Origin of the sequence: Pseudonocardia sp. WMMC193 (assembly GCF_021728735.1) — a bacterium.
Lineage (GTDB): Bacteria > Actinomycetota > Actinomycetes > Mycobacteriales > Pseudonocardiaceae > Pseudonocardia > Pseudonocardia oroxyli.
This window is the reverse complement of sequence record NZ_JAKKDO010000003.1, coordinates 5547765-5775926: the sequence shown is the minus strand read 5'-3', so window position 1 is coordinate 5775926 and position 228162 is coordinate 5547765. Positions and strand designations below refer to the sequence as shown.

211 protein-coding genes, 1 tRNA gene, 1 pseudogene and 1 riboswitch (1 of these 214 cut by a window edge) are annotated in these 228162 nt (G+C 73.5%); of the genes and pseudogenes, 95 read left to right on the top strand and 118 right to left on the bottom strand.

Features of this window, described 5'->3' with window-relative positions:
* Nucleotides 1-25: 25 nt before the first annotated feature.
* The 4 genes from L3X23_RS29590 to L3X23_RS29575 are packed head-to-tail and all read right to left on the bottom strand — an operon-like array spanning nucleotide 26 to nucleotide 5640.
* A complete protein-coding gene (locus tag L3X23_RS29590) occupies nucleotides 26-508 on the bottom strand; it encodes a YbjN domain-containing protein (RefSeq protein WP_237196332.1) in 483 nt (160 codons plus the stop codon).
* Entirely contained in the window at nucleotides 505-1800 is a 1296-nt protein-coding gene (mshA, locus tag L3X23_RS29585) for a D-inositol-3-phosphate glycosyltransferase (RefSeq protein ID WP_237196330.1), read from the bottom strand. The genes L3X23_RS29590 and mshA overlap by 4 nt, the downstream gene beginning before the upstream one ends.
* A 19-nt stretch (nucleotides 1801-1819) precedes the next feature.
* Nucleotides 1820-4960 (bottom strand): sacsin N-terminal ATP-binding-like domain-containing protein, encoded by a 3141-nt coding sequence (locus L3X23_RS29580; protein WP_237196328.1) that lies wholly within the window; start codon nucleotides 4958-4960, stop codon nucleotides 1820-1822.
* Complete coding sequence (locus tag L3X23_RS29575) at nucleotides 4861-5640, bottom strand: DUF3027 domain-containing protein (protein WP_237196326.1); 780 nt, start codon at nucleotides 5638-5640, stop codon at nucleotides 4861-4863. Before L3X23_RS29575 ends, L3X23_RS29580 begins: the two co-directional genes overlap by 100 nt.
* Nucleotides 5641-5690: 50 nt before the next feature.
* Between L3X23_RS29575 and L3X23_RS29570 the strand changes: the two genes are divergently transcribed.
* Genes L3X23_RS29570 through L3X23_RS29560 form a run of 3 tightly spaced genes read left to right on the top strand, consistent with a single transcriptional unit; the run spans nucleotide 5691 to nucleotide 8477 of the window.
* Entirely contained in the window at nucleotides 5691-6437 is a 747-nt protein-coding gene (locus L3X23_RS29570) for a glutaminyl-peptide cyclotransferase (RefSeq protein ID WP_237196325.1), read from the top strand.
* A 23-nt stretch (nucleotides 6438-6460) separates the two neighbouring features.
* The gene (locus L3X23_RS29565; RefSeq protein WP_237196323.1) at nucleotides 6461-8005 is read left to right on the top strand and encodes an MFS transporter; all 1545 of its coding nucleotides are present in this window, start codon (nucleotides 6461-6463) and stop codon (nucleotides 8003-8005) included.
* Between the two features lie 4 nt (nucleotides 8006-8009).
* Nucleotides 8010-8477 (top strand): DUF2771 family protein, encoded by a 468-nt coding sequence (locus L3X23_RS29560; RefSeq protein WP_237196320.1) that lies wholly within the window; start codon nucleotides 8010-8012, stop codon nucleotides 8475-8477.
* A gap of 91 nt (nucleotides 8478-8568) precedes the next feature.
* Here the strand turns inward: L3X23_RS29560 and L3X23_RS29555 are convergent, their stop codons facing one another.
* On the bottom strand, nucleotides 8569-8955 hold the full coding sequence (locus tag L3X23_RS29555; RefSeq protein ID WP_093077383.1) for a cold-shock protein: 387 nt from the start codon (nucleotides 8953-8955) through the stop codon (nucleotides 8569-8571).
* 109 nt (nucleotides 8956-9064) lie between these two features.
* A complete protein-coding gene (locus L3X23_RS29550; protein WP_237196318.1) occupies nucleotides 9065-10699 on the bottom strand; it encodes an AMP-binding protein in 1635 nt (544 codons plus the stop codon).
* Between the two features lie 118 nt (nucleotides 10700-10817).
* Here L3X23_RS29550 and serS point away from each other — a divergent pair, with 118 nt between their 5' ends.
* Nucleotides 10818-12083 (top strand): serine--tRNA ligase, encoded by a 1266-nt coding sequence (gene serS, locus L3X23_RS29545; RefSeq protein ID WP_237196316.1) that lies wholly within the window; start codon nucleotides 10818-10820, stop codon nucleotides 12081-12083.
* A gap of 79 nt (nucleotides 12084-12162) precedes the next feature.
* Here the strand turns inward: serS and L3X23_RS29540 are convergent, their stop codons facing one another.
* Nucleotides 12163-12768 (bottom strand): helix-turn-helix domain-containing protein, encoded by a 606-nt coding sequence (locus L3X23_RS29540; RefSeq protein ID WP_237196314.1) that lies wholly within the window; start codon nucleotides 12766-12768, stop codon nucleotides 12163-12165.
* Nucleotides 12769-12849: 81 nt separating this feature from the next.
* Between L3X23_RS29540 and L3X23_RS29535 the strand changes: the two genes are divergently transcribed.
* The 4 genes from L3X23_RS29535 to L3X23_RS29520 all read left to right on the top strand — a co-directional run bounded on the left by L3X23_RS29535 (nucleotide 12850) and on the right by L3X23_RS29520 (nucleotide 17285).
* Nucleotides 12850-13896, top strand: a complete 1047-nt coding sequence (locus tag L3X23_RS29535; protein ID WP_237196312.1) for an isopenicillin N synthase family oxygenase — start codon at nucleotides 12850-12852, stop codon at nucleotides 13894-13896.
* 291 nt (nucleotides 13897-14187) lie between these two features.
* On the top strand, nucleotides 14188-16539 hold the full coding sequence (locus L3X23_RS29530) for a molybdopterin cofactor-binding domain-containing protein (protein ID WP_237196310.1): 2352 nt from the start codon (nucleotides 14188-14190) through the stop codon (nucleotides 16537-16539).
* A 3-nt stretch (nucleotides 16540-16542) separates the two neighbouring features.
* Nucleotides 16543-17013 (top strand): (2Fe-2S)-binding protein, encoded by a 471-nt coding sequence (locus tag L3X23_RS29525; protein WP_093076439.1) that lies wholly within the window; start codon nucleotides 16543-16545, stop codon nucleotides 17011-17013.
* 2 nt (nucleotides 17014-17015) lie between these two features.
* Nucleotides 17016-17285, top strand: coding sequence for a hypothetical protein (locus L3X23_RS29520; protein ID WP_093076436.1), 270 nt, complete (start codon nucleotides 17016-17018; stop codon nucleotides 17283-17285).
* A gap of 66 nt (nucleotides 17286-17351) precedes the next feature.
* Here L3X23_RS29520 and L3X23_RS29515 read toward each other — a convergent pair whose 3' ends face one another.
* Together L3X23_RS29515 and L3X23_RS29510 are read right to left on the bottom strand one after the other, a co-directional pair.
* Nucleotides 17352-18002 carry a cache domain-containing protein gene (locus L3X23_RS29515; protein ID WP_237196308.1) on the bottom strand — a complete coding sequence of 217 codons (651 nt, stop codon included), beginning with the start codon at nucleotides 18000-18002 and terminating at the stop codon, nucleotides 17352-17354.
* An 86-nt stretch (nucleotides 18003-18088) separates the two neighbouring features.
* Nucleotides 18089-18886 carry a FadR/GntR family transcriptional regulator gene (locus tag L3X23_RS29510; protein ID WP_237196306.1) on the bottom strand — a complete coding sequence of 266 codons (798 nt, stop codon included), beginning with the start codon at nucleotides 18884-18886 and terminating at the stop codon, nucleotides 18089-18091.
* A gap of 143 nt (nucleotides 18887-19029) precedes the next feature.
* On the opposite strand from L3X23_RS29510, the gene L3X23_RS29505 reads away from it, so the two are divergent.
* From L3X23_RS29505 to L3X23_RS29485, 5 genes are read left to right on the top strand one after another with little or no spacing between them, the layout of a single operon-like run.
* Nucleotides 19030-20418 carry a (Fe-S)-binding protein gene (locus tag L3X23_RS29505; RefSeq protein WP_237196303.1) on the top strand — a complete coding sequence of 463 codons (1389 nt, stop codon included), beginning with the start codon at nucleotides 19030-19032 and terminating at the stop codon, nucleotides 20416-20418.
* Complete coding sequence (locus L3X23_RS29500) at nucleotides 20415-21998, top strand: FAD-binding oxidoreductase (RefSeq protein WP_237196301.1); 1584 nt, start codon at nucleotides 20415-20417, stop codon at nucleotides 21996-21998. Before L3X23_RS29505 ends, L3X23_RS29500 begins: the two co-directional genes overlap by 4 nt.
* On the top strand, nucleotides 21995-22249 hold the full coding sequence (locus L3X23_RS29495; protein WP_093076428.1) for a hypothetical protein: 255 nt from the start codon (nucleotides 21995-21997) through the stop codon (nucleotides 22247-22249). Before L3X23_RS29500 ends, L3X23_RS29495 begins: the two co-directional genes overlap by 4 nt.
* Nucleotides 22246-23292, top strand: coding sequence for an LLM class flavin-dependent oxidoreductase (locus L3X23_RS29490; RefSeq protein ID WP_093076425.1), 1047 nt, complete (start codon nucleotides 22246-22248; stop codon nucleotides 23290-23292). The genes L3X23_RS29495 and L3X23_RS29490 overlap by 4 nt, the downstream gene beginning before the upstream one ends.
* Nucleotides 23293-23351: 59 nt before the next feature.
* Complete coding sequence (locus L3X23_RS29485; RefSeq protein ID WP_093076422.1) at nucleotides 23352-24782, top strand: aminobutyraldehyde dehydrogenase; 1431 nt, start codon at nucleotides 23352-23354, stop codon at nucleotides 24780-24782.
* A gap of 19 nt (nucleotides 24783-24801) precedes the next feature.
* Here the strand turns inward: L3X23_RS29485 and L3X23_RS29480 are convergent, their stop codons facing one another.
* The 5 genes from L3X23_RS29480 to L3X23_RS29460 all read right to left on the bottom strand — a co-directional run bounded on the left by L3X23_RS29480 (nucleotide 24802) and on the right by L3X23_RS29460 (nucleotide 29184).
* Entirely contained in the window at nucleotides 24802-25995 is a 1194-nt protein-coding gene (locus L3X23_RS29480; protein ID WP_237196299.1) for a S8 family peptidase, read from the bottom strand.
* 111 nt (nucleotides 25996-26106) lie between these two features.
* The gene (locus L3X23_RS29475) at nucleotides 26107-27192 is read right to left on the bottom strand and encodes a sulfate/molybdate ABC transporter ATP-binding protein (protein ID WP_237196297.1); all 1086 of its coding nucleotides are present in this window, start codon (nucleotides 27190-27192) and stop codon (nucleotides 26107-26109) included.
* Entirely contained in the window at nucleotides 27189-27962 is a 774-nt protein-coding gene (locus L3X23_RS29470) for an ABC transporter permease (protein ID WP_093077369.1), read from the bottom strand. Before L3X23_RS29470 ends, L3X23_RS29475 begins: the two co-directional genes overlap by 4 nt.
* A gap of 53 nt (nucleotides 27963-28015) precedes the next feature.
* The gene (gene modA / locus L3X23_RS29465; RefSeq protein WP_237196295.1) at nucleotides 28016-28783 is read right to left on the bottom strand and encodes a molybdate ABC transporter substrate-binding protein; all 768 of its coding nucleotides are present in this window, start codon (nucleotides 28781-28783) and stop codon (nucleotides 28016-28018) included.
* Nucleotides 28780-29184 carry a molybdopterin-binding protein gene (locus L3X23_RS29460; RefSeq protein ID WP_237196293.1) on the bottom strand — a complete coding sequence of 135 codons (405 nt, stop codon included), beginning with the start codon at nucleotides 29182-29184 and terminating at the stop codon, nucleotides 28780-28782. The genes modA and L3X23_RS29460 overlap by 4 nt, the downstream gene beginning before the upstream one ends.
* 97 nt (nucleotides 29185-29281) lie before the next feature.
* Here L3X23_RS29460 and L3X23_RS29455 point away from each other — a divergent pair, with 97 nt between their 5' ends.
* The 3 genes from L3X23_RS29455 to L3X23_RS29445 all read left to right on the top strand — a co-directional run bounded on the left by L3X23_RS29455 (nucleotide 29282) and on the right by L3X23_RS29445 (nucleotide 31975).
* A complete protein-coding gene (locus L3X23_RS29455) occupies nucleotides 29282-30484 on the top strand; it encodes an acyl-CoA dehydrogenase family protein (RefSeq protein WP_237196290.1) in 1203 nt (400 codons plus the stop codon).
* Nucleotides 30485-30630: 146 nt separating this feature from the next.
* Nucleotides 30631-31698, top strand: coding sequence for a GTP 3',8-cyclase MoaA (moaA, locus tag L3X23_RS29450; RefSeq protein ID WP_374205013.1), 1068 nt, complete (start codon nucleotides 30631-30633; stop codon nucleotides 31696-31698).
* Nucleotides 31699-31705: 7 nt separating this feature from the next.
* A complete protein-coding gene (locus tag L3X23_RS29445) occupies nucleotides 31706-31975 on the top strand; it encodes a MoaD/ThiS family protein (protein WP_237196288.1) in 270 nt (89 codons plus the stop codon).
* Between the two features lie 597 nt (nucleotides 31976-32572).
* Here the strand turns inward: L3X23_RS29445 and L3X23_RS29440 are convergent.
* A complete protein-coding gene (locus L3X23_RS29440; protein WP_237196286.1) occupies nucleotides 32573-33568 on the bottom strand; it encodes a P1 family peptidase in 996 nt (331 codons plus the stop codon).
* 34 nt (nucleotides 33569-33602) lie between these two features.
* On the bottom strand, nucleotides 33603-34034 hold the full coding sequence (locus L3X23_RS29435) for a hypothetical protein (RefSeq protein WP_237196284.1): 432 nt from the start codon (nucleotides 34032-34034) through the stop codon (nucleotides 33603-33605).
* A 101-nt stretch (nucleotides 34035-34135) separates the two neighbouring features.
* On the opposite strand from L3X23_RS29435, the gene L3X23_RS29430 reads away from it, so the two are divergent.
* Nucleotides 34136-34822 carry a response regulator transcription factor gene (locus tag L3X23_RS29430; RefSeq protein ID WP_237196282.1) on the top strand — a complete coding sequence of 229 codons (687 nt, stop codon included), beginning with the start codon at nucleotides 34136-34138 and terminating at the stop codon, nucleotides 34820-34822.
* On the top strand, nucleotides 34815-36056 hold the full coding sequence (locus L3X23_RS29425; protein WP_237196280.1) for a HAMP domain-containing sensor histidine kinase: 1242 nt from the start codon (nucleotides 34815-34817) through the stop codon (nucleotides 36054-36056). The genes L3X23_RS29430 and L3X23_RS29425 overlap by 8 nt, the downstream gene beginning before the upstream one ends.
* A gap of 47 nt (nucleotides 36057-36103) precedes the next feature.
* Here the strand turns inward: L3X23_RS29425 and L3X23_RS29420 are convergent, their stop codons facing one another.
* Nucleotides 36104-37201: a VanZ family protein gene (locus tag L3X23_RS29420; protein WP_237196278.1), complete on the bottom strand. Its 1098-nt coding sequence runs from the start codon at nucleotides 37199-37201 to the stop codon at nucleotides 36104-36106.
* 144 nt (nucleotides 37202-37345) lie between these two features.
* Between L3X23_RS29420 and L3X23_RS29415 the strand changes: the two genes are divergently transcribed.
* Nucleotides 37346-37675, top strand: coding sequence for a PepSY domain-containing protein (locus tag L3X23_RS29415; RefSeq protein WP_237196276.1), 330 nt, complete (start codon nucleotides 37346-37348; stop codon nucleotides 37673-37675).
* On the opposite strand, the gene L3X23_RS29410 is transcribed toward L3X23_RS29415, so the two are convergent.
* The 8 genes from L3X23_RS29410 to mftF all read right to left on the bottom strand — a co-directional run bounded on the left by L3X23_RS29410 (nucleotide 37663) and on the right by mftF (nucleotide 46076).
* Nucleotides 37663-37998: a DUF3040 domain-containing protein gene (locus L3X23_RS29410; RefSeq protein ID WP_237196274.1), complete on the bottom strand. Its 336-nt coding sequence runs from the start codon at nucleotides 37996-37998 to the stop codon at nucleotides 37663-37665. The genes L3X23_RS29415 and L3X23_RS29410 overlap by 13 nt on opposite strands.
* A 65-nt stretch (nucleotides 37999-38063) precedes the next feature.
* Nucleotides 38064-38711, bottom strand: coding sequence for a response regulator transcription factor (locus tag L3X23_RS29405; RefSeq protein WP_093076387.1), 648 nt, complete (start codon nucleotides 38709-38711; stop codon nucleotides 38064-38066).
* A complete protein-coding gene (locus tag L3X23_RS29400; protein ID WP_237196271.1) occupies nucleotides 38708-39667 on the bottom strand; it encodes a sensor histidine kinase in 960 nt (319 codons plus the stop codon). Before L3X23_RS29400 ends, L3X23_RS29405 begins: the two co-directional genes overlap by 4 nt.
* Before the next feature lie 165 nt (nucleotides 39668-39832).
* Nucleotides 39833-40504, bottom strand: coding sequence for an SRPBCC family protein (locus tag L3X23_RS29395; RefSeq protein WP_237196269.1), 672 nt, complete (start codon nucleotides 40502-40504; stop codon nucleotides 39833-39835).
* 85 nt (nucleotides 40505-40589) lie between these two features.
* The gene (locus L3X23_RS29390) at nucleotides 40590-41441 is read right to left on the bottom strand and encodes a xanthine dehydrogenase family protein subunit M (protein WP_237196266.1); all 852 of its coding nucleotides are present in this window, start codon (nucleotides 41439-41441) and stop codon (nucleotides 40590-40592) included.
* Nucleotides 41438-43909: a xanthine dehydrogenase family protein molybdopterin-binding subunit gene (locus L3X23_RS29385; RefSeq protein ID WP_237196264.1), complete on the bottom strand. Its 2472-nt coding sequence runs from the start codon at nucleotides 43907-43909 to the stop codon at nucleotides 41438-41440. Before L3X23_RS29385 ends, L3X23_RS29390 begins: the two co-directional genes overlap by 4 nt.
* 1 nt (nucleotide 43910) lies before the next feature.
* Entirely contained in the window at nucleotides 43911-44423 is a 513-nt protein-coding gene (locus L3X23_RS29380; protein ID WP_093076377.1) for a (2Fe-2S)-binding protein, read from the bottom strand.
* Nucleotides 44424-44666: 243 nt separating this feature from the next.
* Nucleotides 44667-46076: a mycofactocin biosynthesis glycosyltransferase MftF gene (mftF, locus tag L3X23_RS29375; protein ID WP_237196261.1), complete on the bottom strand. Its 1410-nt coding sequence runs from the start codon at nucleotides 46074-46076 to the stop codon at nucleotides 44667-44669.
* A gap of 110 nt (nucleotides 46077-46186) precedes the next feature.
* Here mftF and L3X23_RS29370 point away from each other — a divergent pair, with 110 nt between their 5' ends.
* Entirely contained in the window at nucleotides 46187-47338 is a 1152-nt protein-coding gene (locus L3X23_RS29370) for an alkaline phosphatase family protein (RefSeq protein WP_237196259.1), read from the top strand.
* Here L3X23_RS29370 and mftE read toward each other — a convergent pair.
* The 6 genes from mftE to mftA form a co-directional block, all read right to left on the bottom strand.
* Nucleotides 47312-48031, bottom strand: coding sequence for a mycofactocin biosynthesis peptidyl-dipeptidase MftE (gene mftE, locus L3X23_RS29365; RefSeq protein ID WP_237196257.1), 720 nt, complete (start codon nucleotides 48029-48031; stop codon nucleotides 47312-47314). The two genes, L3X23_RS29370 and mftE, sit on opposite strands and share 27 nt — an antisense overlap.
* Nucleotides 48032-48095: 64 nt before the next feature.
* Nucleotides 48096-49877, bottom strand: a complete 1782-nt coding sequence (locus L3X23_RS29360) for an FAD-dependent oxidoreductase (RefSeq protein WP_237196254.1) — start codon at nucleotides 49875-49877, stop codon at nucleotides 48096-48098.
* Entirely contained in the window at nucleotides 49871-51715 is a 1845-nt protein-coding gene (locus L3X23_RS29355; RefSeq protein WP_237196252.1) for a mycofactocin system FadH/OYE family oxidoreductase 1, read from the bottom strand. The genes L3X23_RS29360 and L3X23_RS29355 overlap by 7 nt, the downstream gene beginning before the upstream one ends.
* A gap of 128 nt (nucleotides 51716-51843) precedes the next feature.
* A complete protein-coding gene (gene mftC, locus L3X23_RS29350; RefSeq protein WP_237196250.1) occupies nucleotides 51844-53067 on the bottom strand; it encodes a mycofactocin radical SAM maturase in 1224 nt (407 codons plus the stop codon).
* 12 nt (nucleotides 53068-53079) lie between these two features.
* Nucleotides 53080-53391: a mycofactocin biosynthesis chaperone MftB gene (mftB, locus tag L3X23_RS29345; RefSeq protein ID WP_237196248.1), complete on the bottom strand. Its 312-nt coding sequence runs from the start codon at nucleotides 53389-53391 to the stop codon at nucleotides 53080-53082.
* A complete protein-coding gene (gene mftA, locus L3X23_RS29340) occupies nucleotides 53381-53482 on the bottom strand; it encodes a mycofactocin precursor MftA (protein ID WP_093076362.1) in 102 nt (33 codons plus the stop codon). The genes mftB and mftA overlap by 11 nt, the downstream gene beginning before the upstream one ends.
* Nucleotides 53483-53594: 112 nt before the next feature.
* Here mftA and L3X23_RS29335 point away from each other — a divergent pair, with 112 nt between their 5' ends.
* The 4 genes from L3X23_RS29335 (at nucleotide 53595) to L3X23_RS29320 (ending at nucleotide 58291) form a co-directional block, all read left to right on the top strand.
* Complete coding sequence (locus L3X23_RS29335) at nucleotides 53595-53933, top strand: DUF952 domain-containing protein (RefSeq protein ID WP_093076360.1); 339 nt, start codon at nucleotides 53595-53597, stop codon at nucleotides 53931-53933.
* 187 nt (nucleotides 53934-54120) lie between these two features.
* Nucleotides 54121-55413: an NDMA-dependent methanol dehydrogenase gene (gene mdo / locus L3X23_RS29330; protein ID WP_093076358.1), complete on the top strand. Its 1293-nt coding sequence runs from the start codon at nucleotides 54121-54123 to the stop codon at nucleotides 55411-55413.
* A gap of 161 nt (nucleotides 55414-55574) precedes the next feature.
* Complete coding sequence (locus L3X23_RS29325; RefSeq protein ID WP_237196247.1) at nucleotides 55575-56756, top strand: MoxR family ATPase; 1182 nt, start codon at nucleotides 55575-55577, stop codon at nucleotides 56754-56756.
* The gene (locus tag L3X23_RS29320) at nucleotides 56756-58291 is read left to right on the top strand and encodes a VWA domain-containing protein (RefSeq protein WP_093076354.1); all 1536 of its coding nucleotides are present in this window, start codon (nucleotides 56756-56758) and stop codon (nucleotides 58289-58291) included. Before L3X23_RS29325 ends, L3X23_RS29320 begins: the two co-directional genes overlap by 1 nt.
* A 68-nt stretch (nucleotides 58292-58359) precedes the next feature.
* Here the strand turns inward: L3X23_RS29320 and L3X23_RS29315 are convergent, their stop codons facing one another.
* Nucleotides 58360-59322 (bottom strand): zinc-binding alcohol dehydrogenase family protein, encoded by a 963-nt coding sequence (locus L3X23_RS29315; RefSeq protein WP_237196245.1) that lies wholly within the window; start codon nucleotides 59320-59322, stop codon nucleotides 58360-58362.
* Between L3X23_RS29315 and L3X23_RS29310 the strand changes: the two genes are divergently transcribed.
* Nucleotides 59321-59554 (top strand): helix-turn-helix domain-containing protein, encoded by a 234-nt coding sequence (locus L3X23_RS29310; protein WP_237196243.1) that lies wholly within the window; start codon nucleotides 59321-59323, stop codon nucleotides 59552-59554. The genes L3X23_RS29315 and L3X23_RS29310 overlap by 2 nt on opposite strands.
* 87 nt (nucleotides 59555-59641) lie before the next feature.
* On the opposite strand, the gene L3X23_RS29305 is transcribed toward L3X23_RS29310, so the two are convergent.
* The gene (locus tag L3X23_RS29305) at nucleotides 59642-60259 is read right to left on the bottom strand and encodes a TetR/AcrR family transcriptional regulator (RefSeq protein WP_237196241.1); all 618 of its coding nucleotides are present in this window, start codon (nucleotides 60257-60259) and stop codon (nucleotides 59642-59644) included.
* A 79-nt stretch (nucleotides 60260-60338) separates the two neighbouring features.
* Between L3X23_RS29305 and L3X23_RS29300 the strand changes: the two genes are divergently transcribed.
* Both L3X23_RS29300 and mftM read left to right on the top strand, forming a co-directional pair.
* Nucleotides 60339-60860: an ester cyclase gene (locus L3X23_RS29300; protein WP_237196240.1), complete on the top strand. Its 522-nt coding sequence runs from the start codon at nucleotides 60339-60341 to the stop codon at nucleotides 60858-60860.
* 112 nt (nucleotides 60861-60972) lie between these two features.
* The gene (mftM, locus tag L3X23_RS29295) at nucleotides 60973-61671 is read left to right on the top strand and encodes a mycofactocin oligosaccharide methyltransferase MftM (protein WP_237196238.1); all 699 of its coding nucleotides are present in this window, start codon (nucleotides 60973-60975) and stop codon (nucleotides 61669-61671) included.
* A gap of 54 nt (nucleotides 61672-61725) precedes the next feature.
* Here the strand turns inward: mftM and L3X23_RS29290 are convergent, their stop codons facing one another.
* The 4 genes from L3X23_RS29290 to thiD all read right to left on the bottom strand — a co-directional run bounded on the left by L3X23_RS29290 (nucleotide 61726) and on the right by thiD (nucleotide 66350).
* The gene (locus tag L3X23_RS29290) at nucleotides 61726-62553 is read right to left on the bottom strand and encodes a xanthine dehydrogenase family protein subunit M (protein WP_237196236.1); all 828 of its coding nucleotides are present in this window, start codon (nucleotides 62551-62553) and stop codon (nucleotides 61726-61728) included.
* Nucleotides 62550-63074, bottom strand: a complete 525-nt coding sequence (locus L3X23_RS29285; RefSeq protein ID WP_093076335.1) for a (2Fe-2S)-binding protein — start codon at nucleotides 63072-63074, stop codon at nucleotides 62550-62552. Before L3X23_RS29285 ends, L3X23_RS29290 begins: the two co-directional genes overlap by 4 nt.
* Complete coding sequence (locus L3X23_RS29280) at nucleotides 63071-65326, bottom strand: xanthine dehydrogenase family protein molybdopterin-binding subunit (protein WP_237196234.1); 2256 nt, start codon at nucleotides 65324-65326, stop codon at nucleotides 63071-63073. The genes L3X23_RS29285 and L3X23_RS29280 overlap by 4 nt, the downstream gene beginning before the upstream one ends.
* A 163-nt stretch (nucleotides 65327-65489) precedes the next feature.
* Nucleotides 65490-66350 carry a bifunctional hydroxymethylpyrimidine kinase/phosphomethylpyrimidine kinase gene (gene thiD / locus L3X23_RS29275; protein ID WP_237196232.1) on the bottom strand — a complete coding sequence of 287 codons (861 nt, stop codon included), beginning with the start codon at nucleotides 66348-66350 and terminating at the stop codon, nucleotides 65490-65492.
* Between the two features lie 161 nt (nucleotides 66351-66511).
* Between thiD and L3X23_RS29270 the strand changes: the two genes are divergently transcribed.
* Entirely contained in the window at nucleotides 66512-66946 is a 435-nt protein-coding gene (locus L3X23_RS29270; protein ID WP_093077357.1) for a nitroreductase family deazaflavin-dependent oxidoreductase, read from the top strand.
* A gap of 57 nt (nucleotides 66947-67003) precedes the next feature.
* Here L3X23_RS29270 and L3X23_RS29265 read toward each other — a convergent pair whose 3' ends face one another.
* Genes L3X23_RS29265 through L3X23_RS29255 form a run of 3 tightly spaced genes read right to left on the bottom strand, consistent with a single transcriptional unit; the run spans nucleotide 67004 to nucleotide 69902 of the window.
* Nucleotides 67004-68938 (bottom strand): FtsX-like permease family protein, encoded by a 1935-nt coding sequence (locus tag L3X23_RS29265; protein ID WP_237196229.1) that lies wholly within the window; start codon nucleotides 68936-68938, stop codon nucleotides 67004-67006.
* Nucleotides 68935-69651, bottom strand: coding sequence for an ABC transporter ATP-binding protein (locus L3X23_RS29260; protein ID WP_237196227.1), 717 nt, complete (start codon nucleotides 69649-69651; stop codon nucleotides 68935-68937). Before L3X23_RS29260 ends, L3X23_RS29265 begins: the two co-directional genes overlap by 4 nt.
* Nucleotides 69645-69902, bottom strand: a complete 258-nt coding sequence (locus L3X23_RS29255; RefSeq protein WP_093076320.1) for a hypothetical protein — start codon at nucleotides 69900-69902, stop codon at nucleotides 69645-69647. The genes L3X23_RS29260 and L3X23_RS29255 overlap by 7 nt, the downstream gene beginning before the upstream one ends.
* Before the next feature lie 110 nt (nucleotides 69903-70012).
* Between L3X23_RS29255 and L3X23_RS36380 the strand changes: the two genes are divergently transcribed.
* Together L3X23_RS36380 and L3X23_RS29240 are read left to right on the top strand one after the other, a co-directional pair.
* A complete protein-coding gene (locus tag L3X23_RS36380) occupies nucleotides 70013-71140 on the top strand; it encodes a histidine kinase (protein ID WP_308116959.1) in 1128 nt (375 codons plus the stop codon).
* On the top strand, nucleotides 71137-71772 hold the full coding sequence (locus L3X23_RS29240; protein ID WP_093076313.1) for a response regulator transcription factor: 636 nt from the start codon (nucleotides 71137-71139) through the stop codon (nucleotides 71770-71772). The genes L3X23_RS36380 and L3X23_RS29240 overlap by 4 nt, the downstream gene beginning before the upstream one ends.
* On the opposite strand, the gene L3X23_RS29235 is transcribed toward L3X23_RS29240, so the two are convergent.
* Both L3X23_RS29235 and L3X23_RS29230 read right to left on the bottom strand, forming a co-directional pair.
* The gene (locus L3X23_RS29235; RefSeq protein ID WP_237196225.1) at nucleotides 71769-72653 is read right to left on the bottom strand and encodes a S1C family serine protease; all 885 of its coding nucleotides are present in this window, start codon (nucleotides 72651-72653) and stop codon (nucleotides 71769-71771) included. The genes L3X23_RS29240 and L3X23_RS29235 overlap by 4 nt on opposite strands.
* Nucleotides 72654-72733: 80 nt before the next feature.
* The gene (locus L3X23_RS29230) at nucleotides 72734-73309 is read right to left on the bottom strand and encodes a peptide deformylase (RefSeq protein WP_237196223.1); all 576 of its coding nucleotides are present in this window, start codon (nucleotides 73307-73309) and stop codon (nucleotides 72734-72736) included.
* A gap of 139 nt (nucleotides 73310-73448) precedes the next feature.
* Between L3X23_RS29230 and L3X23_RS29225 the strand changes: the two genes are divergently transcribed.
* Together L3X23_RS29225 and L3X23_RS29220 are read left to right on the top strand one after the other, a co-directional pair.
* A complete protein-coding gene (locus L3X23_RS29225; protein WP_093076306.1) occupies nucleotides 73449-73757 on the top strand; it encodes a DUF3263 domain-containing protein in 309 nt (102 codons plus the stop codon).
* A gap of 19 nt (nucleotides 73758-73776) precedes the next feature.
* The gene (locus tag L3X23_RS29220) at nucleotides 73777-74361 is read left to right on the top strand and encodes a LytR C-terminal domain-containing protein (RefSeq protein WP_237196221.1); all 585 of its coding nucleotides are present in this window, start codon (nucleotides 73777-73779) and stop codon (nucleotides 74359-74361) included.
* A 90-nt stretch (nucleotides 74362-74451) separates the two neighbouring features.
* Here the strand turns inward: L3X23_RS29220 and L3X23_RS29215 are convergent, their stop codons facing one another.
* From L3X23_RS29215 to glp, 4 genes are all read right to left on the bottom strand, one after another.
* Nucleotides 74452-76731 carry an AAA family ATPase gene (locus L3X23_RS29215; RefSeq protein ID WP_237196219.1) on the bottom strand — a complete coding sequence of 760 codons (2280 nt, stop codon included), beginning with the start codon at nucleotides 76729-76731 and terminating at the stop codon, nucleotides 74452-74454.
* 66 nt (nucleotides 76732-76797) lie between these two features.
* Nucleotides 76798-77820, bottom strand: a complete 1023-nt coding sequence (locus tag L3X23_RS29210; protein ID WP_237196217.1) for a phosphatidylcholine/phosphatidylserine synthase — start codon at nucleotides 77818-77820, stop codon at nucleotides 76798-76800.
* Nucleotides 77817-78518, bottom strand: coding sequence for a phosphatidylserine decarboxylase (locus L3X23_RS29205; RefSeq protein ID WP_237196215.1), 702 nt, complete (start codon nucleotides 78516-78518; stop codon nucleotides 77817-77819). Before L3X23_RS29205 ends, L3X23_RS29210 begins: the two co-directional genes overlap by 4 nt.
* Before the next feature lie 414 nt (nucleotides 78519-78932).
* Entirely contained in the window at nucleotides 78933-80153 is a 1221-nt protein-coding gene (gene glp / locus L3X23_RS29200) for a gephyrin-like molybdotransferase Glp (RefSeq protein WP_237196213.1), read from the bottom strand.
* A 187-nt stretch (nucleotides 80154-80340) separates the two neighbouring features.
* On the opposite strand from glp, the gene groL reads away from it, so the two are divergent.
* Nucleotides 80341-81969: a chaperonin GroEL gene (groL, locus tag L3X23_RS29195; protein ID WP_093076292.1), complete on the top strand. Its 1629-nt coding sequence runs from the start codon at nucleotides 80341-80343 to the stop codon at nucleotides 81967-81969.
* 106 nt (nucleotides 81970-82075) lie between these two features.
* Here the strand turns inward: groL and L3X23_RS29190 are convergent, their stop codons facing one another.
* From L3X23_RS29190 to L3X23_RS29180, 3 genes are all read right to left on the bottom strand, one after another.
* Nucleotides 82076-82558, bottom strand: a complete 483-nt coding sequence (locus L3X23_RS29190; RefSeq protein WP_237196212.1) for a hypothetical protein — start codon at nucleotides 82556-82558, stop codon at nucleotides 82076-82078.
* Nucleotides 82559-83234: 676 nt separating this feature from the next.
* Nucleotides 83235-84110, bottom strand: coding sequence for an endonuclease domain-containing protein (locus L3X23_RS29185; RefSeq protein ID WP_237196210.1), 876 nt, complete (start codon nucleotides 84108-84110; stop codon nucleotides 83235-83237).
* A 584-nt stretch (nucleotides 84111-84694) separates the two neighbouring features.
* Nucleotides 84695-85615, bottom strand: a complete 921-nt coding sequence (locus L3X23_RS29180; protein ID WP_237196208.1) for a YafY family protein — start codon at nucleotides 85613-85615, stop codon at nucleotides 84695-84697.
* Nucleotides 85616-85663: 48 nt separating this feature from the next.
* On the opposite strand from L3X23_RS29180, the gene L3X23_RS29175 reads away from it, so the two are divergent.
* Complete coding sequence (locus tag L3X23_RS29175; protein WP_237196207.1) at nucleotides 85664-86212, top strand: TIGR03086 family metal-binding protein; 549 nt, start codon at nucleotides 85664-85666, stop codon at nucleotides 86210-86212.
* Between the two features lie 47 nt (nucleotides 86213-86259).
* On the opposite strand, the gene L3X23_RS29170 is transcribed toward L3X23_RS29175, so the two are convergent.
* The 10 genes from L3X23_RS29170 to L3X23_RS29125 form a co-directional block, all read right to left on the bottom strand.
* On the bottom strand, nucleotides 86260-87528 hold the full coding sequence (locus L3X23_RS29170) for an ABC transporter substrate-binding protein (RefSeq protein ID WP_237196205.1): 1269 nt from the start codon (nucleotides 87526-87528) through the stop codon (nucleotides 86260-86262).
* Nucleotides 87525-88607, bottom strand: coding sequence for a branched-chain amino acid ABC transporter permease (locus L3X23_RS29165; RefSeq protein ID WP_237198156.1), 1083 nt, complete (start codon nucleotides 88605-88607; stop codon nucleotides 87525-87527). Before L3X23_RS29165 ends, L3X23_RS29170 begins: the two co-directional genes overlap by 4 nt.
* Before the next feature lie 25 nt (nucleotides 88608-88632).
* A complete protein-coding gene (locus L3X23_RS29160) occupies nucleotides 88633-89511 on the bottom strand; it encodes a branched-chain amino acid ABC transporter permease (protein WP_237196203.1) in 879 nt (292 codons plus the stop codon).
* Nucleotides 89508-90296, bottom strand: coding sequence for an ABC transporter ATP-binding protein (locus L3X23_RS29155; RefSeq protein WP_093077351.1), 789 nt, complete (start codon nucleotides 90294-90296; stop codon nucleotides 89508-89510). The genes L3X23_RS29160 and L3X23_RS29155 overlap by 4 nt, the downstream gene beginning before the upstream one ends.
* The gene (locus L3X23_RS29150; RefSeq protein WP_237196201.1) at nucleotides 90293-91096 is read right to left on the bottom strand and encodes an ABC transporter ATP-binding protein; all 804 of its coding nucleotides are present in this window, start codon (nucleotides 91094-91096) and stop codon (nucleotides 90293-90295) included. The genes L3X23_RS29155 and L3X23_RS29150 overlap by 4 nt, the downstream gene beginning before the upstream one ends.
* A 79-nt stretch (nucleotides 91097-91175) precedes the next feature.
* The gene (locus tag L3X23_RS29145) at nucleotides 91176-91781 is read right to left on the bottom strand and encodes a response regulator transcription factor (RefSeq protein ID WP_237198155.1); all 606 of its coding nucleotides are present in this window, start codon (nucleotides 91779-91781) and stop codon (nucleotides 91176-91178) included.
* A 38-nt stretch (nucleotides 91782-91819) separates the two neighbouring features.
* Complete coding sequence (locus tag L3X23_RS29140) at nucleotides 91820-92947, bottom strand: GAF domain-containing sensor histidine kinase (RefSeq protein ID WP_093076263.1); 1128 nt, start codon at nucleotides 92945-92947, stop codon at nucleotides 91820-91822.
* Nucleotides 92948-93031: 84 nt separating this feature from the next.
* Nucleotides 93032-93289, bottom strand: a complete 258-nt coding sequence (locus tag L3X23_RS29135; RefSeq protein ID WP_308116958.1) for a PspC domain-containing protein — start codon at nucleotides 93287-93289, stop codon at nucleotides 93032-93034.
* A gap of 54 nt (nucleotides 93290-93343) precedes the next feature.
* Nucleotides 93344-93538 (bottom strand): hypothetical protein, encoded by a 195-nt coding sequence (locus L3X23_RS29130; RefSeq protein WP_093076259.1) that lies wholly within the window; start codon nucleotides 93536-93538, stop codon nucleotides 93344-93346.
* A 115-nt stretch (nucleotides 93539-93653) separates the two neighbouring features.
* A complete protein-coding gene (locus tag L3X23_RS29125) occupies nucleotides 93654-95315 on the bottom strand; it encodes a DNA repair helicase XPB (RefSeq protein ID WP_093076257.1) in 1662 nt (553 codons plus the stop codon).
* Between the two features lie 499 nt (nucleotides 95316-95814).
* On the opposite strand from L3X23_RS29125, the gene L3X23_RS29120 reads away from it, so the two are divergent.
* From L3X23_RS29120 to L3X23_RS29105, 4 genes are all read left to right on the top strand, one after another.
* The gene (locus L3X23_RS29120) at nucleotides 95815-100896 is read left to right on the top strand and encodes a nitrate- and nitrite sensing domain-containing protein (protein ID WP_237196199.1); all 5082 of its coding nucleotides are present in this window, start codon (nucleotides 95815-95817) and stop codon (nucleotides 100894-100896) included.
* A 28-nt stretch (nucleotides 100897-100924) separates the two neighbouring features.
* Nucleotides 100925-101347: a roadblock/LC7 domain-containing protein gene (locus tag L3X23_RS29115; protein WP_037048693.1), complete on the top strand. Its 423-nt coding sequence runs from the start codon at nucleotides 100925-100927 to the stop codon at nucleotides 101345-101347.
* Nucleotides 101348-101419: 72 nt separating this feature from the next.
* Nucleotides 101420-102058 carry a DUF742 domain-containing protein gene (locus L3X23_RS29110; RefSeq protein ID WP_237196197.1) on the top strand — a complete coding sequence of 213 codons (639 nt, stop codon included), beginning with the start codon at nucleotides 101420-101422 and terminating at the stop codon, nucleotides 102056-102058.
* Nucleotides 102059-102077: 19 nt separating this feature from the next.
* Entirely contained in the window at nucleotides 102078-102680 is a 603-nt protein-coding gene (locus L3X23_RS29105; protein ID WP_093077348.1) for an ATP/GTP-binding protein, read from the top strand.
* A 66-nt stretch (nucleotides 102681-102746) separates the two neighbouring features.
* Here the strand turns inward: L3X23_RS29105 and L3X23_RS29100 are convergent, their stop codons facing one another.
* Entirely contained in the window at nucleotides 102747-104975 is a 2229-nt protein-coding gene (locus tag L3X23_RS29100) for a helicase-associated domain-containing protein (RefSeq protein WP_237196194.1), read from the bottom strand.
* 681 nt (nucleotides 104976-105656) lie between these two features.
* On the opposite strand from L3X23_RS29100, the gene L3X23_RS29095 reads away from it, so the two are divergent.
* Together L3X23_RS29095 and L3X23_RS29090 are read left to right on the top strand one after the other, a co-directional pair.
* Complete coding sequence (locus L3X23_RS29095) at nucleotides 105657-105836, top strand: hypothetical protein (protein ID WP_237196192.1); 180 nt, start codon at nucleotides 105657-105659, stop codon at nucleotides 105834-105836.
* Complete coding sequence (locus tag L3X23_RS29090) at nucleotides 105836-106417, top strand: nucleotidyltransferase family protein (RefSeq protein WP_308116957.1); 582 nt, start codon at nucleotides 105836-105838, stop codon at nucleotides 106415-106417. The genes L3X23_RS29095 and L3X23_RS29090 overlap by 1 nt, the downstream gene beginning before the upstream one ends.
* 61 nt (nucleotides 106418-106478) lie before the next feature.
* On the opposite strand, the gene L3X23_RS29085 is transcribed toward L3X23_RS29090, so the two are convergent.
* Entirely contained in the window at nucleotides 106479-107093 is a 615-nt protein-coding gene (locus L3X23_RS29085; RefSeq protein ID WP_237196190.1) for a transglycosylase family protein, read from the bottom strand.
* Nucleotides 107094-107493: 400 nt separating this feature from the next.
* On the opposite strand from L3X23_RS29085, the gene moaC reads away from it, so the two are divergent.
* Together moaC and L3X23_RS35900 are read left to right on the top strand one after the other, a co-directional pair.
* The gene (moaC, locus tag L3X23_RS29080) at nucleotides 107494-107979 is read left to right on the top strand and encodes a cyclic pyranopterin monophosphate synthase MoaC (RefSeq protein ID WP_308116956.1); all 486 of its coding nucleotides are present in this window, start codon (nucleotides 107494-107496) and stop codon (nucleotides 107977-107979) included.
* Nucleotides 107972-108864 (top strand): annotated as a pseudogene (locus tag L3X23_RS35900) (molybdenum cofactor biosynthesis protein MoaE). The gene moaC and the pseudogene L3X23_RS35900 overlap by 8 nt, the downstream one beginning before the upstream one ends.
* A 52-nt stretch (nucleotides 108865-108916) precedes the next feature.
* Here the strand turns inward: L3X23_RS35900 and L3X23_RS29065 are convergent.
* The gene (locus L3X23_RS29065) at nucleotides 108917-109471 is read right to left on the bottom strand and encodes a transglycosylase family protein (RefSeq protein WP_237196185.1); all 555 of its coding nucleotides are present in this window, start codon (nucleotides 109469-109471) and stop codon (nucleotides 108917-108919) included.
* 522 nt (nucleotides 109472-109993) lie between these two features.
* Between L3X23_RS29065 and L3X23_RS29060 the strand changes: the two genes are divergently transcribed.
* From L3X23_RS29060 to L3X23_RS29030, 7 genes are all read left to right on the top strand, one after another.
* Nucleotides 109994-110875: a MoxR family ATPase gene (locus tag L3X23_RS29060; RefSeq protein ID WP_237196183.1), complete on the top strand. Its 882-nt coding sequence runs from the start codon at nucleotides 109994-109996 to the stop codon at nucleotides 110873-110875.
* A 2-nt stretch (nucleotides 110876-110877) separates the two neighbouring features.
* A complete protein-coding gene (locus tag L3X23_RS29055; RefSeq protein WP_237196181.1) occupies nucleotides 110878-112047 on the top strand; it encodes a VWA domain-containing protein in 1170 nt (389 codons plus the stop codon).
* Nucleotides 112048-112056: 9 nt separating this feature from the next.
* Nucleotides 112057-113169: an XdhC/CoxI family protein gene (locus L3X23_RS29050; protein WP_237196179.1), complete on the top strand. Its 1113-nt coding sequence runs from the start codon at nucleotides 112057-112059 to the stop codon at nucleotides 113167-113169.
* Nucleotides 113170-113499: 330 nt separating this feature from the next.
* Nucleotides 113500-114699 (top strand): iron-containing alcohol dehydrogenase, encoded by a 1200-nt coding sequence (locus tag L3X23_RS29045; protein ID WP_237198151.1) that lies wholly within the window; start codon nucleotides 113500-113502, stop codon nucleotides 114697-114699.
* A 10-nt stretch (nucleotides 114700-114709) separates the two neighbouring features.
* Complete coding sequence (locus L3X23_RS29040) at nucleotides 114710-116068, top strand: histidine kinase (RefSeq protein ID WP_308116955.1); 1359 nt, start codon at nucleotides 114710-114712, stop codon at nucleotides 116066-116068.
* An 89-nt stretch (nucleotides 116069-116157) separates the two neighbouring features.
* Nucleotides 116158-116829, top strand: a complete 672-nt coding sequence (locus L3X23_RS29035; RefSeq protein ID WP_308116989.1) for a response regulator transcription factor — start codon at nucleotides 116158-116160, stop codon at nucleotides 116827-116829.
* An 82-nt stretch (nucleotides 116830-116911) separates the two neighbouring features.
* Nucleotides 116912-117526: a hypothetical protein gene (locus tag L3X23_RS29030; RefSeq protein WP_237196176.1), complete on the top strand. Its 615-nt coding sequence runs from the start codon at nucleotides 116912-116914 to the stop codon at nucleotides 117524-117526.
* Here the strand turns inward: L3X23_RS29030 and L3X23_RS29025 are convergent.
* The 6 genes from L3X23_RS29025 to thiO form a co-directional block, all read right to left on the bottom strand.
* Complete coding sequence (locus tag L3X23_RS29025) at nucleotides 117513-118193, bottom strand: hypothetical protein (RefSeq protein ID WP_237196174.1); 681 nt, start codon at nucleotides 118191-118193, stop codon at nucleotides 117513-117515. The genes L3X23_RS29030 and L3X23_RS29025 overlap by 14 nt on opposite strands.
* 100 nt (nucleotides 118194-118293) lie before the next feature.
* Nucleotides 118294-119142 (bottom strand): Gmad2 immunoglobulin-like domain-containing protein, encoded by an 849-nt coding sequence (locus tag L3X23_RS29020; RefSeq protein WP_237196172.1) that lies wholly within the window; start codon nucleotides 119140-119142, stop codon nucleotides 118294-118296.
* 87 nt (nucleotides 119143-119229) lie between these two features.
* Nucleotides 119230-119751, bottom strand: a complete 522-nt coding sequence (locus L3X23_RS29015; RefSeq protein WP_237196170.1) for a gamma carbonic anhydrase family protein — start codon at nucleotides 119749-119751, stop codon at nucleotides 119230-119232.
* Nucleotides 119752-119771: 20 nt separating this feature from the next.
* Entirely contained in the window at nucleotides 119772-120542 is a 771-nt protein-coding gene (locus L3X23_RS29010) for a thiazole synthase (protein ID WP_237196168.1), read from the bottom strand.
* A gap of 2 nt (nucleotides 120543-120544) precedes the next feature.
* Nucleotides 120545-120742, bottom strand: a complete 198-nt coding sequence (gene thiS, locus L3X23_RS29005) for a sulfur carrier protein ThiS (protein ID WP_237196166.1) — start codon at nucleotides 120740-120742, stop codon at nucleotides 120545-120547.
* Nucleotides 120739-121767, bottom strand: coding sequence for a glycine oxidase ThiO (thiO, locus tag L3X23_RS29000; RefSeq protein WP_237196164.1), 1029 nt, complete (start codon nucleotides 121765-121767; stop codon nucleotides 120739-120741). Before thiO ends, thiS begins: the two co-directional genes overlap by 4 nt.
* Nucleotides 121761-121865, bottom strand: a riboswitch (TPP riboswitch). (Overlaps the previous gene by 7 nt.)
* Nucleotides 121866-121886: 21 nt before the next feature.
* Here thiO and thiE point away from each other — a divergent pair.
* Nucleotides 121887-122531 carry a thiamine phosphate synthase gene (gene thiE, locus L3X23_RS28995; protein ID WP_237196162.1) on the top strand — a complete coding sequence of 215 codons (645 nt, stop codon included), beginning with the start codon at nucleotides 121887-121889 and terminating at the stop codon, nucleotides 122529-122531.
* Between the two features lie 46 nt (nucleotides 122532-122577).
* Here the strand turns inward: thiE and L3X23_RS28990 are convergent, their stop codons facing one another.
* Nucleotides 122578-123573, bottom strand: coding sequence for a hypothetical protein (locus tag L3X23_RS28990; RefSeq protein ID WP_237196160.1), 996 nt, complete (start codon nucleotides 123571-123573; stop codon nucleotides 122578-122580).
* A 97-nt stretch (nucleotides 123574-123670) separates the two neighbouring features.
* Complete coding sequence (locus L3X23_RS28985) at nucleotides 123671-124378, bottom strand: DUF3159 domain-containing protein (RefSeq protein WP_237196159.1); 708 nt, start codon at nucleotides 124376-124378, stop codon at nucleotides 123671-123673.
* Nucleotides 124379-124546: 168 nt separating this feature from the next.
* Here L3X23_RS28985 and L3X23_RS28980 point away from each other — a divergent pair, with 168 nt between their 5' ends.
* Nucleotides 124547-125320 (top strand): SGNH/GDSL hydrolase family protein, encoded by a 774-nt coding sequence (locus L3X23_RS28980; RefSeq protein ID WP_093076193.1) that lies wholly within the window; start codon nucleotides 124547-124549, stop codon nucleotides 125318-125320.
* Nucleotides 125321-125384: 64 nt separating this feature from the next.
* Here the strand turns inward: L3X23_RS28980 and thpD are convergent, their stop codons facing one another.
* The 4 genes from thpD to ectA all read right to left on the bottom strand — a co-directional run bounded on the left by thpD (nucleotide 125385) and on the right by ectA (nucleotide 128576).
* Entirely contained in the window at nucleotides 125385-126299 is a 915-nt protein-coding gene (thpD, locus tag L3X23_RS28975) for an ectoine hydroxylase (RefSeq protein WP_237196157.1), read from the bottom strand.
* A gap of 91 nt (nucleotides 126300-126390) precedes the next feature.
* Complete coding sequence (locus L3X23_RS28970; RefSeq protein WP_237196155.1) at nucleotides 126391-126789, bottom strand: ectoine synthase; 399 nt, start codon at nucleotides 126787-126789, stop codon at nucleotides 126391-126393.
* Between the two features lies 1 nt (nucleotide 126790).
* Complete coding sequence (gene ectB, locus L3X23_RS28965; protein ID WP_093076185.1) at nucleotides 126791-128047, bottom strand: diaminobutyrate--2-oxoglutarate transaminase; 1257 nt, start codon at nucleotides 128045-128047, stop codon at nucleotides 126791-126793.
* Nucleotides 128048-128054: 7 nt separating this feature from the next.
* Nucleotides 128055-128576 carry a diaminobutyrate acetyltransferase gene (gene ectA, locus L3X23_RS28960; protein ID WP_237196153.1) on the bottom strand — a complete coding sequence of 174 codons (522 nt, stop codon included), beginning with the start codon at nucleotides 128574-128576 and terminating at the stop codon, nucleotides 128055-128057.
* 431 nt (nucleotides 128577-129007) lie between these two features.
* On the opposite strand from ectA, the gene L3X23_RS28955 reads away from it, so the two are divergent.
* Genes L3X23_RS28955 through L3X23_RS28945 form a run of 3 tightly spaced genes read left to right on the top strand, consistent with a single transcriptional unit; the run spans nucleotide 129008 to nucleotide 131757 of the window.
* Nucleotides 129008-130378 carry an MSMEG_0569 family flavin-dependent oxidoreductase gene (locus L3X23_RS28955; RefSeq protein WP_237196151.1) on the top strand — a complete coding sequence of 457 codons (1371 nt, stop codon included), beginning with the start codon at nucleotides 129008-129010 and terminating at the stop codon, nucleotides 130376-130378.
* 12 nt (nucleotides 130379-130390) lie between these two features.
* Entirely contained in the window at nucleotides 130391-131242 is an 852-nt protein-coding gene (locus L3X23_RS28950) for a carbon-nitrogen hydrolase family protein (protein WP_237196149.1), read from the top strand.
* 2 nt (nucleotides 131243-131244) lie between these two features.
* Complete coding sequence (locus L3X23_RS28945) at nucleotides 131245-131757, top strand: MSMEG_0572/Sll0783 family nitrogen starvation response protein (RefSeq protein ID WP_093076176.1); 513 nt, start codon at nucleotides 131245-131247, stop codon at nucleotides 131755-131757.
* 79 nt (nucleotides 131758-131836) lie between these two features.
* Here L3X23_RS28945 and L3X23_RS28940 read toward each other — a convergent pair whose 3' ends face one another.
* Nucleotides 131837-132250 (bottom strand): DUF5313 family protein, encoded by a 414-nt coding sequence (locus L3X23_RS28940; RefSeq protein WP_093083537.1) that lies wholly within the window; start codon nucleotides 132248-132250, stop codon nucleotides 131837-131839.
* Here L3X23_RS28940 and L3X23_RS28935 point away from each other — a divergent pair.
* From L3X23_RS28935 to L3X23_RS28915, 5 genes are read left to right on the top strand one after another with little or no spacing between them, the layout of a single operon-like run.
* Nucleotides 132249-132713, top strand: coding sequence for a MarR family winged helix-turn-helix transcriptional regulator (locus tag L3X23_RS28935; protein ID WP_237196147.1), 465 nt, complete (start codon nucleotides 132249-132251; stop codon nucleotides 132711-132713). The genes L3X23_RS28940 and L3X23_RS28935 overlap by 2 nt on opposite strands.
* Before the next feature lie 60 nt (nucleotides 132714-132773).
* On the top strand, nucleotides 132774-133160 hold the full coding sequence (locus L3X23_RS28930; protein WP_237196145.1) for a hypothetical protein: 387 nt from the start codon (nucleotides 132774-132776) through the stop codon (nucleotides 133158-133160).
* A 10-nt stretch (nucleotides 133161-133170) separates the two neighbouring features.
* A complete protein-coding gene (locus tag L3X23_RS28925) occupies nucleotides 133171-134181 on the top strand; it encodes an aldo/keto reductase family protein (RefSeq protein WP_237196144.1) in 1011 nt (336 codons plus the stop codon).
* Entirely contained in the window at nucleotides 134181-134948 is a 768-nt protein-coding gene (locus L3X23_RS28920; RefSeq protein ID WP_237196142.1) for an SDR family oxidoreductase, read from the top strand. Before L3X23_RS28925 ends, L3X23_RS28920 begins: the two co-directional genes overlap by 1 nt.
* Before the next feature lie 49 nt (nucleotides 134949-134997).
* On the top strand, nucleotides 134998-135654 hold the full coding sequence (locus L3X23_RS28915; RefSeq protein ID WP_237196139.1) for an NADPH-dependent F420 reductase: 657 nt from the start codon (nucleotides 134998-135000) through the stop codon (nucleotides 135652-135654).
* A gap of 33 nt (nucleotides 135655-135687) precedes the next feature.
* Here L3X23_RS28915 and L3X23_RS28910 read toward each other — a convergent pair whose 3' ends face one another.
* Complete coding sequence (locus L3X23_RS28910) at nucleotides 135688-138135, bottom strand: LuxR C-terminal-related transcriptional regulator (protein ID WP_237196138.1); 2448 nt, start codon at nucleotides 138133-138135, stop codon at nucleotides 135688-135690.
* A gap of 185 nt (nucleotides 138136-138320) precedes the next feature.
* Here L3X23_RS28910 and L3X23_RS28905 point away from each other — a divergent pair, with 185 nt between their 5' ends.
* Nucleotides 138321-140870, top strand: coding sequence for an Hsp70 family protein (locus L3X23_RS28905; RefSeq protein WP_237196135.1), 2550 nt, complete (start codon nucleotides 138321-138323; stop codon nucleotides 140868-140870).
* A 44-nt stretch (nucleotides 140871-140914) separates the two neighbouring features.
* Entirely contained in the window at nucleotides 140915-143362 is a 2448-nt protein-coding gene (locus L3X23_RS28900) for a hypothetical protein (protein ID WP_237196133.1), read from the top strand.
* A gap of 145 nt (nucleotides 143363-143507) precedes the next feature.
* On the opposite strand, the gene L3X23_RS28895 is transcribed toward L3X23_RS28900, so the two are convergent.
* The 7 genes from L3X23_RS28895 to L3X23_RS28865 all read right to left on the bottom strand — a co-directional run bounded on the left by L3X23_RS28895 (nucleotide 143508) and on the right by L3X23_RS28865 (nucleotide 154898).
* Nucleotides 143508-144947 (bottom strand): dynamin family protein, encoded by a 1440-nt coding sequence (locus tag L3X23_RS28895; RefSeq protein WP_237196130.1) that lies wholly within the window; start codon nucleotides 144945-144947, stop codon nucleotides 143508-143510.
* Complete coding sequence (locus L3X23_RS28890; RefSeq protein WP_093082826.1) at nucleotides 144944-146773, bottom strand: dynamin family protein; 1830 nt, start codon at nucleotides 146771-146773, stop codon at nucleotides 144944-144946. Before L3X23_RS28890 ends, L3X23_RS28895 begins: the two co-directional genes overlap by 4 nt.
* Nucleotides 146774-146959: 186 nt before the next feature.
* On the bottom strand, nucleotides 146960-150097 hold the full coding sequence (locus L3X23_RS28885; protein WP_237196128.1) for a hypothetical protein: 3138 nt from the start codon (nucleotides 150095-150097) through the stop codon (nucleotides 146960-146962).
* 458 nt (nucleotides 150098-150555) lie between these two features.
* Entirely contained in the window at nucleotides 150556-151809 is a 1254-nt protein-coding gene (locus tag L3X23_RS28880) for an ABC transporter ATP-binding protein (protein ID WP_237196125.1), read from the bottom strand.
* A gap of 3 nt (nucleotides 151810-151812) precedes the next feature.
* Complete coding sequence (locus tag L3X23_RS28875; protein ID WP_093082837.1) at nucleotides 151813-152646, bottom strand: carbohydrate ABC transporter permease; 834 nt, start codon at nucleotides 152644-152646, stop codon at nucleotides 151813-151815.
* Nucleotides 152647-153606, bottom strand: coding sequence for a carbohydrate ABC transporter permease (locus L3X23_RS28870; protein ID WP_237196123.1), 960 nt, complete (start codon nucleotides 153604-153606; stop codon nucleotides 152647-152649). It abuts the gene before it with no gap.
* On the bottom strand, nucleotides 153603-154898 hold the full coding sequence (locus L3X23_RS28865) for an extracellular solute-binding protein (RefSeq protein ID WP_237196121.1): 1296 nt from the start codon (nucleotides 154896-154898) through the stop codon (nucleotides 153603-153605). The genes L3X23_RS28870 and L3X23_RS28865 overlap by 4 nt, the downstream gene beginning before the upstream one ends.
* A gap of 185 nt (nucleotides 154899-155083) precedes the next feature.
* Between L3X23_RS28865 and L3X23_RS28860 the strand changes: the two genes are divergently transcribed.
* From L3X23_RS28860 to L3X23_RS28845, 4 genes are all read left to right on the top strand, one after another.
* The gene (locus L3X23_RS28860; protein ID WP_237196119.1) at nucleotides 155084-156097 is read left to right on the top strand and encodes a LacI family DNA-binding transcriptional regulator; all 1014 of its coding nucleotides are present in this window, start codon (nucleotides 155084-155086) and stop codon (nucleotides 156095-156097) included.
* Complete coding sequence (locus L3X23_RS28855; protein WP_237196117.1) at nucleotides 156094-157344, top strand: DUF4032 domain-containing protein; 1251 nt, start codon at nucleotides 156094-156096, stop codon at nucleotides 157342-157344. The genes L3X23_RS28860 and L3X23_RS28855 overlap by 4 nt, the downstream gene beginning before the upstream one ends.
* Before the next feature lie 2379 nt (nucleotides 157345-159723).
* A complete protein-coding gene (locus L3X23_RS28850; protein ID WP_237196115.1) occupies nucleotides 159724-160389 on the top strand; it encodes a TetR/AcrR family transcriptional regulator in 666 nt (221 codons plus the stop codon).
* On the top strand, nucleotides 160386-161462 hold the full coding sequence (locus L3X23_RS28845; protein ID WP_237196113.1) for an NAD(P)/FAD-dependent oxidoreductase: 1077 nt from the start codon (nucleotides 160386-160388) through the stop codon (nucleotides 161460-161462). Before L3X23_RS28850 ends, L3X23_RS28845 begins: the two co-directional genes overlap by 4 nt.
* Here L3X23_RS28845 and L3X23_RS28840 read toward each other — a convergent pair.
* On the bottom strand, nucleotides 161434-162897 hold the full coding sequence (locus L3X23_RS28840) for a class I adenylate-forming enzyme family protein (RefSeq protein ID WP_237196111.1): 1464 nt from the start codon (nucleotides 162895-162897) through the stop codon (nucleotides 161434-161436). The two genes, L3X23_RS28845 and L3X23_RS28840, sit on opposite strands and share 29 nt — an antisense overlap.
* Before the next feature lie 269 nt (nucleotides 162898-163166).
* Nucleotides 163167-163667, bottom strand: a complete 501-nt coding sequence (locus L3X23_RS28835) for a hypothetical protein (protein WP_093082863.1) — start codon at nucleotides 163665-163667, stop codon at nucleotides 163167-163169.
* A gap of 75 nt (nucleotides 163668-163742) precedes the next feature.
* Between L3X23_RS28835 and L3X23_RS28830 the strand changes: the two genes are divergently transcribed.
* Nucleotides 163743-164732, top strand: coding sequence for a YdcF family protein (locus tag L3X23_RS28830; protein WP_237196109.1), 990 nt, complete (start codon nucleotides 163743-163745; stop codon nucleotides 164730-164732).
* Between the two features lie 34 nt (nucleotides 164733-164766).
* Nucleotides 164767-165558, top strand: a complete 792-nt coding sequence (gene map / locus L3X23_RS28825) for a type I methionyl aminopeptidase (RefSeq protein ID WP_237196108.1) — start codon at nucleotides 164767-164769, stop codon at nucleotides 165556-165558.
* On the opposite strand, the gene L3X23_RS28820 is transcribed toward map, so the two are convergent.
* Both L3X23_RS28820 and L3X23_RS28815 read right to left on the bottom strand, forming a co-directional pair.
* Nucleotides 165546-165986, bottom strand: coding sequence for an SRPBCC domain-containing protein (locus L3X23_RS28820; RefSeq protein ID WP_237196106.1), 441 nt, complete (start codon nucleotides 165984-165986; stop codon nucleotides 165546-165548). The two genes, map and L3X23_RS28820, sit on opposite strands and share 13 nt — an antisense overlap.
* Entirely contained in the window at nucleotides 165973-166323 is a 351-nt protein-coding gene (locus tag L3X23_RS28815; protein ID WP_237196103.1) for a helix-turn-helix transcriptional regulator, read from the bottom strand. The genes L3X23_RS28820 and L3X23_RS28815 overlap by 14 nt, the downstream gene beginning before the upstream one ends.
* A gap of 146 nt (nucleotides 166324-166469) precedes the next feature.
* Between L3X23_RS28815 and L3X23_RS28810 the strand changes: the two genes are divergently transcribed.
* The gene (locus L3X23_RS28810; RefSeq protein WP_237196100.1) at nucleotides 166470-167528 is read left to right on the top strand and encodes a hypothetical protein; all 1059 of its coding nucleotides are present in this window, start codon (nucleotides 166470-166472) and stop codon (nucleotides 167526-167528) included.
* A 9-nt stretch (nucleotides 167529-167537) separates the two neighbouring features.
* On the opposite strand, the gene L3X23_RS28805 is transcribed toward L3X23_RS28810, so the two are convergent.
* From L3X23_RS28805 to L3X23_RS28795, 3 genes are read right to left on the bottom strand one after another with little or no spacing between them, the layout of a single operon-like run.
* Complete coding sequence (locus tag L3X23_RS28805) at nucleotides 167538-169706, bottom strand: xanthine dehydrogenase family protein molybdopterin-binding subunit (protein WP_237196099.1); 2169 nt, start codon at nucleotides 169704-169706, stop codon at nucleotides 167538-167540.
* Complete coding sequence (locus tag L3X23_RS28800) at nucleotides 169703-170662, bottom strand: xanthine dehydrogenase family protein subunit M (RefSeq protein ID WP_237196097.1); 960 nt, start codon at nucleotides 170660-170662, stop codon at nucleotides 169703-169705. The genes L3X23_RS28805 and L3X23_RS28800 overlap by 4 nt, the downstream gene beginning before the upstream one ends.
* A complete protein-coding gene (locus L3X23_RS28795; protein ID WP_237196095.1) occupies nucleotides 170649-171113 on the bottom strand; it encodes a (2Fe-2S)-binding protein in 465 nt (154 codons plus the stop codon). Before L3X23_RS28795 ends, L3X23_RS28800 begins: the two co-directional genes overlap by 14 nt.
* Before the next feature lie 103 nt (nucleotides 171114-171216).
* Here L3X23_RS28795 and L3X23_RS28790 point away from each other — a divergent pair, with 103 nt between their 5' ends.
* Nucleotides 171217-171768, top strand: a complete 552-nt coding sequence (locus tag L3X23_RS28790; RefSeq protein WP_237196093.1) for a TetR/AcrR family transcriptional regulator — start codon at nucleotides 171217-171219, stop codon at nucleotides 171766-171768.
* Nucleotides 171769-171792: 24 nt separating this feature from the next.
* On the opposite strand, the gene L3X23_RS28785 is transcribed toward L3X23_RS28790, so the two are convergent.
* A complete protein-coding gene (locus tag L3X23_RS28785; RefSeq protein WP_237198148.1) occupies nucleotides 171793-172626 on the bottom strand; it encodes a helix-turn-helix transcriptional regulator in 834 nt (277 codons plus the stop codon).
* 92 nt (nucleotides 172627-172718) lie between these two features.
* Here L3X23_RS28785 and L3X23_RS28780 point away from each other — a divergent pair, with 92 nt between their 5' ends.
* Nucleotides 172719-173651, top strand: a complete 933-nt coding sequence (locus tag L3X23_RS28780; RefSeq protein WP_237196091.1) for an SDR family oxidoreductase — start codon at nucleotides 172719-172721, stop codon at nucleotides 173649-173651.
* Between the two features lie 44 nt (nucleotides 173652-173695).
* Nucleotides 173696-174157, top strand: a complete 462-nt coding sequence (locus L3X23_RS28775) for a hypothetical protein (protein WP_237196090.1) — start codon at nucleotides 173696-173698, stop codon at nucleotides 174155-174157.
* Nucleotides 174158-174173: 16 nt separating this feature from the next.
* On the opposite strand, the gene L3X23_RS28770 is transcribed toward L3X23_RS28775, so the two are convergent.
* Nucleotides 174174-175691: a PucR family transcriptional regulator ligand-binding domain-containing protein gene (locus L3X23_RS28770; protein WP_237196088.1), complete on the bottom strand. Its 1518-nt coding sequence runs from the start codon at nucleotides 175689-175691 to the stop codon at nucleotides 174174-174176.
* 89 nt (nucleotides 175692-175780) lie between these two features.
* Here L3X23_RS28770 and L3X23_RS28765 point away from each other — a divergent pair, with 89 nt between their 5' ends.
* The 11 genes from L3X23_RS28765 to L3X23_RS28715 all read left to right on the top strand — a co-directional run bounded on the left by L3X23_RS28765 (nucleotide 175781) and on the right by L3X23_RS28715 (nucleotide 188140).
* On the top strand, nucleotides 175781-177286 hold the full coding sequence (locus tag L3X23_RS28765; protein WP_237196085.1) for a CoA-acylating methylmalonate-semialdehyde dehydrogenase: 1506 nt from the start codon (nucleotides 175781-175783) through the stop codon (nucleotides 177284-177286).
* 11 nt (nucleotides 177287-177297) lie between these two features.
* Nucleotides 177298-178698 (top strand): aspartate aminotransferase family protein, encoded by a 1401-nt coding sequence (locus L3X23_RS28760; RefSeq protein ID WP_237196084.1) that lies wholly within the window; start codon nucleotides 177298-177300, stop codon nucleotides 178696-178698.
* Nucleotides 178699-178784: 86 nt separating this feature from the next.
* Nucleotides 178785-179552: an IclR family transcriptional regulator gene (locus L3X23_RS28755; protein WP_308116954.1), complete on the top strand. Its 768-nt coding sequence runs from the start codon at nucleotides 178785-178787 to the stop codon at nucleotides 179550-179552.
* 156 nt (nucleotides 179553-179708) lie between these two features.
* Nucleotides 179709-181052 (top strand): MFS transporter, encoded by a 1344-nt coding sequence (locus L3X23_RS28750; RefSeq protein WP_093082941.1) that lies wholly within the window; start codon nucleotides 179709-179711, stop codon nucleotides 181050-181052.
* Nucleotides 181049-182107, top strand: coding sequence for an aromatic ring-hydroxylating dioxygenase subunit alpha (locus L3X23_RS28745; RefSeq protein WP_237196082.1), 1059 nt, complete (start codon nucleotides 181049-181051; stop codon nucleotides 182105-182107). The genes L3X23_RS28750 and L3X23_RS28745 overlap by 4 nt, the downstream gene beginning before the upstream one ends.
* Complete coding sequence (locus L3X23_RS28740) at nucleotides 182104-182349, top strand: hypothetical protein (protein WP_237196080.1); 246 nt, start codon at nucleotides 182104-182106, stop codon at nucleotides 182347-182349. The genes L3X23_RS28745 and L3X23_RS28740 overlap by 4 nt, the downstream gene beginning before the upstream one ends.
* A 12-nt stretch (nucleotides 182350-182361) precedes the next feature.
* Complete coding sequence (locus L3X23_RS28735; protein ID WP_237196078.1) at nucleotides 182362-183327, top strand: PDR/VanB family oxidoreductase; 966 nt, start codon at nucleotides 182362-182364, stop codon at nucleotides 183325-183327.
* 4 nt (nucleotides 183328-183331) lie between these two features.
* Nucleotides 183332-184528 (top strand): cytochrome P450, encoded by a 1197-nt coding sequence (locus tag L3X23_RS28730; RefSeq protein WP_237196076.1) that lies wholly within the window; start codon nucleotides 183332-183334, stop codon nucleotides 184526-184528.
* 29 nt (nucleotides 184529-184557) lie between these two features.
* Nucleotides 184558-185058 carry a (2Fe-2S)-binding protein gene (locus tag L3X23_RS28725; protein WP_237196073.1) on the top strand — a complete coding sequence of 167 codons (501 nt, stop codon included), beginning with the start codon at nucleotides 184558-184560 and terminating at the stop codon, nucleotides 185056-185058.
* A complete protein-coding gene (locus tag L3X23_RS28720) occupies nucleotides 185055-186050 on the top strand; it encodes a xanthine dehydrogenase family protein subunit M (protein ID WP_237196071.1) in 996 nt (331 codons plus the stop codon). The genes L3X23_RS28725 and L3X23_RS28720 overlap by 4 nt, the downstream gene beginning before the upstream one ends.
* Nucleotides 186047-188140: a xanthine dehydrogenase family protein molybdopterin-binding subunit gene (locus tag L3X23_RS28715; protein WP_237196069.1), complete on the top strand. Its 2094-nt coding sequence runs from the start codon at nucleotides 186047-186049 to the stop codon at nucleotides 188138-188140. Before L3X23_RS28720 ends, L3X23_RS28715 begins: the two co-directional genes overlap by 4 nt.
* A gap of 60 nt (nucleotides 188141-188200) precedes the next feature.
* Here the strand turns inward: L3X23_RS28715 and L3X23_RS28710 are convergent, their stop codons facing one another.
* Complete coding sequence (locus L3X23_RS28710; protein ID WP_237196066.1) at nucleotides 188201-188539, bottom strand: helix-turn-helix domain-containing protein; 339 nt, start codon at nucleotides 188537-188539, stop codon at nucleotides 188201-188203.
* Nucleotides 188540-188603: 64 nt separating this feature from the next.
* Here L3X23_RS28710 and L3X23_RS28705 point away from each other — a divergent pair, with 64 nt between their 5' ends.
* Nucleotides 188604-190808, top strand: a complete 2205-nt coding sequence (locus L3X23_RS28705; RefSeq protein ID WP_237196064.1) for an LLM class flavin-dependent oxidoreductase — start codon at nucleotides 188604-188606, stop codon at nucleotides 190806-190808.
* Between the two features lie 55 nt (nucleotides 190809-190863).
* Here the strand turns inward: L3X23_RS28705 and L3X23_RS28700 are convergent, their stop codons facing one another.
* From L3X23_RS28700 to L3X23_RS28665, 8 genes are read right to left on the bottom strand one after another with little or no spacing between them, the layout of a single operon-like run.
* Nucleotides 190864-192126 (bottom strand): hypothetical protein, encoded by a 1263-nt coding sequence (locus L3X23_RS28700; protein WP_237196062.1) that lies wholly within the window; start codon nucleotides 192124-192126, stop codon nucleotides 190864-190866.
* Between the two features lie 11 nt (nucleotides 192127-192137).
* Nucleotides 192138-193346 carry a Xaa-Pro peptidase family protein gene (locus L3X23_RS28695; protein WP_237196060.1) on the bottom strand — a complete coding sequence of 403 codons (1209 nt, stop codon included), beginning with the start codon at nucleotides 193344-193346 and terminating at the stop codon, nucleotides 192138-192140.
* Nucleotides 193343-194395 carry a sugar phosphate isomerase/epimerase gene (locus L3X23_RS28690; RefSeq protein WP_237196058.1) on the bottom strand — a complete coding sequence of 351 codons (1053 nt, stop codon included), beginning with the start codon at nucleotides 194393-194395 and terminating at the stop codon, nucleotides 193343-193345. Before L3X23_RS28690 ends, L3X23_RS28695 begins: the two co-directional genes overlap by 4 nt.
* A complete protein-coding gene (locus L3X23_RS28685) occupies nucleotides 194392-195180 on the bottom strand; it encodes an ATP-binding cassette domain-containing protein (RefSeq protein WP_237196056.1) in 789 nt (262 codons plus the stop codon). Before L3X23_RS28685 ends, L3X23_RS28690 begins: the two co-directional genes overlap by 4 nt.
* Complete coding sequence (locus L3X23_RS28680) at nucleotides 195177-196139, bottom strand: ABC transporter ATP-binding protein (protein ID WP_237196054.1); 963 nt, start codon at nucleotides 196137-196139, stop codon at nucleotides 195177-195179. Before L3X23_RS28680 ends, L3X23_RS28685 begins: the two co-directional genes overlap by 4 nt.
* Nucleotides 196139-197008: an ABC transporter permease gene (locus L3X23_RS28675; protein ID WP_237196052.1), complete on the bottom strand. Its 870-nt coding sequence runs from the start codon at nucleotides 197006-197008 to the stop codon at nucleotides 196139-196141. Before L3X23_RS28675 ends, L3X23_RS28680 begins: the two co-directional genes overlap by 1 nt.
* Nucleotides 197005-198051 carry an ABC transporter permease gene (locus L3X23_RS28670; RefSeq protein ID WP_237196050.1) on the bottom strand — a complete coding sequence of 349 codons (1047 nt, stop codon included), beginning with the start codon at nucleotides 198049-198051 and terminating at the stop codon, nucleotides 197005-197007. Before L3X23_RS28670 ends, L3X23_RS28675 begins: the two co-directional genes overlap by 4 nt.
* Nucleotides 198048-199610 carry an ABC transporter substrate-binding protein gene (locus tag L3X23_RS28665; RefSeq protein ID WP_237196049.1) on the bottom strand — a complete coding sequence of 521 codons (1563 nt, stop codon included), beginning with the start codon at nucleotides 199608-199610 and terminating at the stop codon, nucleotides 198048-198050. Before L3X23_RS28665 ends, L3X23_RS28670 begins: the two co-directional genes overlap by 4 nt.
* A gap of 215 nt (nucleotides 199611-199825) precedes the next feature.
* Here L3X23_RS28665 and L3X23_RS28660 point away from each other — a divergent pair, with 215 nt between their 5' ends.
* The 3 genes from L3X23_RS28660 to L3X23_RS28650 are packed head-to-tail and all read left to right on the top strand — an operon-like array spanning nucleotide 199826 to nucleotide 203216.
* Nucleotides 199826-200479, top strand: a complete 654-nt coding sequence (locus L3X23_RS28660; protein ID WP_237196046.1) for a GntR family transcriptional regulator — start codon at nucleotides 199826-199828, stop codon at nucleotides 200477-200479.
* A complete protein-coding gene (locus L3X23_RS28655) occupies nucleotides 200476-201822 on the top strand; it encodes an amidase (protein WP_237198146.1) in 1347 nt (448 codons plus the stop codon). Before L3X23_RS28660 ends, L3X23_RS28655 begins: the two co-directional genes overlap by 4 nt.
* Nucleotides 201819-203216, top strand: a complete 1398-nt coding sequence (locus L3X23_RS28650) for an amidase (RefSeq protein ID WP_237196045.1) — start codon at nucleotides 201819-201821, stop codon at nucleotides 203214-203216. The genes L3X23_RS28655 and L3X23_RS28650 overlap by 4 nt, the downstream gene beginning before the upstream one ends.
* 46 nt (nucleotides 203217-203262) lie before the next feature.
* On the opposite strand, the gene L3X23_RS28645 is transcribed toward L3X23_RS28650, so the two are convergent.
* From L3X23_RS28645 to L3X23_RS28580, 14 genes are all read right to left on the bottom strand, one after another.
* Nucleotides 203263-203427: a hypothetical protein gene (locus L3X23_RS28645; protein ID WP_237196043.1), complete on the bottom strand. Its 165-nt coding sequence runs from the start codon at nucleotides 203425-203427 to the stop codon at nucleotides 203263-203265.
* 186 nt (nucleotides 203428-203613) lie between these two features.
* Nucleotides 203614-203919 carry a helix-turn-helix domain-containing protein gene (locus L3X23_RS28640; RefSeq protein ID WP_237196041.1) on the bottom strand — a complete coding sequence of 102 codons (306 nt, stop codon included), beginning with the start codon at nucleotides 203917-203919 and terminating at the stop codon, nucleotides 203614-203616.
* Entirely contained in the window at nucleotides 203912-204268 is a 357-nt protein-coding gene (locus L3X23_RS28635) for a type II toxin-antitoxin system RelE/ParE family toxin (RefSeq protein ID WP_237196039.1), read from the bottom strand. The genes L3X23_RS28640 and L3X23_RS28635 overlap by 8 nt, the downstream gene beginning before the upstream one ends.
* A 172-nt stretch (nucleotides 204269-204440) precedes the next feature.
* Nucleotides 204441-204517 (bottom strand) — tRNA-Ser (locus L3X23_RS28630).
* 165 nt (nucleotides 204518-204682) lie between these two features.
* The gene (locus tag L3X23_RS28625) at nucleotides 204683-204919 is read right to left on the bottom strand and encodes a hypothetical protein (protein WP_237196036.1); all 237 of its coding nucleotides are present in this window, start codon (nucleotides 204917-204919) and stop codon (nucleotides 204683-204685) included.
* Nucleotides 204920-205781: 862 nt separating this feature from the next.
* Complete coding sequence (locus L3X23_RS28620; protein WP_237196034.1) at nucleotides 205782-207113, bottom strand: MFS transporter; 1332 nt, start codon at nucleotides 207111-207113, stop codon at nucleotides 205782-205784.
* A gap of 152 nt (nucleotides 207114-207265) precedes the next feature.
* On the bottom strand, nucleotides 207266-208576 hold the full coding sequence (locus tag L3X23_RS28615) for a HAMP domain-containing sensor histidine kinase (protein WP_237196032.1): 1311 nt from the start codon (nucleotides 208574-208576) through the stop codon (nucleotides 207266-207268).
* Nucleotides 208577-208586: 10 nt separating this feature from the next.
* Entirely contained in the window at nucleotides 208587-209312 is a 726-nt protein-coding gene (locus L3X23_RS28610) for a response regulator transcription factor (RefSeq protein ID WP_308116953.1), read from the bottom strand.
* Complete coding sequence (locus L3X23_RS28605) at nucleotides 209309-209842, bottom strand: DUF305 domain-containing protein (protein WP_237196030.1); 534 nt, start codon at nucleotides 209840-209842, stop codon at nucleotides 209309-209311. The genes L3X23_RS28610 and L3X23_RS28605 overlap by 4 nt, the downstream gene beginning before the upstream one ends.
* Before the next feature lie 119 nt (nucleotides 209843-209961).
* Nucleotides 209962-211524 (bottom strand): glycosyltransferase family 39 protein, encoded by a 1563-nt coding sequence (locus L3X23_RS28600; RefSeq protein WP_237196028.1) that lies wholly within the window; start codon nucleotides 211522-211524, stop codon nucleotides 209962-209964.
* Between the two features lie 223 nt (nucleotides 211525-211747).
* Entirely contained in the window at nucleotides 211748-213304 is a 1557-nt protein-coding gene (locus L3X23_RS28595) for a lipid II flippase MurJ (protein ID WP_237196026.1), read from the bottom strand.
* Between the two features lie 41 nt (nucleotides 213305-213345).
* Nucleotides 213346-214323 carry a hypothetical protein gene (locus tag L3X23_RS28590; protein WP_237196024.1) on the bottom strand — a complete coding sequence of 326 codons (978 nt, stop codon included), beginning with the start codon at nucleotides 214321-214323 and terminating at the stop codon, nucleotides 213346-213348.
* Nucleotides 214320-215066: a hypothetical protein gene (locus L3X23_RS28585; protein ID WP_237196022.1), complete on the bottom strand. Its 747-nt coding sequence runs from the start codon at nucleotides 215064-215066 to the stop codon at nucleotides 214320-214322. The genes L3X23_RS28590 and L3X23_RS28585 overlap by 4 nt, the downstream gene beginning before the upstream one ends.
* Nucleotides 215067-215132: 66 nt before the next feature.
* Nucleotides 215133-215678 carry a hypothetical protein gene (locus L3X23_RS28580; RefSeq protein WP_237196020.1) on the bottom strand — a complete coding sequence of 182 codons (546 nt, stop codon included), beginning with the start codon at nucleotides 215676-215678 and terminating at the stop codon, nucleotides 215133-215135.
* A gap of 164 nt (nucleotides 215679-215842) precedes the next feature.
* Here L3X23_RS28580 and L3X23_RS28575 point away from each other — a divergent pair, with 164 nt between their 5' ends.
* Nucleotides 215843-217303, top strand: coding sequence for a fused MFS/spermidine synthase (locus tag L3X23_RS28575; RefSeq protein ID WP_237196018.1), 1461 nt, complete (start codon nucleotides 215843-215845; stop codon nucleotides 217301-217303).
* A 77-nt stretch (nucleotides 217304-217380) separates the two neighbouring features.
* On the top strand, nucleotides 217381-217935 hold the full coding sequence (locus tag L3X23_RS28570; RefSeq protein ID WP_237196016.1) for a L,D-transpeptidase: 555 nt from the start codon (nucleotides 217381-217383) through the stop codon (nucleotides 217933-217935).
* Nucleotides 217936-218059: 124 nt separating this feature from the next.
* On the opposite strand, the gene L3X23_RS28565 is transcribed toward L3X23_RS28570, so the two are convergent.
* Nucleotides 218060-218236 (bottom strand): hypothetical protein, encoded by a 177-nt coding sequence (locus L3X23_RS28565; RefSeq protein WP_237196014.1) that lies wholly within the window; start codon nucleotides 218234-218236, stop codon nucleotides 218060-218062.
* Nucleotides 218237-218464: 228 nt separating this feature from the next.
* Here L3X23_RS28565 and L3X23_RS28560 point away from each other — a divergent pair, with 228 nt between their 5' ends.
* A complete protein-coding gene (locus L3X23_RS28560) occupies nucleotides 218465-219832 on the top strand; it encodes a bifunctional 2-polyprenyl-6-hydroxyphenol methylase/3-demethylubiquinol 3-O-methyltransferase UbiG (protein ID WP_237196012.1) in 1368 nt (455 codons plus the stop codon).
* Nucleotides 219833-220281: 449 nt separating this feature from the next.
* Nucleotides 220282-220470: a hypothetical protein gene (locus L3X23_RS28555; RefSeq protein WP_237196010.1), complete on the top strand. Its 189-nt coding sequence runs from the start codon at nucleotides 220282-220284 to the stop codon at nucleotides 220468-220470.
* Nucleotides 220471-220734: 264 nt separating this feature from the next.
* Here L3X23_RS28555 and L3X23_RS28550 read toward each other — a convergent pair whose 3' ends face one another.
* Nucleotides 220735-221940 (bottom strand): IS701 family transposase, encoded by a 1206-nt coding sequence (locus tag L3X23_RS28550; protein ID WP_374204940.1) that lies wholly within the window; start codon nucleotides 221938-221940, stop codon nucleotides 220735-220737.
* A 367-nt stretch (nucleotides 221941-222307) separates the two neighbouring features.
* A complete protein-coding gene (locus L3X23_RS36375) occupies nucleotides 222308-223180 on the bottom strand; it encodes a L,D-transpeptidase (protein ID WP_237196009.1) in 873 nt (290 codons plus the stop codon).
* A 453-nt stretch (nucleotides 223181-223633) separates the two neighbouring features.
* Between L3X23_RS36375 and L3X23_RS28540 the strand changes: the two genes are divergently transcribed.
* The 5 genes from L3X23_RS28540 to L3X23_RS28520 form a co-directional block, all read left to right on the top strand.
* On the top strand, nucleotides 223634-224347 hold the full coding sequence (locus tag L3X23_RS28540) for a chitosanase (protein ID WP_237196007.1): 714 nt from the start codon (nucleotides 223634-223636) through the stop codon (nucleotides 224345-224347).
* A 179-nt stretch (nucleotides 224348-224526) separates the two neighbouring features.
* A complete protein-coding gene (locus tag L3X23_RS28535; RefSeq protein ID WP_374204939.1) occupies nucleotides 224527-225153 on the top strand; it encodes a TlpA family protein disulfide reductase in 627 nt (208 codons plus the stop codon).
* Nucleotides 225150-225989 carry a cytochrome c biogenesis CcdA family protein gene (locus L3X23_RS28530; protein WP_237196005.1) on the top strand — a complete coding sequence of 280 codons (840 nt, stop codon included), beginning with the start codon at nucleotides 225150-225152 and terminating at the stop codon, nucleotides 225987-225989. The genes L3X23_RS28535 and L3X23_RS28530 overlap by 4 nt, the downstream gene beginning before the upstream one ends.
* Nucleotides 225990-226357: 368 nt before the next feature.
* On the top strand, nucleotides 226358-227623 hold the full coding sequence (locus tag L3X23_RS28525; RefSeq protein ID WP_237196003.1) for a prolipoprotein diacylglyceryl transferase: 1266 nt from the start codon (nucleotides 226358-226360) through the stop codon (nucleotides 227621-227623).
* A gap of 209 nt (nucleotides 227624-227832) precedes the next feature.
* Nucleotides 227833-228162: the 5' portion of a glycosyltransferase family 2 protein gene (locus tag L3X23_RS28520; protein ID WP_237196001.1), read on the top strand. 486 nt of this gene lie beyond the right edge of the window; 330 of the gene's 816 nt are visible here — the first part of the coding sequence; it begins with the start codon at nucleotides 227833-227835; its stop codon lies beyond the right edge, outside the window.

Genomic DNA, 228162 nt, shown 5'->3' with positions numbered 1-228162 from the left:
GCCGATCAGGTTGCACCGGGGGAACTCAGGTGAAGAGGTGCTCGAAGGCCTTGAGGTTCGCCAGCGACTCGCCCCGGTCGCTCCGCCAGGCGTACTCGCGCTTGATCGACTCCGCGAAGCCCAGCTCGAGGAAGGTGTTGAAGTCCCCGTCCGCGGCCTCGAGCACCTGCCCGAGCACCCGGTCGACCTCGTCCGCGCTCACCGCCGCGAAGGGGATGCGCCCGACGAGGTGGATGTCCCCGACCCGGTCCAGCGCGTAGTGCACGCCGTAGAGCCGGGCGTTGCGCTGCAGCATGAACCGGTAGACGCCCTCGTGGTTCTCGTCGGGCTGCCTGCACACGAAGGCCTGCACGAACACGGTCTGCTCGCGCACGATCAGCCAGGTCGGGGTGTTGAGCCGGTTCTCGCCCTCCAGCGTGACCAGGTACTGGCCCGGCTCCCGGCGGGTGTGCGGGACCTCCAGCTCGTCGAGCGCCTTCTCGATCCCTGCGATGATCTCCGGGTTCACCCCTCGATGATGCCCGCGACGAGCCTGCGCCGCAGCCGGGCCGCGTGTTCGCGGCCCGCGTCCGCGTAGGTGGCCAGCAGCGCGTCCGTCGTGCGGTCCCAGGAGAAGTCCCGGGCGTGCGCCACGGCGCCCGACGCCAGCCGCTCGCGCCGCGCCGGGTCCAGCGCCACCGAGGCCAACGCCGAGGCCCACTCCTCCGACCCGTGCCCCGGGACCAGGAGCCCGGACCGCTCGTCGGCGACGGCGACGGGCAGCCCGCCGACGTCCGCCGCCACGACCGGCGTCCCGCAGGCCTGGGCCTCCAGGGCGACCAGCCCGAACGACTCGTTGTGGCTGGGCACCGCCATGACGTCCGCGGCCCGGTAGACCGTGGCCAGCGCGGGGCCCGCCTGGGGCGGCAGGAACCGGACGGTGTCGGCGATCCCCAGGTGCGCCGCCAGCTCCTGCAGCGACGTCGGCTCGGCGAGCCCGGACCCGGACGGCCCGCCCGCGACCAGCACCACCAGGCGCGCGCGCAGCCCGGGGTCGCGGCGCACCATCTCGGCGGCCGCCCGCAACAGCACGTCCGGGGCCTTGAGCCGCTGGATCCGCCCCACGAACCCGAGCACGACGGCGTCCCGCGGGATCCCCAGCCGGGCCCGCGCGGCCGCCCGGTCGCCGGGACGGAAGCGGTCGAGGTCCACCCCGGGCGGGATCACGACCGTGCGCAGCGGGTCCGCCCCGCACAGCTCCACCAGCTGGCGGGCCTCGGTGTCGGTGTTCGCGGTCAGCCGGTCCGCCTCGGCGACGACCTGGTCCTCGCCGATGACCCGGACCATGGGCTCGGGCTCGTCGCCCTCGGCGAGCGCGGCGTTCTTGACCCGGGCCAGGGTGTGCGCGGTGTGCACCAGCGGCACGCCCCAGCGGTCCCTGGCCAGCCACCCGACCTGACCGGAGAGCCAGTAGTGCGAGTGCACCGCGCCGTACCAGCCGGGCTCGTGGTGCGCCTCGGTCCGCAGCACGCCCGCGGTGAAGGCGCACAGCTGGCCGGGGAGGTCGTTCTTCCCGAGCCCCTCGAAGGGGCCCGCGGCGATGTGCCGGACGAGCACGCCGGGCGCGAGCTCGGCGACCGGCGGCTGCTCCGACGACGTGGCCCGGGTGAAGATCTCCACGGGCACCCCGCGGCGTGCCATACGGGTGGCGGTCTCGGCGATGTAGACGTTCATCCCGCCCGCATCGCCCGTGCCGGGTTGCTCGAGCGGGGAGGTGTGCACCGACAGGACGGCGACACGCCCACGGACCGGGATGTTCACATGCTTCTTCCTAGCACGCTCACGCGCCCGGCACCGCGCCGCCCGCCGGTCGCCCGGGGTGGGCGGCGCGGTGGGCGAGCAGGGCCCGGACGGGGTCGTCGGCGTGTACCCGCCCGGCCTCGTCGACCCAGGTCGGGACCCTGCGCCTGGCCTTCTCGGGCCGGGTCAGGTCGATCTCCAGGGTGTCGTGGGACCAGACGAATCCGGCGGGCGGCGCGAGGCCCGCTGTGCGGCACGCCACCACGACCTCCGGCAGGTCCGCCCAGGCGACCGCCCGGCCCGTGCCGACCACCTCGCCCGCGACGACCTCCGACGCGAGCGGGAGATCCAGGATCTCGGCCAGCGCCGCGGGTTCGCCGCCCACCACGAGCTCGGCGGCGGGCAGCACCGCGGCCGTCCACGGCGCGTCGAGGACGACGGCGTCGTCGACGGACACGACCGTCCCGGCCAGCGACCGGACCCGGTCCGGCAGGTCGAGCGCGGCCACGTCCACCCGGCCGTCCGCGACCGCCTCCGCCAGCGCCTCGTGCGCCCGCGCCCCGAGCTCCGGCGACACCGTGCGCGTCGGGTCGGCCAGCCGTTCCAGCAGGTCGGCGGCCTCACGCGGGTCCGCGACGGCGAGCCCGGTCCGCACCCCGACCGCCGCGAGCACGGCGTCGTCGAGGCTGCTCGGGGCGGGGTCGTAGAGGCCCGCGATCGTCTCGGCCGACGGCGATCGCCAGTAGCCCGGTTCCCGGTCGGCGAGCAGCGCGTGGCGGGCGAGCCACCAGCTCGTGTAGCCGCCGGGTTCGAGCAGCGCGGCGCGGGTGGCGGGCGCGCCCGCGAGGAGCGCGAGGGCGCCCGGCCAGGCGTGGTCGGCGACGAGGTCGAGGTCGCGCACCGCGACGACCCGGGTCGGCTCGGCGTCCCCGGCGCGGTCCCACCAGAGGTCCTCGTCGTGCAGGTCGTGGTCGGGGCCCGTGGGCTCCTCGTCGACGACGACCGCGAACCCGTCGAGCACCCCCGCCGTGACCAGCGCCTCGCGGGGGAACCGGGCGGCCCAGTCGGCGGCGAGGACGCCGACCGGGGCGTCGGCGTCCAGCAGCGGCCGGACGGCGGCGTCCGGCAGCACCAGCTCGTCGGCGCGGCTGGGCACCCCCTCGTCGTCCGGCAGCGCGAGCGCGCCGAACCCCGGCGTCGGCTCCCGCAGCAGCCCGAGGACCGCCGCGGCCAGCGGCGCCGGGTCGAGGCCCGCCTCCGCGTCGTCCACCGACCGCTCCACGGCCGCGCGCAGCGCCGGGTGCTCCAGCAACGCGGGCCCGTCGACCTCCCGGGCACCGAGCCTGCGCAGCAGCGGGTGCACGGCCTCGGGCGCGACGACGTGCAACCCCGGCAGCCCGAGCGCCGCGACGGCCCCGAACCCCCCGTCCCCCACACGCGGCGAGGGTGACCCGAGCGTCCGGCCCGGCACGCTCCTGTCCCACTCACCGGACGCCGCGCCCGACGACGGTGACGAGAGCGTCCGGTCCGCGACGCTCCGGTCCCCCTCGTCGGCGCCGATCACGACCGACGGCGGCCCGGCGACCAGCCGCCCGTCGACCAGCGGCACCGGCAGGGCGCGCAGGTCCTCCGCGAGCCCCGGCACGGTGTCCAGCGCGGGTTCCAGCACCGCGTACAGCCCGCGCCACCAGCCCGGCTCCCGCTCCACCGCGTGCAGGCGGTCGGTCAGCTCCGCCGCGGACACCCGCCGCACCCCGAGCTCGGTGAGCAGCGCCGCGTCCCGCGGGTCCACCGCGGCGAGCCGGGCGAAGCCGTCGTCGGCCGCGGCGAGCAGCTCGGCGAGCCCGTCGGCGCCCGGCAGGTCGAGCCACTCGGCCCGCCGCGGCACCAGCTCCGACGCCTCCGCCTGCGCGGCGGGCAGCCAGGCGCGGCCCGCCAGCTCCTCGAGCACCGCCGTGCGCAGGGCCCCGTCGAGCTCGGAGAGCGGGAAACCCGGAGCCGGGACCAGCGACAACCGGTCCGCGGGCGCCACCGCGCGCACCAGCTCCACGTATGCCGACGCCGCGGCGCCCAGCACGGCGTCCGCGGCCGGGCCCGCCCGGAAGCGACGGCGGTCGGGATCCATCGGCAGGTCGGCGAGCAACCGGGCGGGCAGGCTCAGCCGCTCCGCGGAGGGGGTGGGCGCGTGCAGCACCTCGCCCGCGTCCGGCGCGAACGGCGCGGGCGACCCGTCCGCGGACACCGGCAGCGCCCAGCACACCCCGCGCTCGCGCCGCCCGCGCTCCTCGAGGGCGGTACCGGGCTCGTCGACCCGGGCCACCGCCCGCACCAGGCGGTAGCGCGCCCCGCCCACGTCCGTCACGCCGTCGGTGTGGCTCCGGGACACCACGGCCCCGTCGACCTCGATCTCCGCGAGGTCGGGCAGGGCGAGCAGCAGGTCCGGCGCCGCCGCGCGGGCCGCGGCGAGCAGGCGGGCCGCCGACCCGGGTTCGCGCAGCTGCAGCCGCACCTCGGTCGCGTACCCGGCGGGCGGGCCGGGCTCGTCCGCCTCGACCGGCCAGACCAGCCGCAACACCGGGACCCGCCCCGGCGCGGCGTCCCCGCCGCGGCGCGCGAGCTCGGCGGCGGGCCCGGGGAGCTCCCGCACGGCGGCGAGCGTGTCCGCCTCGGAGAACCGCACCCCGACGCCGGTCCCGACCACGACCCGCGGCGCGGACGACAGCGGCAGCACCGCCGCGAACCCGACGCCGAAGCGTCCCGCCGAGCCCGGGTCGTCCCGCTTCGCCGAGGCGCGCAGGGAGGCGAGCGCGGCGACGCCCGCGGCGGTCAGCGGGGCACCGGTGTTCGCGACCCGGAGCTCGCCCTCCGCCACCGCGACCCGGACCCGGCCGGGCACGCCGGCCGCGCGGGCCGCGTCGGCGGCGTTCTGCGCGAGCTCGACGAACCAGGTCGCCGCGTACCCGCCGAGGACCAGGTCCTCCTCGGCGTTGGCGTCCTCCCGGAAGCGCGTCGGGGAGTCCGCCCAGGCGGCGAGCAGGGCGGCGCGCAGACCCGCGGTGTCGAACGGGTCGACCGGGTCGTTCAGGAGCGGTCCTCGAGGTCCACGCCGTCGTCGTAGACCAGGGCGGAGACGGGGACCGGCGAGCCGACCCGCACCTCGATCTCGGAGTGCGCACCGCACCCGAACTCCACGGACACGACCGTGCCGTCCGCGGGCGAGTACTGGTTGGCGCAGGCGCCGAAGCCGCCGCGCAGCGAGCCCTCCAGGGGGAGGAAGAAGCCGCAGGTCCCGCACACCTCGGTGGCGGCGCGCGCCATGTCCGAGTCGGGGCCGTGGGTGTCCTGCCAGCGCTCCGCCGCGTCCTGGCGGGCCTCACGGGACAGCACCCGGGTGCGGCCGAGGCCGATCTCGACCGCGACCTCCTCGACGGCCGGGTCGTCCGACTGCACGTACGCGGGCACCAGGCGCGAGTCGTCCGGCTCCACGGGCAGCAGGTCGCCGGGGCCGAGGTCACCGGGCCGGATCCGCTCGCTCCACGGCACCCATCCCGGCGCGACCAGCGCGGACTCGCCGGGCAACAACACCACCTCGGACACCGTGACCGGCCCGTCCTCGACCGCGGCCACGGTCACCGACCACAGCCAGCCGCGGTAGCCCGCGACGTCCGCCGCGAACCGGTGCGTGACCGCCGACCCGTCCTCCACGTCCGCGCCCAGGTGCACGCCGACCGCGACCGCCGCCGCCTCCGGGCCGAGGTCGGCGGTGGCCTCCTCGACGGCCGCCGCCCGGGCCGTCTCGACGGCCTCGACGGCCAGGTCGAGGGCGACGCCGTGGGCGGGGGGCGCACTCAGGGTGGACATGGCTCCGATTGTGCCATCCGCGCCGTCGGCGGCCGGCATCATCACCCGCGATGCGCCGGACCCTCACCGCCCTGCTCGCCGCGGCCGCCCTGCTCTCGGCCTGCGCGGCGACCGCGGCACCCCCGACTCCGGTGCGCCCGCAGGTCCTGGAGACGATCCCGCACGACCCCACCGCCTTCACCCAGGGCCTCGAGCTGGCGGACGGCGTCCTCTACGAGGGCACCGGGCTGGTCGGGCGGTCCCAGCTGCGCGAGCTCGACCCCGCCACCGGCGCCGTCCGCCGCGCCGTGCCGATCCCGGCGGAGCTGTTCGGCGAGGGGATCACCGTCGTCGGGCCGACGATCTGGCAGCTGACCTGGCAGGACGGCGTCGCGCTGGAGTGGGACCGGGCCACCCTGACCCTGCTGCGCCGGGTCCCCTACCAGGGCGAGGGGTGGGGGCTCTGCCTCGACGCGGGCCGCGACCGGCTCGTCCGCTCCGACGGCACCGACCGGCTGCACTTCCACGATCCGCGCACGTTCGCCGAGACCGGCTCGGTGAGCGTCGGCGTGACGAACCTCAACGAGCTGGAGTGCGTCGACGGCCAGGTGTGGGCGAACGTCTGGCAGACCGACCGGATCGTGCGCCTGGACCCCGAGACGGGCGCGGTGACCGCCGAGATCGACGCCTCGGGTCTGCTCCCGGCCGCGCAGCGGGCGGACGCCGACGTGCTCAACGGCATCGCCCACGTCACCGGCGACGAGTACCTGCTCACCGGAAAGTGGTGGCCGTCGACGTTTCGGGTGCGCCTGCGCTGAGCCCGCCGGGCAGAATGGGACCCATGGCGCGCGACGACCCCTACGAGCCCACGGTGCGTCGCCGCTACCCGTGGCACGACGACCCGGACTACGACCCGCACCAGTACCGCCGGGACCCGAACGCGGCGCCCCCAGACCCGAACCCGAACCCGGCCCCGCCACCGCCGGGGCCCGCCCCGGAACCCGAGCCCGAAGCCCGGCCCGACCAGGCTCCGCCGGGCATGCCGAAGAAGCTCACGGTGACCCGGGTGGCCGGGATGCGCACCCGGCAGCTGACCGGCCGCGCGGTGAACACCTTCAAGCGCGCCGCGCACGCGGACGGCGCCGACCGCTCCGGGCTCACCAGCCTCACCTACGCCTCGATGATGGACTACGCGGTCGACGCCGCCGTGGCCGTCGCGCTGGCCAACACCCTGTTCTTCGCCGCGGCCACCGCCGAGTCGAAGACGAACGTCGCGCTCTACCTGCTGATCACCGTGGCCCCGTTCGCCGTGGTCGCCCCGGTGATCGGCCCGCTCCTGGACCGGCTGCAGCGGGGCAGGCGGGCCGCCCTGGCGGCCGCGTTCGTCGGCCGCGCCGCGCTGTGCGTGGTCATGGCGCTGAACTACGAGAACTGGATCCTCTACCCCGCCGCGCTCGGCGCGATGGTGCTGTCGAAGTCGTTCACGGTGCTCAAGGCGGCGATCACCCCGAGGGTGCTGCCCGAGGGCATCACCCTCGCCACCACCAACTCCCGCCTGACGACGTTCGGGCTGATCGCGGGCGGGGTGTTCGGTGGCATCGCCAGCGGCGTGGCCTACTTCTGGGGCTCGCCGGGCGCGCTGTACTTCACCGCGGCGCTCGGCCTCGCGGGTGCGGTTCTCAGCGCCCGCATCCCCAAGTGGGTCGAGGTCACCTCGGGCGAGGTGCCTGCCCGGCTGCGCAGCACCCGCAAGGCCAAGCGCGCCAGGGTCGGGCGCTCGGTGCTGGTCGCGCTGTGGGGCAACGCGGGCGCCCGGCTGCTGACCGGGTTCCTCACCCTGTTCGTGGCGTTCGTGGTCAAGCAGCAGGCCGAGGGGGACGCGGCGCGGCAGCTGTTCCTGATCGGGATCATCGGCGCGGCGGCGGGCGCGGGCTCGTTCCTGGGCAACGGCGTCGGCTCCCGGCTGCGCTTCGAACGCCCCGAGATCATGATCGTCTGCTGTGTGGCCGCGGCCTGCGCGGTGTCGGTCGTCGCCGCGGTGTTCCCCGGGATCGCGACGGCGGCGATCGTCGGCCTGGTCGGCGCCACCGCCAGCGCCCTGGCCAAGGTCTGCCTCGACGGCGTGATCCAGCGGGACCTGCCGGAGGAGTCGCGGGCGTCGGCCTTCGGTCGGTCGGAGACGGTCCTGCAGCTCGCGTGGGTGTTCGGCGGTGCGCTCGGCGTGCTGCTGCCGCACAGCACGTTCTGGATCGGGTTCTGCGTGATCGCGTCCGTCGTCGGCGTCGTCGGCGTCCAGACGTGGCTGGTCACCCGGGGCAGGTCGCTGGTGCCGGGCCTCGGCGGGAAGGCACCGGTCCTGGAGCGGCAGTCGGCGCCGGTAGCCTGACCGGGTGCGTCGCTCCCTGCTCGTCCTGCTCGGCGGTCTGTTCCTGCTCGCGGGGTGCGGCGGCGGGAACCCGCAGGTCACCTGGTCGGTGAGCGGCCAGGAGGTGACCGTGGGCCCCTCCCAGTTCTGCGACGTCCGGCTCCGGGACTGCACGAACGACGACCAGGCCCGGGCCGTGCTCCCCGTCCCGGCGGGCACCGCGGTCGAGGTCAGCGTGCCGTCGGAGGTGTCCGAGGCGCCCTGGTCCCTCGTCTTCGCCTACGTGGACGCGACCGGGCAGCAGACCACCGGCCGCAGCCCGGTCTTCGCCCCGAACGCGCAGGAGAGCTACACGCTCACGCTCCCCGAGCCCGGAGACGTCCTGCAGACCGCCCAGGTCCAGCTCCTCGGCGCCGCCCCCGTCGCCAACCCGGACACCGGCGAGATCGACTACCCGGCCCGCGCGACCTGGGTCCTCGTCGCCCAGCCCTGACGACGAACGGCGCGCTCGCTCACACCTGGTGAGCGAACGCGCCGTTCGCCGGGTCCAGCCCGGCCGGGGCAGCGGAGCCGGCTCAGCCGGCTCAGCCGTCCAGGTCCCGCGCCACCGCGCGGACGACCTCCGCAGCGAGCTTGGCGGTCTTGCGGTCGGGGTAGCGGCCCCGCCGCAGGTCCGGCTGGACCCGCGCGTCGAGCAGCTTGATCATGTCCTCGATGAGGCCGTGGAGCTCCTCGGCGGGCCTGCGCGTGGCCTCGACCACGGAGTGCTGACTCTCGACGAGCCGCACGGACAGCGCCTGCGGGCCGCGGCGGCCCTCGGCCATCCCGAACTCGACGCGCTGTCCCTGCTTGAGCGCCTCCACACCGGGGGGCAGCGAGGCCTTGCGGACGTAGACGTCCTCACCGCCGTCCTGCGCGAGGAAACCGAAGCCCTTCTCGGCGTCGTACCACTTGACCCTGCCGGTAGGCACCCTGCTCACCCGTTCCTCGTTCGTTCCCACCACGTCGTACACACGACGAACGCGTCCCGGCGACACCGGGACGCGCTCGTTCGAGAATAGTCCTGATCCAGCCCGGATGTCAGGCGTTCTTCACCGCGGCCGCCTCGCCGAGGTCCAGCAGGCCGACGGACTTCTCCCGCATCTCGACCTTGCGGACCTTGCCGGTCACCGTCATCGGGAACTCGTCGACCACGAGCACGTACCGCGGGACCTTGTAGTGCGCCAGCTTCCCGGCGGCGAACTCCTTGACACCGGCGGCGTCCAGCGGCGGGGCGCCCTCGCGCAGGATCACCCAGGCGCACAGCTCCTCGCCGTACCTGACGTCCGGCACCCCGATGACCTGCGCGTCGACGACGTCCGGGTGGGTGTAGAGGAACTCCTCGATCTCGCGCGGGTACACGTTCTCGCCGCCGCGGATGACCATGTCCTTGATCCGGCCGGTGATGTTGACGTACCCGTCGGCGTCCATGATCCCGAGGTCGCCGGTGTGCATCCAGCGGGCGGCGTCGATCGACTCCGCGGTCTTGTCCGGCTGGTTCCAGTAACCCAGCATCACCGAGTAGCCCCGCGTGCACAGCTCGCCGGGCTCCCCGCGCGGCACGGTCAGGCCGGTGTCCGGGTCCACGATCTTGATCTCGAGGTGCGGGTGCACCCGCCCCACCGTGGACACCCGCTGCTCGAGCGAGTCGTCCCGGCGGGTCTGCATGGACACCGGGGAGGTCTCCGTCATGCCGTAGCAGATGGTGACCTCCTCCATGCCCATCCGCGCGACGACCTGCTTCATCACCTCGACCGGGCACGGCGAGCCCGCCATGATCCCGGTCCGCAGGCTGGACAGGTCGAACGACTCGAAGTCCGGGTGGTTGAGCTCGGCGATGAACATCGTCGGCACGCCGTAGAGCGAGGTGCACCGCTCCTGCGCGACGGCGGTCAGGGTGGCCAGCGGGTCGAAACCCTGACCGGGGATGACCATGGTGCAGCCGAGGGAGGTGCACGCCAGGTTGCCCATGACCATGCCGAAGCAGTGGTAGAAGGGCACCGGGATGCAGACCCGGTCCTCCGGGGTGTACCCGCACAGCGCCCCGACGTTGTAGCCGTTGTTGAGGATGTTGTGGTGGCTCAGCGTGGCGCCCTTCGGGAACCCCGTGGTCCCGGAGGTGTACTGGATGTTGATCGGGTCGTCCGGGGAGAGCTCGATCCGCGGCAGCTCACCGGTGGTCGCGGCCAGCGCGTCCCACTCCGGGGACCCGATGATCACCACCGAGCGCAGGTCGGGGCAGTTGCCGCGGACCTCGCCGATCATGGCCTCGTAGTCCGAGGTCTTGAAGGCGCTCGCCGCCACCAGCGTCGCGATCCCGGCCTGCTTGAGCACGAACTCCAGCTCGTGGGTGCGGTAGGCCGGGTTGATGTTCACGAGGATGACGCCGAGCTTGGCCGTCGCGTACTGCAGCAGCGTCCACTCGGGCATGTTCGGCGCCCAGATCCCGACCCGGTCGCCCTTGGTCAGACCGGACTCGTGCAGGCCCAGGGCCAGGGCGTCGACGTCCGCGCGCAGCTGGGCGTAGGTCCAGCGGCGGCCCGAGGGGACGTCGACCATGGCCTCGCGGTCGGGGTCCGCGGCCACCGTCCGGTCGAGGTTGTCGCCGATCGTGTCGCCGAGCAGGGGGACGTCGGAGACGCCCGACGCGTACGACGGCACCACTGGACTGGTCACACTCGACTCCTTCAACACCACTGTCGGGATCGAGCCCCATCCTGCGACGCGGCCGAGGCGTGCGCCACACCCGGATGGGGAGGAAAAGCCGGTCGACCGCGCCCGATACCCTCGAACGATGCACGACCCTCGCGTCCTGCTCGACCCGGCGACCGACGCGGCGCGCAAGCTCGCCCGCCGCGGCTTCACCCTCGACGTCGCACGCCTCGAGCGCCTGTCCGCAGGCCGCAACGCGGCCATCCGGAAGGCGGACGAGAGTCGCGCCGAGGCCAACCGGCTGCAGAAGTCGGTCAAGGGCGCCTCCCCGGACGAGCGCCCCGCGATCATCGAGAAGGCCAAGGAGACCCGGGCCCAGATCACGCTCGCCGAGGAGGAGGTCAAGCTCCTCGAGGCCGAGCTGAACGAGTACCTCCTGGAGATCCCGAACCTGCCCGCCGACGAGCTGCCGGACGGCGCGTCGGACGCGGACGCGGAGCTCGTCCGCACGTGGGGCGAGATCCCCGCGGTCGAGGACCCGCAGGACCACGTCGACCTGGGCGAGAAGCTGGGCATCCTCGACCTGGGGCGGGCCACGAAGCTGAGCGGCCCGCGGTTCGCCGTGCTCAAGGGCCGCGGTGCGGCACTGGAGCGGGCGCTGTCGCGGTTCTTCCTCGACCGCCACACCGAGCGGCACGGGTACACCGAGTGGTCGGTGCCGACGCTGGTCACCCGCCCCACGATGACCGGCACGGGTCAGCTGCCGAAGTTCGAGCAGGACCTGTTCCGCACCGAGGTGGCGGACCGCGAGCTGTTCCTCATCCCCACCGCCGAGGTGCCGCTCACCAACCTGCACGCGAAGGAGACCCTCGCCGCCGAGGAGCTCCCGCTGGCCTACACCGCGCACACGCCGTGCTTCCGCTCCGAGGCGGGGTCGTACGGCCGGGACACCCGCGGGCTCATCCGGCTGCACGAGTTCTCGAAGGTCGAGCTGGTCCGGATCGTGGACCCGGCGCGGTCGCGCGCGGAGCTGGAGGTCCTGGTCGGCCACGCCGAGGCGATCATGCAGGAGCTCGGCCTGGCCTACCGGCTGGTCCGGCTCGCGGCCGGGGACATCGGTTTCTCGGCCGAGTACACCTACGACATCGAGGTGTGGCTGCCCAGCCAGGGCACCTACCGCGAGATCAGCTCGTGCTCGGACTTCGGCACGTTCCAGGCGCGCCGCGCGGGCATCCGCACCAAGGCCAAGGACGGCGCGCGCGGGTTCGCGGCCACGCTGAACGGCTCGGGGCTGCCCGTCGGCCGCACCCTGGTCGCGATCCTGGAGCAGGGCCAGCAGCCGGACGGCAGCGTGCGGATCCCCGAGGCCCTCGTCCCCTACACCGGCTTCGACACCCTGACCCCCTGACCCATGAGTGGCGATAGTCGGACCCCCTAACCCGTGAGTGGTGATAGTTGCTAGAGCGACTATCGCCGCTCACGATCGCTCAGCTGCCGGTCCGCGCGGCCGGGCGGCGGGCCGGACCCTCCGACGGGTGCGCGATGGCCAGGAGCAGGTGCACCGGGGCGTCCCCGTGCACCCGCCAGCGGTGTCGCAGCGCCGCGGAGTGCGAGACCAGGTCCCGCGGACCGAGGACGACGGGAGCGCGGCCCTCGACCTCGACCTCCAGCTCCCCGTCGACCACGTAGACGGCCAGCTCGCCGGGGAGCGCGAACCACTCCTCGAGGTACTCCCCGGGCGCCACGACGTACTCGATCACCTCGAGCGGGGTGCCCGGCTGCATCACCAGCGCACGGCCCGTCGCGGCGTCCGGCCGGTTCGCCACCGGGATCGCCCGGCCCTCGCCTGCCCGCACCACCGTGACCGGTTCGCCGGGCGCCGGGAGCAGTGCGCCCGGCTGCTCGCCGAGCGCCTCGGCGAGCCGGTAGGTGGTGATCATCGACGGCGCGCTCGCCCCCCGCTCGATCTGCGACAGGAACGGCTGGCTGACCCCCGCCCGCCGGGCCAGCTCGCGCATCGAGAGCCCGGACTTCTCCCGCAGCGCGCGGATCGTGGCACCGACCCGCGCATGGAGCACCGCCTCGTCCTCCACCGGACCTCCTGACAGCTCTTGACAGTCGTTCTGCACGGAACGATAGTTGCTAGCAATCACCCACGGCAAGGAGCTGCACCCATGTCGGTCGCCCGGACCACGAACGGCGTCCTCGACGTCCCGATCATCGACCTCGCCCTGTACCTCGACGGCACCGACCCGGACGGGGTCGCCGCGGCCGTCGACCGGGCCGCCCGGACCGTCGGGTTCATGCAGGTCGTGGGGCACGGGATCCCCGCGGAGACCCTCGCGGCGTTCACCGCGGCCACGGACGCCTTCTTCGCCGCCGACCCCGCGGCCAAGGGCGCCTACCGCTGCCCGCCCGGAGTGAACCGCGGCTACACCCCACCGAAGGCGGAGTCGCTGGCGAACAGCCTCGGCCTGACGAGCGCGGCCGACCTGTTCGAGGCGTTCAACGTCGGCACCGAAGCGGCCTCGTTCGCCGACCTCGACCTCTCGGAGGCGGACTACGGGACGAACGTCTGGCCCGCCGTCCCCGGCTTCCGCGAGGCCGTGGAGGCGTGGTTCGCCGAGGCGGGTCGCGTCGCCCGCGCCATGACCCGGGTCTTCGGCCGCGCCCTCGGTCTCGGCGACGCGGGCCTGACGCCCTTCACCGACCACTCGATCGACGTCCTGCGCATGATCAACTACCGACTCCCCGCCGCGGACGTCGAGCTGGAGGCCGACCAGGTCGGCATGGGCGCGCACACCGACTACGGCATCGTCACGGTGCTCTGGGCGGACGCGGTGCCGGGCCTGGAGATCCTGGACGACGAGGGCGCCTGGCAGCCCGTCCAGCCCGCCCCCGGTGCCCTGCTGGTCAACCTCGGGGACGCCCTCGCGCGCTGGACCAACGACCGCTGGATCTCCACGATGCACCGGGTCGCGGCGCCGCGCGTCGACGGCGTGCTGGTCCCGCGCCGCTCCGCGGCCTTCTTCCACGACGGCAACGTCGACGCCGTCATCGCGCCCCTCCCGACCTGCGTCGACGCCGACCACCCGGCCCTCTACGAGGCGGTCACGGTCGGCGAGCACCTCGCGGCGAAGCTCGCCGCGAGCCGCGGCGGCACGCTGGCCACGAACGCCACCCGGGAGGCGTCTCGCCTGGGTGGTCCACTCACCCTTTGACCAGGTCGCACGCACCGACACGCCTCACTCGATGGAGTGGAGCCCCGGCCCGCGCCCTGTCCCGCAGATGAGTCGCGGCAGCGGTACCCTGACCCGCAGATGCGGGTCAGGGTAGCCTGCCCTTCTGTTCGCTGAGCTGCGAAGTCACGATCCGTGCGGGGCGCACGACCGACATTTCCTCGACGGTCCGACACGCAACCGTCGAACCTCCTCGTCGTTGGCGGCGCAAGAAACCCGGACAACCGCTCCCCAAGCAGACCCCGGGATCGTCCCCGACGAAGAGGACCCCGAATGGCCCAGCATCGCGTCGCGCCCCCGCCCAAGAGAGAGGGCCTCCGCGCCCCGGTCGGTCGGCGCAAGTTCCTCGGCTACCTGGTCGCGGCCCCGACGCTCGTCGTGGCCGCCGAGCTGACCCGCCAGGAGATCTTCGGCGGTCCGAGCGCCACGGCCGCCCCGATCACGTCCGCGCCGCAGCCCCCGGAGGCCTACGACCTCCTCGACCTGCTGCGGGACGCCTCGCGCCCCACGGCGAACCTGATCCGGGTCGAGGTGAACCGCGACGGCACCGTGTCCTTCGCGCTCCCCCGGTCCGACAACGGTCAGGGCATCATCACCTCGACGCAGATGATCATCGCGGAGGAGATGGGCCTCGACGTCGACCAGGTGCAGGTCACCCTGGCCGACGCCCGCCCCGAACTGCTGTTCAACCAGATCACCGGCGGGTCGAGCACCACCTTCACCACCTACACCCCGATCCGGGTCGCGGCGGCGCTGGCCCAGATGCGCCTGCTCGACGCGGCCGCGCAGATCCTCAACCAGGACGTGCGCACGCTGACCGCGCGCAAGGGCCTGATCACCGACACCCTCGGCAACGCCCTGCCGATCGGGGACCTGACCGAGCCCGCCTCGAGCGCGGTCGACCAGGCCGTCGACGTCGTCCTGAAGCCCCGCGAGGACTTCACGATCATCGGCAAGCCGCAGACGAAGACCGACGCCCGGGACATCGTCACCGGCCGCAAGTCCTTCGTGAACGACCTGAAGATCCCCGACGCCCTGCCGACCGTGATCTGCCGGGCGCCCGACCTCAACGGCACCCCGGACGACGTCGAGAACCTCAAGCAGGTCCGCGCGATGCCCGGCATCACCGACGTGGAGGTCGTGTCCACCGGCGTCGCGGTCCGGGCACAGACCTTCGGCCAGGCCATCGACGGCGTCCGCGCCCTGCAGGTGTCCTGGAACGACGGCACGGTGCACGGCGAGAGCGACGAGACCATCCTCGCCAAGCTCAAGGCCGCGGAGCTGCCGCTGGTCGTGCCGGCGGGCGCGGTCGAGACCGTCGAGGGTTCGTTCACCTTCTACTTCAAGAGCAACAGCTCGCTCGAGCCCAACTCCGCCATCGCGGACGTGCGCAGCGACAGCGCCACGATCTGGGGCCCGATGAAGAACCCGGTCACCGCGCAGGCGGCGATCGCGAAGAAGCTGGGCCTGCCGCAGAACGCGGTCACCGTGCACGTCGTCCAGGGCGGCGGGTCGTTCGGCCGCAAGCTCTTCTTCGACGCCGCGCTCGAGGCCGCCGAGGTCTCCCAGGCGATGGGCAAGCCCGTCAAGCTGATGTGGACCCGCGCGGACGACTCGCGCCAGGGCCGGGTCCACGGCATGTGCACCTCCCGGGTGCGGGCCACGGTCACCAAGGACTCGGTGCTGTCCTTCGAGCAGCGCCACACCAGCGTCTCCACCGACTTCACCCACGGCCTCGGTGACGCCATCACCGCGGCGGGCGCGAAGGCCCCGGGCGGCAACCTCACGTTCGCCGAGTCGATCTTCGAGCTCACCCAGGCGAACCCGTACAACTTCGGGGTGTCCACCCGCATGCTCAACGAGGTGGACATGCGCTTCAACACCTCGTCGATGCGCAACGTCTACTCCCCGGACGTCACCACCGCGCGCGAGGTCGTCACCGACCAGCTCGCGAACAAGATGGGCCGCGACGCCTACGAGTTCCGCCGCGAGTTCGCCCGCAGCGACCGCATCCGCGGGGTGCTCGACGCCGTGGCCAAGCAGGGCCGCTGGGGCCGGTCGATGAAGAACGGCACCGCGCAGGGCCTGGGCATCCACCACGAGTACAAGGGCGTCACCGCCGCGCTGGTGGAGATCGACTGCCGCCCCGAGACGGTGAACCGGAAGATCCGCGAGGGCGTCACCGGCCCGCGCGTCACCAAGGTGACCTTCGCGATCGACGCCGGCCTGGTGATCAACCCCAAGGGCCTCGAGGCCCAGATGATGGGCGGGATCAACGACGCCATCGCGCTGATCCTCACCTCCAGCCTGCACCTCACCGACGGGCACTTCGTCGAGGCCAGCTGGGACAACTACTTCTACACGCGGCAGTGGAACACCCCGCCGGAGCTGAACATCATCATCGTCGAGCCGGACGACCAGGCCGACGAGCCCGGCGGCGCCGGGGAGGCCGCGGTGGCCGCGACCTGCGGCGCGATCGCGAACGCGTACGCCAAGGCGGTCGGCAAGGTCCCGACGTACTTCCCGATCAACCACCTCGACCCGTTCCCGTTCGAGCCGAAGCCGCTCGTGCCCCCGATCCCCGAGTCGCCGGTCGACGGCCTGCGCTACACCTACGGAGGCTGACCCATGCCTACGCGCACCCTGCACCTCAACGGCGAGAAGGTCACGGTCGAGGCCGAGGACGACGTCCGCCTGCTCTGGGTGATCCGGGACCTGCTCGGCGTCACCGGTCCGAAGTACGGCTGCGGCATCAACGTCTGCAAGGCGTGCACCAGCCACATCAACGGCCAGGCCTTCAACCCGTGCTCCGTGCCGGTCTCCGACATCAAGGAGTCCGACGAGATCACCACGATCGAGGGTCTGGCCGACGGCGACAAGCTCCACCCCATGCAGCAGGCCTGGATCGACATGGACGTCGCCCAGTGCGGCTTCTGCCAGCCGGGCCAGATCATGGCGGCCGTCGCCAAGGTGGAGCAGTGCCGCAAGGAGGGCCGCGACGTCGACGACGCGGCCATCGAGGAGATCCGCAACATCTGCCGTTGCGGCACCTACAACCGGATCCGCGAGGCCATCAAGGCCGGCGCGGAGGAGATGTGACCATGAGGACCATCATCTGCGGCGCCGCCCTCGGCATGGCCGCCATCCCGTTCGTCGCCGGCACCGCCCTGGCGGCCGAGGACACCCAGCCGCCGACGCAGGGCGCGACCGCCACCCTGGCGACCGCCGAGCAGCTCGTCGCGCAGTTCATGGACGCGAGCAACGGCAACGGCCCCAGCGGCGCCGACGGCGTCGAGACCGAGTTCCCGACCCCCGACCCGCGCTTCGTCGAGGGCCCCGTGGGCGGCCTGCTCAACGGCCCCCTCGACTAGCGGCTCCGCCGCCCGTGCGTGGTAAGTGGTGCCAGAGCACCACTTACCACGCACGACCGTTCTCCGTCAGGTGACGACGACGCGCCAGTCCGGCTCGTCGAGGGCGCGACAGGGTGCGTCGGTCAGGACGGCCCGGTCGCCCACCAGCCAGCGCGGGCTCGTCGAGAGGACCACGCGGTCCTCGACGTTCACCACCACGACGTCCGCGGCGAGGTCCCCCAGCTCGCGCAGCACCAGCGTCTCGAAGCGCGCGACCGGCACGTCCGCCCCAGCGACCCCCACGAACCGCCCGTCCGCCAGCACCGGCAGGGTCAGGGTGAGCAGGTAGCGATCGGTGCCGTGGACGTCCACATAGGGCCCGACGACGTGGCGGCGCCCGGTCCGGCGGGGCACCGTGAACCACTCGGCGGCCGCGTAGTCGTAGAACCCCACGCTCGCCGGGTTGAGGTCCACCTCCAGCATCACCGGCGCGGCCTCGGTGTCCGCCTGCCACCACTCCATCCGCAGTGGACGGTCGACGAGCAGCCCCGGCGCCACGATCACCCCCATCCCGACGGCGACGGACCGCTCCCGCACCAACCGTGCGATCAGCGCCTCCCGCACCGCCGTGACGTCCGCGTCGCACATCCGCCCGCCGGCCGCGCGGTAGCCGGCGACCAGGTCGTCCCGCACCGCGGCGACGGACCGGAACACCCGCTCCACGACGCGCTCGATCACCGCGGCCGCCTGGTCCGCCGCGGAGTCCGGTCGTGAGTGGCGATGGTCGCCATGGCGACCATCGCCACTCACGGGGTCGGGGACGCTCATGAGCCCGCCGCCTCGGGGTAGCTGCCGGTGTGGTCCGCGCGGCGGTGCCCCTGCCGGGTCAGGCGGACGTGGGCCTCGATCAGCCCGGACGTGACGGCGGCGATCTGCTCCTCGGTGCGGGCGCGGGCCGCGGCACCGTCTCGGGCCGCGATCGCGTCGACCACCCGCCGGTGCCCCGCCAGGGCCAGGTCCAGCTCGGCGCGGGTGCGCTCGGTGCCCCACAGCAGCTGGCCGAGCTCGAACTGCAGCTCGATCTCCTCGCGGGTCAGCCGCACGGACTGGGCCGCGGCGGCGACGTCGATGAACCAGCGGCCCTCGATCCGGCGCTGCTCGGTGCCGCCCTCCGCGCTCGCGAGCCGGTCGAGCGTCTCCCGCAGCCGCGCGATCTCCGAGTCCGACGCCCGCTCGGCGGCCAGCCGGGCGGCGGCCCCGGAGACGGCGGCGCGGACGTCGCCCAGCTCGCGCAGGTCGGTGCTGCCCAGCTCGCGCAGCCTGCCGCGGGACAGCTCGGTGAGGGCCTCCTGGGAGGCGACGACGAAGCTGCCGCCGCCGCGCCCGCGCCGGGTGGCGACGAGCCCGCGCGCCCGCAGGTCGCTGAGCGCGTCCCGCAGGGTCACGGTGGAGACGTTCAGCGAGGCCGCGAGCTGCAGCTCCGACGGCAGCTGCTCGCCGTCGACGATGATCCCGAGCGCGATCGCGCTGCCCAGCCGCCGGACGACGGTCTCGCTGCGCATCGCCCCGTCGTCCAGGGGCGCGAAGACGGCGCGCCGAGCGTCGCCCGCGGGGAGCCGCACGCACACCTCCTGCAGAGCACAGCGGGGCATTACATCGGTGTTGAGAGTCTGTCACGCCCGCCCCCGAGGGTAGGCACAGAACCTTGAGATGTGATTTCATAGCTTTTCCGCCGGAGTGACCACCACCACACCACGGAGGCTGCGTGACCCAGCTCGAACCCGACATTGCGCCCGATGCGCTACAGAAGCCCTTCACCCCGGGTGATCCGGGGAACGATCCGGCGCTCGAGCACTACCCCGAGACGGTCGCCGGGCCCGTGCCGCTGGAGCTCACCGACCGGCGCACGGCCGAGTTCGTCGAGGAGTGGCGCAACGCCTCGTACAACTGCTACTCCTCCGGCCACAAGTTCTGCCGCGAGGTCTGCCCGGTCATGCAGGTGACCCGCAACGAGTCGTGGACCCCGACCGCCTTCCACGCGAACGTCGTCGCGATGGAGCGCGGCGAGCTCGAGGTCGCCGACATCGCCGCGGACTACGTCAACTGCACCCAGTGCGGCGCGTGCGAGCTGCGCTGTCCGAACACCCTGTTCACCGGTGACTTCTACCGGTTCCGCACCCGCACCGTGGACGTCGTCAAGGCGGTCCGGGCGCTCGCGGTCGAGTCCGGGGTGCACCAGCCGAACTGGCAGACGTGGAACGAGCGCACCAACGACAAGACCCACGAGCCGGTCCTCGGCGAGACCGAGATCAGCCAGGAGAACGTCCGCAACTGGGCCGAGGGCCTCGACATCCCCATCGGCGGGGACACCATCCTCTTCGTCGACTGCGAGGCCGCGTTCTACCGCACGGCCGTCCCCCGCGCCGTCGCGCAGATCCTGCAGAAGGCCGGGTACGAGTTCGGCCTGATGGGCGAGCAGTGGTGCTGCGGCGGCCCGGCGGCCGAGATGGGCTACGTGGACCAGGCCAAGCGCTTCGCGCGGCACAACCTCGACAACTGGCGTGCCACCGGCACGAAGCGGGTCCTCGTGCTGGATCCGCACGACTACATCAGCTTCACCGAGGACTACCCGAAGTACTTCGGCGCGGAGTTCGACATCGAGGTCGTGCTCGTGGTCGAGGTGCTCGCCGACCTCGTCGCCCAGGGCAGGCTCACGCCGACCGAGTCGGTCGAGAAGACGATCACCTACCACGATCCCTGCAGGCTCAACAAGCGCAAGGGCATCTGGGAGGCACCCCGCACCGTGCTGCGGTCGATCCCCGGTCTGACCTTCCACGACGTCGACCGGGTCACCCAGTGGTCCTACTGCTCCGGTGGGGGCGGGGGGTTGCCGGTGGAGAAGCCGGAGCTCACCGCGGCCATCTCCGACAAGCGCCTCGGGCACGCCGCCGAGCTGGGCGTGGACACCCTCGTCAGCGCCTGCCCCTGGTCCGAGCGGCCGCTGTCGGAGGCCGGGGACCGACGCGACATCGACGTCGTCGACATCCACGAGATCTTCGCCGAGTCGCTGGGGATCACGGTGGGCGGCAGCCGCGGCGACGTGGGCGACAGGCGTTGTGGCGGCGGCGGTTGCGGTGGGGGTGGGTGCGGATGACCGGGGAGACGGAGCGTGCAACGTCGACCACCAGCACCATGGAGCGCCCGCCCACCGACCTGATCGACCGCGTGGTCGAGCGCCTCCACGGGGTGCTGCGCCCCGACCAGATCCTCACGGGCAAGACCGACCGCTACAACCGCGCCCGCGTCCCCGCGCCGTTCCCGGTGCACCGCTGGCGCGAGCGGGTCCCGGACCTCGCGGTGCTCCCGGAGAGCACCGAGGAGGTCGCGGCGGTGGTGCGGATCGCGAACGAGCTGAAGTGCCCCGTCGTGCCGCGGGACGGCGGCACCGGGCTCACCGACGGGGCCGTTCCGCTGCGCGGCGGGATCGTCGTGGACGTCAAGCGGATGAACCGGGTCCACGAGCTGGACCTGGAGAACCGCACGGTCACCGTGGGCACGGGCATCAACATGCTCAAGCTCAACGAGGTGCTCGGCAGGCACGGGCTGATCTACCCCGACGACCCGGCGAGCTACCCGTGTTCGCTGGTCGGCGGCCGGATCGGCACGTCGGGCTGGTCGCTGATCGGCGCGCGCTACGGCCACACCCGCGACCTGGTGCTGAGCTTCGACTTCGTGCTGCCGACCGGGGAGATCCTGCACGTCGGGGACGGGATCGGGCGCAAGATCTCCAAGTCGTCCTCCGGCTACCAGCTCAAGCACCTGTTCATGGGGCACCAGGGCACGCTCGGCATCGCCACGAAGGCCACGCTCAAGCTCTACCCCAAGCCCGAGGCCGAGCTGTCCCCCTTCTGGGCCTTCGACGACTACGACGCCGCCTACCGCTTCACCGGCGCCCTCGCCCGGGCCGGCGTCGCCACCTTCGCGGGCGCCGTGCTGTTCGACGAGTGGAAGGTCGCCTACCTGCGCCGCGACGACGAGGCCTACATCCCCCAGCCCGCGGACGTCCGGGCGCTGACCTGCGCGGTGCTCTACGGCTGGGAGGACGAGGTCCGGGTCGGCGGGAAGCGGCTGTTCCGGATCGCGAAGGAGCACGGCGCGCGGTACCTCGGGGACGAGATCTCCGAGGGCGACTGGGCCGCCCGGCACGACCGCTACGCCACCCCGCTGCACGGACGCACCAAGTCCGGGCAGGTCGTCCCGATGTCCTGGCACTGCGAGGACGCGGCGGTCAACTACACCGACGTCCCCGCCGTCACGAAGGCCTGGCACGAGATCGTCGCCGACCTGCGCCGGAAGACCGACGTGTTCGACGACTGGGGCATGTTCGCCTACACCTCCGCCGACACCGGGGTGGACTACCTGACCGAGATCGACGTCGGGATCTGGGAGCAGCGCCTGGACGACGCCGCCTGGGCGATGTGGGTACAGGCCAAGCGGGACATCGCCGCGGCCGCCCTGGCGCACGGCGGCTCGATCTCCGCCTGCCACGGCTCCTGCCGGGAGGGCGAGGTCGATCTCGTGCCGCGCGAGCTGGGCCGCGGGTTCGACGTGATGCTCGGGGTCAAACGGATGCTGGACCCGAACAACATCATGAACCCCGGTAAGTACCTGCTGGACTTCGCCTACCAGGGGGACGTCTCCGCCCAGCTCGACGAGCTGAGGGGGATCCGATGAGTTATCGCTACTCCGACGAGAACACCCCGCCTCCCGCGCGCAAGGCGTCCGAGGTCGCGCAGACGACCTTCGAGCACGTCTACGAGGTGGACCCCCGCCTGATGCAGACCCATGTGCTGCAACAGGTCTTCCCCAACTGGGACACGTTGCGGATCATGCACGCCCGCCACGACCACCTCGAGTGGATGCACCACCACTTCGCCCACACGACGATCAGCGGTTCCGAACTGATGGGAGACACCACCACATGAAGTTCAGCTACGTCATGCTGCCCGACTACCCGCTCGCCGACTCGCTCAAGTCCATCCAGCTCGCGGACGAGCTCGGCTACCACGCCGTGTACGCCGCGGACGAGACCTGGCACAAGGACCTCTGGCTGCTGTTCGCCGCGGCCGCGGACAAGACCTCACGGATCATGATGGGCCCCTCGGTGTCCGCCGTCGTGCTCCGCGAGCCGTCGCTGATCGCCCAGGCCACCGCCACGCTCGACGAGCTCACCGGCGGCCGCGCCGAGGTCGTCCTGTCGTCCGGCAACTTCGGCCTGCTCGCCCAGTACGGCATGGACTGGAGCACCCAGAAGCCGCTGTCCCGGGTGAAGGAGGGCATCGGCGTCATCCGCACCCTGCTCGACGAGGGCGCGATCACCCACGAGGGCGAGTTCTTCACGTACAAGGGCCTGTTCACCTTCGCCCGCCCGGTCGCCGACCGGGTGCCGGTGAAGATGGGCGCGATGGCGGGCCCGAAGTCCTTCCAGGTGGCCGGTGAGTTCTCCGACGGCTGTCACCACGCGCTGGGCTACACCACCGAGGCGTACCGGTACATGTACGACAACATGAGGATCGGCGCCGAGCGCGCGGGCAAGAACGTGGACGACCTCGACATCGGCGCGTGGTGCGTCGTCGCCGTCTCGGACGACTCGGCCAAGGCCAAGGAGGCGGCCAAGTCGATGGTCGGGCTCTACGCCTCGTCCATGCCGCCGTCCCTGCTGGAGCGCAACGGCGTCTCGCCGGACGACATGAAGCCGATCCTGGACCTCTTCGTCGCGGGCGACCTGGCGGGCTCGATCGACGCCACCCCGGACTGGTTGGCCGACAAGCTCTCCGTCGCGGGCACCCCGGAGGAGGTCGTCGCGAAGATCGAGGCGATGAGGGCGGGCGGCGCCAACCACATGATCTGCGCGATCACGGACGCCCACCTGGTGAAGACCTTCATGGGCCGCGAGGTGGAGGGCTTGCCCACCGTGGACGAGCAGCTCACCCTGATCGCCGAGAAGGTCATGCCCGCGTTCCAGTAGCCCCGTGCGTGGCGATGGTCGCCAGAGCAACCATTGCCGCTCACGACCCCGGAGGAGCAATGCAGACGTTCCAGAACATCGTCGACGGCAAGCCGGTCGCCGCGGCGGACGGGGCGACGATGGACGTCGTCGACCCGTCGACCGGCGAGGTCTACGCGACCGCCCCGCGCTCCGGCGCGGCGGACGTCGATGCCGCCTACGCGGCCGCGAAGCGCGCCTACGACGAGGGCTGGGGCGCGATCACCCCGTCCGAGCGGCAGGCCGCGCTGCTCAAGATCGCCGACGCCGTCGAGGCGAACGCCGACGAGCTCGTCGAGCTGGAACACCGGGACACCGGCAAGCCGCGGGCCCTGACCCACTCCGAGGAGATCGCGGTCATGGCCGACCAGTTCCGGTTCTTCGCCGGGGCGGCGCGCACGCTCGAGGGGCGGGCGGGTGCGGAGTACATGGCCGGGCACACCTCGTTCGTGCGGCGGGAACCGCTGGGCGTCGTCGGCACGATCACTCCCTGGAACTACCCGATGATGATGGCCACCTGGAAGATCGGCCCCGCGCTGGCGGCCGGGAACACCATGGTCATCAAGCCCTCGGACACCACGCCGGCCACCACCTCGCGCATGGGCGAGCTGTTCGCGGAGTTCCTCCCGCCCGGCGTGCTCAACGTCGTGTGCGGCGACCGCGAGACCGGCGCCCTGGTCGCGGGGCACACCACCCCGGCGCTGGTCGCGATCACGGGCTCCACCCGGGCGGGCAAGGCGGTCGCCGCGGCCGCCGCCCCGAACGTCACGCGGGTGCACCTGGAGCTGGGCGGGAACGCGCCGGTGATCGTGTTCGAGGACGCGGACGTCGCGGCGAACGCCGAGGACATCGCCATCGCCGGGTTCTTCAACGCGGGCCAGGACTGCACCGCCGCGACCCGGGTGCTGGCGCACTCGTCGATCGCGGCGCCGCTGGCGGAGGCGATCGCCGAGGTGGCGCGCGGGGTGCGGTTCTCCCGGGACGAGGACTCCGGTGACGACCTGTTCATCCCCCCGCTGAACAACGCCGCGCAGTTCGAGAAGGTGTCCGGCCTGGTCGCCCGGGCTCCGGCCCACGCGACCGTGCACGTGGGCGGGGCGCCGGCCGAGGGCGGCGGGTTCTTCTACCCCGCCACCGTGATCAGCGGTCTGCGCCAGGACGACGAGCTGGTCCGGGAGGAGATCTTCGGGCCGGTGATCACCGTCCAGAGCTTCGACGACGAGGCCGAGGCGCTGCGGCTGGCCAACGACACCGACTACGGCCTCTCGTCGTCGGTCTGGACCGCGGACCACTCCCGGTCGATCCGGATGAGCAACGGCCTGGACTTCGGCTGCGTGTGGATCAACTGCCACATCCCGCTGGTGGCGGAGATGCCCCACGGCGGCTTCAAGCAGTCCGGCTACGGCAAGGACCTGAGCGGCTACTCCGTGGAGGACTACACCAGGGTCAAGCACGTGATGAGCAAGTACTGACGCAGTGTGGAGCACTGCGCTAGAGGCCGCCGGTGTTCAGGAGCAGGTTCGGGGTTCCGCCGGTGCTCCCGCCCTGGATCTTGCCCGGGGTGGCGTTGTCGATCATCCACTGCTTGATCTGCGTGCTCGGGGCGTCGCCGCGCGCCTGCTTGTACAGGGCTGCGACGCCCGCCGCGAACGGGGCGGCCATCGACGTGCCGGTGTAGGAGGCCGTCCGGCCGCCGGGCACGGGGGCGACGATGCTCGTCCCCGGCGCGTACAGGCTCACGCACGACCCCGTGCTCGACGACGGGTTGCGGGCGTCGTCGCGGGTCGAGTTGGCCACGACCACCACCCCGGACGAGGCGGCGGCCCGGGGCGCCACCCGGCAGTCGTCCTGCCCGCTGTTGCCCGCGGAGGCGGCGACGAAGACGTTGTCGTTCACCAGCTGCGTCACGGCGGAGAGCAGGGCGTCCGAGGGGCCGTAGCTCCACGACATCACCGCGACCGCGGGCCCGCCGGTGTGGTTGTTCAGCACCCAGTCCAGGCCGCCGAGCAGCGAGGACAGCGTGCCGGAACCGTTGCAGTCCAGCACCTTCACCGCACGGACCTGGGCCTGCTTGGCCACGCCGTAGTCGGTGGAGGCGGCGATCCCGCCGACGACGGTGCCGTGGCCGTCGCAGTCGTCGTTCTCGTCGTCGATCGTGTTGGTGCCCCAGCTCGCGCGCCCGCCGAACTCCGGGTGCGTGACGTCCACGCCGGTGTCCACCACGTAGACGGTGACGCCCTGCCCCGTGGCGTTCGTGGTGTAGCTGCCGTCGAGCGGGAGGTCGCGCTGGTCGATGCGGTCCAGGCCCCAGTTCGGCGGGTTCTGCTGGGTGCCCTCGGTCATCCCCAGCGGCTGGAGCGCGTGGGGGAGGCTGCGCGGCCCGATCGGGTCGATGCGGCGGTCCTGCTCGATGCCGAGGATGCCCGGCATGCCCTGGATGCGCGCGAACTGCTCGGCGGTGAGTCGGGCGGCGAACCCGGTGATCGCCTTCGTGAACTGCGCCGTGGGCGTGACGCCCGCGAGGCCTGCCGCCTGGTTCGCCTGCTCGGCCGACTGGGCCAGCACCACGTAGTCACCCGCGATCGCCACCACCGGCGCGCTCGCCGAGGCGGCCGCCGTGCTCGTGAGGGTGAGCAGGGCCGCGGCGAGCGCCACGCAGGCGGTCCGAAGTACGCGGGGGATCACGGAAAGCGACGGTACGGCCCGCGTCCGCCCAAACACAGGTACACGATAGTGGCTCGGGTGACGTGTGTGACCGATGAGGTGACATTGCGTGGTGGAGGGTTTCGCCACCCGTCAGGCCGGGTGGACCTGCACCTCGGTCGCCTTCACCGCGAACCACAGGTCCGCGCCGGGCTCCACCGCCAGGTCCGCCACGGCCGCGGGGGTGACGTCCGCGGCGAGCCCGTCGAGCCAGTCCGGCCCGCCGGGGCGCGGCGCCGCCCGCAGCCGCACGACGTCCCCGCGCGGCTCGATCGAGGCGAGCCGCACGGGCAGCACGTTGCGCGGGCTGCCCGTCGGCTCCTCGACGTGGACGGCCACCGCGGACGGAGGGAAGACCGCGACGGCCGACCCGCCCTCGTCGACGGACTCCGCCATCCCGGCCACCACCCGGTCCCCCGCGTGCAGCATCCCCGCACGCCAGGTCCCCGGGATCAGGTCGAGGCCCGCGATCCGGGCGGTGAAGGCGCTGCGCGGACGCCCGAGCACCTCCCGCGTCGGCCCCTGCTCGACGACCCGCCCCCGCCCCAGGACGACGACCCGGTCGGCCAGGACCAGGGCGTCCAGCGCGGAGTGGGTGACCAGCACGGCGGTCTGCTTGCCCTCCCGGATCATCCGCCGCAGCAGGGCCCGCATGGCGGGCGCGGCGTCGATGTCCAGGGCGGCCAGCGGCTCGTCCAGCAGCAGCAGCTCGGGATCGGGCGCGATCGCGCGGGCCAGTGCGACCCGCTGCTGCTGCCCCCCGGACAGCTGGGCGGGTCTGCGGTCCGCGAGCCCCGGCACGTCCGGCAGGACGTCCGCCAGCAGGGCCCGCGCCCGGTCCTCCGCCTCCCGCCGGGGCACCCCGTGGGCACGCGGCCCGAACGCGACGTTCGCCGCCGCCGTCATGTGCGGGAAGAGCAGCGCCTGCTGGGCGAGCAGCCCGACCCCCCGCCGGTGCGGCGGGACGAACACCCCGGCCTCGACGTCGGTGACCGTCCGGCCGCCCACCCGCACGTGCCCGGCGTCCGGGCGCAGCAGCCCGGAGAGCACGCCGAGCAGCGTGGACTTGCCCGCGCCGTTGGGCCCGAGGACGGCCAGCACCTCCCCCGGCTCGGCCGCCACCGCGACCTCGAGCGAGAAGCTCCCCCGGTCCAGCCGGACGGCGAGATCGAGACTCACGAGAGCCCCTCCAGCTGCCGCGGCCTGCCCACGATGATCACGATCACGGCCACGACGACGAGCAGCAGGGACAGCGCGACGGCCCCGTCGACGTCGACCTCCCGCTCCTGGTACACGAGCAGCGGCAGGGTCCGCGTGGTGCCCTGCAGGCTGCCCGCGAAGGCGATCGTGGCGCCGAACTCGCCCATGCACCGGGCGAAGGCCAGCACCGCGCCGGACATCAGGCCGGGCAGCACCAGCGGGATCGTGATCCGGCGGAAGGCCAGCGCGGGCGAGGCCCCGAGGGTGGCCGCCACGGACTCGTAGCGGCGCCCGGCGGTGCGCAGGGCCCCCTCCAGGGACACCACCAGGAACGGCATCGCCACGAAGGTCTGGGCGAGCACCACCGCGGCGGTGGTGAAGGGGATCGTGAGGCCGAACCAGAGGTCGAGCTGTCGCCCCACCAGCCCGGTGCGCCCTAGCAGGAAGAGCAGCGCGAGCCCCCCGACGACCGGCGGCAGCACCAGCGGCAGCAACACGATCGACCGCACCGTGCGCAGCCCCGGCATGGCCGAGCGCGCCAGCACCACGGCCAGCGGGCCGCCGAGCAGGATGCACAGGCCGGTCGAGATCGCGGCCGTCTCCAGGGACAGCCGCAGGGCGCTCAGCGCGGCGTCGGAGAGCAGCAGCTCGGGCATCCGCGCCCAGGCCGCGCGCTGGAACAGCCCGAGCACGGGCAGCACGATCAGCAGGAACGCGAGTCCGGCGGGGATCCAGACGAACCAGGGCAGCCCGACCGTCGCCTCGTGGCGGCGGTCGGGCCTGCGGGTGCGGGTCGGGGTGCTCAGGGCCGGCCGAACCCCTGGGCGCCCAGGACGTTCGCGCCGTCCTGGCCCTCGACCAACGCGACCCACTTCTGGGCCAGCTCGGCCTGCGGCGCGTTCTTGACGACGGCGATCGGGTAGTTGGTCTTCGCCGCGGAGGACTCCGGGAAGCTCACGCCCTGCACCTGCCCCTTCGAGGCGTTGACGTCGGTGACGTAGACCAGACCCGCGTCCGCGTTGCCGGTGGAGACCTTGGCCAGCACGGACTTCACGTCCGGCTCCTCGGACACCGCGGGGATGTCGACGCCCGTGGACTGCTCGATCTTGGCGGTGGCCGCGCCGCACGGTACCTGGGGCGCGCACACCACCGTCTTCAGGTCGGGCTTGGCCAGGTCCGCGAATGCGGCGACGCCCTTGGGGTTGCCCGGCGCGGTCGCGATCTGCAGGACGTTGGTCGCGAAGATCGTCGGCGCGGCGGCGGTGAGCTGCGCGTCGGTGACCGTCTTCATCGTCGAGTCACTGGCGGCTGCGAACACGTCCGCGGGTGCGCCGTTGACGATCTGCTGGGCCAGGTCGGACGAGCCGCCGTAGCTCAGCACCACGTCGACGCCCGGGTTCTGCTGCTCGAAGGTCTGCTCGAGGGCGTTGAACGACTCGGTGAGCGAGGCGGCGGCGAACACGGTCAGCGTGCGCGACTCGGCGGGCTGCTCGGTGCTCGCGGACTGCGACGGCGAGCTGCAGGCGGCGAGGGCGACGAGGGCCGCTCCCGCGATGAGCAGGCGCTTCATGGACTTCCTCCGGGGATCTCCACCACGACGTTCGTGGACTTGATGACGGCCACGGCGAGCGATCCGGGCTCCAGACCCAGGTCGCGGACCGCCTCGCTGCTCATCAGCGACACGATCCGGTGCGGGCCGCACTGCATCTCGACCTGGGCCATGACCCGGTCGGTGACGACGCCGGTCACGAGACCGACGAGCCGGTTGCGCGCCGAGCGGGCGACACCCGAGGGGTCCGCGGGCGCGTGCGAGGTGTCGCGGGCGAACTCCGCCAGCACGGCGCCGTCGATCACCTTGCGGTGCGCGGCGTCCGTCTCCGCGGGCAGGGTGCCCGCCTCGACCCAGCGACGCACGGTGTCGTCACTGATCCCGAGCAGGCGAGCAGCCTCGGCGATCCGGAATTGCGGCACGGACGGGATCCTATGTCCGCGTCTGAGAATCCCGCCAGGTCGATATCACACCGAGACCGGGTGTTTTGATGCACCTGCATTGTGCTCTGATGTCCACGTGGACTTCGAACCCAGCGCCGTGGCCGCCGACTACACCAAGCGCATGCGCGCGTTCGTCGACGAGGAGGTGCTCCCCGCCGAGGCCGGGTACGAGGCCTGGCGGGCGGAGCGCCGGGGCACCCCGCAGGAGTGGGACCTGCCCCCGGTCGTCGAGGAACTGAAGACCAAGGCCCGGGAGCGGGGCCTGTGGAACCTGTTCCTGCCCTCACTGTCGGGGCTGTCGAACCTCGAGTACGCCGCCGTCGCCGAGGTGTCCGGCTGGTCGCCCGTCATCGCCCCGGAGGCGATCAACTGCCAGGCGCCGGACACCGGGAACATGGAGACGCTGCACCTGTTCGGCACCCCCGAGCAGAAGCAGCAGTGGCTCGACCCGCTGCTGGAGGGCGAGATCCGCTCCGCCTTCGCGATGACCGAACCCCAGGTGGCCTCCTCGGACGCCACGAACGTCGAGACCCGGATCGAGCGGGTCGGCGACGAGTACGTGATCAACGGACGCAAGTGGTGGATCTCCGGCGCCGCGGACACGCGCTGCCAGATCTTCATCGTCATGGGCAAGACCGACCCCGACGCGGCCAAGCACCGCCAGCAGTCGATGGTCCTGGTCCCCCGCGACACCCCGGGCCTGGAGATCATCCGACACCTGCCGACCTTCGGCTACCAGGACCAGCACGGACACTCCGAGCTGCGGCTGACCGACGTCCGGGTCCCGGTGGCGAACCTGCTCGGCGAGGAGGGCGGCGGCTTCGCCATCTCCCAGGCCCGCCTCGGCCCCGGCCGCATCCACCACTGCATGCGGCTCATCGGGATGGCCGAGCGCGCCGTCGACCTGATGGTGAAGCGGGCGCAGGAGCGGGTGGCGTTCGGCAAGCCCCTCGCCGAGCAGGGCGTCGTGCGCGAGCAGATCGCCCTGTCCCGCATGGAGATCGAGCAGGCCCGTCTGCTCGTGCTCAAGACCGCCTGGCTGATCGACAAGTACACGGCCAAGGGCGCGGCCAGCGAGATCGCCTCGATCAAGGTCGTCGTGCCGCGGATGGCCTGCACGGTGATCGACCGGGCCATGCAGGTCCACGGCGGCGCCGCGATGAGCGACGACACCCCGCTGGCCTACTTCTACACGTGGGCGCGGGCCCTGCGCTTCGCCGACGGACCCGACGAGGTGCACATCCGTTCCGTCGCCCGCCAGGAACTCGGGAGGCACTAGCCTTCCGGGCAGGGCGCGAGCCCCGCGCCTGCGCCCCGCCCGGGGGTTCCGCTCCGCATCTGCGGAGCCCTCTGACCTGCTGTTTCCTGCACTGGCTGAAGATCCGCAGGGGCGGTTACCCTCGTGGCGTGACGGCATCGAACACGATCTCGCTGGGGCTCCCGACCCTGCGGACCGCACCCACCACCGACCCGTCACGCCCTGGCCCACCGCGTCCGGCAGAGTCACGCCTCGTGGACTCGTTCGGTCGGGTCGCCACGGACCTGCGGATCTCGCTGACGGACCGCTGCAACCTGCGCTGCACCTACTGCATGCCCGCCGAGGGCCTGGACTGGATGCCGCGGGACGAGCAGCTGACCGACGCCGAACTGATGCGGCTGGTCACGATCGCCGTCCGGGACCTCGGCGTGCACGAGCTGCGCTTCACCGGCGGTGAGCCGCTGCTGCGCAAGGGCCTCGAGGACCTCGTCGCCGCGTCGGCCGCCCTGGAGCCGCGCCCGGACATCTCGTTGACCACCAACGGGATCGGGCTCGCCCGCCGGGCCGAGGCGCTGGCCGCCGCCGGAGTGGACCGGCTGAACGTCTCGATGGACACCCTGCGCCCCGAGCGCTTCGCCACCATCACCCGCCGGGACCGCCTGCAGGACGTGCTCGACGGACTGGCCGCCGCCCGCGCCGCCGGGCTGCACCCCGTCAAGATCAACAGTGTGCTGCTGCGCGGCCAGAACGACGACGAGGCCTGCGACCTGCTGGCCTTCGCCGTCGAGCACGGCTACGAGCTGCGGTTCATCGAGCAGATGCCGCTGGACGCCCAGCACGGCTGGGAACGCAGCGAGATGATCACCGCGGGCGAGATCATGGAGAGGCTCTCCGCCCGGTTCACCCTGACCCCGGACGGCGAGGAGCGCGGCGGCGCGCCCGCCGAGCGGTTCCTGGTCGACGGCGGGCCCGCCCGGGTCGGCGTCATCGCGTCGGTGACCCGGCCCTTCTGCGGTGCCTGCGACCGCACCCGGCTCACCGCGGACGGCCAGGTCCGCTCCTGCCTGTTCGCCCGCACCGAGACCGACCTGCGCGCCCTGCTCCGCGGCGGGGCCACCGACACCGAGATCGCCGACACCTGGCGGATCGCCATGTGGGGCAAGCTCGCCGGGCACGGCATCGACGATCCGGGCTTCCTGCAGCCGGACCGACCCATGAGCGCCATCGGAGGATGATGTCGCGGTGACCACCACAGCCCTGCGCACCGTCCAGGTCCGCTACTTCGCCGCGGCCAAGTCCGCCGCGGGTCGAGACGCCGAGACCGTCGAGCTCCCGGTCGGCGCGGGCGTCGAGGCGCTCGCCACGCTGCTGGGCGAGCGCCACGGCCCCGAGTTCACCCGCGTCGTCGCCCGCTGCTCCTACCTGGTCGACGAGGTCGCCGTGCGCGACCACTCCAAGCCCCTGCCGGACAACGCGGTCGTCGACGTCCTCCCCCCGTTCGCGGGCGGCTGATCGTCACCTGCGGTCCACAGGTGCCGATTCCGGCACCTGTGGACCGCAGACGGTGATCATGCCGCTCCGGCGGGAAGGCGGTCACCCACCCGCGGAGTCCCGCCTGGCGGAGCAGGTCGAGCAGGATCCGCTCGGACTTCGCGCGCGTGCCGTCCGCCGCGGCCGCCAGGAGCCGCCCGACCTCGGCGGACCCGTGTCGCCCGAGCATCCGCGAGTGCGCGGACACGAGCTGGGGGAACCGCACGTGCCGCTGCAGGGCACGGTCGAGGAAGGCGGCGCCGTCCGGCAGGAGCACCGCCGAGTCCAGGACGGTCCGCGCCCGAGCGGTGACGGTGAGGTGGCGCACCTCGGCCCCGGCCGTCGGACGCCCGGCGGGCAATCGTCCGCGGGGAGAGCCCGCAGTCCAGCGCCTGGCTGCGCGACAGCACGCCGCCCTGCCGCTTCACGATCTCGTCCAGTTCCACGCCGGCACTCTCCGACCCGCACCGCCGCCCTGGCGGGAGAACGCGCCGGCGTCGTTCACAGGAGTGAACGCCGGTGATCGTCGTCTGCGGTTCACAGGCGCCGGATCCGGCATCCCTGGACCGCAGAGGGTGATCACCCCACGAGGTCGCGGAAGGCGGGCCAGTGACCGGCCGGGGTGGTGACGGTCTCGGCCGCGAGCATGCCGTGCGCGACCGCCCGGCTCACCACCGTGGCCGCGGCGCTGTGGATCGCGAAGAGCTCCTCGCCGCTCGGCGCGGGACGCTCGCCGGTGGCCAGGGCGAAGATCGTGTCGCCGTCCATCAGGGTGTGGACCGGGTCGATCGCGCGGGCGTAGCCGTCGTGGGCCACGGTGGCGAGCCTGCCGCAGCCCGCCTTGTCCAGGGTCGCGTCCGTGGCCACCACCGCGAGCGAGGTCGCGGTGCCGGGCCGCGGGGCGCCGCGGCGGACCAGAGCCTCCTGCACCGCCGCGGGCGAGGCGATGAGCTGCGGGAACTCGTCGGGGAAGCCGTGCCGGGCACCGTGCAGCTCACCCGTGGCGGGGTCCACCGCGGACCCCACGGCGTTGACGACGACGAGGGCGGCGACCGTCGTCCCGTCCGGCAGGACCGCGCTGGCGGTGCCCACCCCGCCCTTGAGCCCGCCCGCCGCCGCGCCGACGCCCGCCCCGACGACGCCCTGCGCGACCGCCCCGGCCTGCGCGGCGTCGTAGGCGGCGGCACCGGTCTCGGCGGTGGGCCGGGCCCCGAAGTCGCCGCCGCGGCCGAGGTCGAACAGCACGGCGGCGGGCACGATCGGCACCGGGCCGCCGGGCACGGCGAAGCCCTCGCCCGCCGCCTCGAGCCGCAGCATCACGCCGTCCGCGGCCGCGAGGCCGTAGGCGCTGCCGCCGCTGAGCACGATCGCGTGCACCCGGTCCACGGTCGTCCCCGGCCGCAGCAGGTCGGTCTCCCGGGTGCCCGGCGCCGCACCGCGCACGTCCACACCGGCCGCCGCGCCACCCGGCGGGCAGACGACCACGGTCGTCCCGGAGAGCCCACCCGTCAGGGCGGCGTGCCCCACCCGCAGGCCGGCGACGTCGGTCAGGGCGTTCTGGGTTCCGGGGCGCACCAGCGCAGTCTCCCCCGGCGGCCACGCGCGGTGCTCAGTCGGTCTCCACCTGCACCTGCGCGACCGGGCGCGGCCCGTCGCAGTGCAGGTCCACGCGGACCTCGAGATCGTCGTCCGTGGTCGACTCGAAGCTCACCCGCGGCCCCGAGTCCTCCTGCTCGTTCTTGGCCTCCCAGCCCTGCGCGGGGCTGATCGACACGATCTGCGGGCCGGGGCAGGCGACCACCACGGAGCCGCCGGGCGCGGCCGGGAGCACGACCGCGGCGGTCGGGGCGGGCCCGGCGGCGGACACCGGCGCGGGGGCGGGGGCGGCGGAGAGCCGGGCGTCGACCTCCGCGGCGCTCAGCGGCCGGGGGCCCGCCGAGGTGATCCCGCTGCCCACCCCGCCCACGGCCCACAGGCCGGCGAGCACGGCGGCGACGGCGACGGCCGCCCAGAGGGCGACGAGACCTGCGGATCGGAGCACGGTCCCAGTCTGTCCCCCGACCGGTTAACGCCCGGCTAAGGCGCTCCTATCGGGGCGTGCACCCCCGCCGGTGGCCCGCCCCGTGGCCTACGGTCTGCGCTGTGGCCCAGGTACTTCTGGTGGAGGACGATCCGGCGATCCGGACCGCGCTGATGCGCGGGCTGACCGAGCGCGGGCACGCCGTCGACTCCGCCGCCGCGGGCATGCCCGGTCTGCAGGCCGCCGTCGCGAACGCCCCCGACATCGTCGTGCTGGACCTCGGGCTGCCGGACGTCGACGGCACCGTCGTGCTGCGGATGCTGCGGGGGGCGAGCCGGGTGCCGGTGATCGTCGCGACCGCGCGGGACGACGAACAGGAGATCGTCGCCGTGCTCGACGCGGGCGCCGACGACTACCTCGTCAAGCCCTTCGGTGCCGCGCAGCTCGACGCCCGGATCCGCGCCGTGCTGCGCCGCGGCGACACCGTGCGCGGGGGCGACGAGACCGTGCTCGTCGGCGGGCTGCGGGTGGACCCCCGCGGTCGCCGCGCCGCCCTCGACGGCCGCGAGCTCGACCTCACCCCGCGCGAGTTCGACCTGCTCCACCACCTCGCCGCCCGGGCAGGGGAGGTCGTCAGCAAGCGGGAGCTGCTCACCGAGGTCTGGCAGCTCCCCTACGGCGGCGCGGACAAGACCGTCGACGTCCACCTGTCGTGGCTGCGCCGCAAGCTCGGCGAGACCGCCCAGGAGCCGCGCTACCTCCACTCGGTGCGCGGGGTCGGGGTGCGGGTGTCGGCGCCCGATGCGTAGACGGGTCCTGCTCCTGGTCGCGGCGATCGCGGCGCTGCTGCTGCTGGCGTTCCTGGTCCCGCTGGCGGTGCTGGTGCGGACGGTCGCGGAGGACCGCGCCGTGGCGACGGCGACCGCGGAGGCCCAGTCCCTCGTCCCGCTGGTCGCGACGAGCGACCGGGAGTCCCTCCGGCTCGCCGTCGAGCAGGTGGACGGGGTCGCCGTGTTCCCGCCGGACGGCACCGTGCTCGGCACCGCGGACCGCACCCCGCTGGTCGAGCTGGGCACGCGCGGGGTGAGCGCGTCCGCCGACGTCCCCGGCGGGCGCGAGATCGTCACCGCGGTGCGGGACCGCACCGGCGCGGGCGGGGCGGTGCGCGCGTTCGTGCCGGACGCGGAGCTGACCCGCGGGGTCGCCCACTCCTGGCTGATCCTGGCCGGGCTCGGGGTCGCGCTGCTGGTGGTCGGGCTGGTACTCGGCGACCGGCTCGCGCGGTCGTTCGTGCGCGGCGCGGCCGACCTGGCCGAGGTGTCGGACCGGCTCGCGCGCGGCGAGCTGGCGGCCCGGGCCGACCCGGCGGCCCCGGGCGAGCTGGGGTCGGTCGCCCGCGCCCTCAACGGCCTCGCCGAACGGATCAGCGAGCTGCTGCGCGAGGAACGGGAGTCGGTCGCGGACGTCGCGCACCGGGTGCGGACGCCGCTGACCGCCCTGAAGCTGGAGGCGGAGTCGCTGCGCGACCCGGCCGAGGCGGGCCGGATCGAGGCGGCGGTCGAGGGTGTGGAGCGGGCGGTGACCGGCGCGATCGCGCAGGCCCGGCAGCGGGGCACCGACACCGGGCACGCGGACGCCGCCGCGGTCGTCGGGGAGCGGGTGGCGTTCTGGGCGGTGCTCGCCGAGGACACCGACCGGGCGGTCACCGTGGACCTGGCGCCCGGGCCGCTGCCGGTGGCGTTGGGCCGCACGGACCTCGCGGCGGTCGTCGACGCGTTGTTGGGCAACGTCTTCGCCCACACCCCCGACGGCACCGCGTTCGCGGTGCGGCTGCGCTCGACCGGGTCCGGGGCCGAGCTGGAGGTCGCCGACGCGGGCCCCGGCCTGCCCGACGGGGCGGTCCTGCGTCGGGGCGTCAGCGGCGCGGGCTCGACCGGCCTGGGGTTGGACATCGTGCGCCGCAGCGCCGAACGCTCCGGCGGCGCGCTCCACCTGGAACACCGCAGAGGCCTCCGCGCCGTTGTCACCCTAGGCGCCCCCTGACCCGAGGCATTGTGGAGCCACAATGCCTGTTTCGGGGCCCGGAAACGTCAGTTGTGGCTCCGCAATGCCGCGGTGGGGGCGGGGACTCGGCGGTCCAGCATCACCGTCGCCGTCAGGACACCCGCGACGCCTCGGCGCTCCGCGATCACGAACAGCCCGACGAGGCTCACCAGCCCCCAGAGCGAGGCGAGCCCTGCCGCGCCCGCGCCCTCCAGCAGCAGGTATCCGCCGACGCCCAGGACGCTGCGGGCGAGCAACCTCGCCCGGGAGGGGACGCCGCCGTCGGGCAACGCGGGCCGCAGCAGCACCGCCCGCTGCCCGACGGTGCCACCCCGGCCCAGCATCGGCACCACGACGAACAGCACCACCAGCGGCACCCAGGTGCCCAGCACCGGGTCGAGCGCGACGACCCACTCGGCCCGTTCGGAGACGCCGGTGAGCAGGACGATCGCGTGCAGGCTCGCGACCAGGAAGGCGCCGGTCAGCCAGGCGCCGAGGATGTCGCAGAGGATCCCGAGCAGGCGCCGCGGGATCGTCACCGGCCGCGGGGCGCCCGGCTCCGCGGTCAGGCGCTGGCCGGGGACGATCCGCAGCAGCGGCGCGGCGAGCGCGCCGAGGAACGCGCCGGCGGTGTTGGCGATCAGGTCGTCGACGTCGAACAGCCGGTACGGGCAGGGGTAGAGGAACCAGTTCCCGGTCAGCTGGGTGCACTCGATCAACGTCGAGACCGCGGCCCCGACGAGCGTCGTGACGAGCACGGACCGCCCGCCCAGGTGGCGCAGCAGCATGCCCAGCGGCACGAACAGCGCCACGTTCATCAGCACCTGCAGCAGCGCGGGGTTCCGCAGCGGGTTCGCGACGTCGAAGGCCGCCATGTCGTCGATCCACGCGAAGGGCCGCGTCTGGGCCCCGGCCCGCGCGATCCGGCTGTCGCAGAAGCCCTCGCCCACCTCCGGGAACGGCAACAGGGTGTAGGCGACCAGCGCCAGGGCATAGATGAGCGAGGCCCCCGCCAGCAGCGCGCGGCCCCACCCCACCTGTCCGCGCCTGCGGTAGCTCGCCGCCACGAAGGGCACGAAGACCACGAGGGCGAGGGCGGCGCCGCCGATCACGGCGATCAGGGCGGGCATGAGCGGATCGGACACGATCTTCATCGTGCCTGTTCAGGGGCGCCGGCCGCGTCCCCCCACGGAATGATCCGGCGCTTAGCCCGCCGTTAGGAGCACGACAGCGCGGGCTTGACGATCTTCCGAGCATCGTCGGGGCACACCACGACGGAAGGAAATCCGATGCCGAAGACCCGCATGATCGTCCTCGTCGGCGCCACCGCCGCCCTCCTCCTCGCCGGCACGGGCGTGGCCCTCGCCGCGAACGGCGCCGACGACCAGCTCGTCCCCGCCGCGGCGGCACGACCGGTCTCCGCCACCACGGCCCTGATCGACCGGGCCCAGGCCGAACGGATCGCCCTGGACCACGTCGGCGGCGGCCGCATCACCGACGACTCCGAGCTGGAGTGGGAGCACGGCGCCCTGGTGTGGGAGGTCGAGGTGGACGACGTCCGCGACCTCGACGTCGACGCGACCACCGGCGTGGTGACCCGCGACCGCTACGACGACTGACCTCGTGAGCGGCGATGGTCGCCAGGGCGACGATCGCCGCTCACGGGGCTGCGGCGCTGCAGGCGGGCGGCGATCAGGGTGGGGCCACCCATCGCGAGCGCGATCACGATCACCGCGAACCAGGACGACGGCAGGAGCAGGCCCGCGATGACGAGGACGGCCAGCAGCGCGAGCCCGTCGTCGACGGCCCGGTGCAGCGGGCCCCGCCGCAGCGCGGTGCTCAGCCGCGGCGACTCGGCCGCCAGACCCTCCCCGATCCGCCTCAGCGCGCGGCGCTCCCGCTCGTTGAGCGGCTCCTCGGGGCGGGGGGCGGTCGCAGGCATCGGGCACCTCCAGGACCCCACCCTGCCTGCCCGGACGGGCGCCGGAAATGGGGTCCGACACCCATCTACGGCTCCACGAGACCTGCACGGATCGCGTAGCGGGTGACGTCGAGGCGGTCGCGGAGCTCCAGCTTCGCCAGGATGTTGGCGCGATGCCGGTCCACCGTCTTCGCGCTGATCACGAGGGCCTCGGCGATCTCCTTCGACGAGTGGCCCTCGGCGATCAGCTTGACGATCTCCTCCTCGCGCGGGGTCAGCACGGAGTCCGGCAGGTCGCGGCCCTGCTGCAGGTAGTGGCGGATCAACGCGGTGACGGCCGCGGGGTACAGGAACGGCTCGCCCCGCACCGCGCTGCGGCAGGCCTCGATGAGGTCCCGGTCCGCCACCGACTTGAGCACGTACCCGCAGGCCCCGGCCTTGAGCGAGGCGAAGAGGTACTGCTCGTTGTCGTGCATCGACAGCATCAGCACCCGGACGTCGGGGGCCCGCCGGGCGATCTCGCGGCAGGCCTGGATACCGGTCATCCGCGGCATCGCGATGTCCAGCACGGCCAGGTCGATCCCGCCCGCGACGGCCGCCTCCACCGCCTCGGCGCCGTCCGCGGCGACCGCCGTGACCTCGAGGTCCGGCTCCGCGTCGAGGATGAGCCGCAGCCCCTGGCGGACGAGGGCGTGGTCGTCGGCGAGCAGGATGCGCGTCGCCGCGGCGCTCACAGCGGCACCACCAGCGTCACGAGGGTCCCGCCGCCGGGCGGCGACGAGACGGTCAGCTCGCCGTCGACCAGCAGGGCCCGCTCCCGCATGCCCCGGATGCCCGCTCCCTCGACGTGGGGGCCGCCGCGGCCGTCGTCGAGCACGGTGAGGATCAGGGCGCGCGGGCCCGCGGCCAACGACACGGTGACCTTCTCCGCATCGGCGTGCCGGGCCACGTTCGTCAGGCTCTCCTGGGTGATCCGGAACAGCACGAGCTCGGTCTGCGGGGTCAGCCCGGCGGGCACCGGGTCCCCGGTGCGCAGCACCGGCACGCCCGCGGCCTCGGTGAACTCCGCCGCCAGCGCCGCCAGCGCGCTGGCCAGACCGAGGTCCTCGAGGACGTCCGGGCGAAGCCTGCGCGCGACCTGCCGGACGTCGTCCAGGCTGCCGCGGACGGTGTCCTGCACCTGCCGCAGGTCCCACTGCAGGGCGGCGGGCGCCCGGTCGACCACCCGCTTGAGGCTCAGCAGCGCGGCGGTGAGGCTCTGCCCGATCTCGTCGTGCAGCTCGCGGGCGATCCGCCTGCGCTCGGCCTCCTGCCCGGCGAGCACCTCCGCGCTGCGGACGCTGCGCTGCTCCTCGAGCCGGTCGAGCATCGCGTTGAACGTGGTGATCAGGCGGGCGAGGTCGTGGTCGTCGTCCTCGGGCAGCCGGTCGCGCGACCGCAGCAGGTCCACCCGTTCCATCAAGGACTGGAGCGCGTCGAGCGGGGCGAGGCTGCGGCGCAGCAGCACGGTGGTGGCCACGAGGATGAGCGCCAGCCCGATCACCAGCACCGGGATCTCGGTGAGCAGGATCGGCGAGGAGATGGTCACCGGGGACAGTGCCAGGGCCAGGGTGCCGACGACGAAGACCGTTCCGTTGATCAGTACGAGCCGGAGGAACAGCGCGCGCACCGGACTCGCGTGCTTGGGCATCCGGTCAGCCTGCCGTCGCGGCGCCGCGGAGTCCATGGGTGGTGCGCCCCCACCGGTCTACACGGTGCGCCCTAGCGCGACCGGGTGAGGCACCCGCGCCACGCAGGAGCACACGAACGGCGCGCTCACTCACCGGGTGTGAGCGAGCGCGCCGTTCGTCGGGGATCAGTTCGCGCGGAGCCGCTTGACGATCACGAAGATCGCCAGCAGGACCGCGAGCACGCCCGCGACCGGGACCAGCGCCTTGGCGACCGGGGCGCCGGCGGTGTCGAGCAGGTCGATGGCCTCGACGTTGCTCTTGACCGGGGCGGCGGGCTTCACCGGGGTGGTGGCCGCCCCCGCCGCGGCGGTGCCCTCGCTCGCCGCGGGAGCGGCGGGCGCCGGCTCGTCCTTCTCGGTCAGCTTGTCCGCCAGGCAGGAGGCGAACTGGCCGATGATCTTGTCAGCGACGTCCGAGATCACCCCACGGCCGAACTGGGCCGGACGGCCGGTGATGGTCATGTCGGTGACCATCGTGACCTCGGTCTTGTCCGGGCCGTCCGCCTTCATGGTGCCGGTGACCATGGCCTTCGCGGTGCCGTTGCCCCGCGAGTCCCGGCCGGACGCGTCGATGACGACCTTGTGGTTCGCCTCGTCCCGCTCGATGTAGGTGCCCTTGCCCTTGTAGGTCAGCGAGATCGGGCCCAGCTTGACCTTCACCGTGCCGGTGAAGGAGTCCCCCGTGTACTCGGTGAGCGCGGCGCCGGGGAAGCAGGGCGCGACGGTCTCCGGGTTGTTCATGGCCGCCCACGCGTCCTCGATGGGCGCGGCGATCGTGAACTTGTTCTCCAGCTGCATGAGCTCCAGTCTCCTTCTCCGGACGAGAAGACGCCCGCCCGGCTGGCCGGACGGGCGTCTTCTCGCGGGTCTCGCGGGGTCTTCGTCAGCCCGCCGCGGCGAGCACGGCGCGACCGGTGAGCACCCTGGCCAGGTGTTCACGGTAGTCGGCGGCGGCATCGGCGTCACTCGGTGCCGCCGTGCCCTCCGTCGCGTGCTCGGCGGCGGCCTGCGCCGCGTCCGCCGTGGCCTGCTGTCCGACGAGCGCCGCCTCCACACCGGACGCCCGGATCGGGGTGGTGCCCATGTTCGTCAGCCCGACCCGCGCCTCGGCGATCGAGCCGCCCTCGACCTTGAGCGCCACCGCGACGGCCACCATCGACCAGGCCTGCGCGGTCCGGTTGAACTTCTCGTAGTGCGTCCGCCAGCCCGTGTACTTCGGGAACCGCACCTCGGTGAGGATCTCGCCCTCGCCGATGGCGGTGGTGAAGTAGTCCTGGAAGAACTCCGCCGCCGAGACCGTGCGGGTGCCCGAGGCGCCCGCGATCACGAACTCGGCGTCCAGCGCCAGGGCGACCGCGCCCAGGTCACCGGCCGGGTCGGCGTGCGCGAGCGCACCGCCCAGCGTGCCGCGGTGGCGGACCTGCGGGTCCGCGACCGTGGCGGTGGCCTTGCTCAGCAGCTCGACGTGCTGGGTGACCAGCTCGTCCCGCAGGACGTCGTGGTGCGGGGCCATGGCGCCGATGGCGATCCGGTCCCCGTCCTCGCGGATCCGCCGCAGCTCGGGGATCCCGCCGAGGTCGATCACCACGGACGGCGCCGCGAGCCGCAGCCGGAGCACCGGCAGCAGGCTCTGCCCGCCCGCGAGGATCTTGGCGTCGTCCCCGCCGTCGGCGAGGGCCCGGACCGCGTCCTCGACGGACGACGGCTTGACGTAGTCGAACTTCGCCGGGATCACACTTCCCCCTGGGGGTTGTTCGGGTCGATCGAGCCGAGGCCCGCGCCGGGTGAGTGGGTGTCGATCGGCGTCTCCTGGGTGGAGCGCCCCTTGGCCTCCTGCAGCGCCCGCCAGACGCGCTGCGAGGTCGTCGGCATCTCGATGTCGGCCACGCCGAGGTGGCGGACCGCGTCGAGCACGCCGTTGACGATCGCCGGCGTCGAGGCGATGGTGCCCGCCTCGCCGACGCCCTTGACGCCCAACGGGTTCGACGTCGCCGGGGTGCTCACGATCTCGGTCGTGAAGCTCGGCAGGTCCGCCGCGGACGGCAGCGTGTAGTCGACGAAGGTGCCGTTGACCAGGGTGCCCTGGTCGTCGTAGTTGGCCTCCTCGAACAGGGCCTGCGCGATGCCCTGGGCGAGGCCGCCGTGCACCTGGCCCTCCGCGATGAGCGGGTTGACCACGTTGCCGATGTCGTCGACGCAGACGTAGTGGCGCAGGTTCACCCGGCCGGTCTCGGTGTCGACCTCCATCGCGGCGAGGTGGGTGCCGTGCGGGAAGGAGAAGTTCTCCGGGTCGTACACGGCGTCGGAGTCCAGGTTCGGCTCCATGCCCTCCGGGTAGTCGTGCGCCATGAACGCGGCGAACGCGATCTCCTGGATGGCCTTGCCCTGGCCGGTGCCGCGGACGGTGAACTGGCCCCCGGAGAACTCGATGTCGCCCTCGTCCGCCTCGAGCAGGTGCGCGGCGATCTTCTTCGCCTTGTCGATCACCTTGTCCGCGGCCATCGTGATCGCGATGCCGCCGACGACGAGCGAACGGGACCCGTAGGTGTCCAGTCCCTTCGGCGAGGAGGCCGTGTCGCCGTGCAGCACCTCGACGTCCTCGAACGGCACGCCGAGCTTGTCCGCGACGATCTGGCTGAACGCCGTCTCGTGGCCCTGCCCGTGCGCCGACGCCCCGGTGATCACCTCGACCTTGCCGGTGGCGAGCATCCGGATGCTGGCGGCCTCCCAGCCGCCCGCGCCGTAGGCCAGCGACCCGAGCACGCGGGACGGGGCGAGGCCGCACATCTCGGTGAACGTCGAGATGCCGATGCCCAGCTGGACCTTGTCGCCGCGCTCGCGGCGCTCGGCCTGCTCGCGGCGCAGCGCGTCGTAGTCGAAGAGCTCCTTCGCCCGCGCGGTGGCCTGCTCGTAGTCGCCCGAGTCGTAGGTCAGCCCGCACACCGTGGTGTACGGGAACTCCTCGTGCTTGATCCAGTTCTGCTCGCGCAGCTCGAGGGGCTCGCGACCCAGCTCGACGGCCAGCTCGTCGATGATCCGCTCGATGCCGAACGTCGCCTCCGGCCTGCCCGCGCCGCGGTAGGCGTCGGTCAGCGTCTTGGTGGTGAAGACGTTGGTGGTGGCGAAGCGGTAGGCCGGGACCTTGTAGATCGCGTTGAACATGAACGCGCCCAGCACCGGCACGCCCGGCCCGACGAGGCCCAGGTAGGCACCCATGTCGGCGAGCAGCTTCACGTCCAGGCCGGTGATCGTGCCGTCCTTGCGGGCGGTGATCGTGATGTCCTGGATCTGGTCCCGGCCGTGGTGCGCGGTGAGCATGCACTCCGAGCGGGTCTCGGTCCACTTGACCGGCTTGCGCAGCTTCTGCGCGAGCACGACCGTCAGCATCTCCTCGGGCAGCACGCCGATCTTGCCGCCGAAGCCGCCGCCGACGTCCGGCGCGATGACCCGCAGCTTCGACTCCGGCACCCCGAGGGTCACGGTGGTCATCGTGCGGAGGATGTGCGGCACCTGGGTCGCGGACCACACGACGATCTGCTCGCCGGTCGGGTCCACCACGCAGGAGCGGGGCTCCATGAACGCGGGGATCAGGCGCTGCTGCCGGAACCGCCGCTTGACGACGACCTGGTCCGGGTCCGCCTCGGCCGCGGCGATGGCCTCGGTCACCGAGCCGCCGGTGCCCGCCTCACCGGAGTCGAACACCCAGGTGGCGGACTCGTTGGTGCCCAGGTCCGGGTGGACGAGGGTGGCGCCCTCGGCCAGCGCGGCCTCCATGTCCAGCACCGGGTCCAGCGGGTCGTAGTCGATCTCGACGAGCTCGGCCGCGTCCCGCGCCTCGGCGAGCGTCCGGGCGACGACCACGGCCACGCCCTCACCGGCGAAGTGCACGGTGTCCTTGGCGAGCATCGGCCGCTGCGGGGCCTTCTGGTCGGGGGTGATCGGCCACGCGCACGGCATGCCGATCTCCTCGCCGCCCAGGTCGGCGAGGGTGTAGACGCCGTGCACGCCCGGCGCCTGCTTGGCCGCCTCGGTGTCGATGCTCAGGATCTTCGCGTGCGACAGCGGGGAGCGGACGACGGCGATGTGCAGGCACCCGGTGGGGGTGATCGAGTCGGTGTAGCGGGTCCGGCCGGTGATCAGCCGCGCGTCCTCCTTGCGGACGCGGGACTGCCCGATCTCGGGACGGTTCTCGGTGGTGGTCATGTCAGTCTCCCGCCACCGGTGCCGGCTGCTCGGTCGGCGCGCTCGCGCCGGGCTTCATCAGCTGCGCGGCACGCTGCACCGAGCGGACGATGTTCTGGTAGCCGGTGCACCGGCAGAGGTTGCCCTCGATGCCCTCGCGCACCTCGTGCTCGTCGGGATCGGGGTTGTCCCCCAACAGGTCCACGGCAGCCATGATCATTCCCGGCGTGCAGTAGCCGCACTGCAGACCGTGGCACTCGTTGAAGGCCTTCTGCACGGGGTGCAGCTCGCCGTCTCGCGCCAGGCCCTCGATCGTGAGGACCTCGCCGCCGTCCGCCTGCACGGCGAGCACGGAACAGGACTTCACGCTCTGCCCGTTCAGGTGCACGGTGCAGGCACCGCAGTTGCTGGTGTCGCACCCGACCACCGTGCCGGTCTTGCCCAGGCGCTCCCTGAGGTACTGGACCAGCAACGTGCGGGGTTCTACCTCGTCGGCGTAGTTCACGCCGTCGACGGTCACCCGGACCTCTGCCATGAGTCTTCTCTCCCAACCGCGGTGGTGGTCGCGCGTCCTCCGGGGAGAGCCGCCGGTCGCCCGGCGCTCTCGGGCCACCACGGCCGTGTGGCGGCGAGCACATCACACTCCCGATGATCGGCAGCCGCAAGACAGCCGTTCGCGTTGATCGGCTACGGCTCCGGGAGTTCCCGCGCAGACTCCTCAGGAGCGGATCGAAGCCTGGATCGTCTCCGCACACGCGGGCGACCGGGGTGGGGTCGTTCACCTGTCCGGAGCAACCCCCTTGGAGGGTGTGCCCGGCCCGACGGGCAGGAGGGCCGCCGGGTCGCAGGCGCGCAGTGCCCCCCACCAGAGGCCGGCGCCATAGGCCAGATCGTCGATGCGGTGCGCGACCAGATGGGTCAGCGGGTCGAGGTGGACGTCCGGGTCGCGGTCGCGGTGGAGCCACCAGTCGGCGAGGCCCTCGACCAGCGCGGCGGCCGCGAGCGCGCGGCGCGCCCGCCGCGACCCCAGCGCCGCGCCGACCGCGATCGGCCAGTGGTGGCGCAGCAGCGCGTTGCCGACCTGCACGACGGCGCCGGAGAGCCCCAGGCCGGCCAGCTCCACCGCGGAGCGCCGGGGGTGCGCGAGCCGGGTCAGCTTGCGCGACAGGCGCAGCGCCGCGGCGGCTGTGACCGTGGCGGCCACCGGGACCGACCACCGGCGCTGGGCGAGCAGGGCGGCGCAGGCCGCCGCCGTCCAGGGGCTGAGGACCAGGGGCGGCACCGAGCCGACGTGTCTGCGCGCCAACGGCGCCGCGCCGGTGCCGTAGAAGGCCTTGCGGGCCGCCCACGCCTTCGGGGCGGTGCGGTGGTCGTGCGCGACGCGGGCGCGGGGCTCGTACCGCAGTCGGTGGCCCGCGGCGTGCAGGCGCAGCACCAGGTCGACGTCCTCGGCCACGTGCATGGCCTCGTCGAACCCCGTGCCGACCGCGGAGGCCCGCACCAGCATGGCCGCGCTCGGCACGTAGGCGACCCGGCTGCGCGGGACGATGAGGGCGGGATCGGGGCCCAGGTCCAGGCTGGAGCGGACGGCCTCGTAGCGGCCGAGCGCCGTGGTGACCGGGTGCAGCGCCACGATCCGGGGCGCGACGAGCGCCACGCTCGGGTCCGCGAGGTGCTCCAGCAGCGGGTCGAGCCAGTCCCCCTGCGGCACGACGTCCGAGTCCAGGAACATCACCAGCGGGGTGGTCGCGGCGGCCAGCCCCGCGTTGCGGGAGGCGCTGGGGCCGCGCGCGGTCTCGTGCCGGATCACCCGGCCGCGCGCGAGGGTGACCGGCTGCGCGCCCCCGTCGTCGACGACGACGAGATCCACCTCGGGCGGCAGGGTCGCCAGCAGCCGGTCGAGCGGCCGGTCCTTCACCGGCACGACGACCGTGACCTCGCTTCTCGTCGGGCCGCCGGGAATGCCCGGCGCGGGGTGGGCGAGTCCCGCGTCGAGCAGCGTGCGCGCCAGGGCACGCGAGAGGGGATCGGCGACGGTCAGCTCGTTCCCGGCGCCGAGCAGCGCCCGGGCCTTGGGCACCAGGTGCACGAGCCGCGGCGGCGCCCCACCGAGCAGCGCCGCCCCGCCGTCGAGCCGCCGCGCCCGCCGGTCCAGCACCACCCGCATCCCCCGCGGCAACTCACCCACCGCCGAATCCCAACACACCGACGCCCCGCCCACGAGCCCCACCGGCGCCACGCGCACCACCCGTCCTGCCCCCGTCGCCGTCCCGCCCCGTCCGTGGGACCCTTCCCGCCGTGTACGACCCCGCTCCGTTGCTGCCTCGCTACGGTGAGCGCTCGCTCGCCGAGGTGTTCCCCGCCGTCCTCGGCGCGCTCGGCGTGCCGGGCCCCGCCCCCACCCTCGGCCTCCCGCCGGTCCGCGCGGCGGCGGTCCTGCTCATCGACGGCCTGGGCGCGGAGCTGCTCACCGCCCACGCCCCCGACGCCCCCACGCTCGCCCGGCTCGCCACCGAGCCGCTGACCGTCGGGTTCCCGTCGAGCACGTCGATCAGCGTGACCTCCCTGGGCACCGGGCTGCCGCCGGGCACGCACGGCCTGGTCGGCATCACGTTCCGGGCCTGCGAGGACCGCCTGCTGGACTCGCTGAAGTGGACCTCCCACGCCGAGGCCGAGACCACCGACCTGCGCGACGCGCTGCCGCCCGAGCAGATCCAGCCGCACCCGACGGCGTTGGAGCGCGCCGCGGCCGACCGGATCCGGGTGACGAACGTCGGCCCGCGGACCTTCCGCGGGTCCGGCCTGACCCGCGCGGCCCTGCGCGGCGGGCACTACCAGGGCGTGCACGCGCTGGGCGACCTCGCGTCGGAGATCCTGACCGCGCTGTCCGGACCCGGCAGGCGCCTGGTCTACGGCTACCACGCCGACCTCGACGCCCTCGGCCACCTGCACGGCCCCGGCTCCACGCCGTGGCGGTTCCAGCTGCGCCAGGTCGACCGGCTCGTCGCGACGATCGTCGAGCAGCTGCCGCCGGACTCGCTGCTCCTGGTCACCGGCGACCACGGGATGGTGCACGTGACCCGCCGCTACGACGCCGACCAGCGCACCGAGCTGCGCCTCGGCGTCGACCTGCTCGGCGGGGACCCCCGCGCCCGCCACGTCTATGTGCGGCCGGGCGCCGTCGAGGACGTCCGGGCCGCCTGGCAGGAGACCCTGGGTGAGGACGCCTGGATCGTCACCCGCGACGAGGCCGTGGCCGAGAACTGGTTCGGGCCGGTGGCCGCGCACGTGCCGGACCGCATCGGGGACCTGGTGGTGGCGATGCGGGGCGCGGCGGGGGTGATCCGCTCGATCGCCGAGCCGGTGATGTCCGGGCTCCCCGGCCAGCACGGCTCGCTCACCGCCGAGGAGCAGCTCGTCCCCCTACTGCTGGCCACCACGGTGCGCTGAGAAACGCGCCCGACCCGTCTCCGGGTCGACGTCCCACCTGGTCAGCGCCTCGCGGGCGGCACCGACCATCGCCTCGAGCAGCCGCTCCCCCTCGTCGGCGGAGGCGCCGCGGGGGTCGCCGAGGATGCCGTTCTCCGACACCCCGCGCACCCCCCGCTCCCGCATCACCGGCAACAGCTCGCGCAGCGGCGCGGTCGCCCCCGGCTCCCGCTCCGGGCCGACGGCCGAGGGGTCCAGCGCCAGCATCAGCGAGGTCTCCGTGCGCCCGGCATGGGCGTCACCCCCTGCGGCACAGGGGATCCACGCCACGTCGCGGCCCTCGTACCGCAGCAGCGCGCAGGCCTGCGCCAGCGTCGCGACGTTCCCGCCGTGCCCGTTCACGAACACGACGCGCGCCGCCCACCGGCAGGCCGAGCGACCCAGTTCGACGAGCAGCAGCCGCAGACCCTCGTGTCCGATGGAGACGGTCCCGGGGAACCCCTCGTGCTCCCCCGCCGCGCCGAACGCCACCGCGGGCGCCAGGACCAGCGACGGGTCCGCGGCCTCCAGCGCGGCGGCCACCCGTTCCGCCACCCGGAGGTCGGTGTCCAGCGGCAGATGCGGCCCGTGCTGCTCCACCGAGCCCACCGGCACGACCAGGGTGCGCGGTGGTCCGGTGTGGACATCACGCCACGTGATCGCCGAGATCAGCACGTCCGACCTGCGCGGACACGGTTGTCCACAGCAGCTGTCCACACGTGGATATCACCCTCGGGTGTCACAGGTTCACCGCCACTCGTTCCCCGTCCCGGATCGCGGCGTCCATCCGCCGCGGCGCCAGGCAGTCCCCGATCCGGTACACGCCCGGGCGCCCCCGCAGGGTCTCCCACAGCTCGTCGGCGGGCTCGGGCGGGAGGGCCCCGACGACGGCGTCGTACCGCCGGACCTCCGTCCGTCCCGTCAGGTGGTGGACCAGCGTGACCGCGTCGCCGACGTCCGTGACCAGGGTGTCGGTGATGCTCCGGATCCCGAGGGCGTGGGCCCGCCTGCGGAAGCCCTCGCGGTCGAGGGTGAGCCCGAGGTCCTGCCCGACGACCATCCCCGGCGTCACGATCTCCACCGCGCAGCCGCGCCGTGCCAGCAGCTCGGCGACGGAGGTCGCGTGGTGGAAGCCCAGCTCGTCCACCACCAGGACCGAGCCCGACGGCGAGACGCTCCCGTCTAGCACGTCCCGCACGTCGGACGCCGCCGCCCACCGCCGCGTCGGGCGGGCGCCGGTCGCGAGCACCACGACCTCCGCGTCGAGGTCCGGCTCGCCGTCGACGAGGGACACCCCGGCGGCGCGGCACTCCGCGATCAGGTCGCGCACCACGTGCCCCAGCTCGGCGCGGCCGGGCGCCTCCGCGGCCAGCGCCAGCTGCCCACCGAGCCGCTCCCGCTCGACCAGGGTCACCGCGTGGCCGCGCGCCGCGGCGGTCGCGGCCGCCCGCAGCCCGGCCGGCCCACCCCCGACGACGGTGACCCGGCGCCGCGCCGTCCGCGCCCGCGGCGTCTGCAGCTCGTGGCCCGCGCGCGGGTTCACCGCACACCCGAGAGGGCGGTTCAGCCCCACCCGCCCGACGCACTCCTGGTTGCACCCCACACAGGCGCGCTCGAACCGCGGCCCGGCGATCAGCCCGCGCGCGAACCCGACGAGGTCCGCGCGTCCCTCCCGCAGTACCGTCTCGCCCTGCTCCGGGGCGGTGAACCGGCCGACCGCGACGACCGGCACCCCCACCGCCGCCCGGATCGCGGCCGCCACGTCGACGGCGTACCCGGGCGCGGTGTGCATCGAGGGCTCCACGAGGTACAACGACGAGGTCGCCACCCCGACCGTCGTGCTGAGGTAGTCCACACGGGACTCGAGCAGCCGCGCGACCGCCAGGACGTCGACCCCGTCCTCGTGCCCCAGCCGCACCCCGAGGATGCGGTCGCCGAGCTCGGCCCGCACCGCCTCGAGGACGCGCAGGAGCAGGCCGGTGCGGTCGGCGACGCCGGGGAGGGCGAGGAAGCACCGCAGCAGCGAGGCCTGCGAGCACTGCAGCTCGACGCCGTCGAACCCGCCGTCGACACACCGCCGCGCGACGTCCGCGTACGCCGCCACGAGCTCGTCGAGGTCCGCCTCGGTCAGTGCGACGGGCACCTCGCGGAACAGGGGGTCCGGCAGCGCGACGGGCCCGCGGACCGGCGCGCGCGAGTACAGCGAGGAGGCCTGCGGCCCGTTGTGGTTCAGCTGGGCGAGCACCAGCGACCCGTGGGCGTGGACGGCCTCGGTGAGTGCGCGGTAGCCGGGCAGCACCGCGGGGTCGTGGCCGCGGATCATGTGTTCGTAGGGGTGGTCGTCCGGGTGGACGGCGTGCTCCTCGGTGATCACCAGCCCGGCGGTGCGGGCGCGTTCGGCGTAGTACGCGACGTGCCGTGCGCTCGGCAGACCGTCCTCGGCGAAGCCCGTGAGGTGGGCGGTGAAGACGATGCGGTTGCGGACCGTGGAGCGGCCGATCGCGGCGGGGGTGTTCAGCATCCGACCGCCCGACGCGCGTCCCGGACGGCCTCGTGGACGGTGCGGGGCGCGAGGCAGTCGCCGATCCGGGGGTGTCCGGCGAGGCGCAGGTCCGGCAGGCGGTGCGCGCAGTCGATCACCAGGGTGGCGGGCAGCTCCCGGATGGCACCGTGGTGGACGTCCTCGACGACCGCGCGGCCCCCGCCGACGGCGCGCACCCGGGCGAACAGGACCCGTTCGACACCGGCCCGTTCCAGCCGGGCGTTGGCGTCCGCGAGGTCGCCGGTGCGGGAGAGCTGCGTCCCGGCGACGGCGTCGGGGGTGACGAGCGCACACGGCACCCCCGCGGCGGCGACCCGCTCGGCCACGGCGACGCCGGTCCAGTCCCCGATCGGATCGTGCACGACCACCCGGTCCGCCGGCCCGTACGCTCCCGCGGCCTCCGCCGCGGACGACACGCGCACGCCCGCACCGACCTCGAACGCGGGGGCCGACGGCACCGATCCCGTCGCCAGCAGGACGTCCCCGACCAGGTCCGCGGGCCCGGCCTCGACGCCGAGCCGCACCTCCACCCCGAGCCGCTCCAGCTCGCGCTCCCACCAGTCGACGAGCAGGCCGAAGCGCCCGCGCGCGGGCAGCGCCGCGGCGACGCGCAGCATCCCGCCGAGCCGGTCCGCCCGCTCGAGCAGCCGGACCGGGCGACCCAGCAACGCCGCCGTCCGCGCCGCCTCCAGGCCCGCGGGCCCCCCGCCGACGACCAGCAGCGGCGGCCCGGTGCGCGGCCGCGGAGCGTGCGGGAGCGGCGGGTCGAGCGTCTCGTGGCCGGAGCGGGGCTCGGCCTCGTCGGTGATCAGCGGGTTGCGCGGGTCGCGGGCGCGGTGCTGGTTGGCCAGGGTGCACGGACGGATCCGCTCGGGGGTCCCGGCGCGGACGTGCGCGACGAGCCGGGGATCGGCGATCTGCGCGCGCGTCATCTCGACGAGGGCGAAACCCTCGGCCACCGCCGCCTCGGCCATCCCCGGGTCGACGACGCTGCCTTGCAGCACGACGTCGAGCCCGCGGCCGAGGAACGTGCCGGCGAGCGCGCGGTTGAACCCGGGCGGGGTGTGCAGGTCCGGCCGGGTCGCGGAGACCGAGAGCCCCGATCCCCGCACCGGCACGAGGTAGTCGACGAGGTCCCGCAGCGTCGGGGTGAGGGGCAGGAGCTGCTCGGGGGTGAGGCCCGCCCACGGGGCCAGCTCGTCGACGCAGAGGCGCAGACCCACCACGGCGTCCCCCACCGCCGCGCGGACGGCGGCCAGCACCTGGCGCAGGAGCAGGGTGCGGTCCTCGCCGTAGGCGTCGGTGCGGGTGTTGGTCAGGCCGGAGAGGAACTGGCGGAGCAGGGAGTGCTGGCCCGCGTTGAGCTCGACGCCGTCCAGGCCGTCGGCCACCGCGCGGGCGGCGGCGGCCGCGAACCCGGCCACCAGGGCGTCGATCTCCGGTTGCTCCACGACCTGCGGGACCTCGCGGGACACGACGTCCGGGATCCGCGAGGCACCCCAGAGCGCCCGGCCGGTGAAGGCCGAGGTGCCCTGGGAACCGCTGTGCCCCAAGGACGCCAGCAGCAGCGCGGGCCCGCACGAGCCCGCCACCGCCGCCCAGCCCGGCTCGGGTGCCCGCTCGTAGGGCCGGTCGGACGGGTGCACGGACGCCGTCTCGCAGACGATCACCCCGCAGCCGCCCTCGGCGCGCGCGGCGTAGTACGCGCGATGCCGTTCCGAGAAGGACCGGCCGCGACCGAGGTTGGTGACGTGCGGCCCGAACAGCACGCGCGAGGGCGCGGTCCGCGACCCGACCCGCACCGCCTCACCCAGCACGTCTGCACCCCCCACAACCCCGTGAGCGGCGATGGTCGCCAGGGCGACTATCGCCGCTCACGGGTCGGTAGGTCGCGCGGCGCCGGGCCCGTGCTGGTCGGACCCGACGCCGGCGGACTGTGGGCCGGTTACGAACCGGCGACGGGGACCCGCAGGCCCGAGTCGGACTGCGAGGCACCCATGCCCGCGAGCGGGCTGGTCTCGCACGCCCGGTCCGGCCTGCCCATGGACAGCTGCAGCAGGACCGGGGTGTTCTTGCCGATCTTCGTGCGGGAGTGGTCCACCTCGGACTTCGGCACGACGTGGTCGTCGCCCCGCGCGGCGAGGGCCTGCTCGCCGAAGCCGCGCACGCACTCCGGGTCCGGCCCGTCGAGCGGGAGGCCGGTGAAGAACTTGGCCGCCATGCACCCGCCCTGGCAGGAGTCGTAGTACTGGCAGCCCGAGCACGCCCCGCCGGTCTGCGGCTGCCGCAGCTCGGTGAACAGCTCGGAGTTCTCCCACACCTCCTGGAACCCGCCGGGCGAGCGGACGTTCCCCGCGAGGAAGTTCTCGTGGATCGCGAACGGGCAGGCGTAGACGTCCCCGACCGGGTCGATCAGGCAGACCACGCGCCCGGCGCCGCACAGGTTCAGCCCGGGCAGGGCCTCGCCGAACGCCGAGAGGTGGAAGAAGGAGTCCCCCGTCAGGACCTGGTCGCCGCGGTCGACGAGCCAGTCGTACATCTGCTTCTGCTGGCTGGGCAGCGGGTGCAGCTCGTCCCACACGTCCGCGCCGCGACCCGAGGGGCGCAGCCGGGTGATCCGCAGCTGGGCGCCGTACTTGTCCGCGATGGCCTTGAACTCGTCGAGCTGGTCGACGTTCTGGCGGGTCATCACGACCGAGATCTTGGGCTGCTGGAAACCGGCCTCGGCCAGGTTCTCCAGCGCCCTGATCGCCATGTCGTACGAGCCGGGGCCGCGGACGTAGTCGTTGACCTCGGGGGTGGCCCCGTCGAGCGAGATCTGGATGTCGACGTAGTCGGTCGCCGCCAGCTGCGCGGCGCGCTGCTTGTCGATCTTCAGGCCGTTCGTGGAGAACTTGACCCCGACGTTGTGCGCGATGGAGTAGTCGAGCAGCTCCCAGAAGTCCGGGCGCACGGTCGGCTCGCCGCCGCCGATGTTGATGTAGAAGACCTGCATCCGCTGCAGCTCGTCGATCACGGCCTTGGCCTCGGCCGTGGTCAGCTCGCGCGGGTCCCGGCGGCCGGAGGACGAGAGGCAGTGGGCGCAGGACAGGTTGCAGGCGTAGGTCAGCTCCCAGGTGAGGCAGATCGGGGAGTTGAGGCCGTACTGGAAGTGGTCGACCAGCTTCATCGGTGGAGCTCCTTAGCGCGGTTCGATCGTCCCGGAGGCGGCCAGCCCGGCGAGGGCCTTGAGGTAGGCGGGGCGCTGGGCCTCCTCGACGCCCGCGGCCTCGATGGCCGAGTGGACGTCCGGGTGCGACTCCAGGCCCTTCACGACCTCCACCAGCGGGAGGGTCTTCAGGAACGAGAGCTTCCGCGTCCCGAAGTGGTAGACGAGCGCACCGAAGGGCTCCGGACGCAGCGACACCTGGGGGCTGCAGCGGTAGGGAGCGCCGGGGTCGAACACCGAACCGTCCTTGACCCCGGCCACACCCTCGGCGGTCTTAGTAGACACCGCACATGCCGTCGATGGAGACCTCCTCGACGAGGGTCTCCTCGACGACGGGGGTGTCCTCGACCTGCTCGGTCTTCTCGATCGGAGCCATGGCGTACCTCCTGGTGTGACGTCGGCGTCGGGTCCTCCGGACAGTATTGGCACCGGGTGCCGATTACAAGGGTGGCCCATCCGATCGGACGGGCGGCGGGCATCCTGGACGCGTGGCGACCCTCCTGCACCTGACGACTCCGGACGACTGGCGCGCGGCGCAGGAGCGCGGCGCGCTCCTCCCGCTCGAGGAGTTCGTGCACCTGTCCACACCGGACCAGGTGGCCCTGCCCGCGAACCGGCTCTTCCACGGTCGCCCGGACGTGCTCCTGCTCGTGCTCGACCCCGCGCAGCTGACGGACGTCCGGTGGGAGCCGGGCGTGCCGGGTGATCCCGAGTCGATGCTGTTCCCCCACGCCTACGGCGCGGTGCCGGTCGCCGCCGTCCGGGCCGTCGTGCCGTACCCCGCCCGGCCGGACGGCGGGTTCGACGCCCCCGACCTGCCGCACTGAGGGCTTGTCGCCAGTGACCTGCAACAAGAACCCCTCCGCCCGGACGGTTTCCACCCCCACCTCTTGACGGTTTGCCCGTCGTCACCCTGTGCCCGGCGTCACGCCCGCCCTAGCGTCCCCGTCGGACCGATGGTCGGCTGCGCGGGCTTCGCCTCCGCCGACTCCACCTGCACCAGAAAGGGCTGCCATGCAGGTCGACGAACTGCTCAAGCCGTTCCCGCTCAAGGAGTTCCACCCGTTCCCCAAGGCGCTGCTCGGGCCGGGTGCGCACGAGATGATCGGGCCGGAGGCCCTGAAGCTCGGCTTCAAGAAGACCCTGGTGATGACCTCGGGTCTGCGCGGTACGGACATCGTGCACAAGATCGTCGAGTCGATGAAGTACCACGGTCTCGAGGTCGTGCTCTACGACCAGGTCGAGTCGAACCCCAAGGACTACAACGTCATGGACGCTGTGGGCCTCTACCAGCAGAACAACTGCGACTCGTTCGTCTCGATCGGCGGCGGTTCCAGCCACGACGCCTGTAAGGGCGCGCGCATCTCCGTGGCCCACGACGGCCGCAACGTCAACGAGTTCGAGGGCTTCAACAAGTCCGAGAACCCGCAGAACCCGCCGCACATCGCGGTCTCCACCACGGCCGGCACCGGCTCGGAGACCTCGTGGGCCTACGTCATCACCGACACCACGACGGACCCGGACAACCCCCACAAGTACGTCGCGTTCGACGACGCCTCGGTGACCTCCCTGGCGATCGACGACCCGGTGCTCTACTACGACTGCCCGATCGACTACACCGCCCAGTGCGGGTTCGACGTGCTGGCGCACGCCTCCGAGCCGTACGTCTCCCGGCTGAACTTCCAGCCGTCGCTGGGCAACGCGCTGCACGCGATCAAGCTGACCGCGCAGAGCCTGCGCGCCGCGGTGTGGAACGGCCAGGACCTGGCCGGTCGCGAGGGCATGATGTACGCGCAGTACATCGCCGCCCAGGCGTTCAACTCCGGTGGTCTCGGGATCATCCACTCGATCTCCCACGCGGTGTCGGCCTTCTACGACACCCACCACGGCCTCAACAACGCGATCGCGCTGCCCCGCGTGTGGGCCTTCAACATGCCGGTCGCCTACGAGCGCTTCGCGGACATCGCGGAGGCCATGGGCATCGACACCCACGGCATGACCAAGGTGCAGGCTGCGGAGGCCGCGCTGGCCGCGTCCATCCGGCTGCTGCGCGACGTGGGCATCCCGGAGCGCTTCATCGACGTCACGCAGGACTCGTACTCGAAGAACCGGCTGGGCCAGGGCCCGACCAAGTACTACGAGAACGCGCCCACGATCGTCGGCGACGCGGCGGACGTCGACCGCATCACCAACCACGTCCTCGGCGACGCCTGCACCCCTGGCAACCCCAAGGAGTGCACGTTCGAGACGGTGCGCCCGGTCGTCGACCACTGCATCAACGGCGACCTGGACGACCTGCTGTCCTGACCCACCCGTGAGCGGCGATAGTCGCTCTGGCGACTATCGCCGCTCACGGCTGTGACCTGCTTCGACGGGCCCGCCCCACGCATCCGGCGCACACTGGAGGCGTGGCGGGCCCGCCGGCCTGTACGCCCCGGCTCGCTCCAGGAGCCGTCGGAAGGAGACCCGTGACATCGTCGTCCGAAAGCACCGCCCCCTTCGAGTCCGTCGACGAGGTGGTCGAGGCCCTGCGCGAGCAGGGCTACATCGCCGACACCCGGCTCGCGACGACGGTCTTCCTGCTCACCCGCCTCGACAAGCCGCTGCTGCTGGAGGGACCCGCGGGCGTCGGCAAGACCGAGCTGGCCAAGATGCTCGCGCTGGCCACGGGCCGACGGCTGCTGCGCCTGCAGTGCTACGAGGGCCAGGACGAGACGAAGGCCCTGTACGAGTGGGACTACGGCAAGCAGCTCATGTACACCCAGATCCTGCGCGAGAAGATCGGGCAGGTCGTCGAGGACGCCCCCGACCTGGGCGCGGCCGTGGACCGGATCGGGCAGAACGAGAGCGTCTTCTTCTCCGAGCGCTTCCTCGCCCCGCGCCCGCTGCTGGAGGCGATCCGCTCCGAGGAGCCGGTCGTCCTGCTGATCGACGAGGTCGACCGGGCCGACGAGGCGCTCGAGGCGGTGCTCCTGGAGACCCTCGGCGAGTTCCAGATCTCGATCCCCGAGGTCGGGACGTTCGTCGCGACACAGCGCCCCTACGTCCTGCTGACCTCCAACAACACCCGTGACCTCGCGGCGGCCCTCAAGCGCCGCTGCCTGCACCTGTTCCTGGACTACCCGGCCGCGGAGCGCGAGCTGGAGATCGTCCGGTCCAAGAAGACCGGGCTGTCGGACGCGCTGGCCGAGGAGCTGGTCAACGTGGTCCGCGGGCTACGCGAGCTGGAGCTGCGCAAGGCGCCGAGCATCTCGGAGACGATCGACTGGGCCCGCACCCTCGCGGTCCTGGGGGTCGAGGAGCTGAACGCGCAGATCCTGTCGGACACCGTCTCCGTCGTCGTCAAGTACGACAAGGACGTGACCAAGGCGCTCGAGGCGCTGCCGCGGCTGGTCGACCCCAACGCGGAGATCGAGGAGCACGGGCACGGCCACGGGCACGGCCATGGCCACGGGCACGGCCACGAGGACGAGCCGGACGGCAGCGCGATCCGTTCCGCCAAGGACACCGCGGGCCGCCACGGCGACGGCGTCTACGGCACCCCGGCGTACGCCAAGGGCACCGAGAAGGACACCGCGGCCAAGGTGCGCACCGTGACCGCCGGGCAGGGCTCGCGGTCCTTCGGGCTCGGACGCAAGCGGGCCCTGTAGTGGAGGCGAGCATCCACCGGTTCGTCCGGCTGCTGCGCATCCGCGGCGTGCGGATCTCGGTCTCCGAGGCCGTCGACGCCATGCGGTGCGCCTCGCAGCCGGGCGTGCTGGGCGACAAGTCGGTGCTCAAGGAGGCGCTGCGCGTAGCCCTGATCAAGGACCGCCGCGACGAGGCGACCTACGACGAGGTGTTCGACCTGTTCTTCGCCCTGGTCAAGGTGGGTGAGGCGGAGACGGGGCACGGCCACGGGCACGGGCACGGCGACCTCTCCGACGAGGGCACGCTCGACGACTTCACCCTGTCCGAGGACCCGTCGGAGACCCCGCAGCAGGGCCACGAGCACGGCAAGCCCGTGGACATCCGGGACTACTTCGACCCCGAGGACCTGGCGCAGCAGTACAACCTGCACCAGGAGGCCAACAAGATCGACCTGGCCGCGATGACCGAGGAGATCGTGTTCTCCAAGGACAACCAGGGCCAGCCGCTCTCCGAGGGCAACCGGGTGCAGATCGAGACCGACCGGCTCTCCGGGGCCGGGCTGCCGGGGGACATCTCGACGGCCACCGGGACGAAGGTCGACGCCGACCTGTCGGTGGCCCAGCAGGAGGCGCTGCTCGGGTGGCTGACCGCCGCCGAGGAGGATCTGGACGCCGCCACCGAGGACGACGCCACGGCGTTGCGCAGGCGGCTGGCGGGTGTGCTCGCCAACCTCCCGGAGGCGATCAAGGCGCACCTGGAGAAGCTGCTGGAGATCGAGCAGCGGATCATCGACGGCGGTGAGGGCGAGGGGCGCACGGCGCAGGTCGACCGGGCGTCGGAGACCGAGCGGATGCAGCTCGAGGACTCGCTGCGGCGCCTGGCCAAGACGCTGCACGGCGCGCTGACCCACCGCAGGCGGGTGTCCCCGCAGGGGCGCATCGACTCCGCGCGCACCATGCGGAAGAACATGCGGTTCGACGGCGTGCCGTTCACCCCGGTCACGGTGAAGCGGCAGGAGGACAAGCCGCGGCTGGTCGTCCTGGCGGACGTCTCGCTGTCCGTGCGCGCCACCGCCCGGTTCACCCTGCACCTGGTCCACGGCCTGCAGGACCTGTTCGGACAGGTGCGCTCGTTCGCGTTCGTCGACGAGATCGCCGAGATCACGGACCTGTTCGCCGACCATCCCGTGGAGCACGCGCTCGGGCTGGTGTTCGGCGGCGACGTGATCGACGTGGACGCCAACTCCAACTACGGGCTCGCCTTCGGCCGGTTCCTGGAGGACCACGGGTCCGCCGTGACGCGCCGGTCCACCGTGCTCGTCCTGGGCGACGGGCGGGGCAACGGCAACGACCCGAACATGGAGGCGTTCGTCGAGATCACCCGGCGTGCGCGGGAGACGATCTGGCTCACCCCCGAGCCCCGCTACTCGTGGGGCCTGGGGCGCTGCGACCTCCCCGCCTATGCCGAGTACTGCGACCGCGTCCGCGTGGTCCGCGACCTCACCGGCCTGGAGCAGACGACGAACGAGATGGCGGGCGAGCTGATCGGCCGCTGACCCCTCGCACTATGGAACCATAACGCGCTCGAAAGGGCTGATTTCGCGCGTTATGGTTCCATAGTGCGTCAGAGGGTCAGGGCGATCTTGCCGATCGTGCGGCCGGACTCCAGCTGCTCGTGCGCCTTGCGCAGGTTGTCACCGGTCAGGCCCGTGTACGTCTGGGTCAGGGTGGTGCGCAGGCGGCCCTCGTCGACCAGCTCGGCGACGCGGTTCAGCAGCTCCCGCTGGGTCGCGTCCGTGGGCTGGAACAGGGGCCGGGTGAACATCAGCTCCCAGTGCCACGTGAGGCTCTTGGTCTTGAGCGGCACCAGGTCCATGCCCGGCGGCTCGTCGATGGCGACGATCTCGCCGCGCGGGGTGAGGAGCTCGGCGTAGGCCTCGACGTTCCGCCCGGAGACCGGGGAGAAGACGAACTGGACGTCCGGGGCGACGGACCGCACGCTCGCCACGAGCTCGTGGTGGTCGGCGATGTGGTCCGCGCCCATGCTCCGGGCGAAGGCGGCGGACTCCGGGCGGGACGCGGTGCCGATCACCTCGACGCCGGTGAGGGTCTTCGCGAGCTGGGTCACCATCCCCCCGACGCCACCGGCGGCGGAGACGACCAACAGCCTGCCGGTGCTCTCGGGGCCCAGGCGCAGCGCGTCGAACAGGGTCTCCCACGCGGTGATCGTGGTGAGCGGCAGCGCCGCGGCCTCCGCCCAGTCGAGGGAGCGCGGCTTGCGCCCGACGACGTGCTCGTCCACCAGCTGCAGGCCCGCGTTGCTGCCGGGCCGGTCGATGGTGCCCGCGTAGAAGACCTCGTCCCCGGGGGCGTACGCGGTGACCTCCGGCCCGACGGCGCGCACCACGCCCGCCGCGTCGAAGCCGAGCACCCGCGGGCCGGTCAGGCCGGCGCGGACCTTGTGGTCGACCGGGTTCACGGACACGGCTCTGACCTCGACGAGGAGATCGTGCGGGTCCGGGTCGGGGACGTCGAGGTCGATCTCGGTGAAGGTGTGCGCGTCGACGGCGGTGGTGCGGGTGGTCATGGCGCCACGGTATGCAGCGGGCGAGGTGCGCACCCGCCTGGAGGGGATCAGCCCGAAGGTGCTGACGGCGGTGCTGCGCAGGCTCGCCGAGCACGGCCTGGTCGAGCGCACCGTGTTCCCCGAGATCCCGCTGCGCGTCGAGTACGCGCTCACCGAGCTCGGACGGGACGCGAACGGCCCGCTCGAGGCGCTGCGCACGTGGGTCGAGGCGAACATCGAGCGGTTCCCCTGATCCCACGTCGCGGCAGTGTGGAGCCACAACCGTCGTCCCGAGCCCCTGACTCATTGTGGCTCCACAATGCGTCAGGGGCGCAGGACGTCAGGGGCGCAGGATCAGGGCACGGAGCGTCTCGGTGAGCCAGGACTCGTAGTCGTCCCCGCTCCAGCCCCGGGCGACGGTCATCTCGTGCACGGCCGGGGAGATCAGCATCCAGACGACGTCCCGGGCGTGGGTCGGGTCCGTCCGCAGCCAGCCGCGCTCGACCCAGTGTCCGATGTGGATCGTCGTGCCGATCAGCCGCTGTTCGTCCAGCGTCGCCGCGTACGCCTCCAGATCGGCGTCGCCGCCGCGGGAGGCGAGCATGACGCGCATCAGGGGCCCCGCCCGTTCGGAGATCTCCCGGGCCATCGCGGCGTAGGCCGCGGCCCCCTCCTCGGGGTTCGTCGCGGCGCGGACCCGCTGCGCCGCCGGGCGATCGGCCACGGAGACCGGCTCGTCGTCTCCGGCCATGGCGACGTCGTGCACCGCCTTGAGCAGCGCGGCCTTGGTCCCGAACGTCTTGTAGACGGTCTCCTGCGACACCCCGGCCGCCTCGGCGACGCCGCGGATGGTGGTGCCCGCCCATCCCCCCTCCAGGAAGGAGGCCCGGGCCGCGGCGAGCACCCGGGCGCGGTTGGCCTTCGCCGCGGCCGCCCGGCCGCTGTTGTCGTACCCCACCGCCGAGCCTTCCCCCCGAGTTCGATACAGCGTACCGTCCCCGATTACTACAGCACGCTGTATCGAAATCGGAGCGCCCATGACCGGCACGACCACGTCCATCGACGTCGCGGTGCGCGCTGTCCACCTCGTCGGCGGCGGCACGCTCGACGAGCTCCGGGAGGTCGTCGCGCCCGGTGCGGTGAACCGCGAGTCCGTCGCGGAGCCACCGGACACCCGGGGCACCGGGCCCGAGGCCTTCTTCGCCTCCGGGGAGTGGCTGCGGCGGGCCTTCTCCGACCTGGCGTTCACCGTCGACGACACCGTCGCGGACGGGGACCTCACCGTCGTCGGGTGCCGCATGTCCGGCAGGCAGACCGGGCCCTTCGTCGTCTACACCGCGGACGGCGCCGTGGAACGGGCGTTCGCCCCGACCGGGAAGCGGTTCGAGGTGCGACAGGCCCACTTCCAGCGGGTGCACGAGGGCAGGGTCACCGAGCACTGGGCGATCCGTGACGACCAGGGCCTGGGCCTGCAGCTCGGCTGGATCCCGCCGTCACCGATGTTCCTGGTGCGCAGCGCGATCGCCACCCGACGCGCCCGTCGCGCGCACCCCGGCTGATCGGCGGCGCGCCGCCCCCTCCGGTCGGACGGTTCCGCGGGGCCCGGCGGACGGGATCGCACCCACGCCGGGTCGCGCGTGCCTAGCGTCGGGGGCGACGGAGGGGGCTGCGATGATCGGGCTCGGACAGCTGGACAACGACCTGGCCGGATGGCTGGACCGCACGCTGGTGGTGCCCGGGATCCTGGGGCCGGAGCGCTTCGAGGAGGCGTTCGTCGCGATCGTCACCGCGGCGGCGGCCGATCCCGACGAGGCGTGGCTCGCCTTCTACCGCAACACCCTGGCCGCACTGCACGGCGAGCCCGCGCCCGGCGGGACGAACGCCGAGATCAAGCCCGTGCACGAACGGGCGGCGCAGCTGGCGGTCGGCGAGGTCCTGGAGCTGGGCTGCTGCTTCGGGTTCCTCTCCCTGCGCCTGGCCGCCGCGGGTCACCGGGTGATCGCGGGCGACCTCGCCCCCGGCACCGTGGACCTGCTGGGGCGCCTCGCCCCGCGACTCGGGCTGGACGTCGAGACCCTGCTCACCGACGCCCGCGCGGTCCCGCTGCCCGACGGCGCCGTGGACACCGTGCTCGCCGTGCACCTGATCGAGCACCTGCCCGCCGAGGACGGCAAGGTCGTGCTCGCCGAGGCGATCCGGCTGGCGCGGCGGCGCGTGGTCCTGGCCGTGCCGTTCGAGGAGACGCCGAACGAGACCTGGGGCCACGTCACGACCTTCGACGTGGACGGTCTGCGCGCCCTCTGTGAGGAGACCGGGCTCCCCTTCACCGTGTCCGAGCACCACGGCGGGTGGTTGGTCGTCGACCGCTGAAGAGCGAACGGCGCGCTCGCTCACGAGGTGTGAGCGAACGCGCCGTTCGTCGGGTCAGGCGGAGGCGGTCTTCAGCGCCCGCTTGGCCAGCACCGTCACCAGGTGGTTGCGGTACTCGGGGGTGCCGTGGCTGTCCGTCGGGGGCTCGGTGCCCTCGGCGGCCAACGCGGCGGCCTCCTCGATCGACTTGCCCTCGGCCAGCGCGGCCTCGGTCGCGGACGCCCGCAGCGGCGTGCCGCCCATGTTGACCAGGCCGAGGTGCCTGGCCCCGTCCGGCATGGTCGCCACGGCGACGGCCACGATCGCCCAGTCGTTGCTGCGGCGGGTGAACTTCTCGTACGCCCAACCCGTGGCGCCGGTACGCGGCACCCGGATCTCGACGACGAGCTCGTCCGGCTCCTTCACCGAGCTGAACACCCCGGTGTAGAACTCGGTGATCGGGACCTTCCGCTCACCGCGGGGGCTGCGGAGGACGACGGTGCCGTCGAGCGCGAGGACGGCGGCGGGCAGGTCGCCCGCCGGGTCCGCGTGCGCGATGGCGCCGCCGAGGGTCCCGCGGTGGCGGACCTGGGGGTCGCCCACCGTGCGCGCCACCGCGGGCAGCAGGGCGCACTCGGCGGCCAGGACGTCCGAGATCACGAGGTCCCGGTACCGCGTGGCGGCACCGATGGCGACCTCGTCGCCGTCCACCCGGATGTAGTTCAGCTCGGCGAGCCGCCCGATGTCGATCACGATCTCGGGCGCGGCCAGCCGCAGCTTCATCACCGGGAGCAGCGAGTGCCCGCCCGCGAGGACGGTGGCACCGTCGCCGTGCTCGGCGAGCAGGGCGATCGCGGCGTCCACGGTCTGCGGACGCTCGTAGTCGAAGCCGACGGGGATCACTTCGCGCCCTCCCCGGCGGAGAAGCCGGGGGCGACCGTCTTGTCGTCCGCACCCGCGGCTTGCGCGGCGTCGGGGTCCTTGCCCGCCGCGACGAGCACGGCCCGCACGATGTTGTGGTAGCCCGTACACCGACAGATGTTGCCCTCGAGCCCCTCCCGGACGTCCTTCTCGGTGAGGTCGGGGTTCTCCTCGATGAGCGAGACCGCCGCCATCACCATGCCCGGGGTGCAGAACCCGCACTGCAGGCCGTGCTCCTGCCGGAACGCCGCGGTGACCTTGTGCTCGATCCCGAGGTCCTCCATGGTCTGGACGGACTGCTCGTCCACCTGGACCGCGAGGACGGTGCAGGACTTCACGGACTCGCCGTCGACGAGGACCGTGCACGCCCCGCAGGACGTGGTGTCACACCCGATGTTGGTCGCCTTGAGACCCACGGTGTCTCGCAGGTAGTGCGCCAACAGGGTCCGGGGCTCGACGTCCGCGCTGGTGGGCTCGCCGTTGACCGTGATGTCGACCTTCACTTGGCCGCCTCCGAAATCGCCGCCCAGACCCGCATGGGGGTCAGCGGCATGTCGATGTGCTCGACGCCGAGGTGCGACACCGCGTCGATCACCGCGTTGTGCACCGCCGGGCAGGAGCCGATGGTCCCGGCCTCGCCGATGCCCTTGTAGCCGAGCGTGTTGATGGTCGTCGGCGTCTCCATGGTGACCAGGTCGAAGCTGGGGAGCTCCGCCGCCGACGGGATGCCGTAGTCGGCGAAGGTGCCGGTGAGGGGCTGACCCTCCTCGTCCCACATCACCTCCTCGAGCATCGCCTGCGCGATGCCCTGGGCGATGCCGCCGTGCCGCTGGCCGTCGAAGATCAGCGGGTTGAGGATCGGACCCGCGTCGTCCACGGCCCAGATCCGCTCGACGGTGGCCTTGCCCGACTCGACGTCCACCTCGACCAGGGCGACGTGCGCCCCGAACGGGAAGGTCGGCTTCTGGGCGTCCCACTCGTGGAAGGCCTTGAGCTCCTCCCGGCCCGCGAGCTCGGCCAGCGAGACCGCCGCCCCGGTGCCCTTGACCTGCACCGACCCGTCGGCCACGACGAGGTCCTCGACGTTCGCCTCGAGCACGTCCGCGGCCCGCTGCTTGGCGAGCTCGACGAGGTCCACCGCGGCGTTGTGCACCGCGATGCCGCCGGTCTGCAGGCTCCGCGAGCCCATGGTGCCCGCGCCCTTGGGGATCAGGTCCGTGTCGCCGTGCTTCACGGTGATCTTGTCGATGTCGATGCCGAGCTGCTCGCTCGCCAGCATCGCCCACGCCGTGGCGTGGCCCTGCCCGTGCGGCGAGGTGCCGGTCAGGACCGTGAGGGTGCCGTCCTCGTGCACCTGCACGGTGGCGTTCTCGACGAACGCGCCGCCGCCGGTGATCTCGACGTACGACGAGACGCCGATGCCCAGCTGCAGCGGGTCGCCCGCCTCCCGGCGCCGCTTCTGCTCGGCGCGCAGGCCCTCGTAGTCCGCGGCCTTCAGCGCCAGGTCGATGGCCTTGGCGTACTCGCCGGTGTCGTACTCCGCGCCGCCCTTCGTGGTGAAGGGGAACTTCTCGGGCCGGACGACGTTGCGCTTGCGCAGCTCCGCCGGGTCCATGTCGATCGCGTCCGCGAACAGGTCCATGGCGCGCTCGATGGCCTGGGTGGCCTCCGGGCGGCCCGCGCCGCGGTAGGCGGCGGTGGAGGTGGTGTTCGTGGCGACGACCGAGGCCGTGGACCAGACCTTGGGGATGTCGTAGGTGCCCGGCGCCATCATCCGGGTGAACATCGGCAGTGCGACGCCGAGGCGCGGGTAGGCGCCCGCGTCCGCGACGACCTCGAGGGAGTAGGCCTTGACGGTGCCGTCCCGGTCACCGCCGATGGTGATCGTCTGCACCTGGCCGCGGCCCTGGACCATCCCGGTCATGTTCTCCGAGCGCGACTCGTTCCAGCGCACGGGGCGGCCGACCTTCTTCGACAGCCAGCCGACCAGGGCGAACTCGGGGTCCGCGCCGATCTTGGCGCCGAAACCGCCGCCGACGTCCGGCAGGATCACGTGCAGCTGGGAGGGCTCGATGCCCATCCAGCCCGCGACCTCGTCCCGCGCGGCCTGGGCGTTCTGCGTGGAGAGGAACAGGGTGCAGCGCCCGTCCTCGCCCCAGAACGCGGTGGCGGCGCGGGTCTCCAGCGGGGCCGCCGCGACGCGCTGGTTCACGATCTCCTTCGAGACCACGACCTCGCAGTCGGCGAAGAAGTCCTCCGGCCTGCCCTCCTTGTTCAGGTGCATCCCCGAGACGAGGTTCGTGCCCGCCTCCGGGAACAGCAGCACCTCGTCCTTGAGGGCCTCCTTCATGTCGACCACGACGTCCAGCGGCTCGTAGTCGACGTCCACCAGCTCCGCGGCGTCCTCGCCCTGGTACGCCTCCTCGGTGAGGACGGCCGCGACCGCCTCGCCGACGTAGCGCACCCGGTCGACGGCCAGGAACGGGCGCAGCATCGCCTTGTGCGCGGCCGGGAAGCCCAGCATGGGCGCCAGGTCGCAGTCGGCGCCGGTGAACACGGCGACGACGCCCGGTGCGTCCTTCGCCGCGTCCACGTCGATCGAGGTGATCGTCGCGTGTGCGATCGGGGAGCGGACCAGGGTCAGGTGCAGCGCCCCGGTGAGCCGCTCGTCGGTCAGGTCGTCGGTGTATGTCGCGCCCCGTGTGAGGAACACCGGGTCCTCGGTACGGACAACGCGCGTGCCCAAGATGCTCATCGGGGCCGACCCTATCCCCGCGCACGGGGCGCGCAACGCGATGACCTGCGGGTTAGCCGACCCTAAGCCCCTCGTCCCGGCAAACACGGAACCGCAGGAGCGGTGGATTTCGCCCGCTTGCTGCGCACGTGCGGAGGCGACCTCCTGAGCCTTGAACGAACGTTCACTCGATCGGCCCAGTCTCCCACCACGGAGTGACCGCCCACAGCGGCGAGACCGGGCCGTGCCCCGCGCCGAGCGGGTAGGACCACCGCACCGCCTCGACGATGTAGCGCTTGCCGAAGGCCACCGCCTCGGGCACCGCGAGGCCGCGGGCCAGCCCGGCGGAGATCGCCGACGCCAGGGAGTCCCCGCCGCCGTGGGTGTGCCCCGTGGCGAACCGCGGGCCGGGCAGCTCGGTGAACGACTCGCCGTCGAACAGCAGGTCGACGCAGACGTCCGCGTCCTCGGCGAGGTGACCGCCCTTGACCAGCACGTTCTGCGGCCCCAGGGCGTGCAGGGCCTTGGCCGCCGCGTACTGGCCCGCCCGGTCGTGGACGTCGATGTCGACGAGCAGGCGCACCTCGTCGAGGTTGGGGGTGACCAGGGTGGCGCGCGGGAACAGCTCGTCCCGGAAGGAGTCCAGCGCGGAGTCCGCGAGCAGCTGGTCGCCGTTCATGGAGGCGGCCACGGGGTCGATGACGAACGGGGTGGCCCGGCCTGCGCCGATCCCGTTCTCGTCGCAGGCCGCGGCGACCGCCCGGATGATCTCCGCGGTGGCGAGCATGCCCGTCTTCGCCGCCTGCAGCCCGATGTCCGACGCCACGGACGCGATCTGGGCCGCCACCGTCTCGGCCGGGATCGTGTGCACGCCCGTCACGCCGAGGGAGTTCTGGACGGTCACGGCGCAGACGGCCAGGCAGCCGTGCACCCCGCACGCGGCGAGGGCCCGCAGGTCGGCGGCGATCCCCGCGCCGCCCCCCGAGTCGGTGCCGGCGATCGTCATGACGCGGGGCGGGGTGGTGCCGACGGTGGGCTCGGGCATCTGTCCTCCTCAACCGGCATTACCCGGCTGGTTCCTGCGGTCGGCGAGGTCCGCCCTCTCAGCCCGCGCCCGGCGAGCTCCCGCGTGGTGCGACCACGACCGTAGTCCCGCGTCCGGCGCCCGGAGGAATGAGGACCGCGCGGATGGGGTTCACTCGGATCATGGCCGAAGAGAACGTGGAACTCAGCCCGGAGGGCTGGGTCGCAGGACAGACCCAGAAGATCCTCGAGACCGGCACGACCGAGGGCATCGAGGTGGCCGGGAAGCCGATCGTGCTGCTGACGCTGCGCGGCGCGAAGTCCGGCAAGCTGCGCTACACCCCGCTGATGCGGGTGGAGCACGACGGCGCGTACGCGGCCGTCGCGTCCAAGGGCGGGGCCCCCGAGCACCCCGTCTGGTACCACAACATCCTGGCGCACCCCGAGTTCTCGCTGCAGGACGGCACGGTCACCAAGACCTACCGGGCCCGCGAGGTCTCCGGTGACGAGCGCGCCGCCTGGTGGGAGCGCGCCGTCGAGGCCTACCCGCCCTACGCCGAGTACCAGACCAAGACCGACCGGCAGATCCCCGTGTTCGTCCTCGAACCGGTCGGCTGAGTCGAGCCGAGCCGAGTCGACCAGGGTGACGGGAGCGCTCTCCCCAGAGCGCTCCCGTCACCCTCGCGAGCCGTCCGCGGCCGTGACGGCGCGGAGCAGCGGGCGACTGGCCGCGGTGGCCGCGGCGACCGTGGCGGTCCCGGCGAGGAGCACGACCCCGAGCAGGACCAGGCCGCTCGGTGCCGCGACGGCGCTCACCGCGACGAACGGAGACGCGCAGAACAACCCGAGCCCGAGCGCGATGGCCCCGTTGACCAGCAGCGGAGCGGCCGTCTCGCGAGCGCGGGCGGACTCCAGGACCTGGACCGGGGTGCCCGCGAGCCGCAGCAGCCGCAGCGTGTGGCGGTGGTCGAGGACCCGCGCGGCCGCGGCCGTGCCGGTCGCGGTGGCCGCGACCAGGAACGTCCCGATCAGCACCACGAACGCGCCGCGACGCATGTCCTCGACGAGGACGGCCTGGTCCGCCGCCCGGTCCGCCTCGGTCTGCACCAGGGTGCCCGGGACGAGCGCGCCCAGCAGCGTGCGGGCCCGGTCCACCACGGCCGGGTCCCCGGGCCGGACGAGCACCTCGTCGGCCGGGCCGGGAGGCAGGAACGCCGCGATCCCGGCCGCGCCCAGCTCCTGCTCCGCGCGGGCCCGCAGGTCCGGCGCCACCACCGCCGGGCGCAGGTGCAAGGTCGTCGTGTCCTCGGTGGACAGACCGGAGACGGCCGCGGTCAGCGGCGCCAGGAAGCCCGCGACGAACACCGCCAGGGTCAGTCCGGCGACGGGCCGGAAGGCCGCCCGGGGATCGTCGAGCAGCCTGCGGCCCGCGATCACCGACGCCGCGCCGTCCCGTCGGACCAGCCAGGCGCCGGCCACGCGGACCACCAGCGGCCCGATCAGCACGCACGCCCCGAACAGCGCCAACACCCCCGCCGCGAGCACCAGACCGACCGCGGAGACGTCCACCGTCTGCAGCGCCGCGTTGACGATCGCGAACACCACGAGCGCCGCCGCGACCCCCAGCAGCCGGATCCAGCGCACCCGCTGGGGGACCTGCCTGCGCACCACCCCGAGCGGGGACACCACGACCCGGCGCAGCCCACCGATCGCCGACAGCGTGGCCAGGGCGCCGACGCCGAGCACGACCAGCACCGCCACCGTCCAGGAGGGACGGAGGTCCGCAACGAACCATCCGCCGCCCGCGAGCGGGATCCGGGCCAGGAGCGGCGCGCACGCCCACTCGAGCACCACCCCCGCCGCCGCGGCCGCGGTCGCGACAGCCGTCGTCTCCGCGACCGCCACGGTCGTGACCTGCCGGGTCGAGGCCCCGAGCAGGCGCAGCGTGGCCAGGCGGTCGGCGCGGCGGGTCGCGGTGAGCCGGGCGGAGGCTCCGAGCAGGCCCGCCACCGGGAACACGACGAGCGCCACGGCGACGATCGTGAGGCTGCGGTACAGCAGGGCGTCGGACGAGGCCTCGACCCGGTCGAACGCCGCGACCGGCAGGACGTCGGAGTCGCCGGGCGCGGTGAAGGCCGGGTCGTCCGGGGCCCGGCCCAGCACGGCGACCAGCTCGTCCGGGCGCTGCAGCCCGGCGTCGCCCACCTCGCCGGTCACGGGCCCCGGATAGCGGTCCGCCAGCGCATCCGCGGGCAGCGCGTGCAGCAGGTCGGCCAGCGCGGGGGACACCCACACCTCGCCCGGCGCGGGCAGCCGCGGCAGCCCGGGCGGGGGCGCGGCCGCCGCGTCGAGCGTGGCGAGGTCGACCTGCACGATCGGCAGCCCGGCCGCGTGGTCGGTGCGCACCCGCAGCTGCGCCACGGGGTCGCCCTGCGCGGCGACCGGCGTGCGCCAGCCGGTGCGCAGCTCCCGCTGGTCCAGCCCGTGCAGGGCGCCCAGGGCCGTCATGAGCAGCGCGGTCGCCACCGCCACGCCCGCGCCCACCAGCCCCGCGGCCGCCCACGCCCGCCGACCCCCGAGCCGCAGCAGGCGCAGCGACAGCCCGATCACCAGGCCCCCTGTGCGCGGCGATCGTCGCTCTGGCGTGCATCGCCGCTCACGAGGGGCTCGGCGGGCACGGGCCTGCCGTCGTGCAGGGCGAGGGTGCGGTGACACCGCGCCGCCACCTCCGGATCGTGGGTGACCACGACCAGCGCGGTGCCCGTGCGGACCGCGAGGCCACACAGCAGGTCCATGACCTGGGCGCCCGTGGTCGAGTCGAGGGCGCCGGTGGGCTCGTCGGCGAACACCACCGCCGGGCCCGCGACCAGCGCGCGGGCGATCGCGACCCGCTGTTCCTGGCCGCCGGACAGCTGCCCGGGGCGGCGGTCCTGCAGGCCGTCGAGCCCCAGGGTCGGGAACCACGCCGCGGCCTTGGCGACCGCCTCGCGCCGCCCGACGCCCGCGAGCATCAGCGGCAGCGCGACGTTCTCGACCGCGGGCAGCTCGGGCAGCAGCTGCCCGAACTGGAACACGAACCCGAAGCGGGCCCGGCGCAGCGTCGTCCGCCGGGCCTCCGAGAGCGAGTCGACCCGCTCGGCGCCGAGCCGGACCTCGCCCTCGTCGGGTCGCAGGATGCCTGCCAGGCAGTGCAGCAGCGTCGACTTGCCGGAGCCCGACGGCCCGGTCACCGCCAGGGTCTCCCCCGGTGCGACCGAGACGTCCACACCGGACAGGACCGTGACGGCGCCGAACCGCTTCGTGACCCCGCGCCCGCTCAGCACGAGACGCGCTCCTCGACCGCGGTGCGCTGGGCCGGGACCGTGACGACGTCGGCGGGCTGCACCCACCGCTGCCCGAGCTCGGCGTAGGGCCGCGCGTCCAACGCCGGTCCGACGGGCTCGTCGTCGCTCCCCCCGCGCAGCCCCGCCGTCTCCGCCAGGGCCTGCAGCACCGGCAGGAAGGCCATCACCACGAGCGTGAGCACCCCCAGGACCCACGCCCCCGTCACCACGATCTCCCCCGCTGTGTTCATGGCACCGACTCTGCGCCCGCGAGCGGGTCCGCCACCTCGGGAGATCGGCCAGAGCTCCTCGTCCTTTCGGCTGAGGCGAGACCCCCGTCCGGTCGTCCTAAGGTGGCCCGGTGACCGCTCCGCTCCGCTTGACCCGACACGCGGGCGTGGCTCTCGAGGTGCTCGCCTACCTGTTCTGGCTGGCCGTCGACATGGTCGCGGCCATCTCGATCGGGCTGCCGCGGGGCGCCGCGACCACGCTGGCCGGCTGCGTCGTGGCGGGGATCGTGCTCAGCCGCCGCAGGGTGCCCCTCGATCGGGTGGTCGTGCCGGCGTTCGCGGCGTCGCTGCTGTTCTCGGTGGTGTCGGTGGCCCTCGGCGCCCCGTCGATGTCCTTCACCGAGCAGCTCGCGCTGGCGGTGGTGACGGTGGTGGCGCTGCGGAACGCGAGCGACCGCCGGGTGCTGTGGGTGGCCGCCGCCGCGCTGGCCGCGATCGTGCTGTCGCCGGTGCTGCGCACACCCGTCGCAGGCACGTCGGACGCCTTCAGCGTGCTGTCGGCCCTCGGCTGGGGCGGCGCGGTCGCGATCGGGCTGGTCTGGCGCGAGACGGCGGCGCGGCGGCGGGCCGCGCTGACCGACGCCCGCTCCGCCGAGCGGATGGAGCTCGCCCGGGAGCTGCACGACGTCGTCGCGCACCAGGTCACGGGGATCGTCGTGGCCGCGCAGGCCGCGTCCGTGGTCGCGCGGACCAGTCCGGACGACGTGGACCGGGCGCTGGCCGCGATCGAGCGGGCGGGCACCGACGCGCTGACCGCGATGCGGCAGATGGTGGGTGTGCTCCGCGGCGGGGAGGAGGCCACCCGCACGCTCGGCGCGGAGCTGGGCGAGATCCCGGACCTGATCGCGCGCTTCGACCCGTCCGGCGAGCTCGTCCGGCTGCGGGCCGACCCCGGGTTCGCCCACGCCGTGCTCCCGGCGGGGGTCGCCGCGACCGGGTTCCGGGTGGTGCAGGAGGCTCTGACCAACGTGCGGCGGCACGCCCCCGAGGCGACCGCCGTCGAGGTGGAGATCGGGATCGGTGCGGAGGAGCTGCGGGTGGCGGTGCGCAACGACGGAGTCAGGGCGCGGCGCGAGGGCGGCGGCGGGTTCGGGATCACCGGCATGGCCGAGCGGGTGGCGGCCCTGAACGGGGCCCTGACCGCGGGCCCGGCGGGACCGGGGACCTGGGCGGTCGACGCCCGGGTGCCGCTGCGATGACCACCGTCCTGCTGGCGGACGACCAGGAGATGGTGCGCACCGGCTTCCGGCTCATCCTGTCCGCCGAACCCGGCATCGAGGTCGTCGGCGAGGCCGGGACCGGGGTCGAGGCCGTCACGCGGGCGCGGGAGCTGCGCCCGGACGTCGTGCTGATGGACATCCGCATGCCGGAGCTCGACGGGCTGGAGGCCACCCGGGCACTGACGGCGGATCCGACGCCACCGCGGGTCGTCGTGGTGACCACGTTCGATCTCGACGAGTACGTCTACGGCGCCCTGCGCGCCGGGGCCTGCGGCTTCCTGCTCAAGGACGCAGGCCCCCGACTGCTGGTGGAGGCCGTGCGGGCCGCCGCGGCGGGTGACGCGCTGGTCTCCCCGTCGATCACCGTCCGGCTGCTGGAGCGGCTCACCGAACCGGTCGCCGCGCCCCGGCTCCCGGAACCGCTCTCCCCGCGGGAGCTCGACGTGGTGCGGGCCGTGGCGCGAGGGCGGACCAACAACGAGATCGCCGCGGAGCTGTTCGTCTCACTCTCCACCGTCAAGACCCACCTCGCGAACGTGCAGGCCAAGCTCGACGCCCGCAACCGCGTCGAGATCGCGGCCTGGGCCTGGGAACACCAGCTCGTGACCTAGGAGAGCTCCGACGGCACCGCGACCACGTCGACCATCGCCCCGTTGCGCAGCACCGTGACCGGGAGCGGGACGCCGATCGCCTCGCCGAAGAGCTGCCGCTGGATGCCCTGGGCGTCCTCCACCGGGCGCCGCCCGACGTCGAGCACCAGGTCACCGCGGCGCAGCCCCGCCCGGTCCGCGGGGCTCCCGGCGATCACCTCGGCCAGCCGCATCCCGTGGCGCCTGCCGTGGCGGCCCTCGGGCACCGGCGCGGGCACGCCGACCACGCCCAGGTAGGCGCGGCGGACGCGGCCGTCCGCACGCAGGGCGTCCACGATCCGCCGGGTCGTGGCGTTGACCGGGACGGCGAGGCCCAGGCCGGTCCCCGCCACCGCCGTGTTGATCCCGACGACCCGGCCCTCGGAGTCCGCGAGCGCGCCGCCGGAGTTGCCGGGGTTCAGCGCCGCGTCGGTCTGGATGACGTCCTCGACCACCCGGCCCGCCGAGCCGTCCCGGGTGGGCAGGGCGCGCCCGAGCGCGCTGACCACCCCGGCGGTCACCGATCCGGCCAGGCCCAGCGGGTTGCCCACCGCGACCACCAGCTGCCCGACGACGAGATCGTCGGCGTTCCCGAGCCGGACCGGCTCGGGCAGCGGCTCGTCGGTGCGCAGCAGGGCGAGGTCGGACAGCGGGTCGGCGCCCGCGACCCGCACACCCACCTGCGAGCCGTCCGCGAAGTCCGCCCGGCCGGTGCGCGAGCGGCCCACGACGTGCGCGTTCGTGACGAGCTCGGTGCGGGAGACGACCACCGCGGACCCCGAGCCCCGGCCGAACCGGACGGCGGCGACCTTGGCGGTCAGCTCCGCGGCGACGGCGGAGACCGTCTGCGAGTAGGAATCCATGACGCCTCCGTGATTACACCGTTGCATTCGACGAACGCACGGTGCGGGCGCCCTGTTCCCGCCGGGGTCAGACGTCCGGTTCAGACGTCTTCGGCCTCGACGCGGGCCGGGTCCCAGGACTGCCCGGGGGCACCGAAGCCGCGCTTGCGCAGGGCCTTCTTCGCCTGGCGGCCGTAGCGCCCCACGAGGCGGTCGACGTAGATCGTGCCGTCCAGATGGTCGGTCTCGTGCTGCAGGCACCGCGCGAAGAAGCCGCGGCCCTCGATCTCGACCGGGACGCCCTTCTCGTCGGTGCCGGTGACCTTCGCCCAGTCCGCCCGGCCCGTCGGGAACTGCTCGCCGGGGACGGACAGGCAGCCCTCCTCGTCGTCCTCCGGGTCCGGCATCATCCCGTCCGGCCGCTCCGAGGTCGACAGCACCGGGTTGCACACGACCCCGCGCCGGTTCGTGCGGGTCAGCTCGTCGGGGCAGTCGAAGACGAACACGCGGCGGTCCACGCCGATCTGGTTCGCGGCGAGGCCGACGCCGTGCGCCGCGGCCATCGTGTCGAACATGTCGGCGACCAGCGCGGCCAGTTCGTCGTCATAGGACTCGACGGGGCGGGTGGGGGTGTGCAGGACGGGATCGCCGATGATGACGATGGGACGGACGGCCACCCGGGTGACGATAATGTCTCGATCCCGGATTCACGCCCACGGGTGGCGCGTCCGCGCCGTTCGCGTCGAACCCCCGTGGTTGAATGGCGCCCGCGAATGACAGCCGTGTCATTCGGCATGGAGCGTCGGCAGGAGCGTGATGGAGTCCGCCACCGAACCCCGCGGGACGGACGGTCCCACGGGCAGGCCCGCCCGGGAGCTGGATCGCCGCGAGCGGGAGATCCTGGCCTTCGAGGGCCAGTGGTGGAAGTACCAGGGCGCCAAGGAACAGGCGATCCGCGAGCTGTTCGACATGTCCGCCACGCGCTACTACCAGGTGCTCAACGCCCTGGTCGACACCCCCGAGGCCCTCGCCGCCGACCCGCTGCTGGTCAAGCGCCTGCGCAGGCTGCGGGCGAGCAGGCAGCGCACGCGTGCCGCGCGCAGGCTCGGCATGGAGCCCTGGTGACCCGTCTGGGAGGTAGGCCGTGACCGCACCGAACGGGATGTCGACCGCCAAGGTCGGCGGGATCGCGCTGGTCGGCGTCGGCGTCATCGCCGCGGTGATCGGGCTGGTCTCGCTGGGCACCGGCGGCTCCTCCTCCGGCGGCGACGAGGCGGCGGCCCCGACCGCGTCCGTGGCGCCGGCGACACCGGACACCAACGCGGTGCCCCTGCCCTCCTTCTCGGCCGAGCCCACCACCGTCGCCCCCACGCCGACCCCCGCCCCCGTGGCGCCGCCCGTCGCGGAGGCCTCCGGTGCGGGTGCCGGTGCCGCCGTCGCCCCGACGATGCCGCTGCGCGTCTACAACAACAGCACCATCTCCGGGCTGGCCGCCACGGCCGCGGCGGACTTCCAGCGCGGCGGCTGGACCGTCGCGGAGTCCACGAACTACCCGGACGGCATCATCCCGACCAGCACGGTCTACTTCCGTCCCGGCACCGGTGAGCAGGCCTCGGCCCAGCGCCTGGCGGACGAGTACGGCCTGCGCGTCGAGCCGCGGTTCGAAGGCATCCAGGACGCCAGCCCCGGCCTGATCGTGATCGTGACGCGAGACTTCAAGGGCGCCTGACGACTTCCGCTCCCCAGCGACGGCGCCCGCAGTGTGGAGCCACGACTGTCGTGTCGAGACCCGGACACGACGGTTGTGGCTCCACAATGCTCAGTCGGTGCTGCGGCGGGCCGCGTACGCCTCCAGCTCGGCGACCTGGACGGGGTCCAGGCTCGGTGGGACGTTGCGGCGGGCCTTCGCCAGGTGGGCGGCGGTGACCTCGGTGGCGTCGAGGGACTCCCGCATCGCGGTCAGCGCGGCCTCGCGGAGGATCGCGGCACAGTCGGCCGCCGAGTAGCCCTCCAGGTCGGCGGCGAGCGCGTCGAGATCGACGTCGTCCGCCAGCGGGGTGTTCCGGCCCGACGCCCGCAGGATGTCCGCCCGCGCCTGCGCGTCCGGCGGCGGCACGAACACCAGCCGCTCCAGCCGCCCGGGCCGCAGCAGCGCGGGATCGATCAGCTCGGGCCGGTTCGTCGCCCCCACGACGACGACGTCCCGCAGCGGGGTCGCGCCGTCCAGCTCGGTCAGCAGCGCGGCCACCACCCGGTCCGCCACCCCGGAGTCCGTGGACCCGCCCCGCCGCGGAGCCAGCGCGTCCACCTCGTCGAGGAAGACCAGCGCCGGCGCGGCGTCCGCGGCCTTGCGGAACAGCTCGCGCACGGCCCGCTCGGACTCCCCGACGTACTTGTCGAGCAGTTCGGCGCCCTTCACCGCGAACACGTTCAGCTGCCCGGACCCCGCCAGCGCGCGGAGCAGGAAGGTCTTGCCGCCACCGGGCGGCCCGTAGAGCAGCACCCCGCGCGGGGCGTCGACGCCGAGGCGGGCGAACGAGTCCGGGTAGCGCAGCGGCCACAGCACCGCCTCGGTCAGCGCCTGCTTGACCTCCGTCATGTCGCCGACCTGGTCGAGGGTGAGGCCACCGGTCTGCAGCGTGTCCGACGACGACATGGAGATCGGCCGCACCGACCCCACGGCGTTCAGCAGGTCCGCCATCTCGATCTTCGGGTCCTCGTGGCCGCGAAGCGCGGCGTGCACCGCGGCCTCGCGGCGCACCGCGGCCAGGTCGGCCACGACGAACCCCGGCGTGCGGGTGGCGATCTCCCCCAGCTCGACGTCCTCGGCTACCGGGACCTCGGTGAACAGCCTGCGCAGCAGGTCGGCCCGGACGGCCTGGTCGGGCAACCCCAGGCTCAGCTCGCGGTCCGCCAGATCCGGCGCCCGCAGCCGCGGGTCGACGGCCTCGGGCTCGGCCGTCGTCGCCACCAGCGCCAGGTTCGGGGTCCCCACGGCCTCCTTCAGCGAGTCCAGGACGAGCGTGGCGAGCGGGGGCGGGGAGGCGGCGGGCAGCAACGCGTCGACGTCCGTGACCAGCAGGACCGTCGGACGGCCCGCGGCGGCCTGGTCGCGGGCCGCGGTCAACGCCTCCTGCACCCGCGCGGCGGCGGACGCGGGCTCCAGCGCCGCGGCCGCCGGCCCCGGCAGCTCCACGCACCGCGCCTCGACGGCGGCGGCGACGCTGCGCACCAGCGTCGCCTTCCCGACGCCCTCGGGCCCGGTCACCAGCACACCGAGCCGCGGGGACCCGCCGAGGCGGACCAGCAGCTCGGGGCGGGAGAACGTCAGCTCCAGCCACTCCACCAGGCGCTTCGCCGGAGCGGTGTGGCCGATCAGGGCGTCGATCGGGAGCGGCGGCTCGTCCGCGGCCGCGGGAGCGGTGAGGCCGACCGTGCCGACCGTGCCTGCCGGGGTCCGGTCGGCCGTCCGAGCCGGCGCCCGGGTGTCGGCGACGCCCGCAGTCGCCGTCGCGCGGATCGGCGTATCCGCCGTCGTCGGCCCGTTCAGCCACCCGACGACCGTGGTGGGGTGCACCACCACCGGCCCCGCGGGCTCGACCCGCGCCACGGTGACCAGCTCGCTCGTCCAGGCGCCGCCGATCGCCGTCGACAGGGCGCGGCGGGCCGCGGGGACGTCCGCGCCGGGCGGCGGTGCGATGTCCTGGGGCAGCAACGACACCGCGTCCCCCGCGGTCAGCACCTTGCCGAGCAGCGCGAGCCGGGCCGTCGCGGGGCTGACGGTGCCGCGGGCCAGCGCCGACCCGGCCACGACGATCCGTCGCGCGGGCTGCACCGACACCGGGGAGACCACGACCTCCGCCCCGTCCTTGAGGCCGCAGTTGGACAGCGTGACGTCGTCGAGCAGGGCCTGGCCGGGCGCCCCCGCGGGATCACCGGCGACCGCCAGCGCACTGGTCGCCCGACTCCCGGTCACGGTCACGGCGTCCCAGCTGCGCAGGTGCAGGGCGTCGAGCACCTCGGGATGCAGGCGGACCACCCCCCGGCGCGCATCGGTGGCGGAGGTGGCGAGGCGGGCGACCAAGGTGATCACTGGCACCCGCCCACCGTATCGGCGCGGCGCCCCACCACACGGACCGAGATGTCCGACTCGCGTGTCTGCGGGTCAGCGGCGGCGCAGGCCCAGGCGGCTGAGGGGGGCGGTGATGCGACGGCGGTTGTTGCTGGGCAGCCTGCGGCTCTGCCCCAGGGCCCCGAGTGACCGGGCGGGGCGGGCGGGGCCGTGGCCGAGGCCCGCCCCGTCGTCGGTGCGCCTGCGACCCATCCCGGCCATGCCCCGGGCCACGGCACTCGCCCGGCCCGCGACGCGGCGGCGCAGCGGCGGCCGCAGCCCGAGCCTGCGCGCGGACCGGGCGGCGCGGGCGACGGCCCGCCGCTCGCGAACCGGCACGCCCCACGCCTCGGGGTGCCGGGACAGCCAGACCCACCGGTAGACGGTGTACGGGATGAGCAGCAGGTACCCGACGGCGATGATCGCCATGCCGAGGAAGGGCGCGGTCAGCAGGATCGCGGCCGCGGCGCCGACCAGCACCAGCAGCGGCGCGATCCACTGCGGCCGCACCCGCGCCGTCTTCAGCGAGAGGGTGGGGATGCGGCTGACCATGAGCGCCGCGGTGAAGAGGGCCCAGATCCCGACCGCGAGCGGGGCGGACCACCAGCCCGCGCCGAAGTGCAGGTAGAGGTACAGCGGCAGGCCCGCGGTGAGCGCGGCGGCGGGCGCGGGCACGCCGACGAAGAACTCCTTGGCGAACGGCGGCTGGTCGCCGTCGTCGATCAGGGTGTTGAAGCGGGCCAGACGCAGCGCCATGCAGACCGCGAAGATCAGCGCGACGACCCAGCCGAGCCGGGTCCCCTGCAGCGCCCAGATGTAGAGGACGAGCGCGGGCGCCACCCCGAAGGAGACCAGGTCGGACAGCGAGTCCAGCTCCTGGCCGATCTTCGACGAGGCGTCGAGCAGGCGCGCCAGCCCGCCGTCGAGCGCGTCGCACAGGGCGGCGCCGAAGGCGGCGGCGATGCAGAGCTCGAACCGGCCGGCGAGGGCGAAGTTGACCGCGGAGAGGCCGAGGCACAGGGCGAGGACCGTGACCGCGTTGGGCAGCAGCCGGATGCCCGCCTGGTACGGGTTCACGCGAGGACCGCCAGGGGGGTCTCCCCGCCGATCGTGCGTTGGCCCACCGCCACCTGCGGTCGGACCCCCGGGGGCAGGTAGGTGTCCACCCGCGACCCGAAGCGGATCAGGCCGTAGGTCTCGCCCGCGGCGACCTCGTCCCCCGCCGCCACGGAGCAGACGATCCGGCGCGCCAGCAGCCCGGCGATCTGCACGATCCCGAGGGCGTGGCCGGTCCGGGTCTCCAGGACCATCGCGTTGCGCTCGTTGTCCGTGCTGGCCTTGTCCAGGTCCGCGGAGAGGAAGACGCCGGGCACGTACTGCAGCGACCGGACGCGCCCGTGCACCGGGATGCGCTGGACGTGCACGTCCAGCACCGAGAGGAAGACGCTGACGCGGGCGACGGGCTCGCGGGGCAGATCCAGCTCCGGCGGGGGGACGACGTCCTCGATCAGCGCGACCGTGCCGTCCGCGGGCGCCAACACCGCGCCGGTGATCGGCGGCGGCACCCGCTTCGGTGCCCGGAAGAACAGGGCGGTGAGCCCGGTGGCCAGCAGGCCGACGCCGGTACCCCGGCCGGTCAGCAGCCGGGCGACCCCCGCCGCGGCGGCGACGGCACCGATCACCGGGCGGCCCCCGGGGTGGATCGGCGGCACGGCCTCGCGGACGAGTGTCGCGGCGTGCACCAGGGCGTTCTCGCCGGCAGGGGTCGCGGCCATGGTCGCGGATCCACTCCTCGTCGGCGCCCGGACGGCGACCCCGTTCCCGGCGGCTGCCGGACGGGTCGGACGCGATGGCGACACGCTACCGGGGCCCTCGCAGGCGGTCGTCCGCCCGGCCCACGCAAAGGGCCGGGGCCGCCATCCCCCGAGACGGCGACCCCGGCCTTGGAACCGCTCGTCCGCTCCCCAGCGACGGGCGGTAGGTCCTGTGCGTCGAAGGGTGGGTACCCACCCCGTACCGAAAGTATCCCCAGCGATCGACCACTCGTCCATATCAATCCGGGCCCAACCCGATGATCTGCACCGATCGGCCGAACGCTCACTGGATAAGACGTCGAGAAGGCCCAAAGTGTTGCACCCTCGGCATGTGACCCGTACCACTTTTCGAGTGACAGGGCCCCTCAGCAACCCCTAAAGGGGCGGATCCAGCAACCACACGTCGAGCTCGTCGCCCACCTCGACCCGCTCCGCCGCCTCGGGCACGACGAACAAGCAGTCCGCCCTGGCCAGCGCGGCGAGCATGTGCGAAGCGGGGGAGCCGATCTCGCCGACCGTGCCGTCGACGGCGTCGAGCGACCCGCGTCGGAACTGCCGCCTGCCGACGGGAGAGGTCAGCGCGTCCCGCGAACGGGCGGTCACGATGGGCCGATCGGGGTAGGGGTGCCCCATGGCGCGGCGCAGGACCGGACGGACGAACACCTCGAAGGACACCTGAGAGCTCACCGGGTTGCCGGGCAGCGTCACGACGGGGCAGGCGACCTCGCCGAACTCGACGATGCCGGCGCCCTGCGGCCCGCCCGGCTGCATGCCGACCTTGACGAACTCCACGCCGTGCCCGGTGAGCGCGTCCTTGACCACCTCGTAGGCCCCCGCGGAGACCCCGCCGGAGGTGACCACGAGGTCCACCCCCTCGACGATCCGCTCGCCGAGGACCTTGCGGAACTCCGCGACATCGTCCGGGACGAAACGGAGCTGCTCGGCCGCGGCCCCGGCGTCCCGCACGGCGGCGGCGAGCATCGCGCCGTTCGACTCGTAGATCTGGCCGGGCTGCAGCGGCTCGCCCGGCGCCACCAGCTCGGAGCCGGTGGACAGCACGAGGACGTGCGGCGGGCGGCGCACCGGCAGGGTCGCCCGACCCACGGCGGCGGCCACCCCGATCTGCGCGGCCCCGAGGACGGTGCCCGCCGGGAGCACCTCGGCCCCGGCGTGGACGTCCTCCCCGATGCTGCGGACGTGCCGCCCCACCTCGGGGGCCAGCCGCACGGCCACGGTCTCGGTGCCGCCGTCCGTCAGCTCGACGGGCACCACGGCGTCCGCCCCCACGGGCATCGGCGCGCCGGTCATGATGCGCGCGACCGTGCCCGGCGCCAGGTCCGGCACGTCCGTGCGGCCCGCGGGGATGTCGGTGGCCACCGGCAGCGTCACCGGGGAGTCCTCCGACGCCCCCGCCAGCTCGGCGGCGCGCACGGCGTACCCGTCCATCGCCGAGTTGTCGAACGGCGGCAGCGCGATCGCGGCCGTGACGGCCTCGGCCAGCACCTTCCCCCTGGCCTCGGCCAGCGGCAGCTCGACGACGTCGGTCGGCCCGAGCAGCGCGGCCACGACGGCCCGATGCTCCTCCACGGTGCGCACGGGCCCATCCTGCCCGAGCGCGCGTTCGGTTGCACTCGCCTACCCCGAGTGCTAAAACGGGGCTTGGCACTCGGCTTGCCCGAGTGCCAGTTCGAGCCCCGGTGAGACCGGCGCAGGGTTGCCGGTCGTCCGTCGCGGGCGCCGTGCTCGGACAGACGAGTTTTCCCAATCGGAGGACCACACCCCCATGGCGAAGCAGATCGCTTTCGACGAGGAGGCGCGCCGCGGGCTCGAGCGCGGCATGAACACCCTCGCCGACGCTGTCAAGGTGACGCTCGGCCCGCGCGGCCGCAACGTCGTCCTGGAGAAGAAGTGGGGCGCACCCACCATCACGAACGATGGTGTGTCGATCGCCAAGGAGATCGAGCTCGAGGACCCGTGGGAGAAGATCGGGGCCGAGCTCGTCAAGGAAGTCGCCAAGAAGACGGACGACATCGCGGGTGACGGCACCACCACCGCGACCGTCCTGGCCCAGGCGCTGGTCCGCGAGGGCCTGCGCAACGTGGCCGCCGGCGCCAACCCGATGGGCCTCAAGCGCGGCATCGAGAAGGCCGTCGAGGCCGTCTCGCAGGCGCTGCTCAAGTCCGCCAAGGAGATCGAGACCAAGGAGCAGATCGCTGCCACGGCCTCCATCTCCGCCGCCGACCCGCAGATCGGCGAGCTCATCGCCGAGGCGATGGACAAGGTCGGCAAGGAAGGCGTGATCACGGTCGAGGAGAGCCAGACCTTCGGTCTGGAGCTCGAGCTCACCGAGGGCATGCGCTTCGACAAGGGCTACATCTCCCCGTACTTCGTGACCGACGCGGAGCGCATGGAGGTCGAGCTCGAGGACCCCTACATCCTCCTCGTCTCGTCCAAGATCTCGACGGTCAAGGACCTGCTCCCGCTGCTGGAGAAGGTCATGCAGTCGGGCAAGCCGCTCGCGATCATCGCGGAGGACGTCGAGGGCGAGGCCCTGGCCACGCTCGTCGTCAACAAGATCCGTGGCACCTTCAAGTCCGTCGCCATCAAGGCGCCGGGCTTCGGTGACCGCCGCGAGGCCATGCTCACCGACATGGGCATCCTCACCGGTGGCGAGGTCATCTCGGAGAAGGTCGGCCTCAAGCTGGACACCGCCGACCTGTCGCTGCTGGGCACCGCCCGCAAGGTCGTCGTCACCAAGGACGAGACGACCATCGTCGACGGTGCGGGCGACGCGGACCAGATCGCCGGTCGCGTCAACCAGATCCGCGCCGAGATCGACCGCACGGACTCGGACTACGACCGCGAGAAGCTGCAGGAGCGCCTGGCCAAGCTGGCCGGCGGTGTTGCGGTGATCAAGGCTGGTGCCGCGACCGAGGTCGAGCTCAAGGAGCGCAAGCACCGCATCGAGGACGCCGTCCGCAACGCGAAGGCGGCCGTCGAGGAGGGCATCGTCGCCGGTGGCGGCGTCGCGCTCATCCAGGCCGGTGCCGGCCTGTTCGAGGGCCTCGGCCTGGACGGCGACGAGGCGACCGGGGCGAACATCGTCCGGGTCGCGCTCGAGGCTCCGCTCAAGCAGATCGCGGTCAACGCCGGCCTCGAGGGCGGCGTCGTGGCGGAGAAGGTTCGGAACCTCCCCTCGGGCGAGGGCCTGGACGCCGCCACGGGCGAGTACAAGGACCTGGTCAAGGCCGGCATCATCGACCCGGCCAAGGTCACCCGCTCGGCGCTGCAGAACGCGGCGTCCATCGCGGCGCTGTTCCTGACCACCGAGGCGGTCATCGCCGACAAGCCGGAGAAGAACGCCGCTCCGGTCGGCGACCCGACCGGTGGCATGGGCGGCATGGACTTCTGAGAGAAGCCTGCATCACGAGGCATCCTCTGATCCGTCCTGCGTGAAGGGGCGGCGGGCTTCGGCCCGCCGCCCCTTTCGTGTGTCCGACGCCGTGCCGGTCGCACGGTCAGAACAGGAACACGTAGGCGCTGAACAGGACCGTCAGGAACGTCGGGACGAGGGTCAGGAGCACCGGCCAGACGTGCTGGGCCCGCGTGGTCGCGAACCAGACGGCGAGCGGCCAGCCGAGCGCGAACACCGCGACCATCCCGCCCATGAGCACCGCGCCGAGGTCGCCGAGCCCGAGCCCGAAGGCGATGAACATCAGCGCGAAGAACGCGGGCCACAACGCGCACAGCGCGGTCACCGTCAGCCCGACGACCCGGACCGCGAGCACTCCACCCGGCTGCGGCGCCCGGCGCCGGGGCACGGTCGGGAAGTGGAGGAAGGGCTGCTCCACCTCCCACGACCGCACCGCGGGGAACTGCGGCACACCCGCGGGCGTCCAGGGCTCGCGGGGTGCCGGGATCACCCCGGGATTGCTCGGCAGCAGACCTGCGGGCGGCTCGAACCGCAGCGCGGCGGGCTCGTGGTGCGGTGTCGTGGTCATGCCACGAACCTAGGAACCCGCAGCTCAGCGCACAGGGGTGCCAGCACCACCCCGCCCGGTGGCCACCCCGCCGGTTCGCGGTGAGCGTGACGCGGTGGGTTCTCACGCGGTGGTCGTCACGCGGTGGTCGTCACGCGGTGGTCGTCACGCGGTGGTCGTCACGCGGTGGTCGTCACGCGTGCTCGTCACGCGGTGGTCGTCACGCGAGCGCTCTCGTGACACTCGCCGCGATGAGCGCTCCGCAGATCCCCCATCATCGTTCCGAGCGTGACGGGAGCGTCGCACCGAGTGCGCTCCTGTGACACTCGCGCGGTCGTACCGCTGCGGCACCCCGACCCTCGCCGAGAGTCACGCGAGCGCGGTCGGCGCGACGCTCCCGTGACACTCGCGCGATCCGACCACTGCAAGCACCCCGACCCTCGCCCAGCGTCACACGAGCGCGGTCGGCGCGACGCTCCCGTGACACTCGCGCACCATCGCGAAGCTGCAGTGCGGGCGCGTTCGCGCATGCCGTTGCCGAGCGTCACGCGAGCGTCGTCAGCGGGGCGCTCCTGTGACGCTCGCGCACCCACCGCTGCGGGGTCCGCGCGCGACGCGCTCGCCGCCGTCGAGCGTCACACCACGGTGATCGACACAGCGCTCCCGTCACACTCGTCGGCGGTGAGTCTCGCGAGCGTCACCCGGCGGCACGGCGGTCAGCGCTAGCGTCACGCTCGGCGCGGAGGAGCGCGCGTCGGACGTGCTCGGCCACGAGTTCCGGTTGCCGCATCACCATGCCGGGATCGAAGCGGAGCACCCGCCACCCCTCGCGCGCGAGGAAGGCCTCGCGGACGAGGTCGCGCTGGGCCCGCTCCGGCCTCAGATGATCGGGGCCGTTGTGCTCGACGCCGAGTCGCTGCGCCGGGAACGCGAGGTCCAGCTCGTAGGGGCCGATGGGGTGTTGGAGGACCGGCGTCGGCAGGCCTGCGTCCTCGATGGCCAGGCGAATGCGCGTCTCCATCGGGGAGCCGGACCTCCGGTTCGCCCGCCTGAGCACCTCGGGCACCCGGGCGCTGCCTCGGACCCCGCGGTGCAGGTCCCGCACGGCGAGGACGTCTCCCGGCTCGAACCCGCCGACCCGGGCGAGGGCGTCGACAGCCACGATGGCCTCGCGCACGGACGCGCGACAAGCGAGGTCGAACGCGGTGCGGAGCGCCGTCGTCACCCGGGCGCCCTCGGCCACGGTGATCTCCTCGGGGAGCACGATCCCGCGCCGGACGAGCAGTCCCGGGTGTGCGCGTTGCGTCCCCCCGGGAACGATCACCTCGACCGCGGCGTCCGCGGGACCGCACGAGGCCCCGATCAGCTCCGCGGCCGCCCATCCGCCGACCACACCGCGCCCCTCGACCAGGACGTGAGCGGCGCGCCCGCGGAGCGCGAGATCGGGCGGTCCGGCAGTCATCAGGACGTAGATGTCGGGGAACATCCGCCGATAGCGCGGTCCACGCAGCTCGCCCGCCGTCACCCGGCCCTCGGCCACAGCGACGGATCCGCGAAAAGGTTCGATCGTCATGCGCACTGTGACGGCGCCCGACCGCCCGCGGTTCCACTCCAGGTTCGAGAGTGACAGGAGCGTCGCGCCGAGAGCCGGCCGGTGCCACTCACCCGGCCCGGTGCTGCACGAGCGTCACCGGGGCGCACCAGCGTCAGCGCTCCCGTCACCACACCCCCGAGCGTCACCGGGGCGCACCAGCGTCAGCGCTCCCGTCACCACACCCCCGAGCGTCACCGGAGCGCACCCCCGCGAGCGCTCCTGTCGCACTCGAAACGATCACGCTGCACCAGCGTCACCGGAGCGCACCACCACCAACGCTCCCGTCACACTCGGAACGATCACGCTGCACGAGCGCTACCCGCCGCGCACCAGCGTGAACCCTCCCACCCGACCCACCGCGAGCGTCACCCGAGCGCATCACCGCGAACGCTCCCGTCACACTCAGAATGATCTTTCGGCACGTGCGTCACCGCTGCGCACGACCGCGAGCACTCCGTCGGACCCACCGCGAGCGTCACCGGAGCGCACCATCACCAACGCTCCCGTCACCCTCGGAACGATCTTGCAGCGCGAGCGTCACCGGAGCGTCGTCTACGCAGCGCTCACGTGACACTCGCGTACTCCCCCGCGACGGCGGCGGCGCGGGTGCGGAGGGTCTCCACCAGCTCCGGCGGTTCCAGCGCGACGACACGCGGGGCCAGGGACCACAGGACCTGCTCGGCGTGGTGCATGCTCCCGAACGCGACGACGACGGCGTCGGGCTCCTCCCGCACGATCATCACCTCGGCCGCCAGGACCTCCCGGTCGCCGCGCACCCGCACCTCCACGTGCGGGATCCGGCGGCGGAAGTCCGCGCGCCTGCGCTCCCACAGCTGGTCGAGGTCGATCCCCGACGGCCGCCGCGCGGGCTCGGCCAGCTCCTGCGCCTCCTCGATCCGGTCGACGCGGTAGGTGCGGTCGGCGCCGTCGTCGAGCGCGAGGAGGTACCACCGGCCCGCCGACTCGACGAGGCCGAGCGGGTCGACCGTCCGCAGGCGCGCCGACCCGTCCCGCGACGCGTAGCGCATCCGCAGCCGGTTCCCCGCGAACACCGCCCGCTGCACCTGGACCGGCGCGGGTGTGGGCTCGGCCCCCTCGCGCAACCACCCCGCGCGCCCGACGAGCACGCGGTCCGCCGCACCCGTCGCCGCGGCGCGGGAGGCCTCCGGCAGGGCCGCGACCAGTTTCCGGATCGCCGACGAGAAGGCCTGTCCCCGACCCAGGAGGTCCCGGGGCGTGGTCAGCAGGGCGACCGCCTCGTCGGTCGTGAGCCCGGTGAGGTCCGTGGAGAAGCCCGGCAGCAGGGCGATCCCGCCGTGGCGGCCGCGCTCGGTGTAGACGGGGATGCCTGCGCTCGAGAGCGCCTCGACGTCTCGCAGCACCGTCCGTTCGGACACCTCCAGCTCCGCCGCCAGCTCCGCGGCCGTCGACCGGCCCCGGTGGCGCAGCAGGAGGGTGAGCGAGAGCAGCCGGTCGGCACGCATCCGCAAAACATGACACAAGGTGTCCGGTTGAGGCGAGAGGCTCCTCCCATGACCACCACGGAGATCGACCCCCGCACCCCCTACGCCGGCGCCCTCGACTGGGCCGCCGCCGTCCTCGCCGGAGTCCGCGAGGAGCAGCTCGCCGGGCCCACCCCGTGCCCCGAGCTCGACGTCGACGGGCTGGTCCGACACCTCGTCGCCACCGTCTACAAGATCGCCGCGATCGGCGAGGGTAGCGACCCGCGGCCGCTCCCGTTCCAGGTCGACGGCACCTTGGAGGACGCCCGCGCCGAGTACGAGCGGGTCTGGACCGCCGAGGCCCTCGACCGCGAGGTCACCGTGCCCTGGGGACGGGCGCCCGGGCGGACGGCGCTGTGGGGGTACGTGAACGAGCTGCTCGTGCACACCTGGGACGTCGCCGTCGCCACCGGGCAGCCGTGCGAGGCGCCCGCCGCGGCCGTCGAGCCCGCGCTGGCGGTCGCGCGGATGCTCATCCCGGCCGAACGCGAGGGCTTCCCCTTCGCCCCACCCGTCGAGCCGGCCGCGGACGCGGGCCCGACCGAACGCCTCGCCAACTGGTCCGGCCACGCCCGCTGAGGGTCGTGAGTGGCGATGGTCGCCCGGGCGACCATCGCCGCTCACGGTCAGGGCTGCTGGTGCGGGGCCTTGTACTCGCTCGCGTCCGGCGCGGTGAACAGCGGCGCGACCTCGGTGAGGCCGCCCTCGGCGTTCTGGTCGACCTTGGCGATGTAGACGCCGCGGGTCGGCGGGGCACCGGGCGAGCTGTAGTCCAGCGGCGCGACCAGGTCGTCGGTGCCGACCGAGGTCAGGGACTTCAGCGCCGTCTGGACGCCCGCCCGGGACAGGTCGCCGTTCTGGCAGGCCTTCTCCAGCACCGCCTGCCAGACCAGCCCCTCGACGTACCCGGCCTGTGCACCCGCGTTCTTCGGGCTGTTCGGGTACTTCGCCTTGTACTCCGTGGCGACCTCGACGGCCTTCGGCGTCTTCGACGAGAACGGTGCGCTCGACGCCGCGACGTACAGCTTGTCCAGCGCGCCCGCCGCCGGGCTCGAGAGCAGAGCCGGGTCGAACGTCGGGTTGTTGCCCAGGACCGGCACGTTCAGCCCGAGCGCGGCGTTGTTGGCCATGGCCGAGGCCGTCTGGCCGGGCGTCGTGGTCAGCACGATCGCGGTGACGCCCTCGCCCTTGAGCCCGGTCACGATGTTCGCCAGGTCGTTGTCCGTCGAGGTGATCTTGGACTCGACGACCGTCATGCCGTGCTTCTCGGCGTAGAACCTCGAGCCGCGCAGGCCGTTGCCGCCGTACTCGCCGTCGATGTAGATGTGCCCGATCTTGTCGCCCTGCTTGATCAGGCCCTGCTGCTGCAGGTAGGAGAGCCCGTCGATGATCTCGACGTCGTAGGTGGTCCCGATCATCATGATGTTCGGGTTGTTCAGGATCTCCGACGACCAGGACGCCGGTGCGGCGGAGACGTTGTCGTCGATCAGGTTCTGCTTCAGCGCCGCGAGCACGGGCGAGCCCAGGAGCTGCACGATCCCGAGGATCTTCGGCTCGAGCTGCGGGTAGAGCGTCTTGGCGGTGTCCGCCTTGTACCCGTGGTCGACGATCTCCAGGGCCAGCTGGCGCCCGCAGATCCCGCCCGCGGCGTTGACGTCGGCCACCCAGAGCTCGTTGCCGCCGATCAGCGCCTCGCCCAGGTTCTTGAACACGCCGGTGCGGTCGCCCATGACGCCGAGGGTGATCGTGGAGTCGGTGACGCCGAAGTCGGTCTTCACCCCGCCCGTCCCGCCGCTCGACCCGGAGGACCCGGAGTCCGCCGTGCTGCCACAGGCCGCGAGCAGGAGCGCCGAGACGCCCACCACCGCCGCCCGGCCCCAGTTCTTGATCATCATCGATCTCCTTGTCGGGTGGTGAGCCTGCGACCGATGGCCGCCAGCCCACCGGGTTCGAACAGCACCACCAGCACGATCGCGGCTCCGTACACGAACGCGCTGATGAGCACGGGGGACAACGTCCCGATGGACCAGCCGAACTCGGTGGCCCCCAGGGTCAGCACCTGCGGCAGGCCGTTGACCAGCACCGCACCGGCGACGGCGCCGGGGATCGAGCCGAGGCCGCCGATCAGCACCATCGCCAGGTACGAGATCGCGACGGTGATGGAGTAGGTGCCGATGAACTCGTTCTCGTCCGGTTTGACGAGGTCCAGCCACAGCGCCGTCATGACGCCCGCCAGCCCGGCGAAGGCGGACGACACGGTGAAGGCCTGCGCCTTCGCCCGGGCCACGTTCACGCCCATCGCGGTGGCGGCGGCCTCGTTGTCCCGCACCGCGCGCCAGGCCCGGCCGACCCGGCTGCGGACGGCGCCGCGGGCCAGCAGGTAGGCCACGATGGCCAGGACGAGGAACAGGTACCAGAGCCGCTGCTGCTTCTGGATGGCGACGCCCAGGATCGTCGGCGCCGGGTCGGAGTTGGCGAAACGGAAGCCGAACAGGTCGAACGTCGGCGGCGGGCGCCCGGTCGACGTCCCGCCGGAGAGCATGTCCAGCGACTGGCCCAGGTAGAGCCCCAGGAACACCAGCGACAGGGACGCGACGCCGAGGTAGATCCCGCGCAGCCGCCCGGAGACCGGCGAGAACGCGAGCCCGACGAGCGCGCAGATCGCGACCGCGCCGATCACCGCGAGCAGCGGCGGCAGCCCCAGCCCGACGAGGTCCCCGGAGTCCCCCGAGTCCCCCGCCAGCACGGCGTAGCTCACCGCCCCGACCAGCAGGAAGAACGGGTGCGCGAGGGACAGCTGACCGGCCTGCCCGACGAGCAGGGTCAGCCCGACCGCCCCGACGACGCCGATCAGCACGTACTGGCCCGCCTTGAGGTAGGCGACGCCCGCGAACACCGGGAACACCAGCAGGACCAGGAGCAGCACCGCGACCCCCGCGACCGTGGGCCACGAGGACCGCAGGCGCACCAGCACCGACGACCGCTCAGTCACGACCCGCTCAGACACGACTGAGCTCCCTCGTCCCGAACAGCCCGCTGGGCCGGAACACCAGGATCACCAGCATCACCAGGAAGACCGCGCTCTTGGAGAACTCGAAGGAGACGTACTGCGCGGACAGCGCCTCGGTGAGCCCCACGACCAACCCGCCGACGACGGCGCCCGCGGTGGAGTCGAGCCCGCCGAGGATCGCCGCCGGGAACGCGATCAGCGCGATCGCGTGCGTCCCGCGGCCGAGCCCGGCACCGGAGAAGTCCTGGGTCGCCATGAACAGCACCGCGACCCCGGCCAGCGCGCCCGCGAGCAGCCAGGCCGTCGCCGTGACCCGCGAGCTGCGGATCCCCATCAGCGCCGCGGCCTCCTTGTTCTCGGCCTGCGCCCGCATGGCCACCCCCCAGTTCGAGAACCGGAAGGCCAGGAAGAACGCGGTGATCAGCACGGCCCCGACGAGCAGCGCGACCAGCTGGGTGCGGAACACCGTCAGGCCCGCGAACTGGATCGGGGCCGCGTCGTAGGGGTCGCCGATGAACGGGATGTCGTTGCCGAGGCGGCGGACGACCTCCTCGGTGACGATCACGTCCACCCCGATGGTGAGCAGCGCCAGGCTGTTGACGTCCGCCCCGCGGGCGTTGCGCACCAGCAGCCGCTCGATCAGCAGCGCCGCCACCGCCGCGGACACGATGCCGAGCACCGCCGCGCCCGGCCAGCCGAGGGCGTCCTTCGTGGCGTAGACGAGGTAGCCCCCGATCAGCACCAGCGAGCCGTGCGCGAAGTTGACCACCTCGGTGGCCTTGAAGATGATCACGAAGCCGAGCGCGAGCAGCGCGTACACCGCGCCCTTGCCCAGCCCGTTCAGCACCAGCTGCAGGAACGTGTTCACTCCGACACCCCCAGGTAGGCCCGGACGACCTCGGGATCGGCCTGGACCTGCTCCGGCGGGCCGTCCGCGATCAACCGGCCGAAGTCCAGGACGCTCACCCGGTCCGCGATCCCCATCACCAACCCCATGTCGTGTTCGACCAGCAGGACCGAGATTCCCAGCGCGTCGGCCAGGTCCCGGATCGTCACGCCCATCTCGGCGGTCTCGGTGGCGTTCAGGCCGGCGGCGGGCTCGTCGAGCAGCAGGACCGTGGGCTCGACGGCGAGGGCGCGGGCGATGTCGACCCGCTTCGCGACCCCGTAGGGCAGGGCGGCGACCAGGGAGTCCAGCCGGTCGGCGACCCCGAGGAACGCGCAGATCTCCTCGACCCGCGCGCGGTGTCGCGCCTCGGTCCGCCTGCCGATCCGCAGGCCGCCCGCCAGGAACCCGCCCCGGGTCAGCGGGTGGCGGCCCAACAGCACGTTGTCCCGCACCGTGCTGTGCGGGGAGAGCGCGATGTTCTGGAACGACCGCCCGACGCCGAGTCCGGCCAGCCGGTGCGGCGGGGTGCCCGTCAGGTCCTGCTCGCCGAGCCGCACCCGCCCGGACGTCGGCCGGTACAGCCCGCTGATCACGTTGAAGCAGCTGGACTTGCCCGCGCCGTTCGGGCCGATCAGGGCGTGCACGGCGCCGGGTTCGACGGTGAAGGACACGTCGGAGAGCGCGGTGACCCCGCCGAACCGCAGCGTCACCGACTCGACCGCGAGCGGTGCGACGTCGGACCGGACGGTCCCGGGCGCGCTCATCCGGCCCACCTCGACAGGGTGCGGCGGTGCCGGCGCGCGAACGCGGCCTCGGCCTCCGCCTGCTCCTCGGACTCGGCGTGCCCGCCCAGGTAGAGGCGCTGGACGTCGTCGCTCGCGGCGAGCTCGGCCGCCGGACCCGCCAGCGCGACCCGGCCGACCTCGAGGACGACGGCGGTGTCGGCGACCTCGAGCGCCATGGTCGCGTTCTGCTCGACCAGGACGACCGCCGTGCCCTGCGCGTGGATCTCACCGACGATCCGGGCGATCCGGCCGACCATCTGCGGGGCCAGGCCCAGGGACGGCTCGTCGAGCAGCAGCAGATCGGGGCCGGACATCAGGGCGCGACCGATGGCCAGCATCTGCTGCTCACCCCCGGAGAGCAGGCCCGCGCGTTGGGTCGCGCGCTCCGCCAGCACCGGGAAGAGCTCCGCGACCCGGGCCCTGGCCGCGGTGCGCACCGCCGCCGACCGCGCACCGAGCCCGCCCGCGCGCAGGTTCTCCTCGACCGTCATCCGGGCGAAGACCTGACGCCCCTCGGGCACCGCGACCACCCCGCGCCGGACGATCTCCGCGGGGTCCAGGCGGTCGATCCGCTCGTCCCGGAACCGGATCTCCCCCGCCGCGACCGCGCCGCCGTGCAGCCGCAGCGTGCCCGACACCGCGCGCAGCAGCGTCGACTTCCCGGCACCGTTGCCACCCAGGACCGCGAGCACCCCGTCGGGTCCCACATCCAGGTCTATCTCCTCCAGGGCCGTCACCGACCGCCCGTACCGGACCTCGAGCCCTCGCACGCTCAACACGGGCACATCCTGATGGGGCTGTGAGCGCCGCCACACCCCCACGTGGAGACATAGCGGACACTCCGCCCGCACCGTCCGCCTACAGGAGGCCGGCCTCGCTCGCCTTGCCGATGGCCTCGACGCGGTTGCGGGCCCCCAGCTTGTGCAGGGCGGACTGCAGATAGGTCTTGACGGTGTTGCGGGTCAGGCCCGTGACCTCGGCGATCTCGGGGTTGGTCCGGCCCTGGGCGGCCAGGCGCAGCACCTCGTACTCGCGCCGGGTCAGCCCGCTGCGCTCCAGGGCGGACTTCGTGGCCTCGCCGTCGGGCAGCATGCGGGCGTCCACGACGCGTTCGCCGCGCAGTACCGCGCGCAGGGCGGCGACCAGGTCGGTGGCCGCGGCGTCCTTGACCAGGCAACCGTGGGCGCCCGCGTCGAGCGCGGCGCGGATGCCGTGGTGGTCGCCGTGCGCCGTGAACACCACGACCCGGGCGGCGGGCCACACGCCCCGCAACCCGACGACGACCTCGGGCGCGAGCATGTCCGGCAGCCGCAGGTCGAGCAGCACCAGGTCCGGCCGCAGCTCACCGGCCCGATCCAGGGCGGTCCGTCCCGACTCGGCCGAGCCCACCACCTGCAGGGACGGCTCCCCGCGCAGCAGGAGGGCGACGCCGTCCCGCACCACCGGGTGGTCGTCGACCACCATCACGCGGGCGGGAGGGGAGCCGACCGACGCCCTCGGGCTCACGGCGCGCCCGGCAGCGACAGGCGCAGGGTGGTGCCGCCCTCCTCGTCCTGGATCAGGCCCACGGTGCCGCCGAGCCGAGCCGCGCGCTGGGCGAGCATCCGCACGCCGAGCCCGGTGCCCGCCCCCGGGCCGCTGCCGTCGCCGTCGTCCGCCACGGCGAGCACCACGCCGCCGGACTCGTCCGGCGCCAGGCTGACGATCACGGTGCCCGCCCCGGCGTGCTTCTCCGCGTTGAGCAGGCCCTCCCGCGCGACGGCGACGAGGATCGCCGTGCGCTCGGCGTCCAGCGGGGCGACCGGCCCGAGCTGCACGAACCGGCAGCTGACCCCGGTCCGGGCGGCGAAGCTGCGGCAGTGCTCGGCCAGCTCCACCGGCAGGGCGCGCTCCGGTGAGCTGTCCGAGAGGGCCAACAAGGCCTCCCGCAGGGCGCGGGAGGCCTCGGAGACGTCCGCCTCGATGCGGGTCAGCCGGGACGCGAGCAGCGGGTTCTCGCTGCGCAGGTCCCGGACCTGGGCGCCGATGGAGAAGAGCATCGCACCGACGGAGTCGTGCAGCGAGGCCTGCATCCGGCGGCGCTCGGCCGCGACGGCGCCATCGGCCTGCGCGGCCGCGGCGTCGGCCAGGCGCAGCGCCGGGACGGCCTGCTCGGCGGCCCCACGCAGGGCGTCGACGGCGGCGTCGCCGAAGGTCCCGGGGCCGTGCAGGCCGGCGTAGGCCACGGCGAGGGTGCAGCCGCGGTCCAGGATCGGGACCGCGATCATGGCGCCGAGCCGCTCTCGGCGCACGCGTTCGTCGTAGTCGTGGGTGATGGTCTCGGCGGAGACGTAGTCGCTGACCCGCACCGGCTTCCCGGTGGCCAGGGCCCGGCCGCCGATGCCGCGACCCGTCTCGACCCGCAGGTCCTGCAGCGCGTCGGTGCGGGTGCCCGCCGTCCAGCGGATCACCGTGCCGTCCTCGGTCCGCTCGCCGAGGAAGCCGGTGTCGGCGCCCGCGGCCTCCCGGATCAGCCGGGCGGTGCCGCGCAGCGCCAACACCCGGTCCAGCACCGAGAGCAGACCCTCCCGTTCGGCCAGGAGGAGGTCGAGGAGGTGGGCCCGTTCGGCCGCACGGTCGGTCGTTCGCACCCGCGGGACTGTGTCATGAAAGTGGTGACCGGCGACACACCCAGGTGGAGATCCGCACGGTCACCCGGTCACCCGGTCACCCGGTCACTCCTCGGGGGCCAGGGCCCAGGCCGCGACGTAGAGGACCACGCCGATCCCCGCCCCGAGGACCGTCAGGGCGACCAGGCCGATGCGGACGAGGTTCGGGTCGACGTCGAGGCTCTCGGCGAGCCCGCCGCAGACACCGCCGAGCACCTTCTCGGAGCGGCTGCGGTGCAGGCGGAAGCCGGGCTCGCGCTCGGGCGCCTGCTCGACGACGACGGGGGACTCGGGGCCGGCGGTCTGCTCGGTCTGCTGTTCCATGCCGTCGAGCCTGCCGGTCGGCGGTGCCCCGCACCTCCGGGTGGAACCCGGAACTCAGCCTCGGGGTCGCCGGGGCTCCGGGGTCCGGGGAACCCCGGGCGCGTCCACCGGGCGGCGCGGTGAGGGCATCGGGTCCGCGGGCACCTGCCGGTCCCGCAGCCGCACCATCCGCCCGACGAGCACCGCGACCACCAGGGCGATGACGACCCACGCCACCACCCCGATCGCGATCCAGCCCGCGACGGACATCTCCGACTCCTCTGTAACGCCGTGCGGTCGAGTGTCCACGAACACCGCCGCCCGCGCATTCAGGGAAGGGGGTGAGACCGTTCGCCCGTCTCGGGGACGCGCGGTGACGCTCCGGTCAGCCCACGTCCGGCAGGGCGGGTCCGAGCAGGTCGTCCGCGTCCACGATGCGGTACGCATAGCCCTGTTCGGCGAGGAAGCGCTGACGGTGCGCGGCGTAGTCGGTGTCCAGGGTGTCCCGGGACACGACCGAGTAGAAGTGCGCCTGCCGCCCGTCCCCCTTGGGCCGCAGCAGCCGCCCGAGCCGCTGCGCCTCCTCCTGCCGGGACCCGAACGTGCCGCTGACCTGCACCGCGACCGTCGCCTCGGGGAGGTCGATGGAGAAGTTCGCGACCTTGCTGACGACGAGCCGCTTGATCTCGCCCGCCCGGAAGGCGTCGAACAGCGCCTCGCGCTCCTTGTTCTTCGTCGAGCCCTGGATGACGGGGCAGCCGAGGGCCTCGCCGAGATCGTCGAGCTGGTCGAGGTACGCCCCGATGACGAGCGTGGGCTCGTCCGGGTGGCGGTCCAGGATCGCCTTGACGACGGGCAGCTTGGTGCGCGCGGTGGAGGCCATGCGGTAGCGCTCCTCGGCGTCCGCGGTGGCGTACATGATCCGCTCGTTCTCGGTCAGGGTGACCCGGACCTCGGTGCACTCCGCGGGGGCGATCCAGCCCTGCTCCTCGATGTCCCGCCAGGGCGCGTCGTACCGCTTCGGGCCGATCAGGGAGAACACGTCCCCCTCGCGGCCGTCCTCGCGGACCAGGGTGGCGGTGAGCCCGAGCCTGCGGCGGGACTGCAGGTCCGCCGTCATCCGGAAGACGGGGGCGGGCAGCAGGTGCACCTCGTCGTAGACCACCAGGCCCCAGTCCCGGGAGTCGAACAGCTCGAGGTGCTTGTACTCGCCCTTGGTGCGCCGCGTGATCACCTGGTAGGTGGCGATGGTGACCGGGCGGATCTCCTTCTTCTCGCCCGAGTACTCGCCGATCTCGTCCTCGGTCAGGGTGGTGCGCGCGATCAGCTCCCGCTTCCACTGCCGCCCGGAGACGGTGTTCGTCACGAGGATGAGGGTGGTGGCCTTGGCCCGCGCCATCGCGGCCGCGCCGACGAGCGTCTTGCCCGCCCCGCACGGCAGCACGACGACGCCGGAGCCGCCCGCCCAGAACCCCTCGACCGCCTGGGCCTGGTAGTCCCGCAGCGTCCAGCCGTCCTCGGCGAGGTCGATGGCATGCGCCTCGCCGTCGACGTAGCCCGCGAGGTCCTCGGCGGGCCAGCCGACCTTGAGCAGCAGCTGCTTGAGGTTGCCGCGCTCCGAGGGGTGCACGATCACCGTGTCGTCGTCGATCCGGGCGCCCAGCAGCGGGGCGATCTTCTTCTGCCGGAGCACCTCCTCCAGCACCGCGCGGTCGCTCGAGCTCATGACCAGGCCGTGGGCGGGGTGGTTGGCCAGCTGGAGCCTGCCGTAGCGGCCCATCGTGTCGACGACGTCGACCAGCAGGGGCTGCGGCACGGCGTAGCGGGAGTAGCGGACCAGGGCGTCGACGACCTGCTCGGCGTCGTGGCCCGCGGCGCGGGCGTTCCACAGGGCGAGCGGGGTCACCCGGTAGGTGTGGACGTGCTCCGGCGCACGCTCGAGCTCGGCGAACGGAGCGATCGCCGTCCGTGCATCCGCCGCAGCGGGGTGGTCCACCTCGAGCAGCAGCGTCTTGTCGGATTGGACGATGAGCGGTCCATCGGTCACGCGGGGGTCCCTCCTGAATCCGGTCACGCTGAGCCGGGCGGCTATCTACGCACGGTGAGCGGTCGATGACCGCGCCACCCGGTCGGGGGTGTGGACGACTCGCCCGGACGGGGTGGCCGCAGCGCCACCGCCGGTTATGCTGACCGCGCACCCACCGCAGTACGTACGTGTGCCGACACGATCCTATTCCCCGCTCCCCGCAGGGGCCTCGTCTCGGCCACCGCGTGTCGCGGAATCCGCTGGACGAGAGCCCGACCACCCCCGGCAGGCTCCCGTCGGCTCCGCCCAGGAAGGCCCGAACGATCACCGCAGTACCCACCCCCGCGCACCCCGTCCGCTCCCCCGCACCGCCCCCGATCTCGCCGAACACGCGTGCGAGCCGCTCGGCCACTGGTCGCTGGTGGCGGGCGACTGGGCTCGCACAGCTGCACAGGGGGCGCGAATCGTCGGTCGGGCGTGTCAGGGTCGGAGCCGCCAGCCACATCAGGGAGACGTTGACGTGACCAGCACCGAACGCGACCCCGCGTGGTCGGAGCGGCTGAACCCCCGCAACTGGAGCCTCGCCGCCAAGCTCGTGGCCGTCGGCCTCGTGCCCACGGTGCTCGCGCTCGTGCTGGGTGTGCTCCGGATCTCCGACCAGGCCGGGGTCGCCGCCCAGCTCGGCGAGGACAACCGACTGCTCGACATCCGGGCGGGGGTGAGCGAGACCTCGCAGCTGCTGCAGGCCGAGCGGAACGCCGCGGTCCTGTTCGTCGCCGGCGGGCGCCAGGGCGACCGCGGAGCGCTCGACCAGGCCGTCGCGGCGAGCGACGCGTCGCTGGACCGGGTGCGCAGCGCGATCGCGGCCCCCGACCTGCTGGACGCGTCGAGCACCACGGCCCTGCAGAACGCCGAGGGCGGGTTCACCCAGCTCCCGGTGCTGCGCTCGGAGGCGGGCAACTCGCTCGTCAGCACGGACGACGTGCGGAGCCGCTACACCTCGATCATCGAGCGTGCGGGCGTGCTCGAACGCGCCCTGATCCGGCAGGCCGCCACCGCGGACGGCGCGGGGCTGGGCGATGCGCTCACCGCCACGTCCGAGGCGCGGGAGGCGCTGGCCCTGCAGCACACCACGCTCGCGGGGGCGATCGTCGCGGGTGAGCTGCGGGAACCGGACCGGATCGTGGTCACGGGCACCGACGCGGCGTTCACCTCGGCCTTCGCCGACTACCAGGTCGCGCTCACCCCGGACCAGCTCGGCGACTACGGCAACTTCGCCACCGACGCGGCGAACGTCGAGCGCGAGCGGCTGAAGACCGCGATCATGGCCACGCCGGCGGGCAGGCCCGTCACCGCCGACCTCGCGGCCTGGGACACGGCCTACGCGAACTCGGTCGCCGTGGTGGACCGCGCCGCCCAGGGGGTCGGTGGCGAGCTGGACGCGACGAGCATCGCCGCGCAGGAGAACGCGGGCAACCAGGCGGGCGTCAACTCCGTGATCCTGATGCTGGGCGTGCTGCTCGGCATCGCGATCATCGTCCTGCTCGCCCGCAGCCTCATCCGCTCCCTGCGGATCCTGCGCCGCTCCGCGCTGGACGTGGCGGAGCGCAAGCTCCCCGCCGCCGTCGAGAGCATGCGCTCGGGCCAGCCGCTGAACGCGATGGTCGAGCCGGTGCCGCTCACGGGCCGGGACGAGGTCGGCCAGGTGGCTCGCGCGTTCGACGCCGTGCACGGCCAGGCCATCCGCCTCGCCGCCGACCAGGCCGCCCTGCAGTCGAACGTGTCCAACATGTTCGTCAACCTCTCCCGCCGGTCGCAGGCGCTCGTCGAGCGCCAGCTGCAGCTGATCGAGCAGCTGGAGAGCAACGAGCAGGACCCGGACCAGCTGTCGAACCTCTTCCAGCTGGACCACCTCGCCACCCGTATGCGGCGCAACTCCGAGAACCTGCTGGTCCTCGCGGGCACCGACCTCACCAAGCGGAACGTCGCCCCGGTCCCGGTGGTGGACGTGCTGCGGGCCGCGGTGTCGGAGATCGAGCAGTACCAGCGCGTCGTCGTGCAGCCGCCGCCCGTGGCGACGGTCGCGGGGCGCGCGGCGTCCGACCTCGTCCACCTGCTGGCCGAGCTGCTCGACAACGCCACGAACTTCTCCCCGCCGGACTCCCAGGTCGTCATGAGCACGACCCGGGCGAACGACGGCTCGCTGTTCGTCGAGATCGCGGACCGCGGCGTCGGCATGGCCGACCACGAGCTGTCCGAGGCGAACCAGCGGCTGAGCCAGCCCGCCGCGGTCGACGTGTCGGCCTCCCGCCGGATGGGTCTGTTCGTGGTCGGTCGCCTGGCGAACCGCCACGGGCTCGGCGTCCGGCTGGGCGGCGGCGTCTCCGGTGGCACCGGCGGCGGTCTGACGGCGTCGGTGGCCGTCCCGGCGAACCTCGTCCCGACGGCCGAGCCGGTGGACCGGCGGCCCGCGCGGGCCGGCGCGACCGCGGGTGTGGCCCCGGCCGTGGCCTTCGGCGGCGCCCCGGCGCTGCCCGCGTCCGCGCCGTCCGCGCCGTCCGGTTCGCCGAGCCTGCCCGAGCAGCGTCCGTCGACCGGCAACGGTCGCTCGCTGTCCTCGCTGGTGGCGGGGGACGACGGCCCGATGAGCCCGGCCCCCGCCTTCGGCGCGGGTCGCCCGCCCACACCGCCGGTCAACGGCAACGGGGCGCCCGGGCGGCGGCCCGCTCCCGTCCCGCCGGAGGAGGGCGACGAGGCCGCGCAGGCTCCGCGGCCCGCCGGCCCCGAGCGCGGCCCGTGGCCGGTGGAGAGCCTGCGCAGGCCCCCGACCGGTGACCCGGCGCCGCCCACGAACGGCACCCCGACCGCGGTGCCGTCGGCCTTCACCGGCCCCGCCGAGCTGCCCAAGCGCACCCCGCGCGGGGTCAACGGCACGCCGCGCGGCGCGGAGACCGCCGAGTCCGCGAAGTCCGAGGGTCCGGCCCCGACCGGTCGGGCCGCGGGTCTCGCCGCGGGTGCGGCCGGCCTCGCCGGTGCCTCGGCGCTGCCGCGCGGCATGGACGAGGGCGCCCGCACCCCGGAGACGTCCGACACCGCGGACGCCACCGCCGATCCGGAGACCGCGGCTGCCGCGGAGTTCGACTCCGGCGAAGGCGAGCACACCACACGGTTCCCGTCGGAGCTGCCGAGGCGTGAGGCCACCCCGAGAGGTGCGCGCGGCGGCGAGGGCGCCTCCGCCCTGGACGAGGGCACCTCCCCGCGGGAGACCGGCGGGCTGCCGACCCGGCGCCCCGGCTCCCCGGCTGACGCAGGGTCGGCCACCGGCTCCACGACCGGGGCCACGGCCTTCGGCACGGGCGCCGCGGGCACGGGCGCGTCGGAGACCGCGGACGCGGCCGAGGACGGCACGCCTCCGGTGGGTGCCCCTGCCGCGGCGGTGGAGTCGACCGGTGCGCAGGCGCGCCCGGGCCGACCGCGTTCCGCGGAGCGCTCCGAGAAGGACACGGACGGCGCGGAGGCGGGGACCGACCCGTCCACCGTCGACTCGGCCGACACCGACTCAGGCCGTGCGCACGACCTGCTTGAAGGCGGTCGGGACGCGTCCGGCAGCGACTCCTCCGAGAGCACGGACTCGGCCCTCGACTCCGCCCGGCCCGGGCCGGACACCGACTCGACCCGGGCAGGCGACTCGACCCGGGCCGCCGGCGCGGGTGCGCTGGGCGCGGCCGCACTGGGTGCGGCCGCCCTCGGCGGTGCCGCGCCCGGTCGGGGCGAGCGCACGGACCCGACCGACACCGAGCGAGCCGACACCGAGCGGCCCGGCTCCGAGCGAGTCGACTCCGAGCGGCCCGCTGCCGAGCGGCCCGCTGCCGAGCAGCCGGCGGCCGAGCGGTCGGACACCGAGCGGCCGGCTGCCGAGCAGCCCGGTACCGGTTTCCCGCAGCGCAGGCCGCTGTCGCCGGGCAGGCCCGCCGATCGGCGGCCCGCGCTCGGCTCCCCCGGCGGGCTGCTGCCCGGGCGCGGCGCGGAGGAGCCCTCCCCCGGCCGTCTGAGCGGTCCTCCCGCACCGCGGGAGAACCCCCCGATCGGACCGGCGGGCCTGCCCCAGCGCACCCCCCGCCGCCCCCGTCAGGCGCCGACCGGAGGGACGGACGGCCTGTTCGCCGCCTCCACCCCCGGGGACACCCAGACGACCGGTCAGCTCCGGCGCCCGGGCGGCTTCGAGTCCCGGCGGCCCAGCCGGGCCACCGACCCGGTGCCCGGTACCGCGGCGGAGGCTTTCGGTGCCGGCTCCACCGACACCGGCGCGACCACGTCCACCCCGAGCTCCACGGCTCCCGGCCCGGCGCGGAACGGTGCCGGGTCGCGCGGTGACGAGTCGCGTGGTGGGGACGACCGCATCGACACCACGACCGGGTCCACCGGCAGCGACTCGGCCGCGGGCGCGCGGGCGGAGAGCACCGGCACGGAGCACGCCGTCGACCGGCGCCCCGGCACCGACCGTCCCGAGCCCGCGCAGGGCGAGAGCGGTCGACCCGAGAGCGGCCGACCCGACACGTCCCGCCCCGACCCGAGCCGACCCGAGACCGGCGCCGCGGGCCTGCCGCTGCGCACCCCCGGCGCGAACCGGGGGGTCCGCCCGTACGGCACGAGCCCGACCGGCGAGTCGGCCCCGACCGGACGGTCGTCGACCGCCCCCGGGCCGGGCGACACGGGCCCCACCGGCACGGAACGGAACGGCCAGCCCGCATCGGCTCCGAACGGCACCGGCCCCAACGGCACCGGCCCCAACGGCACCGGCCCGAACGGCACCGGCCAGAACGGCCAGGGTGGTCCGGTCCGACTGGGCGAGGGACCCCGCCCGACGGACGACGGCCGCAGGCGGCCCACCCCGTTCAGCGCCCCCGCCCCGTTCGCGGGCGGTGCCTTCGGCGGACCCGCGGGTCGCCCGCCGCAGGCCCCCCGTCCGAACGGCCCCGCTCCGTACGGCCCGACCCCGCACGGGAACGGACATGCCGGGAACGGGGCGGCAGCCCGGCCCGGCCCGGCCGGCCCGGCCGGACCGCCGCAGCGACCGGCTCGGCCCCAACCCCCCGCGGACGACGCGGGGCTGCCGGGCAGCACGGGCGCAGGGCCCGCCCCGAGCAGGCCGTCCGGGTTCGACCTGGGCCAGACCACGCCGATCTTCGAGGAGATCGCGTCGGCCTGGTTCCGTTCCAACGGAGACGTCCCGGTCCGCTGGGCGGAGGACGGCTCGGCGGCTCCGGAGGAGCCCGCACAGCCCCCGGTGTTCGCCACCGCCGCGGACGAGGGCTGGCGGGTCGCGGACGCGACGGCGCAGGCCACGGCCGCGGAGTCGGACAAGCAGGCCGAGACCACGGACGCGGGCCTGCCCAAGCGCAGGCCCCGCGCGCGGCTCGTCCCGGGCAACGCGGCAGGATCCGCGGTACTGGCCCCGCCGTCGGGACCGGCCCGCAATGCCGAGGCCATCCGTGGTCGGCTCGCGAGCTACCAGCAGGGTGTCCGGCAGGGCCGGGAGAGCAGGCTGCGCAGCAGGTCCGCCCCGGGCCCGAACGAGCAGCAGAACGAGGAGAACCGATGATCCGGCAGCAGCGCAAGGAGGCCGCGGCGTGACCGCACCACAGACTCAGCCCAGCCGGTTCGGATGGCTGGTCACCAACTTCGCGGAGAAGGTCCCCGGGGTCGCCCACGCGATCGTCGTCTCCGCCGACGGGCTGCTGCTCACGGCGTCCGACCGGCTCCCCCGCGACCGTGCCGACCAGCTCGCCGCGGTGGCGTCCGGGCTGGTCAGCCTGACCCAGGGCGCGGCCCGCTGCTTCGACGCGGGCGGCGTCGTGCAGACCGTGGTGGAGATGGACCGCGGGATCGTCCTGCTCATGTCCATCAGCGACGGCTCGTGCCTGGCCGTGCTCGCGTCCCCGAGCTGCGACATCGGCCTGATCGGCTACGAGATGACGCTGCTGGTCGACCGGGTCGGCCAGCTGCTCACCCCGGAGCTGCGGGCCGAGCTGCAGGGCTCCTTCGGGCCCTGAGCGCGCGCCGACCCCGCTCGCGAGAGCATGTCCATCCGTCCGACGAACGACCGGCGAGGCAGGTGAGATCCGATGACCAGCGGTCCCGACGACGCGTCCCAGCGTCCCCAGGAGCCGACGTTCGCGGACGTGATGAACGGCTTCAGCCTCGACGCGAAGCGACCCCGCAGACGCAAGCGGTGGGGCAGGCGTCGCGACGAGGACGAGCAGGGTCGATTCGACCAGGCTCCCCCGACCCCGCCACCGTTCCCGGCGGCGCCCGGCGGGCCCCCGTCGGGTGCGGACGCGTCGTTCGCGGGCTCGGGCTACGGCACGTACGACACCGGGCCCATCGAGCCCATCCAGGACGAGATGCTGGTCGCCCCCGCCGCCGGGGCGGCCGCCGTCCGGCCCTATGCGTGGACCCGGGGCCGTACGAAGGCGAACTTCGACCTCGCCATCGAGACCCTGGTCTCGACCAGCCCGCAGGGCCGTGAGCAGCTCGGGCTCCTGCAGATGGAGCACCGCTCCGTCGCCGATCTCTGCGACCAGCCCCGGTCGGTCGCCGAGATCGCCGCACTGCTGGCCATCCCGCTCGGCGTCGCCCGGGTGCTGCTCGGCGACATGGCCGGGCTCGGCGTGGTGACCGTGCACCAGACCGCGAGCAGCACCGGCACCGAGCCGGATCTCGCACTGATGGAAAGGGTGTTGAGTGGACTCCGTCGGCTCTAGCTTCCCCGGCGGGCCCGCGATGGCCCGCCCGCCCCAGCCCGCGCCCGTCCACCGGCCGGGCCCCACCACCATCTCGGCGAAGATCGTGGTGGCGGGCGGTTTCGGCGTCGGCAAGACCACGTTCGTCGGCTCGGTGTCGGAGATCGACCCGCTGACGACCGAGGCCGTGATGACCGAGGCGAGCGCCGGTCACGACGACCTGAGCGCCACGCCGAACAAGCAGACCACCACGGTGGCCATGGACTTCGGCCGCGTCTCGCTGGACTCGGACCTGATCCTGTACCTGTTCGGGACGCCCGGCCAGCACCGCTTCTGGTTCATGTGGGACGACCTCGTGCGCGGCGCCATCGGCGCGGTCGTGCTGGTCGACACCCGCAGGCTGGCGGACTGCTTCTCGGCCATCGACTTCTTCGAGGACCGGAACCTGCCGTACGTCGTGGGGCTGAACGCCTTCGACGGCCTGCAGCAGCACCGCGTCGAGGACGTCCGCGAGGCCATGTCGATCGACCCCAGCGTCCCGATCATCACCTGCGACGCCCGCCAGCGTGAGAGCACCAAGAACGCGCTCATCGCCCTGGTCCAGCACGCGATGCAGGCCCGCATGGCGGCCGGAGCCCGCTGACCGTCGCACTGTGGAGCCACACCTGTCGTTCGGGGGCCCGAAACGACAGTGGTGGCTCCACACTGCCTAGTCGGTGACCATCGCGATCTTCGTGATGCGGTGCAGCGGGAGGCGGTGCAGCTCGCCGTCGACCGCGTCCCGGCCCTCGACCACGCCGCCGCCGACGCTGACCGGGGTCAACACCCGCTCGCCCTGCACGCCGTGCCCGTCGACGTAGCCGATCCAGACCCGCTGCCGCGCCCGGACGGCCTGCTGGAGCGTCGCGAGGGTGTGCGTGGACCCCAGCCGCTCCCCCGCCCCGCGCCGGGCGGCGACCAGCGCGTCCCCCGCCCGCATCTTGGCGACGACGGCGTCGAGCCGTTCGCCGGACGGGTCCGGCACCGACAGCCGGGCCCGCGGACCCCGCGGGTCGGTGCGGGCCCCGCGCGGCCCGAGATCGAGCACCCCGCCCGTGGCGTCCTCCGCGGCGGGTGAGAAGCCTGCGGCGCGCAGCCCGTCGAGCACCTCGGCGAGCGGTGCGACGCTCACCGCGACCGTCGGCGCGATCCGCCGCAGCTCCAGGCCCGCCACCTCCGGGTTGGCCAGGACCTCGGAGAGCAGGACCTCGTCGTCCGACCGCAGGAACGAGGACGCGACGCCGCCGCGCAGCCTGCCGTGCCTGCGCCCGACGTCGTCGATCAAGTAGGTCAGCGCCTGCGGGATGGGCGTGGACGAGCGCTCGGCCAGCAGGTCGGCGAGGTCGGTGGCGGAGCGGCCCGCGTCCAGCGCCCGCCGCACGCTGGCCTCGGTGAACCGGTAGACCGTCGCCCCGCCCGCGGACTCGACGTCCGCCATGAGCCGCAGCTCGCGGGCCAGCCACGGCACCAACGGGCCGGGCGCCACGGCGGTGAGGTCGGCCTGCACCAGCACCGTCTCGACGGGCTCGGGGAGCACCGCCCGCAGCGCCGCGACGACCGGGGTGGTGTCCGGGGTCTCCAGCAGGACCCGGCCGGGGGCGGACACGGCGTCGAGCGCCACGACCCCGAGCACGGTGCCCTCGGCGAGGGTCCACTGCACGATCTCGTCCCGCAGCCGCCCGCCGCGCCGCGGCGCGAGCCAGGCCAGCAGCTCGGCCAGGTCCTCGGGGCGGCGCACCGCGGTGCCGGGCGGGAAGCCGGCGAGGGCTTCCAGGACCCGGCGGCGGTCCCGGGGGGCGAGCGGACGGCGCAGCACCTCCGACAGCGCGTTGATCGGGCGGTCCTGGTCGTCCCGGCGCCCCACGAGCCCGGGCAGCCGGGGCAGCTCCAGCCAGGCGCGCGCGAGGGTCGTCCAGCGCTGCTCGGGCCCGCCCGCGGCCCAGACGTCCGCGGTGGTCGTCGGCATCCAGTCGGGGTGGGGACCGTCGCCCTCCCCCACCAGGTCCGCCGCGAGGGCCAGCTCGACGATCAGTGCCGCGCCCGCCTCGTCGGTCTCGAGCTCGCGCGCGGCCCGCTTGAGATCACGGACGCCCAGCCCGCCGGAGCGCAGCACGGGCGGCGGGGCGCTGCCCCACAGCTCGATGAGCCGCTCCATGCGGCGGAGGAACTCCAGGGCCGCGCCGCCCGCGGTGCCGTCGACCTGCGCGGCGGGCCAGGTCTTCGTGTCCGGGGTGGGCGCCGTCGCGGCGATCTCGCCCAGCGGGCGGTCGCCGCGCATCGCGATCCCGACCTGCTGCGGCAGCTCGACGGTCTCCGAGTCCACCCGGATCAGCAGCCCCTTGGCGAGCAGCCGCCCGACCGGGCTCTCCGGATCGGTGGCCGAGCGGCTGCGCCCGATCGGCGGTCCCGCGACCAGCGCGGCGAGCACCCGGGTCTCCTCCTCCGGCAGGGCCGCGAGCAGTGCGGGCAGCTCGCTCGACGCCGCGGGCCCGCCCGCACGGCGGCCGAGGTTGCCGGGGAAGGCGGGCACGACGTCCCGGGCGGCGGGTACGAGCCGCAGTTCGTCCTCCGCGTCCCAGACCAGCGCGCGCTCGCGCAGGAGCGCCAGCGAGGCGTCCAGGGCGGCTGCGGGCACGTCGGGGCCCAGCAGGGCGGCGACCTCGTCACGCCCGACGGGGGTGTGGTCGGCGTCGGCGACCACGAGCGCCTCGAGGACGGCCAGGGTGACCGTGTCCAGCTCGTCGCACACCCGGTGCACCGACGCCCGGACGCCCGCGCGCGTGGCGAGCACCGAGAGATCGGCGGGCGGCGGCACGGCGAGGTCCGGCCGCAGCCGCAGCAGCCCGGCGAGCATCTCGTCGTCCTGGGCACGCAGCCAGTCGACCAACGGGAGGGACATCCCCTCCACGGTAGGCCGTGTTTCCCGCTCCGGTGATGTCGGCCTCAGCGATCCGCTCACACCCACCCCGACGGTCACACGAGCGCGCGCTCCCGTGGCGTCCTGCGCGAGCGTCACACGAGCGCAGCGCAGAGCGGTCCCGTGACACCCACCGCGAGCGTCACAGGAGCGCACCCATGAGAGCGCTCTCGTCACACCCACCGCGCCCGATCGATCCGACCGTCACCGGAGCGCAGCGACCAGCGCGCTCGCGTCACGCTCAGATGGATCACACAGCGGCGCCCGGTGACACACACCAGCATCACAGGAGCGCGATCCCAGCACCGCCGCCCCGACTGCGAGCGTCACAGGAGCGCACCATCGCCAGCGCTCCCGTCACACCCACCACTCATGATCCCTCCCAGCGTCACCGGAGCGCAGCGGCGAGTGCGCTCGCGTCACGCTCGGAAGGATCACGCAGCGGCGGCGCCCAGAGACACCCACGCCGGCGTCACAGGAGCGCGATCCCGGCAGCGCTCCCGTCACACCCACCACTCATGATCCCTCCCAGCGTCACCGGAGCGCAGCGGCGAGTGCGCTCGCGTCGCGCTCGGAAGGATCACGCGGCCGACCCGGTCCCGCCCGCCTGCTCCATCAGGGATACTGGGGGCGGCAGTACGACAGCACACAGTGGAGGACCCCGTGGCGAAGCCGCTCAAGGCCGGCCGGATCGACCCGAACTGGCCGGACCTGCCCGAGGGCGAGCACCCGCTCACCGAGCTCCTGGGCACCGTGCAGGGCAACATGTCCCCGTTCGGGGACATCGAGTTCCCGCTGGACAAGGTGCCCTACGAGCACCCGGTCACCGAGATCAACAAGTAGTGACGGCGGGGGGTCTCCTGCTCGCGGCCGGCGCCGGGCGCCGGATGGGCGGGCCGAAGGCCCTCGTCGAGCTCGGCGGCGAACCCCTGGTCCGTCGGGCGCTGCGTGTGCTCGAGGTGGGCGGCTGCGGGCCCCTGACGGTCGTCGTCGGGGCGGAGGCGCAGCGCGCCGCCGCGCTCGTGGGTGACCGGGCCCGGGTCGTCGTCGCCGAGGACTGGGCCGAGGGCATGGGCGCGTCCCTGCGCGCGGGCCTCGCCGCGGTCGCCGACGGGGCGCAGGACGCGGTCGTGGTCCATCTCGTGGACCTGCCGGGCGTCACCCCCGAGGCGGTCGCCCGGCTGGCGGCGCTGGGCTCCCCGAGCGCGCTCGCCCGGGCCGCGTACGCGGGTGTGCCCGCGCACCCGGTCCTGCTGGGCCGCACGCACTGGGCCGCGGTCGCCGCGCAGGCCCGCGGCGACCAGGGCGCCCGCGCCTATCTGAAGGCGCACCCCGTCACGCTGGTGGAGTGCGGCGACGTGGCGTCACCGGAGGACGTCGACACCCCCGAGGCCCTGGCCGAGGTGAACCTCGACACCAGGTGAGGTCCGGAAGGGGGGCGGACGGCGCGCCGGATCTCCCGACACGCCGCCCTCGCGATCACGCTCAGACAGCGAGCAGCTGCCCGGGCTTGATGATGTTCGGGTTGCCCGCGAGCGACGGGTTCTTCGCCAGCAGGTCCTTCCAGGTCGCCAGTCCGTGCGCCTTGGCGATCTTGCCCAGGGTGTCGCCCGGCTGGACCGTGTAGGTACCGGCCGCGGGTGCGCTGAGGTACTGGCGCGCCGGGGAGCGCACCGGCTCGGCGGCGGGCGTGGGTGCGGGCGCGTCGCGCAGGGTCACCGGCTGACCGGTCAGACCCATCTTCTTGGAGCAGGAGGGCCAGGCGCCCCAGCCCTGGCCCGCCAGGACCTTCTCCGCGACGACGATCTGCTCCTCGCGGGTGGCCTGGTGGGCGACGGGCGCGAACGCCGCGCCGCCGAAGGCCCGCCAGGTCGACGGCGTGAACTGCAGACCACCGGAGAAGCCGTTCCCGGTGTTGATCGCCCAGTTCCCGCTGCTCTCGCACTGGGCGAGCCGGTCCCAGGCGGAGTCGGGCGCGGCGTTCGCCGCGGGCGCGACGGCCACCAGCGGGATACCGGCGACGGCACCGGCGACAGCGGTGCGCGCGATCGTGCGACCGGCCGTGGACGGCCTGCGGTGCCTTCCGCGATAACGAGCCATGGCGCGTTCTCTCCCGCGGCGCAGCCGGACTCTCATCACGTCGGCGGTGGGTGGCCGCCTCGTCCGTTCCCTGTCCCGCTCGTGCTTCGGGGACCGGTTCCGCCGGACAGGGAGTGCGCCGCGGTTCCGGGGTCCGTCGGCAATGGGGGAGTCCGACGAGCCGACGGGGACGGTACGACCCGTCGGCGTGCAGGCAAAGCAGGGGCTCCGCCGTGTCCCATGATCGACTTCAATCGAACCGTGATCTGTGGTAGCGGCCGTTGTCGCTGGTCATGGCCTCGTATCACGGAACGGATACGGTCCGAATCGGAAAGGAAACGGTTGTATCTACGTGATTCAGATCACACACGAGAGTGGCCCGCGCCACGCTCCCGCGAGCGGTCCACGTAGGGTCTCGGACGTGGAACTGACCCATGTCGACGCGTCCGGGGCGGCGCGCATGGTCGACGTCTCGGAGAAGGTCGCGACCGCGCGCACCGCGGTGGCCACGGGGGTCTTCCGGACCACCGCGGAGGTGCTGGACCTGCTGCGGCGGGACGGCCTGCCGAAGGGCGACGCGCTCGCCACCGCCCGCATCGCCGGGATCATGGGCGCCAAGCGCACCCCCGATCTCGTGCCGCTGTGCCACCCCATCGCGCTCTCCGGCGTCACCCTGGACCTCGAGCCGGGCGAGGCGGAGGTGCGGATCACCGCCACGGTGCGCACCACCGACCGCACCGGCGTGGAGATGGAGGCGCTCACCGCCGTCGCGGTGGCCGGGCTGACCCTGCACGACATGGTCAAGGCCGTGGACCCGGCCGCGACGCTCGACGCGGTGCGCGTCGAGCGCAAGGAGGGCGGCAAGACGGGGCTGTGGCTCAGGCACGAGGACGGACAGGGTGACTAGCGCCCGCGTCGTGACCGCGTCGAACCGCGCCGCCCAGGGCGTCTATCCCGACCGCGGCGGGCCGATCATCGTGGAGTGGCTGCGCGCCAAGGGCTATGAGACCCCGGACTCCACAGTGGTGCCCGACGGCCTGCCTGTCGGTGACGCGATCCGGGCGGCCGTGGAGGCCGGGGCGGCGGTCGTGATCACGACCGGCGGCACCGGGATCTCCCCGACCGACGCCACACCCGAGGTCACCCGCGCCCTGCTGGACTACGAGATCCCGGGCCTGGCGGACGCGATCCGCGCCCACGGGGCCCCGACGGTGCCGACCGCGGTGCTCTCCCGCGGGGTGAGCGGCGTGTGCGGCCGCACCCTCGTGGTCAACCTGCCCGGCTCGACGGGCGGAGTGAAGGACGGCCTGGCCGTGCTCGACCCGATCCTGGACCACGCCGTGGACCAGCTCCATGGAGGTGACCACACATGAAGGTGCTGCGCGCCGTCGTGACCGACGAGCCGCTCGACGTCGACGAGCACGCCCGCCTGGTCGACGACCCGGCGGCCGGCGCGGTCGTCACGTTCGCCGGGGTGGTCCGCGACCACGACGGCGGGCGGTCGGTGCAGGGACTGGAGTACAGCGCCCACCCGACCGCGGGCGCCGTGGTGGCCGAGGTGGCGGCGGAGGTCGCACGCCGGGCACGGGGCGTGCGCGCGATCGCCGTCAGCCACCGGGTGGGCCCGCTCGCGATCGGGGACGTCGCCCTGGCCTGCGCGGTGGCGGCCGATCACCGCCAGGAGGCGTTCGCCACCTGCTCCGAGCTGGTCGAAGAGGTCAAACGACTGCTGCCGGTGTGGAAGCACCAGGCCTTCAGCGACGGCACCGACGAGTGGGTCAACTCGACCTGAGACCGTCCGAGCGGCACGAGCGCCACCCGGTGGCGCTCGTGCCCGAACGGGGTCAGACCTTCAGCGCCTGACCGACCGCGATCACGTTGACGTTCCCGATCCCGTTGTCGGCGGCGATCTTGGCGACCGTGGTGCCGTGGGCGGCCGCGATCTTGCCCAGCGTGTCACCCGCCTTGACGACGTAGTTGCCGCCGGCCGCGGGGGCCGCGGCGACCGGAGCGGGCGCCGAGGCGCGCACGGTACTCGTGGCGCCGCTGGTGTCCGCGGCCTGACCACGGACGCCGGCCTTGCGGGAGCAGGAGGGCCAGGCGTTCCAGCCCTGCTTGGCCAGCACGCGCTCGGCGACGGCGATCTGCTCGGACTTGCTCGCCTGGTGCGGCATGCCGCTGCCGCCGAAGGCACGCCAGGTCGTGGCGTTGAACTGCAGGCCACCGTAGTAGCCGTTGCCGGTGTTGATCGCCCAGTTGCCACCGCTCTCGCACTGTGCGAGCGCGTCCCACGCGGAGACGGGGGCGGCGTTCGCGGTGCCCGAGAGGGCCAGGGGGACGCCGGCCACGACGGCACCGGCGACGGCGAGGCGAGCGAGACTTCGACCGGTCTTGGACATGGTGGAACTCCGTATCGCGACCGCGGAGTGGGGACTCCGCTGCTCGAGGAATCCGGATCGGGGGCCTGGGGAGAACCCGCGGGGGACCACATCCGTGTCATTCACAGATGGGGACCTTTTCAATCCGGAAATACTTCCTCGCCCCGCCACCTTCCTTTTCTCTCGACGGACCGGAAACCGCGTGACGGGGGCGCCTTCGCGACGGTTCCGGATGCATTTCGGCCGCCCCGGCGGAACGGCCGATCGAGGACGCTACGTTTCGAACAGTCGCCCGGGTCAAACCTGGTTGCCGTGACGTCTGTCACGGTAACGATATCGGCGGGTCGTCGATAACTGGATATCCCCTGGTCAGCGAACCACGATCACGGAACTATCACGGTCCGATGAATAGCACCGAACCGGAAATATTGTCGGTCCGCTCACAACCGATCCGCGACGCTGCGTGACGATCGAATGGACGCTGCGTGATCGGCTTCGTCACCGGAGGTGGCTAGGCCGGCAGGCGTAGTCCATTCTGGGGAGGTGAGCACTCCCGCCTACCCCGAGTCCCCCGACGCTCTCGCCGCCGCCCTGCGCGAGACGGGGTACCTCGCGGACGACGGTCTGGCGACCGCCGCCTACCTCGCCCTGCAGATGCACCGTCCGCTGTTCTGCGAGGGCGAGCCCGGCACCGGCAAGACCGCCCTCGCCCAGGCCCTCGCCCAGGTGCTCGGCGCCGAGCTCATCCGGCTGCAGTGCCACGACGGCATCGACTCCTCCCAGGCCCTCTACGACTGGGACTTCCCCCGCCAGCTGCTGCACCTGCGCACGATGGAGGCCGCGGGCTCCTTCGACGCCACCGCGGTGGAGGCCTCGCTCTACGACGACCGCTTCCTGCTGGCCCGTCCCATCCTGCGGGCCCTGCGCACGTCTCCCTCCGTCCTGCTCGTCGACGAGATCGACCGGGCGGACGACGAGTTCGAGGCCTTCCTCCTCGAGGTGCTCTCCGAGCACGCGGTGACCATCCCCGAGCTCGGCGAGGTCCGGGCCGCGGTGCCGCCGGTCGTCGTGCTGACCAGCAACCGCACCCGCGAGGTGCACGACGCGCTCAAGCGCCGCTGCCTCTACCTCTGGCTGGACCACCCGGACGTCGCGCGCGAGATCGAGATCCTGCGCAGCAGGCTGCCCGGGGTGCCCGAGCGCCTGGCCCAGCAGGTCGCCCAGGCCGCGCACCGGCTGCGGCAGACCGACCTGATCAAGCCCCCCGGCGTCGCGGAGTCCCTGGACTGGGCGCGGGCGCTGCAGCTGGTCGGCGCGCGCAGCCTGGACGTGGACAGCGCGGCCCGCACGCTCGGCGCGGTGCTGAAGTACCGCGAGGACGCCGACCGGGTGAAGGACCGCCTCGAGTCCCTGCTGGCGTCCTGACGATGCCGTCTCCCCTGCCACCGGGTCTGCCGCCGCCCGCGGAGACCCTGGTCCGAGACCCCGATCCGTTCCCGGGGCTCGTCGGGTTCACCGCCGCGCTGCGGGCCGCCGGGGTCCCGATGACCACGGACCGGGTCGCCGCCTTCACCGAGGCGCTCGACGCCCTGGACATCACCGACCGGATGCAGACCTACTGGGCCGGTCGGCTCACCCTGTGCAGCGATCCGGACGACATCAGCCGGTACGACGCCGCGTTCGCCGCCTGGTTCGACCCGCGCCAGGGCCCGTCCCCGCCCCGCCCGGACGCCCCGGCCGCCCCGCCGCCGACGCTCACCTCGCTGCTCCCCACCCGGGACAGCCGCGAGGGGGACGACGAGGAGGAGCGCGAGCAGGAGATCCTCAAGGCCACCGCCACCGGCTCCGAGGTGCTGCGCACACGGGACCTCGGTGAGCTCAGCCCGCTCGAGCGCGAGCACCTGCGCCGGCTGCTGCAGCTGCTGCGGCCCGATCCCCCGACCCGGCCGTCGCGGCGGCTCGCGTCCGCCCGGCACGGTCGCCCGGACCCGGGGCGGACGCTGCGCGCGGCGCTGCGCAACCACGGCGAGCTCGGCGAGCTCCGCCGCCGCGCGCCGACCCGGCGCCCGCGCAAGGTCGTGCTGCTCCTGGACGTCTCCGGCTCCATGGAGCCCTACGCGGACGCGCTGCTGCGGTTCGCCCACGTCGTCGTGCGGCGGTCGCCGAGCAGCACGGAGGCCTTCACCCTCGGCACCCGGCTGACCCGGGTGACCCGGGAGCTGCGCCAGCGCGACCCCGAGCGGGCCCTGCAGGCCGCGGCCGAGGCGATCCCCGACTGGTCGGGCGGCACTCGGCTCGGCGAGGTGATCGGGGCGTTCGTCGACCGCTGGGGCAGGCGCGGCGCCGCGCGGCGGGCGATCGTGGTGATCTTCTCCGACGGGTGGGAACGTGGGGAGACGGACCTGCTCGGCACCCAGGTCGGGCGGCTCGCCCGACTCGCCCACCGGGTCGTGTGGGTCAACCCGCACGTGGGCAAGGAGGGCTACGCGCCCGTCCAGGGCGGAATAGTCGCCGTCCTGCCGTACTTGGACGAACTGCTCGCCGGGCACAGCCTGGAGACGCTGGAACGCCTGCTCGACGTGGTGCGGGCATCGTGAGGGAGACACATGCGTGACGTCGTCGACCAGCTCGAGGGCTGGTGGAAGAACGGGGAGCGGGCCGCGCTCGCCACAGTGGTGGCGACCTTCCGCTCGGCACCGCGGCAGCCGGGGGCCTCGATGCTCGTCGGCCCCGGCGGGGAGGCGGTCGGCAGCGTGTCCGGCGGCTGCGTCGAGGGTGCGGTCTACGAGCTGGGCCAGGAGGTGCTCGGCGACCGGCGACCGGTGCTGCAGCGCTACGGCGTGTCGGACGACGACGCGTTCGCCGTGGGCCTGACCTGCGGCGGGATCCTGGACGTCTACGTCGAGGAGATCTCCCCCGAGGCCTACCCCGAGTTCGGCCGGGTCGCCGAGGCCATCCGCGACGAGACGCCGGTCGCGGTCGTCACCGTGGTGTCGGGGCCCACCGAGAAGCTGGGCAAGCGGCTGATCGTGTGGGAGGACCGCGTCGAGGGCACGACCGGGTCCGATCGGCTCGACGGCGCCGCCACGGACGACGCGCGGGGCCTGCTGGCCTCGGGCCGCAACGCGACCATCACCTACGGCGTCGACGGCCAGCGCCGCGGCGAGGGCCTGATGGTGTTCGTCGAGTCCTTCGCCCCGCCGCCCCGCATGATCGTGTTCGGCGCGATCGACTTCGCCGCCGCCGTCGCGAAGATGGGGAACTTCCTGGGCTACCGGGTCACCGTCTGCGACGCCCGCCCGGTCTTCGCCACGGCCAGCCGCTTCCCGGGCGCGAACGAGGTCGTGGTCGAGTGGCCGCACCGCTACCTGGCCAAGGAGGCCGAGGAGGGCCGGATCGACGGGCGCACGGTGCTGACCGTGCTCACCCACGACCCGAAGTTCGACGTCCCGCTGCTCGAGGTCGCGCTGCGCCTGCCCGAGGTGGCCTACATCGGCGCCATGGGGAGCAGGCGGACCCACGAGGACCGGCTGGAGCGGCTGCGCGAGATCGGCATCACGGACGCGGAGATCGCGCGCATGTCCAGCCCCATCGGCCTGGACCTCGGGGCCCGCACCCCGGAGGAGACGGCGGTGTCCATCGCCGCCGAGATGATCGCCCAGCACTGGGGCGGCGCGGGCACCCGCCTCGCCGAGCGGGACGGGCCGATTCACGTCTAGCGGCTGCGCCGCCCGTGCGTGGTAAGTGGTGCCAGAGCACCACTTACCACGCACGACCTCACCGTTCGACTAGGGCGGCCCGTCCGTCTCGGCGGTCCGCCGCGCCGTCCGCGCGACTACCGTCGGCGGATCGACGAGGAGGTCTCCCATGCCCCACGCCGCCGGAGGGTGCCGGTGATGGCCCGCCGAGGCGCGCTCGCGCCCGCTATCCGGCGTAACGTGGCTCACACGAGGTCGGCTGAGGTGTGGGAGGGCGGCGTGGCCCCCAGCGAGGCGTGTCGACGGGCCGGGGACACGGTCCTCGTCGACGAGATCGAGCGCGAGCCCGATCTGACCGTGCACACCGGCGGCGGGTGCGGCGCCCCACCGCCCTCCACGAACCCGCGCGTCTCGAAGTTCCACGCGCCCGAGATCGTGTTCGGCCCGGACTCGCTCAAGGAGGCCGCGCACGCGGCGTTGCGGCTCGGCGCGCGGCGGCCGTTCGTCGTGACCGACCCGGGGGTCTTCGAGGCCGGTTGGCCGGTCGAGCTGCTCGGCCACCTGCGCGAGGCGGGGCTGGCCCCGAGGTTGTGGACCGACGTCACGCCGAACCCGAAGGACCACGAGATCGAGGCCGGCTACCACGAGTACGTGGCCTCGGGCTGCGACGTGGTGATGGGGCTGGGCGGTGGGTCGGTCATCGACGCGGCCAAGGGCGTGGCCCTGCTCGCCAGCAACGGCGGCCGGATCCTCGACTACGAGGGCATCGACCGGATCGCCCACCCCATCCCGCCGTTGATCATGATGCCGTCGACGTCCGGGACCGGCGCGGACGTCTCGCAGTTCTGCATCGTCACCGACACCGAGCGGCACACCAAGATCACGATCATGGGCCGGGCGCTGGTTCCGGACGTCTCGGTCATCGACCCGCGCCTGCTGGTCACCATGCCCGAGTGGCTCAACGCCGCGACCGGCCTCGACGCGTTGACCCACGGCATCGAGGCCTTCGTCTCCCTCGCCCACGGCCCGCTGACCGACCACCACGCCCTGCAGGCCGTCTCGCTGGTCAACGAACACCTCGCGCACACCATGCTCCGGCCGGACGACCGGCGGGCCCGCCAGGCCATGGCGCAGGCCGCGCTGGAGGCCGGGCTCGCGTTCACCAACGCGATCCTCGGCGCGACGCACGCCATGTCCCACCAGGTCGGCGGCATGCTCGACCTGCCGCACGGCGTGGTCAACGGGGTCCTGCTGCCCCACGTCGTGCGGTTCAACGGCGTCACCACCCCCGAACGGTTCGTGCCCATCGCGCAGGCGATGGGGCTCGCCGGGCCCGGTGTGCCGGGGGACGAGGCGGTGGACATGGTCGCCGCCGCGATCCGCAAGCTCGGCGACGAGGTCGGGGTGCCCGCCGGGCTCGGCGCGCTCGGCGTGACCGAGGCGGACATCCCGCGGCTGGCCGTGCTGACCCTCGGCGACGCCTGCCTCACGACGAACCCGCGGCCCGCGGACGTCGACCAGGTGGCGACGCTGTTCCGAGCGGCCCTGTGAGGCGGACGCCGTGACGTCCGCCGCCTGGCCCCCGAAACGGACCGAGCCGCCGTCCGGCCGCTCCTGGCCGGGGCCGGACCTCGACGCGCTGACCGGCCTGCGCTCGGGCAAGCCGTCGTTCTACCCGGAGTACCGGGTGTCGGCCGTCCGGCTGCGTCGGGTCATCCTCGCGCTCGAGGGGATCTCCGGGGCACTCATCCGCACGATGGAGGGCTCGGAGGCGCTCGTGCGCGCCGTCGTCGAGGCCGCCGCCGATCACCTCTCCGCGGAGTGGGTGGCGTTCGCCCTGGTCGACGGTCGGTTGGCGGACGCGCAGCCCCGCTACCTCGTGCTCGGCCCGGACGGCGAGGAGTGGACCGACCTGGGCCTCATCCCGGAGAACGTCGCCACGCACGTCGCCGCCGTCCGGGGCGGACACGACCATCCCGAGCACGACCGGGACACCGCCCGCCGTCACCTGCACGTCCCGGTGCGGCTGGACAGCCGGATCGTCGGCGGGTTCGTCGCGTGGACCCCGCGCGAGCGGGAGATCGACGACACGGACCTGTCCGTGATGCGCATCCTCGCCTCGCAGACCGCGTCCGCCCTGCAGAACTGCGCCCTGCTCGACCGGTCCGAGAAGCTCTACGCCCGCACCGCCCGGCAGGCCGCGGACCTCAAGTCCCGCAACGCCGAGCTCCAGTCCACACAGGAACAGCTGGGCGCCGCGCGCCAGCGCGAGGTGCTGGACAGCGAGCGGCACCGCATCGCCCGCGAGCTGCACGACTCGGTGACCCAGTACGCGTTGTCCGCGGGGATGCACATCGAGATGGTGCGCGGCGAGATCACGGAGCCGCGGCTGCTCGAGCACCTCGACACCGCCAAGGACCTGACGAAGCGGGCCGTCGAGCAGCTGCGCTCGGCGATCTACGCGCTGAACCACCACGAGAGCGCCGACCAGGACCTGCCGGCGATGCTGCGCCAGCTCACCACCGTCCACATGCCGGACGAGCTGCGCATCGACGTCCGGATCGGCGGCGAGCCGGTGCCGCTGCCCGCCGACCAGGAGCAGTCGCTGTTCCGGATCGCGGGCGAGGCGCTGTTCAACACGGCGATGCACGCGGAGGCCTCCCGGGCCTCGATCCGCCTGGCCTACCGGGCGGGCGCGGTCCGGCTGACCGTCTCCGACGACGGCCGGGGCAGGCCCGAGGAGGTGCGGCGCAGCCTCAAGGAGTCCGCGCTGCGACCCTCGGGCGAACACCGCGGCCTGGTCAACATGCAGACCAGGGCGGCGGAGATGGGCGGGGCGGTCACGTTCCGCAGAGCCCGGATGGGCGGGTTGCAGGTGCAGGTCGACGTGCCTGTGGCCGGAAAGGAGCAGGCACGATGAACACGGTGCGACCAGCGCCCGGAGGCGGACTGCGGTCGGCGCCCACGGGCGGAGTGCGACCGGTGCCCCCGAACGGGGCGCGCACGGCGGTGCCCCAGCGGCCCGGGCCGCAACGGGCCCGCCCGGTGCCGGTGCGGATCGTGCTGGTGGACGACCACTCGATCATGCGTCAGGGCCTGCGCGCGGTGCTGGAGCGCGAGGAGGACCTGCGCGTCGTCGGCGAGGCGGGCACCCCCAAGGACGCCGTCGCCGCCGTGGCCGCGACCCGCCCGCACGTCGTGCTGCTGGACCTCAAGCTCACCTCCGGCCCGCAGACCGACGGGCTCGACGTCTGCCGCTCGCTCTGTGCCGCCCACCCCGGCATCGGAGTGCTCGTGCTGACCACGTTCGCCGAGGACCGACTCGTCGTGGAGGCCGTGCAGGCGGGGGCGCGCGGCTACGTCGTCAAGGACGTCGACACGACCGAGCTGGTCCGCGCCATCCGCGCGGTCTCCCGCGGCGAGTCCGCGTTCGACGCCCGCAGCGCCAGCGCCATGGTCCGGTCGCTGTCCGGCGGGGTCCCCGACCGCGAGCGGCTCACCGAGCGCGAGCTCGACGTGCTCCGCCTGCTGGCCCGCGGCCTGTCCAACCGCGCGATCGGCGCCGAGCTGTTCATCTCGGAGACCACGGTGAAGTTCCACGTGGGCAACCTGATGCGCAAGCTCATGGTCAGCCGCCGCGCCGAAGCCGTCTACGCCGCCACCAAGCTCGGCCTCCTGTAGCGAGACGTCGGACACGCGAGTCCCTCGCTCTCGACACGCGAGTCGGACATCGGTGCGGGGCGGGAGCTGGTAGGAACCGCGCATGCGGGTGTATGCGGAGCGGCCGGGGCGGTTCGGGGTGCAGGTGGTCGCGGACCTGCTGGCCGTGGGCTGGACGGCGGCGTGGATCTGGTTGGCCGCGACGGCGCACGACCTGCTGCTCACGCTGCAGTCGCCGGGACGGACGTTGGTGCAGGCCGGGGACTCGGTGTCCGGGGCCTTCGACGGGGCGGCGCGGGGGGTCGGGAACGTGCCGCTCGTCGGGGAGCAGCTCGCGGGCGCCTTCGCCCCGGGCACCGATGCGGGCCGCTCCCTCACCGCGGCCGGGCAGCAGCTGATCGACACGGTCGCGAACGTCGCGACGGGGGCGGCGATCCTCGTCGGGCTGATCGGGGTGTTGCCGGTGCTGTCGATCTGGCTGCCGCTGCGGGTCCGCTACGCACGCACGGCGACCGCCGCGGCGGCGGCCCGCGCGCGGGGTCTCGACCAGCTGGCGTTGCGGGCGCTGGTCCTGCGGCGGATCCCGGGAGACGGGGTGGACCCGGCCCTGGCGTGGCGCGCGGGCGACCCGGACGCCGTCGCCGAGCTGGCGTCGATCGAGCTGCGGGCCGCGGGCCTGCGCGGCCCGCGGGTCCCGCTGCGCTTCAGCGCCCGGTAGCGAGGCGTCGGCGCCCGGCCGGGCGGACGAGCAGCGTGACGCCCGCGACCAGCGCGAACACCGGGAACACCAGGGAGCTGCTGTAGGGCAGGCCGAGCCCGAGGGTGGCGGCGAGCGAGAGCGTCCCGAGCACCAGCGCCACGATTCCCACCGGCGCGGGCAGCAGCGAGCCGCGCAGGGCGAGCATCCCGGCACACAGCAGCACCCCGAGCGCGGGGAGGTAGGCACCGGTGGACATCTGGTCGGCGAGCACCGCGGCGGTGGCGCTGGCCTCGGTGGAGTAGAAGCTCTGGTCCATGGCGCCCGGGGCCCCGCCCGCGGCGACGTAGCGCATGAGGACGCCGATCGACGTCGTCGCGAGCAGGGCGATCGAGGACCACCGCAGCGCCTCGGCCCAGCCGCCGCGCTCCCCCGCCCGGCGCACCAGGCCGAGCGTGAAGACGGTCGTCGCGATCACCGCGACCAGGCCGAGCCCGCCCCCGATCCGGATCATCAGTTCGGGGTTCATGGCTTCGACGAGCTCGGCACTGCTCTTGATCCGCTGGTCGGCGAAGGTGCCCTCGCCCTGGGCGAGGATGGCGCCGGAGCCGCCCGCGGCGAGGGCGGCGACGATCCCGGCGGCGCCGGTCGCGCGGTCGCGGGTGGGGGTGGTGAGTGCGGTGGTCATGGCGTTCTCCCTGGTCGACGGTGTGCGACCAGGCTCGCGGAACCGGACATTCCACCCCAGGGCGGCACCCCGTGGACCGTCGGTGGTGCCTGCCCCACCGTCAGACGACGGTGAGGCGCACGCGGTCGGTCATCGGCGGGCGTCCCTCGCCCCCGGACGAGTCGTCCTCGGACACGACGATCGTGTAGTCGCCGGGGTCGAGCGGGATCTCGACGCGGAACGGCGCGAACCGCTGGCCCTCCGCCGTCGCGGCGACGCCGGCCCGCACCACCCGGCCGTCGGCGTTGCGGGCCTCCCAGAGCAGGGTGGCCTCGAAGACCGCCGCCTCCCCACTCACGACGACCGGCCCGGCCGTCCGCGCGCCGTCCACCGGGTCGTCGATCTCCACCAGGGACCGCACGCGGTACGGGTCCGCGGCGGTGAGCGGCGCGGCGACCGGCTCGCCGAGGAGCGTCTCGGCGGGCTCGCCGCCGACGAGCACCCGCACCGGATCGTCGCTGTCCGCGGCGGACTGCACGGTGTAGACGAGCTGCTGCAGGGCGAGGCCCGCGGGGCCGGGCAGCGGCCCCGCGACGGCGAGGTCCACGGTCAGCAGGCCGGCCCCGTGCGTGACGGGGCTGCGCAGCCGCACCCCCGCCGGCCAGTCGGTGCGGTGGTCGGGATCGTCGGTCCGCCCGTCGAGGACCGCCGTGACGGCCGTGCCGACGGGGTCGGGCGGGGCGTCGTCCGGCCCACCGTCGCGCAGGGCGCGGATCTCGCGGAACAACCGGTCGCCCGCGGGGGTGCTGCCCACGAACCAGACCGGGACCACGCCGGAGGTCGGGTCGGCGGGCACCACCGTGGGGACGGCGGGCACGGTCGGGACCACGCGGTCCTCGGCGTCCCCGGTGCCCGCACAGCCGGCGAGCACGAGCAGGGCCAGCAGTGCCCACCCGATCCGACCGCGCATGGCTCCAGGATGGGCGACCGAACCGGACACGCCGGGCACGCCGCGCCGCCGGACCCCTCGAACGGGGGAGAGCCCGGCTACGGATCGTCAGATCTCGGCGACGGTCCGTGCGTGTCGTTGCGCCAGCTCACGGTAGAAGCCCGGGTTGTTCCGCACCCACCACTCGGCCTCGGAGGTCAGCGGACCCCGCGGCGAGGCCGTGGCCCCCAGGACGAGGGTGCCCTCCGGGATCACCTTGCCCGGCGCGACCAGCGCGCCCGCCCCGACCAGGCTGCGGGCACCGATCACCGCCCGGTCCTGGACGGTGGCGCCGTTGCCGATCACGCACTCCGGGCCGATCACGCAGCCGTGCACCACGCAGAGGTGCCCGATGGTCGCGCCCGCCCCGATCTCCGTGGCCGGGTCCTCGCCGCCGTGCAGGACGCTGCCGTCCTGCACGTTCGCCCCCTCCCGCACGATGATCGGGCCGGTGTCGCCGCGGAGCACGGCGTTGTACCAGACGGAGGCCCCGGCCTCGACCCGGACGTCGCCGATCAGCGCGGCGGTGGGGGCGACGAACGCGGTGGGATGCACGGAGGGGCGGCGGCCCTCGAACTCGAACAGCGGCACGCCCGGATCTTAACGCGCGTTCAGTCGATCACGGGGCTGCTCGCCTGCGCCCAGTACCGCTTCGGGATGCGGCCCGCGTGCCGCGCCGCGTGCCCGGCCTCCACGGCGAGCCGCATGGCGTGCGCCATCCGCTCCGGGTCCGCGGCGCGGGTGACCGCCGTGGCCAGCAGGACGGCGTCGCACCCCAGCTCCATGGCCTGCGCGGCCTCCGACGCGGTGCCGATGCCGGCGTCGAGTACCACCGGGACCCCCGCCTCGGCGACGATCATCTCGATGTTGTGCGGGTTGCGGATGCCGAGCCCGGTGCCGATCGGCGACCCCAGCGGCATGACGGCGGCGCACCCGACGGCCTCCAGGCGGCGGGCGAGCACCGGGTCGTCGTTGGTGTAGGGCAGCACGGTGAACCCCGCGTCGACGAGCTGTTCGGCGGCGTCGAGCAGCTCGATCGGGTCCGGGAGCAGCGTCCGCTCGTCCGCGACGACCTCGAGCTTCACCAGGTCCGTCTCGAGCGCCTCGCGGGCCAGCTCGGCGGTGAGCACCGCCTCGGCCGCCGTGCGGCAGCCCGCGGTGTTCGGCAGGACCTCGATGCCGAGCCTGCGCAGCAGGTCCAGCACCCCGGTGCCGGTGGTCGCGTCGATCCGGCGCATCGCCACGGTGGTCAGCGTGGTGCCGGAGGCGACCAGGGCCCGCTCCAGGATCTCCAGGTTCGCGGCGCCGCCGGTCCCCGTGATCAGCCGCGACCCGATCTTCCGGCCCCCGACGACGAGCTGGTCCACGTCGTGCTCCGTCATCGTCATCCTCCCTGCACGGCGGTCAGCACCTCGACCGCCGCGCCCTCGTGCAGCGGGGTACCCCAGTGCGCCCGGCGCACCACGGTGCCGTCCACGGCCACCGCCACGCCCCGCTCGGGCGCGTCGATGGCGCCCAGCGCGTCCGCCACGGTGGCGTCCGCGCGCAGGTCGTGCGGGGTCCCGTTGATCTCGACCCTCATCCGAACCTCCCCGGGTCGACGGCGGCGGGCACCGACCCGCCGTCCAACACCGCCACGACCAGCTGCGCGGTCAGCGGGGCCAGCAGGATGCCGTTGCGGCTGTGCCCGGTGGCCACGAGCGTGCGGTCGTCCAGCCTGCCGATCAGCGGCAGGTTGTCCGGGCTGCCCGGCCGCAGGCCCGCCGCGACCTCGACCAGCCCGTACTCGGCGATCCCGGGGACGATCCGCTCCGCGTCCCGCAGCAGGTCCCGGACACCGCCGACGGTGGGCTCGGTGTCGAACCCCTGTTCGCTCTGCGTGGCCCCCACGACCAGCCCGTTCGGCCGCGGCACGAGGTAGACCGGGCGCCCGTCGACCAGCGCCCGGACGGTGCGGCCGGGCATCGGGAAGGCGCCGCGGCGGTGCGCGAGCCGCAGGATCTCGCCCTTGACCGGGCGGACCAGCCCGCGCAGGGCCGGGTGCAGCGCCGCCGAGTGCGCCCCGGCGCAGATCAGCAGGGTGTCGGCGGGTTCGCCGCGGTACGCGCGCTCCTCGATCCGCACGCCGGCCTTCTCCGCCGCGGTCCGCAGGGACGCCAGCAGGGCCCGGTTGTCCACGGACAGGTCCGCGGGCACCGAGAGCCCCCCGCGGACGTCCGGGCCCAGGGCCGGTTCGAGCCTGCGCAGCTCCCGTCCGGTCAGCCGTTCGACGGGCCTGCCGAGGCGGGCGAGGTGGTCGGCGAGCGAGTCCAGCTCCGCGCGGTCCCCCGTCCCCGTCGCCGCGACGACGGTCCCCCCGGTGTGCAGGCCGGGATCCCCCAGCTCGGCCGCGAACTCCGGCCAGAGCGCGACGGACCGCAGCCCGAGCTCGAGCAGCTCCTCCTCGCCCGGCCACGCCTCGGTGACCGGCGCGAGCATGCCGCCCGCGACCCAGGACGAGCCGGACTCGGGGTCCGGGTCGAACAGGCCGACGGTCCACCCGGCCTGCGCGGCGCGCCAGGCGCACGTCAGCCCGATGACGCCGCCACCGGCGACGACGAGTTCCACTGCTTCGCTCCTCCCTGCGCCGGCATGACCCGGATCAGGTTCGACGGTCGGAGCCTGCGGCTCCCTCTCAGCCCCACCGGGCTCCCGTGACTGCGCGGCCCACCCTACGCTTCCCCGACGTGCCCCGACTCGACCGTGCAACGTTGCTGTCCCGCCTCGCGAACGCCCGCCTCTACCTCTGCACGGGCGACCGACCGGACCTCGCCGAGTTCGCGGACGCCGCGCTGGCCGGGGGTGTGGACGTGATCCAGCTCCGCGAGAAGGGCATCGAGGCGCGCGCCGAGCTGGCCGCGCTGGAGATCCTCGCCGAGGCCACCGCCCGCCACGACCGGCTGCTCGCGGTCAACGACCGGGCGGACGTGGCGCTCGCCGCGGGCGCCGACGTGCTGCACCTCGGCCAGGACGACCTGCCGGTGGAGTGGGCGCGCCGGATCGTCGGGGACGAGGTCGTGATCGGCCGGTCCTCGCACAGCGCGGACGAGACCCTCCGCGCGGCCGAGGAGCCCGGCGTCGACTACTTCTGCGTGGGCCCCTGCTGGCCGACGCCCACGAAGCCCGGCCGCCCCGCCCCCGGCCTGGACCTGGTCCGGACCGTGGCGGGCCGCGCCCCGGACCGCCCCTGGTTCGCCATCGGCGGCATCGACCACGGCAGGCTCGACGACGTCCTGGCCGCGGGCGCGACCCGGGTCGTGGTGGTGCGGGCGATCACCGAGGCCGAGGACCCGAAGGCCGCAGCCGAGTCACTCCGCGCCCGCCTCCCCTAACCTGTGAGCGGCGATAGTCGTCAGAGCGACTATCGCCGCTCACAGGTCAGGAGCCGGGCCGCGGAAGCAGCCCGAAGCCCGGTCCGGTGTTCCCGGTGCCGGGCGCGCGGCTCGTCGTCGGCGAGGTCGACGGGCTCGGGGTGGTGGTCCGGGTCGCCGAGGCGCCGCCGGTCTGTTCGGTCGAGCCGGAGCCGGAACCCGAGCCGGAACCCGAGGAGGACTCCGGGGCCTGCTCCGTGGTCGTCGGGGTGGGGGACTCCGTGGTCTCGGACCGCGGCTCCTCGCTCGGCGCCGAGCCGCCGGTCACGACCCGCCCCACGGACGTCCCGGACTCCCCGCCGGAGATCGGCGAGCCCTTCGCCCACTCGACGCCGGTGATCACGAGCAACCCGACCGCGAACGCGACGACGGTGGTCGCCGCGGTCACCCAGACCCGCTTGCGGGTGTACCAGGGCCGCTGCTCCGGGGCGGGCAGCACCGGCGCGACCAGCCCGCCGTCTCGCTGCATCGGGATCGTCGCGAGGGGGTCGACGGGCTCGGCGAGGACGGTCGTGTCCGCCGCGCCCCGGCCCGGCAGCTTGACCCGCTGCAGGACGGTCTCCCGGGTCTTGTCCAGCGAGCGCTGGTACATCGTGGTGGCGATGGTCGTGACCACCGACCCGATGGCCGCGCCCGCCACCGTCCCCGCCGCGCCCAGGTAGGAGCCCGCCACCGCGGACGTGGCGGCCGCGGCCGCCCCCGCGGCGACCTTCGTGAGGGTGAGGTCGACCTTCTTCTTCTCGGGCTCCGTGACCGTCGTCGTCGCGAGGGTGCGGTGCGCCCCGAGGACGTGGGTCGGGCCGGCGCCCGACGTCGATCGGCCCGGCCGCCGCCCGCCCGGGACCTGTCCCGCGGGACCCTGCCCACCGGAGCGCGGCCCCTCCGGCCGCCGACCCGACGGGCCGGTGCCACCCGGTCGCTGCGCGGCCCCGGAGCGGGGCAGCGGCGGCGACCCCTGGGCGTCGGGGGTGCGGGGCTGGGGGCGGCGGGGATTCTGGACCATGACTCCGTTCACATCACGCGAGGCTCGGGCGTCCTCCACGAGGATCAACGTGGACGATCTTGGGAACGCACCAGTCGATCACTCGACGTGAGGGTTCTCACCCGTTCGTGGAGGGGTCGTCCACAGTAGGTGCCTCGGGTGGGGCGTCCGCGACCCGGGGGTGCCGGATCCCCGGATGGTCGGCGGGCAGCGCCGAACGCAGCGCGGGCCAGGAGAGCACGACCGACAGCGCCACCAGCGCCGGGCTGAACGCGACCCGCGCCGCGCCCAGCGCGAAGACCCATTCCGCCTGGTAGAGGGGCACGAACACGGCCACCCGCACGACGTACTGCGCCACCCACACCCAGCTCGCCCGCTGGTAGCCGCGCAGCAGATCGGGATCGCGGCGCCACCGCGTCTTCTGCCCCAGCGCCAGCCCGACGATGACACCCAGCAGCGGCCACCGCACGACGATCGAGATCGCCCAGGCCAGCGCGCTCGCCACGTTCGAGAGGATCTGGACCAGGAAGAAGTCCTCGGCCCGGCCGGTGTACAGCGCGACCAGCGCCGCGACCGTCACGCCCAGCAGGCCGAAGAGCACGGCGCGCGGCCGCCTGCCGCGGGCCAGCCGCCAGCAGGCCACCCCGATCCCGGCGACGATCGCCGCGCCCGCGGCGATCCCCACCGGGGACCACCAGCTCAGCGCCCCGGCCAGCAGCCAGACCAGCACGAAGGCGACGACCGGGACCGAGGCGTCGACGGCGCCGCGCCGCCCGCCGAGGATCTCCCGCAGCGACTCGCGGGTGTCCGGCTCCGGGGTCGTCACGGGCGACACGGCGGGAGAGGTTCGACTGACACCTCCTTAGGGTGCCCTATCGAGGTCACGAGATCACCCCACATCTGGCGCAACCGCGCGCCCATGAGTGATCCTGTGTGGATCAGAAGGTGACGGCGGTGTGGACGCCGGGGGAACGAGCGGGAAGGGAGCCGTGCGGTGCACCGGTGGAACAGCTTCGTGGCGATCGGGGACTCGTTCACCGAGGGCCTGGACGACCTGTGGGACGACGGCGCGCCGCGCGGGTGGGCCGACCGGCTCGCCGAGCGGCTGGCGGCGGGCAGGCCCGGCTTCACCTACGCCAACCTCGCCGTGCGCGGCAAGATCCTCGACCAGATCGTCACCGACCAGGTGCCGGTGGCCGAGCAGCTGCGCCCGGACCTGATCTCGTTCTGCGCGGGCGGCAACGACATCATCGGCATCACCTCGGACCCGGACGACCTCGCCCGGCGCGTCGACGCGGCCGTCGAGCGGCTGGCGGCGACGGGCGCGGACATCATCATGTTCACCGGCTTCGACCTGCGCCGCATGCACATGCTGCTGCGCAGGCTCCGCGGGCGGGTGGCCACGTTCAACGAGAACCTGCGGGCCGTCGCGGACCGCCACGGGTGTCACGTCGTGGACCTCTGGGGCATGGACGTCCTCGCCGACCCCCGCGCCTGGGCGAGCGACCGGCTGCACCTCACGCCGGAGGCGCACGAGCGGGTCGCCCTGCGCGCGTTGGAGGTCCTGGGCGAGCCCGTCGCGGGCATCGACTGGCGCACCCCCTGGCCCGCGGCCGAGGCGTTGGACTGGCGGCACCGCCAGGTCGAGGACCTGAGGTGGGTGCGCGAGCACGTCCTGCCCTACGCGCGCAAGCGCCTGCGCGGGGCCCACACCGGCGACGGCAACCTGCCCAAGCGCCCCAACCTCACACCGCTTCCGCCCGTCTGACGCATTATGGAACCATAACGTCGAAAAAACCCTGCTCAGACGACGTTATGGTTCCATAATGCGGTCAGCGGACGGGGGTGAAGTCTCGGGCGCCGATGTACTCGGGGCGGCGGGTCGGCGCGTAGTACGGCTCCACGCAGGTGTTCTCCACGCTGTTGAACACGATGAAGATGTTCGAGCGCGGGTACGGGGTGATGTTGTCCCCCGAGCCGTGCATGCAGTTGGAGTCGAAGAACGTGGCGGACCCCGCCTTGCCGGTCAGCATCGCGATCCCGTGCCGGTTGGCCAGCGCGGTGATGCTGTCCGGGTCGGGCGTGCCGATCTCCTGCTCCTTGAGCGAGGAGCGGTAGTTGTCCTCGGGCGTCTCGCCGACGCAGGACACGAACGTCCGGTGCGAGCCCGGCATGATCATCAGGCAGCCATTGTAGGCGTAGTTCTCGGTGAGCGAGATCGAGCAGCTCACCGCGCGCGGGGTGGGCATGCCGTCCTCGGCGTGCCAGGTCTCGAAGTCCGAGTGCCAGTAGAACCCGCCGCCGCCGAAGCCGGGCTTGTAGTTGATCCGGCTCTGGTGGACGTAGACGTCACCGCCCAGGATCTGCCGGGCCCGACCGACCACGCGCTCGTCGCGGACGAGGCGGGCGATGGCGTCCGAGATCTTATGCACCTCGAAGATCGAGCGCACCTCGTCGGAGTTCTTCTCGATGATGCAGCGGTCGTCCGCGCGGATGAGCGGGTCGTGGGCCAGCCGGTCCAGCTCGGCGGCGTAGCCCGCCACCTCGTCGGGGTTGAGCAGGTCGGGGACCTGCGAGAACCCGTTGACCTCGTGCCCACGCAGCTCCTGCGCGCCGTACATGCCGGCGCTGGACTCACTGCCCCACACCGTCGGTTCCGCCCGGTCGATGAGGGCCGGCTGCGTCGACACCCGGGTGTAGTACCGGTCGTTCGTGATGCTGGTCTGGTTGCTGCTCGGGGCAGTCATTGCAGTGCTCCTCTCGTCGATAGGCGATATCGCGGTGGTACAGGGCACGGCCGCCGGACCCGAGTCGGGTCCGGCGGCCGGGTGCTGCGGCTCAGGCCTCGGCCGGGAGCTCCAGCAGGGGGTAGACACCGTTCTCGTCGTGCACCTCGGTGCCGACGATGGGTGGGTTGAACACGCAGACGCAGGTGATGTCGCTGGTCACCCGGACCTGGTGCTTCTCGTTGCCGTCGAGCAGGTACATCGTGCCCGGGCCGAGCTTGTACGTCTCGTCGTTGTCCTTGTCGTACAGCTCGCCCTCACCGGAGACGATGTAGACGGCCTCGACGTGGTTGGCGTACCAGAAGTCGTTCGTCGAGCCGGCGCGCAGCACGGTCTCGCCGACCGAGAAGCCGACGCGGTCGTGCGCGGTCACGATGCGACGCGAGTACCAGCCGGGGGTGTCGACGTGGTTCTTGGTGTTCGTGACGTCGTCGATGCTGCGGACCTTCAACTCATGCTCCAGACGTGACGGTCTTGACGGACTCGGCGACGATCTCCAGACCCTCGTCGAGCTCGTCGTCGGTGATGGTCAGGGGGGCGAGGATCTTCATGACCTCGCTGTCCGGACCCGAGGTCTCCATGAGCAGCCCGCGCTCGAACGCCGCGGCGCAGACCTTCCCGGCCTGGTCGTGTTCGGTGAACTGCAGACCGCGGGCCAGCCCGCGACCCTTGGCGGTCAGCTCGGTGACGGTGGTATCCGCGACGATCTTGTTGAAGGCCTCCTCGACCTTCTCCCCCTTGCGGATGACCTCCCGCTCGAGGGTGTCGTCGCTCCAGTACCGATGGATCGCCTCGGTGCCGGTGACGAACGCCGGGTTGTGCCCACGGAAGGTGCCGTTGTGCTCACCCGGGCCCCAGACGTCGTGCTCCGGCTTGATCAGCACGAGCGCCATGGGCAGCCCGTAGCCGGAGATGGACTTGGAGATCGTGACGATGTCCGGCTCGATGCCCGCGGCCTCGAAGGAGAAGAACGGCCCGGTCCGGCCGACCCCCATCTGGACGTCGTCGACGATCAGCAGGATGTCGTGGCGCTTGCACAGGTCGGCCAGTCCCTGCAGCCACTCGATCCGGGCCGGGTTGATCCCGCCCTCGCCCTGGACCGTCTCCACGATGACCGCGGCGGGGTCGTTCAGCGACGACCCGGAGTCGGTGAGGACCCGCTCGAACCAGAGGAAGTCCGGGACCTTGCCGTCGAAGTAGTTGTCGAACGGCATCGGCGTGGAGTGCACCAGCGGGACGCCGGCACCGCCGCGCTTCATCGAGTTCCCGGTGACCGAGAGCGCGCCGAGGGTCATGCCGTGGAAGGCGTTGGTGAAGTTGACCATCGCCTCCTTGCCGGTGATCTTGCGGGCGAGCTTGAGCGCCGACTCGACGGCGTTCGCCCCGGTCGGGCCGGGGAACTGCACCTTGTAGTTCAGCTTCCGCGGGCCGAGGATCTTGTCCCGGAACGTGTTCAGGAACTCGCCCTTGGCCGTGGTGTACATGTCCAGGCCGTGGGTGATGCCGTCCCGGCTCAGGTACTCGAGGAGCTTCTGCTTGAGCGGCTCGGGATTGTGGCCGTAGTTCAGCGCGCCTGCGCCGGCGAAGAAGTCCAGGTAGCGCTTGCCGTCGACGTCCCAGAGCTCCGCACCCTTGGCCGTGTCGAACACGACGGGCCAGTTGCGGCAATAGGAGCGGACCTCGGATTCGACGTCCTCGAAGATGGTCATCGTCTACTCAGTTTCCTTCGTTCGTGATCGGGCCGATGCGATAGAGGTTCTCGGGCTGGTGATCGGCGCCCAGCAGTTCCGCGGAGAACAGGTCGCTCCGTCGGATCTCGGTGTCGTTCCGGCGGGCGAAAGCAGTGAACATCGCGATGGACGCCTCGTTGTCCGGGGTCACCGTGGTCTCCATGAACGAGACGTCGGGGACCTGCGCCCACAGGGTGTCGAGCATCCGGCCCGCCACTCCGCGACCGCGGGCCGCGGCGCCGACGGCGACCTGCCAGACCATCAGCACGTCGGGAGCGTCGGGTCGGCGGTACCCGGTGACGAAGCCGACGACCTGGTCGTCCAGGCGCGCGAGCACGGACGTCGCGGCGAAGTCGCGGCACCACAGGAGATACGAGTAGGTCGAGTTGACGTCGAGCACACCGGTCTCCGCCGCGAGCCGCCGCAGCGCCACCCCGTCGTCCACGCGGGGCCGTCCGACGGAGAGGACGGGTTCGTCTACAGGTGGTTCGGTGGTGGCTGCCGTCATGGCCATCGAACGTAACAGCCATATTGCCCGGGTGCCGGCGTCGATCGTTGTCGACCACATTCCCGGGCGTTCTTTCGTGATCCGTATCACGATCTAGTTTGACACTCGGACGTAGTGGGCAGCGCCGGCCGAATCCGTTCTGTTTGCCCAGGTGTACCACGGGAATGGCGTTCCGGCGCGACGACGCTTCGGCGGGCCGGCCCGGCACGGATCGTCACCGACGGCGACTGGCCGTCACAGATCATGACCCTCACCACGCCGCCGGGCCGAGTCCGTCCGGTCTCGTCCCGTGCGGTCACACCAGCGCAACACGGGGCTCATCACGAAACGCAGAAGATTTCCGGATGCAACACCTCGGCAATCGTCGGGCCGTCAACTGGAACCCGTCACCGGCACGGCCCACCCACGGAGTCATCAGGAGCTGATCCACCATGTCCCCCGAGGCGCATCTGCGTTCCGTCCCCGATCCCGTCCGTGCGCGGATCGACGGCGCCCACCATCCGGTCATCGTCGTCGGCGGGGGCCAGGCGGGCCTGTCGACGAGCCGCGTGCTGACCGACCGCGGCATCGACCACCTCGTGCTCGAGGCCGAGACGGCGGGGCACGAGTGGGCGGACCGCCGCTGGGACTCCTTCTGCCTCGTCACCCCCAACTGGCAGTGCGCGCTGCCCGGCTTCGCCTACGACGGCCCGGAGCCGGACGGCTTCATGGTGCGGGACGAGATCACCCAGTACCTGGAGAAGTTCGTCGCCTCCTTCGCCCCGCCGCTGGTCGAGGGCGTCCGCGCCACGTCGCTGCGGGCTCGGGAGGGCCGCTTCGAGATCGCGACGGACCGGGGCACGGCCACCGCCGACCAGGTCGTCATCGCCACCGGCCCCTACCAGGTCCCCCGCACCCCGCGGATGGCCGAGCGCCTGCCCGACTCGGTGGTCCAGGTGCACTCGTCGGAGTACCGCAACCCCGACCAGCTGCCCGCGGGCCCCGTGCTCGTGGTCGGCACCGGCCAGTCCGGCTGCCAGATCGCCGAGGACCTGCACCTGGCGGGCCGCGAGGTCCACCTCGCCACCGGCACCGCCCCGCGCGTCGCCCGCTTCTACCGCGGCCGCGACTGCGTGGCCTGGCTGTCGGACATGGGCACCTACACCAAGGGGATCGACGCGTTCCCCGACGTGGAGGCCGTGCGGCACAAGACCAACCACTACGTCACGGGGCGAGACGGCGGGCGGGACATCGACCTGCGCAAGTTCGCCCTCGAGGGCATGCGGCTGCACGGCAGGCTGCACCGGATCGACCCGGACGTCGTCCACTTCGGACCCGAGCTGCGGGCGAACCTCGACGGGGCGGACGCCGTCGCCGAGGGGATCAAGGACTCCATCGACGCCTACATCGAGGCGAACGGCATCGACGCCCCCGTCGAGGAGCGCAAGGCCCCGGTCTGGGCGCCCGCCGAGGACGCGCCGTCCGAGCTGGCCGTCTCCGAGATCGCGGCCGTCGTCTGGGCCACCGGCTACGGCCGGGACGACCGCTGGATCGAGCTCCCGATCTTCGACGGCCGCGGCTACCCCACCCACGAGCGCGGTGTGACCAGCCAGCCCGGCCTGTACTTCATCGGACTGCCCTGGCAGTACACCTGGGGCTCGGGGCGCTTCTCCGGCGTCGCGGCGGACGCGGAGTACCTCGTCGACCGCATCGCCGAGACCCGCCGCGGCACCGTCGCGGACGGCCTGCACTGGTTGGCAGGCACCCCGTCGAGCACCTTCCCCTCCGACGACGACTGGGTCGCCCCCCGGTCCGCCAGCTGAAGGAGCGCCACCATGACCCGCATCGCCACCGCGGCGGCCCCCTTCGACCGTGACCTCGAAGGGGACTTCGACCGCATCGCCGTCCTGATCGACGAAGCCAAGCAACGGGGCGCCGAGCTGCTCGCGCTCCCGGAGGCGGCCCTCGGCGGCTACGTCTCCGACCTGGGCGGCACCGCCGAACCGCCGCCCGCCTTCACCCTCGACGGCCCGGAGATCGGCAGGCTCGCCAGCCTGGCCGGGGACCTCGTCGTCACCGCCGGGTTCTGCGAGCGGGACGGGGACACGCTGTACAACGCCGCCGTCTGCGTGACCGGGGACGGGATCCTCGGCAGCTACCGCAAGGTGCACCAGCCGCTGCAGGAGGGCGCCACCTACACCGCGGGCGACCGGTTCGAGGCCTTCGACAGCCCCGTCGGCCGGATCGGCATGCAGATCTGCTGGGACAAGGGCTTCCCCGAGGCGGCCCGCGCCCTCGCCCTCGACGGCGCCCGTCTCATCGTGTCGATGTCCGCCTGGCCGCTGTCGGCGACCAACCGGCACCCCGACCCGACCCAGGACCGGTGGGCCCGCCGGTTCGACCTGTTCGACCGCGCCCGCGCCCTGGAGAACCAGGTCGTGTGGGTGGCCGCGAACCAGTCCGGCTCCTTCGGGGCGCTGGACTTCGTGGCCAACGCGAAGATCGTCGACCCGGGCGGCGAGGTCGTCGCCGCCACGGGTTACGCCGAGGGGCTGGTCACGGCGGACTTCGACCTGCAGGCGGACATCGACGCCCACCGCGTCGGGATGGGCAACCTGCGCGACCGCCGACCGGACCTCTACGGCGCCCTCGTCTCCCCCGCATCACCCACCCAGAAGGAGAACTGACCATGGCCGACCTGACCGATCTCGAGAAGCAGTCGCTCGAGGAGATCGCCCACCCGTCCCTGCCCGAGGGCTCGTCGATCTACGGCGGCACGAAGGTGTTCCCGGACTACCAGGCCGAGAACGGCGAGGTGTACTTCACCCTGGTCCACGGCATCGCCCACGAGTCCTCGGTGAGCTTCGTGGCGATCCTGCAGGCCACCCGCGCCCTGCGGAAGGGCTTCGAGTCCGCCGTCTACTTCTACGGCCCCGGCTCGCTCAACGCCCTGGCCACCCGCGGGTTCCCCACCACCGGCAACTCCGCGTTCCCCGGCGAGCACAACATCAACAACAGCCTCAAGACCTTCATCCAGGAGGGCGGCAAGGTCTACTGCTGCCGCTTCGGTCTGTCGCTGCACGGCGCCCGCGAGGAGGACCTCATCGAGGGCGTCATCCCGACCCACCCGCTCGACGTCCAGGACGCGCTGATCCACTACGCCCGCAAGGGCGCGATCATCAACAGCACGTACCAGATCTGAGCGGCTCCGCCGCCCGTGCGTGGTAAGTGGTGCCAGAGCACCACTTACCACGCACGACGTGTGTCCGGGGCCGGAGCGCTCAGTCGCGCCAGCGCTCCTCGTAGCGCTGCCGGGCCTCCGCCCGGCCCGCGGCGTTCCGCTCGGCGCGCAGGCCCGCGGCCGTGCCCCGCGGGTACCCGGCCTTGACGGCCCGGTGCTCGGCCGACTCCGCCACGTAGGCGAACGAGTAGAAGTAGCCGATGAGCAGGCCGCCGAGGACCGCCATCGCCCGCACCCAGGACTCGCCCGGGATGAAGACGTAGAGCAGCACGGCGAACGGGGCCAGCTGCACCGTCGCGCGGGCGAAGTGCCGCAGCACCCAGGTCCGCGTGGTCACGTCGAACAGCACCCACTCGCGGTGCCGGGCGGGCAGCCCGGCGCCCCAGGCGTAGAGCACCCAGCGGATCGGGTTTGGCCTACGAACAGTTTGCACACCAAGTATGCTACCCGACATGGACGCCGATCTCCTCCGTCTCGACCGGCAGGTGTGCTTCGCCCTCGCGGTGGCCGCGCGGGAGGTCATCGCGCTCTACCGCCCGCTGCTGGAGCCGATGGGCCTCACCCACCCCCAGTACCTGGTCATGCTCGCGCTCTGGGAACGCTCGCCGCAGTCGGTCACCGAGCTCAGCCGCGCATTGGCGCTGGATCCCGGCACGCTGTCCCCGCTACTCAAGCGCCTGGAATCGGCCGGGCTCGTGCGCCGCGACCGGGTCCCGACGAACGAGCGCATGCTCGCGATCACCCTGACCGACGCCGGACGGGCACTCCGGGCCGAGGCCGAGCGGATCCCCCCGGCGATCGTCGAGCGCCTCGGGATGCCCCTGGCGGACCTCGAACGGCTGCGCGAGGTCCTCACCGGGGTGATCGCCGCCACGCAGTCGGACACCCTGGGTGAACACGCTCGTCCGATGGGCTGATCGGGCTAACGTCTCCGTCGACCGCGCCGATGTCCAGAGGTGAGGCCTGGAGGTTCTGCGATGACGACCCACCCGGTGGCGACCCCGTCGGACGCCGGCGCGCCGACCGAGCGCCTCCCCCGCGTCCGGCCCGGGGTCGAGACCGCCGCCGCCGCCGCGCGCCGCAGGATCGCCGCGGACCCGACCCTTGCGGGCCTCCCCGCCGACGCGCACGTGCACAGCGAGCACGACACCGGCGTCGTCTTCGTGCACGGCAGGCGGTTCACGCTCGTCGAGGTGGTGCCGGACGTCGGCGCCGACACCATGGAGGCCCTGATCGCGCGGCGGGACGGGCTCGGCAAGCGGTCCGCCGCCGTCATCGTCGCGGAGCGGATGACGGTCGCGGCCGCCCGCCGCGCCCAGCACGCCGCCGTGCGGTTCGTGGCCCTGGGAGAGCTCAGCGGCTAGAAAGAGCCGCATGGAGTTCCGCTATCTGGGCCGCTCCGGGATGCAGATCTCGGCGATCACCTACGGCAACTGGCTCACCCACGGCTCACAGGTCGAGAACGACGTCGCCACGCAGTGCGTGCGCGCCGCCCTCGACCACGGGATCACGACCTTCGACACCGCGGACGTCTACGCGAACGGCAAGGCCGAGGAGGTCCTCGGCGCGGCGCTGAAGGGCGAGCGGCGCGAGTCGCTCGAGATCTTCACGAAGGTCTACTGGCCCGTCGGGCCGCGCGGCAAGAACGACCAGGGCCTGTCCCGCAAGCACATCCTCGAGGGGATCGACGCCAGCCTGCGCCGGCTCGGGACCGACTACGTGGACCTCTACCAGGCCCACCGCTACGACGTGTACACCCCGCTCGAGGAGACGATGCAGGCGTTCGCCGACGTCGTGCGGGCGGGCAAGGCGCTCTACATCGGGGTGAGCGAGTGGAGCGCCGAGCAGATCCGCGCGGCGCACGGGCTCGCGGTGTCCCTGGGCGTCTCGCTGGTGTCCAGCCAGCCGCAGTACTCGATGCTGCACCGGATCATCGAGCCCGAGGTCGTGCCGACCTGCGAGGAGCTGGGGCTCGGCCAGATCGTGTGGTCGCCGATCGCGCAGGGCGTGCTCACGGGCAAGTACAAGCCCGGCGAGGCGCCGCCGCCGGGCTCCCGCGCCACGGACGGGTCCGGTGGGGCGCAGGCGATCGCCCGCTTCCTGAACGACGAGACCCTCACCCGGGTCCAGGCCCTCGCCCCGATCGCGGGCGACCTGGGCCTGACCATGGCCCAGCTCGCCGTGGCGTGGGTGCTGCAGAACGCCAACGTCGCGGCGGCGCTGGTCGGCGCCTCGCGTCCCGAGCAGGTGGCCGAGAACGTGAAGGCGGCGGGTGTGCGCATCCCCGAGGACGCGATGGAGGCGATCGACGCCGCGCTCGGGGACTCCGTCGAGCGGGACGCGGGTCTCGTCGCCCGCTCCACCCCGCGCCGCAGGCCGGTCTGATGGACCTCGGGATCGCGGGCCGCACGGCGATCGTCTGCGCCTCCACCCGCGGGCTCGGTCGGGGCTGCGCCGAGGCGCTGGCCGCGGCCGGGTGCACCGTCGTCGTCAACGGGCGGACCCAGGAGGCGGCCGAGCGCGCGGCCGCCGAGATCGACGGCCGGACCATCCCGGTGGGCGCGGACGTCGGGACGCCCGAGGGACGCGCCGCCCTGCTCGCGGCGGTGCCTGCCGTGGACATCCTCGTGAACAACAACGGCGGACCGCCCACACGGGACTTCCGTGAGATCGACCACGAGGCCCTGATCCAAGGCGTCGAGGCGAACATGGCGGCGCCGATCGCCCTGGTCCAGGCGGTCGTGGACGGCATGGCGGAGCGCGGCTTCGGGCGGATCGTGAACATCACCTCGGCGTCGGTGAAGGCGCCGATCGCCGGGCTGGACCTGTCCAGCGGGGCGCGGGCCGGGCTCACCGGGTTCCTCGCCGGTGTCGCGCGGTCCGTCGCCCACAGCGGCGTGACGATCAACTTCCTGCTGCCCGGCCCCTTCGACACCGACCGGCTCCGCGGCACGCTGGAGCCCGCCGCGCGAGCCGAGGGGATCACCCTCGAGGAGGCGGTCCGGCGGCGGGCGGCGACCGTCCCGGCCCACCGTCTCGGCACCCCGGCCGAGTTCGGCGCCGCCTGCGCGTTCCTGTGCTCGGCGCACGCCGGGTTCATCACCGGGCAGAGCCTGCTCCTGGACGGGGGCGCCTACCCCGGCGTGATGTGACGCATGTCACGCTCGGAATCCGCCGTCGCACCGCGGGGTTGGCGCCCACATGAGGATCGGCATCATCGGCGCAGGCAACATCGGTGGCACGCTCGCCCGGCGGCTCGCGGAGCTCGGGCACGAGGTGCGGGTCGCCAACTCCCGGGCCCCCGAGACGGTGGCGGCCCACGTCACCGAGACCGGGGCGCAGGCGGTGTGGGCGAAGGACGCCGCCGCCGACGCGGAGCTGGTGATCGTCTCCGTCCCGCAGAAGAACACCCCCGACCTGGCGCCGGGCACGGTCCCGACCGGGGTCCCGGTGATCGAGACGAACAACTACTACCCGCAGCAGCGGGACGGGCTGATCCAGGAGATCGAGGACGGCACGCCGGAGAGCGTGTGGGTCGCGGGCCTGCTCGGCACCGACTCGGTCTACAAGGTCTTCAACGGCATCTACTGGAAGCACCTGCTGGAGAAGGGCGTGCCGAAGGGCACGCCGGGCCGGATCGCCCTGCCGGTCGCCGGCGACCCGGGCCCGTTCCAGGAGACCGTGTTCGCGCTGGTGGACGAGCTGGGCTTCGACCCGGTCGACGGCGGCACGTTGGCCGAGTCCTGGCGTCAGCAGCCCGGCACCCCGGTGTACGGCAAGGACTACGACGTCGAGAAGACCGTGCAGGCCCTGCAGGAGGCTCCGCAGGAGCGCCCGGCGGAGTTCCGCGCCGCCTGACGCACGAGGGCAGTGTGGCTCCACACCGCGTCGTCAGGTGACGGCCTCCGCCAGGTCCGCGCGGCCCTTCACGCCCAGCTTCGCGTAGACGCTGTGCAGCACGTTGTCGACCGTGCGGACGGAGACGACGAGCCGCGCGGCGATCGCCTTGCTGGACATGCCGGTGGCCGCCAGCCGCGCGATCTCCAGCTCCCGGCGGGTCAGCTCGGTCGGGGCCTTGAGCGCGAGCAGCGCGGGGGTGCGGACCTCCTCGCACTCCCGCGCCCACGCCGTGGCCCGCTTCGCGGCGGCCTGCCGGCTGCCGGTGCGCCCCGCGGTCTCGTAGTCCCGCACGGCCTGCGCCGCGGCCTCGGCCGCCAGCAACGGGAGACCGAGGGTGGCGAACCGCTCGGCCACCGCGTCGAGCGCGGCGCCGTCCGCGGCCGCAAGGTGCGCGAGCTGCACGGCGGCGAGCTCGCCCTGCAGGTCGGCGGGCCGCCCGGCCGGGGCGCTCACCCCGAGCCGGACACCCGCGTGCAGCGCGGTCAGCTCCGCGTGGCGCGCGCCGCCGCCCCGGGCCAGCCCGACCGCCTCGCCCACGAGCCGCTCGGCGAGTGAGGTCTCCCCGCGGATCGCGGCCAACCAGGCCTGCGCGACGAGCGGCCACGGGGTGGGGGCGTCGAGGGTGTCGACGCCGGTGAGCAGCGCCTCGGCGGCCTCGCCGTCGCCGGTCAGCCCCATCGCGATCGCGAGCTCCTCGCGCAGACCCGACACCGGCGGGAAGGGCGCCGTCGGCACGGCCGCGGCCTCGCGCAGCCACCGCCGCGCGGTGCGGACCCGCCCGCGCAGGAGCGCGATCCGCCCGAGCCAGCCCGCGTGCACCGCGGACGCGACCGGCCAGTGCCGGGCCAGTGCCTCGGCGTAGCCCGCGACGGCGAGTGCCTCGGCCTCGTCGAGCCTGCCGGCGAGGGTGTACGCGCCGAGCTGCGCGGACTGCAGCGCGGGGGTCCACCAGCCCGACTCCCCGGCCAGGCCCTGCTCGGCGGTGGCCAGGGCGTCGGTGTAGCGGGCGGCCGCGCACTCGGCCAGGGCCCGCACGGCCAGCACCTCCACGGTCGGGGCGAGGGGGGCCAGCTCAGCGAGCGCGTCCGTGCAGCGGCCCGCGGCCAGCAGCAGGGCCGCCCGGACGGGGCCCACCTCGTCCGGCGGCAGGCCCAACCAGCTCCGCGCGGTGGCCCGGGCCAGCGCGAGCCGCTCCGCCGCCGCGTCCGCCACCGGGACCAGCACGGCCTCGGCCTCCGTGGCGCGACCCGTGGCGAGCAGCAGGTCGGCGAGCAGCACCCGGGCCCGCGGGCCGTCGCTCGCGGCGACCGCGGCCCGCGCCAGCCGTTCGGCGGCGCGCAGGTCGAGGCTGCCCTCGGCGGCGGCGAGCACCGCGTCCGCGTCCACCGGGGTGCCGCTCGCGAGCCGCCAGCCGACCAGCCGTGGGCCGTCCGCGGCGCGCTTCGCCCCGGTCTTCTCGATCGCCTGGACGAGGATCCGGTGGGTGCGCCGCGCGCGCAGCGGGGTGGTGCGCCGCCGGATCACCTCGGCGAGCAGCGGGTGGACGAGGTCCACGTCGAGCCGCCTGCCCGACAGCGCCGAGACGACCAGCCCGCGGCGCTCCGTGCGGGCCAGCACCCGCTCGGCCCCCATCTCCAGGAGGATCTCGCTGCCCAGCGGGGCGCCGTGCGCGAGCAGCTCCAGGAGGGTGCTCTCGTCCTCGGTGACCGCGCCGATCCGCGACTCGACGAGCTCGAGCAGCCGCGGCCCCGGGGCGAGCGGGCCCGCGCTCCGCCACACCCCGTCCTCGCAGGTCAGAGTGCCCGCCGTGGTCCCGGCGGCGGCCAGCTCCCGCAGGAACAGCGGGGTGCCCTGGGCGAGCTCCCAGAGCTCCTGCAGCACCGCGCCCTCGACCGGTCCGCCGAGCAGCGCGGCCACCAGCTCGTCCGAGCGGGCGCGGTCCAGCTCCGAGAGGTCCAGCCGCTCGGCGAGACCGTCCTTCCAGAGCCCGAACACGGCGTCCGGCACCGGGACGCCGACCTGCACGGTCAGCACCGCGAAGGCCTGCCGCGTGTGGCAGAGGTGGGCGACGAGGGTGGCGCTGGCGGGGTCGAGCCCGGTCGCGTCGTCGATCCCGAGGACCAGGCGCGTGCCGCCCGCGTGGGCACGCAGCGCGGCGGCGCAGGCGCGCAGGGTGGCCGCGTCGTCCGGGCCGCGGTCGAGGTCCGGGAGCAGGTGGGCGAGGGCGCCGAACGGGATGCCGGGCGCGGTGGCGCGGACCTCGACGGCGGTGGCGTCCCCGGCGGCCGTGGCGGCGGCGAGGATCTCGCGCAGCAGCCGGGTCCGCCCGACGCCCGCGCGACCGGCCAGCACCAGACCGGACAACGACGGCGTGGCCAGCGTCCGCCGGGCGAAGTCCAGCTCCGCGGACCGGCCGACCAGAGGCCATTCCTGCCGCATCCGCCACCCCCTCCGGTCCCGGCGGGTACTCGTACGGTTCGCCGCGGCTGTTAACGCCACGGCTCCGTGGGGAGAGAGCACCTTGAGGACGGGCGTCGCTCGCTGGGAGGATGCGTGCGGACCTCGGGGTCGGTTCGTACGTCCGTGAGCTCTGCGGCCCCTTCCCGACAAGGAGCGCGGCGAGCATGACGTACGGCCTCGGTGTCGACCTCGGTACGACCTTCACGGCTGCGGCCGTCCGCCGGGGTGACCGGGTCGAGCGCTTCCGGCTCGGGGACCGCTCGGACGTCGCGCCGTCGGTCGTCATGATCCGCCAGGACGGGGCGGTGCTGACCGGGTCCGCGGCCGAGCGGCGGGCGTCGGTCGAACCCGAGCGGGTGGCGCGGGAGTTCAAGCGCAAGCTGGGCGACCCGGTGCCGATGATCGTCGGCGGGTCGCCGATGCCGGTGCCCGCGCTGCTGGCCCACCTGCTGCGGGCCGTGGTCGGCCGGGTCGGGGCCGCCGAGGGGGCGCCGCCGGAGCAGGTCACGCTGACCCACCCGGCGAGCTGGAACACCTACCAGAAGGAGATCTTCTCCCAGGTCCCGCAGCTGGCCGAGGTGGGTCCGGTCCGGATGGTCACCGAACCCGAGGCGGCGGCCGCGACCTACGCGGCGAACGAGCGGCTCGCGGCCGGGTCCACCGTCGCGGTCTACGACCTCGGCGGCGGCACCTTCGACGCGACCGTCCTGCGCCGGACCGCGTCGGGCTTCGAGATCCTCGGCACGCCGCAGGGCATCCAGGGACTGGGCGGGATCGACTTCGACCAGGCCGTGTTCGCCCACGTCCGGGAGTCCCTCGGCGAGGACGCGCTGCTCGGGGCGGACCGCGCCACGCTGTACCGGCTGCGGCAGGAGTGCGTGCACGCCAAGGAGGCCCTGTCGGTCGACACCGACGTCACGGTGCCGGTCCTGCTGCCGAGCGCGCACACCCACATCCGGGTCACCCGCGGCGAGTTCGAGGACATGGTCCGGCCCGTCCTCGCCGACACCATGACGGCGCTGCGCGGCGCGCTGCGGTCCGCCTCGGTCGAGGCGGAGGACCTGACCGCGGTGCTGCTGGTCGGCGGTTCGTCGAAGATCCCGCTGGTCGCGCGCATGGTGTCGGCGGAGTTCAAGGCGCCGATCGCGGTGGACACCGACCCCGAGTTCGCGGTGGCACTGGGGGCGGCGGCGTTGTCGGCGCCCGTGTCCGCGGGGCCGGGACCGCGGACGCAGGTCCCCACCGCTCCGACGAGTGGGGCCACGCCCGTCGGCGCCGCGGCGGCACTGGGCACGGGGACCGGCGCGACCGCGCGGATCGTCACCCCCGCCGTGCCCGCCCCGACAGCGGCGGCCGCACCGACGGCGCAGCCCGGCCACGACCGGCCCGCCCCCACCGGCCCGATGCGGCCCGGGCCGGGTGGCCGCCCGGACCCGGCCCGCTCGGACCCGTCGTACCGGCCCGCGCTGCAGCCCGCCGGGCGGGCGAACTCCCCGTACCCGCCCGCACCCGGACAGAACGGCCACGGCCGCGCGCCGGACCACGAACCGAACACCCGGATGTTCGCGCCGACGCCGCCGACCGGCGGCGCGCCGGACCGCCGGTTCGGCGCCGGTGACCGCCCGCCCGAGCTCAAGCGCACCGAGCAGCGGCGCTGGGTCAAGCCCGTGCTGATCGCGGTGGTGGTCGCCGCGGTCGTCGGCGGCGGCGCCTACGCCGGGGTCCGCTTCCTGGGCGGCAGTGGCGGCGGCACCGCGGCCGCCCCGACCACCTCCGAGACCGCGCCGCCGCCCACCGAGGCGCCGCTCGCCTTCGGCACCCCCGTCGCGAGCGTGCCGATCGGCAAGAACCCCGGCCGGGTCGCCGTCACCCACGACGGCGGGCACGCCTACACCACCAACAACGGCTCGAACGACGTCTCGGTCGTCGACCTGGGCTCGAACTCGGTCACCGCGACGATCCCGGTCGGGGCAGGCCCGGTGCTGGTCGCCGTCGCCCCGGACGACCGGCACGCCTACGTGACCAGCATCACCGCCGGGCAGCTCGCGGTGATCGACGTCGCGAGCAACACCGTCGCGGCGACCGTGCCGGTGGGCAAGAGCCCGGTCGGCATCGCGGTGTCCGCGGACGGCCGCACGGTCTACGTGGCGAACCGGGACTCGAACTCGCTGTCCGTGGTGGACGCGGCCACGAACACGGTCACCGGCACCATCCGGGTGCCGGGCGGGCCGTTCGCCGTCGCCGTGTCCGGAGACGGCGCGCACGCCTACGTCACGGGTGCGGGAAACGGTTCGCTGGCCGTGGTGGACCTGCAGCGCAAGGCCGTCGTCGGGACCGTCGAGGTCGGGCCGAACCCCGGCTGCGTGAAGATCGGCGCGGACGGCACCCGGGCCTACGTGACCAGCTACGACAGCGCCTCCCTCAAGGTCGTCGACGTGCACGACGCCGCGAACCCGACCGTCGCGCAGTCCGTCACCGTCGGGACCCGGCCCTCCTACGTCGCGCTGTCCCCGGACGGCGCCCGCGCGTACGTCGTCAACCAGGGAGACGGCACGGTCTCCGTGGTCGACACCGGGACGAACGCCGTGAGCCGCACGTTCTCCGTGGACGCCCCGGCGCCCAACGGCATGGCCGTCGATCCGGGCGGCGCCCGCGGCTACGTGGTGAGCAGCGACGGGAACTCCCTGGCCGTCTTCAGCCTCGAGGGTGAGTAGTGCCTACTCATGACCCGGGCCCCTCGTCGGGGGACCGTGAGCGCATGAGGGAGTCCGAGCAGATCGACCTGGCCGTGCGGGCCGTGCGCGCCGTGCGGGCGGTCAAGGAGGCCGCCTCCGGGGGCCGGGCGGTGCCGGTGCTGACCTGGTCGGCGCTGGCCAGCGGGTTCGCCGCGGGCACGGCGTTCGGCGGGGCGGCGGCCGCCGGGGGCGCGCAGGCGGCACCCGATCCGGTCACCGTCGCGACGACGTCGGCGTCGGGCGCCGCGGGCCCGTCCGGACCGTCCTCGCCGGACACCTCGGCAGCAGGTCCGCACGCCGATCACGGCGCTGCCGCCGGGCCCGACTCGGTCACGGTGCACCAGGTCAGCGGGTCGGAGGGGATCACCCCGGACAGCGTGTCGAGCTCGGTGGAGGCGGGGCCGGACGGCTCGGTCACCGCGACGCAGAGCTCGAGCTACTCCTCCCACGAGTCGGGCGGGGGGTCCGGCGGGGACGCGGGCCGGGACACGGTCGACATCGTCGTGCAGCAGTTCCAGCAATCGGTGATCCGCGCGGACGAGAACGGGAACCTCGTCGTCGAGACGTTCACCCGGATCGTCGTGCAGTACGAGGGGCACACCTTCGTGGCGACGGACCACGGCGTCGCGATGATCGACCCGGACTCCGGGCAGGACGTCGTGGTCCACCACGTGGCCACGGTCGTCGTCTCGGAGAACCCGGACGGCTCCTACGCCGTGCACACCGACGCCCACACGACCGTCGACCTGGTACCGGACACGGACGGGCACTTCGACGCGACCCTCGTCCAGGACGAGCACGTCGCGGTGATCGACGACCCGCACGTCGGCGCGGACGCCCATCTCGACGCCACCCAGGACCAGTCCGCGGTGGCGGACGGGGTCAGCGGCGTCGGCGTCCTCCAGATCCAGACCGCGGAGGGCATGTCCGACCAGAGCCAGGCGGCGGACAGCGCGGACGCGGTGATCACCCAGGCGCAGGGCGCCGGGTCGGGGTCCACGCAGACCCAGGCGGGCACCTCGGATCACGGCGGGATCATCACCCAGGCCCAGGGCGCCGGTGGCGGGTCGATGCAGACCCAGACCGGCACGTCCGAGGGTGGGATCGTCACGCAGGGCCAGGGTGCGGGCGCGGGCTCCACCCAGACCCAGGCCTCCAGCGCCGAGGGCGGCATCACCACCCAGGGCCAGGGCGCCGGGGCGGGCTCGACCCAGACCCAGACCTCCGCCACCGGGGGCGGGATCACCACCCAGGGCCAGGGCGCGGGCGCCGGCTCCACCCAGACCCAGGCCTCCTCGACCGGGGGCGGGATCACCACCCAGGGTCAGAACGCCGGGGCGGGGTCCACGCAGACGCAGGTGTCCGACACCGCGGGCGGGGTCACGACCCAGGGGCAGCGGGGCGGCGCCGACTCCCACCAGACCCAGGTCTCGGCGACGGCGGGCGGCACGAGCACCCAGGCCCAGCAGGGCGGGGCCCACTCCACCCAGGTCCAGGCCTCGAACTCCCCGGGCGGGACCACGGTCCAGGGCCAGGCCGGCGGGCCGGGCTCCACGTCCGTGCAGGTCCCGGGGCCGAGTGCGGCTCCGGCCCCGGGCGCGGCTCCGTCCCCGGGCGCGGCTCCGTCCCCGGGCGCGGCTCCGTCCCCGGGCGCGGCGGCCCCGGCCGGGGCGGCGGGGGCGGGCGCGGCCGGGGCGGGCGCCGCGGCACCGGTGGCCGCGGCCTCGACCTCCGGGGTCATGGACCACACCCTGCTCGCGACGACGGGGATCGCCGCGGGCTCGATGGTTCCGATCGTGCTGAACGAGCCCGGCCCCGCCCACCCCGGCCCCACGGGCGAGGCCACCACCCCGACCGCCTTCAGCCAGACCACCCCACCGACCACGGGTGAGCCCCCGGCAGGCACCGCGCACGGAGCGGACGCCGGCGGTCACGGCGATCCCGCGGGAGGCACGGAGGGCCACGGATCGGACACCACCGCCCCGGTCGCAGGCACGCACGGCGCCGCAGCGCCGGACGACCCCACCCTCACCGAAGGGCCGCCGATCCCCCCGGCGACCGCGCCCGCGCCGCAGGCGGCGTCCACCGGCCAGGCCCCGACCCCGGACCCGGCTCCGGCATCGGGGTCGTCGGCGGGGTCGTCGGCGGGGTCGTCGGCACCAGATCCGGGCGCGGCTCCGGCGTCGGCTCCCGGTTCGGCGTCGGGGCCTGCGTCGGATCCGGCGGACCACTTCGGCGGGTCCGAGGCGCCCGTCGAACACTTCGCCCCCGTCGAACCGGTGCACGCGCAGGCTGCCCCGGGGTCCGCGCAGGAGCCGGCCGCGCCGGTCGAGACGCACACCCCCGCACACGCCGTCCCCGAACCGACCGCCGCGGAGTCCCACGAGCAGGACCTGCACGACCAGTCCTTCGAGGCCCCGGAGTCCCACGATCACGACCACCACGACGCAGGCGCCTTCGACCACGCGTGAAGGCCGCGCGTACGCCTGCTCGCGGTCGCACGTTTCGTGCGCTCAGTGCTGCTCCGACAGCACTGAGCGCACGCAAACCGTCACCATGCAGCGCTCAGAGCACGAAACGTGCAGTCTCCAGCGGCGGTCCCGCACCGGCACACCCTCAGACGAGCATGCCCTCGCAGGTGCGCACCAGGATCCGGGCGGCCGTGGCGGTGGCGCGGGTGGCGAGCGGGTCCTCGGCCTCGCGTTGCCAGCGCGCGAGCGTGGTGAGGGCGCTCTGCCGGACCTGGCCGAGGTCCGCGAGGTCCCCCAGCCCCAACCGGGTGCGGGGGTCGGCGCCGTAGGAGCCGAGCAGGCGTTCGGCGGAGCCGTCGTCCCCCGGCAGGAGGGTGGGGTCCTCGCGCAGTGCGTCGATCAGGCGCAGCTCGGTGAGCTCGTGGGCGCCCGCGACCAGGGCGTCGAAGCGGCGCTGCAGGTCCGGTGGCGGGGGTGAGCCCGCGAAGAGCGCCTCCAGCGCGAGGATCGCGGTCCGCGCCTTCAGCACGTCCGCCCGCGCGGCGAACCGCGTGGTCAGCAGCTCGTGCAGGCCGGTGATCCCGGACAGCCGCTGCAGATGCGCGGCCAGTGCGGAGGCGTCCGCGGCCTCGCCCGACGCGATGAGCTCCAGGGAGCTGCGGATCCCGAACAGCCCCAGCCTGCGGGCCAGCTCCAGCCGCGTGGCCGGGTCGACCCCCACCTCGGCCGAGATGAACCGGTCCGTGGTGAGCAGCAGCCCCTCGCGCGTCTCCGCGGGCAGCGCCGCGAGCGCGACGAGGGCGGCGTACTCGGCCTGCCGCAGCGTCGCGCCGCAGGCGGCCAGCAGCCCGGCCACCGGCACGACGGTGTGGCAGAGCCGCCGCACCCGCGGGTCGGCGGCGTACCGCGCGGCGATCCGCGCGGCGCTGTCCAGGGCGTCCGTCCGGGCGTGCCCCACCTCGTCCGCCCGGGCGAGCACCCCGACCGTGTTGACCGGCCTGCCCTGCCCCTCGGTCTCGTGGAAGGCCTCCAGGAACGAGACGTCGTCCGCGTGCATGTGCCGCATCAGGTACACGACGGCGTCGGCGCCGGAGCCCGTCGGCCCCTCCGGCGTGAGCAGCACGCGCGAGCGCGCGGAGATCTCGTCGTTGATCGAGCCCATGCCGGGGGTGTCGATCAGCGTCATGGCCTGCAGCCTGCGCGACGGCCAGTCCACCACCATCCGCGACACCAGGTCCGGGGTGTGCCCCGCGAGGTCGATCGAGGCCAGCGACCCGGACTGCGGGAAGGGGAGCTGGGCGGGCGGGCCCTGGGTGGGGAACAGCATCACCCGGTAGGAGGGCCCGTGCCGGAACCAGGTGACGATCCGGGTGCACTCCCCCGCGTCCGTCGCGGCGAGGTCCTGCCCGACGAGCGCGTTGAGCAGCGTCGACTTGCCCGCCTTCACCCGCCCCGCGATGGCGACGCGCAGCGGCTCGTCGATCCGCGCCGCCACGGCGGTGATCATCGGCTCGATCCGGGTGCCCGCCGCGAGCGCGGCCGCCTCCCCGACGAGCTCGCGGGTCCGCCGCAGCAGGGTGCTCATGCGGCGGCCGCCCGCGGACCGCTCATCAGCCCGTCGGCCTGCCCACGCAGCATGGCGAGGGACTTCAGGTCCGACTCGATCCGCTCCAGCTGCTGCTTCTCGGTCTGTTCGCTCTGCACGGCCCGCTCGGCCTCCTTGAGGGCCTCGGCGAGCGAGCGCAGCAGCTCGTCGAGCCGCTCGGTGTAGCCGTCGCGCAGCTCGCGCTGGATCCGCCGGATCACGTCCCGTGAGTCCTTCCCCACGTGGATGTTGAACTCGTCGACGTAGCGCCGCACCGCGAGCTTCGCCTTCTGGCGGCGCTGCTCGAGCTGGCGCTTGCGGTCGTCCTTCATGCCGCTGCGGCCCATCAGCGCGGCCGCGGCGATCCCGATGGGCAGCGGGATGGCGAGCATCGCGATGTGGGTGAGCATGGTGAACATCATCAGGCCGCCGTAGGACTTCTGGAGCCCCGCCATGGCCGTGGCCGACTTCTTCGAGGCCACCGCGAAGCCGGTGTCGAACTCCAGCGAGTCCACCTTGGCCACCGGCGCCTCCACCCGCAGCGGCACCACGATCGCCGACTCCTCCAGCTCGAAGTGCTCGGCCACCCGCTCCGCGACGTCCTTGGTCGCCCGGATCAGCTCGGCGTAGTTCTCCATCGTCTCGCCCGCGAGCCGCTGGCGCAGCCAGGACGCGAACTCCTCGAAGTTCTTCGCCGGGTCGCCCTCGTCGATGGCGTTCTCGGCGTCCATCAGCACCCCGCGGGCCCGGATGCGCAGGTCGTGGTCGATGTCGGAGCTGACGTCCGCCAGCCCGTCGTAGAGCAGGGTCTGCCAGCGCGCGCTGCGGGCCTTGAGCCGCTCGAGGCGCTCGCGGGTGTCGGTGAGGTCGCGGGTGAGCTGCGCCGTGCGCTCGGGGTGCACCAGGGCGCTCTGCCGTGCCCGCACGGTCTGCTCGAGCTGGTCCACCACGGAGTAGACGTGATTCCCCACGGCCCGCAGCGTGACCTGCTCCGAGTCCGCCACCACCTCCGTCAGCCGCGCGACGAGCGCCGGGAACCCGGACTCGGCGTTCATCGCCTGGTCCACCCGCTTGGCGGCCTGCAACCGCAGCTCCGACGACAGCGCGATCGGCTCCACCGCCACCCCCGCCCGCTCGAGGTGGGCGAGGTCCAGCTGCAGGATCCGCCGCCACTCCAGGTGCAGGTCCGTCTTGGTCAGCGCGAAGATGATCGTGGGGCAGAGCTCCTGGGCCGTCTTCAGGAACTTGATCTCCGCAGCGGTGAGCTCCTGGGAGGCGTCGGAGCAGAAGACGACGGCGTGGGCCTGCGGCAGCGCCCCCACCGTCACCGTGCTGTGCACCGACCCCAGCCCGCCGACGCCCGGGGTGTCGACGAGCACGAGCCCGTCCTGCAGGAGCCGGCGCTGGATCCCGATCTGCACGGCGTGTAGCCCCCGCGCGCGGGCCTCGGCGCCGCGCGGGTCCCCCTCCGCCGCGTACCCGGCCGCGGCCTCGTACGGGATCTGCTCGACCCGGGTGTCCTGGTCCCGCACGTAGGTCGCGGTGGCCGTGGGCTCCGCCGCGTACTTGACGACGGTCGGGACGGCCGTCGCGATGTCGTCGTCCACCGGACAGACCTGGGCGGTGAGCAGGGCGTTGATCAGGGAGCTCTTGCCCTGCTTGAACTCCCCCACCACGTACACCATCACCGAGGGCGTCGACAGCATGTCCTTCGCCGCCGTCAGCCGTCGGGTGAGGTCCTCGCGTTGGTAGACCGTCGCGCCCTTGATCGCGAGGTCGAGGGTCGACGCCGCCTGCGCCCGCCTGCCCTCCAGCTGCCCTGCCATCGTGTCCCCGCCCGTCGTGTGTGGTCCTGACGACCGGAGGCCCGGCGACGGGTGTCGCCGGGCTCCGGGTCCTGCCGCGCGGTACCTCAGCCGCTCTGGGGCGGCTGAGGTACCGCGCCGTGCCTTGCCGTGCCGTGCCTTGCCGTGCCGTGCCTTGCCGTGCCGTGCCTTGCCCTGCCGTACCGGTCAGCCGTCGTGCGAGTCGTGCCCGGCGTCGTGGTGGCCCGCGTCGTGGGACTCGGACTCGGCCGCCGCCTCGTGGTGGCTCGCCTCGTAGGAGGAGCTGTCGCTCTCGTGCGAGGTGGGCGCCGCGAAGGACTCGTGCTGCGGCTCGGGCGCGCTCTCGTGCTGGACCGTGTGGACCGGCTCGGGGGCGGGCTCGTCGTGCGTCACGGGGGCCGGGGCGGCGAAGTGCTCCGTCGCGTGCTCCTCGTGGGCCGGGGCGGCGAAGTGCGCGGCCGGGGCCGGGACGTCCTGGGCGAAGGCGTCCCCGTGGTCCGCCGGGGCGGCCGCGGCCGGGACGTCGTTGGCGAAGGCGTCCCCGTGGTCGACCTGCGTGGGGCCGGTGACCTGGGTGGCCCCGCCGCCCGCGGGCTCGACCTGGACGGGACCGGTGACCTGGGTCGGGCCGCCGTCGGCCGCCTCGACCTGGACCGGACCGGTGACCTGAGTGGCCCCGCCGTCGTGGTCCCCGACCTGCACCGGGCCGGTGACCTGCGTGCCGCCGTCGTGGCCCGCACCGACCTGGACCGGACCGGTGACCTGAGTGGCCCCGCCGTCCGCCGCACCCACCTGCACCGGGCCGGTCACCTGAACCGGACCATCGCCCGCCGGGCCCACCTGCACGGGGCCGGTGACCTGAACCGGACCGTCACCCGCCGGGCCCACCTGCACGGGGCCGGTGACCTGAACCGGACCGTCACCCGCCGGGCCCACCTGCACCGGGCCGGTCACCTGGGTCGCGCCGCCGTCCGCCGCACCGACCTGCACGGGCCCAGTGACCTGCGTGCCGCCGTCGTGGCCCGCACCGACCTGGACCGGACCGGTCACCTGAGTGGCCCCGCCGTCCGCCGCACCCACCTGCACCGGACCGGTCACCTGAACCGGACCATCGCCCGCCGGGCCCACCTGCACGGGGCCGGTGACCTGAACCGGACCGTCACCCGCCGCGCCGACCTGCACCGGGCCGGTCACCTGGGTCGCGCCGCCGGCCGCCGCACCGACCTGCACGGGCCCGGTGACCTGGGTACCGCCGTGCCCGCCGCCGACCTGGACCGGGCCGGTCACCTGGGTGGCCCCGCCGGCCTCGCCGACCTGGACCGGGCCCGTGACCTGCACCGGCTCGCCCGCCGAGCCGACCTGCACCGGACCGGTGACCTGGACGGGGTTCCCGTCCGCGCCGACCTGGACCGGGCCGGTGACCTGCACCGGGCCGCCGTCGTGCCCGCCGACCTGCACCGGGCCGGTGACCTGCACCGGCTCGCCCGCCGACCCGACCTGCACCGGACCGGTGACCTGGACGGGGTTCCCGTCCGCGCCGACCTGGACCGGGCCGGTGACCTGCGTGCCACCCGTGCCGCCGCCGACCTGCACGGGGCCGGTGACCTGCGTCCCGCCGCCCGCGGCCGGGCCGACCTGGACCGGGCCGGTCACCTGCGTGCCGCCTGCACCCTCGCCGACCTGCACCGGGCCGGTGACCTGCACGGGCTCGCCCTCGGCGCCGACCTGCACGGGCCCCGTGACCTGCACCGGGTTCCCATCCGCACCCACCTGCACCGGCCCCGTGACCTGCACCGGGTTCCCATCCGCACCCACCTGCACCGGCCCCGTGACCTGCACCGGGTTCCCATCCGCACCCACCTGCACCGGCCCCGTGACCTGCACCGGGTTCCCATCCGCACCCACCTGCACCGGCCCCGTGACCTGCACCGGGTTCCCATCCGCACCCACCTGCACCGGCCCCGTGACCTGCACCGGGTTCCCATCCGCACCCACCTGCACCGGGCCCGTGACCTGCACCGGGCCGCCCTCGTGCCCGCCGACCTGCACGGGGCCGGTGACCTGCACCGGGCCGCCGTCGGAGGCACCGACCTGGACCGGGCCCGTGACCTGCGTGCCGCCCCCGTGGCCGCCGCCGACCTGGACCGGACCGGTGACCTGCAGGGACTCCTGCGCCCCGGTGACCATGACCGGGCCGGTGACCTGCGCGGCCGCCTCGCTCGCCGACGCCGCCGCGTTGGCGGGGGCGACCTGGGTGGGGCCGGTGACCTGGGTGGCACCGGTGCCGCCGTCCCGCCCGACCTGCACCGGGCCGGTGACCTGGACCGGCTGACCGTCCGCGCCGATCTGCACGGGGCCGGTGACCTGCACCGGGTCCCCGACCCGACCGACCTGCACGGGCCCGGTGACCTGCACGGCCTCGCCGGACTCGCCGACCTGCACCGGCCCCGTGACCTGCGTGGCCCCGCCGGTCTCACCGACCTGCACGGGCCCCGTGACCTGCACCGGACCCCCGTCCGCCGCACCCACCTGCACCGGGCCGGTGACCTGCGTGCCGCCGTCGTGCCCGCCGCCGACCTGCACCGGACCGGTCACCTGGGTGGCCCCGCCGTCCGCGGCACCCACCTGCACCGGACCGGTGACCTGCGTGCCACCGTCGTGCCCGCCGCCGACCTGCACCGGCCCGGTCACCTGCACCGGACCCCCGTCCGCCGCACCCACCTGCACCGGGCCGGTCACCTGCGTACCGCCCTCGTGCCCGCCGCCGACCTGCACCGGGCCGGTCACCTGCACCGGACCCCCGTCCGCCGCACCCACCTGCACCGGCCCAGTGACCTGCGTACCGCCGTCGTGCCCGCCGCCGACCTGGACCGGGCCGGTGACCTGCGTGGCCCCGCCCTCGTGGTCCCCGACCTGGACCGGGCCCGTGACCTGGGTGGGCCCGCCGTCGGCCGCCTCGACCTGTACCGGGCCGGTGACCTGGATGCCGTTGTCGTGGGTGCTCATGTCGTTCACATCTCCCTCGTGGCCCGTTCCGTGGGCCGTGTGCTCGCTGTGGTCGTCCTGGTGTCCGTGCTCGACGTCGTCCGCCCAACCGGGCCCGTCCGCCTCGAAACCCGCCGCCCCGCCGGGGAGTACCGCTCCGGGCTCCCGCGCCGTGTCGGCGTACCGGTGGTCGAAGAGGAAGACGGGGCCCACCGGGGCGGGCTCGTCGGCGCCGTCTCGACCGAAGATCGTGAACGGCTCTCCCTGACTGTCGCCGGTCCAATCGACCAGGTCCCCGTCGTCGAAGAAGGGCGAGCCGTGCCCCTGTTCCTGCGCCATGTCGCTCGCCCGTCCGTACTCGGTTCCCGTGGTCTCGGCGGGCCGTCCGGAGTGCCCGTCCTGCCGATGACCAGAAGTCAACAGCGACGGCCACCCGGGTAGGAGAGCAATCGCTACTCAAAACTCCCCCGAGGATCTCCCGGCGTTACTCCCCGGAGCTCGGAAAAGGGCATTCACCTGCGGAGATGCGACGCCGCCGCTGTCGAACCACACGGCCCGAGGTCGTCGGGAGGCCCTGGTGCGCGGCCGCCCACGGAACGCCGCGGAGCTCGGCCTCGCGGCCGCCCGTCGGGGAAGATCACCGTTTCCGTGCGCTCAGTGCTGCCGCCACAGCACTCGTTGCACGCGACTCGCGATCACGCAGCACTGAGCGCACGAAACGTGCGACCTCGCAGCGCTGCACACGACGGCGGCCGCCCCCGTTCGGGAGCGGCCGCTGTCGTCGGGTCCGGGGAGGCTCAGCCCTCCACGGTCAGCCCGCTCGCGCGGGCCTCGTCGATCTCCTCGGCGCGCTGTTCCTCCGCCAGGCGGGTGAGCTCCGCGCCGGCGTCCGAGTCCCGGGTGAGGTTCTCCCCGGTGGCCGGGTCGAAGACGTGGACCTTGCGGGCGTCGAGCCAGAACTCCGCCTCGCGGCCCGCGCGGATCCGGCTGGTGGAGTCGATCGACACCACGGCCTGGGTCCGCAGCGCCTCGGAGTCCAGCTCCCGGGACAGCTCCTTGAGCTGCTCGACGACCTCCTCGGGCGCCTCGTACGGGATGTAGGCGAACTGGCTGTCCCCCAGCCACTCCGTCACGTCGACGCGGGCGCGGAAGGTGGAGCCGTAGGGCTTCTTGGCCTCGTCCACGAGCGACGCGTCGTCGAAGGCCTCGGGCCGGATGCCCACCAGGACCAGGTCCCGGTCCCCGATGTCCGCGCCCCGCTTCGGGTCGAGCGCGATGTCCCCGAACGGGGTGGCCAGGGTCCCGTTGCGCAGCTTGGCCGGCAGGAAGTTCATCGGCGGGGAGCCGATGAACCCGGCGACGAACAGGTTGACGGGCTGCTCGTACAGCTCCCGCGGCGACGCCACCTGCTGGATCACGCCCCTGCGCAGCACGCAGACCCGGTCGCCGAGGGTCATGGCCTCGGTCTGATCGTGCGTGACGTAGATGGTGGTGATGCCCAGCCGCCGCTGCAGCCGCGCGATCTCCGTGCGCATCTGGCCGCGCAGCTTGGCGTCCAGGTTGGACAGCGGCTCGTCGAAGAGGAACGCGTCCGCGTCCCGCACGATCGCCCGGCCCATCGCGACCCGCTGGCGCTGGCCGCCGGAGAGGTTGGCGGGCTTGCGATCCAGGTGCTCGTGCAGCTCGAGGACGTCTGCGGCGGCCCGGACCTTCTCCTGCACCTCCGCCTCGGGCGTCTTCGCCAGCCGGAGCGGGAACGCGATGTTCTCGAACACCGACAGGTGCGGGTAGAGCGCGTAGTTCTGGAACACCATGGACAGGTTGCGCTCGCGCGGGGCCTTGTCGTTGACGCGCGTCCCGCCGATGATCATGTCCCCGGAGGTGATGTCCTCCAGGCCGACGACCATGCGCAGCAGCGTCGACTTCCCGCAGCCGGACGGGCCGACCAGGATCATGAACTCGCCGTCGGCGATGTCCAGGCTGACGTCGTTGACCGCCGGGAAGCCGTCACCGTACTTCTTGACGATGTTCTTCATCTCCACGGATGCCATAGCTCAGCCCTTCACAGCGCCGTTGGTGAGGCCGGAGACGATCCGGCGTTGGAAGATCAGGACCAGGATGATCACCGGGATGGTGACGACGACCGCGGCCGCCGCCGTCGCCCCCGTCGGGTCCTCGAACTGCGAGGCCCCCGAGAACAGCCCCAGCGCCGCGGGCACCGGTCTGGCCGCGCTGGTCGAGGTGAGCGAGATGCCGTAGACGAAGTCGTTCCAGGCCAGGAAGAACGCCAGGATCGCCGTGGTGAACACACCGGGCGCCGCCAGCGGCACGATGACCTTGCGGAAGGCCTGCCACGAGGTGGCCCCGTCGACCTGGGCCGCCTGCTCCATCTCCCACGGGATCTCGCGGAAGAAGGCCGACATCGTCCAGATGGACAGCGGCAGGGTCAGCGACAGGTACGGGATGATCAGGCCGGGCCAGGTGTCGTAGAGCCCGATCAGCCGCCACAGGTTGAACAGCGGCGTGACGATCGAGATGACCGGGAAGATCGCCACCGCCAGCGCCGTGGACAGGATCAGCTTCTTGCCCTTGAAGTCCAGCCGCGCGATGGCGTACGCGGCGAACATGGACAGGATGCACGCCAGGAACGTGGCGATCAGGCAGATGCCGAACGAGTTGCGCAGCGCGGGCAGGAAGAGCGCGGCCGCGTCACCGGTGAGGATCTGGGAGTAGTTCGCCCAGGTGAACACGGTGGGCAGGAACTGCCCGTTGGCGATGTCGGCGGGGGCCTTGAACGACAGCGACACGATCCAGGCGATCGGGAACAGCGCGTACAGCACGATGACGACGCCGGCGACGATCCACCAGTTGCGTTCCTTCGCAGACATCTACTTCTCCCCCCGTGCCTGGCTCAGGTCCACCTTGAAGCCCTTGATGAACCCGAACGCGATGAGCACCACGGCGATGAACAACAGCACCGACACCGCCGAGCCCAGCCCGACTTCCAACCGGGCGATCGTCTGGCGGTAGGCGAGGAAGGACACCGACTCGGTGCCGTTCGCCCCCGCCGTCATGACGAAGATGGAGTCGAAGACGCGGAAGGCGTCCAGCGTGCGGAACAGCAGCGCGACCATGATGGCCGCCTTCATGTTCGGGATGGTGACCTTCCACATCCGCTGCCACCAGGAGGCGCCGTCGACCTTGGCGGCCTCCTGCAGCACGTCCGGCACCTGGGCCAGGCCCGCCAGGATCAGCAGCGAGATGAAGGGGGTGGTCTTCCAGATCTCGGCCAGGCAGATCACCAGGATGGAGCTGCCGAAGGAGCCGAACCAGTCCGTGTCCGCGGAGATCCCGGGGATCCAGGAGAACCACGAGTTCACGAAGCCGGAGTTCAGGTCGAAGGCGAACTGCCACGCGAAGGCCGAGACGACCGTGATGATGGCGTAGGGCAGCAGGATCGCCGCCCGCACCACCGGCCGGATGGACTTCAGCGCGTTGGCCATGACGAGCGCGAGCAGGAACCCGAGGATCAGCTCCACGACGACGGTGATCACCGTGATCAGCACGGTGACCCCGATGGACTGCCACCAGATGGCGTCGCTGAGCACCACGCCGTAGTTGTTCAGCCCCACGAACCGGCGGTTCTCCGGGTCGGTGAGCCGGTAGGCGAACAGCGACTGGTAGACGGCCTGGCCGATGGGATACGCCGTGACCAGCAGCATCACCGCGAAGGCGGGCCCGGCGAGCATCCACCCCAGCCGCTGCTCGCCCCGGGCGCGGTCGGACGCACCCGTCGGCGGAGCGGTGGCGGGGGGCGCCGTGGTGGTCGGCGGAACGGTGGTGGTCACAGCAGCTGCCTCCCCGAGAGGACCGCCTGGATGAGCGCGGTCGCGTCGGCGCCGGTCGCAGGCGAGACGGATGCGGGCGGGTGGTACTCGCGCTGGATGCTGCCGGAGACCTCGCTGTAGTACGGGGTCTGCGGCCGCGGGGCGGCGAGCTGGAGGGACTCCTCGATGGTCGGTGCCATGGGGAAGTCCGCGAGGACCTCGGGGTCGCTGAACACCGACGAGCGCGAGGCCGGGTTGCCGTTGGTGAGGAAGTACTCCTTCTGGTTCTGCGTCGAGGTGATGCACTCGGTGGCCTCGTAGGCCAGGTCCGGGTGCCTGCTGAACGCGCCGACGCCCAGGTTGATGCCGCCGTACGGCGGGGCGGCGGGCTTGTCCGCGTCGACCCGCGGGTAGATCGTCCAGCCGTAGTCGTCCACGACGGACTGCTGGAGCGTGCCGCCCTCGACGCCGCTCTTCGCCTTGCTCCACACGAACGGCCAGTTGACCATCCAGCCCGCGGTGCCCGCCTCGAACGCGGCGACGCTCTCGTCCTCACCGGCGGTGGAGAAGGCCGCGCCCTCGCGGCCGCTCTTGGCGAAATCGCTCATGACCTGCGCCGCGCGCTGGCCCGCCGGGCTGTCGAGCCCGAGCTGGATCTGCGTCGGGTCCGTGGAGTTCTGCGCGATGACCGCACCGCCCGCGGAGGAGATCAGGGCGTTGAACCACACCGTCAGCGACTCGGCGCGCCTGCCCTGGGCCGCGATGTTCGTGTTCGCCTTCTCGGCGGCCTGGATCAGCTGGTCCCAGGTGACCGGCTGCGACATGTCGATGCCCGCGGCGGCCGCGGCGGACTTCTTGTACCAGAGCAGCTGGGTGTTGGCCCAGAACGGCACCGTCACCAGCTTGCCGTCCCAGGTCGCGCCGTCGATCGCACTCTGGACGGTGCCCTCGGTGACCCGCGCCGCGACGTCCGGCGGGATCGGGGCCAGGAACCCGGCCTGCGCGTACTCCGGGATGTAGGGCGGGTCGAGGCTCATGATGTCGATCGAGGTGTCGTTCGCCGCGAGCCTGCGGACCAGCTGCTGGCGCTGCTCGGACGACTCGCGGGGGAGCACCGAGACCGCGATCGAGTAGCGGCCGTTCGCCGCGGCCGTGCACTTCTGGGCGATGGTGGCCTGGCCACCGTCGTCCGGGTTCGTGTACCAGGTCAGGACGGGGGGTCCCGACTCACCGGAACCGCACGCCGCGAGACCGCCCACCGCCACCACGGCGAGTGCGGCCGCGGCGAGGCGGCTCCTCCAGGGGCGTCGCATGAATCGACCTCCGTTGGTCGGTGGGCAGGCTGGAAGCGCTTCCAGCGGTCACTGTGGGCACAGACGTCGGCAGTGTCAAGAGTCACACGAACGCTAGAGCAGACGAGGACATCCGGCGCGTCGATCCCACAATCGGCGACCGCATCGTTATGCAAGCGCTTCCGATCGGGGCCTATGCTGCGCCCGTGTCCGCACCGATGGAGCGCGCGGTCAACCTCGCCGACGTGGCCCGACTCGCCGGGGTCTCCCCGGCCACGGCGTCGCGCGCGCTGGGCGGGCATCCGCACGTCGCGGCGGCCACCCGCGAGCGCGTCCGGCGGGTCGCCGACGAGCTGTCCTATGTGGTCTCGCCCGACGCGTCGCGGCTCGCGGGCGGCCGGACCGGGCGCGTCGCGGCGCTGGTCCCGCACCTCGAACGGTGGTATTTCGCGGCCCTGCTCGACGGGCTCGCGGGCGCCCTGCGCAGCGCGGGCCTGGACCTGCTCGTCCACTGTGTCGGCGGTGCCGCGGACCGCGCCGAGCAGCTGCAGCGGATGCCCGGACGCCGGGTCGTCGACGCCGTCGTCGCGCTGGCCTTCGAGGTCGACGCGTGGGAGGGCACGGACGTCACCCTGGTCACCGTGGGCGGCGCGGCCAGCACCGTCCCGTTCGTGACCATCGACGACCTGGCCGCGGGGCGCCAGGCCATGGACCACCTGATCCACCTGGGACACCGGCGCATCGCGATGATCGAGGCACTCGACCCGGACCAGCGCGGCGAGGAGCCGGTGGGCAGGCGGCTCGCCTACGAGCAGGCCCTCGAGCAGGCGGGCCTGCCGCAGGAGCAGGACCTGGTGGCCACCGTGGACTGGGGCGGCGCCGAGGGGGCGGACGCCATGGCCCGCCTGCTCGGGCTCCGCCACCCGCCGACGGCGGTCTACGCCCACAGCGACGAGGTGGCGCTGGGGGCTATCCGGACCCTGCGCCGGGCCGGGCTGCGGATCCCCGCAGACGTCTCGGTGATCGGGATCGACGACCACCCCCTCGCCGAGCTCACCGACCTGACCACGGTGCGCCAACCGGTCCGCGAGCAGGGGGCGCTGGCCGGGCACATGGTCGCGACCGCGCTGTCCGGCGGGGACCCCGGCCCGGGCATCGTGCTCCCGACCCAGCTCGTGGTCCGCGGCAGCACCGCACCCCCACGGGAGGAGCGCCGATGAGTGCCCCGGAGATCATCCTGCGCGACCTGACGCCGGGGCTGCTCGCGCTGCCCTGGGACCGGCCGCTGGGCGAGTGGAGCCCGGCGGAGGTCCCGCTCGTCGACGTCTCGGTGGGGCCGAGCCGCCACCTCGTCCGGTTCGTCGAGACCGACGGGCGGCGCTGGGCGCTCAAGGAGCTGCCGCACCGGATCGCGCGCCGCGAGTTCACCGTGCTGCGCCGGATGGAGGACGAGGAGCTGCCCGCCGTGCGGCCCGCGGGCGTCGTCTACCAGCCCGACGACACGGCCATCCTGGTCACCCGCTTCCTCGAGGGCTCGTGGCAGTACCGGCGGCTGTTCATGCGCCTGCCCCCGAACCGGCCCGCCCACCGCGCCCGGCTGTTCGACGCGATGGCGGGGCTGCTGGTGGAGCTGCACCGGCACGGGATCTTCTGGGGCGACTGCTCGCTGGCCAACACCCTGTTCATGCGGGACGGCCAGCTCCTGCAGGCGTTCATGGTGGACGCCGAGACCAGCGAGATCCATCCGTCGCTGTCCGACGGCCAGCGGCAGTTCGACCTGGACATCCTGGTGGAGAACGTGGCGGGCGGCATGATCGACCTGGCCGAGCGGCTCGACCGGCCGCCGGAGATCCATCCCCAGCTGATGGCCGAGGCGTTCGCGATCCCGGAGCGGTACGAGGCGCTGTGGTCGGCGCTGAACGCGGCGCCGACGTTCTCCTTCGGCGACCGCTACCGCATCGAGGGCAAGATCCGCGAGCTGAACGAGCTGGGTTTCGCCGTCGAGGAGGTCAAGCTGCAACCCGCGGGGGACGCCCCGGACAAGGTCACGATGCAGGTCGGCGTGGGCGACCGCCGGTTCCACGCGCGCAGGCTGCAGGAGCTGACCGGCCTGGACGTCGGCGAGGGGCAGGCCTCGGTGCTGCTCGGCGACCTGGAGGCGCACCGGGCCTGGCTGTGCAGGCGGGACGGCCGCGACCCCTCCGACGCCGAGACCGCGGCGAGCTGGCTGGAGACCTGCTTCCGCCCCGGCTGCCGACGCGCCCACCAGGCGGTCGGTGGGGTGGGCTCCCCGGTCCAGGCCTACTGCGACCTCCTCGAGGTCCGCTGGATCCTCTCCGAACGCGAGGGTGCGGACGTCGGGGACGCCCGGTCGCTGGCCGCTCTCGCGGGCCGCGCCCCCCGCGACTCCGCCGCCCGCGCCGCGGTGGTCGAGCCGAGCACGGGCTGGTTCTCGGTGCCCGAGTAGGCCCTGCCGCGCAGGAACCGGACCGCGGCGCGGTAGGCGGGCTCCACCCAGTAGTCGGAGTGCCCCTCCTGGCGCGGCCGCCGGATCGCCGTCGTGTGCGGCGTGCCGGGGATCGGGCCGCCGACGGGGTCCGTGGCGCGCCACAGGTTGACCCACCGGCCCTCGACCCGGCGGCACACGGCCGCGGTCGCACCCTCGTCCACCTGCGACGGGAAGAACTCCGCGTAGAGCCGCTGCCAGGGTGACCCGTAGCTGAGCAGGGCCACGTGCGCACGATCGCCGGGGGTCTCCGCGTCGAGCAGCAGCGCCGCGTTCGCGATCACCGCGCCCTGGCTGTGCGGCGCGAGCAGCACGGTGCCCTCCGCGCGGATCCGCGCCACGAGCCGGGGCACCGCCCGGTCGGAGTAGGTGGGCGGGGCGAGCGGGTGGAACCAGCGCGGCCAGAAGGTGCCGACGTCCCACAGCACCCCGACCCCGCGCCGCACCCCCTGGTGGCGCAGGCCCAGGTAGATGCGGCCCAGGATCGCCGCGGTGGGCAGCACCACGGCGACGGCGAGGCAGAACTCCGCGAACGTCGGCGGCGGCACGTCGATGCCGGCGAACCGCAGGCTGCGCCCGGTCCGCACCGCCCACCCGACGACGGCGGCCACCAGGGCCCCACCCACCGACGCGGCGACGAACCACGCGGTGCCGCGCTCCGCCACCAGCACGCTCGCGACCGCGACCAGGGGCACCACCAGCGCGAGCACGACGGCCAGGCCGAACCCCCACGGCAGGTCCGCGACGTCCGCACCGCGGAACACCTGCACGATCACCAGCGCCGTCAGGACCAGTCCGATCCCGCCGAGCGCGGCGGTCAGCCACGAGGCCCGCGCGGTCAGCGCGGGCACGGCGGGGACGCCGCGGGCCCGCAGGACGAGCCACCGCGCCGCCGCGACCAGCACGAGGGCGGCGAGGCTCGTCGTCACGGCGACGGCGAGCCAGTCCACGAACCGGTCCACCACCGGCGGGAAGTCCCCGATCCCGCCGACCAGCCCGGCCGCGCGGCTGATCACCCCGGCCCCGAACTCCGCTCCGATGCTCGCCGCGAGCAGGAGGACCGCGCCCGGGGTGGCCAGGCGGCACCCGCCCCGGTCGACCGCGGTGAGCGCCACCACCAGCGCGACGACCGCGAGGGTCACCCACACCGCCGACCCGCGCAGCGCGGGCAGGGTCGCCCACTGCCGCACCAGCGGCTCGGACCAGCCGAGCGGCACGGCCGCGGCGAGCAGCACCGCGGCGACCGCGGGCCAGACGACGACCGTGCGGACGAGCCGGAAGGCCAGGGCCGCACCCGGGTCGCCCTCCTCGTCGAGCTCACGGGTGGCCGGCGCGTCGCGGCCCCGGCGCAGGCCGATCCACCCGAGCAGGACGAGCACGCCGACCAGGGTGAGCAGGGCGAGGGCCAGGGTGAGTGTGCGCAGCCACGGCAGCGAGGTCCCGCCGACCGGCCAGGCCGTGAGGAGCGCGATCACGGCGAGCCCGGTGGCCAGGTGCAGCCTGCGGAGCGCGACGTTGATCGCGCCGCTGTTCCACAGCAGCCACTGGGCCCGGGTCAGGAACCCGATGCCCACCGGGTCCCGCGGCCGCCTCCACTGCTCGCCGAGCGCGGCCCACCGCGCGCGCAGGCTCGGTCGCGACCCGGGCGCGAGCTCCTCGGGTTTGGGCCGGATCCGGGTCAGGGCGACGAGCACGCCGAAGACCGCCGCCGTGCCGAGCGGCCCCAGCGCGACGACCCACAGTGGACTGCCGTCGGCCCGGTACCACCACTGCCACGCGACCAGGTCGGCCACGACCAGCTGCACCGACACCACGAAGACGACGGTGACGAGCAGCCCCGTCAGCCGCACGAGCAGGGTGGTCCAGCGCAGGCGCCCGGTCCGCAGCGCGGCCGGCGCCCCGGCCTCGGGCGGCCCGTCCGGTGTGCGGCCAGCCACCATCCACCCCGCGAGGTTCGCGATCATGAACGGGAGGAGCAGCAGGTAGAAGGCCTGGTACCAGCGCCCCGAGGTCAACGAGCTCCACGACCAGGCCCGCACCCGCCCGTCCCGGCGCGGGGCCCGCCAGAGCGTGATCTGGTCCACCGTGGACGGCCGCGGAGACACTCCGACGTCCCACGTCCGCCCGGCGCCGGGGTCCCCGCCCGGCCCGTCGACCCACACCGCGCCGAGCTGCAGCATCGCCTCCGGCGGCGTTCCCGCCACCCCGTGCACGCGCAGCTCGTGCGCGTCCTCACCCGTGGTCACCGGCATCACCGTAGGAGGCGACGAGCCGTCCGGGGGATACCGCACCGCGCAACGAACATGTTCGTCACGAACATGTTCGTGTAGAGTCGGGGCCATGCCCACCAGCCGCCGCGACCGCCCCGCCAAACCGCCGCTCACCCGCGCGGGCATCGTCGCGGCCGCGACCGCGATCGTGCGGTCCGAGGGTCTGGCCAAGGTCACGATGCGGCGCCTGGCCCAGGAGCTGGACACGGGCGCGGCCTCGCTCTACGTCTACGTCTCCGACACCGACGAGCTGCACGCCGCGGTGCTCGACGAGCTGCTCGGCGACGCGCTCCGGCAGCCGCGGCCCGGCCCGACCGGCTCGTGGGAGGACGGGGTCGAGCAGCTGCTGGCCGCCTACGCGGACGTCCTGCTCGCCCATCCCTCGCTGGCCCGCTCGGCCCTCACCGCCTGGCCGCACGGACCGCACTACCTGGCGCTGATCGACTCCCTGCTCGGGCTCATGCGGGGCGGCGGCGTCCGGCCCGAGCGGGCCGCGTGGGGAGTCGACCTGCTCCTGCTGCACGTCGCGGCCTCGGCGGCCGAGCACGCCGCACGCCGGAGCGACGAGGCCGTCGAGCGGGACCGGCACGCCCTGTCCCGGGAGGTCCGGGAGAGCGGGCTGCCCCACGTCCGAGCCCTGGCGGGGCCGCTGCTGTCCGGCAGCCCGGCCGCCCGCCGCTCCTGGGCCGTGCGCGCCCTGCTGCGCGGCATCACATCCACGGAGGTCCCCGAATGAAGATCCTGATCGTCGGCGCCGGACTCGGCGGCCTCACGCTCGCCGCCGTCCTGCGCCGCCACGGCATCCACCCCACGGTCGTCGAGCTCGAGGCGGGCCGGGACGCCCGCACCCAGGGCGGCATGCTCGACCTGCACGAGGAGTCCGGGCAGGCCGCGCTGCGCGCGGCCGGGCTCCATGCCGCCTTCCTGGCCAAGGTCCTGAGCGGCGGCGACGCGACCCGGGTGCTGGACCGGCACGGCGTCGTCCGCTACACCGACGACGGCGACGGGCAGCGCCCGGAGATCGACCGCGGCGACCTGCGGGACCTCCTCCTCGACGCGCTGCCGGACGGGACCGTCCGCTGGGGACGCAAGGTCGTGCACGTCGAGCCCGGGCTCGTCCGGTTCGCCGACGGCACCGCGGAGACCGCCGACCTGATCGTCGGCGCGGACGGCGCCTGGTCCCGGGTCCGCCCCGTGCTCTCCGCGGCGACGCCCGCCTACACCGGGGTCAGCTTCGTCGAGGCGGACCTGCGCGAACCCCGGGACGTGGTCGGGGCGGGCAGCCTGATGGCCCTGGGCGAGCGCAAGGCCTTCCTCGCCCACCGGGAGAGCGACGGCGGGAACCACGTCTACGTCGCCGTCACCGCCCCGGTGGACTGGCTGGACACGATCGACTTCACCGACCCCACCGCGGCGAAGGCGGCCGTGCTCAGCCGGTTCGAGGGCTGGGCGGACGAGCTGCGGGCCCTGGTCGCCGAGGCGGACGGGCCGTTGGTCCCCCGCCGCGTCCACGCCCTGCCGGTGGGCCATCGCTGGGACCCGGTGCCCGGGGTGACCCTGCTCGGGGACGCCGCGCACGTGATGAGCCCGTTCGCGGGCGAGGGCGCCAACCTCGCCATGCTCGACGGTGCGGAGCTCGGGCGCGCCCTGGTCGAGGACATCCCGCTCCGCACCTACGAGGAGGAGCTGTTCGCCCGCGCCGCGCAGGCCGCCGCGGAGTCCGCGGCGGGCCTGGAGCTGGTGCTGGCGGACGACGCCCCCGAGGGGCTGGTCCGGTTCTTCAGCACCGGGCCGCAGCCGACTGCCTGATCGCCACCCGGTCGGGCTTGCCCTGCTCGGTGAGCGGGATCGCGACCATCGGCACCACCTGCAGGGAGGCCGCGACGGCCTCGCCGTACCGCGCGGCCACGGCGGCGCGGCAGTCCGCCACGTCGACCGCCCCGCCCGGCCACGCCTGCGCCGCGGCGATCCGCACGCCCGTCTCGGGATCGGCGACCAGCACGGCGTACCGGACGCTCGGCAGGCGACAGAGCGTGTCCTGCAGCTCGACCGGGGTCACGGCGCCGAGCTCGCCGATGTCGGACCGCCTGCCGAGGATGCGCAGCATGTCCTCCTCGTCGAGGCAGCCGTAGTCGCCGGTGCGGTACCAGCCGTCGACGAAGTGCTCCGCCTCCTCGACCGGCCGGTTCGTGTACCCCTGCGCCATGGCGGGCGAGCGGACCTCGATCGCGCCCGCCCGCCGGTCGAGCGTGCCGTCGGCGGCGCGGAACCGGACGCCCACCCCCGGCACGATCCGCCCGGCGCACCAGAACCGGGAGGGCCGGTCGTGCTCGGCGGGCGGGAGCGCGGACACGATGCCGATCTCGCTGGCCCCGTAGGTGTGCATCACGACCGGGCCCAGCATCCGCCGCGCCCGCTGCCGCAGCACGGGCGCCGCCATCGCGCCGATGTGGGTCACGGCCTGCAGGGACGACAGGTCGGCCGCGGCGACGCCGGGGTGGTCCATCAGCCCGAACAGCTGCGGTTCCACGAGGAACAGGTGCGTGATCCGCTCCCGGGCGACCGCGGCGAGGGTGGCCTCGGGCTCGTAGTGGTCCTGCAGGACGACCAGTCCGCCCCCGAGCAGGGTCTGGTCGACCAGGACCTGCGTGAGGTAGGCGAGCTTGCCGTTCGCCAGCTGCCTGCGGGCCGGGTCCGGCGGCGTCGCGGTCATCGCCGAGTAGCGCGCGAAGTCCCGACGGCTGCCCTTGGGCACCCCGGTCGTCCCGCCGGAGGAGATCAGCACCGCGAGGTCCGCGGGCCGGGCGCGGCACTGCAGCGGGGCGTCGGACTCGGGCGCGGCGAGCTCGTCGAGCCGCAGTCCGACACCGGCCCCGACGGACGCGACGACCGCGTCCACCGGCGGCAGCAGGTCGGCCGTCTCCGGGAAGACCACCACCAGCCGCGGCGCGAACTGCGCGATCATCGCCGCGCGCCGCTGCGGGTCCGGCGGCACCGAGAGGTAGCAGGCCGCGGCGCCGATCAGGTGCGCCGCGTAGCGGACGGCGAGCGCCTCGGGCGTGTTCGGGGCGAGCAGGGCGACGAGGTCCCCCCGCCCGATCCCCAGCCCGTCGAGCGCGCGGGCGGTGCGCCGGATCTCGGCGAGCAGGGCGGCACCGGTCGTGTCGGTGCCCTCGTGGCGCAGGACGGGCCGGTCGCCCGCCTGCGCCAGGACCTCCACCAGGTCCTCGATGTAGGTGGTCATGGGGACACCGTGCACCGGGCCGCTCCAACCGTCGTCCAACCGGGCTTCCCCAACGGACCAGTCCGATTCCGCTGGGTCATCACGTCCTGACCGCTGTGGGTGAACATCCCCGCGGCGTCCGGTTCGTTGATCCGTGCAGAGGTCGCGCTCGCGCGGCCTCCTCGAGGGTAGGACGACCTCGGGTCGGGCATCGCCCGCTCCTCGCCCAGCCAGTGCGGCTCGATCAGGCAGGACGCGTTCCCGACCCGAGGGTCTCCCCGGGCGGCGACTCAGTGCGCGACGGTCTTCGCGAGGATGACCAGCGCGCCGATCCCGACGAGGATCGCCACGAGCAGGGTCCGCTTCCAGAACGGCAGGCCGGTGCGTCGGACCGCGAGGGACGCGAAGATCCCCAGCGCGACCACCGACACCCAGATCCCGGCCCGCAGCGCCGCCTCGGTCCGGAGCACCCCGAGCCCGGCGAGCAGCAGCAGGAGCGCCGGGACGACGGCGGCCTCGAGGATCTGTCCCGAGGCCCGCAGCGTCCCCGTCAGCTCGGCACCCCGCGGGGCCGAGCCGTGCGCGGCGAGGTGCGCCACGACGTCCGCGAACAGGCTCGCCGCCCACAGCGCCCCGGTCGCCACCGCCACGTCGAGCAGCGCGAGCCACGGCTCGTGCTCGTCCGCCCGCGCCAACACCAGCAGCGTGCTCAGGCAGGCGATGCCGCCGTAGATCCGCTCGCGGAGTACGGCGGCGATGCGGCTCGGCTCGGTCTCGCCCCTGATCGACATGGGCACATTCTGCTCATCGTCTCGTTGCGGTGAATCGGGCCGCGCCCGGCGCCGACTCGGGCGAGGATGGCGGCCATGCTGCTCCCCCTGGTGGCGCTCGCGATCGCGGTGCTGTGCTGCTGGGCCGCGGCGCGCCGGGTGCGCCGCGAGCCCCGCAGGCTGAGCAACGCCTACTGGCTGCTCGCCGCGCTCGTCGTCACGGTCGGTGTGCTCGGCGTCTTCAGCGCGGACACCGGCAACCCGCTGTTCGCGCTCCTGTTCGTGGCCGCGCTGTTCTCGCCGCTGTTCGCCCTGGTCCTGGGCGTGTTCCTGGTCCTCAACGGGGTGACGATGCTGCGCCGCGAGCGGGTCAGCGCGGGCAACTCGCTGTCGCTGCTCGCCGGGCTGGGCGTGCTCTCCCTGGTCGCCGCGGCGCTCCCGGTGATCCTGTCCGGGCCGACCTGGCTGAAGGCGCTCTGGCTGCTGGGCAGCCTGGTCGCGGTGTACCTCGCCTTCCAGTTCACCGCCTTCCTGGGCTACGCCTGGGTCTACGGCCTGCTGACCCGACGCCGGTCGGCCGACTGGGTGGTCGTGCTCGGGTCCGGGCTGATCGGCGACCGGGTGACCCCGCTGCTCGCGTCCCGGGTCGGGACGGGGATCGCGGAGTTCTTCCGCCGCGGCGCGCGGCTGCTCGTGCTCTCCGGCGGGCAGGGCGCCGACGAGCAGGTCGCCGAGGGGGAGGCGATGGCGCGGTGGGCGGTCGAGCACGGCGCGCCGCCCGCCGCGGTCCGCGCGGAGACCGCCTCCCGCACCACCCGGGAGAACCTGCTGTTCAGCCGGGAGCTGGTGCAGGGCCCCGGTCTGATCGTGACCAGCAACTACCACGTGCTGCGGGCGGCGATGCTGGCGCGCAGGCTCGGCGTCGACGCCCAGGCCGTCGGCGCCCCGACCGCGGGATACTTCTGGCCGAGCGCGGTGTTGCGGGAGTTCGTCGCGATCCTGCGGGAGCACCGCACGGTCCACCTCGTCCTGCTCGCACTGACCGCGCTTCCGCTCCCCGCGGTCCTGGTCGCCGTCGTCGGGTAGCCGGCGACCGGTATTGTTATACCGGGAGGTCGTCGTGATCGAGCTGAAGACGCCTGCGGAGATCGAGCGCATGCAGGTGACCGGGCGTTTCGTCGCCGAGATCCTCACCGAGGTGGGCCGGATCGCGGACGTCGGGGTGAACCTGCTGGACCTGGAGCACCACGTCCGCGCCATGATCGCGCGGCGCGGCGCGGAGTCCTGCTACTGGGACTACGCCCCCTCCTTCGGCCGCGGCCCGTTCCGCAACGTGCTGTGCCTGGCCGTCAACGACGCCGTCCTGCACGGCAAGCCGCACGACTACGTGCTGCGGGACGGGGACGTGGTCACCGCGGACATCGCCGTGAGCATCGACGGGTGGGCGGCGGACTCGGCGCGCACGGTCATCGTGGGCACGCCCGCCGAGGAGGACCTGCGGATCGTCCGCGCCACGCAGGGGGCCCTCGAGGCGGCGATCGACGCCGCCCGGCCCGGCAACCGGATCGGCGACATCTCCGCCGCGATCTCCGCCGTCGCCGCGGACCACGGCTACCCGGTCAACGACGAGTTCGGCGGCCACGGCATCGGCCGCACCATGCACGAGGACCCGCACGTCTCCAACATCGGCCGCGCCGGCCGGGGCCTGACGCTGCGCCCGGGCCTGACCCTCGCCCTCGAACCGTGGTTCGCCAGGACCACCGACAAGATCGTCTTCGACGAGGACGGCTGGACCCTGCGCTCCGCCGACGGCTCCCGCACCGCCCACTCCGAGCACACGGTCGCGATCACCGAGGGGGACGCCCTGGTCCTGACCCGCCGGGAGGACGAGCTCGCGGCTCAGGGCGCGTAGGCGGCCCAGTCCGGCATCGCCGCTCCGCCCAGGGCCGCGCCGAGCCGGTCGAGGTACCAGGCCCAGCCCGCCTCGAGATCGGCGGGCGCCACGTCCGGGACCGCGCGCTGGCTCAGCTCGACCTCGGTCCCGGTGCCCGCGCGGCTCAGGGTCAGCTCGACCCGCCAGCTCTGCGGACCCACCGGGAACTCGACGACCAGCCGGTGCGGCGGCGCGCACTCGTGGATCAGCGCGGTGACCGGCTCGCCCACCTCGCCGCCCGCGTCGACCTCGGCGGTGACGGTGACCTCCACCGTGCCACCCGGGCGTCCCCGGCCCGCATAGGTGCCGTACCAGCGGGCCAGCCGCGCGGGGTCGGTGAAGGCCGACCAGACCTCCTCGACCGGATCCGGGTAGGTCCGGCGGACGACGACGTCACGCGGTGCCACGGCGCTCTCCTTCTTCGGTGTCGCGCGCGCGGCGACCGCGGCGCAGCTCGGTGTCCAGGGCGTCCAGCCGGTCGGCGGGCAGCACGGGGGCGCGGAACCGCCCGAGCCACTCCTCCAGCGGCGCGAGCCCGGCCCGGCGCAGCGTGTACACCCGCTGCTGCCCGCGCACCTGCGCCTCCACCAGCCCGGCCTCGCGCAGCACCCGCAGGTGCCTGCTCACCGCGGGCCGGCTCACCGGGAAGCGCTCCGCGATGACTCCCGCCGCGACCGGGCCGTCCGCGAGCAGCTCCACGACCTCCCGGCGCACGGGGTCCGCGAGCGCGGCGAACAGGTCCACCCGCGTTATGTAACCAGAGGCTTAATTAAGGACCAAGTTACATAGTGACGTGACGCTCGTCACAGAGTGCTCACGGACTCCCGTCCCCCGTCGAGTCCTCGGCGACGGCCGGGTTCGGCCCCGACCTCCCGACCGAGGAGCGCACGATGGCGGACGACCCGGACCGGCACTTCGACGGCCCACCCCGCGTGCCCTCGGAGTGGCAGCCCCTCGACCAGGCGGGACAACCGGCCCCGCAGGGTCCACCCCCGGGCTCGGCCGGACCGCAGCAGGGACCCCGTCCGGGGTACGGCCCGCCACCGAACTCAGGCCCGCAGAGCTACGGCCCCCAGAGCTACGGCCCGCCGCAGGGCTACGGCCCACCTCAGGGCTATGCGCCGCCCCCCGGCTACGGGCCACCGCCGCAGGGGCCGGGCGGTCACCCCGGCCAGGGCTACGGACCGGCCCAGGGCTACGGGCCGCCGCCCCAGGGAACCCCGGGGTACCCGCCCCCGGGCTACGGACCGCCTCCACATTTCGGCCCGCCACCGGGCACCGGCCCGCAGGACCGGATGTACGACACGGGTGCCCCGGCGGGCAGGCTCGCCCCGCCCCGCCTCGGCGACCCCGAGCCGCCGCGGCGCAGACCCACCACGCTGATCGCCGTGCTGGTCGCCGCCGTGCTGGTGATCGGCGGCGGCGTCGGCTACGTGCTGCTCGGCGGTCCGCTCGGCCCGCTCCAGCCCGTGCTCGGCGGCCTCGTCGGCGGATCCGCCTCCGGGGCGGACGACGGCGGGGTCGCCGCGGACGACCCCCTGACCGACGACTCGAACGACACCGGGTTCCCCGCCGCCGTCGCTCCCCCGGACTGCCCCTTCACCGCGGCCCAGGTGTCCGACCTCGTCGGACAGCCCATGGTGGACTCCGGGAACTGCCTGTTCGGGGACGGCAAGGGCGTCGCCCAGTTCTCGGTCACGGGCAGCTCGGCGACGGCCGCCGAGGTCACCTACGACTACAGCCGCGACACGGCCACCCGGTCCTACGACCAGGTCGTCGACCTCGACACCGGCACGAAGTCCTACCTCGCCTACCGCGAGCTGCAGGCCGAGGCGAACGTCGTCGGCACGAAGTACGGCTTCACCGTGACGATGAGCAGCTTCGAACGCCTCGGCGGCGCCGCCTACGAGCCCGTGCTGCGGAAGGTGATCGCCGCGCTGCCGCAGTAGCGAGGCGGCTCACTCCAGGAGGTCCTCCAGCACGATCGGGATCCGGCGCACCCGGATGCCGGTGGCGTCGTACACCGCGTTGGCGACGGCCGCCGCCACGCCGACGACCGCGATCTCGCCCAGCCCCCGCGCCCCCACCGGGTTGTGCAGTGTGTCGGGGTAGCGCACGAACTCGACGTCCACGGTCGGGATGTCGGCGTTGACCGGGATCAGGTAGCTCGCGAAGTCGCCGTTGGCCGGGCGCCCGCTCTCCTCGATCTCCAGGCCCTCGTGCAGCGCCGCCGAGACGCCCCAGATCATGCCGCCCATGATCTGGCTGCGGGCAGCCTGCTCGTGGATGATCCGCCCGGCGTCGAACACCCCGAGCATGCGGGACATGCGCACCTCGCGCGTCCAGCGGTGCACGCGGACCTCGCAGAACTGGGCACCGAACGAGCTGAAGGAGTGCTTGGTCATCTCCTCGCCCGGCGCGGAGGTCCCGATCGCGGTGACCTCGTCCCGTCCGGCGGCCCGCAGGACCTCGCCGAACGTGGCGCTGTCCCCCTCGGCGAACACCCGCCCGTCGGCGTAGGCGACCTCCCGGCCCGCGAACAGCCCGCCCGGCCCGGTGGCCACCGCGACCAGCGCGTCGATCACCGCGGGCGCGCCCACCGCGATCGCCGAGCCCACCGACGCGGTCGCCGTCGAGCCGCCGGACATGCCGCCCGGGGGCAGGGTCGAGTCACCCAGCGCGGCCTCGACCCGCTCCGGCGGGATCGCCAGCGCCTCCGCACCGAACAGCGACAGCACGGTGCGCAGCCCCGTGCCGGGGTCGGCGCCGCTCGTCGCGACCTCGGCCGTGTCGTCCGGGCGCAGCGTGATCCGCACCGCGCAGGGGAACCGCAGCGCCGGGAACATCGCGGTGGCCGTGCCGTACCCGACGAGCCAGTCGCCGTCGCCCCGGCGGCGGTGGCGCTGCGCCCACCCGAACCGCTGCGCGCCCAGCGTGAAGCACTCGTCGAGATGCTTGCTGGACCACTGCAGGTCCCTGCCGGGCGGCGCGATCGAGCTGTTGCGCAGCCGGAGCTCGACGGGGTCCATGCCCAGCGCCACCGCGAGCTCGTCCATCGCGCTCTCCAACGCGAACGACCCGGGGGCCTCGCCCGGCGCCCGCATGAAGGTGGTCGGCGGGACGTGCAGCGGCACCATCTTCTGGGTGATCGCCAGGTTCGGCGTGGTGTACCACTCGCGCGACGTGCCGTGCGAGGTCGGCTCCACGAAGGACGGCGTCGCGGTGGTCGAGGACCAGGAGTCGTGCGCCAACGCGGTCAGGCGACCGTCGGCGTCCGCGCCGATCCGCAGGCGCTGCACGGTGGCGGGCCGGGTGGCGGTCGCGGTGAACACCTGCTCGCGGGTGAGCGCCGCCTTCACCGGCCGGCCGAGGTCGCGAGCCGCGGCCGCGCCGAGGAACGCGGACACCCCCGCGTGCCCCTTGCCCCCGAACGCCCCGCCGACGAACGGGTTCACCGCCCGCACCCGTGCCGGCTCGACGTCCAGGGCCTGGGCCAGCTGCGCCGCCTGCAGGTCCGAGCCCTGCGTCCCGCTGTAGAGGGTCAGCCGCCCGTCCTCCCACACCGCGACCGCGGAGTGCGGCTCCATCGCGGCGTGGTTCTGGGTGGCGGTCTCGTACGTCGCGTCGACCCGGACGGCGCTCGCGGCCAGGGCGTCCTCGATGGACTCCACGCCGTCGGCGAGGACCTGGAGCGTCGGCGGCTCCCCGTGCAGCGAGGGCGGGGCGTCCAGAGCGTCGGCGAGACCGGCGTGCAGGGAGGTCCGCGCCGGTCGCCGGTCGTAGGTGACCTCGACGAGCAGCGCGGCGTCGCGGGCCTGCTCGAAGGTCTCCGCGACGACGAACCCGACGGGCTGGCCGTAGTAGGTGACCTCGGTGTCCTGCAACGGGACCCACGTCTCGCCGAGGAGGGGCGACATCGGCGTCCGCAGCGGGAGCGGGTCGAACGGGGTGTACACCGCGAGCACGCCCGGTGCCGCCCGGACCGCCGCCACGTCCATCGCGGTGATCTCGCCGTGCGCGATCGTGCTGGTCACGACGTAGCCGTAGACCGTGCCGGGCGGGGTGACGTCGAGGCCGTAGCGCGCGGCCCCGGAGGTCTTGAGCGGAGCATCGGTTCGCATGGTCATCCTCGGCTCACCTCGAGCAGTGCCCGGACGACGGTCCGCGGCAGCAGCGCCGTCTTGTACCCGTTGTGCGACAGGGGCCGCGCCCCGTCGGCGGCCACCTGCGCGGCGGCCTCGAAGGCCGCCTCGTCCGCGGGGCCGCCGCGCAGGGCCGCCTCCACCGCGGTGAGCCGCCACGGCACGGTGCCCACACCGCCCGCGGCGATCCGGACGTCGGCGACCCGACCGTCCCGGACGTCGAGCGCCACCGCCACCGAGCACAGCGCGAACTCGTAGGACTGCCGGTCCCGCACCTTCACATACGTCGAGCGCGCGGCCCAGTCCAGGCGCGGGACCACGATCTCGCCGATCAGCTCGCCCGGTCGGAGGTCGTGCTCGCGCTCGGGGGTGTCGCCCGGCAGGCGGTAGAAGTCGGCGAGGGCGACGGAGCGCCCGCCCTGCGCCGAGACCAGCTCGATCCGCGCGTCGAGCGCCACGAGCGCGACGGCGAGGTCGCTGGCGTGCGTGGCCACGCAGGCGTCGCTGGTGCCCAGCACCGCGTGCATCCGGTTGGCGCCCTCGATCGCGGGGCAGCCGCTGCCCGGATCGCGGCGGTTGCACGGCATCGCGACGTCCCGGAAGTAGCCGCACCGGGTGCGCTGCATCAGGTTCCCGCCGATGCTCGCCATGTTGCGCAGCTGCTGGGAGGCGCTGAGCAGCAGCGCCCGGCTGATCACCGGGTACACCTGTGGGTGCGCGGCGACCGCGCTCATCCGTTCCAGGGCGCCGATGCGCAGATCGCCCGCGGGATCGACCTCGATCCCGCGCAACGGCAGCGCGTTGATGTCGACGACCCGGGGCGGGGTCAGGACGTCCAGCTTCATGAGGTCGACGAGCGTGGTCCCGCCCGCCAGGGCGGTCGCCCCGGAGGTCAGCGCCTCGTCGAGCGTGGTGGGTGCGGTGAGCTCAAACGCGCGCATCGGCGCTCTCCTTGGTCGACCGGGCCTGCTCGACCGCCGCGACGATGTTGGGGTAGGCCGCGCAGCGGCAGAGGTTCCCGGACATGAACTCCCGGACGTCCGCCACCTCCTGCTCCACGGCGGCGACGGCCGACATGACCTGCCCCGACGTGCAGAAACCGCACTGCAGGGCGTCCTGCTCGGCGAAGGCCTGCTGGACCGGGTGCGGTCGCCCGTCCTCGGCGAGGCCCTCCACGGTCCGGACCGGCTCCCGCACGGTGGCGGCGAGGGTGAGGCACGCGAGGACCGGTCGACCGTCGACGTGCACGGTGCACGCACCGCACTGACCGCGATCACACCCCTTCTTGGGTCCGGTGATCCCGAGCCGTTCGCGCAACGCGTCGAGCAGGGTGACCCCGGGGTCGATGCTGAGGTGTCGGGTTTCGCCATTGACTTCGAGGGTGATGTCCACGATTCGCTTCCGATGTGGTGGAAGGGGGGTCGGCGCCGCACCCGACGCTAGCGGATACTTATCCGCTCCGCAACGCGGACCCGCGCTGAGCTACCGTGACCGGATGTCCTCGAGTTCGGTCAGCCTGCGTCGGGCGGACACCCGACGCAACCGGGACCGGATCCTGGGCGTGGCCGCCGCCGCGGTCGCCACCGGCGAACTCTCGTTCAACGCCGTGGCGAAGGCCGCGGGGGTCGGCGTCGGCACCGTGTACCGGCACTTCCCCACCCAGGACGCCCTGGTGCTGGCGGTGTACGAGCGCGAGGTCGGCCACCTGATCGCGGCCGTGCCGGGGCTGCTGGCCGACCACACCCCCGAGCAGGCCTTCCGGCTCTGGGTGACCGAGTACCTCGCGCACTACATGAGGACCAAGCGCGGCCTGGCCGAAGCGCTCCAGACCGCCAGCCTCGCCGCCGAGGGGGCCTACCGGTCGATGGTGGAGGCCGGGGCGGAGCTGCTGCGCGCCAACATCGCCGCGGGCACCGTCCGACCCGACACCGATCCCGAGACGGTGCTGCGCGCCCTCGGCGGCCTGTTCTTCCTCGGCCCGGACGAGGCCGGGCGGCGCGCCGCCGAAGACCTCACCGAGCTGGTGTGGCGCGGGATCGCGACCTGACCTCGCGGGAGCGCGCCACGACGGTCACGCGAGGCTCTGCGCCCCGATGACGGACAACAGCTGGAGCTTCTCCGCGCTCTCGCTCCCCGGCGAGGCGGTGTAGACCAGCAGCGCGTGGGACTGGACCGGGTCGAGGAGGGTCTGGCAGGTCAGCTCCAGGACGCCGACCTCGGGATGGACGAAGCGCTTGTGCTCGCGAGGCTGGAGCCCGACCTCGTGTTCGGCCCACAGCGCCCCGAACTCGGCGTCGTCGGAGAGCAGCTCGACCATCGTCGCCGCGCGTGAGCCGGGGCCGCGGAGGGTGGCGACCTGCCGCAGCGCGGAGACCCACAGGCGGGAGAGGAACGGGTGGTCCTCCTCGGCGTAGAGCGCGCGGCTGGAGCGATCGGCGAACCAGCGGTAGCCGATGCTGCGGTGCAGGCCGGTGAAGCGGCTGGTGTCGCCGGTGAGGGCCACCCCGAACGCGTTCTGCCGCAACGTCTCTCCGAGCTCGGTCACGATCTCGACGGGGGTGTCGACGAGCCGGTCGAACACCCGCAGCATGCCCGGGCTGACGTGGTCGCCGCCCGCCCCGCGCAGGGGCGGCTGGTGCCCGGCGAGGAGGAACAGGTGGTCGCGCTCCTCGAGCGAGAGGTGCAGGCCCTGCGCCATGGCGGCGACCATCTGCGCCGAGGGCTGCGGGCCCCGCTGCCGCTCGATGCGCGAGTAGAAGTCCGTCGACATGTGACAGAGCGCCGCGACCTCCTCGCGGCGCAGGCCCGCGGTGCGCCTGCGCTGCCCCCGCGGGAGGCCGACGTCCTCGGGTTGCAAGGCCTCGCGACGCAGTCGCAGGAACTCCGCCAGGCCGGGTCGGTCGATCTGCACCGTTCCTTCCTACCGTTCGGGTGGACTCCGCAACCACGGATCGTCAGGCCGTGGTTGCGGATCGCGCGCCTGCGCAGACTGGGGCCATGGCACCCGACATCACCCTCCCGGACCTGACCGGGACCCGCGCTCTGCTCACCGGCGGGAGCGACGGCATCGGCCTGGGCATCGCGACCCGGCTCGCCGCCGCGGGCGCCGAGCTGATCCTGCCGGTCCGCAACCCGCGCAAGGGCGAGGCCGCCCTGGCCCGCATCCGGTCCGCGGCGCCCGGCGCGACCGTCGAGCTGCGCGCCCTCGACCTGTCCTCACTGGACTCCGTGGCCGCCCTGGGGGCGGAGCTGGTCGCCGAGGACCGGCCGCTGCACCTCCTGATCGCGAACGCGGGCGTCATGACCCCACCGGACCACCAGACCACGGCGGACGGGTTCGAGCTGCAGTTCGGCACCAACCACCTCGGCCACTTCGCCCTGGTCGGGCACCTGCTGCCGCTGCTGCGCGCCGGTCGCGCCCGGGTGGTGACCCAGGTCAGCATCGCCGCCCGCCGCGGCGCGATGCACTGGGAGGACCTCAACTGGGAACGCTCCTACGACGGCAGCCGCGCCTACGGCCAGTCCAAGGTCGCGTGTGGGCTGTTCGGACTCGAGCTCGATCGCCGCAGCCGGGCGGAGGGTTGGGGGATCACCAGCGTGCTCTCCCACCCGGGCGTGGCCCCGACGAACCTGCTGGCGGCTCGCCCCGAGGTGGGCCGGACGGAGGACACGACCGAGGTCAAGGTCATCCGCGCACTGTCCCGGCGGGGGATCCTGCTCGGCACCCCCGAGTCCGCGGGGCTGCCCGCCCTGCTCGCCGCGACGACGACGGCGAAGGGCGGCGAGTTCTACGGGCCGAAGGGGCTCGGCGGGCTCGGCGGCGGGCCCGCGCCCGCGACGCTGTACCGCCCCCTGCGCAGCGCCGAGGACGCCGCCCGGCTGTGGACGGTGTCCGAGGAGCTCACGAAGGTGGCCGTCCCGAGCCGCTGAGGCACTCGGCGATGAGTTCCGGGGGCCGGCGCGGTCCCCCTCACATGAGCACCGCCGACCGCAGCCAGGCACTCGCCGCCCTCGACGTCCTCGAGGGCACGTGGACGATCCGGCCGACACCGCCGCCCGCGTGGGGCATCGCCGACCCGGGCTCCCTGGAGGGCCGGGTGCGCTTCGAGTGGGCGCTGCGCGGCGCCTACCTGGTGGGGCGTTCCGACGCGCCGGACCCGATCCCGGACAGCATGCTCGTGATCGCCCCCCACGAGGACGCGTACCTGCAGCACTACTACGACTCCCGCGGGGTCACCCGGCTGCACCGCATGACCCTGACCGGCGGCGTCTGGACGCTGGTGCGCACCGAGGCCGACTTCAGCCCGCTCGACTTCGCCCAACGCTTCGTCGGCGAGTTCTCCCCGGACGCCTCGACCATTGACGGCCGCTGGGAGCAGTCCCACGACGGCGGACGGACGTGGGAGCTGGACTTCCGGCTCACCTACCGGCGCTGACGCGTCGACCGCGTGCTCACGCGTCCGCCGGGGCGCCGCGCGCGGCGCTCGCCGCCCGCCCCAGCAGGGCGAGGTGCAGGGCGAGGCGCACCATCGGCTGCCGGACGTCTCGCCCCAGGGCCGCGGACAGCCGGTCGGCGCGGGCGTAGGCCGCGGCGCGGCTCACCCCGATCCGCTCGGCGAAGGCCGCCACGACCCCGTCCGCCTCGGTGAAGGCCCTTGCGTCCGCGAGGAGCTCGGCGCGCCGCCGGTCGCCCAGGGCGAGGACCGGCGTCAGCTCGGACTCGACGAACCGCAGCAGCGCGGGATCGGTGCGCAGGTCCCACACCAGGCCTCGCACCCCCAGGTCCGCGGGCCGCCACGGGGCCTCGGTCGGCGGGGCACCGGTGGCGGCGGCCGCCAGGGCCGCGCGGCAGGCGGCGACGACGGCGTCCGACAGCTCGGAGAAGGTCGCGGCGGAGGCGGCGCCTGCCACCGCGGTCCCCACCGTGTTCGGCGGGAGGCTCGCGGCGCCCGCCAGGACCGCGAGCACACACCCGCCCGCGACGCCGGTCAACGCGGTCGGCGCCGCCGCGGCCAGCGCCTGCGCCGTCCCGGCCCCGCCGCCCGCCACCGCGAGCACCTCGTACGGCCCGTCCGCCGGGAGGCCGAGCGCACGGGCACGGGCCTGCAGCGTGCCCTCCCCGGCGGGGGCGGTGGCGAGCAGGTCCTCGAGCCACCGGTCCACGGCGGCACGCACGGCACCACCCGCATCCCCCCGCAGCAGCGCCGCGACGGTCAGTGTGTCGGCGGCGTGGTCGAGGACCAGCCGCGCCCGCTCGTCGTCCTCGAGGCGGACCGGGACCACGAGCCGCCCCCAGCGGGCCCGCCGCCGCCCGACCGGCACGCTCGACCATCCCTGCGGGCCGCCGCCGGGCACGCCCGTCGGGGCGTGCCGCGAGCGGGCGCCCCAGTCCCGCAGCACCTCCTCCGCCGGTCCGCCCGCCACCGCGAGCGCCCGGTGCCCGACGTCTTCGAGCACCACCGGCGCGGCCAGCAGCTCCGCGGCCTCGGCGACCACGACCTCGGCCGCCACCGCGTCCGCGGCCAGCCCGCGGAACACCGTCGCCACCCGCTCCGCGAAGGCCAGGCGCTCGTACTGCCGCCCGACGATGCGGACGTGCACGGCCTCGGTGATCTCGACGAACCGGACCGTCCGCCGCAGCTCGACCAGCGGGAACCCGAGCGCCCGGGCGGCCTGCACCCACGGTGCCGGGACCGCGCGCAGGTGCTGCCCCAGCTCGACGACGAGCGCCACCGCGCCGCCCTCCCGCAGCGCGGCCAGGTACCGGGTCGGGCTGACGGAGGGGTCGCTGACGACCACCCCGATCGACAGCACCAGCACGCCGGTCGCCAGCGTGCCCGCGGGATCGCGCTGCTCGCTGACGTGCACCCAGCGGACCGGCGCGCCCAGCGCCTCGCGCCCGGCGCGCACCACCGGCGCCCCCGCCTGCAGGACGGGGAGCTCGAGGACCTCCGCGACGGTGGTGAACACGCCGCCAGCATGACAGATCGTCGGATTCGGGCCAGGATCCTGACAGATCGCCACCTGAGTCGATCCCGGAGCGCGCCCAGACTCGGACCATGGCACCCGCTGCAGTCCCCGTGCTCTCCCACTGGGCCGACGGCCAGAAGGTCGACGGCAAGTCCGGCCGGTTCTCCGACGTCACCAACCCCGCGACCGGCGAGGTGACCGCGTCCCTGCCGCTGGCGTCGGAGCAGGAGGCGGCCGAGGTGATCGCCGCCGCGAAGGCCGCCTTCCCGGGATGGCGGGACACCTCCCTGGCCCGACGGACCCGGATCCTGTTCACCTTCCGGCAGCTGCTCGACGAACGCGCCGGGGAGCTGGCGGCGCTCATCACCGCCGAGCACGGCAAGGTCCTCTCCGACGCCGCGGGCGAGGTCGCCCGCGGCCAGGAGGTCGTGGAGTTCGCCTGCGGGGCACCGCACCTGCTCAAGGGGTCGGCCACGCAGAACGCCTCCACCGGGGTGGACGTCGCCTCGATCCGGCAGCCACTGGGCGTCGTGGGCATCGTCTCGCCGTTCAACTTCCCGGCCATGGTGCCGATGTGGTTCTTCCCCATCGCGATCGCCGCGGGCAACACCGTGGTGCTCAAGCCCTCGGAGAAGGTGCCGAGCGCGGCGCTGTGGATCGCCGAGCTGTGGAAGGAGGCGGGGCTGCCCGACGGCGTGTTCAACGTCCTCAACGGCGACAAGACCGCCGTCGACGCACTCCTGACCTCACCGGACGTCAGGAGCATCAGCTTCGTCGGCTCCACCCCGATCGCGCGCTACGTCTACGAGACCGGCACCGCGCACGGCAAGCGGGTGCAGGCCCTGGGCGGGGCGAAGAACCACATGGTGGTCCTGCCCGACGCCGACCTCGACCTGGCCGCCGACCAGGCGGTCAACGCGGGCTTCGGCTCGGCGGGCGAGCGCTGCATGGCGATCTCCGCGCTGGTCGCGGTGGGCGACATCGCCGACGAGCTGGTCGCGCGGATCGCGGACCGCGCCGTGGCCCTGCGGACCGGTGACGGGACCCGGGGCTGCGACATGGGACCGCTGGTGACCAGGGCGGCGCAGGAGCGGGTGTCGGGCTACATCGACGCCGGACAGGCCGCGGGCGCCACGGTGGTGGTCGACGGGCGGGCGGGTTCCTACGACGCCGACGGTGCGGGGTTCTTCGTCGGGCCCACCCTGTTCGACCACGTCACGCCCGACATGACGATCTACACCGACGAGATCTTCGGCCCCGTGCTGTCGGTGGTCCGGGTGGACACCTTCGACGAGGCCGTCGAGCTGGTCAACGCCAACCCGTACGGCAACGGCACGGCGATCTTCACCAACGACGGCGGCGCGGCCCGGCGGTTCCAGACCGAGATCGAGGTCGGGATGGTCGGGGTGAACGTGCCGGTGCCGGTCCCGATGGCCTACTACTCCTTCGGCGGCTGGAAGAGCTCGCTGTTCGGCGACACCCACGCCCACGGCACCGACGGCTTCCACTTCTTCACCCGCGGCAAGGTCGTCACCACCCGCTGGCTCGACCCGAGCCACGGCGGGATCAACCTCGGATTCCCCCAGAACGCCTGACAGGAGCAGCCATGACCGCCGTCGAGAACCCGACCGCCCCGGCGCACCCGGCTGCCGAGGCCGCCGCCCGCCACCTCTGGATGCACTTCGCCCGCTCCGGCGCCTACGGGCCCGACAACCCCGTCCCGGTGATCACCAAGGGCGAGGGCGTGCGGCTCACCGACTCCCGCGGGCGCACGATCCTCGACGGGCTCGCCGGCCTGTTCGTCGTGCAGGCCGGGCACGGGCGCCGCGAGCTCGCCGAGGTCGCGGCGAAGCAGGCCGCGGAGCTCGCCTACTTCCCCGTCTGGGGCTACACGACGCCGCCCGCCGCCGCGCTCGCCGAGCGGCTGGCCCACCTCGCGCCCGGCGACCTCAACCGGGTCTTCTTCACCTCGGGCGGCGGCGAGGCCGTCGAGTCGGCGTGGAAGGTGGCGAAGCAGTACTTCAAGCTCGTCGGGAAGCCGTTGAAGCACAAGGTGATCAGCCGGTCGGTGGCCTACCACGGCACCCCGCACGGCGCCATGGCCATCACCGGCCTGCCGATGATGAAGAAGGACTTCGAGCCCCTCGCCCCCGGCGGCTTCCGGGTGCCCAACACCAACCGCTACCGCCACCCCGAGTTCGCCGACGACGCGGAGGGGCAGGCGGCCTTCGGCCGCTGGGCCGCCGACCGCATCGAGGAGGCGATCCTGTTCGAGGGCGCCGACACCGTGGCGGCCGTGGTGCTCGAGCCCGTGCAGAACTCCGGCGGCTGCCTCACCCCGCCGCCCGGCTACTTCGCGCGCGTCCGCGAGATCTGCGACCGGCACGACGTGCTGCTCGTGTCCGACGAGGTGATCTGCGCCTTCGGCAGGCACGGCCACACCTTCGCCTGCGCGAAGTTCGGCTACGTCCCCGACCTGATCACCTGCGCCAAGGGCATGACCTCCGGCTACGGCCCGCTCGGCGCGCTGATCGCCTCCGACCGCGTGATGGAGCCCTTCCTGCGCCCCGGCGTGACCTTCCCGCACGGCTACACCTGGGGCGGGCACCCGGTGTCCGCCGCGGTGGCGCTCGCCAACCTCGACCTGATGGAGCGCGAGGGGCTCCACCAGCGGGTGCTCGACCACGAGCAGGCCTTCGGGGACACCCTGCGCAGGCTGCTGGACCTGCCGATCGTGGGCGACGTGCGCGGTGACGGCTACTTCTGGGCGGTCGAGCTGGTGAAGGACAAGAACAGCCGGGAGACCTTCGGTGCCGACGAGCGCGAGCGCCTGGTCCGCGGCTTCCTGCCGCGGGCCCTGCTGGACGCCGGCCTGTACTGCCGCCCGGACGACCGCGGAGACGTCGTGATCCAGCTGGCCCCGCCGCTGATCGCGGGCCAGGCCGAGTTCGACGAGATCGAGACGATCCTGCGCCACGTCCTCGTCCAGGCGGAGCAGGTCGTCTGATCGTCGGGGCACTGGACGGGACCGGCCGCCGACCGGTACGAGTGGCGGGTCCCCCAGCCGCACCGCCGAGGAGCACTGAGCGCACCGTGTCGCGTCGTGGCCACCCGACCGGGCCCACCGGCCCGGTCGTGTCGCGTGCGCTCACGCTGCTGGACACCTTCTCCACCACGAGACGCGCGCTGACGCTCAGCCAGCTCGCCGCCGCGGCGGGCGTCCCGCTCTCGACCGCTCACCGACTCGTCGCCGAGCTGGTGGCGTGGGGCGCGCTCGAACGGGCGGAGGACGGGAGCTACCACATCGGCCTGCGGCTGTGGGAGCTCGGCGCGCTGGCCCCCCGCGGCCCGGGCCTGCGCGAGCGGGCGCTGCCCTTCCTGGAGGACCTGTCCCAGATCAGCCGGGAGAACGTGCAGCTCGCCGTGCGCGAGGGCACCGAGGTGGTGTTCGTCGAGCGGATCGCGGGCTCGGGAGCCGTGCCCGTGCTCACCCGCGTCGGCGGGCGCTTCGCCCTCACGGCGACCGGGGTCGGCCTGGTCCTGCTCGCGCACGCCCCCACCGACGTCCAGGACGACGTGCTCGGCGGGCCCATCGCGAGCTTCACCGAGAAGACCGTCACCGATCCCGCGCGGCTGCGCGGGATGCTCGCCGACGTCCGCACGAACGGGTTCTCGATCAGCGACCGGCAGGTCACGCTGGACTCCCTCTCCGTCGGCGCCCCCGTCCACGACCAGCGCGGACAGATCGTCGCCGCGGTCTCGCTCGTCGTCCGGTACGGCTCGGTCTCCCCGCACGCCGTCGTGCCGCTCGTCCGGACCAGCGCACGGGCCATCAGCCGGGCGCTCGCCGAACCCTACTGAGCAACTCTTCCATTTTCCGGAAGCCCGGTTCAGCTGCGTGACGCGCGGACCGCATCCTCCCTAGGCCCGACCACCACCTCGTCCGGGCCCGAGCAGTCGACAACGGAGTGCTGCCATGCGTGATTCCCGCCTTCCCGTCCGCCCCGGTGGCCCGCGATGAGCGCCACCGTCCGCGACCTGATCGACGAGCGACCCATGTCCCGCTTCCAGTGGAGCGCGGTCGTCGTCTGCGTGCTGCTCAACATGATCGACGGCTTCGACGTGCTGGTGATGGCCTTCACCGGCAAGTCCGTCTCGGCCGAGTGGGGCCTGACCGGTGCCCAGCTCGGTCTGCTGCTGTCCGCCGGACTGATCGGCATGGCGCTGGGTTCGATGTTCGTCGCGCCGTGGGCCGACCGGATCGGCCGCAGGCCGATGGTGCTCGGCTGCCTGACGGTCGCCGCGGCCGCCATGCTGCTCTCCTCGGTCAGCCAGGCCGCCTGGCAGCTCGGCGGGCTGCGGGCGCTGACCGGGATCGGCATCGGCGGCGTGCTGGCCACCAGCAACGTCATCGCCGCCGAGTACGCCTCCGCCCGGTGGCGGGGACTCGCCGTCAGCCTCAACTCGACCGGCTACGCCCTCGGCGCGACCCTCGGCGGCCTGCTCGCCGTGCTCCTGATCGGCCAGTTCGGCTGGCGGTCGGTGTTCCTGGTCGGCGGCCTCGCGACCGCGCTCGCCATCCCGCTGGTGTGGTGGCGGCTGCCCGAGTCGCTGGACTTCCTCGTGGCCCGCCGCCCGGCCGCGGCCCTGGAGCGGATCAACGGCCTGCTCGCCAGGATGGGGCACGCGGCGCTCGCCGTCCTCCCCGAGCGCCCCGCGGCCCCGCGCGGAGTCGCCGCGGGCTACCGCGAGCTCCTCACCCCGAGGCTCCGCCGCACCACGCTGGTGCTGTGGGTCGTCTTCTTCTGCATCATGGCGGGCTTCTACTTCGTCACCAGCTGGACGCCCACCCTGCTCACCGAGGCCGGGCTCTCCCCGACCGCCGGCATCGCGGGCGGCACGCTGCTGAACGTCGGCGGCATCTTCGGCGCCGCGCTGCTCGGCCTGCTGGCCGCCCGCTTCCCCCTGCGGAACGTCCTCGCCGCCTACCTCGTCGCGACCGGGGCCCTGCTCGCCTTCTTCATCGCGACCACCTCGTCGCTGGCGTTCGCCCTGGTCGTCGCCGTGGTGATCGGGCTGTTCGTGAACGGCTGCGTCGCGGGCCTCTACGCCCTGACCCCCACGGTGTACGAGTCCGCGGTGCGGACGACCGGGGTCGGCACCGGGCTGGCGATCGGCCGCGCGGGCGCGATCCTCGCCCCCACCCTGGCCGGCACCCTGCTCGACGGCGGCTGGACCCCGCAGTCGCTGTACCTGCTGTTCGGCGTCGTCTTCGTCGTCGCCGCGGCCACCCTGTTCCTCCTGCGGCTGCGCACCGCGGCCGATGTCCCCACCACCCGAGCCGAGGGAGTCCCGTCGTGAGCGCCATCCCGCGCAACCAGTGGTACGTCGCCGCGTACTCCGCCGAGATCGAGCACGCGCTGTTCGCCCGCACGATCTGCGACGAGCCGATCCTGTTCTGGCGCACCGAGGCCGGCGAGGTCGTCGCCCACTCCGACCGGTGCGTGCACCGCCGGTTCCCGCTGTCCCAGGCCCCGTCCCGGCTGGTCGACGGCGCCGTGGTCTGCGGCTACCACGGCTTCACCTACGGCGCGGACGGCAAGTGCGTGGCCGTGCCTGGGCAGACCCGCGTGCCGCGCACCGCCCGGCTCACCTCGTACCCGGTCGCGGAGCTGGACTCGCTGGTCTGGATCTGGATCGGGGATCCGGGGCTGGCCGACGAGTCGCGCATCCCGCGCGCCACGTACCTGGACGCCGAGGGCTACACGACCGTCCGCGGCCTGGAGCCGCTGGCCGCGCGGTTCTCGCTGCTGGTGGACAACCTGCTCGACCTGTCCCACGAGACCTACCTGCACGGCGGCTACATCGGCACCCCCGAGGTGGCCTCGACGCCGATCACGACCGAGGTGGACGACGACGCCGGGATCGTCTACGTGTCCCGCCACATGGCGGACGCCGAGTGCCCGCCGTTCTACGCGAAGTCGACCGGGCTGCAGGGGCGCATCGCCCGCTGGCAGGACATCGAGTACACGCCGCCGTGCCTGTACAAGCTGCACAGCCGGATCGCGCCGGTCGGGTCGGTCCCGAACCCGGACGGCACGGACCCGGACGCCTTCCACGTCGAGGTCGTGTACGCCATCACGCCGGAGACCGAGCACTCCACCCACGACTTCTGGATGGTCGCCCGCGACTTCGCCCTCGACGACGAGGAGGTCTCGGCCTTCCTCGCCGAGAACAACCGGACCGTCGTCCTGCAGGACGTCGTCGCCCTCGACGTGCTCGAACAGGTAGTCGCGCGCGAGCCCGCGGGCTACCAGGAGCTGTCGATCAACATCGACACCGGTGGTCTGGCGGCGCGGCGGATGCTGGCCCGGATGGTCGGCGAGGCACCGCGCAACGCCCCGGCCGCCCGATGACCGGGGGAGGCGAGATCCCGGAGGCGCCCCCGGTCCTGGAGGGGGAGCGGGTCTACCGCATCCACTGGGTGCTGGGCACCGACCGGCTCCGCGCGGTCTGCCACTGCGGCGCCGAACGGGACTTCGAGGACCCCGTCGAGCTGTGGGAGTGGCTGCTCGGCCACCCCACCGGCCACCACGCCGACCCCCGCGACTCCGCCCCGCCGCCGGACGACCGCGCGCGGGTCCTCGCCCACACCTGAGGAGGACGATCGATGCAGACCGCACCCCACCGCGAGTACGAGCTCGACCTGGTGCTCGACAAGAAGGAGACCCTGGCCGACGGCGTCGTGCAGCTGACGCTGCGCAGCGCCGACGGTGCCGACCTGCCCGAGTGGGAGCCCGGCGCGCACATCGATCTCGTCCTCACCGACGACCTCGTCCGGCAGTACTCGCTGTGCGGGGACCCGGCCGAGCGCTCGGTCCTGCAGGTCGCGGTGCTGCGCGAGCCCGCCGGCCGCGGCGGCTCCGCCCACGTCCACGACACCCTCGCCGAGGGCGACACCGTGCACGTGCGCGGCCCCCGCAACCACTTCGCGCTGGTCGCGGCCGCCCGCTACGTGTTCGTCGCGGGCGGGATCGGCATCACCCCGATCCTGCCGATGCTCGCGCAGGCCGAGGCGGCGGGGGCGGACTGGCGGCTCGTCTACGGCGGCCGCACCCGCTCGTCGATGGCCTTCCGGGACCGGCTGGAGCAGGCCTACCCGGGCAAGGTCGCCGTGCGCCCGATGGACGAGGTCGGCCTGCTCGACCTGCCCACCATCCTCGCGGAGCCGAGCACGGACGTCGCGGTCTACTGCTGCGGCCCCGAGGCCCTGCTCGCCGCCGTCGAGGAGCAGTGTTCCCGCTGGCCGCAGGGCGCCCTGCACCTGGAGCGGTTCGCCCCCAAGGCCGGCGCGACGGACGGCCCGATGCAGTCCTTCGAGATCGAGCTCTCCCGGTCCGGCACGACGCTCACGGTGCCCGCCGACCGGTCGATCCTCGACGTCGTCGAGGCGTCCGGCGTTCCGGTGCTGTCCTCGTGCCAGGAGGGCACCTGCGGGACGTGCGAGACCGCCGTCCTCGACGGGGTCCCGGACCACCGCGACTCCCTGCTCACCGACGAGGAGCAGGCCGCGAACGACACCATGATGATCTGCGTGTCGCGGTCCTGCTCCGCCCGTCTCGTGCTGGACCTGTGACCCCGTGATCCCCACGATCCCCGTCCTCGACGACGACCCGTTCGGCGACGAGATCCTCACCGACCCCTACCCCTTCCACCAGCGCCTGCGCGACAGCGGCCCGGTGGTCCACCTGCGGCGCTACGGCATCTGGGCCATGGGCCGCTACGCGGAGGTCCACGCCGCGCTCACCGACCCGGCGACCTTCTGTTCCAGCCGCGGCGCCGGGCTCTCGGACTTCCACAGGGAGAAGCCCTGGCGCCCGCCCAGCCTGCTGCTGGAGGCCGACCCGCCGACCCACACCGCCACCCGCAAGGCGATGAGCGCCGTCATCGCCCCGCGGACCGTGCGCCGCTTCCGGGAGGGCTTCACGGCGAGCGCGGAGGCCATCGCCGACGAGCTCGTCGCCCGCGGCGAGTTCGACGCCGTCACCGACCTGGCCGAGCGCTACCCGCTGCAGGTGTTCCCGGACATCGTCGGGCTGCCGGTCGAGGGCCGGGAGAACCTGCTGCCCTACGGCGGGCTCGCCTTCAACGCCTTCGGACCCCGCAACGCCCTGCTCGAGGAGGCGCTGGCCGCCGCGGCGCCCGTGCAGGAGTGGATCTGGAACAGCTGCCAACGGGACGCGCTGAGCCCCGACGGGCTCGGCGCCGCGATCTGGGCCGCCGCCGACGCAGGCGAGATCACCCACGAGCAGGCACCCATGCTCGTCCGATCGCTGCTCTCCGCGGGGGTCGACACGACCGTGCACGGCATCGCGAACACCGTGGCGGCGCTCGCCGCCCACCCCGAGCAGTGGGCGGCCCTGCACGCCGACCCCACCCTCGCGAAGTTCGCCTTCGACGAGGCCCTGCGCTACGCCGGGCCGGTGCAGACCTTCTTCCGCACCACCACCCGCGAGGTCGAGGTGGCGGGCATCGTGATCCCCGAGGGCGAGAAGATGCTGCTGTTCCTCGCCTCCGCCAACCGCGACCCCCGCAAGTGGGGCCCGGACGCCGACCGGCTGGACATCACGCGCCGGGCCTCGGGCCACGTCGCCTTCGGCATGGGCATCCACCAGTGCGTCGGCCAGCCGATCGCCCGCCTCGAGATCGAGCTCGTCCTGACCGCGCTCGCCCGGCGGATCGCCCGCCTCGAACCGCTCGGGGATCCCGTGCCGAAGCTGAACAACACCCTCAAGGGCTGGCAGAGCGTGCCCGTGCGCGCCCACGCCGGTGGTTGAGGCGCGCCGCCGGGGGAAGCCACCGGGGCATGGACCCCGAACTGACCCTGACGGTCGACGGCGCCACCCACACCACCACCTGCGACACCCGGACCTCGCTGCTGGACCTGCTCCGTCAGCGCCTCGGGATCACGAGCCCGAAGAAGGGCTGTGACCACGGGCAGTGCGGCGCCTGCACCGTCCTGGTCGACGGCAGGCGGGTGCTGAGCTGCCTGATCCTGGCCGTCACCCGAGACGGTGCGGAGGTGGTGACGGCGGCCGGGATCGACGGGCCGCTCCCGCAGGCCTTCCAGGAGGCCGACGGCCTCCAGTGCGGCTACTGCACGCCCGGCCAGGTGTGCTCGGCCGCGGGCGTGCTCGACGAGCACGCCCGCGGCCTGCCCAGCGTCGTCACCGCCGACCTCACCGACACCCCCGCGCTCGACGACGCCGAGATCGCCGAGCGGATGAGCGGGAACCTGTGCCGCTGCGGTGCCTACAAGGGCATCCGGGAGGCCGTGCGGACCGTGGCCGGGGCGGCGACGCGATGAGGCCCTTCGCCTACGACCGCCCGGACACCGCCGCGGCCGCGGTCGCCGCGGTGGCCGACCGCCCGGACGCCGCCTTCCTCGCCGGCGGCACCAACCTCGTCGACCACCTCCGGCTCGGGATCGCCGACCCCGGCCTGCTGGTGGACGTCACGTCGCTGACCTCCACCGAGATCGTCGACATCGACGGCGGCCTGCGGATCGGGGCGGGCGTGACCAACGCCGACCTCGCCGCCGACCCGCGGGTGCGCGCCCGGCTGCCGGTGCTCGCCGCGGCGCTGCTGTCCGGGGCGTCCGGCCAGCTGCGCAACATGGCCACGACCGGCGGGAACCCGCTGCAGCGCACCCGCTGCCCGTACTTCCAGGATCCGGCGAGCGCGTGCAACAAGCGCATGCCGGGCTCCGGCTGCGCCGCGATCGGCGGCGCCACCCGCAACCACGCGATCCTGGGGACGTCCGAGCACTGCATCGCCACGCACCCGTCGGACATGGCGGTGGCGCTGGCCGCCCTCGACACGCAGGTGCGGATCCTCGGGCCCGACGGCGGCCGGACGCTCGCGTTCACCGACCTGCACCGGCTGCCCGGTGACACCCCCGAGCAGGACACCGAGCTGGCGCACGGCGAGCTGATCACCGCCATCGACGTCGCCTACCCGAAGGGCCGCCACGCCTACCGCAAGGTGCGGGACCGGGCGTCGTACGCGTTCGCCCTGGTCTCGGTCGCCGCGGTGCTCGACGTCGTCGACGGGACGGTCCTGGACGCCCGGATCGCGCTCGGCGGCGTGGCCCACACGCCGTGGCGGGCGGTCCGCGCCGAGAACGCCCTGCGCGGCGGCCCCGCGACCGAGGAGGCCTTCGCGGCCGCGGCGGAGGCCGAGCTCGCCGACGCCCGCCCCCAGCCCGGGTTCGACGGCGGCAACGCCTTCAAGATCCCGCTCGCCCGGCGCACCCTGACCGCCACACTGCGGCAGACCACACCGAGGGAGACGGCATGACCGACCTGCTCGAGCCCCACGCGATCGGCCGGGACCTGCGGCGCCGCGACGGTGAGCTCAAGGTCCGCGGCGCCGCCGTCTACGCGGACGAGACCCCCGTGCCGGAGGGCGCGGGCCCGCCCGCCTACTGCCGCGTGGTCACCTCGACGGTCGCCCGCGGCCGGATCGTCGACCTGGACACGACCGCGGCCGAGGCCCTCGACGGCGTGCAGCGGGTCCTCACCCACGCCACCGCCGAGCACCTGGCGTCCACCGAGGACCGCGAGCTGGCCGTGCTGCAGGACGCCGAGGTGGGCTTCCGCGGGCAGATCGTGGCCGCGGTGCTCGCCGACAGCGACGAGATCGCCCGGGAGGCCGCCGGACTCGTCGAGGTCCGCTACGCCGCCGAGGCCACGGACGCCGAGCTGCGCGCCGACCGCACGGACCTCTACACCCCGGAGAAGGTCAACGCGGGCCACGAGACGGACACCGCGACCGGGAACATGGACGACGCGCTGGCGCTGGCACCCGTCACGCTCGAACGCACCTACCGCACGCCGATGCAGCACAACAACCCGATGGAGCCGCACGCCACCTCGGCGCTCTGGACCGGCACGCACCTGACGCTGTGGGACTCCACCCAGTCGGTGCACCGCGTGCGGGACACCGTGGTGCAGGTCTTCGGCCTCGCGCCGGAGCAGGTCCGGGTGGTGTGCCCGTACGTCGGCGGCGGGTTCGGGTCGAAGGGCACCCCGCACGCGAACGTCGTCACGGCGGCGCTGGCGGCCCGTGCGCTGCCGGGGCGGCTCGTCCGGTTCGCGCTGACCCGCCAGGAGATGTTCGCCCTGGCAGGCCACCGGACGCCGACCATCCAGCGGCTCCAGCTCGCCGCCGAGCGCGACGGGACGCTGCGCGGCATCGCGATCGACGTCGTCGAGCAGACGTCGAAGGTCAAGGAGTTCGCGGAGCAGACCGGCGTGCCCACCCGCACGATGTACGCCGCGCCCAACCGCCGCACCACCCACCGCCTCGCCGCGCTCGACGTCCCCGTCCCCTCCTGGATGCGGGCGCCGGGCGAATGCCCCGGCATGTTCGGGCCCGAGGTCGCGCTCGACGAGCTGGCCGTCGAACTGGGCATCGACCCCGTCGAGCTGCGGATCCGCAACGAGCCCGAGGTCGACCCGGAGACCGGCAGGCCGTTCTCCTCCCGCAACCTCGTCGCCTGCCTGCGCGCGGGGGCCGAGCGGTTCGGCTGGGCCGACCGCGACCCCGAGCCGGGGACGCGGCGGGTCGACGGCTGGTGGGTCGGCACGGGCGTGGCCGCGTCAGTTTACCCGACCATCCGGATGACGAAGTCCACGGCGACGGTGCGCCGCGAGGGCGGCCGCTACGTCGGCCGGATCGGCGCCGCCGACCTCGGGACCGGCGCGTACACGGTGCTGCCGCAGATCCTCGCCGACGCCCTCGGCGTGGACGAGGCCCGGGTCGACGTGCTGCTCGGCGACACCGACCTGCCCGAGGCGTCGGTGGCGGGCGGCTCGTCCGGCACCACGACCTGGGGGTCCGCGCTGGTGGAGGCCGCGCGGGAGTTCCGGGACAAGTTCGGCGACGACCCGCGCGAGGGCGACGAGGCCGCCGCCGACGTGCCGCCCAACCCGGCCGAGCAGGACTACGTGATGTCGGCCTTCGGCGCGCAGTTCGCCGAGGTCCGGGTGCACGCCGACACCGGCGAGGTGCGGGTGCCGCGGCTGTACGGGGTGTTCGCGTGCGGCCGGATCGTGAACCCGCGCACCGCCCGCTCGCAGCTGCTCGGCGGCATGACGATGGGCCTCGGCATGGCCCTGCACGAGCAGAGCCTGCTCGACCCGCGCACCGGCGCGGTCGTCAACCACGACCTGGCCGAGTACCACGTGCCCGCGAACGCGGACGTCGCCGACCTGCAGGCGCACTGGCTCGACGAGGACGACCCCCACGTGAACCCCATGGGCTCCAAGGGGGTCGGCGAGATCGGCATCGTCGGCACCGCGGCCGCGGTGGCCAACGCGGCCTGGCACGCCACCGGCGTCCGGGTCCGCGACCTCCCGATCACCCTGGACAAGGTCCTGGGCTGACCGCTGCCGCATCCCACCGAGGTCGTGAGCGGCGATAGTCGCCAGAGCGACCATCGCCGCTCACGGGGTCTCGGGTTCCCAGCGGTGGGCGTACTGACCGAGGGGCTGGAGGGCGCGCAGGAGCTCGCGGCCCCGCTGCGTGGTGCGGTAGCGGACGCTCACCGGGATGGTCGGGGTCACGATCCGCTCGATGAGGCCCGCCTCCTCGAGCTCGCGGAGCCGGACGGTCAGCATCCGGCTCGACAGCCCGTCGACGCGGTGCTCGATCTCGGAGAACCGCTCGGCACCGAGGCCCACGGCGAGGAGGATCCCGCTGGTCCAGCGCCGCCCCACCACCTCCATGATCCCGGAGACGCGACGGCACTCCTCGTCGCTGATGTGCAGAGGTGGCTCAGTCACTTATCAAAGGTAAGTCGCTTACCCCGTGGTTGTCGACGGTGATCTCCGGCGGCACGCTGGAGACATGCCCGACTACGGCCATCCACTCCGCTTCGGCAGCTTCGTCACCCCCGCCCACGCCACACCCCGGCGTCCGGTGGACCTGGCGGTGCTGAGCGAGGATCTGGGCCTGGATCTGGTGACCTTCCAGGACCACCCCTACCAGGCGTCGTTCCACGACACCTGGACCCTGCTCACGTGGGTCGCGGCGCGGACCTCCCGCATCCACGTGGCGGGCAACGTGCTCAACCTGCCGCTGCGACCGCCCGCGGTGCTCGCCCGCGCACTCGCGAGCCTGGACCTGCTCAGCGACGGCCGGGCCGAGCTCGGGATCGGGACGGGCGGGTACTTCGACGCGATCGCCACGATGACCGGTGGCCCCGCCCTGACCCCCGGCGAGGCGGTGACCGCGCTGGACGAGGCGCTCGACGTCATCCGGGGGATCTGGGACGTCGCCGACCCGACGCCGTTGTACGCGGGCGGGGAGCACCACCGCGTCGCCGGGGCGGCGCGCGGCCCGGCCCCGGCGCACGACATCCCGATCTGGGTGGGCGCGCGGCAGCGGCGGATGCAACAGCTCATCGGGCGCAAGGGAGACGGGTGGCTGCCGAGCCTGCCCTGGCTGAAGCCCGGCGACCTGGCCGCGGGCAACCGGGTGATCGACGAGGCCGCCCGCGCCGCGGGTCGCGATCCGCGCACGATCCAGCGGCTGCTCAACGTCACTCCCCAGTACTCGGCGGCCGCGCTCGCCGAGCGGGCGATCGAGGACGGCGTCGGCGTCTTCATCCTGGCGAGCGACGACCCGGCGGAGATCCGGCGGTTCGCCGAGGTCACCGCGCCGGAGATCCGCGAGCGGGTCGGCGAGGCGCGCCGCCGCGGCGGGTCCGCCCCGGCGGCGCGCACCGTCGCGTCCTTCGCGGGCGACCCGGTGCCCGCCGCGCTCGCGGAGCGGGCGATCCTGCCGGGTGACCCCGGCTACGCCCGCTACACCTCGGGGTACTTCCGCGGCGCCCGGCCGGGGATGGTGCTGCGCCCGCAGACCGTCGCCGAGGTCCGGGAGGCCGTGCGGTTCGCGGCCCGCCACCGAGACGTCCCGCTCGGGCTGTTCAGCGGCGGGCACGGGCTGTCCGGCCGCTCGCTCAACGACGGCGGGCTCGTCCTGGCGCTCGACGCCCTGAACGAGATCTCCGTGTCCGGCGACCGGGTGCGGGTCGGGCCGGGCGCCCACTGGGCCGAGGTCGCGCAGGCGCTCGCCCCGCACGGGCTCGCGATCACCGCGGGCGACGCGGGCGGGGTCGGCGTCGGCGGGCTGGCAACCACCGCGGGGATCGGCTGGTTCGCGCGCGAGCACGGTCTGACGATCGACCTGCTCCGGTCCGTGGACGTGGTGACCGCGGCGGGCGACCTGGTGCACGCGAGCGCCACCGAGCATCCCGACCTGTTCTGGGCGATGCGGGGCGCGGGCGCCAACTTCGGGGTCGCGGTGTCCTTCGAGTTCGACGCCCATCCCGTTCCGGGGCAGGTCGGGTTCGGCGTCCTGGTGTTCGCCCCGGACGACGTCGCCGCGTTCCTCGAGGGGTGGGGCGCGGCGATCGAGGCCGCCCACCCGAGCGTCACCGGGACGCTCATGACCACCCCCGGCCGGCGGGGGATGCCGGCGCCGGTGCACGCCATCGTGGTCGTCGACTCCGACGATCCCGACGTCGTGCTCGAGCGGCTGCAGCCGCTCGCCGACCTCGCCCCGCTGGTCGACCACTCGGTCCGGATGACGCCGTACGCAGGCCTGCTCGCCGACCAACCCGGTGCGGAGAGCCAACACGGGCAGGGGGAGCCGCACAGCCACTCGGGCCTGGTCCGCCACCTCACCCCGGAGCTCGCGGCAGGCCTCGCCGACCTCCTCGCCTCGGGCTCCCCGTTCCTGCTCAGTGTCCGGTCGGCGGGCGGCGCGGTGGGCGACACCCCGGCGGACGCCACCGCCTACGCCTGGCGGGACGCGAACTTCCTGCTCGTCACCCTCGGGGGCGGCTCGCCGGACTTCGAGCGCCGGTGGGCCGAGCTCGTCTCGCAGTTCGAGGGCATGTACCTCAGCTTCGAGACCGACACCGGCCCCGAGGTCCTCGCCCGCGCGTTCCCGCCCGAGCACCTCAAGCGCCTGCGGGCGCTCAAGCGCGAGTGGGACCCGGACCTGCTCTTCCGCGACAACTTCCCGATCGACCCGGACGCGGACTGACCCGGACGGAGTCGGAGCCGCCGTCAGCCCCCACCGGGCGGAGGTGGGGGGTCGGTCACGCCGGCACCGGGGCCAGCACCGACCGACAGATCCCCTCCGCCTGCTCCGGGGTGAGCCAACGGGGGAACCCGGGGATCGCCGCCACCGCGTCGTCGAGGGCCCCGCGCACCCGGGTGACGTCGGCGGGATCGGGGTCGAATCCGAGGTTGACGGCGAGCTGGCGGGCCATGGCGTCGGTGCTCAGGCTGTCCCACACCCAGCGGACGTCCGCGCCGACGGTGTCGGCGTGCAGGCAGCCGGAGACCGGCGGGAACGAGCGTTCGCCGTCGCGGAGGCAGCCGAGGACGTCCCCGGGGGTGCTCTTCAGGTAGGCGTACTCGCCGGTCACGGCCTTGAACCTCGGCCGGGGCACCCCCATCTCGCGCATCACGACGTCCGCCAGCTCCTGCAGACCCTCGGTGCGGATCCCGGTGTCCACGCCGTAGAGCACGTCGAGCGCGGTCACGACCTCCTCCAGCGCGGCGAACCCGCAGCGGTAGGAGACGCCGTTGACCGAGACGTCCGGATGGGCGCCCGCGGTGGCCGCGGCCAGCGCGTCGGCGGTGGCGAGACCGAAGTCGTCGTGGGCGTGCATGGTGAGCGGGACGTCCCGGGGGAGCCCGGCCCGGATCCGCCTCACGAAGAGCTTCATCGCCTCGGGGTGCAGGCTGCTCGTGGAGTCCATCAGGTCGATCCGGACGGCACCCAGGTCGGCGGCCAGGGTCGCGGCCCGCATGAGCTGGGCGAAATCCCGGCGCCCGGCCTGCGCGAGGATCAGGGTGAACTCGATCCCCGCGTCCGCGGCGTGGCCGACGATCTGTTCGAGCCGCGCGAACTGCACCTTCTCGGCCTCGGGGGTGGGGGCGGGCACGATCCCGGGCGACATCAGCGTGGTGCCGATCCCGGCCAGGAGGTCGACGACCTCCCGGCCCCGTTCACCGATCAGCGTGTCCGCGTACACGGAGGTCCGGAAGCCGAAGCCGCCGGCGAGGATCTCGCGGACCAGCTCGAGCTCGCGGGGGTTGGGGTCCGCGTCGCCCCACCAGTCGAGGTTGAGGCTCTCCTGCGTGATCCCGACGCCGTCGAGCGCCTCCGCGATGCGCAGGAACCCGTCGAGCGAGGTCGTCGCGCCCGCGGTGTAGCGGGCCTTGCGCAGAGTGCTGTCCAGCAGCACGACGGGATCGGGGAAGTCGAGCCCCGCGGTGGCTTCGGGATCGAAGTCGACGGCGCTCACCCAGTGGCGGCCCTCGACGCGGGCCTGCCGGGACTCGTTGATCACTGGTCTCCCTCTCAGAGCTGGTACAGGCCGCGCGGGAAGGTGGTGAGCCACTCCGCCCCGGTCGCGGTGATCACGGCCATGTCCCCGGCACACACGTGGCCGAGCTCGGGGACGGTGAAGTTGGGATGCACCTCGACGACCATGTTCTCGGCCATCGCCACGCCCGCCGGGTCGAGCGTGCGGTCCCGTCGGGCGTTGAGGTCGCGGGCCATCCCCGGCTCGACGTAGTTGAGCCCGAGGCCGTGGCAGGACTGGAAGCGGAAGGGGTCGGTGTCCCGGGTGAACGGGCAGTGCGCGTCGATGGCGTTCTCGATGACGTCGCCGACCTCGTGCAGCTTGGCCCCCGGACGCATGGCGGCCAGCGCGGCGTCCTGGATGTCGATCAGGATGTCCGCGTACTCGCGCAGCCTCGGCGAGGCCGTGCCGCGCACGCCGATCCGCAGGCTCTGGGCGAAGTAGCCCTGGTAGGTGAGGCTCGTGCCGAGCTGGACGCGGTCCTCCGGCCCGATCGCCGGGGCCGTCTCCATCATCTCCATGTAGGTGGTGACGGGCTTCTCCCCAATCGCCAGCCACGTCGTGGGGGTGCCTGCCCCGCGCTCGCGGCCCGCGTTCTCGACGGCCGCCATCAGCCGGGCGCCGCTCATGCCCGGGACCACGGACTGCTCCATCGCGGTGTGGACCATCGCGTCGGAGATCTGCGCGCCGATGCGGTGCATCGCGACCTCCTCCGGGTCTCGGTGCAGCCGCAGCTCGTCGACGGCGGGCTCGGCGTCGAGCACCGGGTGTCCGGCGAGCGCCTCGGTCGCGGCGGCGTACAGCGGGGCCGCCATCTCGGACCAGCCGACGGTCCCGACGGTCCCGGCGCCGGTCAGCGCGGCGCGGATCTCCTCGGGGTAGCGGGTCACGGCCCCGGCGCGGACGATCTCGCCGAACCAGCCGGCGCGGGTCTCGAAGGCGCGGGTGTCGTGCGGGCCCATGGTCAGCACTCGGGGGCGGCCGTCGAGCGGGACGACGACCACCGCCGGGATGCCGCCGGTCATCCAGCCGGTGAGGTAGCGGACGTACCCCGCGGTGGTGGTGCGCGAGCCCAGGTTGGCCGGGCCGCCGTAGACGACGAGGGCGTCGACCCCGGCGTCGGCCATCCACCGACGGACGCGGGCCAGCCGGCCGTCGAGGACCTGACGGCTGATCTCCGTCGGGTGCTGCAGAACGCTGGTCATCGGACTCCTGCCGGTAGCAGGGAGCGCAGGTGGGCGGCGCTCCGGTGGATGTAGCTGCGGGCCTCCGGCACGCCGAAGGGCGCGGCGGCGTAGGCGTCGACGGAGGGGATGAGGCCGGCGCGGATGCGCGCCTCGGCGTCCCTGACGAGGGCGGCGTGGGCCCTGCGCTCGGCCTCGGTGACGTCCGGGTGGGCCGCGACGAACGCCGGGTCCGCGGACTCGACGAGCATGTCCAGCGGGGCGCCGGAGCGCGGCTGGTCGGTCTCCATCGAGAGGTTGAGGTCGGGGCGGGCGGCCGCGAGCACCGGCAGGATCGCCGCGAAGTCCACGACTCCGGTCCCCGACGGCCGCATCTGGTACCGCAGCCCGCCGGGCGCTCCGACGAGCACGGCGTCCTTCAGGTGGGTCTGCCGGACGTGGGGCGCCACCCGGTGCGCGGCGGCGACCGGATCCTCGAGCCGCTGCAGCACGTTGGCGGTGTCGAACACGATCCCCGCGACGTCGGGCCCCGTCTGCTCGACGAGCCGGACAACCTCGAACGAGGTGATCTCCTCGTGCGTCTCCAGGTTGAGGTGGATGCCCAGGTCCCGGGCGATCGGGGCGAGTAGCTGGAGGAACGAGCGGATGGCCCGGAGCTGCTCGGCCCAGCTGACGTCCGTGCGGAACCGGTCGTAGGCGAACCGGCCGCGGAAGGCGGACTGGTAGTTGGCGGTGCCGATCCAGAGCTCGCGGCAGTCGATCTCCGCGCAGGCCTGCATCATCCGCCGGAAGCCGAGGACCACGTCGCCGTCGCCGATCCGGCGCAGCTCCGGCGTCTCCGGGGACGCGTACGGGTTGACCTTCCCGAGCCCGCTCTCCAGGTACATCCCCAGGTCGTCCGCGACGGCGCGGGTCTCGGCGAGCAGGCAGGCGTCGAGCGTGGGGCTCATGTCCAGGACGGTCCGGAAGAACACGCCCTCCATCCCCAGCTCGTGCGCCGTCCGCAGCACGGAGACCGGGTCACCCGGAACCGCTCCGGGGATCTTGCGCCCGTCGATGCCCAGCTTCACGCCACACCTCGCACGCTCGGATCGGGTACCGGCACCGCGGCCAGCAGTGCCCGCGTATAGGCCTCTCGGGGCGCGCCGAGCACGGCGTCCGCGGGCCCCTCCTCGACGAGCCGTCCGTTGTGGAGGACGGTGACCTGCGCGCAGATCTGTCGGACGACGGCGAGGTCGTGCGCCACGAACAGGATCGTCAGCCCGAGGCTCTCCTGCATGTCCTGCAACAGGTTCAGGATCTGCGCCTGCACCGAGACGTCCAGTGCGGACACCGGCTCGTCGCACACCAGCAGCCGCGGTTCCACGGCGAGCGCCCGCGCGATCGCGATGCGCTGGCGCTGCCCGCCGGAGAACGAGCGCGGGTACCGGTCGAGGTCGCGGGCGTCGAGCCCGACGGACTCCAGCAGCTCCGCGACGCGGTCCCGGCGGCCCTTCGGGTGCAGGCCGTGCACCGCCATCCCCTCGGAGACGATCTGCTGCACCGTCATCCGCGGATCGAGGCTCGAGGTCGGGTCCTGGTGGACGAGCTGGATCTCGCGGCGCAGCCGCTTCCGCTCGGCCCCGCGGGCTCGGACCACGTCGACGCCGTCGTAGACGACCTCGCCGTCGTCCGGGCGCTGCAGACCGACGCAGCACCGCAGCGCGGTCGTCTTGCCCGAGCCGGACTCGCCGACCAGCCCGGTGATCGTGCCCTCCTCGACGCGCAGGTAGACGTCGTCGAGGGCGGTGACCGGCGCGCGGCCGAAGGACCGGAAGGTCACGTCGACGGCGCGCATCTCCAGGAGCGTCGTCATGCGAACACCTCCGTGCCGTAGACGTGGCAGGCCACCGAGCCACCGGCGGTCGTGGGTCGGGCCGGCGGGATCTCCACGCCGCACACCTCCTTGCGGTGGGGACAGCGCGGCGCGAACGCGCAGGCCGCCGCGGGCCGGTGTCGGGGATGCGGCGGCGCGCCGGGGATGGTGGTGAGCCTGCGGGGACGGCGGTCGATCCGGGGGACCGCGGTGAGCAGCCCGGCCGTGTACGGGTGCGCCGGCCCGGCGAACGTGGCACCCACCGGGTCGTCGTGCACCTTGCGGCCCGCGTACATGACGGCGACCCGGTCGGCGAAGCCCGCGACGATCCCCAGGTCGTGGGTGATCAACAGGACGGTCAGGCCGCGCTCCCGGGACACCCGGTCCAGCAGCGTGAGCACCTGCTCCTGGACGCGGACGTCGAGCGCGGTCGTCGGTTCGTCGGCGATGAGCAGCTCGGGCTCGGCGGCCAGCGCGATGCCGATGACCACCCGCTGGCGCATGCCGCCGGAGAACTCGTGCGGATAGCCCCCGGCGCGGGTCGCCGCGTTCGCGACGCCGAGCTCGTCGAGCACCTCGACGGCACGCACCCGAGCGGCCTTCTTGGACAGCCCGCCGAGCCGCAGGGGCTCCGCGACCTGCTCACCGACGGTCATCAGCGGGTCCAGCGAGCCGAGGGGGTCCTGGAACACCATGCCCATGGAGTCGCGGCGGACCCGTCGCATCTCCGCCTCGGACTTGGCCAACAGCTCCTCGCCCGCGAACCGGACGGAGCCGGAGAGCCGCAGGCCCGGGTCGAGCCGCATCAGCGCGCGGGCGGTGACGGACTTGCCGGAACCGGACTCCCCGACCAGCGCGAGCCGCTCGCCGCGGTGCACGGTGAGGTCGAGGTCCTCGACCAGCCGCGTCCCCCCGGCGGTGACGCCGAGCCGGGTGACCTCCATCAGCGGTTCCGTCATCACAGGCGTCCTTCCAGGTCGGGCTGGAACCGGGTGCGCAGCACGTCGCCGAGCAGGCCGAACGCGATCGCGGTGATCGCGATCGCCAGCCCGGGCGCGAGGGCAGGCCACCAGGCGGTCGAGATGTCTCCCTTCGCGGCGGTCACCGCGGCGCCCCACTCGGCGCTGGGGGGCTGGGCCGCGACGCCCACGAAGGACATCGCGCCGAGGACCAGGATCGTGTTGCCGACGTCCCCCGCCCACTTCACGACCATGACGTCGAGCGAGTTGGGCAGCACGTGCCGGGCCATCAGCCGGACCCGGGAGACGCCGAGCAGCTCGGCACTCTCCACATAGGGCTGCGAGGCCGTCTCGCGCATGATCCCGCGCAGCAGCCGCGCGGTGTACGGCCAGCCGGTGGCGATCATGGCGATGATCGCCGAGGGCAGGCTGGGGCCGAGCGCGGCGGCGACGCCGAGGGCGAAGATGATCGGCGGGATGGCCAGGCCCGCGTCGACGAACCGCATGACGATCTCGTCGACCCAGCGTCCCCCCAGCGTGGCCAGCGTGGCGACCACCGTGCCGATGACCGAGAACCCCGCGACGATCGCGACGGAGGACAGCACGGAGGCACGGGCGCCCGCCACCACCCGCCACAGGACGTCCCGCCCCTGCTGGTCGGTGCCGAACCAGTGCGCCGCGCTCGGCGGCTGGAGCGCGTCGAGGATGTTCGAGTCGTCGATGGTCGCGGGCGCGACGAGCGGACCGACGATCGCGACGAGCACGACCAGGCCCACGAGGACGAAGACGGCGACGTCCATGCCGGGCATCCGGGCGAGCCTGCGCCTGCCGGTGCCCACCCGGCGGCCGAGGTCGGCGACGAGGGTCATCGTCCCAGCTCCGCGCTGCGCAGCCGCGGGTCGCGGGCCAGCTGGATCATGTCGACCACGAAGTTGGTCAGCACGACCACCACGCCGACGACGAGCACGCCGCTGAGCACGGCGTACGTGTCCTTCTGGGCGACGGCGGTGGTGAGGTAGGAGCCGAGCCCGCTGAGCCCGAAGATCCCCTCGACCAGCACGGCGGTCGCCACCATCGTGCCGAACTCGATGCCCAGCACGGTCAGGGCGGGGCCCGCGGCGTTGGGCAGGGCGTGCCTGCGCAGCAGCATCCCGGTGGGCATCCCCGTGGCGCGGGCGACGGTCATGTGGTCCCGACCGAGGACGCTCACCAGCTCCGCCCGCAGGGCCCGGAAGAGCTGGCCGGCGAAGGGCAGCATGAGCACCGCGGCGGGCAGCAGCAGGTGCTGGAAGGCGTTCCACGCGGCCGCGACGTTCCCGGCGAGCAGCGAGTCCAGCATCGTCGAACCGGTCCGGGTGGGGACCTCGATGCCGCGCGAGAGTCGCCCGGAGATCGGCAGGACCTGCCAGCGCGTCCCCAGCAGGTACTGCAGCTCCAGGGCGATCCAGAAGGTGGGCAGCGAGCCCGCCACGAGCCAGGCCAGGCGCGTGCCGACGTCTCGGGGCCGGTCCTGGTGCAGCGCCGACGCCACCGCCGCAGGCACCACGACCAGCACCATCAGGACGGCCGCGAGCACCACGAGCTCGAGGGTCTGGGGCAGCACGGCGAGGATGTCCGCCCCGACCGCGCGGCCGGTGGCGATCGACGTGCCGAGGTCTCCGTGCGCCAGGTTCTCGAGGTAGTGCCCGAGCTGGACCGGCAACGGCCGGTCCAGCCCGAGCCGCGCGCTCACCGCGGCCACCTGCTCCGGCGTGGCGGACTCTCCGGCGGCGACGTGTGCCTCGTCGCCGGGGATCGCCTTCGTCATGAGGAAGACGATGATCGCCAGGAAGAAGAGCGTGACGACGACGGTGCCGGTCCGACGGAACACGAACGGGAGACCGCCGCGGGCGGTCGCGGTGGCGACGCTCATGCCACCCGCACCCCCTTGAGCGACAGCGGGTACACGGTCTGGCTGGCGGTGATGCCGGTCAGGCCCGTCCGGTAGCCGACGGGGGCGGTGAGGGTGTACATGCTGACCGAGGGCGCGTCGGCGTTGATCAGGTTCTGCGCCTGCTGGTACATGGTGCACCGGGCGGCCGTGTCCGAGGTCGTGGCGGCCTGGTCGAGCAACGCGTCGACCTGCGGGTTGTGGTAGGCCGCCCGGTTCGTGCCGGTGGACTTCGAGTCGTAGGCCTTGGTCAGGTAGACGCCCGGGTCCGGGAGCGCCGCGGTGTCCTGCAGCAGCATGAGCTGCGGGATGGTGTCCGGGTTGCCGAGCGAGCTGAGGTAGTCCGCGAAGGCGATCGGCTGCAGGTCGAGCGTCACGCCGATCTTGCGCAGGTCGGACTGGAACAGCGTGGCCTCGCGGGCCTGGTCGGTGATGGCGGGCTGGAACCGCATGGTCAGGTGCAGGTCGGTGATCCCGGCCTGCGCCAGCGTCTGCTTGGCCAGGTCGAGGTTCTGGCTGAACGCGGGCGAGCTCGTGAGGCACGGCATCGTCTGCGGCAGCGGGCCGTTCTCCACGGTGCCCTTGCCCCCGCGGATCTGGTCGAGGCCGCCCGAGTAGTCGTAGGCGAGCTGCAGCGCCTTGCGGACGGCGACGTTCGCCGTCGGGCCGTTGGCGGTGTTCATGAACATGTACGCGCCGTTGGGCACCTTCAGGTCCGCCACGGTCACGCCGTCCGCCCCGGCCAGCGCGGCCGCGTCCGGCGACTGCAGGGCGAGGGCGATGTCGAGGTTGCCCGCCTTGAGCTCGTCGCGCTTGGTCGGGCTCTCGTCGATGCGGCGGAAGGTGTACTGGCTGGGCCGCTTCGCGTCGAAGTCCCAGTAGCCGGCGAACCGCTGCGCGACGACGTCTCCGGTGCCGGTCGTGATCGCGTACGGGCCGGAGCCTGCGTCGTGGCTCTGCAGCCAGGTCTGGCCGTCGTCCGTCCCCGCGTTCGCGGTGACCAGCGCCTTCTCGAGGATGTAGAGCTTGCTCAGCGTGCCCGGGAACAGCCCGTTCGGTGCGGTGAGAGTGATGGTGAGGTGGGTCGGGTCGGTGACCGTGGTCGATCCGTAGCCGTTGAGGTAGGACGCGATCCCGACGCCGACCTTCTTGTAGCGGTCGAGGGTGTAGGCCACGTCGTCGGCGGTGAGCGGGGACCCGTCGTGGAAGGTGACGCCGTCCCGCAGGGTGATCGCGACGGACGTCGCGTCCGGGGCCAGGGAGAACTCGGTGGCCAGGCTGCCGACGAGCGTGTTCTGCGCGTCGTAGGTGACCAGCGTGTCGTACGCGACGTCGGCGATCGTGTTGGTCTGGTTGTAGTCGCTGCGGATCGGGTCGAGGGTGTTGAGCGGGTTCGAGTAGGCGACCACCAGCGGTGTGTTCGCGGTGTCGGTGCTCGATCCGCTGCTGCTCTGTGCGTCCTGGGCGGCGGCGCAGCCGGCCAGGGCGAGGGCCGCGACGGCGGCGAGGGGGACGAGCCGTGCGAGTGCACGGGTGCGCATCGGAGCTCCTTGGGGGCGGTGGATCGGGTGGCCCGGACGGCCGAAGTGCCTAATGTCTACAGACTTCATCAGGTTTCATGGGTGTCTCGCGCGTAACCAAGCCGTAACCCAACCGGCGGAAACACCCTGTCTCCGGGAGGAAGCGGACGTTTGTGGTATGCCATTACAGCGCCGTCGGCTGGCGCGGTGAAAGATGTAGACAGTAGTCTTCTGGCGTGATCGAGCAGCCGAGTCTCGTCGAGATGGCGAGCGCGGAGATCAAGAAGCTCATCGTCGCGGGGGCCCTCTCCCCCGGCGAGCGCATCTTCGAGCCGCGCCTGGCCGAGCAGCTGGGCATCAGTCGCCCCCCGCTGCGAGAGGCGCTGCGTGCGCTCGCGGCGCAGGACATCCTGACCCAGACCCCCCGCCGCGGCTACCACGTCGTCGAGCTGTCCGATGTGGACGTCGACGAGATCTACTCGTTCCGGGCCGCACTCGAACGGATGGCGCTGGACCTGCTCGTCCCGCAGCTGCCCGATCTCTCGCTCTCGGACCTGGAGGACACGGTCAAGGCGATGTGGTTGGCCGCCGACGAGGGGGACGAGGCCGGGGTGGTGATCGCCAACCGGGCCTTCCACGAGGAGCTCGTCGCGCTCGCCGGGCACCGCAGACTGCTGCGCAGCTACCGGTCCCTGATGGACCAGATGCAGCTGTGCATGTCCCGGAACCTGCGGACCGAGGCCCAGACCGTCGGCGACCTGGCGGCCGGATGTCGTCGACACGACGTGCTGGTCGAGGCGCTGCGCTCCGGAGACCGGGCTCGGATCGACGCCGCGGTGAAGGCGCACGGCGAACGCACCTACCTCCCGCCCGACGGGGAGGGGCCCTGAGCACCCCGCCCTCCGCGAGCGCCGTCGCGGCGGCCGTCGGCGGCGGCACCCGGTCGGCCCGAGAGGTCCTGGACGAGCACCGCGCCCGTGCCGACGCCCACCCCCACCTGAACGCCCTGGTCGCCGAGGACTGGCATCGAGCGGCCGCCGCGGCCGCGAGCATCGACATCCGCCGGTCCCGCGGAGAGCCGCTGGGCCCGTTGGCCGGCGTCCCACTCACGGTGAAGGACGTCGTGGCGGTCGCGGGTCTGCCGCTGACCGCGGGCAGCCGCGCCCTCGCGGGGAACGTCGCCGGGACCACCGCACCCGCGGTGGCCCGGCTGCTGGCCGCGGACGCGGTCCTCGTCGGCAAGACCAACTGCCCCGAGTTCGCCTTCGGGAGCACCTGCGCCAACGACCTGTTCGGCGCCACCGCGAACCCGCGGTTCCCCGAGCGCTCCCCCGGCGGGTCCAGCGGCGGAGAGGCCGCGGCCCTCGCCGCCGGCGTCTCGTCGCTCGGGATCGGCACCGACTTCGGCGGCTCCCTGCGCTGGCCCGCACAGTGCACGGGACTCGTCGCGCTGCGACCGTCGGTCGGCCGCGTCGCCGCGGCCGGACAGGTCCCCGGGCTCGCGGGGTCCGTGGGCGCGACCGACCGGGCCTGGCCGTCGCCCACGTCGATGCAGGGCCGCTTCCAGGTCGTCGGCCCGCTGGCCCGCACCGTCGCCGACCTCGCCCTGGCGCTCGACGTGCTCGCCCCCGGACCCCGGCCCGAGGTCGGACCGGTGCGGATCGGCTGGTCGGACGGGGCACGACTCGGGCCCGTGCGGGCCGAGATCGCCGAGGCGGTCCGCACCGCGGCCGAGTCGCTCGGCCCCGCCCGCGAGGTCCCCGACGCCTTCGCAGGCTGCCTGCAGCCCTACAACGACCTCCGCGCGATCGACCCCATGCACGACCACCTCCGGTCGGTGCGCGGTCGGGAGGAGCTGGTCTCGGCCGCCTGCCTGCAGACCTTCGAGGACTCGCTCGGCGCGGGACCGGACCGGCTCGCGGAGGCCTGGCGCACCGCCCTCGCCGCCCAGGACACCGCGCTCGAGATCTTCGACCGGTTCGACGTCGTCCTGCTCCCCGTCGCGGGCGGTCCAGCCTGCCTGCCCGACGGCACCGTCGAGGTCGACGGTGCGACCGTCGGCGGGTGGGAACTGATGGCCCACTGCCGCGCCGTGACCCTGCTCGGCGCGCCCGCGGTCGCGGTCCCCGTCGCGACCTCGACCGAGGGGCTCCCCATCTCCGTGCAGGTCGTCGCCGCGCCCGGTCGCGACCACCTGGCCCTGGCGGTCGCCGCCGAGCTGGAGCGCGGGTGACCCCGGAGACCGCCGTCGACATCGCCCGGGCCGTCCGGTCGGGTGCGGTCACCGCGAGCGAGGTGCTCGCCGGGTGTCGGGAGCGCGTCGAGGCGCTCGACGACACCCTGCACGCCTTCTGCACCACCGCCTTCGACCAGGCCCGGGCCCGCGCCGCCGAGATCGACGCGGACGTCAAGGCGGGGCGTCCGGTCGGCCCGCTGGCCGGGGTGCCGGTCGCGGTCAAGGACCTCATCCCGACCCGCGACCTGCGGACCACCTCCGGCTCCCTCGCCTACCGTGACCTCGTCCCCGAGGTCGACGACGTCTGCGTCGCGCGGCTGCGGGCCGCCGGGGCACTGATCGTCGGGAAGACGAACGCCTCCGAGTTCGGCTACGGCCCGCGGGGCGAGAACCCGGTCTTCCCGCCCACCCTGAACCCCTGGGACACCCGGCTCACCCCCGGCGGGTCCAGCGCCGGATCGGCCGTGGCGGTCGCGACGGGGATGGTCCCGGTCGCGCTGGGCAGCGACGGCGGCGGCTCCATCCGCGTCCCGGCGGCACTGTGCGGGGTCTACGGGATCAAGCCCGCCATGGGCCGGGTCCCGCTGTGGCCGGGTTGCCGGGACGAGCGGTCCCCGGGGATGTCGAGCTGGGAGTCCCTGGAGCACATCGGCCCGCTGACCCGCACGGTCGCGGACGCCGCGCTGGTCCTCTCCGTGATCGCAGGCCCCGACCCGCGGGACCGGCATTCGATCCCCTGCGACGACGTGGACTGGCACGACCTCACCCTCCCCGCCGGGCTGCGCGTCGGCTACAGCCCCGACCTCGGACACGCCCGCGTCGACCCCGACGTGCGCGCGGTGGTGGAGCGGGCGATCGCGGCCCTCGACGTGCCGGTCCGCCGGCTCGACCTCGACTGGCCCGACCTGCGCGAGACCTTCGACGCGCTCGTCGCCGCCGAGACCGACCTGGTCGGTCTGCGCGAGCTCGCCGCGCGCGTCCCGCTGTCGGCTCCGGTCCGGGCCGTCCTCGACCGGTCCTGGACCGCCGAGCAGTTCACCGACGCGGTCCGCGAACGCAAGGCGGCGGCGAACCGGATGGCGCGGCTGACGGACGAGATCGACATCCTTCTCACCCCGACGGTCTCCACCACCGCGTACGACCGCGCCCTCCCCGGGCCCGCCACCCTCGCCGGCCTCCCCGCCGCGCCGGACGAGTGGACCCCCTTCTCCGCGATCGCCAACCTCACCGGCCGCCCCGCGGCATCGGCACCCGTCGGCCTCACCCCGTCCGGGCTCCCCGTCGGCCTCCAGATCATCGGCCCCCACCTGGGCGACCACCAGGTCCTCGCCGTGTCGCGGCTGATCGAGCAGACGACGTGGATCACGTCGGGGCCACGCCGAGTGGCCTGAACCACGCTCAGCGCGGAGAAGGGCGAGCCGAGGAACCGACCATTGCTCAGCTCAACCAGAGGATCTTGAGCAGGTCGACCTGGCGGCGATCCTCGAGGATCAGGTAGACGACCATGCCCTCGCCGTGCGTCCCGAAGAGCACCGTTCGGACCGGCGCGTCCGGGTAGCCGGCGTTGATGGGCTCACCGCTCCACGGAGCAACCTCGAGCACCGCCCGGTCCCGCCCATCCGCTCCTGGACTATGACGGTTCGCTTCACCGACGCGCGCGGATTTCGGTGGCAGCGCCGTGGAGGAGAACAGCCGACGAGGCTCATCGCGCCAGCGCCCCCAGGGCTCCTGCGGCGGACATCGGATCAGTTCCGCGGTCCCGGAACCGGCTCCCCACACGTAGCAGTACTAGCCGATTATGACGCGCTGATCCCCGAAGTTCGCCACAACATCAACGGTGCCACCAAGAGCCTCGACATAGGCTCGGATGGTTCCCAGCCCAGCACGGCTGAGCTCACCGCGTTCCATGGCGGAGACCGAAGGCTGGGTGACATTCATCCGCTCGGCGAGCTCGCGCTGGGTGACGCCCTGCTCGGTACGGATCTCCTTGAGCTGGTGAGCGCGAACAACTTCGTCGAGATGCGCACGATGGAGAGCGACAGCCTCCTCATTCGGGCGTCGCCTACTGCGAGCCTCACGCCACGTACTAGCCATCAGGCTCCTCCATCCACTGCGCGTACCGCTTCTCGGCCAGCGGAACTGCTTCTCGATACCAGTCATTCCAGCGCCCGGACTTGTCCCCAGCCACCAGCAAGACCGCGTTGCGACGCGGGTCGAAGATGAACAAGATCCGCACCTCCGTCGTGCCTGCCGAGCCCGGTCGAAGCTCCTTCAGGTTGTGCAACCTCGATCCCTTGATCTTGTCGACCAAGGGGCGACCCAGCGTCGGGCCGTCATGCTCCAGCTTGTCGATCGCGGCCGCGACCAGGTCGTACGTAACGTCGTCCAGGTCGTCCAGCAGCCACGCCTCGACCTCGTCGAGCAGCACGACCTCCCAGGACATCCCAAGAATATAGCCCAGGGACTGTACAAGTCCAGGGCTATATGGGGCGTGGGCGCGCACTAGCCACGTACTCCAGCGCAAGACGACCAACCGACAGCACCATCCCGTGCCACGACTCGTGCCACGCGACATCCACAGTGTGAGCAGATCTCCATCTGCGCAGGTCGGAGGGAGCCGGAGGTCGGGATCGAACCGACGACCTACCGCTTACAAGGCGACCTATAGATGCCCACTAGGATGTCTACCTGCGAGAACCCTGCCCAAGCGGCCGGATTTCGTGCCCGTGGTGCACATCGCGGCCCTCGTTCGCACCACGTTTGATCCCACGGGGGCCTCGCAGGGCCGGCCGCGTGCTCGGGAGGGATCCCGCGGACTCGGGCCGATCAGCACGCCAGACAGGTTCAGCGCGCGGGATCACGCAGGGGACCACCAGATGCCGGCGATGGCCGGGAAGAGCGTCGTGAAGGTGCCGACGGCGACGAACTCGAAGCTCCAGAGCTGCCGCCTGGCGGAGACCGCCGTCGATGCGTCGGCCTGCCCGGACACCGCGGCGTCCGCTGCTCGGATCTGGTCTGCCAGCTCGGTCACGAAGGATTGCATGTTCTCGAGCTGGCCCCAGGTCGTTCTCTGCTGCTCGCCGAGCACCTCCATCTCACGGTCAGTCTCAGACTCGCCCGAATGCGTGATGCTTCCGACGTACGTGACGGTCCCCGTCGCAGTACCGGCAGCAAACGCAGCTCCCTGATCGGGTCGTTCACGGTGACGTCCTTCGGCCACACCGCGGCCCGGATCGCTCGGATGAGTGAGTGGACACGGGTCGCCTCGCGTAGTCGTGTGAATTGGAGCCGCCGGACTCAACGACGCCGAGGGTCAGTCCGACTGCGATCAGGCGGCCCCTCCGAGCGTGATCCAGCCAGCGATGACCGGGGTCGCGGGGCGGTGTTGCGGTCGAGGTTCCGCTGCGCGCCGCGTTGCTGCCTGGCGGGGCATCCGAACGATCGTGGCTAACAGCTGCTTAGCCCCTTGCACGGCCTCGACGACTTCGTCGTACATGGCCAGGGGCGGGCGTCTCGACTGGCCTGGAGGTATCGGTCCCCGATCTGGCACAGCCCGGAGTAGGGCGGGATCACGACGTTCAGTTGGGCGACGAACTCGACGGGTCGAGCCTCGGTGGAGTCGCTCTTCAGCGGCGCCGGGCGTTGAGGAGGTCAAGGGGTGAGTCCCGCTGGGCGAGTTCGAGCCGGGAGAAGTGGTCTCCGGCTTCCTTGAGTGCGTTGGCTGTGATCAACTGCGGAGGGTACGAACGGCGGATCCGTCGTACCGCTCCTGGGTGACAGCCGGTCGCCGAAGTGTCACGGTCCGGCGAGATGACCGCCACCCTTATGATCAGACGACATCGTGGGGCCCGCTGAACTCGCGACGGCTGTATGGGACGTATCAAGTCCAGCATTCGGTCGGATTCGGCGACATGATTGTGAAGACGGCAATCTGGAGGCAGAATCGCGCTCTTATATCAACCCACGGCAGAGGGCCAGCGTCGGTGGTTGTCGTCGATCACGACGTGGTGGGTGTGCACCCAGGTGCCCTCCGACGACTCGGCGCCCGCGAGGTGGTCGTGTCCCGCGGAATCGTCGTGGGAGTGTCGGACGACAGTGGTGGTGCCGCTCGCGCACAGCAGCCTGGCCGACACCGCTGCGGTGACCACGATCACGGCCGATGCCGACCAGGCGACGGTGAACCCGGCAAGCGTGCCCACCCATCCGGTGAGCGGGTAGGTGATCAGCCAGCAGCCGTGGGAGAGGGAGAACTGGGCGGCGAAGAGCGCGGGCCGATCCTGAGGGGTGGACGAGGCGCGGATGACCCGGCCGATCGGCACCAGGATGGTGCCCGTGCCGGCGCCAATCGTGACCCACACGGCGGCGGCGAGAGCCCAGCTGGGCGCCAGCGACAACACCACCGCACCTGAAACGGCGAGGACGGCGAGGACGGCGCCCGACAGCATCACCCGCCGCTCCGTCCAGTGGCGCAGCAGGATCGGTGCACCGAGGGCGGCGAGTGCGGTACCCGTGCCGGACGCCGCGAGGAGCAGTGGGACCTGGTTCTCGCCGCCGCCCAACAGGACGCGGACGACGTTAACGGTGCTGACCAGGGTGACCGCTCCGGTTCCCGCGATGACCATGTTCAGAGCCAGCACAGTGCGTAGCCGAGGCGTGCGCGCCATGATCTTCACTCCGGACGAGAGCCGGTCGACGAAGCGGTCCCGGGCGCTGCGCGTGGCGGCGGGTACGGAGGCCCCGTGGACGAGCACCGCGGAGGCGACGAACCCGAACGCGGTGCCGACGAACAGCGTCGAGAAGTCGATGACGAACAGCAGGGCGGCGGCGAGCAGCGGGCTGAGGATGTTCTCCAGGGAGACCGCCACCTGCGAGGCGGACAACGCTGCGGTGAAGTCCCGTTCGTCGGGGAGTACGTCGGGCAGAGTCGACTGGAACACCGGGGTGAAGGCCGCGGACGCCGCCTGCAGCACCGCGATCAGCAGGTAGACCTGCCACACCGAGCCGACCAGGGGCAGTAGGGCGACCACGACCACACGGATCAGGTCCGCACCGACCATCAGGAAACGGCGGGGGACCCGGTCGGCGATCGCGCCGACGAGCGGCGAGACACATACATAGGCGACCATCTTGATGGCCAGAGCGGTGCCGAGGACCTCCCCGGCGCGTTCCCCGGCGAGGTCGTAGGCCAGTAGACCCAGGGCGACGGTCGCCAGTCCGGTCCCGACGAGGGCGATTACCTGGGCGGCGAACAGACGCCGGTAGACCCGGTTGGCCAGCAGGGCACGCATCGAGCGCATCGCCTTTCGGGATGATTGCAAGGGGGGGATCTCACGATAAACGAGAAAATCGATTGCGACAATCGCGCTGATGCCGCCTCAGTGCAACAAGTAAATTGTGGCTGATGATGAATGAGGGCAGTCGCGTAGCCGTGGCGCGCAATTCATACGGGCGCGGAGTCGACCGGGTTCTCGGAGGGGAGTGAGGCGCGGAGGTACACAGTGAACACCGGTGGGGTCTTCCGGCTGAGCAGGAGGCGCCCCGCCTGGTCCTCGGCGAGACGGCGGGCGAGGGCGAGCCCGATGCCGTGGCCGTGCGCGGTGGTCCGGTCGAACGGGTCGGTCCCCGTCGGTGGGCCCGAGCCCTCATCGGCCACGTCGACGGCGATGGCGTCGCCCGCGTCCCGGGCGGTGAGCGTGACTCTGCCCGCCCCGTGCAGTGCGGCGTTGTCGAGGAGGACGGCGAGAACCTGCCCCAGCGCGGAGCGGGAGGCGAGCACGACCGGGAGGCCCGGCTCGACCTCGATATGGAGCTCCCGACCGGCGGCGGCGAGCAGTGCGCTGTGCGGGCGGGCGACCTCCGCGAGGACCTCGGCGGCGTTGAGAGCTGTGACGCGGTCGACGTGGCGGTCCTGGGCGAGGGCGAGGAGGTCCTCGACGATGGCATCGAGCCGGTCGGCGTCGGCGAGGGCGCCGACGACGGCGGGACCGAGGTCGCGAGCGGGCTGTGCCGCGGCGGTCTCCAAGCGGAGCCGCAGGGCGGCGAGTGGGGTGCGGAGCTGGTGGGAGGCCTCGGCGGCGAAGGCGCGTTCGCGGGCCAGGAGCTCGTCGAGGCGGCCCGCTGTGGTGGTGAACGCGGTCCCGACGGCGTCGACCTCGGGGACCCCCGCGGGACGTGCGCGGACGCTGAAGTCGCCGTCCCCGAGGCGGCTCGCCAGGCCGGCGAGGTCTTCGAGGGGTTGAGCGAGTCGGGTGGCCTGGCGTCGGGCGATCAACGACACCGCCCCGACGACGAGTGCGGCCAGGCCGGCCATGCCGAGCCACAGTGGAACGAGACTCGTGTAGACGGTGCTGCTCGGGCGGGCCGCCCGGACCGCACCGATGATCTCGTGCTCTCCGGTGACCGGCACTGTCACGATCACCTGCTCGCCCTGCACGATCTGCGGGCCGACGCCGTTCAGCACCGCGTCCACCTGCCGGTCTGCAGTGCCGGGTCCCGATCCGAGGAGCCGGACCCCGTCGTCGTCGTAGAGGGCGAGCAGCGTGCCGTCGTGCGGGTCGGGGAGCTCGGTGACCGCCTCGTCGTGGGCGAGGGCGTTGAGGACGGAGGAGGCGGTGATGTCGGCGAGGCGCTGGAGTGTCGCGGCCTCGTCGTCGAGGGCGTAGCGGGCGAGCCCTACGGCCAGTGGCACTCCGAACAGGGCGACCGCCACGATCGCGGCGATCAGCGCGAGCGACACGATGCGGGTCCGCATGCTGCCCTCCTCACGGCTCCAGGCGGTAGCCGTGTCCGCGTAGCGTACGGATGTGTGGCACCTTCGCCACCCCGCCCGACCGGTCCACGGCGTCGGCGAGTGCGCGGCGGACCTTCGCGACGTGGACGTCGAGGGTCTTGGTGGGGCCGAACCAGTTCGTGTCCCAGACGTCGCTCATGAGGGTGCGGCGCTCGACGGCCACCCCGGGCTCACGGACGAGCCGGGCGAGCAGGTCGAACTCCTTCGTGCGCAGCGTGATCTCGTCGTGGCCGACGAGCACCCGGCGGCGGGCGAGGTCGACGGTCAGGTCCGCCAGCCGGAGGATGTCCGCGTCCTGCGCCGCACCTGCGTTTCGGCGCAGGTGCGCGCGGATGCGGGCGACCAGCTCGGTCAGGCGGACCGGCTTGACCAGGTAGTCGTCCGCGCCCGCGTCGAGGCCGACGACGATGTCCATCTCGGCTCCGCGAGCGGTGAGCATGACGATGACGGCACCGGGTAGCAGTCTGCGCAGCTCTCGGCACACGTCGACGCCGTCGCCGTCGGGCAGGCCCAGGTCGAGCAGGACGAGCTCGGGTGGCACGCCGACGCCGAGCCGGGACCCGATGTCGATCGCTCGCGCCGCGGAGGCCGCCCAGGTGACCTCGAAGCCGTGCTTGTGCATGCCCTCGACGAGCAGGTCGGCTATCGCGCGGTCGTCCTCGACCAGCAGGACCGCGGCACCGGGGAGGCGGCTCACAGCGGCTGGACCCCGCGGGCGGCCATCATCGCCGTCGTCACCATCATCTCGTGCTGCTGGCCGCTGAGCATCAGCGCGGCGGGGTTGGCGACGACCGGGTCGTCGGCCTCGCGCGCGGTGTGCTCCAGCATGCCGAGCGCGCCCTGGTGGTGGCGCAGCATCAGCTGCAGGAACAGCGCGTCCTGCGCGGTCCCGGGCGGGAGGTTGCGCAGGGCGGCCAGCTCCGCGGGATCGGCCATGCCCGGCATTGTCTCCGTCCCCATCCCGCCGTGCGACTCCATCCAGGCCATGTAGCGCCCGTCGATGGACTGCGCGCCCCGACCCCACGGGGCGAGCCAGCCCTGCATCTGCCCGATCTGGGCTGTCTGGGTGCTGAAGATGTCGTAGGACAGGGCCCGGATCTCCGGGTCCGTCGTCGACATGACGACGGCACCCGCCATCCGTACCGCCTGTTCGTGGTGGACCGTCATGTCCTTGGCGAAGCCAACCTCCACCGATCCCGGCCCGCTTACCGGGTCCGGCAGCAGCATGCCGACCACCACTCCGACCAGCGTGGCAGCGACCAGGACGAGTCCGAGCCACGTCCGCCGATGCCTGGGAGACGTTTCGGCCGGTGCCACGGGGGGACTGTCGTCGACGAGTGTCATGGTCACTCGCCGTCCGGAAGGACCCAGATGTCGCACCCGTCCACGGACGCGGTCGCGGCCGGGCGCCCGTTGACAGCGAGCCAGTCGGTGACCGCTGGGGTGAGCAGGGCGGGGTCGGGGTTGACGAACCAGCGTCCGCCCTCGTCGTGGTAGCCCTCGAGCAGGCCCGCGGTGAAGTACTGGTCCGCGGCGAGGATCCAGCCGCGCCGGTCGGCGCGGTGGTGGATCACCGGCTCCTCGTAATTGTTGGCGACGCCGTCGTCGATGGTCGTGCTGTCGGTGCCGACGATGACGAGGTCCGCGGGTGCGGACAAGGCGGCGACCCGCTCGGCGCACACGCCCAGCGTGCCGCTCAGATCGGTGAAGGAGCGGGCCAGGACGTACACCGACTGGGCGCCGAGCAACAAGACCAGTACGGCGGCCGCGGCGGCCCGGGCGACGGGCTTGAGGCCGCCGCCGAAGCGCTGGGCGAGCACTGTGACACCGAGGCCGGTGGCGAGCGCGGTGTAGGGCAGCGAGTACACGTGGTACTGGGTGCCGAGGTCGGAGCCGGTGTAGCGACCGACGACGAAGTACAGCACCGTCGCACCGACGAAGCCCGCGACCACGACCGCGAAGGCCGATGCGGTCCGGCGGCTCTGCCACAGTGCGTAGGCGCCGAGGAGCGCGAGAGGTAGGCCGAAGACGCCGTAGACGAAGAGGATCTCGGTTCGGGCGAGCCCGACATAGAACTCCGGCGAGGTCCACAGGGCCAGGTTTCCGAACTTGCTGTCCCCGCCGGAGATCACCCCGAAGGTATTGCCGTACTCGCGATAGAGCGAGGAGGCGTGCCACAGCCACAGCGCAGGCGCAACCAACGCCGCCACACCGACCAGGTAGAGCGACACCCGGCGCAGCCGCCGCGGGGCGGCGATGCCCAGCCACACGAGCATCACGAGCCCGATGTGCAGCGAAGTCGGCTTCACCATCCCCGCCACCGAGGCCGCCGCTCCTGCCCCGAGCAGCAGCGGGAAGCGATCCTCCTGCACCCATCGGCAGAACAGGTACAGCGCCAGGACGACGAACGCCATCACCGTCGCCTCGGGCATGAACGCGGTGCCCCACCGCATGAACACCGGGGAGAGGGCGAAAGCGATCAGCGCCCACCGAGCCGCCGGCGCGGGCAGCACCCTCTTCGCCAGGCCCCAGAAGGCCGCGCTCGCGACCAGCATAAACGTCAGCGAGACCAGTCGGCCGAGGAACTCGTGCTCACCGAAGACCTGGTAGAGCGCGGCGGTGAGCCACGGCATCACCTGCAGCTCGGTCTCCACGTACCCCGGCCCGGTCCCACCCCAGTTGATCTGTGGGAAGAACGGATCCATTCCGTTGCGGGCGAAGTTGCGGGCGATGGCGGCGGTGTCCGCCTGACGCCAGATGTCCCCGGGGTAGGTCAGCGGCCCGAACGCCCGCCCCGCCGACAGCGCGGCGACGACCACGACGAGTGCCGCGGCGACCCTGCCGAGCAGGTCGTCGGTCAGCCGGGCGGGCGCCGGGGAGAGGGGTTTGGTGGGGGCGACTGCAGTCACCGGTGCAGCCTCGCCCGGCCGGGCTGTGTCACGGCTGAAAGAAGGGTTAGCCCAAGGCAAGAACTTCCGCATCGCCGCCCGAAAACGACCGAATCGCTGTTCCGAACGTGCACTGCCGAGTATCTCTGGGAGCGCGGCCGTGCCGCCCCCCAATACGGTCGGCCGCTGAGGCGGGCGGCCGATTCCCCTAAATCGGCCGACCGCCGCCTGGCGCGGGCGACCGCTACTCGGCCCGGGTCAGCGGGCGGGAGATCACCGTGGCGAGCCGCTGGACACACGCGAGGACGACCGCGTAGACGGCGACGGTCGTCGTGCCGGACAGGAGGGCCTCGACGAGCCCTGCGGGGGCGGGCAACGGGCCGACCGACCCGACCGCCACAGCTCCGGCGAGGACGGCGGCGGCCAGGTCTCGCAGGTGGCACGGCGCGACCGCACGGAGGACGTCGGTGCCCGTGCGGCGCCTCACCGTGCGGGCCGTCAGGCCGGCCCCGATGGCGTAGGCGACGCAGAAGCCGCCTGCGGCGCCCGCGACGACCCATTCCGCAGGAAGGACGAGGAGGGACGACACCGCGGTCGTGGACTGCGCTGCCGCGACGGCCACCTGGACGAGCGCCGGCGAGCGGGTGTCCTCCAGGGCGTGCAGGCCGCGAGCGAGGATGAACTGCGCCGAGTACAGCAGGACCGCGGGGCTGAAGGCGCCGACGACGACGCCCAGATACCAGCCATCGGGCGCCGGGTTGCCGGGGAACAGCAGCCGGGCCAGCGCAGGCCCTGCCACCAGGAGCAGGACGACGAACGGCACCAGCAGCTGTGCGGCGCGGGTCAGCTGGCCGACCAACGAGGCCCCGACGAGGTCTGGTCTGCCCGCGGCGGCGGCGCGGCTCATGCCGGGCAGGGCGGCGGTGGAGATCGACACCGCGATCACGGCGTGCGGCACGAGCATGATCATGTTGGCGTTGACGTACGTCGGCATTCCCGCCGCCCATTCCGCCCCGGCTGTCACGGCGGTTGCGCCGGCGGTGCCCATGGCCGCCGCGGTCACCGCGAACGCGACCTGGTTCGCCGCCACGAAGAGCAGGGTCCACCCGGCCAGCCGCGCGGCGGCGCCGAGTCCCGAACCGCGGAGGTCCAGCCGTGGCCGGTAGCGGAGCCCGGCCGCGCGCAGTGCCGGAATCAGCACGAGGACCTGCACGACGACTCCGGCCGTGCTGCCGCCCCCGATCACCGCGACGTCGGCCGGGGACACCGACGAGGCCGCCGCGGGCCCCGGGCCGGTGTCGATCCCGCCCGCCCACAGCACCCAGACGCCGACGGCGAGGGCGAGGACGTTGTTCGCCACCGGAGCCCACAGCATCGGGCCCGGTCGGTCGCGGGCGTGCAGGATCTGGCCCAGGACCGAGTACACGCCGTAGAACAGGATCTGCGGCAGGCACCAGACCGCCAAGGCGGTCGCGAGAGCCAGGTCGGAGACTGACCAGCCGTCGCCCGCGTACACCCGGACCAGGACCGCGGAGCCGAGGACGGCCACGCCGGTGGCGGGCAGCAGCACGACGACGGTGAGGCTGAGCAACCGGTCTGCGTAGGCCTGGCCCTGCTCCGGGCCGCGAGCCTGGGCGCGGACGAGCTGGGGGACCAGGACGGCGCTGAGCATGCCACCGGCGACCAGGGAGAACAGGACCGTCGGGAGGGTGTTGGCCACCGTGTACGCGGAGCCGACGGTGAACAGCCCCAGCGCCGCGGCCCACACCGAGGTGCGGGCGAACCCGGTCGCCCGCGACACCGCCGTCGCCAGAGCCAGGCCTGCCGTCCGGCCCCGTACTCTCACCGGGCGGCGGCCGGTGGCTTCGTCGGGGTGATGCCGAGGTGGATGTGGTCCTGATGGACGTCGTCGGTGAAGAAGCCGGTGCCTGCCACGGTGATCGGGCCGCCCACCTCGGTGGCGCCCGCGCGGCCCGCCTCGGCCATGAACTCGCGCAGGACGGGGCCGTCGCGGGGGAGGTCGACGACCCGTACCCCGTCGATGGCCCGGACGTCGACGGCACGGCCCACCGCGTGGTTGGACAGTCGCGTGGTCGGGAATACCGTCCGCGGGTGGCCGGTGACCGCGGCCTGGATCTCCAGCTCATACAGTCCCGCCAGCTGCTGGACCACGCGCATGATCAGGTCGTCCAGCCTGCGCTCGGTGATGTCGGCGCGGGTGGGCTCCGGCACCCGGATCCGAGGGTCGGCCAGCAGAGCGGCACCGACCGCCGTGGGGCCTCCCGGGCGCTCGGGTGGCACCGCGGGCCGTGCCGGGTCGATCACCGAGGTGACCTGCCACCCGCTGGGGTCTGCTCGCAGCCGGAGGTCGACGAGGACCTCGCGGGTGAACTCGGTGTCCGCCCTGGTCAGTCGCTGGCGGACCAGCACGAGGACACTCGCGGTCGCCTCGGTGAGGCCACCGTACTGTGGGTAGACGACCTCGCTCGTGGCCGACGCCGCGGCCTGGTCGAGGATCGGTCGCGCCTCCTCGACCAGGTCGGTGGGGTAGCCCTCGGCGGCGAGCCGGGCCGTGGGCTCCGCCGACTCCGGCGCCTCGTAGGTGCCCACCCTTTCCACGAAGCGCGTCGCGGCCGACTTGATCTCCGGGCGCACCTCGCGCGGGCCCACGACGAAGATCGGCGGAGACGATATCGCGGTCGCAGTCGTGACCGGCGGCGCCGCCACGTCGTCCCTACTCCCGGCCGAGCCGGTCGCAGATACCACCGCCACGATCCCGGCTGCCGCCAGCAGGGCGGCGATCAGACCTCCTCGTCTCACCGCTGCTCCAGGCGGCCGGCCGCGGACCGGCCGAAGTGCTGCACGGCGACGCCGTCGCGGGTTGTGGTGTCGCGCATCGGCATCCAACCGGTCGCGGTGTAGAACGCGGGTGCGCTGGGTGGGTCCAGCGGGGTCGCGAGCTCGACCCACGTCGTCCCGGCCAGTGCGCACCGGCCCAGGAACTCACCCGTCAACCTCGATCCGATCCCGCTGCCGCGACACACCTCGGAGACGGCCACGGCCGTGAGGTCGCCGACACGGCGGCCCGTGGTCTCCGGGGCCGGTGCGCCGCGGTGGACCAGACGCGACGCGTAGGGCCGCAGCCTGGTGCGGGCGAAGTGCCGCAGCAGGCGCGGGCGGACCACCAGAGCGACCAGGCCTCGGGCAGCGAGCGCGAACCGGTGCAGCGAGAGCAGCTCGCGCTGGAACCGGGTCCGGTCGAGGGCGCCGAGGAGGAACCCGACGCAGCGCTCCCGGCCGTCGTCGGACCGGTGTACCGCGACGACGGCCACGGCGTGCCGACTGTCGAGGAACGTGGCATGCCAACGGACGAGGAAGCGGTGCCCGAGGGCGGGGAACAGCCCGGTCGGCAGGTGGGCGGCATGCAGCTCGGCGGTGGTGACCAGGTCGGCGGTGGTCGCGGTGCGGATGAGGATCGCTCCGGCGGTGCCCCTGGGATCGGCGGCGTGGGGATCGGCGGCGTGGGGATCGGTGCGGTCGGGTGGGGCGGCGGACAGGGTCATGAGGTCTCCACGGTGCGAGCGGTCGAGCGGCCGACGAAGGGCCGCCCGGACCTGCACCGCGGTGCGTCAGCTCGGGACGGCCACCCACTCCGGTGGCCCGCGCCGGAACACCGCCGCGCTGTGGATCCGGCTCACTCCGAGCCGACGGGGGTGGGGGGTCGGCGGCAGCTGTGGGCACGACTCGACCGGCCCACTCGGCATGAGCAGGACCATCCAGACGAACGGCAAGGCGAGCACCAGGAACAGCGCCTGGGCGCCGGTCACCATCGCCACGATCGCGGCCGTGACCGCGACGTGGAGAAGCGACAGCGAGGTCTCCGCGGCGTGGGTGTCGGCGGGAAGCAGCGCCGTGGCCGCGTGGAGCGCAGGCTGAGCCACGAGAGCGCCGCTCAGCAGGGCGAGGACACCGCTGTGTCGACCGGCCAGGCGGACCCTGATCGCCGCGACCGCCGCCGCGACGACCCCGAGTGTCGCCGCGTGCAGGGGATGCTCGCCGGCGAGCAGGTCCATGCCGATCGCGGCGACGACCGTCACCAGTGCGCCGAACGCCACCGCGCCGCGCCGGATCCCGGGCGCGGCCGCGCCCGGTCCGTGGGGCAGCGATCGAGGCACGTCCCCAGAATAGTCGCTACCGCCCATTCCGTCGGCGGCACCGTTGAGCTGCGAGTTAACCTTTGTTTGCCGAATTCTCAGTTATGTCGGGCACCAGAATCCACCCGGTTTCGGGCGACGTTTATGCTCCCGATCGACATCCCGGAATACAGGAAAGGATCTCCGTGCGTCCCTCCCTGGCCCGTGTGGCGGCGTTGGGCAGCGGAGCCGTGATCCTCGTCGTCGAGACTCTCGCGACTCGGCTGGTCGCGCCGTACGTCGGGCTGACGCTGGAGTCCACGACCGCGGCGATCGGGGTGGCGCTGGCGGGCATCGCCGCGGGTGCGGCGCTCGGCGGTCGGCTGTCGGACTGGCGGGACCCCCGTGCCGTCGCAGCGCTCGGGATGCTGCTGGGCGGCCTCGGGGTGCTGGCCGTGCAACCGGTCGTGCGCGTGGTCGGCCCGGTCGTCGGACCGGGGCCGGCGGCGACGATCGTGCTGGTGGGAGCGTCGACGATGCCTGCGATCATCGCCCTGTCGCTCGTGGCCCCGGCCGTCACGAAAGCGATGCTGCACGGGATGGACGGGGCGGGCACGGTGATCGGGTTGTTGTCCGCGGCGGGCACGATCGGCTCGCTGGCCGGCACGTTCGCGGCCGGTTTCGTGCTGGTCGCGCTGCTTCCGGTGAGCGTGATCCTCTACATCTGCTCGGGCGTCTGCCTCGCGCTCGCGTGGTGGCTAGCCGCCTCCTGGCCCCGTGGGGTCGTCCTCCGCGCGGGCGCGGCGGTCGTCGTGCTCGCCGGCCTGACGGCCGCGGTGCCGGGACGGTGCGACGCCGACACCACCTACTACTGCGCGCGGGTCGAACCAGGGGCCGGTCCGACCGACCGGGTCCTCGTCCTCGACGACCTGCGACACTCCGCGGTCGATCTGGCCGATCCGGCCCACCTCGAGTTCGCCTACACCCGCCGCTTCGCCGACGCGGTGGACGCCGCGTTCCCGGCGGGCGCCGCGCTCGGCGCGGTGCACGTCGGCGGAGGCGGGTACTCGCTCCCGCGCTGGCTGGCCGCCACCCGCCCGGACAGCCGGTCGACGGTTCTGGAGCTCGACGCCGGAGTGGTCGACCTCGTCGGTCGCGAGCTCGGCGCCGCCGAGATCCCCGGCGTCGAGACCCGGGTGGGTGATGCCCGGACGACGCTCGCCGGGCTGCCGGCCGACTCGGCGGACCTCGTCGTCGGCGACGCCTTCGGCGCACGGTCGGTGCCCTGGCACCTCGCGACGCGGGAGTTCGTGACGGACGTCGACCGGGTCCTGCGCGCCGACGGGATCTACGTCCTCAACGTCATCGACCAGTACCCGCACTCGTTGCTGTGGAGCGTCACCGCGACCGTCGCCGAACGCTTCTCGCAGGTCCAGGTGCTCGTCCGACCGGACCAGCTCGGCCGCGGGCAGGGCGGGAACGCGGTGGTGGTGGCGAGTCACCGCCCGCTCGACACGGCGGCGCTGGAGCGTGCCGTCGCCGCGCGCGGCGAGCCCGGTTCGGTGCTCCCCGGGCCGGAGCTCGACGCCCGGCTCGTCGACCGCATGATCCTCACAGACGACTTCGCTCCCACCGACCAGCTCGCGGCGCGAGCCCGCTTCGGCTAGTAATTTCACTCTCTGCAATCATTCAAACGCTCAGGGTGTCATTCCTGAGGGTGGATCTCTCCCCAGGAGGTACCGCTGTGCCCCGTCCTATCCGCCGGCTCGTCGTCGCGGCCGTCGTGGTCGCCGCAGGCCTGGCCACGGCCGTCCCCGCGATCGCCGACGCCGGGACCTCCGTCGTCGCCCTGCAGGCCCATGCCGAACCCGCGGCGCCGGGGACGCCTTGCGCGGCGTCGGCGAGGGCCTGCGTCGACCTGGAGTCGCAGCAGGCATGGCTGATCCGAGACGGGCAGGTCGTGGGGGGCCCGGTCCCGATCGCCTCGGGCGGTGCCGGTCAGGAGACCCCGGTCGGGCACTCGTTCCGCGTCTACCGCAAGGAGAAGGACTACGCGAGCAACACCTACCGGCTGCCGAACGGGCAGCCAGCACCGATGCCCTGGTCGGTGTTCTTCGCCGACGGCGGCATCGCCTTCCACGGCGGTGACCGTGCCCGAGCCTCGGCAGGCTGCGTGAAGCTCGACGCGGCCGAGGCGGAGGCCTTCTTCGCCGACCTGCAGCTGGGCGACAAGGTGCAAGTCGTGAACGCCACGGCCGAGGCCGCGGAACGCCGCAAGGCGGGCGCCGCCCTGGTCTGAGTGCCGTACCGTCTCGCCCCGTAACGGTGCTGCTTAGCCTGGCGATTCCCGGGCAGGGCGCAGACGGGAGGGCGGCGGTATGGGGACGCTCCGCGGGCTCGTCCGTTGGTCGGCGCCGGTACTCCTATTGATTCTGGCGCACCTGCTGCTGCACGAGACGCATCCCGACGCCGCTCAACACGAACCGTCGAACAGCGGTGTGGCGCTGGCCGCCGCGGACCACGACCCCGGCCCCGCCGCCCGAGTCGCCCTTCGCCGCAACCTGGGGGCGCTGGGTCCGGATCGGAACGAGCCGGGCCATGACGGCAAGCACGATCGTGCCGTCCGGTCCGCAGGCCGGGCGACGCCCCTGCTCGCCCCTGCCGTCGTGCGGCCCGCCGAACCGCCGCTCGTCGCCCCGTCCACTCGCAGCCGGCCCTCGACCCTTGCCCGACCGCCTCTGTGTGAGCGGCTCCTGACCCAGCTCTGCGTGTCCTTGACGTGATCGGCCCGGTGTCCGCACCGTACCCGACCACGACCGACACGAGGCATGACCACCTCCACGCCCACCAGCACTGAACCCCTGCACCGGACCCGTGCCGCCGCCATCCTGCGCCGACTCTCGCCCCTGCGGCGGGTCCTCTACTGCGTCGCGCTCGTGATGCTGCGCGAGGACGACGGTGGGCAGGGCCGCCACATCGATCCCGCCGCGCCCGACGCGCCCCCGCTCACCGAGTCCCGCTGGACCGCCTCGCATGTCCAGGCCGTCCACAGCCCGACGATGGCCGTCTTCCGCGACATGCGGCGCCGCCCGGGCGGCGCGACGATCCGCGAGGACGTCCTCGCGGAGCTGGCCGAGTGCCATCGGACCTCCACCGAGGTGGCCCTCGCCCGGTGCCTCGGCTGGGAGCCGGACAGCCTCGTCGAGTGGGAGGCCGCACCCCGCGACACCCCCGACGGCATCGCGGACTTCTACGACTCGACGCAGTCCTGGGCCTACGGCCTGCAGTGGTACTGCTACCTGCAGACGAGCGGCACCGGGTACCCGAAGAGCGTCGTCGTCGCGGACCGGTTGGACCGCCGCGAAGGGACGCGACTGCTCGACTTCGGCTCGGGGACCGGGGTGACCGGCCAGCTGTTCGCGGCGCTCGGCTACGAGGTGACCCTCGCGGACGTCGCCCGCCCACTGCTGGACTTCGCCCGCTGGCGGCTGGAGCGCTGCGGCGTCGACGCCGACTACGTGCACCTACCGGCGGAGCTGCCCGTAGACCGGGTCGAGGTCGTCACCGCGCTCGACGTCATGGCGCACGTCCCGCCCGAACAGCTGCGGTCCACGGTCGAAGGGCTGCACAGGACCCTGCGCACCGGTGGACTGTTCATCACGGGCTACGTCGTCCGGCGTGAGGCCCCGACCAACGCCTGGCATCTGTACTCCGACGACCTCCCCCTGCGCTGGGAGGTCGCGGGCCGGCTTCCGCACCGTCGAGCTGATCGACGGGATGGTGTGGATCTACCGCGCCCTCCCACCCCTCCCGGCTCCGGCGAGTCCTGGCTTGGCTGCACCTCGCCAGTCCGCCGGCTCGAGCCGTCCGCGGGCTCCGTCGCGGCCTCGCCCGGCTCGCCTTCGTCGCCTTCTACCGCGTCGCCGGACGGTGAGACGGCCTTCGCGCAGGCTCGACGGCGACGACTATCGGGGCTGGTCAGCTGCGCCCAGAGGATCAGCAGACACAGCGCGGCCATCACGCCGATGATCGGCAGGATCGGCCACGGTGAAATCAGGCCAGCGTTCGCGACGACAGCGGTCACCTGGAGCGGGCCGGCACCCGAAGCAGCACGTCGAAGTCCCGCCGACCCCGCGACGCACCGCGGGCCGCTATGCGCCGTATCGAGGAGTCGGGGTCGCGCCGCAGGCCGGTGAGGGCGGGCGCCGCGCGGTCGAGGACCGCGGGCCCCGCCAGGTCGCAGGCCGTCTGCTCGCCATCCAGGACCACCCTCAACCTGCCAAGCAGGGTGTCCTCCCCGTCGTGCAGGCACAGCCAGCTCACCGTCAGCCTGAGCTCGGCGCCTCCCGGACGGCTCCCGCGGTCGACGGCGGGTCTGTCGTCGACGGCGACTCCGAGTCCCAGCAGCACCGGGTCGGCGGCCAGTGCGGCGACGACGGTCGAATGTGCGTCGGCGAACACCGCGGACGGGAACAGGAACGTCATTGCTGCTGCGGAATCGGTGCTCACCAAACCACCGTAGGACGGGCTCGCTGAGAGGACGGGAAGGATAAGGTTGGACGAAGGCAAAATCTTCTCCGACGTCCGTTAGCAACGGAGTGGGTGGGTGTCAGGTGGGGCCCGGCGACCGATTGAGTTCGCTTCCGTGGTAAAGGAGAACGGTGACGCGAAGATCACCGCATGGGCACTCGACGCGGGGCGCGGGTACCGCGAGGCGCTGACCCGGTTCGTGCGGGCGACCCAGCGGGACGTGCTGCGGCCGCTGGCCCACCTCGCGAGCCCCGCCGAAGCGGAGGACCTCGCCTCCTCGCCGCTCTCGTCCTGCCCCCGCTGACCAGCGTCGAGCACATCATCCGCTGGTCGAGCTGGCGACGCGAACGACAACACCAGGCCCGCACATGTCACTACCGGCGCCGCGGCGACCGCCCACCAGGCCGAACCAGGTGCCGTTGCAGTGCTAATACTCCAACCGCACTTCGTTAGTGAACGCTGGCGCGTCTCTTGTAATGACTGAGCCGGGCTCGGTGTTGATGTCGTCGTCGCCATCGGGACCAGGCCCAGATGCGGGCTCGGTCACGGGGCCGGTCGGGGTGCCGGGTCAGGTGTGCCAGGAGACGACGGATCTCTGCGAGGGTGAGCGGGATGAGGCCGCTGCCAGGTCTTTTGGGGCGATCGCCGCGGTCACGGCCAGGTAGGCGTGGGCGAGTATCGCAAGGGTGATGTGGCGGTACCAGGCGTCATAGCGGCGCACCTGGTACTGGTCGAGCCCGACCTCGTTCTTCGCGGTCTGGAAGCACTCCTCGATCGCCCACCGTGCACCGGCGACCCGGATCAGTTCCTCGTCGGTGGTGCCCGGCGGGCCCGCGCACAGGTAGAAGGCCAGCTCAGGGTCCTTGCCCGCCTCGAGCTGTGCCGGGCTGAGGATCTGACGGCGGGCCAACAGCCACCGTCCCCAACCCGGCGGGGTGTCCTCACCGGTAGACACGGTGGCCACGGCCCAGTCGAACAGTCGTGGCCCCTTCGCCCCGTCCGCGCAGCTGCGGCGCCTCCACGCCTGCTCCGGCGCGCCCGCGACGGCGTGATCGGCGCGGCTGGACCCGGCACCGGCGGGGATGGTCTGGCTGCGCGGCACGGCGACGACGTAGCCGATGCGGCGTTGCTCGCACCAGGTGCGGAACTTGTGGTCTTGGCCGTAGGCCTCGTCCGCGGTCACCCATGAGGCGGGCACTCCGGCGTCGAGGGCGCGGCCGAGCATGTTCTGTGCGAGGACGGCCTTGGTGGCGAACTCGATCTCGTCGTCGATCGCCGCGGCCCGGCAGCGGGTGCGGTCACCGGTCCACGACTTGGGCAGGTAAAGCTCGCGGTCGATCAGAGTGCGGCCCTTGGTTGTGGCGTAGGCGAGGAACACCCCGAGCTGGCAGTTCTCGACCCGGCCCGCGGTGCCGGAGTACTGGCGCTGAACCCCGGCGGACTTGACGCCCTTCTTCAGGAACCCGGTCTCGTCCACGATGAGCACCCCACCCGGCTCGCCGAGGTGTTCCACGACGTATCCGCGCACGTCATCGCGCACCTCGTCGGCTTTCCAGCGCGCCGAGTTCAGCAGCCGCTGCATCCCGTCCGGTGTGGCGTCACCGGCGACCTCAGCGAGGGTCCACCCGTTCTTCCCCGCCAACGGCGCCAACAACCCGCGCACATAAGCGCGCGCCCGTCGACGCGGCTCCGCCCGCGGGAACCTGCGCGCCACCTGGGCGAACAGACCATCCAGCCCGCCCGCCCAGGCCGCGAGATCTACATCCTCATCCACAAGATCCGTAGGGTAGACCATGAAGATCACGAAGTGCGGCTGGAGTACTAAGGCGGCCTGCATCAGTGTCGGGCAAGCTGATCGCCGCTCACGAGCTACACCACGCCACGGGGCGTCATCACAACTTCAACCAGAAGTCCCACGCTTGGCGCAGCGCGGCCGCGGCAGGCGGGGTCGACGCCCCAGCCTGTCGAGCGCTTCCCGCAGGAGCGGGTCGGGTGGCAGCCCGCACCGGCGGCGCCCCGAAGCCAGTCAGCACCTCCCCGCCGCCGGGTGTCCCACGTGCTGGGCGCTACTATCTACGTACCTAGATAGTAGATCCGGGACTGGCGAGAGCGATCAGCAGGAAGGGAGACAGGGAGTGGTCCTACTTGACCTGGACCTCGGCACCGACCTGGAGATCGTCGAAGAAGGCGCGCGCATCTGCGGGCTCGAGCTTGACGCATCCGGCCGAGGGCGTGGTCTGCCCTCCCTGATGGAAGGCAATCCCGCCCGGGGCGAAGAAGACCGAGTACGGCATCGGGGTGCCGTACTCGCGGCTGGTGTATTCGCGAGCCTTCCATTCGACCTTGAAGGTCCCCGGGGGGGTCGGGTCGGCGGAGTCGCCATCGACGAAGCGAACCGGCCCGCGACTGATCTTCCCGTCGCGGACCAGCCACGCGTTGTGCGAGGCGAGATCCACACAGGCGCGGGCCGTGCTGGAACACGGCGTGCCGGGTACCAGCCCCTGGCGGTCAGCTCCCGGTGCCGGCGTGTAGGAAAGCGCCTTCGCCGGTACGTCGGCGGTGGCTACACCGGTAATGATTCCCAGTACGAGGGTGGCGACGGCCAAGGGGGCCGCCACCGCCGCCACTCGAAGGCCTGTGATCCGCCGCCGCCTGGGCGGACCGTCGAAGCGGTGACGACTTCCGATCATGATCGGTCTCCCGTTGACCTGGAACGATTGTATGCACGGGCTGTAACGAGACATGGTCACGAAAGTGACGCACCGGGTGCTGCGTGTTTCCGTCCCGATCGCAGCGGGTGCGGCCGAGCCCTTGGCATGGCGGGAGCAGCGCGCGATGAAGGGGCAGCTCAACGCCACGGCATCCCGCCCCTGGCGAGGTCGCGAGGCGTTTCGCTCTCGGCGGGTGTCGATGCGCAGCGCCTCCTTTGCGCCGAGGAGGCCCTTGCGCTGCTCACTGACGGTGTCCTGTACCGGTCTCGTGGGGAGGACCTCGGCCAGGACCTGCGCAAGCACGTCGGAGGCATCGCAGTCGCCAGATGCCGTCCTGCCTGGCGACTCGCAGCGGCTGCAGAAGGTGGTCGCGCTGAAGAGCAACTCGAAGGATGACCGCGTCTACGCGGCCGCCGGCACCGGGCGTGAGTCGTCCGCCCGCCTGCTGTTCACCGCCGGCTGTCTGCAGCCGCCGCTCAGCCCGAACCCCCGCACAGGAGCTCCCTGATGTCTCGACCGGAACGCGGACAACCAACCGCGTCAGATGCGACACCCGCTGCGCCGCCCTACGCACGCTTCGACACCGACGATGCGCGAACCCCGCGACCCGCAGGTCGGTCCTACCGTGGCGCCACGGTCATCCTGGCTGTGGGAGTCGTGCTGTTGCTGGCCGGGGCGGTCGGCGTAGGGATCGTCCTGTCCACTGCCGGAAGGCCCCCGTCACACGACCCGGCTCCGCCGACTCGCACGGCACCCGTGCCCGAGCGGCGGACCGCAGACCAGATCATCAGCGTGTTCGAGAACGGCGTCCCCGACATTCAGTACGGCTACATCGAGGACCTCCAGGACGGCCGCGGCTACACCGCCGGCCGGGCCGGGTTCTGCTCCGCATGCGGCGACATGGCCGAGGTCGTGCGCCGCTATACCGAAGCTGCACCGATCAACCCGTTGGCCTCCTTCCTGCCCACCCTGATGCAGTTGGCTGCTGAAGGTTCGGACAGCCGTGCCGGCCTGGAAGGCTTGCCCCAGGCATGGGCGCAAGCCTCGGCCGATCCGCAGTTCCGGGCGGCGCAAGACGCCGTCGTCGACACGAACTACTATCGCCCGGCCCTCGACCTCGCCCAACAGCTCGGTCTGGAGAGTCCCCTCGCGCGCCTCGCGCTCTACGACACCGCGGTCCAGCACGGCGTCAACGTGGGACCGGACAGTCTCGCCGCGATCGCCGACCGCGCTACCCAGGAAGCGGGCGGCGTCCCCACCGCCAGTACCCAGGAAACCCTCTGGCTGGAAGCCTTCCTCAACCGCCGGCGAGCCACCCTTGAGCAACCCAGCAATCCGGACACCCGAGAGGCCTGGGCGGCATCCGTGGGCCGGGTCGACGCTCTGCACGCGCTGCTCGACGAGGGCAACCTCAACCTCGACCTCCCCCTGAAGGTCAACCCGTTCGGCACGCCGGTGGAGATCCGATGAGCACGCAGCCCGCCACAGCCACAAGCAGCCATCGCTCCGGGATCACCGCGCTCCTTTCGACGCGCCGCCGACCCGTGCGGCGGGCGAGGACGCAAAGCCCGCTGGCTGCTCCGCCGGCGCAGTCCCTGGCGTCCTCGCCGAGCACTACAAGCAGAGATCGTCGCGGCGCGGGTCGGATCGTGGCCGTTGTGCTGGCGGCCAGCCTTTCTCTGACGGCCTGCTCATTCGCCAAACCCAACGGCTCTGCGCCCAGCACGATCAAGGAGTTCACCTTCACCGCCCCAGGTGGACAGACACGTATCCTCTACGACCCGCCCGGTGATCGTGGCTACGTGAGGGAAATGTCGGGCGAAAACCTGACCCAGCCCGGACAGACGATCAGCCTGTCGCAGTTCACCGGGCAGGTCGTCGTCTTGAACGTGTGGGGCTCCTGGTGCGGCCCCTGTCGGGAGGAGATGCCCGGACTTCAGCAAGTCCACGAGCAGACGCAGTCATCCGGGGTCACTCTGCTGGGCATCGACGTCCGCGACGATCGCCAGGCAGCCCGAGACTTCCTCCTCGACCGCGGCGTGACATACCCATCGTTGTACGACAATCCCGGGCGCTCCCTCGTCGCTCTGAACGGGTTCCCGCGCAACACGGTGCCCTCGACGATCGTGCTCGACCGTGACCACCGAGTAGCGGCGGTGTTCCTGACCGCCGTACGGGTCGCAGAACTGCTTCCCGTCGTCCAACGGGTGGCTGCTGAGCCGCGCAGCTCCGGTGACATGACCGCGACCACGCAGCAGGGACGGACGGGAACATGAGCGAGCTGACCCAACTCGCCATTTCCGGGCCCCTGCTCCTCGCCATCGGGCTGGCTCTCGCAGCCGGCGCGATCTCCTTCGCCTCTCCCTGCTGCCTCCCCCTGGTACCGGGCTACATCGGGTACCTCGCGGGCCTGGCCGGAGTACAGACACCGCCACAGGATCGGTCCCACGCCGGCACCAATCCCGCAGCTGCCACCGCAAGCAACGGCAGCGGTAGCGCGAACGCGCTCCGCCTGCGGGCCCCGGGGCGCTGGCGTCTGGCCGGGGCCGCAGCGCTGTTCGTCGCCGGATTCACCGTCGTGTTCACCACCGGGGCGCTTCTCGTCGTCGGCGTGTCGGACTGGTTGATCACCAACGAGCTGCTGCTGCAGCGCATCGGCGGCGGGCTGACCATCCTGATGGGTCTGGTGTTCCTGGGCTGGATACCCGCTCTGCAACGCGACGTGCGTATCCACCGCCTCCCACGTCGCGGATGGGCCGGTGCGCCGGTCCTGGGCGCTGTCTACGGCCTGGGCTGGACCCCCTGTCTCGGCCCGACCCTGACCGGCGTCATCGCCCTCGCCGCAGGCACCGAGCTCGGGTCGTCAACCGTGCGCGGGATGCTACTGATACTGGCCTACTGCGCCGGGCTCGGCGTCCCGTTCGTCCTGATCGCCCTCGGGACCGGCTGGGCGGTGCGCACGACCGGTTGGCTGCGCCGACATATCCGCGCCCTGCAGCTCGCCGGAGGAGCCATGCTCCTCGTGCTCGGCACGCTGCTGGTCACCGGTGTGTGGGGCGCCTTCATCGCGTGGCTTCGCAGCCCGATCGCCGGCTACACCCTGCCCCTCTGAGGCTGCCCTTGAAGCGGCCACATGCGCTGCAGGCACCAGGGCGACTCGGTCGCCTGCCACTCCCGGCCCCCATCGAAACAAGGCGCGGACTCAAGCGCACTCGAGCAGCGCCCCAGTCGCGATGCCGTTCAACGACGCGCCACCGATGACGCAGCACCACAGACGTCGACGCCAGTCAGGAGCCAACGATGAACCGCCAGGAGCGCCGTCGAGCTCAACGGGCCGCGCGCCGCAAGCCCGCGCAGAAGGCTCACGGAGCGAGCAACCAAGCCGGCAGCGGTCGACAGAAGCCACAGCGGCAGGACGGGAGCCCGAGCCCGACCGCCGCGCCGATGAACCCCGACGCGGTACCCGATCGAGGACCGGCTGTGGCGACACCGGTCGTATCGACACCAGCTGCGTCGACACCACCTTCGCCACAGCGCCGTACCCAGCAGTCGGCACCGGTGCCGGCGCAGCGCTCCGTCGACACGATCGACGGCGCGAACTCCACGACCACGGCCCGCAGCTCCGGCGCGATCAGGCTGACTGCCTCCTCGCTGTCAGCCACCCGGGTCACGTGCTCGGCACTCAGCGACGCCGAGCCGCAGGCGCTCGGGATCACCTACACCTTCACCGCCGCCGATCCCGCCAGCACCGACGCTCCCTACCCCCTCTCGGTGACCTTCACCGGGCGGCGGCGGGGGGCGGGTCGGGAGCCCGGCACAGCGGACACATTCGAAGCCACCGAAACCATCGGTGACGTCCTGCCCGGCAGCGGACGGGTCTCGCTCACCACACGGATCGAGAACATTCCGGCAGGAGACTGGGAGATCACCGCCCGGCCACAAACAAGCGCCGCCGACACCACCACCCCGACCCATCCCTCGCCGGCCGCCGCCACGGTCGGACAGACCGGTTTCCTGCCCGTGGTGAGAGTCCGCGCACCGGGCGTGCGACCAGGCGCATGGCCCGCCCTGGTGGCCACCGGCGCCGCGGTTGCCCTCACCGTCCAGAATCTCTTCGCCGTTCGCCTGGGCCTGCCGGCACTACCCGTCCTGGCGCTCTCGCTCATCGCCTGTCTGCTCGGACTGGTGGGCGCGCGCGTCTACTACATGATCGAGCACCCTGCCCGCGCCCGCGGTTGGATGAGCATGACCAGCGGGATGTGCATCCAAGGGTTCGTCCTGACGGCCGTCGCCGTGCTACTCGTCGGCTCGGTGCTGGTCGCGCTGCCGGTCACAACCCTGCTCGATGCGACGACCCCCGCGCTCCTGTTCGGTATGGGAATCGGCAGGCTGGGCTGCTTCTTCGGCGGATGCTGCGCCGGGCGTCCCACCGCGTCGCGATGGGGTCTGTGGTCGTCGGACCGTAAGCTCGGCCGCCGACGGGTGCCCACCCAACTCTACGAGTCCGCAGCGGCCCTGCTGCTCGCCACGGCGGCCTCGCTCGTCCTCGCGGCCACACACCGATCAATCGGTGGGGTGCTGTTCGTCGGTGGGTTGGCGGCCTACATCACCGCTCGTCAGCTCCTCTTCCCGCTACGCGACCTGCCTCGCCACACCACGCACGGCCGCAGCGTCGTCCTCGTCGTCTCCGTCCTCGTCGTGATCGGTGCCGTGCTCGTGGGCGTCCTCGGCGGAGCGGGCGGGTGAGCGGCCTGAGGCTTTCCCACCCCCGCTGGCCACCCACCGGGCCTCTCCGCCGGCCACTCCGCCGGCTACTCCGCCCGGACCGCCGGCCTCGTCCGGCCCTTTTCCGGGGTCCGACCGAGCGCCCATGCCACCGCCCGCGACGCAGCGACGGCTGCGTCCTCCGCACATCCACGAGGAGACCACAGATGACACGGCCCGATGACCCGAGCGTGTCCGTCGTGATCCCCACCCGCAACGAGGCCCGCAACTTGCAGGCCGTCCTGCCCGCAATCGCCTCGATTCGTCCCGCGGTGCACGAGGTGATCGTGGTCGACGGCAACTCGGTCGACGGCACGGTGGAAACCGCGCGGCGGGTGCTGCCGTGGGTGCGGATCGTCGAGCAGACACGCAAGGGCAAGGGGAACGCGTTGGCGTGCGGGTTCGCCGCCGCCACCGGGGACATCATCGTGATGTTCGACGCCGACGGCTCGGCCGATCCGGCCGAGATCCCAGCGTTTGTGGCGGCGCTGAAGGCGGATGCCGACTTCGCCAAGGGCAGC

Coding starts and splice junctions, on each gene's coding strand:
- L3X23_RS29280 (WP_237196234.1), bottom strand. CDS start 65,326: ATGAGCATCTTGGGCACGCGCGTTGTCCGTACCGAGGACCCGGTGTTC.
- mftA (WP_093076362.1), bottom strand. CDS start 53,482: ATGGCTCCGATCGAGAAGACCGAGCAGGTCGAGGACACCCCCGTCGTC.
- L3X23_RS28760 (WP_237196084.1), top strand. CDS start 177,298: ATGACCGCCGTCGAGAACCCGACCGCCCCGGCGCACCCGGCTGCCGAG.
- L3X23_RS29105 (WP_093077348.1), top strand. CDS start 102,078: ATGGCCCGCCCGCCCCAGCCCGCGCCCGTCCACCGGCCGGGCCCCACC.
- thiD (WP_237196232.1), bottom strand. CDS start 66,350: ATGCCCGAGCCCACCGTCGGCACCACCCCGCCCCGCGTCATGACGATC.
- L3X23_RS29175 (WP_237196207.1), top strand. CDS start 85,664: ATGACCACCACGGAGATCGACCCCCGCACCCCCTACGCCGGCGCCCTC.
- L3X23_RS28665 (WP_237196049.1), bottom strand. CDS start 199,610: ATGCGCACCCGTGCACTCGCACGGCTCGTCCCCCTCGCCGCCGTCGCG.
- L3X23_RS28945 (WP_093076176.1), top strand. CDS start 131,245: ATGGCCGACCTGACCGATCTCGAGAAGCAGTCGCTCGAGGAGATCGCC.
- L3X23_RS29530 (WP_237196310.1), top strand. CDS start 14,188: ATGGCCCAGCATCGCGTCGCGCCCCCGCCCAAGAGAGAGGGCCTCCGC.
- L3X23_RS28765 (WP_237196085.1), top strand. CDS start 175,781: ATGGCACCCGCTGCAGTCCCCGTGCTCTCCCACTGGGCCGACGGCCAG.
- L3X23_RS28750 (WP_093082941.1), top strand. CDS start 179,709: ATGAGCGCCACCGTCCGCGACCTGATCGACGAGCGACCCATGTCCCGC.
- L3X23_RS29225 (WP_093076306.1), top strand. CDS start 73,449: ATGGAGTCCGCCACCGAACCCCGCGGGACGGACGGTCCCACGGGCAGG.
- L3X23_RS28625 (WP_237196036.1), bottom strand. CDS start 204,919: ATGGAGGTGCTCGGCGAGCAGCAGAGAACGACCTGGGGCCAGCTCGAG.
- L3X23_RS29100 (WP_237196194.1), bottom strand. CDS start 104,975: ATGTCCCTCCCGTTGGTCGACTGGCTGCGTGCCCAGGACGACGAGATG.
- L3X23_RS28560 (WP_237196012.1), top strand. CDS start 218,465: ATGACCACCTCCACGCCCACCAGCACTGAACCCCTGCACCGGACCCGT.
- L3X23_RS28925 (WP_237196144.1), top strand. CDS start 133,171: ATGGAGTTCCGCTATCTGGGCCGCTCCGGGATGCAGATCTCGGCGATC.
- L3X23_RS28715 (WP_237196069.1), top strand. CDS start 186,047: ATGACCGACCTGCTCGAGCCCCACGCGATCGGCCGGGACCTGCGGCGC.
- L3X23_RS29310 (WP_237196243.1), top strand. CDS start 59,321: ATGGCGCCACGGTATGCAGCGGGCGAGGTGCGCACCCGCCTGGAGGGG.
- L3X23_RS28740 (WP_237196080.1), top strand. CDS start 182,104: ATGACCGGGGGAGGCGAGATCCCGGAGGCGCCCCCGGTCCTGGAGGGG.
- L3X23_RS29030 (WP_237196176.1), top strand. CDS start 116,912: ATGCGGGTGTATGCGGAGCGGCCGGGGCGGTTCGGGGTGCAGGTGGTC.
- L3X23_RS29575 (WP_237196326.1), bottom strand. CDS start 5,640: ATGTCCACCCTGAGTGCGCCCCCCGCCCACGGCGTCGCCCTCGACCTG.
- L3X23_RS28780 (WP_237196091.1), top strand. CDS start 172,719: ATGGCACCCGACATCACCCTCCCGGACCTGACCGGGACCCGCGCTCTG.
- L3X23_RS29525 (WP_093076439.1), top strand. CDS start 16,543: ATGCCTACGCGCACCCTGCACCTCAACGGCGAGAAGGTCACGGTCGAG.
- L3X23_RS29270 (WP_093077357.1), top strand. CDS start 66,512: ATGGCCGAAGAGAACGTGGAACTCAGCCCGGAGGGCTGGGTCGCAGGA.
- L3X23_RS29380 (WP_093076377.1), bottom strand. CDS start 44,423: ATGGCAGAGGTCCGGGTGACCGTCGACGGCGTGAACTACGCCGACGAG.
- groL (WP_093076292.1), top strand. CDS start 80,341: ATGGCGAAGCAGATCGCTTTCGACGAGGAGGCGCGCCGCGGGCTCGAG.
- L3X23_RS28685 (WP_237196056.1), bottom strand. CDS start 195,180: ATGACGACGCTCCTGGAGATGCGCGCCGTCGACGTGACCTTCCGGTCC.
- L3X23_RS28635 (WP_237196039.1), bottom strand. CDS start 204,268: ATGTCCTGGGAGGTCGTGCTGCTCGACGAGGTCGAGGCGTGGCTGCTG.
- L3X23_RS29235 (WP_237196225.1), bottom strand. CDS start 72,653: ATGGATTCCTACTCGCAGACGGTCTCCGCCGTCGCCGCGGAGCTGACC.
- L3X23_RS29570 (WP_237196325.1), top strand. CDS start 5,691: ATGCGCCGGACCCTCACCGCCCTGCTCGCCGCGGCCGCCCTGCTCTCG.
- L3X23_RS28850 (WP_237196115.1), top strand. CDS start 159,724: ATGCCCACCAGCCGCCGCGACCGCCCCGCCAAACCGCCGCTCACCCGC.
- L3X23_RS29495 (WP_093076428.1), top strand. CDS start 21,995: ATGAGTTATCGCTACTCCGACGAGAACACCCCGCCTCCCGCGCGCAAG.
- L3X23_RS29155 (WP_093077351.1), bottom strand. CDS start 90,296: ATGAGCGCGCCCGGGACCGTCCGGTCCGACGTCGCACCGCTCGCGGTC.
- L3X23_RS28935 (WP_237196147.1), top strand. CDS start 132,249: ATGGACGCCGATCTCCTCCGTCTCGACCGGCAGGTGTGCTTCGCCCTC.
- serS (WP_237196316.1), top strand. CDS start 10,818: ATGCACGACCCTCGCGTCCTGCTCGACCCGGCGACCGACGCGGCGCGC.
- modA (WP_237196295.1), bottom strand. CDS start 28,783: ATGAAGCGCCTGCTCATCGCGGGAGCGGCCCTCGTCGCCCTCGCCGCC.
- L3X23_RS29050 (WP_237196179.1), top strand. CDS start 112,057: ATGCGTGACGTCGTCGACCAGCTCGAGGGCTGGTGGAAGAACGGGGAG.
- L3X23_RS28840 (WP_237196111.1), bottom strand. CDS start 162,897: ATGACCACCTACATCGAGGACCTGGTGGAGGTCCTGGCGCAGGCGGGC.
- L3X23_RS29110 (WP_237196197.1), top strand. CDS start 101,420: ATGACCAGCGGTCCCGACGACGCGTCCCAGCGTCCCCAGGAGCCGACG.
- L3X23_RS29185 (WP_237196210.1), bottom strand. CDS start 84,110: ATGACGATCGAACCTTTTCGCGGATCCGTCGCTGTGGCCGAGGGCCGG.
- L3X23_RS29385 (WP_237196264.1), bottom strand. CDS start 43,909: ATGACCACCACCGAGAACCGTCCCGAGATCGGGCAGTCCCGCGTCCGC.
- L3X23_RS28705 (WP_237196064.1), top strand. CDS start 188,604: ATGCCCGACTACGGCCATCCACTCCGCTTCGGCAGCTTCGTCACCCCC.
- L3X23_RS29240 (WP_093076313.1), top strand. CDS start 71,137: ATGACCACCGTCCTGCTGGCGGACGACCAGGAGATGGTGCGCACCGGC.
- L3X23_RS29485 (WP_093076422.1), top strand. CDS start 23,352: ATGCAGACGTTCCAGAACATCGTCGACGGCAAGCCGGTCGCCGCGGCG.
- L3X23_RS29520 (WP_093076436.1), top strand. CDS start 17,016: ATGAGGACCATCATCTGCGGCGCCGCCCTCGGCATGGCCGCCATCCCG.
- L3X23_RS28585 (WP_237196022.1), bottom strand. CDS start 215,066: ATGACCCTGTCCGCCGCCCCACCCGACCGCACCGATCCCCACGCCGCC.
- L3X23_RS29020 (WP_237196172.1), bottom strand. CDS start 119,142: ATGCGCGGTCGGATCGGGTGGGCACTGCTGGCCCTGCTCGTGCTCGCC.
- L3X23_RS29255 (WP_093076320.1), bottom strand. CDS start 69,902: ATGAACACAGCGGGGGAGATCGTGGTGACGGGGGCGTGGGTCCTGGGG.
- L3X23_RS28955 (WP_237196151.1), top strand. CDS start 129,008: ATGTCCCCCGAGGCGCATCTGCGTTCCGTCCCCGATCCCGTCCGTGCG.
- L3X23_RS28695 (WP_237196060.1), bottom strand. CDS start 193,346: ATGACCAGCGTTCTGCAGCACCCGACGGAGATCAGCCGTCAGGTCCTC.
- L3X23_RS28835 (WP_093082863.1), bottom strand. CDS start 163,667: ATGTCGATCAGGGGCGAGACCGAGCCGAGCCGCATCGCCGCCGTACTC.
- L3X23_RS29535 (WP_237196312.1), top strand. CDS start 12,850: ATGTCGGTCGCCCGGACCACGAACGGCGTCCTCGACGTCCCGATCATC.
- L3X23_RS28890 (WP_093082826.1), bottom strand. CDS start 146,773: ATGGCAGGGCAGCTGGAGGGCAGGCGGGCGCAGGCGGCGTCGACCCTC.
- L3X23_RS28865 (WP_237196121.1), bottom strand. CDS start 154,898: ATGCGACGCCCCTGGAGGAGCCGCCTCGCCGCGGCCGCACTCGCCGTG.
- L3X23_RS29205 (WP_237196215.1), bottom strand. CDS start 78,518: ATGGCCGCGACCCCTGCCGGCGAGAACGCCCTGGTGCACGCCGCGACA.
- mftM (WP_237196238.1), top strand. CDS start 60,973: ATGATCGGGCTCGGACAGCTGGACAACGACCTGGCCGGATGGCTGGAC.
- L3X23_RS28720 (WP_237196071.1), top strand. CDS start 185,055: ATGAGGCCCTTCGCCTACGACCGCCCGGACACCGCCGCGGCCGCGGTC.
- L3X23_RS28615 (WP_237196032.1), bottom strand. CDS start 208,576: ATGCGGACCCGCATCGTGTCGCTCGCGCTGATCGCCGCGATCGTGGCG.
- L3X23_RS29300 (WP_237196240.1), top strand. CDS start 60,339: ATGACCGGCACGACCACGTCCATCGACGTCGCGGTGCGCGCTGTCCAC.
- L3X23_RS29180 (WP_237196208.1), bottom strand. CDS start 85,615: ATGCGTGCCGACCGGCTGCTCTCGCTCACCCTCCTGCTGCGCCACCGG.
- L3X23_RS29010 (WP_237196168.1), bottom strand. CDS start 120,542: ATGACGGAGCACGACGTGGACCAGCTCGTCGTCGGGGGCCGGAAGATC.
- L3X23_RS29085 (WP_237196190.1), bottom strand. CDS start 107,093: ATGGCTCGTTATCGCGGAAGGCACCGCAGGCCGTCCACGGCCGGTCGC.
- L3X23_RS28855 (WP_237196117.1), top strand. CDS start 156,094: ATGAGTGCCCCGGAGATCATCCTGCGCGACCTGACGCCGGGGCTGCTC.
- L3X23_RS29490 (WP_093076425.1), top strand. CDS start 22,246: ATGAAGTTCAGCTACGTCATGCTGCCCGACTACCCGCTCGCCGACTCG.
- L3X23_RS28565 (WP_237196014.1), bottom strand. CDS start 218,236: ATGGCCCGGCTCGTTCCGATCCGGACCCAGCGCCCCCAGGTTGCGGCG.
- L3X23_RS29065 (WP_237196185.1), bottom strand. CDS start 109,471: ATGTCCAAGACCGGTCGAAGTCTCGCTCGCCTCGCCGTCGCCGGTGCC.
- L3X23_RS29135 (WP_308116958.1), bottom strand. CDS start 93,289: ATGGAACAGCAGACCGAGCAGACCGCCGGCCCCGAGTCCCCCGTCGTC.
- L3X23_RS28950 (WP_237196149.1), top strand. CDS start 130,391: ATGACCCGCATCGCCACCGCGGCGGCCCCCTTCGACCGTGACCTCGAA.
- L3X23_RS28790 (WP_237196093.1), top strand. CDS start 171,217: ATGTCCTCGAGTTCGGTCAGCCTGCGTCGGGCGGACACCCGACGCAAC.
- L3X23_RS28775 (WP_237196090.1), top strand. CDS start 173,696: ATGAGCACCGCCGACCGCAGCCAGGCACTCGCCGCCCTCGACGTCCTC.
- L3X23_RS28620 (WP_237196034.1), bottom strand. CDS start 207,113: ATGCGTGCCCTGCTGGCCAACCGGGTCTACCGGCGTCTGTTCGCCGCC.
- L3X23_RS29425 (WP_237196280.1), top strand. CDS start 34,815: ATGCGTAGACGGGTCCTGCTCCTGGTCGCGGCGATCGCGGCGCTGCTG.
- mftC (WP_237196250.1), bottom strand. CDS start 53,067: ATGAAGCTGGTCGACCACTTCCAGTACGGCCTCAACTCCCCGATCTGC.
- L3X23_RS28930 (WP_237196145.1), top strand. CDS start 132,774: ATGACGACCCACCCGGTGGCGACCCCGTCGGACGCCGGCGCGCCGACC.
- L3X23_RS28530 (WP_237196005.1), top strand. CDS start 225,150: ATGAGCGAGCTGACCCAACTCGCCATTTCCGGGCCCCTGCTCCTCGCC.
- L3X23_RS29360 (WP_237196254.1), bottom strand. CDS start 49,877: ATGCTGAACACCCCCGCCGCGATCGGCCGCTCCACGGTCCGCAACCGC.
- L3X23_RS28805 (WP_237196099.1), bottom strand. CDS start 169,706: ATGACCATGCGAACCGATGCTCCGCTCAAGACCTCCGGGGCCGCGCGC.
- L3X23_RS28885 (WP_237196128.1), bottom strand. CDS start 150,097: ATGGCGCAGGAACAGGGGCACGGCTCGCCCTTCTTCGACGACGGGGAC.
- L3X23_RS28905 (WP_237196135.1), top strand. CDS start 138,321: ATGACGTACGGCCTCGGTGTCGACCTCGGTACGACCTTCACGGCTGCG.
- L3X23_RS29170 (WP_237196205.1), bottom strand. CDS start 87,528: ATGATGATCAAGAACTGGGGCCGGGCGGCGGTGGTGGGCGTCTCGGCG.
- L3X23_RS28680 (WP_237196054.1), bottom strand. CDS start 196,139: ATGACGGAACCGCTGATGGAGGTCACCCGGCTCGGCGTCACCGCCGGG.
- L3X23_RS29130 (WP_093076259.1), bottom strand. CDS start 93,538: ATGTCCGTCGCGGGCTGGATCGCGATCGGGGTGGTGGCGTGGGTCGTC.
- L3X23_RS28640 (WP_237196041.1), bottom strand. CDS start 203,919: ATGGCTAGTACGTGGCGTGAGGCTCGCAGTAGGCGACGCCCGAATGAG.
- L3X23_RS29395 (WP_237196269.1), bottom strand. CDS start 40,504: ATGCAGCTGGAGAACAAGTTCACGATCGCCGCGCCCATCGAGGACGCG.
- L3X23_RS28605 (WP_237196030.1), bottom strand. CDS start 209,842: ATGCTGCTGCCGGACCCGGTAAGCGGGCCGGGATCGGTGGAGGTTGGC.
- L3X23_RS28895 (WP_237196130.1), bottom strand. CDS start 144,947: ATGAGCACCCTGCTGCGGCGGACCCGCGAGCTCGTCGGGGAGGCGGCC.
- ectB (WP_093076185.1), bottom strand. CDS start 128,047: ATGACCATCTTCGAGGACGTCGAATCCGAGGTCCGCTCCTATTGCCGC.
- thpD (WP_237196157.1), bottom strand. CDS start 126,299: ATGACTGCCCCGAGCAGCAACCAGACCAGCATCACGAACGACCGGTAC.
- L3X23_RS28670 (WP_237196050.1), bottom strand. CDS start 198,051: ATGAGCGTCGCCACCGCGACCGCCCGCGGCGGTCTCCCGTTCGTGTTC.
- L3X23_RS28675 (WP_237196052.1), bottom strand. CDS start 197,008: ATGACCCTCGTCGCCGACCTCGGCCGCCGGGTGGGCACCGGCAGGCGC.
- L3X23_RS29400 (WP_237196271.1), bottom strand. CDS start 39,667: ATGCCCAAGCACGCGAGTCCGGTGCGCGCGCTGTTCCTCCGGCTCGTA.
- L3X23_RS28910 (WP_237196138.1), bottom strand. CDS start 138,135: ATGCGGCAGGAATGGCCTCTGGTCGGCCGGTCCGCGGAGCTGGACTTC.
- L3X23_RS28735 (WP_237196078.1), top strand. CDS start 182,362: ATGCAGACCGCACCCCACCGCGAGTACGAGCTCGACCTGGTGCTCGAC.
- L3X23_RS28920 (WP_237196142.1), top strand. CDS start 134,181: ATGGACCTCGGGATCGCGGGCCGCACGGCGATCGTCTGCGCCTCCACC.
- L3X23_RS28990 (WP_237196160.1), bottom strand. CDS start 123,573: ATGGTCCAGAATCCCCGCCGCCCCCAGCCCCGCACCCCCGACGCCCAG.
- L3X23_RS28845 (WP_237196113.1), top strand. CDS start 160,386: ATGAAGATCCTGATCGTCGGCGCCGGACTCGGCGGCCTCACGCTCGCC.
- L3X23_RS29315 (WP_237196245.1), bottom strand. CDS start 59,322: ATGACCACCCGCACCACCGCCGTCGACGCGCACACCTTCACCGAGATC.
- L3X23_RS28940 (WP_093083537.1), bottom strand. CDS start 132,250: ATGTCGGGTAGCATACTTGGTGTGCAAACTGTTCGTAGGCCAAACCCG.
- L3X23_RS29190 (WP_237196212.1), bottom strand. CDS start 82,558: ATGACCACGACACCGCACCACGAGCCCGCCGCGCTGCGGTTCGAGCCG.
- ectA (WP_237196153.1), bottom strand. CDS start 128,576: ATGACGGCAGCCACCACCGAACCACCTGTAGACGAACCCGTCCTCTCC.
- L3X23_RS29565 (WP_237196323.1), top strand. CDS start 6,461: ATGGCGCGCGACGACCCCTACGAGCCCACGGTGCGTCGCCGCTACCCG.
- L3X23_RS28900 (WP_237196133.1), top strand. CDS start 140,915: ATGAGGGAGTCCGAGCAGATCGACCTGGCCGTGCGGGCCGTGCGCGCC.
- L3X23_RS28875 (WP_093082837.1), bottom strand. CDS start 152,646: ATGTCTGCGAAGGAACGCAACTGGTGGATCGTCGCCGGCGTCGTCATC.
- L3X23_RS28830 (WP_237196109.1), top strand. CDS start 163,743: ATGCTGCTCCCCCTGGTGGCGCTCGCGATCGCGGTGCTGTGCTGCTGG.
- L3X23_RS28800 (WP_237196097.1), bottom strand. CDS start 170,662: ATGCGCGCGTTTGAGCTCACCGCACCCACCACGCTCGACGAGGCGCTG.
- L3X23_RS29410 (WP_237196274.1), bottom strand. CDS start 37,998: ATGCCTGCGACCGCCCCCCGCCCCGAGGAGCCGCTCAACGAGCGGGAG.
- L3X23_RS28810 (WP_237196100.1), top strand. CDS start 166,470: ATGGCGGACGACCCGGACCGGCACTTCGACGGCCCACCCCGCGTGCCC.
- mdo (WP_093076358.1), top strand. CDS start 54,121: ATGCAGGTCGACGAACTGCTCAAGCCGTTCCCGCTCAAGGAGTTCCAC.
- L3X23_RS29055 (WP_237196181.1), top strand. CDS start 110,878: ATGCCGTCTCCCCTGCCACCGGGTCTGCCGCCGCCCGCGGAGACCCTG.
- L3X23_RS29145 (WP_237198155.1), bottom strand. CDS start 91,781: ATGGTGGTCGACGACCACCCGGTGGTGCGGGACGGCGTCGCCCTCCTG.
- L3X23_RS28915 (WP_237196139.1), top strand. CDS start 134,998: ATGAGGATCGGCATCATCGGCGCAGGCAACATCGGTGGCACGCTCGCC.
- L3X23_RS29500 (WP_237196301.1), top strand. CDS start 20,415: ATGACCGGGGAGACGGAGCGTGCAACGTCGACCACCAGCACCATGGAG.
- L3X23_RS28725 (WP_237196073.1), top strand. CDS start 184,558: ATGGACCCCGAACTGACCCTGACGGTCGACGGCGCCACCCACACCACC.
- L3X23_RS29025 (WP_237196174.1), bottom strand. CDS start 118,193: ATGACCACCGCACTCACCACCCCCACCCGCGACCGCGCGACCGGCGCC.
- L3X23_RS29415 (WP_237196276.1), top strand. CDS start 37,346: ATGCCGAAGACCCGCATGATCGTCCTCGTCGGCGCCACCGCCGCCCTC.
- thiS (WP_237196166.1), bottom strand. CDS start 120,742: ATGAGGGTCGAGATCAACGGGACCCCGCACGACCTGCGCGCGGACGCC.
- L3X23_RS28880 (WP_237196125.1), bottom strand. CDS start 151,809: ATGGCATCCGTGGAGATGAAGAACATCGTCAAGAAGTACGGTGACGGC.